Raw genomic sequence first — 230,686 nt, forward strand, 5'->3', positions numbered from 1 at the left:
CGATCGACGCTTATGCGTCGGCGCGGTTTCGATATGCGCAATCGATGGTTGGTCCGCACGACGCCCGGCCGTATGTTGATGCTTTGCCCGCAAGAGATTCGATCGTGAACGCCACTTCTCCCCGAACCTGGTTGCCGCCGTATGCGGCGCGCGACGGCGCGTCGCCGGCCGCATCCGCCGCGCTCGACACACGCGCCGCCGGGCGGCCCGCGGCGAATGCCGCGCCCGCCGGTGCGCACAGCGAACGCCTGCTCGCCATCGACGAGGTCAGCCTCGAATACCGCAGCGGCGCGCGGATCGTTCGCGCGACGCATCGGGTGAGCTTCGACGTGTACGGCAGCGACCGCTTCGTGCTGCTCGGCCCGTCGGGGTGCGGGAAGTCGACGCTGCTGAAGGCGATCGCCGGCTTCATCGAGCCCGTCTCGGGTTCGATCGCGCTCGACGGCCGGCCGGTACGCGGGCCGGGGCCGGACCGCATCGTCGTGTTCCAGGAATTCGACCAGTTGCCGCCGTGGAAGACGGTCGTCGAGAACGTCGCGTTTCCGTTGCGCGCCGCCGCGAAGCTGTCGCGCGCAGAAGCACGCGAGCGCGCGCTGCACTATCTCGACAAGGTCGGCCTCGGCACGTTTGCGGATGCCTATCCGCATACGCTGTCGGGCGGCATGAAACAGCGCGTCGCGATTGCACGGGCGCTGGCGATGCAGCCGCGCGTGCTGCTGATGGACGAGCCGTTCGCCGCGCTCGACGCGCTCACGCGCCGCAAGATGCAGGAGGAACTGCTGCGGCTGTGGGACGAATTCCGCTTCACGCTGCTGTTCGTCACGCATTCGATCGAGGAGGCGCTCGTGGTCGGCAACCGGATTCTGCTGCTGTCGCCGCATCCGGGCCGCGTGCGCGCGGAGCTCAACAGTCACGAGCATTCGCTCGAGAACATCGACACCGGCGACTTCCGCGACAACGTCGCGCGGATCCATCGCCTGCTGTTCGACACCGACGCACCCCACGCACCGACGACGGAGGACGCCGCATCGTGAGTACGCTCGATCCCCTCCTGCCGCCGCTGCCGCCCGTGCGCGCCGAATACACGCGCACGCTCGACGCGCTGCCCGACGCCGAGCGCGCGGCGCCGGCGCCGCTCATGCGCCGCATCGGCGGCGCCGCGTGGTTTCGCCGCAGCGTCATCGCGCTCGTGCTGATCGCCGCATGGGAGATCGTCGCGCGCATCGTCGCGAACGATCTGCTCGTCCCGACTTTCGGCGCGACGCTGGCCGCGTTCGTGCAAGGCATCGAGTCGGGCGAACTGCTGGTCAAGACCGGCATCTCGATGTCGGTGCTGCTGCGCGGCTATGCGCTGGGCGTGCTGCTGGCGTTCGCGCTGACGTCGCTCGCGGTATCCACGCGCATCGGCCGCGATCTGCTGACGATGCTCACGTCGATGTTCAATCCGCTGCCGTCGATCGCGTTGCTGCCGATCGCGCTGCTGTGGTTCGGGCTCGGCACCGGCAGCCTGCTGTTCGTGCTCGTGCATGCGGTGCTGTGGCCGCTCGCGCTCAGCATGTATACCGGCTTTGCCGGCGTGCCCGCCACGCTGAAAATGGCCGGGCGCAACTACGGGCTCACGGGGCTGCGCCAGATCGCGCTGATTCTCGTGCCGGCCGCGCTGCCGTCGGTCCTGTCCGGCTTGCGCGTCGGCTGGGCCTTCGCATGGCGCACGCTGATCGCGGCCGAACTCGTGTTCGGCGCGAGCGCGGGGCAGGGCGGCCTCGGCTGGTACATCTTCCAGAACCGCAACGAGCTGTATACGGATCGCGTGTTCGCGGGTCTGGCGGCCGTCATCGTGATCGGGCTGCTGATCGAGAACCTCGTGTTCGATACGCTCGAACGCGCGACCGTGCGGCGCTGGGGCATCCAGCACTGACGGGCCCGGCGCATGCATCACGCAACCTGAAACCGGCTTCTCACGTGTGCCAGGCGCGTCCCGTCCCTATACGGCGAGGAAAAGGGGAATCGGTCGTGGTCGAACGCATGTTGCGTACGGGAGCCGCGCGCAGGGAAGCGAGCATTTTCGGCAACCGGGTGCGGCGCGGCAAACAACGATTGCAGCCTTGCGCATCGTGCTTGTCGCGCCGCGCCCGATGCAGGTGCCGTCAGAACTTCACGCGCAGCCCGCTGACGAACGCGAGCTGGCGGTTCGTCGACGACGCGCTGCCGATGTTCGAGATCGCCGCGATCTTGCGATAGCCGCCCGACGTCGCGGTGCTCGCATCGCCGGCCGCGAGCTGGTAGATCGCCGACACGTAGATATCGGTGCGCTTCGACAACGCATAGTCGAACCCGAGCGTGAACTGGTGCCAGCGCGGCTTCAGCGTCTGGCCGCGCGTGCCCGGCAAGCCGCTCGCGCGCCCGTCGGTAAACGTATAGACGCCGATCAGCGTCGCCGCCGGCGTGATCTGGTAGCGCGCGTTCACGTCGTAGTTGTTGAACTTGCGCGACGAGCCGTCGAGATAGTCGAGCTGCGTGTGGCTCCATGCGAAGCCGAGCGTCGTACGGCCGAGCGCGTAGTTCGCGCCCGCCGCGCCGATCTGCTGCTTCAGTACGCCGCCGTTCAGCCCGTAGAAGAACGCGCCGCTGTAGTCGTTGCCGGTGGTCGAGGTCGCGCCGCCCACCGCGCCGCTCGTATTCGACGTCGCATTCGGATGGTTGAATCGCACATAACCGCCGCCGATCGACAGCGGGCCGTTCACGTAGTTCGCCGAGGCGCCCCACGCGTTGTTGTTCGAGAATCCGGTGCCCGCGCCGCCATTGGCCTGGTTGCTGAATGCATAGAGCAGGTCGGCCGTGAAGCCGGCGATCGCGTCGCTGCGGAACTTCACCGCGTTGTTCAGCCGGAAGCTCTGGTTCATGTTGTCGTTGTCGCCCACGTGCGTGGCCGGTGACCAGAATCCCGCCCCCGAGTACTGCGCGACGAGATCGGTGATCGGCTCGTACTGACGGCCGAACGTCAGCGTGCCGAGGCCTTGCTTGCCGAGACCCACGTACGCGGATCGGCCGAACAGGCGGCCGCCCTGGCCGAGCCCGCCGTCGCTCGGCCGGAACCCGCTTTCCAGCGTGAAGACCGCCTGCAGGCCGCCGCCGAGATCTTCCGCGCCTTTCAGGCCCCAGCGGCTGCCGCTCAGCTTGCCGCTCGTCTGCTGGATGTTGCTCGCGCCGCCCTGGTTGTTCGTATACGCGATGCCGGCGTCGACCACGCCGTACAACGTCACCGAACTCTGCGCATGCGCGCTGACCGAACCGATCGAAACCAAACCCAGCGCTACCGTTTTTTTGATCATGACCATCCTCTGTTGTTATCAATACGTTTGTGAGGATCACGATGCTATTGACGACGAACGCGCCGACGAACGGCCGATCCGTGGTTTGTAAATCGCTGCGCGGCCGATTTGTAATGTGCGTTGCCGTCGGCCCGGCATGTGCGCCGCGATCGCGTCCGGCACGCCTGCTGCGGCGAACGCATCGCGCGGACCACGAACGTTGCGTGACGAAAATGTACCTCCGCGGTCATATCGATCGATGAAATCGTTCGATGTACGCAATACCCGTCGTTCGCATGACGATGCGTTTACACAACGCCCCGCTAGGCGAGGGCCAACCGATGCGCTACGCACGTTCGCATATCGATTCCGCGAAACGTTGGTAGGGCGGGAGCGGGCCTGTTTGCCCGCATCGGCGTGTTGAACGGCCCGGCCCGTGTCGCGCCGTTGTGGGATACGTCGTTCGATCCGCTGGCTGCGGCGGGGTGGCGCGAGGAAACGGGAAGCGCTTGCCGATCAGTGGCGATGCGGGTTTCGTCGGACGGTTCGGGCGACCGGATCAGGAGAACGTCGTCGCGACCATGATGCCGAATACCACGCCGAGCGCGATTCCGCAGAGCCGGCCGTAGATCGATGCGCGGAGATTGTCGTCGAGCTCGAAGGGCGAGCGCTTGTGCTTCCATACCGTGCTGAATGCGACCGGACGGGTCAGCAGCGCAACGCACGCGATCAGCACGGGCGTGGCGACGAGCATCGCGACGCGCGGGCCGTTCCAGTCGACACCGTGCATGGCCAGCGAAACCAGCACGGCAATCGGCACCTCGATGCACAGGCCCAGCAGCGAGCCGTTGACGAAGGAATCTCCCGGAGTCTGGAACATGATCGGTCCTGGGGTGCGGATGAAAGCGGTGCCGGGCGGGCGTCCAATAGAACGATCGATAGCCGATGCGCGACGATCGGTCGATCGTGTTCGACGTGAGCCGACATGACGGTGGATGTTAAGGGAAATCGTCGGCCCGTTGTCGGTCATTCAAGTTATTTGACAAATGTTCCCGGGCGGAGGGCTTTTATGTCGCGCGGGCAAAGTGTAAGGTTCGGCAAGTGACCGCGACGTCATAGCGGCATGCCGCCGACGGCCGGCCGTCTTCCTGTCGCGTTCGCGGATTGAGGTTGCGCGCGCAATCGGCATATTTCCGGCAGCCCGCGACCGCACGCGCCGGTACGGGTGAATCGCGTGGTGGTGGCCGATACCGGAAATGGCGACCGCGATACGTCGTCGTGCCGACGGCGCCCAAAATAAAACTCGATCGTATATAGAAACCGAATCACCGGAATTCCATGCGGGGATAAATTGACAAGCGATCAATTCGGGCTCGACGTTGCATACAACGCCTACCTTCGTGAGAAATCCGCGAGCACCGGACTCGCGCTGGGTCGCGCGCTCAGGTTGTCGGGCCACGCGGAGGAAGCGATTCGATTGACGAAGGAGCTTGCGGATCGCATCGAAGCGCCATTCTTTCGCGCGCAGATCGGCATCGACATGAACTATCTCGGCCTTTTTTCGCAGGCCGAAACGCTATTGACTCAGGCCGTCGCCGAACTTGATCACGAGCCCGATCTCAGAATCGTGCAGGTCGAACTCGCGATCTCGCAATACGCTCAAGGTCGTTTTCGCGAAGCCCACGCCCTGAGCCGACGGCTGCGCGATACCTGGAGCCGAGCCGGTATCGTTTCCAACATCTATCGAAGCGATACCGTCGAGTACGAAAAAATCGTCGGCAAGCTTCTGCGATTCGACGAATCGGTCGCGGGAAAGCGCGTCCTCGTCGTTCAGGAGGGCGGGCTGGGCGACGTGATCATGTTTTCTCGGTATTTGCATCTCTTGCGGGACGAAGGGGCACAGGCTGTCGTGTTGCAGGCACCGAACACGCTGGCGACGATATTTTCCGCATGGGATTGGATCACCGTCGTAGAAGATGCCCGCAGTGCAATCGACCAAAGTGATTGCGTCATCTGCACCTTCGACCTCTTCGTGCGCTATCAGGCGACGCCATACTTTCCCAGCTACACCGATTCGTACTTGCAGGCACCGGCCGGACGGGAAATGACGGCGCGGGTTGCCGACATTTTCAAAAATCGACGCCACGGCGTTCGCGAGATAGGCCTGATCTGGCGTAGCGGTACCTCGGTGCGCCACGAACCCTATCGATCGATCCCGCTGGCGCAACTTGCGCCGTTGTTCGGTGCGCCCGAGAGCCGTTTCCATGCGCTGCAGTTCGGCAAGATCACCGACGACGAATATGCGGTGCTCGATAAACATGGCATTGGCGTCATCAGTGAGGAGCTGAGCGATTTCGGCGACACGGCCGTGATCCTCGATGCGCTCGATTTGTTGATCACGGTGGATACGGGGCCTGCCCATCTCGCCGGCGCGCTCGGACGCCCAGTGTGGGTACTGCTGTCGGCGGCATGCGACGAGCGTTGGTCCAACTGCCATCGAGACACGCCGTGGTACCGGTCGATGCAGTTGTATCGGCAAGCGACATTGGGTGACTGGAGCAGGCCGATATCGGAGATGGCGCAGGCGTTGTCCGGCGACGATGCAATCGGGTAGGCGCTACCGTCCACATCCATCGTCAGCGCGCGTTCGTTCGAGCGGGCGGCGATTCGCCCGGATGCGCCCGGTCGTGACGTTGCGGCCGCCGCGGCGGATACACGCCGCGCGCGTCCGTCACACGGCGAAGATCCGGCGCTGGTAGTCGAGGATCAGGCGATCGATGTCCTGATCGGAGCGTCGCGGCTGGCTTTTCGGCTCGAGCCAGAGCCACCGCATCATCCGGTAGCGCGCCTCGACGCACATCAGCCATGCGTCCCAGTCAGACCAGTGTCGCAGCAACGGGATGTTGCGAATGTCCCGCAGCCCGTCGCGGATCTCGTACACGTTGAAGTACTTGCTCGCGCGCTGACTCAATTCATCGAATGCGCGGGCGGCTTGCTCCGGGTCGGCAAGCAGGAAGTCGTGGATTTCGACGATGACGTGGCTGCCGGAGAGGTGCTCCAGCAGCGCGTCGTCGAACAGGTCGAACTCGGCGCCTTCGATATCGCACAGGATGACCCGTCCGGCCGGCTCCCCGCCGTGCTCCGACAGGATCGCGGGCAGGTTGCGATCGGCCTTGCCGTAGACGGCGACGCGGTCCGCCAGCCCCATTTCCGCGGCGCGGTGCTGGATCGCGTGGCGGCGTTGCTCGTCCATCTCGAAGCACAGGCTGCGCGCAAAGACGTTGTTCCTGACCAGGCCGATGCCGAAAATGCCGTCGGCGGCACCGAGATCGACCAGCACCTTTTCAGGCGATCCGAGCGCTTCGAGGATCGCGCAAACGGCGATCTCGTAGGTGCCGAGCAGATAGCCGCCGACCGCGACTTCCGCCCAATGACTGAAGCCGATCGGAAACCCGCGCAGGATGCCGTACTGGACGATCGAGCCCGTCTGCTCGCGCAGCAACTGCGATAGATAGTGCAGGCGAAGATTCGCGGCCTGGATCGAGCTTTGGTTGAAATATTGCGCGTGGTCCATTTTTATCGTTCTCTCGGGGTGAAGAAGCGCGTAGGGAAGGGCGGCGATGGCGGGACGCTCCGGCGTGGTCCTGCCTGGGACCAGAATATAACGCGTTGGCGGGTCGTTCAGGAAGCTGGCTTTCCGGCAGCGGCGTCGACGTCGCATCGGTTGATGATTGCCGGCCGCAGGTCTCGCCGGGATGTTCGGGACGCGGCGACCCGCTTCGGCTATCGCCATAGGACCCGGTGAACGACAGGGAACGATCGCAAACCGACCGGCGCGAGTTGGCCGCCAAACGAACGTCAGTGTGGATTGGCGCGTTACACGCGTGCAGAACGATCTGTTCATGCTCGTCCGCCGTGAAATCTTGTAGCATCACCAGCGTAACGGGTACGGCATGACACAGATGACCAAACACGTACAAAAGTGGGAAGTCAGGTCGTTCCGATGAACACGCCTCGATCTATTCGGGTATCTGTTATGCAGACCACATGGCGAACAATTAAGAGAGCATTATGTGGAGCGGTCCTCGGCGCTTTCAGTGCCGTCGCGATGGCACAAACACCGGAACCGCAGTTTGTACAACTGAGCACGGGACCGATTGTGCAGGAACATGCACACCGGCTGGTGGTGACCGACGCCCGGCATGGCAAGGTGCGGACCCTGGAGGTTCCTGGCGCGATACGGCGTGCATTGATGGCGTCATCGAGCGTCGCATTTCCCGCGGCGCGCTCCCGAGTGATCGATGGCCATGAATTCCTCATGGTGGTGATCAATCAATCGTCCAGCGACAATCCAATGGGCTACTGCGGGGCCGGCGAGGAAGGAACGCTTTATGTACTTCGCTTGGATGGCAAACGTGCAGAACCCATCTACTCGACGCTGGTGCAGAGCTGCATCGACAACATCGACTTGTTCACCGATTTGGGGAACAAGTCTCCCTATCTTGCGATCGCGTGGACCGAGGGGGGAGACGGCTTCCGTATTCGCTGGGCGAATTACGGGAAACCAGAACCTCTTGCTCGGCAGTATCGCTATACGAATGGCAACTTCATCGTCGATAGCGAACTACCCAACTGACCGGGACTCCTTCAGCACATTCTGCAGTTGCGCGGAATCCGCATGCGAGTCTTGATCTGCTGTCGGCGACGTCGCCGACCGGTGATACCGCCTGAAGGACCGAATCGATCTGATAAGTTTTCTGCGGGAGAATTGCGTCCCGGCAGTCGATCCCAGGTCGATAGTTTTTGTTTGACATAATATCTATTATCGTTTTATTGGGGTCGGAGTTAAAAGTTACAGTCCGGACTAGGCAAGCATGTCGGTTTCCGGCTACGCCGAAAGAATACAAATAAGCCTTCGGTCGCAACGGCTTTCCAGTGCCGGTAATTGTGCAGCAGCCCATTACACAATTATCGTGGTGGCACGACATGCTTGACGACACCTCACACCTGCCTTGGTGTGAGCATAGAGATCGAAACGGTTGCCCATGCGTGCGCCAGCGACGTTCGCCAACTTCTAACGCCACCGTAGTCGGATCTCCTTGGCGAAAGCGTCACGGCCCCACTTCAGGCCGATTGGTGATCCGCTTGTCAATGACTGAATCGCTGTTGAGTTGATGCTAAGATTGATGCGGAAAAGCATCAAAGGAGCCATCATGCGTACCACCGTCACCGTCGACGACGCTCTCTATGCGCGCGCACTCGAACTCGCCGAACCTGGCATGCCGCCGGCCGACCTATTCCGGGCGGCACTTGAAACCTTCGTGCGCGTCCAGGCCGGTCAACGCCTGGCCGCCTTGGGCGGTCGCGCGCCCGACATGGCAGATGTCCCGCGCCGCGCTCCTGAGGTAATCGTCCGATGAGTGTGTTGGTCGACACGTCCGTGTGGGTCGAGCATTTCCGGCGGTCACTACCAGCCCTTATCCAACTTCTGAGCGTCGATAACGTCCTTACACATCCACTGGTGATACTTGAGCTCACGTGCGGGACGCCGCCCGAACCGCGGGCACGAACGCTGGGAGATCTCGCGTTATTGCGCCAGACGCGCCGCGCGACGCCAGGCGAAGTAGCGGACTGGATCGAGCGGGAACGGCTGTATGGGCGCGGATGCGGTGCCGTGGATTGCACGCTGCTTGCATCGGTGCTGTTGACCCCGAACACCCGACTCTGGACGCGCGATCGGCGGCTCGCGCAACTGGCAGAGCAATTCGGGGTTCACTACGAACCGCCTGACCTGCATTGAGCGAAGCAGTTGCGGACTTCTTTGCGCGGTCTGTCGCCGTGCCTAGGCGCGGTCCCGCTTCGCTCCTCGCGGTTAGGCCGCCCGCTTCTGGGCGGGCCGCCCATCCGTGCGGCAAGTGCCAGAAAAACCAGATCAGACTGCCGGCCTACCGATTCGTTGCACGTCCGCAGTGCGTGGCGTTGATAGGTCACGGCCCGTTACCAATCCAGAATGCCTTTTAGCGCCTGCTCCATCTCTTTCTGCTTTGGGGACATAGTGTGGTGGTCGACCCATCCCGGACGCTGCGTTAAGTTTCGCATGCGTCGAGCTGGCCGCGCGGCGGGCTGAATCGAACTGAACCGCTATTAAAGCAGGGACAGTTGGCGTGGATCTCGTGTGGATACCGAGACGAGGTCGACATCCTTCCCGACACGTTGCATCCAGGCAATGACGGGGACGCGCACCCCATCAACGATTAAGTCGAAGGCAAACGCTTCGAACATCTCCCCATATCCTCGCCATCGCCGAGAAGGTACGCATATTGCACCGTCGCCTCATCTTTCCCCCAGCCAACATAGGAGAACCGATGAGCGATCCCACCGCAAATTCCGGGACGACTGCGAAAGCGGTGCCGTCCCCACGAGACCCCCATCTGCGCGCGCTGGCGAACTGTATCCGCTTCCTCGCCATGGATGCAGTCCAGAGAGCCAACAGCGGCCATCCTGGTGCGCCAATGGGGTTGGCTGACGTCGCGACGGTCCTGTTCAAGGAGTTCATGCAATTCGATGCATCGGACCCTCACTGGATCGACCGAGACCGGTTCGTGCTTTCCAACGGACACGCGTCGATGCTCCTCTACAGCCTGCTCTATCTGATGGGCTATTCGGACATGACCATCGACGAGCTGAAGCGGTTCCGGCAAGTCGGCAGCAAGACACCCGGTCATCCGGAGTACTCGCACGCCGATGGAATCGAACTGACTACCGGTCCCCTCGGTCAAGGCATCGCGGACGCCGTCGGCATGGCGTTGGCCGAGCGCGTGATGAATGCGCACTTCGGCGACGATCTCGTCGATCACTACACGTACGTATTTCTCGGTGACGGTTGCCTGATGGAAGGCATCAGCCACGAGGCCATTTCGTTGGCCGGCCACCTCCGGTTGGGCCGATTGATCGCGTTCTGGGACAACAATTCGATTTCGATCGACGGCGCCACCAAGCTCGCAGTCTCGGACGACGAGATCGAGCGCTTTCACGCAGCGGGATGGCATGTCCTGGAAATCGACGGCCACGACACGGATGCGATACGGAACGCCATCGAGACCGCCCGGACAACGCATGATCGACCGACCTTGATCGCATGCAGGACGATCATCGGGTTCGGCTTTCCGACGAGGGCTGGAACCGAGAAAGCCCATAGCGATGCCCCGGGCGAGGATGAAATTTCGGGCGCACGTCAGGCCCTCGATTGGCATTCGCCGCCGTTTGAAATCCCGGACGACCTGCTGAAAGCATGGCGGGAGATCGGCGCGCGCGGCCGCAAGACGAGACTCGCATGGGAGGAGCGCGTGCGCCGGGCGCCGCCAGCGCTGCGCACCGAATTCGACCGGCGCAATGCCGGAAGGCTTCCGGATAACTGGAAGGCGGCGATCGAGGCGGCACGGCAGGCGTTTATCGTCAGTGGCAGTGCAATGGCCACCCGCAAGGCCAGCGGTGAAGTGCTCGATCGTCTCGTCGACGCGATTCCGGAATTGCTGGGCGGCTCGGCGGATCTTACGCAGTCCAACAATACGAAGACGAAGAAGCAAATCGCGATCGAGCCCGGCCGGTTCAACGGTTCGTACCTTCATTACGGCGTCCGCGAACACGGCATGGCCGCCGCCATGAACGGCATTGCCCTTCATGGCGGTCTCATTCCGTACGGCGGCACGTTCCTTTGTTTTTCGGACTACTGTCGACCGGCGATCCGGTTGAGCGCGATGATGCGGGTGCGGTCCATCTTCGTGATGACGCACGATTCCATCGGTCTCGGAGAAGACGGTCCGACTCATCAACCCGTCGAACACCTTGCCGCCCTTCGGGCCATTCCCCAACTCGCCGTCTATCGGCCGGCCGATCCAGTCGAAACGGCAGAGTGCTGGGAACTGATTCTCGAACAGCCCCGCCGGGCTGCCCTCCTCGCATTGTCACGACAGCCGGTCCCGCTCCTGCGCAACGAGCCTGGAAACGAAAACAAGTCGGCACGCGGTGCCTATATTTTGCGGGAGGCCGATGGCGGACCGCGCCAACTCACGTTGCTCGCGACAGGTTCGGAGGTCGACCTCGCCGTCCAGGCACGCGACGTCCTGCAGCACGAAGGCGTGCCGACGGCTGTCGTATCGATGCCGTGCCGCCTGCTGTTCGAGGAACAGCCACGCGATTACCAGCGGGCCGTGCTGGGCGCTTCTCCCGCGAGGGTCGCGGTCGAGGCGGCGGTCGAACTGGGATGGGAGCGGTACATCGGACCGAAAGGCCAGTTCGTCGGCATGCACAGCTTCGGCGAGTCCGGGAAAATCAAGGACCTGTACGACAAGTTCGACATTACGGTCGATGCGGTTGTTCGCGCGGCGCATCAGACATTATCCGAAGTGTGACGTTGCTGCGCTCCGGTCGAGATGCGATGACCTCGCGGGGCTCGGATAGGCTTGGAGAAGTGGGCGGCCTCGATTTTCGGTGGATTCTCGCGTAGCGTTAGAATAGCGCCCCTTCTCATGGGAGACGACAATGTCCTGGTTCGTTTACGAAGTGCCCGAATATCACGAAGACGCTGCGCGCATCGAGCCCTTCAGCGACCTGCGCAGCCGCGTGCTGCAAGTGAGTGGCGTGGCCATGGCCGACGAGTTGGAAAGCGTTCGCGAGAATGCCGCGGCGACGGCGGACACCCCTGATCGTCCGCTGCGTACGCCGGAAAATCCGCATGTCTTTCCCATTCCTTACGCCGACTCCATGATCCTCGTCGGATTCATCTTCGATCTGAAGCGCGAATTCCGGCAACTGGTCGTGTCGCCCGTGGAAATGCCTTGGCTGAAAGACGCGTAAAGCGTTGCGTCGGCGCGATCGTGTGGATCGATTGCCGCGAGCCGGCTGCTGGCCGGGCCGTTGAGCCGCGACCCGCTTGTGATGATCGTGGGCTGTGCGGTCCCGGTGCCGGTCTCGCCAACGTCGTGCACGTCCTCCTCGGCATGGGGGCGTCCTTCCGCACCCAGCAGGTCCGTGGAGACGAACTGAATCCGCGGGACGCTCAATTTTCAAAAGCGCCGACGAAGAAGAGGCAAAGCGCGCCAAGCCCGTTCGTCTTCAGGCTATTGCTTCGCCCGGTGGGCAATGCGTCGCGTGAAATCGTTTCCCGAGCGCCCGCGATTTCCTCAGCCAATCTCGTTGAAGCGCCACCTCTCGGCCCCGTTGCGAATGACTAGCGCGGCCGGTCGCGAAGCAGCAGACGCGACCCGACCTCCACGATCGACGTAATCGCCGGCAGCAGTTCCCTGCCCAGCGACGTCAATTCGTATTCGACCGACGGCGGCGACGTCGGCAACACGCTTCGCCGGATCACGCCCCGCTCCTCGAGATCACGCAACCTGCCGGTCAGCACCTTCGCGGTGATGGTCGGGTTGTCGCGCCGCAACTCCGAAAACCGGCGCGGGCCGTTGCTCAGGCACCAGATCAGTTCGGGTGTCCACAGGCCGCCGATCAACGCCATGCATTTCGACATCGGACAGCCGGGCAGCGGCTCCACCTTCTTTCGCATTCTCAAGCCCATCGTCGTCCCACCGAGGTTTCCATTTGGTTACTTGAAAATGATGGTAACCGATGGATAGGTGGTTTCCAATGGAAACCTTCGTCCCTACACTTGGAACCTCACCTACCGATACACGGAGAGAACGAACATGTATGCAATAACGGGAGCATCCGGGCAACTCGGGCGCCTTGTGATCGACGCATTGCTTGAAACCGTGCCGGCCAGCCGGATCGTCGCGGCGGTCAGGGATCCCGCGAAGGTGCGCGACCTTGAGGCGCGTGGCGTGGTGGTGCGCGAGGCCGACTACAAGCGGCCTGAAACGCTCGCCAGCGCGTTCGTCGGTGTCGACAAGCTTCTGCTGATCTCGTCGACCGAAGTCGCCGGCCGCGTGCCGTTGCATCGCGCGGTGATCGATGCGGCCGGACAGGCCGGCGTCTCGTTGCTCGCCTATACGAGCATGCTGCACGCGGACACTTCGCCTGCCCGGCTTGCGATCGAGCATCGGCAGACGGAAGAAGTCATTGCGGCGTCGGGCCTCCCCGCCGTCATCCTTCGCAATGGCTGGTACACCGAGAACCACCTGATGGCCCTTCCCGCGGCGCTCGAGCACGGCGCGTTCATCGGGGCCGCCAAGGCGGGGCGCTTCTCTTCCGCCGCGCGGAAGGACTATGCCGAGGCGGCAGCCGTGGTACTGACGACGGACGGCCATGCAGGAAAGACGTATGAACTCGCGGCCGACGATGCGTTCACGTTGGCGCAGCTGGCCGCGGAGGTTTCGCGGCAGTCCGGCAAGACCGTCGTCTACAACGATCTTGCGCAGGAAGCCTATGCAGACGCGCTGACGAGCGCCGGGTTGCCGCCCGAGCTTGCCGGCATCCTCGCCGATGCCGACGTGGCCGCGTCGCGCGGTGCGCTGTTCGACGACGGCGGCGCCCTCGCGCGACTGATCGGTCGACCCACGACGCCGTTGGCGAGCGTCGTCGCGACTGCATTGCGCGGTTAAAGCGGGCAAGCTCCGGAGAAGCGCCGGCCAGCACCGCTCGACGTCGGGCAGTGTGGCCGGCGCCTGGACAGCCGCATCGATCTCGTCGGCCGCCCTGCTGCTCGCGGTCCGTCGGAACCGGAGAATGCGCACGTTGCGGCCCGGTGCACATCACGCCGAGCGACGACGCGCGCACCGCACATCCGTCGACGTTCACGGTGGCACGTGGCTCACAACCGGTAAATTCGCAGTGCATTGTGGACGAACAGTGCGTCGCGCTCATCGTCGCGGGCGCCCGCGACGATCTCCGCATAGGCGTGCCAGAGCGCTGGATAGCCGGCATGGAGCCGATCGACCGGGAAATTCGACGCGAACATGCAGCGCGCCGCGCCGAACACGTCGATCGCCTCCAGCACGTACGGGCGGAAACTCTCGACCGACCAGCGATGGTCGAACATCGCGAGCCCGGACAGCTTCATCGTCACGTTCGCGCGCCGCGCGAGCCCGCGCAGTCCGTCGCGCCATTCGCGCCAGCCGTGCACGCTGCTCCGGTCGACGAACATGCCCGTGTGATTGACGATCACGGGCGTGTCCGGGTGCGCATCGATGACGGCGAGCGCGGCGCCGACCTGGGCCGGGTACAGCTGCAGGTCGAACGACAAACCGAACTCGCTCAGCATGCCGAAGTGCTCTCGCCAGCGCGGCTCGGCCAGATAGTCCACGTCGACGTAGTTGTACCAGGGGTCCGGATGCCGGTTCAGCACCTGCCGGATGCCGCGCACGTTCGGATGCGCCGCCGCGTCGGCGAGCCGGATGCGTGCGTCCGGCGCGAACAGGTCGACGCCGGCGACGATGCCGTCCGGCATCCCGCCGCTCGCCGGCGCGTCGGCAAGCGCCTGCAGCCAGTCGACTTCGCTCGGCGTCGTCCAAGCATCGTGGATCGCCTCGACATGCACGACCTTCAGCACGTCGAGATCCGCGCCGGCGTCCGCGCGCAGGTCCGCAGGCAGGTAGCGACGAGGCAAATCCGCCACCGCGCCGGAGAACGCCGGCTGGGCGCGATCGAGCCAGCCGTAACTCAGCGCGTCGGCGTCCCAGAAATGGACATGGGGATCGACAACCTGCATGTGAGCTCCGTGAGTTCATGCGACACGACGATTCGCTGCGACGGGTCGGCACACGTCGAGCGCTGCCGATCCGTCGAACGGGCCGGTCTCATTCCAGATGAAACATCGGCGCCAGCGCTTTCTCCACCGGACGTCCGTCCGGTCCGGTCGCCATCAGGTCGGCCATGTACGCCCACCAGCGACGCATCACATCCGTTTCGGCAAGTTGCGCGATCCGGTGATCGGCCGGCCGTTTGAGCACGGCGAACAGGTGATGGGTGTCGTCGTCGAGAAAGATCCAGTAGTCCGAAATACCTGCTGCACGAAGCGCGTCGGCCAGTTCCGGCCAGATCGCATCGTGCCGGCGCCGGTATTCGTCCTGCTTGCCGGGGTGCAGGCGCATCCTGAAGGCGATCGTTTCCATGCCCATGCCTCGCGGTGTCATTGCAGGTTCACGTACATGCCGCCGTCGACGAGCAGCGCGGCGCCATTCACGTAGCGCGCCATGTCGGACGCGAGAAACACGACGCAGTCGGCGACGTCGTCCGGCTCGCCGAGGCGGCCGAGCGGAATCCGGCGCTCGAAGTACTCGGTCTTGCCGGGCGCGGCGAGATCGTCGTCGTTGATCTCGGTGCGGATCGTGCCGGGCAGCACCGAATTGCAGCGAATCCGATGCGGCGCGAGCGCAACCGCGCACGACTGCATCAGCGCATGGACGCCGGCCTTGGTCGGCGTGTAGTGCGTCTGCATGCCGCCGCCGACCAGCGCGCTGATCGAACTGGTCGCGACGATCGCGCCGCCCTGCCCTTGCGCGGCCATTTGACGTGCGGCGGCCTGGGTCATGTAGAACGCGCCGTGCAGGTTCACTGCCATCGTTCTTTGCAGCAGTTCGGGCGGCAAGTCCAGAAAGCCGTGGAACGGGCAGATTCCGGCATTGCTCGCCAGCACGTCGATCCGGCCGAATCGCTCGACCGCGGCCGCGACGAGCGCGCCGGCCGTGTCGGGCTGCGCGACGTCGCCCGGTACGGCCAGCGCATCGCGCCCCGTCGCGCGGACCGCGTCGACGAGCGCGTCGATCTCGTGATCGGCCTGCGCAGGCAGCAGCGGGTTGGTCCAGTAGTTCACGACGACGTCGGCGCCATGCCGCGCACACGCCAGCGCGATCGCGCGGCCGATCCCGCGCGATCCGCCCGTCACGACGACGATCCTGTCCTCGAGCAACTTCGTCATTGCGCCCTCCTCCCTCTCGACCGTCACGCGTTCGGCAGCGGCCGCCGCCGTTCGAGCCGGCCGGCCTCACGATGCGAGTGCACGCCTGCGCGCGCTCAGTGTTCGTACGGGCGCTGCATGCGCACGTCCGGATTCAGGCGCACGCCGAAACCGGGCGTGTCGGGCACCCTCATCCGTCCGCCGACCGGCACCGGCTCGTCGAGCAGCAGCGGATCGAACATCGGCACGACACGATCCGCCTGCGGCGCCATCATCAGGAATTCGGCGAACGGGCTGTTGTGCCGCGTCGCGACGAAGTGGTAGCTGTAGACCGACGAGCCGTGCGGAATCACCAGCACGCCGCGCGCGTCGGCGAGCGCCGAGATCCGGATCAGCTCGGTGAGCCCGCCGCACCAACCCACGTCCGGCTGAATGATGTCGCAGCACTCCATCTCGAGCAGCATCCGGAAGCCCCAGCGGGTCGCTTCGTGCTCGCCGGTCGTGACGAGCATGCCGCGCGGCACGTCGCGGCGCAGCTTCGCGTAGCCCCAATAGTCGTCGGGCGGCAGGCATTCCTCGATCCATTTCAAACCGAGTGCGTGCGCTTCGTGCGCGAGCCGCGTCGCATACGGCACGTCGAGACTCATCCAGCAGTCGAGCATCAGCCAGAAATCGGCGCCGACGCGCGAACGCATCTCGGCCAGCGCCTCGAGATTGCGGCGCAGACCGGCCTCTCCTTCGGCCGGGCCGTGATGCAACGGCAGCTTGCCGCCGATGAAGCCCATCTCCTTCGCGAGATCGGGCCGCGCACCGGTCGCGTAGAACTCGAGCTCGTCGCGCACCTTGCCGCCGAGCAACTGATGCACGGGCTCCCGCCGGACCTTCGCGAGCAGGTCCCACAGCGCGAGATCGACGCCGGAAATCGCATTGAGTACGACGCCCTTGCGTCCGTAGTACAGCGTCGCGTAGAACATCTGATCCCACATCTTCTCGATGTCGGTCACGCGCTGCCCTTCGATGAAGCGCGCGAGATGCCGCTCGACGATGAACGCGCCGATCTCGCCGCCGGTCGTCACCGCAAACCCGACCGTTCCGTCACTGGCCTCGATTTCGATCACGAGCGTGCCGAGCACGTTGATACCGAACGACTGGCGGCTCTGCCGGTATTCGGGGTAGCGCGACATCGGCGTCGCAATGTGGTCGTCGATCCAGTGACCGGTATCCTGATCGTGATAGTCGGCACCGCCACCACGCACCGTCAGCGCGCGAACCGCGCGTATCGTCGGCATGCTCATTCTTCGGGTTCCTTGGTTGGGTTATCGCGTGCGAAGGCCGCCCGTACGCGTCGTGCGCACCGGCTGCGGCGGAAATCGGAACGTCGTGCCGCGCGGTGGCCGCGTCAGCGTGCCCAGCGCAGCACCAATGCGTCGAGCCGTCGCGCAATCTCGATCAGGCCCGCGCGCGTCGCTGGATGCAGCGGCGCGAGCGGGCGGCGCGGCGCGTCCGATGCGATCACGCCGCCCTCCTTCATCAGTGCCTTCGCCGCCAGCAGGCCGGCCTGACGGTTCTCGTAATTGATCAACGGCAGCCATTGCTCATAGCGCGCGACCGCGTCGTCACGCTGCCCGGCCAGATACGCGGCGAGAATCGGCTGCAGCCCGTCCGGGTACCCGCCGCCGAGGATGCTGCCGGTCGCGCCCGCATCGAGATCGGCGAGCAGCGTGATCGCTTCCTCGCCGTCGAACGGCCCTTCGATCGCATCGCCGCCGAGCGCGATCAGCTCGCGCAGCTTCGCCGCCGATTGCGGCACCTCGATCTTGAAATAGCGCAGATTCGGAATCGTGTGCGCGATGCGCGCCAGAAACGCGGCCGATACCTGCGTGCCGCTCATCGGCGCATCCTGGTACATGATCGGAATCGCGATCGCGTCGGAGAGCGTCGCATAGAACTGCTCGATCGCGGCCTCGCCGCAACGGATCGTCGCGCCGTGGTACGGCGGCATCACCATCACCATCGCCGCACCGGCCGCCTGCGCGGCGCGGCTGCGCGCCGCGCAGATCGTCGGATTGAAATGCGTGGTCGTCACGATCACCGGCACGCGCCCCGCCACGTGCTCGAGGATCGCCGCGATGAGCCGCTCGCGCTCGTCGTCGGTCAACGAAAACTGTTCCGAGTAGTTCGCGAGGATGCACAGGCCGTCCGCTCCCGCGTCGATGATGAAGTCGACACAGCGCTTCTGGCCCGGCATGTCGATCTCGCCCGACTCGGTGAAGATCGTCGGCGCGACGGAGAACGCGCCCGTATAGCGGCGGTGAATCGGCTTGGTCAAGCTCATCTGGAATCCTCTCTTGTAATAAGTGGTCCGAATTTAATGGCGCGTGGGTCGTGCGCCAATACCACGATCAATCACGCGTCACACGCGCCCGTACCGTCCTCGCAGCCCGTCCGTCACGCCGCAATAGATCGCCTTCAGCTTCAGACGCTTGTTGCGCGCATGCAGCAGCACGAACGCGACGTGCTTGAGCGTGATGAGATTGATCAGCAGCATCGCCGGATAGCGCCGCCAGTAGTCGCGTGCGACGAGGATGCAGTTGCGCGCCGCATAGTAGTGGCGCAGCGGGCTCTGGTCGAATATTTCGACACGCGGCCAGTGCTGCTGCGCGGACGGGCTGCCGAGTTCGTGGGGCAGCGACACGTCGGCGTTGACGCACACCGGCACGCCGTGCGCTTGCGCGCGCATGCAGTATTCGGCGTCGACGTGGTCGATGAAGAAATCCTCGCGAAAGCGACCGAGCGCGCGATACGCGTCGAGCGAGATCGCGGTGCCCGACGAGATGATGACCGAACACGACAGCAGGCCATGCGCGCCGCCGTGGATCGGCGTGATCTGCGCGGACCAGCGGCGCACCGTGAACAACGGCAGGTCGCGCTGAAAATTGCGGTTGAAGATCCGCGGCCCGACCAGGAAACGGCTGTCGCCCACCCGTGCGCAACCGGCCAGCATTCGGTCGAAATAGTCGTCCGGAACGTAAGAATCCTGATCGAAGATGAAGAAGACGTCGCAGCCGCGGCCGATCAGGAATTCGACGCCGGCGTTGAACGCCCCGGCGATACCGCCGCGATTGTGATTCGCGATCACGTCGACGCCGCCTTCGGCGAGCCGTGCATACAGCGCACGATCGGCGACGGGCGAATTGTCGACCGCGACGACGGCGGGGCTTTTCGCGGGCAAGGTCAGCAAATGCTCGATCTGCGCTGCGGACGGCTTGTACAGCGTGACCAACGTACCGTGTGTCATGACGGCACCTCGTGACGATCAAGTAGCGATGCGCCGCGCCGGTCGATCCGGGCGGCCCGTCCTCCTTTGCACGACTGCTTGTCTCGTCGACCGGCCCGCGCTGCCCGCTCGCATGCTGCGTGCGAGCGTCGCAAAATCCACGGCCGGTCTTGTTTTATCTTGCGTACAGCTTGACGACGCTTGCCTGGACGACGCGCGTGATCTCCTCCATCCGCCAGCGGATATGCGTGTCGGTCAGCGCCGCGCAACGTGCCGCATCGCGTTCCGCCAGCGCGTCGAGAATCTCGAGATGCTCGGTAAACGCCTCGTTGCGTCGCTGATCGACATCGACCCAGCGCACGTAGTGAATCCGTGCGTTGATCCCTTGCAGTACCCGGCCGATCTCGGCGTTGCCCGACAACGCGGCCAGCTCCAGGTGAAACTCCTCGTCCTTGACGACCAGCTCCGACGACGACATCCGAGCGGCATTCTTCATCACCTGCTTCCAGAAGCGTCGCAGCGCCTTGATGTCGTTGTCCGATGCGCGCTCGCACGCGAGCATCACCGCGGTCGTCTCGATCGAGCGACGCAATTCGAACAGATCGAACACATCCTTCCCCTCCAGTTCCCGAATGAAGAAACCGCGGTTCGGCACGAACACCAGCAGGTTTTCGGCAACGAGCCGGTTCAGTGCCTCGCGAATCGGCGTACGACTCACGTTGAAGCGCTCGGCGAGCTCCAGTTCGTTGAACCGTTCGCCCGGCCGGATCTCGTACAGCACGGCCATCTGTTTCAACTGCTCGTAAATCTCGTTGACCGTGAGGCCCGTGCGCATCGGCGCCGCGGTCTCCCGGCCAGCCATAACGGAAGTCGACATCTCGTCTCCTGGTTCCACCTGTTGTCACCGCGCGTCATTATCCACCGGCATTTCGCCCGCGCGCGTCTTGTTGCATGCACGAGCCATGCGTCAGCGCATCAGCAAGCTGCCGAAGCCCGGCACGGGATCGTCGATGCCCGCGAGCCGCAGCGCGTGCCACGCGAGCGCGTGATTGCTCGACAAGACGGGTTTGCCTGCGCGCGCTTCGATGTCGGCCAGCGCATCGACGATACGCAGGCTCGTGCACGACACGAACACGGCATCGACGGCCGGATCGGCGGCGAGCGTCAGCACCGCGTGCTCGATCGACGCGCGCTCGATCCGGGCGACCTCGTTGTCGTCGCGGTGCTCGAACGAGCCGACCCGCACGATATCGACGCCGCGCGCGCGCAGGTACGCGGCCATCGCATCGTTGATCGTGCGCTCGTACGGCGTCAGCAGCGCGACGCCGCGCGCGCCGAGCGCCGTCAGCGCGACGCGCGCCGCGGTGATCGGCGTGGTGCACGCGACGCCGGGCCGCGCCTCGCGGATGCGCTCGAAGACGCGCTCCTCGCCCAGCACCATCGACGCCGACGTGCAGCCGAATGCGACGACGTCGAGGCGCTCGCCCGGCCGGATCAATTCAACCGCGGCGCAGATCCCGCCGTCCATCTGCGCGAGCGTCTCGGCCGTGATCTCGGCCGAATTCGCGATCCGGCTTTCGTAGAACGCGACGCCATCGATCGCGAGCAGACGCCGCCACTCGTATTCGATCGTATGATCGGTCGCCAGCACGACGAGGCCGATCGCCGCGCGCCGCGCGATGCCGGCGTCGAGCGAGAAATCGAAGCGGGCGTAGGCGCCGACGCCCGGATCGGACGCCTCGGAGGGTGACAGAAGTTCGCTCATTGCAGGGTCATCCCGGTGATGTCGATGTCGGGCCGCTTGCCGTGGATCAGATCCGCCACGATCTTCGCGGTGCCGCACGACATGGTCCAGCCCATATGGCCGTGGCCGGTGTTGAAAAACAGGTTGCGGTGCCGGGATGCGCCGATGATCGGCGTGCCCTCCGGCGTCATCGGCCGCAGCCCGGCCCAGTACGACGGCTTCGCGTAGTCCGCGCCGTTCGGGAACAGTGCCTGCGCGGTCGCGAGCATGTGCGCGAAATCGTGCGGCGAATGCGTGGTGTCGTAGCCGCTGAACTCGGCGGTCGCCGTCAGCCGCAGCCGGTCGCCGAAGCGCGCCCAGGCGACGAGCTGGTTCTCCTCGACGCCGCCGAGCGCGGGCGGCTCGTGCGTGTCGCCGATCGGCAGCGTGACCGAGTACCCCTTGACCGGATAGATCGGCAGCCGGTAGCCGAGCGTGCGCGCGACGAACGGCGAGTACGCACCGAGTGCGAGCACGTATCGATCGCCGGTCACGCGGCCCTGCGACGTCTCGACATAGTCGATCGCATCGGCGCTCGCGCGCACGCCGTCGATCGACGCGCCGAAGCGGAATTCGACGCCGAGCGCGCGGCAGCGCTCGGCGAGCGCGCGCGTGAAGAGGTGCGCGTCGCCGCTCTCGTCGCTCGGGCAATGGATCGCGCCGGCGATCCCGGCCGCCGCGTGGCGCAGCGCCGGCTCGCGTTCGACGGTGGCCCGCGCATCGAGGATGTCGAGCGGCAGGCCGTTGTCGGTCAGAATCCGCATGTTCGCGACGCCCCGCTCGAACGACGCCGGATCGCGATACAGGTACAACAGCCCGCCGCTCGTCCGGTCGTACTCGAGCCGTTCGTCGCGCGTCGCCTGCTGAAGCCGCTGCTGCGCGTAGCGACACAGCCGCACCTTGATCGACGTATTGCGTCGCGAGCGCTCGGCCGTGCAGTTCTGCAGGAACAGCGCGCACCAGGCCCACATGCGCCAGTCGGGCGTCCATTTGAGCCGCAGCGCCTGGCCGTCGGCAAACAGCGACTTGAAGAGAATCCTGGGCGCGCGCGGCGATGCCCAGGTATACGAATGGCCCGGCGCGATCAACCCCGCGTTCGCGAAGCTCGTTTCGAGCGCGACGCCGTCGCGACGTTCGATCACCGTCACCTCGTCGCCCGCCTTCGCGAGAAAATACGCGGTGGTCACGCCGACGATGCCGCCGCCGAGCACGATCGTCTTCATCGTCCGGTTCTCCTGTCCTGGTCCTAGCTCGCGGCGATCGCCGCGATCTCGACCGTGTACTGCGGAAACGCGAGCTTCGATTCGACGCACGCGCGTGCCGGCGGCTCGCCCTGCGGCACCCACGCGTCCCATACGCCGTTCATCTCGGCGAAGCTGCGATAGTCGGCCAGCCAGATGCTCGCGGACACGATCCGGCGCTTGTCGAGCCCCGCGCTTTCGAGCAGCCGGTCGATCTTGTCGAGAATCTGCCGGGTCTGCCCCGCAACGTCGAGCGACGTGTCGTCCGCCACCTGCCCGGCGACGAATGCCAGCCCGCCCGCGACCACCAGCTGGCTCATCCGTTCACCTGCGCCGTATCGCTTGATCTCCACCATCTGACAGCCCTCCGAGAGTCGTGTCGAGTTGGGCTGATTTAAGCACTGCAATTCACCTCTGTATACACTTTTTTCAGAAATATTCGCCATTGCGCCAGATTGGCGCGCCCGTGCACCACGACTATCCATGCTCTTTATCGTCGTGCATAAATGCATGAAAACAGGGCGATTTTTCTGCTTCAGACAAGAATTCCGCAATTCCTCTCAGCGACTTGAAAATTTATTTGCAAACGATTTTTGATCTGTGATTCTGTCGACACTTCTGTATATCAAACCATGCCGCCAACCGTGCGGCCGACCATGCGACGGGAGAACGAAGATGAAGGCAAGTCAGTGGAGTGTCGGTGTCTGGATCGCGCTCGGTGCGCTTGCGTCGGGCGCTGCGCAGGCTGACGTCAGCGTGGGCGCGGTGCTGCCGCTGACGGGCGCGAGTGCGTCCATCGGCGAAGACCAGCGGCGCGGCATCGAACTCGCCGTCGCGCAAATCAATGCGAAAGGCGGCGTGCTCGGCCAGAAGCTCGCGGTGCACATCGAGGATTCGGGCGGCTCGGCCAATACCGCGCTCGACGCCGCGCGCAAGCTCGCGACCGTCGAACACGTGCCGGTCGTGCTCGGCGAGTTCTCGTCGTCGGTGACGATTCCGGTCGGACAGTTCCTGGTGCGTCAGGGCGACGTGCACATCAACATCGGCTCGTCGAGTCAGCAGGTGCGCAAGATCGGCGCGGGCTCGTTCAGCGTGATCGGGCTGGACGACCTGTCCGCGCGCTTCGCCGCGCAGGACGTGTACGCCCGCAAGCTGCGCCGCATCGCGCTGATCGCGCCGAACAACGGCTACGGCCAGGGCATCGCGGGCGAATTCAAGAAGCGTTTCGAGGCGCTCGGCGGCACGGTGGTGTCGACCGTGCTCTACACGGAAGGGCAATCGACCTATCGCCGCGAACTGGAGCAGGCATCGCGCGCGCAGCCCGACGCGTATGTCTACAGCGCCTATGGCCAGGAGGCCGCGACGCTGAACCGGCAGGCATTCGAGATGCGGCTCAACCAGCATCCGTGGTACGGCATCTACCTGACGATGTGCACGAGCGACACGCCCGCGCAGATCGCGCAAGGCCAGATCGGCCTCGAAGTCGCCGCGCTCGGCGCGGGCGCGAAAGCGTATGCGAGCGCCTATCAGGCCGCATACAACGAGGCGCCGCGCTCGGCGTTCGGCAGCTATGCGTACGACGCGACGCTGTTGTCCGCCGCGGCGATCGGCCGCGCGCAGTCCGTCGACCCGGCGAAGATTCGCACGGCGCTCGCGGCATTGGGCAAGTCGTATACCGGCGTGACCGGCGCGATCGCGTTCGATGCGGACGGCCAGCGGGAAGTCCAGCCGTACGAGAAGGTGGTCTACCGCCAATCGGTTGTCGCGCAGCAGTGAACGACCGCCCGCCTGGACGAACCCGAGGACATCGCCATGCTGTCATTCATTGTCGACGTATTGATTCGCACCGCCGATCTGCTGCTGGTGTCGGTCGGCCTGTCGACGCTCTATTCGCTGATCCGTTTTCCCAACATCGCCCATGTGCAGTACGCGATGCTGGGCGCATTCGCGACGCTCTGGCTGGAACGCGCCGGGCTCCCGTTCGCGCTCGCGACGGCCGTGTCCTGCGCGCTGGTCGGCACGGCCGCGACGCTGCTGAACCTGCTCGTTTTCGCGCGGCTGCTGCGCTCCGGCAGCGCGGTAGCGATGATCGGCTCGCTCGCGATCTCGATGCTCGCGGTCGCGCTGGTGCTCGGCGTCGCCGGCTCGCGGCCGCAGCAGTATGCGCAGGACGTGCATCCGCCGATGGTGATTGCCGGCGTCGCGCTGTCCATGCCGCAGCTGGGCTCGATCGCATGCGGCGCCGGCGCGCTCGCGATCTTTGCGGCGCTGCTGTACCGCACCGGGCTCGGGCGGGCGATGCGTGCGCTCGCGTCGAATCGCGCGCTGGCGCTCGCGACCGGCATCGACGCGACGCGCGTGACCAACGTGATCACGTTCGCGAGCGGCGTGCTGGCGGCGCTCGGCGGCACGATGCTCGGCGCCACCGAGAGCGTGCATGTGAATCTCGGCTACGGATTGCTGATCCCGGTGTTTTCCGCGGCGATCCTGGGCGGTCTCGGCAACCCGCTCGGCGCCGCGGCCGGCGCGCTGTTGATCGCAGTGGCCGAAACCCTCGCACTGAACGTCGACTTCGGCGGGCTCGTCGACCGGCCGATGCAATTCTTTCCGGTCGAGTACGTCGGCGCGGTGTCGTTCGCGATCCTGCTCGCCGCACTGATTTTCCGGCCCTATGGCATCTTCGATCGGGAGGTGCGGCGTGTCTAGCTTCGTCATCCATCTGCTGACCGTCGGCTGCCTGTACGCGACGATGGCGCTCGGGTTGAACCTGCAGGCCGGCTATGCGGGACTCGTCAATTTCGGCTTCATTGCGTTCAGCGGGCTCGGCGCGTACGCGGCCGGCATCGCGTCGCAGCTCGGCTGGCCGTTGCCGTCGGCCCTGGCGCTCGCGCTGGCCGCCGCGGGTGCGCTGGCGGTCGTCGTCGCGCGGCTCGGACGGCAGCTCTCCGCCGACTACTGGGGGATCGCAACGCTCGCGATCGCCGAGATCCTGCGCACGATCGCGCTCAACGAAAGCTGGCTCACCGGCGGCGCGCAAGGCATTGGCGGGATCGCGCCGCTGTTCCCCGGGCTGCGCGCGCCGTGGGCCGATCTCGCGTTCCTCGAGGTCACGGCCGGCTGCCTCGCGCTCACCTACGCGGCGTACCGGCGCCTGACCTCGAGCCGCTTCGGCCGCGCGCTGAAGGTGATGCGCGAAGAACCCGCGCTCGCGGTCTGCTTCGGCTACGATCCGCTCGCGCTGAAGACGCGTGCGTGCATCGCGGGCGCGCTTCCCGCCGCGCTGGCCGGGGCGCTCGCCGCGTGGTACATCGGCTATGTCGGGCCGGACGCGATGATCGCGTCCGAGACCTTCGCGCTCTGGACCGTCGTGATGGTCGGCGGCCTCGGCAGCCACCTGGGCGTGCTGGTCGGCACGCTGATCGTGCAGGCCGTCTACGCGCTCGCGCCGTTTCTCAAGGATTGGCTCGACGTCGGCAGCGACCTGACCGGCGCGGTGCGGCTAGGCCTGGTCGGCGTGATGCTGCTCGCGTGCGTGCTGTGGCGGCCGCACGGGCTCGTACCCGAACGCCTGGAGGCGCGGCCATGAGCGCGCTGCTCGATCTCGACGGCGTGACGATCCGCTACGGCGAGAACGTCGTCTTGTCCGGGGTCACGCTGTCGGTCGACGGCGGCGAGATCGTCGGATTGCTCGGCCCGAACGGCTCCGGCAAGAGCACCGCGCTCAACGCGATCACCGGCTTCGCGCCGCTCGCGGCGGGCGCCATCCGCTTCGACGGTCGGCGGATCGACACGCTGTCGCCGCACACGATCGCGCGGCTGGGCGTACGCCGCACGTTCCAGTTGCCGTCGATGCCCGCGCGCATGTCGGTGCTCGAACTCGCGATGGCGGCTTCGTCCGCCCGCCACGGCATCGCCGCCGCCCTCTGGCGCGGCCGTGCGACGCGCGCGCTCGATGCCGACACCCGTGCACGCGCCGCCGCGTTGCTGGACGAACTGAAACTGTCCGGCGTCGCGCACCTCTCCGCCGCGTCGATTTCCGGCGGCCAGAAGAAGCTGTTGGGCATCGCGTGCGCGATGATGACCGAGCCCAAACTGCTGCTGCTCGACGAGCCGACCGCCGGTGTGCACCCGAACCTGCGCGGCGAACTGATCGACGAGTTGCAACGGATTCGTAAAACGGGCGTCACGCTGGTCGTCATCGAGCACGACATGCATTTCATCCGCGAGCTGTGCGACCGCTGCATCGTACTCGACCGTGGCGTGACGATCGCGAACTGCCGGCCGGCCGAGCTGGAGCGCAACCGTCGCGTACTCGACGCGTATCTCGGGCGTGCTCATGCCGCCCCTCGGCCGCTGGAGGCGTCATGATCGACGTGCGCGAACTCGTCGCCGGCTATACGCCCGAAGTCGACATCCTGCATGGCGTGTCGCTCACGGTCGGCGCCATCGACATCGTGACGATCCTCGGCCCGAACGGCTGCGGAAAATCGACGCTGCTGAAGGCGATCGCGGGCTTCGTGCTGCCTCGTGCGGGCAGCGTGACGATCCAGGGCACGGACGTGGCGCGCGTGCCGGTTCATCGAAAGATCCGCGAGTACGGGATCGGCTTCGTGCCGCAGACCGACAACGTGTTCGCGTCGCTGACCGTGCGGGAAAACCTGATGCTCGGCGGTCAGTCGATGTCCGCGTTTCCGCGCGAGGCGCGGATCGACGAGCTGTGCGAGCAGTATCCGGTCCTGCGGCGTCGCTACCGGTCGCTCGCGGGTGCGTTGTCCGGCGGCGAGCGGCAAATCGTGTCGCTCGCGCGCGCACTGATGCCGCGCCCGGTGTTGCTGCTGCTCGACGAGCCGTCGGCCGGCCTGTCGCCGAAGATGGTCGACGAGGTGTTCGACGCGATCGTCCGGATGCGCGACACCGAGCACATCGGCGTGCTGATGGTCGAACAGAACGCGATCGAAGCGCTGCGCATCGCGGATCGCGGCATCGTGCTGACGATGGGGCGCGTCGCGCTCGAAGGCCCCGCGGCCGCGTTGCTCGACAGCGACGAGATGCGACGCCTGTACCTTGGCGGGAGAGCCGCATGAGCGGCGGGAGCGCCACGCCGGCCGCCGGCGCCTACCCATCCGCCGCGGCGCGCCCCGTGCTCGTGATGGTCGCGCTCGCGTGCGGCTTCGTGATGGCCATGCTCGACGTGACGATCGTCAACGTCGCGCTGAAGGCCATGGAAACCAGCCTGTCGATGTCGCTGACCGCGCTGGTGTGGGTCGTCGATGCGTACACGCTCAGCTTCGCCGCGCTGCTGCTGCTCGGCGGCGCGCTCGCGAACCGCTACGGGTCGAAGGCCGTCTACGTCGCCGGGCTCGCGCTGTTCGTCGGCGCGTCGGTGCTGTGCGCGGCCGCGCAGTCCAGCGGCGCACTGGTCGCGGCGCGCCTCGCACAGGGTGTCGGCGCGGCGCTCTTCATGCCGAGTTCGCTGAGCCTGCTCACGCTCGCGTTCCCGCCGGGGCCGATGCGCACGCGGATGATCGGCATCTGGGGCGCGCTGGTGTCCGCCGCGATGGCGCTCGGCCCCTGCGTCGGCGGCGTGCTGGTCGACGCGATCGGCTGGCGTGGCATCTTCTGGGTGAACCTGCCGGTCGGTGCGGCCGGCCTGTGGCTCACGTACCGGCATATCGCACGGGCGCCGCGTCATCCCGGCCCGTTGAATGCGCTCGGCCATCTGTTCGGCGCGCTCGCGCTCGCCGCGCTGAGCTTCACGCTGATCGAAGGGCCCAGCGCCGGCTGGCGCTCGCCGTCGATCGTCGCCGGCGTGGCCTCGACGTTGGCCGCCACCGCGGCATTCGCGTTGCGCGAGCGCTACGCGCACTCGCGCATCCTGTCGCCGGCGCTGCTCGCGAACCGGCGTTTCGTCGCGGGCAGCACGCTGGGCCTCGCGATCAACTTCGGCATTCTCGCCGAGATCTTTCTGTTGAGCCTCTATTTGCAGAACGTGCGCGGCGCGAGCGCGCTCGTCGCCGGCTTCGAGCTGTTTCCGCTGATGGCGATGTTCGGCATCGGCAATCTCGCGTCCGCGAAGGTCAGCGCCCGGCTCGGCACGCGCCGCACGCTGCTCGTCGGGCTCGCGCTCGCCGCGCTCGGCAGCGTGGCGCTCGTCGGCGTCTCGGCGATGCCGTATCCGGTGCTGGCCGTCGCGGTCGGCCTCGCGAACTTCGGCGCCGGACAGGCCATTCCGGCGATGAATCTCGTCGTGATGCAGTCGGCCGATGCGGCGGACGCGAACCTTGCCGCCGCGTCGCTGAACGCGAGCCGGCAGATCGGTTCGCTCGTCGGCATCGCGATCGCGTCGGTGATCCTGCACGTGATCGACGACCCGGACCGCGCGACGGCCGCCGGCTTCGCGGTGATCGCCGCGCTGTACGCGTTCGGCTTCGCGATCGTATTCCGCGCGATTCACGCCGGGGGCGCCGAGCAGCCGTAGCCGCGCGTGCACGGTCTCGACGGCCATCGGGCGCAGTCGGTGCAATCGAAGCATTCGGTGTATTCCGCGTATCACGCACGCATTTTTCCTCTTGCAGCGAGGGACCTCATGCAAACAGCGATTGGCCGTAAAGGACTGATTCTGGCGGGCGGCTCGGGCACCCGGCTCCATCCGCTCACGCATTCGGTATCGAAGCAATTGATGCCGGTGTACGACAAACCGATGATCTATTACCCGCTCAGCACGATCATGCTGTCCGGCATCCGCGACGTGCTGATCATCTCGACGCCGCGCGATCTCGACGCGTTCCGGCAACTGCTCGGCGACGGCGGCCAGTGGGGCATGAGCTTTTCGTATGCAGTGCAGCCGAGCCCCGACGGTCTTGCGCAGGCGTTCGTGATCGGTGCGCCGTTCATCGGTCGCGACGCGGCGACGCTCGTGCTCGGCGACAACATCTATCACGGGCCCGCGCTGTCGTCGCTGCTGCAACAGGCCGCCGCGCGGACGACCGGCGCGACCGTGTTCGGCTATTACGTGCGCGATCCGGAGCGCTACGGCGTCGTGTCGTTCGACGCGGATGGCCGCGCGATCGACCTCGAGGAGAAGCCGCGCGAGCCGAAGTCGAACTATGCGGTCACCGGCCTCTATTTCTACGACAACGACGTCGTCGAACTCGCGAAGGCCGTGCGACCGTCGGCGCGCGGCGAACTGGAAATCACCGACCTGAATCTCGCGTATCTCGCGCGCGGCGCGCTGAACGTCGAGATACTCGGGCGCGGCTACGCATGGCTCGACACCGGCACGCACGAATCGCTGCTCGACGCGGCCAATTTCATCCAGGTGATGCAGGCGCGGCAGGGCCTGCAGATCGCGTGCCCCGAGGAAATCGCGTACCGGCTCGGCTGGATCGATGCGGAGCAGCTCGAAACGCTCGCCCACAAGCTCGCGAAAAGCGGTTATGGCCGCTATCTGCTCGATCTGCTGAGCAAGGAGGTCGCGGCATGACGCGCGTGATCGAGACGTCGTTGCCCGGCGTGCTGATGATCGAGCCCGGCGTGTTCGGCGATGCACGCGGCTTCTTCGTCGAAAGCTTCCGGGCAAGCTGGCTGCGCGACGCGGGCGTCGACGCGACCTTCGTCCAGGACAACCAGTCGCGCTCGCGTCGCGGCGTGCTGCGCGGGCTGCACTACCAGCGGGTGAATCCGCAAGGCAAGCTGGTGCACGCGGCGCGCGGGGCGGTGTACGACGTCGCCGTCGACATCCGGCGCGGCTCGCCGTTTTTCGGCTGCTGGTTCGGTGCGCGGCTCGACGACGTATCGCACCGGATGCTGTGGATTCCGCCCGGCTTCGCACACGGCTTTTGCGTGTTGTCCGACGAGGCCGACTTCGCGTACAAGTGCACGCAGTACTACGATCCCGATTCGGATGCGGGCGTGCGCTGGGACGATCCGGAGATCGGCATCGACTGGCCGGATGCCGGCGCGCCGTATCAGCTGTCGGACAAGGATCGTCGGCAGCCTCCGCTCGCCGAGCTGGCCGCCGGCGCGCCAGCGCTGCTGCCGACATACGGGGAGGCGCGATGACGATCGTCGTGACCGGCGCGCTCGGCCAGGTCGGCCGCGAACTGGTGCTGCGCGCGGGTCGGCAGCCGCTCGTCGGGCTGTCGCGCGCCGCGCTCGACATCGCCGATGCAGGCGCGGTGCGCCGCGCGCTCGACGAACACCGGGCCGCGCTCGTGATCAATGCCGCCGGATGGACTGCCGTCGACCGCGCGGAGGCCGAGCCCGATGCAGCCTGGCGCGCGAACCGCGACGGGCCGGCCGTGCTGGCCGACGCGTGCGCCGCGCTCGGGATTCCGTTGATTCATCTGTCGACCGACTACGTGTTCGACGGCCGCACGCCCGGGCCGTATGCGGAAACCGCCGCCGTCGCGCCGCTCGGCGCGTACGGCCGGAGCAAGCTCGCGGGCGAGGAAGCGGTGCGCGAGCGGTTGCCCGACCGTCATCTGATTCTGCGAGTCGCATGGGTGTTCGGCGCGCACGGCAGCAATTTCGTGCGCACGATGCTGCGCCTGGCGCGTGAGCGCGAGGTCGTCGGCGTGGTCGCCGATCAGTACGGCGGCCCGACGCATGCCGGTGCGATCGCCGACGCGCTGCTGACGATCGCGGCGCGATACCGGGCCGGCGAAGCGCTGCGCTGGGGCACCTATCACCTGTGCGGCACGCCCGTGACCACGTGGCACGGCTTCGCCGAAGCGATCTTCGCCGGTGCGCGGCGCACCGGCCTCATCGATCGCGTGCCGTGGGTCCGGCCGATCCGGACCGACGCCTATCCGTTGCCTGCGCCGAGACCGGCGAACTCCGCGCTCGACTGCAGCCTCCTGCGAGAACACTTCGGGGTCGAATCGCCTTCGTGGATCGCGGGTCTCACCGACGTGTTTGCCACCTGGAAGCAACCCACATGAGCTATCGACCGAAACATGTTCTCGTGACGGGCGGCGCCGGTTTCATCGGCGCCAATTTCGTGCGTCATCTGCTCGAAAGCGATCCGCAGATCAGCGTCACCACGCTGGATCTGCTGACCTATGCGGGCAGCCTCGACAATCTCGGCGACGACTTGCCGGGCGCCGATCGTCATCGGTTCGTCCTCGGCGACATCTGCGACCGACCGCTCGTCGAGTCGCTGCTGCGCGACCATGCGATCGACACCGTCGTCCACTTCGCGGCCGAAAGCCACGTCGACCGCTCGATCGACGGTCCCGGCGAATTCGTCCGCACGAACGTGCTCGGCACCTGGACGCTGCTCGATGCGTGCCGTCAGCTGTGGCTGAACGATCAAAAGCTGGGCAAGGCCGACGCTCACGCGCGCCGCCGCTTTCACCATATCGGTACCGACGAGGTGTACGGCTCGCTGGGCCCCGACGACCCGCCGTTTTCCGAAACGACGCCGTATGCGCCGAATTCTCCGTACTCGGCCACCAAGGCAAGCTCGGACCATCTCGTGCGCGCCTATTTCCATACGTACGGACTGCCCGTCACCACGACGAACTGCTCGAACAATTACGGGCCGCGCCAGCACGGCGAGAAGTTCATTCCGACCGTGATCCGTCATTGCCTCGAAGGCACCGAGATCCCCGTGTACGGCGACGGCGCGAACGTGCGCGACTGGCTGTACGTCGACGACCATTGCCGCGCGATCGACGCGGTCATCCGGCGCGGGACGGTCGGCGAGACCTACACCGTCGGCGGCTGCAACGAATGGCGCAACGTCGACATCGTCGCGCTGATCTGTACGCTGCTCGACGCGCGACGGCCCGAACACGCGCCGCATGCGCGCCTCGTCCGGTTCGTCACCGATCGCGCGGGTCACGACCGGCGCTATGCGATCGATGCAAGGAAGCTCGCCCGCGAACTGCAATGGCGGCCGGCGGAGAGCTTCGAAACGGGGATCGTGAAGACGCTGGATTGGTATGTATAGGGGCGGCGGCGCACGGCACGTCGATGTCCCGCCGTGCTTCTGAACGAGGCCGACAGGCAAGCTCCGGCGGCCGCGGCACCCGCGAATCTTTCTATTTGAAAGCTTTGTATGCGGCCCGCCGGCTACGACTCGGCGCCATCCGTTCGACCGCTGAATGCGATCGACGGGGCGGTCGGAATGACGCCCTCCCCCCTTGAAATTCACTCGACGTATCCTATTTTAGGTATCGCTCAAGGCAGTCGCGGTTGACGCGCTGCGTGTTTCGATTTGTTAGTCAGCGAGCTTCTCGCGGATGGACGAACTGGAGCGCGTGGTCCGGTTCGTCCCTTCGCAGGGGCACAACAGGAGCCAGTCATGAGCGATATCTTCTTCCCCACCGACCTGCTGGCGGAATTCGACCGCCTGCAACGGCAGATGGCCAGCGTGTTCACGGGCTTTCCGGCCAGTCTGCGCGCGCCGCGTCCCGGTGCATTTCCACCGGTCAATATCGGCAGCACCGACGACACGATCGAGATCGTCGCGTTCGCGCCGGGTCTCGACCCCGCGAAGATCGACATCTCCGTCGATCGCCGGCTGCTGACGATCAGCGGCGAGCGTACGCCTCCGGACGACGGCACGACCGACGACGAACGACGCGTCTACGCGAACGAGCGGTTCATGGGCGCGTTCCGCCGCGTGGTCGAACTGCCGCAGCACGCGGACCCCGACAAGATCGAGGCACGCTATACGAACGGCTGCCTGACGATCAGCGTCGGCAAGTCGGAAGCATCGAAGCCGCGGGCGATTACCGTCCAGTAAACAGCACGACGTCACGAACGCATGACGGAGGACATCATGAGTGACACGAACACGACCGAACTGACCACCCGTCCGGCCGATACGCGAACGGCCGTGACGAACCGCGAATCGGCTCAGCGCGACACGCTGCGCACGCGGATTGCGCCGGCCGTCGACATCGTCGAGGACGCGCACGGCATCACGTTGTACGCGGACCTGCCGGGCGTGCCGCGCGACAAGCTCGACGTCCGCGTGCACGACGGCAACCTCGCCATCGACGCGGAGGCCGTCGTTCCGACGCCGGCGGGATTGCGTCTTCAGCACGGTGAAGTGCAGCATCCGCACTTCTCGCGCGCATTCACGCTGAGCCCGGATTTCGACGTGTCGCGGATCGACGCGCAACTGCGCGACGGCGTGCTGAAATTGAGCATCCCGCGACGCGAGGAAGCGAAGCCGCGGCGGATCGCGGTGACCGCGGGGTAAGTGGACGCGCGGGAGCATTTCGTCGACCCGCGGTCCGCGCGGCTTGCGCCGCGTCGGCCGTCGGGTGGACCTCCCGCGCTTGCATTCGCAGCGTGACGTGCTGCGACAGCGCAGTCGTCGCACATGTCGCATTTCCGTGCAGGAGGCATCCGATGCATAACCACACGACGATCGAACATGGCGGATATGCGGTCCGGGCCGTGGTGACCGACACGGAGACGGGCCGCTATTCGGCGACGGCGATCCTCATGGATCGCGACGGTGAAACCCGGGCGCTCGGCGTCGACGGCGACTTCGCCGATACCCGCGAAGCCCGCGACCAGGCGCTCGAACTCGCGCTCGCATGGATCCAGCGACGGTCGGTCGTGTCGGACCGTTATGTGAGACGAAATCGAGCCGCGCCGAGCCGCGCGTTGGGCAACGCGCCGCGCGTACGCCGACAAGTGTGACGCGGATTGCGCGCTTGCTATCGGCGACGGCCCGGTTGCCCGCGCACGCCGGCGCATCGGGTTGCCGGGCGCGGGCAGCCCGGTCGCGCGCCGACGCTCGAAGCGCCGCACGCCGGTATTTGACGGTCGGGCGCTCGCCGATGCCGGCGTGCGCCCCCGTCGCGGCCGAATCCCGACCGCTTCGCATCGCCGACCGGCGAGGTCTCGTTGCGCAGCGACACGCAGGTGTCGAACGACCGAACGCTCATCCGAGCCACGACCTGATATTCGCGCGCATCGCGCCGGCCGAGATCCCGTAACGGTCGTGCAGCGTCGGCAGTGCGCCCGCGGCGAGATACGCGTCCGGCAGTGCGATCTGCCGGAACGGGACCGCGACGCCGGCGCCGAGCAACGCGGTCGCGACCGCTTCGCCGAGCCCGCCGACCACCGTATGGTTCTCCGCGACGACGACCATGCGCCCGGTGCGCGCGGCCTCGCGGACGATGGTCGCCGTGTCGAGCGGCTTGATCGTCGGTACGTGCAGCACGGCGACGTCGACGCGATCGGCCTCGAGCGCCTTCGCGACCTCGAGCGCGCGCATCGTCATGATCCCGGACGAGATCAGCAGCACGTCGTTGCCGTCGCGCAGCAGCTTGGCCTTGCCGAGTTCGAAACGGTAATCGTATTCGTCGAGCACGACCGGCACGTTGCCGCGCAGCAAACGCGCGTACACCGGCCCCTTGTGCGCGGCGATGGCCGGCACCATCTGTTCGATGTCGAGCGCGTCGCATGGGTCGATCACGGTCATGTTCGGCATCGCGCGCATCAGCGCCAGATCCTCGGCGGCCTGATGGCTCGGCCCGTAGCCGGTCGTGAGCCCCGGCAATGCGCACACCAGCTTCACGTCGAGATTGTCCTCGGCGATCGCCTGATGAATGAAGTCGTACGCCCGACGCGTGGCAAACACCGCATAGGTCGTGACGAACGGCTGGGCGCCTTCGTGCGCGAACCCGGCGGCGGCTCCCATCAGCAGTTGCTCGGCCATGCCCATCTGGTAGTAACGTTCGGGGAACGCCTTCGCGAAGATGTGCAGGTCGGTGTACTTGCCGAGATCGGCCGTCATCCCGATCACGTCGTCGTTCGTGCGGGCAAGTTCGGTCAACGCATGGCCGAACGGTGCGGAGCGGGTCGCCTGCCCTTCCGCCGCGATGGATGCGATCATCGCGGAAGTCTTCAGACGCGGCTTGTTGTCGACGGTGCTCATGCATGCCTCCCTGCTTCGAGTGCGTCGAGCGCGAGTTGCCACTCGTGCGCATCGACCCGGATGAAATGGCTCTTCTCGCGTGCTTCGAGGAACGGCACGCCGCACCCCATCTTCGTGTCGCAGACGATGATGCGCGGCTGCGGTGCGCCATGCCGGCGCGCCTGGTCGAACGCACGCTTCACCGCGTCGATGTCGTTGCCGTCGATGCGTTGCACGTACCAGCCGAACGCCTCGAGCTTGTCGACCAGCGGCTCGAACGCCATGACCTGGGATGACGGGCCGTCGGCCTGCTGGTTGTTCACGTCGACGATCGCGATCAGGTTGTCGAGCTTCCAGTGCGCGGCCGACATCAGCCCTTCCCAGATCGCGCCTTCGTCGAGCTCGCCATCGGAGAACAGCGTGTAGACGAACGCATCGGAGCCCTTGCGCTTCAGGCCGAGACAACGGCCGACCGCGATCGTCAGGCCCTGCCCGAGCGAGCCGCCGGACATTTCCATGCCGGGCGTGTAGCTCGCCATCCCGGACATCGGCAAGCGGCTATCGTCGCTGCCGTAGGTTTCGAGTTCCGCGGCCGGCAGGATGCCGGCTTCGAACAGCGCCGCGTACAGCGCGATCGCATAGTGCCCGTTCGACAGCAGGAAGCGGTCGCGCCCTTCCCATTCGGGATCGTCGGCGCGATAGCGCATCGCGCCGAAATACGCGACGGCCAGCACGTCGGCGATGTCGAGCGCCTGGCCGACATAGCCCTGCCCTTGCACTTCGCCCATCAGCACGGCGTTTCTACGGATGCGGTACGCGCGCTCGGCGAGCGTGACCGCTTCTTGGATGGTTTCGGTAGCCATCGATAGCTCCAGTATCGGGTCAGAAGGAATGCCAATCGATTCATCGATTGACGGATCGCGGCACGAGGAACACCAGCAGCGCACCGGCCGCGATCGCGACGGAGATGAACACGAGCCCCGCGGTGGACTTGCCGGTCAGGTCGTTCAGCCAGCCGACGATCGCCGGCGAGAAGAAACCCGCGAGGTTCGCAAAGCAGTTGACCGCGGCAATGCCCGCTGCCGCCGACATCCCGCCCAGCAACGCGGTGGGCAGCGACCAGAACTGCGACGACGACGCGAGGATGCCGGCGGACGCGATGCTCAGGCATACGATCGACGCGCCGACGCTGCCGAGCATCGGCAACGTCGCGAAGCCCGCCGCCGCGACCAGCATCGGCACCGCGAGATGGAAGCGGCGCTCGCGGCGACGATCCGCGCTGCTGCCGATCAGCGGCAGCGCGACGATCGCACAGGCATACGGAATCGCGGTGAACAGGCCGACCCACAGCGGATCGGCGACGCCGGCCTTGCGAATGATCGTCGGCAGCCAGAACGTGAGGCCGTACTGGCCGAGCACCACGCAGAAGTAGATCGCTGCCATCAGCCACAGGCGGCGGTCCGCGACGAACGTACGAATCGACAGGTGGGCGGTGGCGTGCTCGGCGTCGGCCGACACGTTGCGCGCCAGCAAGGCTTTTTCGGCATCGGTCAGCCATTTCGCGCCGGCAATGCCGTCGTCGAGATACAGCAGGATCGCGAAGCCGAGCACGAACGAAGGCAGCGCCTCGAGCAGGAACAGCCACTTCCAGCCCGCCATCGACATCGTGCCGTGCAGGGAATGCATGATCGCGCCCGACAGCGGCCCGCCGACGATCCCGGCGAGCGGAATCGCCATGAAGAACAGCGACAGCGCCTTCGCGCGCCGCGCCGACGGGAACCAGTACGTGAGGTACAGGATCACGCCCGGCGCGAAGCCTGCCTCGGCGACGCCGAGCAGAAACCGCAGCACGTAGAACGCGGTGGGCGACTTGACGAACACGAAGCTCGCCGAGATCGCCGCCCACGTCAGCATGATGCGCGCGAGCCAGCGGCGCGCGCCGACGCGATGCAGGATCAGGTTGCTCGGCACCTCGAACAGAAAATAGCCGAGGAAGAAGATGCCTGCGCCCATCCCGTAGACCGTCTCGCTGAAGCGCAGGTCGTTGAGCATCTGCAGTTTCGCGAAGCCGACGTTGACACGGTCGAGATACGCGCCGAGATAGCACAACATCAGGAACGGGATCAGCCTTCGGGCGACCTTCGCGTAGGTGGCCGCCTCGAACGTCTGCGCGTCGTCCCGTTGCAGCGGACCGCCCTGGACCGGCGGTGCGGGGTACTTTGCTCTCATCTTTGTCTCCTGCCATGGCCCCGGGTTGTCCCGGGTGCATGAGGGTCGGCGCCGCGCGTCGGGCGGCGCCGTTCTCAGTGAATCAGCATCCCGCCGTTGACGTCGAGCGTGACGCCCGTCAGATAGCTCGACAGATCGCTCAGCAGGAACAGGCACGCATGGGCGACATCGGCGGCATCGCCGAGCCGGCCGAGCGGAATGCCCTTGACGATGTCCTCGCGCATGTCGGGCGTCAGCTTGTCGCCGGTGATGTCGGTCTGGATCAGGCCCGGCGTGATCGAATTGACGCGGATGCGGTCGGCGCCGAATTCGCGCGCCATCGCCTTCGCGAGGCCGAGCACGCCGGCTTTGGCGGCGCTGTAGTGCGGGCCGCCGAAAATGCCGCCGCCGCGTTGCGCGGACACCGACGACATGCAGACGATGCTGCCGCTGCGCTGCGCCTTCATCGCGGGCAACACCGCTTGCGACATGTAGAGCGTGCCGCGCAGGTTCACGTCGACGATCGCATCGAAGTCGCGCGCCGAGATATCCAGCGTGCGCACGGGCTGCGTGATGCCGGCATTGTTCACGAGGCCGTCGATGCGGCCGAAGTGCGCCAGCGCCGCGCGGGCCGCGGCCACGCACGCGTCGTGGTCGGTCACGTCGCACGCGAGGCCGAGATGATCCGGGCCGAGCTCGGCGGCGGCGGCCTCCACGTCTTCGCGGCGAAGGTCGAGGATCGCCACGCGTGCGCCGTGCGCGGCCAGCGCGCGGGCCGTGGCCTTGCCGATCCCGCGCGGCGATGCGGCGCCGGTCACGATGATGGTCCTGTTATCGAGCAACATCGCATGTCTCCTGTGTTGATGTGTTGCCCGGAGTGTCCCCTCACCGGACACCCGCATCAACGCGGAAACGTTCAGCCATAGCTGAGAAAATTTCAGGTGACGGCGCGCGGCCCGTCGCCGATGCTGCGATGCAAAATCACGGATGCGCCGGCGGCCGCGCTGCGTGGCTCGCCCCGTCGTGACCCGCGACCTCCCGTTCGATCCACGCCAGGAAGCGCTTCACGCGAGGCAGCTCCGCGTTCTGCCGCGGGTAAACGAGATGATGCGCGCCGACTTCGACCGCATGAGTCGCGTCGAAGACCGGCACCAGCAACCCCTCGCGGATCTTCACCGACGCGAGCATCAGGCTTTCGAGCGCGATGCCGAGGCCCAGCGCGGCGGTTTCGAGCGACATGTACGAACGATCGAACGAAAAATCGAAGGTCTTCTGGGCCGCCAGCGGCACGCCGGCGCGGCCGAACCACTGCTTCCACTGGACCAGCGGGGTTTCGGAATAGATCAGCCGGTGCGCGAGCAGGTCTTCCGGCGCGTTCACCGGGTGCCGCTCGAGATAGCGCGGCGACGCGAGCGGCGCGATGAACTCGCCGCGCACGGTCCGGACCTCGAGGTTGTCCCAGTTGCCATAGCCGTGCCGGACGTCGATATCGTAGAAGCCGTTCGAGAACGACACGTTTTCGTAGGAGCACGCGAGGTTCAGCTGGATGTCGCCGTTCGCCTCCTGAAACGACGACAGCCGCGGCAGCAGCCACATCAGCCCGAAGCTCGGGCTCGAGTGCACGCGCAGGATGTCGACTTCGGTGCGGCTCGACGCGCGCTCGGTCGCGCGGCTCAGGTCGGCCAGCGAGCCGGTGACGTCGGCCAGGTAGCGTTCGCCGGTCGGCGTGAGAACGAGGCCGCGCCCCGAACGCTGAAACAGCGGCTGACCGATCTGCGATTCGAGGTTGCTGAGCTGATGGCTCACGGCGGACGCGGTCAGGCCGAGCTCTTCCGCCGCACGGTTGACGCTTTTGGTCCGGGCGACGCTTTCGAATGCGATGATGGCCTTGAGCGGCGGAATGCGCATGCTGGAATCCGTTGAAGAGAGCGACTCGCCTGACTGGCCGGCGCCAGCGCTGAATCGTCGTCGGGGCGAAAGCGATACGGTACATCAGGATGCGGCGTCGGGACGATCGATTCGCGGCGCGGCCCGCGAGACGCCGGCCGGGCGCCACACAGCGCCGCGCCGACGCTGCCGCCCGGACGACGCGCCACGCATGGCGCGGACGGAATCATGCACAATGCTGCGCATCTGAGTGGTGGAGAGAGACCGGTGGGCATCAATTTCGATTTGACCGACTTGCAGGCGTTCCGTGCGGTCGTGGAAACGGGCAGTTTCCGCAAGGCCGCCGAAGCGGTCAGCCTCTCGCAGCCTGCGCTGAGCCGCCGGATCGACAAGCTCGAAGACGCGCTCGGCGTGCGGCTCTTCGAGCGCACCACGCGCCGCGTCGCGCTCACCACCGTCGGCCGCGTGTTCGCGCAGAGCGCCGAACAACTGCTCGACGATCTCGACGCCGCACTGCTCGGCATCCGCGACGTGTCGTCGAGCCGCCTCGGCCATGTGACGATCGCATGCGTGCCGTCGGTCGCCTACTATTTCCTGCCGCCCATCATCGCCCGCTATCACCAGCGCTTTCCGCGCATCCGGGTCAAGCTGCTCGACGCCGGCGCCAACGAGGTGCTCGGCGCCGTGATCAGCGGCGAGGCGGATTTCGGCGTGAGCTTCATCGGCAGCCAGGAGGCGGAGATCGAGTTCAAGGTCCTGCTCCAGGAACGGTTCGTCGCCGCCTGTCGCCGCGACCACCCGCTCGCGCGCAAGAAGCGCGCGACCTGGAACGAACTGTATGAACACGATTACGTCTCGGTGGACAAGACTTCCGGTAACCGCCTGCTGCTCGACCAGGCCTTGGCCGCCGTCGCGCCGCGCAAGCCGAGCGTGTGCGAGGCGCGCCACGTCACGACCCTGCTCGGGCTGATCGAGGCGGGCCTCGGCGTCGCCGCGGTGCCGTCGATGGCGATGCCGGGGCATGACCACCCCGTCCTCACGAGCGTGCCGCTCGTCGAGCCGGCCGTGAAGCGGCGCGTGGGCATCGTCAAGCGGCGCGGGCGCTCGCTGACGCCGGCCGCCGAGGCGTTTTACCGGATGGTCGTCGATGCGAAGAACGCGAAGCGCGGCGACGCCGGCGGCGGCGCATCGGCATGACGACGACGGAACGCAAACGAAGGAAGACGGCATCGTGAGGTGGACCCGGCTGTTCAAATCGCTTTACGTGCAGGTCCTGCTTGCGATGATGCTCGGCATCGGCATCGGTCACGTGTGGCCGGCGGCGGGCGCGATGCTCAAGCCGCTCAGCGACGCCTTCGTCGCGCTCGTGAAGATGACCATCGCGCCGATCGTCTTCTGCACGATCGTGTCGGGCATCACGTCGTTGTCGAACGGGCGGGCCATCGGCCGCACCATCGTGCGGGCGCTCGCGCTCTTCTATCTGTTGACGGCCGCCGCGCTCGCGTTCGGGCTTGTCACCGCGTACGCGCTGCAACCGGGCGCCGGCATGCACATCGACGCCCGTCATCTGGATGCGAGCCTCCTCGCGCCCTATGCGAAGCATGCGGAGCCGCGCAGCCTGGTGGCGTTCGCGCTCGGCGTGATTCCGGACACGATGCTCGGCGCATTCGCGACCGGCGAAGTGTTGCCGGTATTGCTGCTGTCGCTGTTGTTCGGCTTCTCGCTGAATGCGCATCCGAGCGCCGCCCGGCCCGTGCTCGCGCTGATCGACGGTATCGCTCAGGTCGTGTTTCGCGTGCTCGCGATGATCATGCGGCTCGCGCCGCTCGGCGCATGCGGCGCGATGGCGTTCACGGTGGGCCGCTTCGGCATCGGCTCGGTCGGCTCGCTCGCGAAGCTGATGGTGTCGTTCTACGTGGCCTGCGTGCTGTTCGTCGCGCTGGTGCTCGCCCCGCTCGCGCGGCTGCACGGCTTCGCGCTGTGGCGGCTCTTGCGCTACCTGCGCGAAGAGTTGCTGATCGTGCTCGCGACGTCGTCCACGGAGCCGGTCCTGCCGCGCCTGATCGTCAAGCTGGAAGCGCTCGGCTGCGACAAAGGCGTCGTGGGGCTCGTGCTGCCGGCCGGCTATTCGTTCAATCTGGACGGCACCGCGATCTATCTGACGCTCGCGGCGTTGTTCATCGCGCAGGCCTGCGACGTCCCGCTTTCCGCGCCGCAGGTCGCGGCGATGCTCGCGATCATGCTGGTCACGTCCAAGGGGGCGGCCGGCGTGTCCGGCAGCGGGCTCGTCGCGCTGGTCGCGACGCTCGCCGTGATGCCCGACCTGCCCGTCGCCGGGGTCGCGCTGCTGGTCGGCATCGATCGCTTCATGTCGGAGGCGCGCGCGCTGACCAGCGTGATCAGCAACGCGTGCGCGGTCATTTTCGTGTCGTCGTGGGAAGGCGCGTGCGACCGGACGCGTCTCGTGCAGCGGCTCGCGGCGGCCGGGCCGTCCTTTCCGGACGGGGCCGATGAAGACAGCGCCGCGGCAGACGGCGGCGGTCGCGACGGGAAGACGATCTGATGCGCGCCCTCCCGTCGATCGGGCTCAATGCGCGGAAACGGAATCCAGGCCGGTCGATTTCACGTCGGCCTGCACGTCGGGCGACGCGAGATAGTCGAGCAGCGCCTTCGCTTCCTGCGGATGCTGCGCGCCGACCGGGATGCCGGCGGCGAAGCGCGTGACGGACTGCAGCGATTCGGGGATCTTGCCGACGAAGGTCGCGCCCTTGACGGGCAGCAGCTCGCTGACCTGCTGGAAGCCGATTTCATAGTCGCCGTTCGCGACGACCGACGCCACTGGAATCCGCGGAATCATCTTCGCTTTCGACTTCACCTGCTCTTCGATCCCGAGCTTCTTGAACAGCTCGCGTTCGATATACACGCCGCTCGCGCTGTCCGAATAGGCGATCGATTTCGCGTGCAGCAGCACTTGCTTGAGGCCGTCGGCGGTGCTGATGTCGGGCTTGGCCGCGCCGTCGCGCACGACCATGCCGATGCGCGAGTCGGCCAGCTCGACGCGGGATTCGGGGATGACCTTGCCCTGCTTGATCAGATCGTCGAGCGCGTAGCCGACCATGATCACCGCGTCGGCGGGCTCGCCGCGCGCGAGCCGGTTCGGAATCGCTTCGGGCGACTTGCCCATCGACGGGCCGAGCGCGGTGGCCAGCGTATTGCCCGTCGTGGACGCGAACCGCGGGCCGAGCACCTTGTAGGCGGCGGTGAAGCCGCCCGAGCTCATCACGTGCAGTTCGGCGGCCTGGACGTTGGCCGCGACCGCCGCGGTGGCGACGAGCGCGGTCGCGCAGAATTTCAGGAGCAGGTTTCTCATGGTCGTGGTCCTGGTCGTGCGGATGGGTTGGTGTGAGTGAACGTTCCGGATGCGCTCGGCGTCAATGCGCGGGCGTCAACGTCGGCGTGCGATGACGATAGAGCGCGAACGTCGCGAGCATCGCGCACACGGCGGCGAAGCTCATCCAGTAGCCGGGCGCGGCCTTGTCGCCCGTCGCGTGAATGAGCGCGGTCGAGATGGCCGGCGTAAAGCCGCCGAATACGGCCGTCGCGAGGCTGTACGCGAGCGAGAAGCCCGCGACGCGCACCTGCACCGGCATCACTTCGGTGAGCGCGACGACCATCGCGCCGTTATAGATGCCGTACATGAACGACAGCCAGAGCAGCACGAGCAGCATGTTGGCGAACGACGGCGCGTGAGCGAGGAACGACAGCGCCGGGTAGGCGGTCACGACGGTGAGCATCGTCATGCCGACCAGCAGCGGCCGGCGGCCGATCCGGTCGGACAGCGCACCGCCGATCGGCAGCCACACGAAGTTCGACACGCCGACGCACAGCGTCACGAGCAGGCTGTCGGCGGTGCTCAGATGCAGCACCGTCTTGCCGAAGGTCGGCGCGTAGACGGTGATCAGATAGAAGCTCGTGGTGGTCATCGCGACCAGCATCATGCCGGCGATCACGACGCCCCAGTTCTGGACCAGCGTACCGAACACTTCCTTCATGCCCGGACGATGCTTGCGGGCCTTGAACTCCTGGGTTTCCTCCAGGTTGCGGCGCAGCAGGAAAATGAACGGCACGATCATGCAGCCGACGAAGAACGGCACGCGCCATCCCCACGCGGCGATCTGCGATGCGCTCAGCCACTGATTGAGCGCAAAGCCGAGGGCCGCCGCGATGACGATCGCCACCTGCTGGCTGGCCGATTGCCAGCTCGTGAAGAAGCCCTTGCGGCCCGGCGTCGCGAGCTCGGCGAGATAGACCGACACGCCGCCCAGCTCGGCGCCCGCGGAGAAGCCCTGCAGCAGCCGGCCGATCAGCACGAGCACGGGCGCGAGCAGCCCGATCGTCGCGTAGCCCGGCACGAACGCGATCAGGATGGTGCCGCTCGCCATGATCGACAGCGTGACGATCAGGCCCTTGCGGCGGCCGACCTCGTCGATGTACGCGCCCAGCACGATCGCGCCCAGCGGCCGCATCAGGAAGCCGGCGCCGAACACGGCGAAGGTCATCATCAGCGACGCGAACTCGCTTTGCGCAGGGAAGAAGACGTTGGCGATCTGCGTGGCGTAGAAGCCGAACAGGAAGAAGTCGAACTGCTCGAGAAAATTGCCGGCCGTGACGCGAAAGATCGCGGCGGCCTTCGAGCGTTCGGCCGGAAGGCGGGACGAGGGATGCATCGGGGTGTCTCCTGAAAATCCTGGAATACGCGGGAGGGGCTGGTCGATTGTCGTTTTCCGGCATGTTGGCGCGGGATCGATCAAACGATAAGTGCAATTTTTGGAACGATTGATGCAGCAGCGTTATCAATCCACGCGATCCGCGCGCGTCCGGGCCACGCTCGGGCCGTATCGCCGCACGGCCGCACACGTTTGCGTCGTCGAGCCAGGCCGGGATCGTCGACGGGCGGCCATGCCGGCCTCGATTTTTCGTTAACCGTGCCGTTAACCGGGATTGGACCCGCGCCGGCGCACGTGCAGCCGGCATCTCAAAACGAGCGCGAGCATGCCCGCATTCACTTCGATCGAGAAAATCGCCGACTGGGCCGGACGCCACCCGTTCGTCGTCGGCGCGTTGGGCACGCTGATGTCGCTCGCGACGCTCGCGATCAGCGCGGTAACGCTGTGGGTGGCGCGCAGCGAAGTCGTCGAGCATGCGCACGAGACGTCGCGCAACGTCGCGGCCGTGCTCGCGAGCCAGATCGCGAGGACGGTCGAAACGTCGAACAACGCGCTGATCGCGCTGGCTGCCGATCTCGGCAAGCCGGACGTCCAGCGGATGGACGCCGGGCTGCGGCACGACCTGCTGTTCGAGCGAACGGCCGCGCAATTCGTGACCGGCATGGGCGTGACCGACAGTCGCGGCCGGTTGATCGACGGATGCTGCAGCACGACCCACCGGTGGGACTTCGCCGATCGCGACTACTTCAAGGTCCATCGCGATGCGGACAACGTCGGGCTCTACGTCTCTCAGCCCTATCGCGCACGCTCGCGCGGCGGCAAGGAATCCATCGCGCTGTCGCGGCGCATCGAGCGGCCGGACCATGCGTTCGACGGGATCGCGGTCGTTGCCGTCGATCTCGCTTACTTCGAGCAGTTGCTGTCCCGCCTCGACGTCGGGCCGAACGGGGTCAGCGCGATCGTGCGCGCGGACGGCACGATCCTCGCGAGAAACCCGTCGTTGAACGACGGCCAGATGAACCTGCTGCGTCGCTCGACATCCTTCAAGCGGATGGTGAACAGCGAATCGGGCTTCTATCCGGCGCGCTCGAGCATCGACGGCATCGTGCGGCTGTATACCTATCAGCGGATACCGGGCACGCCGCTGATCGCGGTCGTCGCGCCGGCCGAGAGCGACGTGCTGGCCGGCGTCCGGCGCCTGTCGTGGACGGTCGGCGTGTCGGCATCCGTGATCGGCGCATCGTTCTGCGCGGCGGTCTGGCTGCTTGCCTTCGCATTGCGGGACAACTTCCGCAAGCAGACGCTGCTGACCGATCTCACGCGCACCGATCCGTTGACCGGACTGCGCAATCGTCGCGCGCTCGATACCGCGCTGGCCGACGAATGGGCGCGGCTGCAGCGCGGCAGCGGCGGCAGCCTGTCGGTGCTGTTCATCGACGCCGATCACTTCAAGCAATACAACGACCGGCACGGGCACGCGCTGGGCGACACCGCGCTGCGCTTTCTCGCCGAATGCATCCGCACGCATACGCGACGGCGCGGCGACCTCGCCGCGCGCTACGGCGGCGAGGAATTCGTCGCGGTGTTGCCCGATACGGACGAAAACGGCGCCGCGCAGGTGGCCGACGCGATTCGCCGCGAGGTGGAACGCAACCGGCTCGACGGGTTTGCGGAGACCGTTCCGCCATTCACCGTCAGCATCGGCTGTGCGACCGGCCGGCGCGCGCGACATGCGTCCGTGCACGCGCTGGCGCATCAGGCGGACATGGCGCTCTATCGCGCCAAGCGCGAAGGCAGGAACCGCGTGTGTTGCGCGCAAACGGAGCCGGCGTGAATGCCGCGGTCGAATCGGACCGGTGGCGGCACGCGCGCTGCCGATCGCGACGGCATTCCGCTCGGGACACCGTGGCGATGCGCGTGCGCTGCCGCACCCGCGGTCGTTTCACTGCCCGGGTTCGATATACGCCGCCAGTTCTTCCGGCTCGCCTGACGGAAACGCGTCCTTCAGGTGATCGAGAAACGCGGACACGCGCGTGCTCAATAATCGCCTGGACGGATACAACGCCCACAGGGCGATATCGGAGCCCGGCACGTCGCCCCAACTGACGAGCGCGCCGGCGGCGAGGTCGCGGCTCACGAGCGATATCGGCAGGCATGCCGCGCCCAAGCCGAGGCGGACCGTATCGCGCACCATGCTCAGCGACGACAGCCGCGCCACGGGTTCGACCGGTATGTGCACCATCCCGGCCACGCCCGTGACCTCCCATGCAGCGCGGGTGTCGTGCGCGCCGCGAACCACGGCCGGCGCGGGTGCGTCGCCGCTCGGCCGCGCCAGTTCGGGCGTCGCGACGACGACCAGCCGGTCGCGCAGGATCACGCGCCCGATCAGGCTCTCGTCCGGGTCCGGATTCACGCGGATCACGAGGTCGTACCCTTCTTCGATCATGTCGACGGGCCGGTCTTCGGTCGTCACCTCCAGCCGGACGTCCGGGTATCTCAGCGCGAACGTCGCCACCAGCTTCCCCATCGCGAACTGCGAAAACAGCATCGGCGCGCTGATCCGCAGGCGGCCGCGCGGCCGTTCGCTCCCCGCTGCGATCGCGGACGCGCTGTCGGCCAGCTCCGCGAGCAGCGCGCCCGTCCGCTCGTAGAGCGCGCGCCCTTCCTGCGTGAGCTTCACGCCGCGCGCGCCGCGCTCGAACAGGCGCAGCGACAGACTGTTCTCCAGTTCCGCGACCCGGCGCGACAGCGTCGCCTTCGGGCGATCCGCGACGCGCGCGGCCTCGCCGAAGCTGCCATGGCGGGCGACGAGATTGAAATCGGCGAGAGCGAGCAGGTCCATGTGTTCCACCAGTGAGACGGTATGTCTATTTATCACATCTTCCGGATCATGAGTGGATCACCTAACTTACGTGGGCAGTCCATCCCATCGTTACCTCAGGAGTGAACATCATGACCATTCTCGTTACCGGCGCCACCGGCCGCGTGGGCCGCCAGGTCGTCCGTCAACTCGTCGATCGCCGCGCCGACGTGCGCGTGCTGGTGCGCGATCCGGCCAAGGCCGATTTTCCGGCGGCCGTGACCGTCGCGCAGGGCGACATGCTCGACGTCGATGCACTGCGGGCGGCCTTCTCCGGCGTGCGCACGCTGTTCCTGCTCAACGGCGTCGCGGGCGACGAATTCACGCAGGCGCTGATTGCGCTGAACCTCGCCCGCGAAGCGGGCATCGAGCGCGCCGTCTATCTGTCGGTCCTCCATGCCGACCGCTTCGTGAACGTGCCGCACTTCGCGGTGAAATCCGGCGCGGAGCGGATGATCGAGCAGATGGGGTTCAGCGCGACGATCCTGCGACCCGCGTATTTCATGGACAACGAATCGATGGTCAAGGACGTGATCGTCGGACACGGCGTGTACCCGATGCCGATCGGCGGCAAGGGCGTCGCGATGGTCGACGTGCGCGATATCGCCGAAGTCGCGGCGATCGAGTTGATCCGCCGCAACGACGCGCCGGGCAAGCTGCCGGTCGAAACCCTCAACCTGGTCGGGCCCGACACGCTGACCGGCCCGCAACTGGCGTCGATCTGGTCGGACACGCTCGGTCGGCCGGTTGCGTATGGCGGCGACGATCCCGCGCCGTTCGAACGCAATCTGGCGCAGTTCATGCCGAAATGGATGGCCTACGAAATGCGGCTGATGGCCGAGCGCTACGTCAGCGACGGGATGGTGCCGGAGGCCGGCGACGTCGAGCGGCTGACCGCGATCCTCGGTCGCCCGCTGCGGACGTATCGCGACTTCGCGGCTGCGCTCGCGCGTTGAGTGAGATGCCGAGCGTTCATGCGTCGGGCGGCGGCGCAGGCATCGCCGGGCCGTCGAACCGGCCGCGCCCGGCCGGTTCGTCCATTTGGCCGCCATGCAGTCGCCAGCGACGCGGCCACGCGGTGGCGTCGCCGCGTGCGCGGCGGATTGCGCGGCGTCCGCACGTCCGGCAGCGAAGCGGCGCCGTCAATATAATCGGCTGGTCCTGCCGATCGGCGCCCGGCAGTCCGCCGGTTTCGATTTCGACTGCGTACAACAGCCCACTGGAGAAGAGATGACCTTGCCCGCCCTTCCGTTTGCCGAATCGTTCGACCTCGAAGCCGCTTTCGCCGACGTATCCGAATACTGGTCGCCGAAGGTCGTCGCGCAGGTCAACGATCAGTACGTGAAAGTCGCGAAAGTACGCGGCCAGCTCGTGTGGCACGACCATGCGCACGAAGACGAGCTGTTCTTCGTCGTGCGCGGCCACCTCAGGATCCAGTACGAAGGCGGTCGCGTCGCCGACGTGCCCGCCGGCTCGATGCACGTCGTGCCGCGCGGCACGCAGCACAATCCGATCGCCGACGACGAATGCTGGATCGTGCTGATCGAGCCCGTGCAGACCCGGCACACCGGCGACGTTCAGTCGCCGCTGACGCGCACGATCGACGAGCAACTGGGCCGCGCGCGCTGAATGCGTCGGGTGCGGCGGCGGCCGACGGCTACAACATCGCCTGACTGACCAGCCCGTACAGTCCGACTGTCGGATCGGCCGCACCGCCATGCGCGGCGGCCGGCGCATGGCGAACCATCTTCGAACAGGTATCCACCTGCTTCAGTCCCTGTTCGCTCAACCAGTCCGGCAGACTACTCCCGTCAGGCACATCGATACGCACGAATTCGCCGTCGCGTTTCGTCAGCCAATAGCCGATCAGCGCTTTCGCGCGCGCATCGTCGCTCGAACGCGGCGCGACCACCGGACCGATCACGTCACCGCGACCGAAGCGCCGCAGCACCGAAAACCCGACGACCTCGCCGTCGCGCTCGAGCACCACGCTTTCTCCCCGCGTCTGCAACGCGGACAACAGCGCGTCGCGTTCGAGGCCGGACGCACGCGCGTCGAGTTCGACCAGGCGCGGCCAGTCGGCCGGCGAACCGGCACGCAACCGCTCGCCGTCGGGCACGGCAATCGCGGCGGGTCGATCCACGTTGCCCTGATATTGGCTCAGCGATCCGCACACGGTGAACCCCAGTTTCTCGTAGAGCGGCCGACCGGCCGGCGTCGCGTGCAGAAACGTGATGCGCGGACCCAGTTCGTCCAGGAGCGTCTCCATCAGTTTGCGGCCGATGCCCCGGCCCTGATGCGCGTCGGAGACGATCACATGCCCGATCGCCGCGCGGTCCGCACCGTACTTCCAGCACATCGCCGTGCCGATGACCACGCCGTTTTCCTCGGCCGCGAACGCGGTCGACGTTTCAGCGGAAAACTGCCAGTCTTCCGCCCGGAACGGCCAGCGAAGCGCGCTGGAAAGCGCATGGGCGGCGGGGACGTCCGCCGCGGTGAATCTGCGGTAGCGAAGCGCCGACGTCGCGCCTTGCTCCTTCGCTTCAGGTTCCTGGTTCATCAAGTAGTCCTGTCGAATAATGTAGTCGTGCAACACGGCACGTCGGAAAAAATACGCGGCGATCACATCGAAGCGACGATGGATTGCACGGTTCTCGCCGGCTGGCCTGGGCGCACGACGATCCGGAAGCACGCGTGCCCCGGACGCGGCACCCGATCGACCTGACGTCCACCGGTTTCCACGCCGCCCCGACGCATCACGGCGATCGCACGAAGTAATGCTGCGCCAGCGCGACCCAATAGCGGACGCCGGCCGGAATGATGTCGTCGTTGAAGTCGTATTTCGGGTGGTGCAGCGCCGGAGCGGCCGCGCCGTCCCGCGCATTGCCGATCAGCACGTACGCGCCCGGCCGCTCCTCCAGCATGAAGCCGAAGTCTTCGGACGTCATGTTCGGCGGCACGTCGCGGTCGACGCACGCGTCGCCGAACGTGTCGCGAATCACCGCTTCGCACAGCGCCGTCTCGGCCGGCGTGTTGACCGTCGCCGGGTAGTACTGGAAAAACTCCACGTCGACCTGCGCGCCGTAGGCCGCCGCGAGCCCCTCGCACGCGAGCCGCACGTCGCGCTGCAACTTCTGCTGCAATGCCGACGACAGCGTGCGGATCGTGCCGCGCAGCTCGGCGGTGTCGGGAATCACGTTGTCGGTCGTGCCCGCATGGAACATGCAGACCGAAATGACCGCGGGATCCACCGGGTCCTTGTGCCGCGCGGCGATGGTCTGGCACTGCAGCACCATCGAGCACGCGAGCGGCACCGGATCGATGCCCAGATGCGGCTGCGCCGCGTGCGCGCCCTTGCCCGTCACCGTGATCCTGAAGCGCGAACCCGCGGCCATGATCGGGCCGGTGCGCAACCCGAAATGCCCGGCCGGCAGACCGGGCCAGTTGTGCATGCCGAATACCGCCTCCGTCGGGTATTGCTCGAACAGCCCGTCGTCGATCATCCGGCGCGCGCCCGCGCCGCCCTCTTCGCCCGGCTGAAACACGAAATGGACGGTGCCGGGCAACTGCGGCAGCGCCTTCAGCACGCGCGCGGCGCCGAGCAACATCACGGTGTGGCCGTCATGGCCGCACGCGTGCATGATCCCGTGCGTGCACGATGCATGCGCGAAGTCGTTGGCTTCGTGGATCGGCAATGCATCCAGATCGGCGCGCAGCACGATGCCGCGGCGCGGATCCGCGCCGGGCAGGCTCGCGACAACGCCCGTGCCGCCGAGCCCGCGCGACACCGCGTAGCCGAGCGCCTCGAGCTCGCGGGCGACGACGTCGGCCGTCCGGTGTTCTTCGAATCGCAACTCGGGATGCGCATGCAGGTCGCGGCGCAGTTTCGCCCAGTGCGCGTGATGCGCATGCAGCGACGAGTCGGGGATGACGGGGTTGTCCAATTTCGTTACCTCAGGCATGTAGCGGGCTTCCAACCGTACTGCGTGCGCGGATCGCGCGCAGCGGCTGCGTCAGTCGTAAAAGCCGACGATCGACTTGATCTCCATGTATTCCTCCATCCCTTCGATTCCGTACTCGCGGCCGTTGCCCGACTGCTTGTAGCCGCCGAACGGCGCCTGAGGGTCCCATGCCGGGTAGTTCAGATGCACCTGCCCCGCGCGGATGCGGGCGGCCACCGCGCGGACGCGTGCCTTGTCGGTGCCCTGCACGTGTGCGCCGAGCCCGTAGACGGTATCGTTCGCGATGGCGATCGCTTCGTCGACGGTGTCGTAAGGCAGGATCGCGAGGACCGGGCCGAAGATCTCCTGCTGCGCGATCGCCATGTCGGTGCGCACGTCGGAGAAAATCGTCGGCCGCGCATAAAAGCCGCGGTCGAGACCCGCGGGCCGGCCCGGGCCGCCGGCGATCAGCTTCGCGCGTTCGTCGATGCCCACGTCGATCATCTGCGCAACCCGCCCGAATTGCGCGCGATTGGCCAGCGGCCCGTGCGTCGTGGCCTCGTCGAACGGATCGCCGACCACGAGCGTTTGCATCGCCGCGACGGCCAGCGCCTCGACCGCGCCGAGCGCGTCGCGCGGCACGATCATGCGGGTCGGCGCGCTGCACGATTGCCCCATGTTGCGGAACGCGGCGGCCACGCCGGGCGGGATCGCACGCGACAGGTCCGCATCCGGCAACACGACGTTCGGCGACTTGCCGCCGAGTTCCTGCGCGACGCGCTTGACGGTCGGCGCGGCCGCCTGCGCGACGAGCACGCCGGCGCGCGTCGATCCGGTGATCGACACCATGTCGACCGCCGGGTGCGACGAAAGCGCGGCGCCCACCGTCTCGCCGCTGCCGCTCACGAGATTGAACACGCCGGCGGGCACGCCCGCATCGGCGAGCACTTCCGCGAACAGCAGCGCGCTGAGCGGCGACAGCTCGCTCGGCTTCAGCACCACCGTGCAGCCGGCCGCGAGCGCCGGGCCGACCTTCGCGGTGATCTGGTAGATCGGCCAGTTCCACGGCGTGATCAGCGCGCACACGCCGATCGGCTCGCGCGCGATCGCGGTCGTCCCGCGCCGCTCGACGAACGGGTAGCGCGCGAGGTTGTCGCGTGCGACGCGGATATGTTCGGCCGCGAGCGGCACGTGCGCGCCGCGGGCATAGCCGATCGGCGCGCCCATCTCCAGCGCGAGCGCGGTCGCGAACAGCTCGGCGCGCTCCAGCATCAGCGCGTGCACGCGGTCGAGCAGCGCCGCGCGTTCCTGCGGTGAAGTCGCGGACCAGCGTTCGAACGCTTGACGCGCGGCCTGCACCGCGCGGTCGGCGTCGCGCGCGTTGCCGAGCGGGATCTCGCACAGCGTGTCTTCGGTGGACGGGCTGACGACCGCGAACCGGTCGCCGCCGTCCGGCAGCACCCAGTCGCCGTCGATGAAGAAACGATCCAGCCGGCCGGCTTGCATCAGGCGAACAACGGGGGAATTCATTGCAGCGTGTCCTTGAGTCGATACCAGGCGCCGACGAACGGCAGGAACCAGGGTTTGCCGAAGTGGCCCGGAATCGCGGGCCAGTCGAAATCCTTCCACGGGTTGAGGTCGGCGCGTCCGTCCATGATCTCGGCCATCAACGTGCCCATCAGCGTGGCCATGTGCGTGCCGTGGCCGCTATAGCCTATCGAGTAGTACACGCCGTCGCGCTCGCCCGCGCGCGGCAGCCGGTTGGCCGTCATGTCGACCATCCCGCCCCAGCAGTAGTCGATGCGTACGTCGGCCAGCTCGGGAAACACGGCGGCCATCTGCTGCCGCAGGATCGCCCCGCTCTTTTCGTCGGAACGCGGATTCGACGCGGCAAAACGCGCGCGCCCGCCGAACAGCATCCGGTTGTCGGGCGTGACGCGAAAGAAATTCACGAAGTTCTTCGTGTCGGTGACCATCCGGCGCGTCGGCAGCAAGCGGTCGAGCAGGTCGTTCGGCAACGGCTCGGTGACGATGATGAACGCGCCGACCGGCACGATCCTGCGGCGAACCCAGCCGAACGGTCCGACCTGCGAAATGCCGCTCGCGAGCAGCACCTGGCCCGCGCGGATCTCGCCGAGCGGCGTACGCACCGCGTAGGCGCCGCCCGCTTGCCGCTTCAGTCCGAGCACCGGCGCATGCTCGAGCACGTGCGCGCCGCGGGCTTGCGCGGCGCGCGCGAGGCCGCGCACATAACGGCCGACGTGCATCCCGGCGCTCTTGCCGAACAGCAGCCCGCCGTGATATCGGTTCGAGCCGATCTCGTCGCGCAGTTCGGCCTTCGTGATCAAGCGCGTGTCGGGGTCCACGCCCGCCGCGAGCAGCGCCTGGCTGCGCACGAGCTTGTCGTAGTGCTCGGGCTTCGCCGCGAGCTTGAGCTTGCCGCGGCGCACGAAATCGCAATCGATCGATTCCTCCCTGACCAGCCGCTCGACCGTGTCGACGCCCGCGTCGAACGCGAGATACAGACGATTGGCCAGCTCCGTGCCGATGCGCTGCGACAGCGACGCGTAATCCTGCGCGAAGCCGTTGTTGCACATGCCGCCGTTGCGTCCCGATGCCGCCTGCCCGACGGTGCCCGCCTCGCAGACGATCACGCGCGCACCCTTCTTCGCCAGCGCCAGTGCGGCCGCCGAGCCCGTGATCCCGCCGCCCACCACCGCCACGTCGCAACTTCCGCCGGGCAACGCCGGCGAGCGGCTCGCGAACGGCTCCGACGTATCGAGCCAGTAGGAACTGAAACGCATCAGAAACTCCCAAGCTGTCCATCGCACCGCGCTTCCACGCTGCCGAACGATCGCCGCGCCGATCCGGCCGCTCGCTCGCGATCCGGATCGAAGCGCCGCGTCGGGAGGCGGCCCCGCATCGGTACGACGGCCTTGCACTAGAAATCCGCGACCTTGCCCCATGCGGACTCGCTGAACCGGCCGGGCCGGTACGGCGTCGGGTCGACGAACGGTTGCGCACCGGACGCGAGATCGGCGATCAGGTGCCCGGCCCCCGGCCCGATCCCGAAGCCGTGCCCGGAAAACCCCGCCGCGAGGATCAGCCCCGGCACGCCCGGCACTTCGCCGATGCCCGGCACGCCGTCCGGCGTGCTGTCGACGTACCCGGCCCATGCGTGCGTGATCTTCGCGTCGCGCAGTTCGGGCAACAGTTCGGCCGCGCGGCGATACGTTTCGGCGACGGTCGGCATGTCGGGCTTCGGATCAAGAATGCGTACCGCTTCCATCGGCGTCGGCGCATCGAGCCGCCAGCGCTTCAGCGTTTCATGGCCGCCGCGCACGCCTTCGAGGCCGCCCGGCAGCAGGTTGCGCCAGCGCTTCGCGAACATCGGCACGAATTGCGGCGCGAAGCGCAGGAACTGCGGCGTCAGGTCCACGCGCGCGCGGCCGCTGATCGCCAATGCGTAGCGTCCGTCGCTGCGGCGCGTGATGGACACGCCGGACGTGTACATCGCATCCGGCAGCGGCGTGTCGACGGGCGACACGCTCAGGATCGACTGACGGATCGACGCCTGCGGAAACCGGATGCCGAGCTGGCGGCAGAACGACGACGCCCATGCGCCGCCGGCCATCACGACCGTCCGGGTCTTGATGACGCCGGCCTCGGTGACGACGCCGGCGACGCGGCCGCCTTCGAGCTCGATGCCGCGCGCCGCGCAGTGCTGATGGACACTGCCGCCCAGCATGATCAGCGCGGCGGCCACGGCCGGCGCGGCCTTGCCTGGATCGGCCGTGCCGTCGGTCGGCGAGAACACGCCGCCCTTCCACTGTCGCCCGGTCGCGCGTCCGCGCTCGGCCGCCTGCTTGCTGTCGAGCATGTAGGTGGTCACGCCCGCGGTCTTCGCGAATTCGCCCCAGCTCGCCCAGCGGGACAACTCGGCCTCGTCATTGCTGAGATACAGCAGCCCGCAGCGATGAAAGCCGGTGTCTTCGCCGGATTCGGCGGCGAAGCGTTCCCACAGATCGATGCTCTTGCTCGCCATCGGCAACTCGCGCGCGTCGCGGTTCTGCTGCCGGCACCAGCCCCAGTTGCGGCTCGACTGTTCGGCGCCGATGCGCCCTTTCTCGACGAGCGCGACCGATATACCGCGGCGGGCCAGATAGTAGGCGGTGAAGACGCCGATGATGCCGCCGCCGATCACGACGACGTCGGCCGCGGCCGGCGGCGTGGACAAGGTTTCGATATGACGCAGCGGAGGGGACATGCTCAGTCTCGTTCGGTGGAGGGTTTGACGTTCTGCATCACGTAGAACTTCGCCACGCGTTCGCTGCTTTCCCACCCGATCGCCGCGCCGCGCGGCACGAACAGCGCGTCGCCGGTACCGAGCGACGCCACGCTGCCGTCGGGCGCCGCGAACCGGACGCCGCCGTCCAGCAGGAACATGAACTCGTTCGCGCGATGCGGCCGGACGATCCGGTGATACGGCGTCGAATCCCATGTGCCCGCGCAGTACCCGGCGCCGTCGTCGGTGAACACGTTGTCGCTGCGGCATTGCGGCGCGGGGCCGAGCAATACCTCGGCCGGCAGCGTGGCGGACGGCTTGAAGTCCGCGTCGGCGCGCAGCGCAAAGACGCCGCGTTTCGTCGGTTGCGCGCACGCTGCCGCGCAGAACATCAGCAGTACCGGCGATTGCGCGGCGATGCGCAGCGCCGTGCCGCAGCCGATGACGGCGCCCTGTCCCGGGCCGACCACGAGCGGTGCGGCCCCGGCCGCTTCGAGCGTCAGCTCGCCCTGGACGACGACGACGGTTTCGATGTGCGGAAAATTCGCCACGTCCAGTTCGCCCGCGAAGCCGATGCGCCCCGCGGCCATCGCGTCGGGGCCTTCCCACGCGATCTCGCGATGCGACGCGAACGGATCGCTCGCGCCGAACGCCTGCCGGCGGAACGCGGTGGAAGAAGGTGCGCCGTCGGCCCGGTGCAACACGAAAACTGCGGTCATTTCTGCTCCTGTGCAATGCGTGACGGATTCGTTCGGAAGCTGTCACGCGATATCGGAAATCGTCGTTGGCCGGCGCGCTTGCCGGACCTCCTCAGCGGGGCACGTCGTCCATGTCCATGCCCGTGCTTACGCCGCGTGATACGACGCATCGCGGCGTTCGCTGCGCACGCGCGTCGACGGCGCTCGCACCGGCGCGCCGCCCGTGCGGGCGACCACGTAGTCGCGCGGCGTGATCCCGAGCACGCGCCGGAAATGCCGGCACAGATGGCTCTGATCGAAGAAGCCGACGTCGGTCGCGACGACCGACGGCGCAAGACCGGCGCGCAACAGGTCCTGCGCCCGCCGTACCCGCACGAGACACAGATACCGGTGCGGCGACAGCCCGGTTTCGCTGCGAAAGCGCGCGGTGAAACGCGACACGCTCAACCCGGCGACCGCCGCGAGCGTATCGAGGTTCAGCGGCTGCGCGAACGACGCGTCGATCGTGCGCAGCACGTCGCCGATCGCCGGCGAGACGGGCCGCGCGACACGCGGCGAGCCAACGAATTGCACTGTCATGTCGAATTCTCCCGGCGCTCGCTTCAATGCAGGAAATCCTGCATCCGGTAATACGCGCCGACGAGCGGCAGGAACCACGCGTGCCCGAAATGGCCCGGTATCGCCGGCCATTCGAGCTCGCGCCACGGGTTCGACGCGGCCGCGCCATACAGCACGTCGGCCATCACGCGGCCCATGTGCACCGACATCTGCACGCCGTGGCCGCTGTAGCCCATCGAGTAATAGAGCCCGTCGTGCTGGCCCGCACGCGGCAGCCGGTCGGCGGTGATGTCGACGAGGCCGCCCCAGCAGTAGTCGAGCCGCACGCCGGCCAGTTCCGGGAAGTAACCGGCCATGCCGGCGCGCAGGACGTCGCCGCTCTTCGCGTCGGAGCGCGGGCTCGACATCGCGAAACGCGCGCGGCCGCCGAACAGCAGCCGGTTGTCGGGCGTCACGCGGAAGTAGTTGCCGATCTGGCGCGACGTCACGTACGCGCGGCGATGCGGAAACAGCCGGTTCAACTGCGCGTCGGGCAGCGGCTCGGTCACGACGATGAAGCTGCCGACCGGCGCGATGCGTCGCCGGAACCACGCGAACGGCCCGTGCTGCGACGCGCCGGTCGCGACCAGCACGCGGTCGGCGACGAGCGTGCCGCGGGTGCACGTGACCCGGTGGCGCTCGCCGTCGAGCCGGTCGAGTTGCGTGACGGCCGCGTGCTCGTACACGCGTGCGCCGGCCCGCACGGCCGCTTGCGCGAGCCCGACGCCGAACTTGCCCATGTGCATCTGCGCGCCGTTGCGCTGCAGGAGCCCGCCGTAAAAACCGTCGGATGCGATTTCATCGCGGATCCGCGACGGCTCGATCAGTTCGATGTCCGGATCGACGTCGCGCCGCAACGCGTCGAAGGTTTTTTCGAGCCCCGCGAAATGTTGCGGCTTCGCGGCGAGCTTCAGCTTGCCGGCGCGCCGGAAATCGCAGTCGATCGCCTGTTCGGTCACGATCGCCTCGACGCTCTTCACCGCGCTTTCGTACGCGAGATAAAACTGCTTCGCCTGCGCGGCGCCGATGCGCGCGGCGAGCGACGCGTAGTCCTGCGCGACGCCCGTGTTGCACTGGCCGCCGTTGCGGCCGGACGCTTCGCTCGCGACCTGCGCGGCTTCGAGCACGACCACCGAGACGCCGCGCTGCGCGAGCGCGAGCGCCGCCGACAAGCCGGTGAAGCCGCCGCCGATCACGACCACGTCGGCGCGCCCTTCGACGGGGCCGACGCTACCGGCGCGAAACGCGGGGCGAGTATCCAGCCAGTACGATTCCAGTTTCATCGGATCCTTTGTGCATGCCGGCAACGACGATCGGCGACCATTCAATGCGAATCATTTAACCACTGGCAAAAACCGCAGTTGCCGCGTAATCGCGCGCGGCACGCGTACAAATTGCCGTTTTGCGCGACCGCCGCGGCACACTATGCGGCGGGCCGTCCACCGCACCGCGCGATGAACGGTTCACGCGGTGCGCACTACAGCTGCACCGGCGTGACGCCGGCGGAAACCGGCTCCGCCTGGAAGCGCGCGAGATCTTCCTCGCTGCGATGGCACAGCACCTGCGCGCCGTTGCCGAGCGTGCGCAGCGACGGGGCCGTCCGGTTGCACACGCCGTCCACGCGCATCGCGCAGCGCGCCAGGAACGGACACAGCTCGGCCTCGTTCTCGCGCTCGCCGATCGGCACCAGCGGCCGGTGGCAACGCTCGGTCGCATCGTCGAGCCAGCCCGCGCGCAATTCCGGCGCGGACGACACCAGCAAGTGCGAATACGGGTGATAAGGCGGCGCGCACAGCGCGTCGCGGCTGCCCGTCTCCACGCGGCGGCCCGCATACAGCACGACGATGTCGTCGCTGATCGCGCGCACCTTCGCGATGTCGTGCGTGATGAACACGTACGACACGCCGAGCTTCGCCTGCAGGTCGCGCAACAGCTCGATGATCGCGGCGCCGACCACCGTGTCGAGCGCCGACGTGACCTCGTCGCACAGGATCAGGTCGGGCTCGGCCGCGAGCGCGCGCGCGAGGTTCACACGCTGCTTCTGCCCGCCCGACAGCTCGCCGGTACGCCGCGCGGCCACTGCCGGCGGCAGCCGCACGAGCTCGAGCAGTTCCGCGACGCGCTGGCGTGCCCGCGCGCCCTTGATCCCGTGGTAGAACGCGAGCGGCCGTGCGAGCGTGCGCTCGACGGTATGCACCGGGTTGAGCGCGGTATCGGCGTTCTGGAACACGATCTGCACGCGCCGATGCTGTTCCTTGGTGCGCTTGCCGATATCGCGCGCGAGCGGCACGCCGTCGAGCAGGATCTCGCCGCCGGTCGCCGGCACGAGGCCCGCGATCACCTTCGCGAGCGTCGTCTTGCCGGAACCCGATTCGCCGATCACGCCGACCGTCTGCCCACGCCCGATGCGCAGGTCGACTTCATGCAGGATCACCTTCGCGGGCCAGCCGTTCGCGGTGCGGCCGCCGTAGCCGGCGATCGCGCCGCGCACGTCGAGCAGCGGCGCCGGCGCGACCGGCTCGGGTGCGCGCGCCGGCGCGCCGCGTTCGGCCTCGTTCGGCGTGACCGCCGCGATCAGGCTCTGCGTGTACGGGTGCGTCGGCGCATGCAGGATCTGTTCGGTGTCGCCCGCCTCGCGGATCACGCCGTCGCTCAGCACGACGATCCGGTCGGCCATCTGCGCGACCACGGCCAGGTCGTGCGACACGTACACCGCGCTCATCCCGTAGCGCCGGATCACGCGCTTGAACGCCTGCAGCACGTCGATCTGCGTGGTCACGTCGAGCGCGGTGGTCGGCTCGTCGAGGATCACCAGCTCCGGATCGGTGATCAGCGCCATCGCGGCCATCAGCCGCTGCAGCTGCCCGCCCGATACCTGGTGCGGATAGCGCTTGCCGATCGTCTCCGGCTCCGGCAGCGCGAGCGCGCGAAACAGCTCGATCGCCTTCGCCTGCGCGTCGCGCTTCGTCATCGTCTTGTGGATCAGCGCGCTCTCGATCACCTGGTCGAGAATCGTGCGCGACGGGTTGAACGCGGCAGCCGCGCTCTGCGCGATATACGCGACCTTACGGCCGCGCAGCGCGGTCAGCGCTTGCGCCGACAGCTTGCACACGTCGGTGCCGTCGACCTTCACCGAGCCGCCGGCGATCCGGCATCCGGCGCGCGCATGGCCCATCAGCGACAGCGCGATCGTCGTCTTGCCGGAGCCCGATTCGCCGATCAGCGCGAGCACCTCGCCGCGCCCGATCTCGAAGTCGACGCCGTGGACGATCGTCGTTTCCTCGCCGCCCGGCCGGCCGCCGACCACGCGCAGCCCGCGCACCTCGACGAGCGGATTCGATTCGTGTCGCATCAGTGTCCTCCGGCGGCGCCGGCCGCGCCCTTGCGGCGGCCGCGATGCGGCAGACCGTCGATCATCAGGTTGACGCCCACCGTCAGGATCGCGATCGCGACCGCGGGCATGATCGCGACGGCCGAGCCGTCGCCGAGGCTCGCGATGTTCTCGCGCACGAGCGAGCCGAGGTCCGCATACGGCGGCTGCACGCCGAGCCCGAGAAAGCTCAGGCCGCTCAGCAGCAGCACGACGAACGTGAAGCGCAGCCCGGTATCCGCCAGCATCGGATGGATCATGTTCGGCAGCATCTCGACGCACGCGATGTACAGCGCGCTTTCGCCGCGCGCCCTGGCCACCTGCACGAACTCGAGCGTGCTGATGTTGACGGCCAGTGCGCGCGCGATCCGGTACGAGCCGGGCATGTAGCTGACCGCGGCGGTGAGGACCAGCAGCGGCAGCGACGAGCCGAACGCGGCGACGAACATCAGCGCGAACATCTTCGACGGAATCGACGTGAGCGCGTCGAGCAGCCGGCTCATCGTCTCGTCGACCGCGCGGCCCGACACGGTCGCGAGCAGCCCGAGCGTCGTGCCGGTCACCGCGGCGAGCAGCACCGCAGCCAGCGCGAGCAGCACGGTCAGCCGCGTGCCGTACAGGATCCGGCTCAGCATGTCGCGGCCGAGGAAGTCGGAGCCGAACGGCAGCTTCGCGCTGAACGGCGCGAACACGTCCGGCGTGACGATCGCGCCGACGTCGTGCGGCGCGAGCAGCGGCGCGAACACCGCGACGAACAGCATCAGGCCGGCCATCGACAGGCCGACGCGGCCGCCGGCGGTCAGTCCGATGCGTGCGCCGCGGCGCTTGCGCGGCTGGTCGGGGGACGGCGCGGCGGGCGGCGTCGCGCCTCCCCACGGCGAGCGCGGCTCGCCTGACGGCGGCAGCGCGCTGCTGCGATGAACGGGGTCGGTCGGGTGCATGGGCGGCATCTCGGAAGGTGGACGGGGGCGCTCAGGTCCGCAGTCGCGGGTTCGACACGATCGAGCACAGGTCGGCGAACAGCACGAGCGTCAGGTAAGCGACGCAGAAGATCAGCGTGCACGCCTGGACCAACGGGAAATCGCGATTGCTGACGGCGTCGACCATCAGGCTCGCGAGGCCCGGATAGTTGAAGATCGTCTCGACGACGATCACGCCACCGAGCAGATACGACAGGCTCAACGCGATCGCGTTGGCGATCGGGCCGATCGCGTTCGGCAACGCATGGCGCAGCACGACGCGCGCGGGACTCGCGCCCTTGAGCACGGCCATCTCGACGTACGACGCGCTCAACTGCTCGATCACCGCGGCGCGCGTCATGCGCGCCATCTGCGCGATCACGACCGCGCACAGCGTCAGCACCGGCATCGCATACGCACGCAGGAAATCGTGCAGGCTGTCGATCGGGCCGCCGTACGACAGCGCGGACAGCCAGCGCAGCTTCACCGCGAACACGAGCACGGCGACCGTCGCGATCAGGAATTCCGGCGTCGCGACGAGCGACAGCGTGCCGAGGCTGATCACGCGGTCGATCGCCGACTCGCGCCTGACCGCCGCGAGGATCCCGAGCAGCAGCGCGATCGGCACCGACACGGCGGTCGTGATCGCCGCGAGCGCGAGCGACTTCGGCAGGCGTCCGCCGATCAGCTCCGACACCGGCATGTCGCCGGACAGCGACCGGCCGAAATCGCCGTGCAACAGCCCGGCGAGCCAGTGCACGTAACGCACGTGCGCCGGCATGTCGAGACCGAACTGCTGGCGCAGCGCGGCGACCGTCTCCGGCGTCGCCGACTGGCCGAGCGCGGCCTGCGCGGCGTCGCCCGGCAGCAGGTTCGTGATCGTGAAGATGATCGCGGACACGATCAGCAGCGTCAGCGCGGTGACCGCGATGCGCCGGCCGATCAGCCCGATGAGAATTCGGTTCATGGAGCGGCACCCCCGAAAAAACCGCGCGTGGCCGGCGCGCTGATCCGCACCGGCCGCGCGACGGCGGCCAGCGACAACGTCATGCGTTCCACCACACGTTCTCGGCGAACATGAAGCCCATCATCCCGCCGGTCGGAATCGAACCGAGGCCCGCGAGCCGCTTGTCGTACCCGTCGAGGAAGCTGATGAACGCCGGAATGCCGACCCGGCCCTGCTGCGCCACGATCGCCTGCATGTCGCCGTACATCTGCTTGCGCTTCGCGTCGTCGGTTTCCGAGCGCGCGGCGAGCAGCAGCTGGTCGAACTTCGCGTTCTTCCAGCCCGACTCGTTCCACGGCGCATCCGACTTGAAGAACTGCGTGAACAGCACGTCGGCACTCGAGCGCGGGTTGATGTTGCCGAACGTGAGTGGGTGCTTCATCCAGTGATTCGACCAGTAGCCGTCGGGCGACGCGCGGTTGACCTGCAGGTTCAGCCCGATCTTCTGGCCGGCCTGCTGCAGCAGCACGGCCATTTCGATCGACCCGTTCGCGTCGGAGGTCGCATAGATCGGCGGCAGCGTGGCGCCGAGCGCCCCCGCCTTCTGGAGCAGAAATTTCGCCTTGTCCGGATCGTGCGGCCGCTGCGGCAGCGATGCGTTGAAGTAGCGATGGCCCGGCGGAATCGGCTGGTCGTTGCCGATCACCGAGTAGCCGCGGAACACCGCCGAGCGGATCTGCTCGCGATCGAACAGGTACTTCATCCCTTCGACGAAATCGGGATTCGCGACGATCGGGTTGTCGCTGCGCGCGATCAGGTCGGTATAGAGGCCCGACTTGGTTTCCTTCAACGCGTAGCCCGGCGTCGACGAGACCCGCTGCGTCGAACGCGGATCGATCGCGTTGATCAGGTGCACGTCGCCCGACAGCAGCGCGTTCAGCCGCGCGGCGCTGTCGCTGATGCCGATCAGCTCGATCTCGTCGAGATACGGCCGGCCCGGCTTGAAGTAGCTGTCGTTGCGCACGCCGACGGTCGATACGCCCGGCTTGAACGATTTCAGCTTGTACGGGCCGCAACCGATGCCGGTCGAGAAGTCGGTCGTGCCGTCCTTGACGATCACGAGCTGCGGCGTCGCGAGGATCACCGGCAGATCGGCGTTCGCGCTCGCGAGCGTCAGCGTGACTTCGTCGGGGCCGGTCGCCTTCGCGTCGGCGAACTGCTCGGCGAGCGGCTTGACCTTCGACGCGGTGGCCGGATTCTTGTGGCGCATCAGCGAATACACCACGTCGGCCGGGCCGACCGGCTTGCCGTCGTGGAACGTCACGCCCTTGCGCAGCTTGATGATCCAGGTCTTCGCATCGGTCGTCTGCAGCGACTCGGCGAGGTTCATCTGCGGCGTCAGGCTCGCATCGAGCTGCGTGAGGCCGCTGTAGAACATGAAGAAGCGCGTGTAGTCCGCGCCGGTCGAGCCCTTGGCCGGGTCGAGCGTGTCGGCCGTCGAGCCGGATTCGTTCGCGACCCGGATCTTGCCGCCGCGCTTCGGCGCGGGCGCGGCGAATGCCGCGTCGGGGGTCATCAGCAGTCCGCCGGCACCGGCGGCCATCATGCCGCCCGCCGCCATGACCTTCATCATGTCGCGGCGCGTGAAGCCGCCCTTGCCGTCATTGTCGATATCGTCGCTCATCCGAACTGCTCCTGACTGTGGGAAGTGGGTCCAAGGGTCCAGCGTGGTTGTTCAATCTCGCCGCGCCCGCTTGCTGGTGGCGGGTACGACGTCGTTCACATGCAATTCATTTAAGCATCGCCAAAATGGCGGTTGTCCCGATTCGAGGCGCCCTCACGATACGAATCGACCGTTTTGGGTAGCCTGCGCAGCATGATTTGCTGCATGCGCCGGGGACCGCCGGCGTGTGCCGGCCGCATGCCGGCGCGCGTGAAAGTTCAGAGGATTGTTCGCCGGCATCGCCTCGCTCATCCCGAACGCGCGGCGCGAATGTGCGCAGGCCGGCGCGACGTGGCGACGCCGGCAGCCTGCCGCCCGCGCGGGATTTCCCCGGGATCGCGACGGGCGGCGGCATGGTGTGCGCGACACCGCACCGGGGAAACGCGTCGCTTACAGCCCGAGCTGTGTCGCGAGCTGGCCGATGTCCGACACTTCGTAATAGTTGTAGAACGGCGTGCCCGGCTCGTGGCCGCGGTTCACGAACGCCTTGTGCTTGATGCCGAGATCCTCGGCCGTCATCAGGTCGTAGCGCAGGCTCGACGACACGTGCAGCACGTCCTCCGGCTTGCAGCCCAGCTTGTCGAACATGTATTCGAAGCCCTGCATCCGCGGCTTGTACGATTGCGCCTGCTGCGCGGTGAACACGGCGTGGAACGGCGCGCCGAGCTTGTCGACGTTGCTCATGATCTGGTCGTCCATCGCGTTCGACAGGATCACCAGCTTGTACTTCGATGCCAGCCGCGACAGCCCGGCCGGCACGTCCGGGTGCGGCCCCCAGGTCGGCACCGCATGATAGAAAAGCTCGGCCTCGGCTTCGTCGAACTTCACGCCGAGCCGCGCACAGGTGCGACGGACCGCGTTGACCACGACGTCGCGGTACGGCTTCCACGCGCCGAGCACCTCGTCGAGCCGATAGGCGGCGAACGCGCGCACGAATGCCTCCATCGCGGCCGGCGACAGCCGGTCCGCATAGATTTCCCGCGCCGTCTCGGCCATCCGGAAATGGGTCAGCGTGCCGTAGCAGTCGAAGGTGATGTACTTCGGTTCAAACTGGATCATGGTGACGTCCTGTCGGTGTGAAGCCCCGGCAGGGCCGGGGATGGCTGGGTTCAACGAAATTGAATCAGGGCAAAAAGTCGTTCGCGCATCGTTCGGCGCCGCTCAAAACGCAGAATCGCCGCGTGTTGCCCGCCACATGCAGCACGATCTGCGGCGCGATCGGGCACGGCGCGGCGCGGCCGGCCGATGGGCGCCGCGCTACCGCAGCGGGCTCGCCGCCGGTGCGGCGCTTCGGCGGCAGCGGCGGCGTGCATTCATCGTAGTGGCATTCCACAGCACGCGTGACCGGATCGACGTGCCGCGCCGGCACGATCCACGCGTTCGTTCGCGCCGATCGCGCCGGTTTGCATCGATCTCGCGGGCGCGCCCGCCGCCGCCGGAAAACAGGCGAATCGTCCTATCCGTGCCGCCACCGCGCTGGCAGAGTGAACGGATCGTTCCCACCCATCCGGAGTCCGGCGTGTCCGACCTCAATCCTTCCCGCACGCTCATCTATCGCCCGTTCGCCGAAGCCGACCTGCCCGCCGCCCATCGCCTGTCGGAGGCGGTCAAGTGGCCGCACCGGCTCGACGACTGGCGCTTCGCGTTCCAGCTCGGCGGCGGCTTCGTCGCCGAAGACGAAACCGGCGTAGTCGGTACCGCGCTCGGCTGGCGCTTCGGCGAATCGCACGCGTCGCTCGGCATGGTCATCGTGTCGCCCGAACGCCAGGGCTGCGGCATCGGGCGCGAGCTGATGACCCGCGTGGTCGACAGCCTCGGCACGCGGACCATTTTTCTGCATGCGACGCCGGCGGGCGAGCCGCTGTACGCGAAATTCGGCTTCGAGGCGATCGGCACGATCGACCAACACCAGGGCGCGGCGTTCCAGCCTCCGCTGATCTCGCTGCCGCCCGGCGAGCGCCTGCGCCCGCTCGGCACCAACGACGGGCCGCGCCTCGCCGCGCTCGCGTCGCGCGCGGCCGGCTACGAACGCGGCGCGGTGATCGACGCGCTGCTCGACGTCGCGAACGGGATCGCGCTCGATCGCGACGGCGAACTGCTCGGCTTCGCGCTGTTCCGCCGGTTCGGCCGCGGCCACGTGATCGGCCCGGTGATCGCGCCGGATGCGCTGCGCGCGCAAGCGCTGATCAGCCACTGGCTCGCGCTGCACGAAGGCATGTTCGTGCGGCTCGACGTACCGGGCGACAGCGGGCTGTCCGACTGGCTGCAGGGGCTCGGGCTGCCGCGCGTCGACACCGTCGTCGCGATGGCGCGCGGCGCGACGCCCGAACGCGACTCCGCGCTGCGCGCGTTCGCGATCGTGAACCAGGCGCTCGGCTGAACGGAGCGCACGATGAGCTTTCTCTACAAGGCCGACCCGGTGCGCGGCGCGCAGTGGGCGGCGCGCTTCGCGCAACAGGCGCCGGATCTGCCGTTCCGGATCTGGCCGGACCTCGGCGACGCCGAAGCCGTCCGCTATCTCGCCGCATGGCAGCCGCCGGACGATCCGGTCGCGCTGCTGCCGAATCTCGAAGTCGTGTTCTCGGTCGGCGCCGGCATCGACCAGTTCGACCTGTCGCGCGTGCCTGCGCACATCCCCGTCGTGCGGATGATCGAACCGGGCATCGTCGAAGGGATGGTCGAATACGTGACGCAGGCCGTGCTGACGATCCATCGCGACCTGTTCGACTACGCGGCCCAGCAGCGCGACCAGGTGTGGCGCGAGCATCCGGTGCGCGCGGCCGCGTCGCGGCGCGTCGGCGTGCTCGGGCTCGGCACGCTCGGCCAGGCGGTGCTCGACACGCTGCGGCGCTTCGGTTTCCCGTGCGCCGGCTGGAGCCGCACGCCGCGCACGCTCGACGGCGTCGACTGTCATGCAGGCGATGCGGCGCTCGACGCGTTCCTCGCCCGCACCGACATCCTGATCTGCCTGCTGCCGCTCACCGACGGCACGCGCGGGCTGCTCGGCGCGCGCGTGTTCGACGCGCTGCCGGCCGGCGCGTCGCTCGTGCAGGTCGGGCGCGGGCCGCAACTGGATTCGGCGGCGCTGCTCGCGGCGCTCGCGAGCGGCCGCCTCGACAGCGCGATCCTCGACGTGACGGATCCCGAACCGCTGCCGGCAGGCCATCCGTTCTGGACACATCCGCGCATTCGCATCACGCCGCACATCGCCAGCGCGACGCGGCCCGACACCGCGGTCGACGCCGTGCTCGCGAACCTCGCCCGCCATCGCGCGGGCCAGCCGATGATCGGCGTCGTCGATCGCGCGCGCGGCTACTGACGTGCACGCCCGGCCCGTCGGGCGCGCAGCAGAAAATGCCGAAGCGCCCCGCCCAAACGCCGCACGCATACGTTTCGGGCCGCAAATTGAAGACGCATGCGGATTTCTCGCCCGGTAGCATGAACTCACCGCTGACACCTGACGAGAGTCCCGCCTTCCCATGAACCAAGCCGCGCTGATCGAAGCCGATCGTCAACACCTGATCCATCCCGTCGTCAACTACCGTGCGCACGAGGCGCGCGGCGTCACCGTGCTGGAATCCGCGGACGGCGTGTTCCTGCGCGACGCCTCGGGCCACACGCTGCTCGACGCGTTCTCGGGCCTGTGGTGCGTGAACGTCGGCTACGGCCGCGACAGCATCGTGAAAGCCGCCGCCGACCAGATGGCGAAGCTGCCCTACGCGACCGGTTATTTCCATTTCGGCTCGCAGCCGGCGATCGAGCTCGCCGAACGGCTCGCGGCGCTCGCGCCGCCGTCGCTGAACCGCGTGTACTTCACGCTCGGCGGCTCGGACGCGATCGACTCGGCGGTGCGTTTCATCACGCATTATTTCAACGCGACCGGCCGCCCGTCGAAAAAGCAGATGATCGCGCTGGAACGCGGCTATCACGGCTCGTCGTCGATCGGCGCAGGCCTCACCGCGCTGCCGGCGTTCCACCGTCACTTCGACCTGCCGCGCGCGGACCAGCACCATATTCCGTCGCCGTACCCGTACCGCCATCCGCTCGGCGACGATCCGCAGGCGCTGATCGCCGCGTCGGTCGCCGCGCTCGAAGCGAAGGTCGCCGAACTCGGCCCGGACAACGTCGCCGCATTCTTCTGCGAGCCGGTGCAGGGTTCCGGCGGCGTGATCGTGCCGCCGGCCGGCTGGCTGAAGGCGATGCGCGACGCGTGCCGGCGCCTCGGCATCCTGTTCGTCGCCGACGAGGTGATCACCGGCTTCGGCCGCACGGGCCCGCTGTTCGCATGCGAGGCCGAACAGGTCGACCCGGACCTGATGACCGTCGCGAAGGGCCTGACCGCCGGCTATGCGCCGATGGGCGCGGTGCTGATGTCCGACGAAATCTACGAAGGAATCGCGGGCGAGCGCGCCGATTCGCCCGTGGTCGGCCACGGCCATACGTATTCCGCGCATCCGGTCAGCGCGGCGATCGGCCTCGAGGTGCTGAAGCTCTATCACGAAGGCGGGCTGCTCGCGAACGGCCAGGCGATGGCGCCGCGCTTCGCCGCGGGGCTCGACGCGCTGCGCGCGCATCCGCTCGTCGGCGACGCACGCTCGGTCGGCCTGCTCGGCGCACTCGAACTGGTGACCGACAAGGCCCGCAAGACGCGCTTCGACGCGGCGCTGAACGTGCCGGACAAGATCGCGGCCGCCGCGTACGCGAACGGCGTGGTGTTTCGCGCGTTCGGCGACGGCGTGCTCGGCTTCGCGCCGGCACTGAGTTTCACCGCGGGCGAGTTCGACCTGCTGTTCGAACGCGTGCGCAAGACGCTCGACGACGTGCTGGCCGACGCGGGCGTGCAGCGCGCGCTCGACGCCGCGCACGCGCTGCCGGCCTGACGCGCCAAGGGAAAGCCGGGCTTGTGGCCGCCATCGTTCGACTCTAAAGTAACCGGACATTCCATTTTTGCCCTTTCACGTGAACATGACGGACAGCAAGCTGGATCGCATCGACCTGCGCATCCTCTCCCAGTTGCAGAAGCGCGGCCGCATGACCAACGTCGAGCTGGCCGATGCGGTCGGGCTGTCGCCCAGTCCGTGCCTGATCCGCGTGAAGCGGCTCGAGAAGGCCGGCTACATCGGCGGCTACGGCGCGCACATCCAGCTCGAGAAACTCGGCGACGTGCAGGTCGTGTTTACCGAGGTCACGCTGGCCGACCATCGGCGCGAGGATTTCGACCGCTTCGTCGCGGCGATCCGCAACGTCGACGAGATCGTCGAATGCCACCTCGCGAGCGGCGGCTACGACTATCTGCTGAAGTTCATCACGCGCAGCGTGAGCCATTACCAGACGATCGTCGAAGGGCTGCTCGAGCAGAACATCGGCATCGAGAAGTATTTCAGTTACGTGATCATCAAGTCGCCGTTCGTCAAACGGCACTACCCGCTCGAATCGCTGTTCGGCGAACGTCACTGACGCACCGGCACGGCGCTCTCCAACGCGGCAGCCCGCTGTCCGCGCGGGGTTGTCGCACGCCCGCTCCGTCGTCGTTGTCGTCGCCGAACCGCTTCATTCAAGGATCTGTCATGCCGCTTACGCTGTCCCGAACCGAACTCGTTCGCACCGCCAACCTGATCGACGGCGCCTGGCGCGATGCGCTCGACGGCCGCCGCTTCGCCGTCACCGATCCGGCCACGCTGGAGACCGTTGCCCACGCACCCGACAGCGGCGCCGCCGACGCCCGCGCGGCGACCGACGCCGCGGCACGCGCGCTGCCTGCGTGGCGCGCGACGCCCGCGCGCGAACGGGCCGCGATCCTGCGTGCCTGGCATGCGGCGATCGTCGCGCACACCGACGATCTCGCGAAGCTGATATCGCGCGAACAGGGCAAGCCGCTTGCCGAAGCGCGCGGCGAAGTCGCGTACGGCGCGTCGTACGTGCTGTGGTTCGCGGAGGAAGCGACGCGCACGTACGGCGACCTGATCCCGCAGCAGCAGCGCGGCAAGCGGCTGAGCGCGGTGAAGGAGCCGATCGGCGTCGTCGCCGCGATCACGCCGTGGAATTTCCCGCTCGCGATGATCGCGCGCAAGATCGCGCCCGCGCTCGCGGCCGGCTGCACGGTCGTCGCGAAGCCGGCGGAGGACACGCCGCTGACCGCGCTCGCGCTCGCGTTTCTCGCGCAGGAAGCCGGCGTGCCGCCCGGCGTGTTGAACCTGATCGCGGCGTCGCGCGAACGCGGCATCGACGCCGCGGCCGACTGGCTCGCCGACGCCCGCGTGCGCAAGATCACGTTCACCGGCTCGACGTCCGTCGGCAAGCTGCTCGCGCGCGAATCCGCGGCGACGTTGAAGAAGCTGTCGCTCGAACTCGGCGGCAATGCGCCGTTCATCGTGTTCGACGACGCCGAGCTCGATGCCGCGGTCGACGGGCTGATGGCCGCCAAGTTCCGCAACGGCGGGCAAACGTGCGTGTCGCCGAATCGCGTGTACGTGCAGGCCGGCGTCTACGACGCGTTCGCCGCGAAACTCGCCGCGCGCGTCGCCGCGCTGAAGGTCGCGCCGGCGACCGATCCGGCCGCACAGATCGGCCCGATGATCAACGCGCGTGCGGTCGACAAGATCGCGCGCCACGTCGGCGACGCCGTCGAGCGCGGCGCGCGCGTGCTGACGGGCGGCCAGCGCCTGAGCGAGCTCGGCGCGAACTATTACACGCCGACGGTGCTCGCCGACGCCACCGCCGACATGCAGCTGACCTGCGAGGAAACCTTCGGCCCGGTCGCCGCGCTGTTTCGCTTCGCGTCCGAGGACGAAGCCGTCGACGCCGCGAACGACACGCCGTTCGGGCTCGCCGCGTATTTCTACACGCAGGACGTGCGGCGCATCGCGCGCGTGTCGGCGCGGCTCGAGACGGGCATCGTCGGGATCAACGAAGGCGCGCTCGCGAGCGAGGCCGCGCCATTCGGCGGCGTGAAGGAATCGGGCTATGGTCGCGAAGGCTCGCGCTATGGGCTCGACGATTATCTGTCGATCAAGTATCTGTGTCAGGGCGGGCTCGACTGAACCGGCGTCGCCGCGCGTCCGATTTCCCGTTGCGCTTTCCGCACCCGCTGGCCTTTCCTTGCGGGTGCGGGCGCCGCGAAGCGGTCGGCGCGGGCGTCATGCCGAATCATGCGTGCCCGACGCGCCGTCCTGTCGTCCGCGGCGGCCCCGCATTCGCTGCCCCGTGTAAAAACGCATTGCCAACCGGAATTTGTGTGCGCATCGTCGGCGGAAGCTTCGTCCACCGCCCCACTCGCCATGCATTTCGCTCCGCTGCCGAAGATGTCGCGCCACGGGTCGCCTTCGCCGTGCTTGCAGTCAAGATCACTACATTTTTTCCTTCATACCCGAATTGATCAGCCACCAGTTGACGGGATAGCTGGTGGCGAACCCTGCCAGCATCGCGAGCTGCATCGCGAACCAGAATTCGGGGCTCGCAACTTTCGCGATACCCCCATAAGCCGGCTTGAACCACAGGAACTGGATGATGGCCATAAAGCCGTACATGCCTACCTGCCAGGCAGTAATCGACGCGATATCGGCTCTGACGGCGGCAATCAAACCTGCACCGACCGAAAGCCCACGCATCGGTTTGATCGTGAAGTACTGAAAAACGATGCCGAACAGAAAGGCGGCGATGAAATCGGGGATCCAGACGGCAAACGTTTTTTCATTGAACACCGTGTGCCACCCGAACCAGACTGCCAAGGCGGGGAATGCAAAAGCCGACCATTCGACAATGATGTCTCCGAGCGTGCAGCCCGCGCCGCAGTGACTCGTGCCCTTCATCACCATCGCGACGAACGGCTGTTCGTCGGCGTCGTGTCCCGCGTCCGTGACATTCCGTCCCCAGACGTAGTAGGCGGCAATCCATAAGACCGTCCCGAACAACGCCGTCAGGGGCCAGACGACGTTCATGATCCACATCTTCTGAGGATGCCGAACTTCGTCAACGACGACTGCAACGGCACAGACCGCACCCAAAATGACCCAGGTGACCGATAGCGTATGCAGCCAAGGTGGAAAGGTTCCGTAAATCATCGATATTCCTGCTGGCGAGTCAAATGCCAGACACGCAGCAAGGCACGTTCCGTTCCCAGGGGAAGTTTTCCGTCGTCAGGGCGGCCGATTCACTTGGCCGAGTGTCGTCTCTTGGCCGGCTGCAGTCGGACGTGTTCGGCTGTAGCCGACCCAGAACGGCCCTTCAGATTTATCCAAAGCGGCCAATCGTTGTGACCTGCGGCGGGGTTTTATAGCCACGCTCGATGAGTATCTTGGCCTCGGCGCGACTGCGGAATCATTCCCGATTAAATCGCTTCTCCCGCAGCGTGCCGTTGGAACCTTCAACGGAGTCGTTCTGCCAAGGGCGGCAAGAACGGACACAGCGCGTACGATCTGGTCTTCAAGAAAACCATCCAAGGAGAGAGGAATGAATCCGGAACAGGCCCGAGCCGAAGAAACCCAGGCGATGGAGCGCATGGTGGCCGCCACGCTGCGCGTGCAGAGTACGTTCGCCTCGATGCAGAAGCAATTTCCGCCGCAAGGCAGCGGCGAGCCTTCGCCGTTCGCGCTGCAAACCTTTGATGCCGCCCTGCAGGAACTTGAAGACGCACAGGCCGCGTTCGATGCGCTGCTGAACGATCTGATCGACGGTAACCGCTAAAGGCTACGCCCTTATCCGCACCGATTGTCGACGATCTAAAAAGCTGTGTCGAACGGCCGTTCGTGGCCGCATGCCGCCCGACGCGTTTAGCTATAACCGTCCCGCAGAAGACTCTAGCCATTCCCGAAACCCGCTTTGAGACCGCTTGACGCCCCCGGGCTCGACCTGCCTCCCTACCGCCTGCACAACGCCTGAGCCAGCGCATCCCCCGCAGCCAGAATATGCGCGGACAGAGCCGCACACGCTGCGTCCACATCCCCATCACGTATTGCCCGAACGATATCCCGATGCTCATCGTTCGAGCGATCGTGCCAGTCCAGTTGCTGCCACGTCGCATACAAATGCCGTGCGCTGGCCCGATGCATGTCGCCAATCGCGGCGATGAGCCGCGGCATCCCGCACCGCGCGGTCAATGCGCGATGAAACCTCAGATTCAGCGTACCCAGCACGGCTATGCCATGCGCCGCCGCCTCCTGATCGAGGATCGCATCGAGTTCCTCCAGCGCACGTGCGTCGAGAGCAGGCATCGCCTCGCGCAGCGCCAGCGCCTCAAAAGCGGCACGCATCTTGGCCACTTCAAGCACGTCCGCCGGCTCGAGCGGCGCCGCCCGCACGCCTCGTCGCGGTTCCACCACGGCCAACCCCTGCGCTTCCAGCCGTCTGAACGCCTCGCGCACCGGCACATGGCTCGCGCCGAACTCCGCCGCGATGTGGTCCTGACGCAGCCACTCCCCCGGTGCGATGACGCCCGAGATGATGCGGTCCGCCAATGCGGCAGCGATCCGATCGGCCAGCGAGCGATCGTCCTTGACTTCAACCTTCATGCCGACCACCATGCATATATTATCTATTAAATTGTAACAAGATCGGAGGCTCGATGCGCCACCACCGTCCTGTGCGTCTGCAGCACATCGCCGGCATCGGCGTCGATCGCATGGGTTCGATCGCCGATCGTGCCGACGTCGACCTCTTGCGACTCGAAAATCTCGATACCGACATCCCACCCACTTCGGAAGCGCTCGCCTTCACCCGAGACGCAATCCAGCGAGACTCGGCCAATTCATATTTGCCCTTCGTCGGTCAGGATCGGCTACGCGCAAGCGCTGCCGCTCACGTATCGGCGCTTTCGGGGCAACGCTTCACGGCCGACCAGGTGGTGGTGTCGGCCGGCGGACTCTCCGGCATTCTGAATACGCTGCTCGCCACCGTCGAGACCGGCGACGAAGTCATCGTCACCGACCCGACGTACGCGGGTCTGCTGAACCGCGTCCGCCTTGCAGGCGGTGTGCCCCGGCAAGTCCCGTTCGCCTTCACGCCGGGCGGCGAATGGAAGCTGGACCGGGCCGCGCTGCGGGCAGCGATCGGTCCGAAAACGCGGGCCATGCTGCTGATGTCTCCGTCGATGCCGTCGGGGGGCGTCTTCGATGCGTCCGACTGGCAACTGATCGCGAGCCTATGTGTGCAGAACGATCTGCTGCTGATCCTCGACAGCGCGATGGAGCGGCTGCTCTTCGATGGACGCACGGTCATCCATCCCGCCGGCCTGCCCGGCATGGCCGAGCGTACGGTCACGGTCGGCGCCGCGTCGAAAGAGTTGCGCATGATTGGCTGGCGGGTCGGCTGGATCGTCGCGCCGGAATGGCTGATTCCCGATCTGGTGGCCGTGTCGCTCGCCAATGTCGTGGTGCCGGTCGGCATCGCTCAGGAGGCTGCGGCGGTTGCGCTCGAGCATTCCGCATCCGATCTGCCTGGCTACGTGAGCGAACTCGAGCGGCGGCGGGATACCGTCGCCGCCGAACTGTCGGGGCTCCCGTTCGGCATGCCGGCGGGCGGCTGGTCGATGCTGCTGCGCGTGTCCGATTTCGGACTGACCGGACCGCAGATGTCGGAGCGACTGCTACGCCACGGCGTATGTGCGACGCCGATGACCGGATGGGGCGTCGCACACGGTGCGCAGTACGTGCGTTTCGTGTTCTCGAACGAACCGGTCGAGCGGTTGCACACGCTCGGGAACAAGGTGCGCTTCGCACTGGAGGACGCATGACGCCCGCCGACGAGAAAGCGGAGTAGCACGCCGGGCGTCCCTGGCTGGAGGTAGCCGGAATTCCGCGTGCGACGATCGAGCGAACTCACACGTGATCAATCCACGTGGCGTGATGCCTCCGGCGCCGGGCCGGCGCGATGTCCCGGCCCGGCATGTCATGTCATGTCGGGCGAACGCCCTACCGCCCCGCCGGCGGCCGCAGAATATCGCGCGGAATCGACGCGATCAGCACGCAACTGATCAGCAGACAAGCGCCCAGCGCATAGGTCCCGTTGTTGATGTCGCCGGTCATCTGCTTGGCGACGCCGGTGATCATCGAGCCCGTGAAGCCGGACAGGTTGCCCACCGAATTGATCAACGCAATGCCGGCGGCCGCGGCCGTGCCGGACAGGATCTGCCCCGGGAAGGTCCAGTAGATCGGCATCAGCGCGAGAATGCCGCACGTGGCAATGGTCAGGAATACGATCGATAGCGCGACGTTCCGCGCAAACGCCGCGCTCAGGATCAGGAATACGCCGCCGATCAGCGCGGGAATCGCCGCATGCAGGCGGCGTTCGCCGGTCTTGCGCGAGTGCGACGCGTTCCACACCATCGCGAAGATCGCCGTCAGGTACGGAATGGCCGTCAGCACGCCGATGTGCAGCGGGCTGTGCACGCCCGACGCGCGGATGATCGACGGCAGCCAGAAAGCCAGCCCGTAGAAGCCGGTATTGAACGTCAGCAGGATGAAGGTGAGCAGCCACACGCGCGGGCTGCGTAGCGCGGCGCCGATGCTGTGCGACTTGTGCGCGGCCTCGGATTCGAGGTTGCGCGACAGCACCGCCTTTTCGTCGGCGGACAGCCACTTCGCCGACTGCGGGCCGTCGCCGAGGCAGGCCAGCACGATGAACGCCACCACGATCGACGGCAGCCCTTCGAGCAGCAGCATCCATTGCCAGCCGCTCATGCCCGACAGGCCGTGCGTCTGCTCCATCAGCCAGCCGGACACCACGCTGCCGAGCGTCAGGCTCAGCGGGATCGCGACCAGGAAGCCCGACATCGCCACGCTCTGGCGGCGCGCCGGGAACCAGTAGTTCATATAAAGGATGACGCCCGGGAAAAAACCCGCTTCGCACAGCCCGAGCAGGAAGCGCAGCGTGTAGAACATCGTGGTCGTCTGCACGTGGAAGAACTGCGCGAGCGGCACGATGAACGCCATCGACGACGACACGATGCCCCACGTGATCATGATTCGCGCGATCCAGAAGCGTGCGCCGTAGCGGTGCAGCAGCAGGTTGCTGGGCATCTCGAACAGGAAATAGCCCCAGAAGAAGATGCTGGCGCCGAGCGCATAGACGCCGTCGCTCAGGCTCAGGTCGTCGAGCATCTGCAGCTTCGCGAAGCCCACGTTGACGCGGTCCAGGTAGGCCACGACGTAGCAGAGCAGCAGCAACGGCAGGATGCGCCGCATGACCTTGCGGTAAAGGGCGTCTTCGGACGAGTCGGCCGCGGCCGGTGCGGCAGCGGCCTGCGTAAGGGATGGCATCGGTCTGTCTCCTGTTCGTGTAGGTCTTCTTCGTACCGGCGCGCGCTTGACGCATCGATGTTACCGATAACATCCGGTGGCAAAAAAAAGCCGACGAGGCGACGGGAGCGATCAGTGCGTTGATACCGGTAACAAACCTCAAGGTAGCATGCCGCGACAGGCGCGTACAAGTGCCGCCGAACGCGTGGTTTCCCTAGTACGGACCTCACCGCGACGAGCACGTCGCGGCCAGCCTGCACGGTACGCCGCCCCGGTATGATGTAGCCTTTCCGGCTTTCTCCCGATCGCGATTCCGATGCCCAGTCCCACCGCCGTCCGGCCCGCCGGGCCGCCCCGCATGTCCGACGTAGCGCGCCTCGCCGGCGTATCGAAGATGACGGTGTCGCGCGTGCTCGCCGGTCACAGCGTGGCCGCCGAGACGCGCGCACGGGTCTGCGAGGCCATCGAGCAGCTCGGCTACGTGGCGGATGCCGCCGCCGGTGCGCTGTCGTCGGGGCGATCGGAATTCGTCGCGGTGCTGGTGCCGTCGCTGTCGAGCTCCAACTTCTCGGACACCGTGCGCGGCCTGACCGATGCGCTCGAACCGCATGGCCTCCAATTGCTGCTCGGCGACACCGACTACGACCTGGAGCGCGAAGAACGCCTCGTCCGGTCGATGCTGCGACACCAGCCGCGCTGCATTGCGCTGACGGGGTCGCAGCACACCGATGCGACACGCAAGGTATTGGAGCGCTCGGCGATTCCGGTGGTCGAGATGTGGGACCTGCCCACGCGCCCGATCGACACCGCCGTCGGCTTCTCGAACGTGCGCGCCGCCCGCGCGATGGTGCGCCACCTGGCCGAGCGCGGCTATCGACGCATCGGCTTTCTGGTCGGCGCGAGCGAACTGGATCGCCGCGGCCTCGACCGGCTCAAGGGCTACCAGGCGGAGATCAAGGCGCTGGGCCTGGGCGAACCGCGCGTCGTGCGGCTCGGCGAATCGCCGATCACGATGAGCCACGGCGGCCCCGCAATGGCAGCGCTGCTGGCGCAATGGCCGGATACCGAAGCAGTGATGTGCGTGAGCGACATGTCGGCATTCGGCGCGATCATGGAGTGCCACCGGCGCGGGCTCGCCGTGCCGGCCGACATCGCCATCGCCGGCTTCGGAAACTTCGAAGTCTCGACATGCTGCCACCCGACGATCACGACCGTATCGGTCGATGCGTACGGCATCGGGCTGCGCACCGGCGAAGCGTTGCTGGCGGCGCTCCAGGCGCGTGACGGCGGCGAGCGGACCGACGCAAAAAGCATCCGTATCGACTACACGATCATCCCGCGGGAAAGCGCCTGACGAGCCGACGGCCGCGCGCATCCCGACACGCGACGCGCGCGGCTTCGTACCGGCCCCCTGCCCCACCCCATCGCCACGCGCGCACGAAATCCCTTCCGCTACGCAAAAAACCCGTGCTAACATCCAGGCGATGTTACCGGTATCATTCGGCACGCAAAATGAGAAAGGCCCCCTCAGGAGACAGCCTGCCATGTCACACACCCCTCGCCGTCTGCGCAGCCAGGAATGGTTCGACGATCCCGCGCACGCCGACATGACCGCGCTCTATGTCGAGCGCTTCATGAACTACGGATTGACGCGCGAGGAGCTGCAGTCGGGCCGCCCTGTGATCGGCATCGCGCAGACGGGCAGCGATCTCGCGCCGTGCAACCGCCACCACATCGAGCTGGCCGAGCGCACCAAGGCCGGCATTCGCGATGCGGGCGGCATTCCGATGGAGTTCCCCGTGCATCCGCTGGCCGAGCAGAGCCGCCGGCCCACGGCCGCGCTCGATCGCAATCTCGCCTACCTCGGGCTGGTGGAAGTGCTGCACGGTTTTCCGCTGGACGGCGTGGTGCTGACGACCGGCTGCGACAAGACCACGCCGGCCTGCCTGATGGCGGCCGCGACCGTCGACATGCCCGCGATCGTGCTGTCGGGCGGCCCGATGCTCGACGGCTGGCACGAGGGCAAGCGGGTCGGCTCCGGCACGGTGATCTGGCATGCGCGCAACCTGCTCGCCGCGGGCGAGATCGACTACGAAGGCTTCATGCAGCTGACCACGGCTTCGTCGCCGTCGATCGGCCACTGCAATACCATGGGCACCGCGCTGTCGATGAACAGCCTGGCCGAGGCGCTGGGCATGTCGCTGCCCGGTTGCGCGAGCATTCCCGCCGCCTATCGCGAGCGCGGCCAGATGGCTTACGCCACCGGCAAGCGCGCGGTCGAACTCGTTCGCGAAGACCTGCGCCCGTCGGCGATCATGACGCGCGCGGCGTTCGAGAATGCGATCGTCGTCGCGTCGGCGCTCGGCGCCTCGACCAACTGTCCGCCGCATCTGATCGCCATCGCACGCCACATGGGCGTCGAGCTGAGCCTGGACGACTGGCAGCGTTTCGGTGAAGCCGTGCCGCTGCTCGTGAACTGCATGCCGGCCGGCGAATACCTCGGGGAGAGCTTCCACCGCGCCGGCGGCGTGCCGGCCGTGCTGCGGCAGCTCGATGCGGCCGGCCTGCTGCGGCGCGACTGCCTGACCGTATCGGGCCGCGCGATCGGCGAGATCGCCGACGCCGCGCAGGATGCCGACCGCGACGTGATCCGTACGCCCGACGCGCCGCTCAAGCATGGCGCCGGCTTCATGGTGCTGTCGGGCAACTTCTTCGACAGCGCGATCATGAAGATGTCGGTGGTGGGCGACGCGTTCCGCCGGACCTACCTTGCCGAACCGGGCGCGGAGAATACGTTCGAGGCGCGCGCGATCGTGTTCGACGGCCCCGAGGACTACCACGCGCGCATCGACGATCCCGCGCTGAACATCGACGAGCGCTGCATCCTCGTGATCCGCGGCTGCGGCACGGTCGGCTACCCGGGCAGTTCGGAAGTCGTGAACATGGCGCCGCCCGCCGAGCTGGTGAAGCGCGGCGTCACGTCGTTGCCGTGCATGGGCGACGGACGCCAGAGCGGCACGTCGGCCAGCCCGTCGATCCTGAACATGTCGCCGGAAGCCGCGGTGGGCGGCGGCCTCGCGCTGCTGCGCACGAACGACCGCGTGCGCGTGGACCTGAATCGCCGCAGCGTCGACGTGCTCGTCGACGAGGACGAACTCGCGCGCCGTCGCGAGACCGCCAGCTTCACCGTGCCGCAGGCGCAAACGCCGTGGCAGGAACTCTATCGCCGGTTCGTCGGCCAGTTGTCCACCGGCGGCTGCCTCGAACCGGCCACGCTGTACCTGAAGGTCATCGAGCAGCGCGGCAACCCGCGCCATTCGCACTGACTCCACCGCCCCCGACTCTTGCCGAGCTGACCATGCGTACTCCTACCGTTTCCGACTGCCTGCCGCACGACCTCGCCCACGCGCTGCTGATCGGCCGCGTCTGGCGGCACGACACCGCCCACGCGGGCCCGAGCGTCGTCGCCGTGCGCGGCGGCGAAGTGTTCGACATCACGCGCACCGTGCCGACCACCGCGGACCTGTTCGACCGCCGCGATGCGCTCGCCATCGCACGCACCGCGTCCGGCGAATCGCTCGGCCGCGTCGAGCCGCTGTTGCAGGCGGCGCTGGACGGCACACCCGGCGCCACGCACCTGCTCGCGCCGTGCGACGTGCAGGCCATCAAGGCGTGCGGCGTCACCTTTGCGGTCAGCCTGATCGAGCGCGTGATCGAGGAACAGGCCGGCGGCGATCCGGCCAAAGCGGCCGAGGTACGCGACACCATCGCCTCGACCATCGGCACCGATCTGTCGAAGATCGTGCCGGGCTCGGAAGCCGCGCTGCGCCTGAAGGCGGAACTCGAGCGCCGCGGCGCGTGGTCGCAATACATGGAAGTGGGCATCGGCCCGGATGCCGAGGTGTTCTCCAAGTCGCAGCCGATGTCCGCGGTCGGCTTCGGCGCGGACGTGGGGCTGCTGCCCGTGTCGGTGTGGAACAACCCGGAGCCGGAAATCGTGCTGGCGGTCGCCAGCGACGGCCGGCCGGTGGGCGCGACGCTCGGCAACGACGTGAACCTGCGCGACGTCGAAGGCCGTTCGGCGCTGCTGCTCGGCAAATGCAAGGACAACAACGGCTCGTGCGCGATCGGCCCGTTCGTGCGGCTGTTCGACGACGGCTTCACGCTGGACAGCGTGCGGGAATGCAGCGTGTCGCTGCGCGTCGAAGGCGCGGACGACGGCTTCGTCCTCGACGGCATCAGCCACATGCGCGAAATCAGCCGCGACCCGGCGGACCTCGTCGCGCAGACCTGCGGCGCGCATCACCAGTATCCGGACGGCTTCATGCTGTTCCTCGGCACGATGTTCTCGCCGATCCAGGATCGCGACGCGCCGGGAGGCGGATTCACGCATCACCTCGGCGATCGCGTCACCATCTCCACGCCCGCGCTCGGCGCACTCGTCAACACCGTGCGGCTTTGCACGGAGATCGCGCCGTGGACCTTCGGCGTGCGCGCGCTGTATGCGAATCTGGCCGCGCGCGGGCTGCTTGCCTGAATGGAACGACAGCGATACCGGCCTGCCTGCGCGCAATCGAGCGTAGCCAGTCACGGCGTGAGCGACGCATCCGCCGATCGGCGCAGGATACGGGCGCGATCCCGCCCGTCGCCGGCGGGCATGCCGGCCGGACCGGCCGCACGGCGCCGCCATGTGCCTGCGGTGCGGCGCACGAAGCAGGCGCTCGCCGGCCCCGTCAACCGGACCGTCACGCCGGCACGGTGCGCTCCGCCAGCTTGAACTCGCCGACCGTCTGCGCGAGCCGGGCCGCCTGCTCGCGCAGCGACGTCGCGGCAGCCGCCGATTGCTCGACGAGCGCCGCGTTCTGCTGCGTCGTATCGTCGAGCTGCGACACCGCCTGATTCACCTGCTCGAGCCCCGTGCTCTGCTCCTTCGCGGCGACGCTGATTTCGGCGATCACGCTCGTGATGTTGCGCACGCCGTCGACGATTTCGTCCATCGTCGCGCCGGCCGTCTGGACGAGCCCGGAGCCGCCCTCGATCTTCTCGACCGACGCGTGGATCAGTTGCTTGATTTCCCGCGCGGCCTGCGCGCTGCGCTGCGCGAGCGCACGCACCTCGCCGGCGACGACCGCGAAGCCGCGGCCATGCTCGTTCGCACGTGCCGCCTCGACGGCGGCGTTCAACGCGAGAATGTTGGTCTGGAACGCGATGCCGTCGATCACGCCGACGATGTTGGCGATCTCTCCCGACGCCTGCGTGATGTCGTTCATCGTCGAGACGACCTCGCGCACGACCGTGCCGCCGCGCAGCGCGACATCCGACGCCGATTCCGCCAGACGGTTCACCTGGCTCGCCGCATCGGCCGAATTGCGGGCCGTGCCCGCGATCTCCTCGAGCGCGGCGGCCGTTTCCTGCAAGCTCGACGCCGCGTGTTCGGTGCGGGCCGACAGATCCTGGTTGCCCTGGGCGATCTCGGCGCTTGCGAGGTCGACGGACGTGCTGAACTCGCGGATCTGCAGCAGAATCGCACTGATCTTCTCGGCGAAGGCGTTGAACGCTCGCGCGATCTGCGCGGCCTCGTCGGCGCCGTCGGCGGGCAGGCGCTTCGTCAGGTCGCCGCTGCCGCTCGATACGTCCGTGAGCGCATCGCGCACCATCAGGATGCGCTTGAAGGCTGCGTTCGTCATCGCGCCGACGAGCGCGGCCGCGACGACGGCGACGATCGCGATCGCCAGCAGCGTCGTCGTCGCGACCGCTCGCATGCCGGCCGTCACGTCGCCCTTGTCGAGCGCGAGCACCAGCGACCAGTCGGTGCCGACGATCGGTTGCGCGCGCATCAGCTTGGCGGCGCCGTCGATGTCGACCGCGACGGGCGCGGACGCCGTCTGCAGTGCACCGAGGCGATCGGCATCGAGTTCCGGCGAGAGACCGGTGGCCGGCTTCATGATCAGGTCGGTCCTGGCCGACGCGATCACGCGCGCGCTCTTGTCGACCAGAAACGCGAAGCTCGCCGGGGTCGGGTGAACGGAAGTCACGATCGAGCTCACATTCTCCATGAACAGGCTGGCTGCCAGCACGCCCTTCACCGCGCCGTCGCGCACCACGGGCACCGCGAACGCCACGGCCGGCTTGCCGCTCGTCGCATCGCGGTAAAGCGCCGTCACGACCAGGCGGCCCGCGCCGACGGCCTGCTTGTACCAAGGCCGCGCGGTCGGATCGTAGCCGGGTGCGAGCGGCACGTTCGAGAACGCCGTCTTGTCCGGCAGGCCGAGCGTCAGCACCGCGAAGCCGCCCGACTTGCCGAGCAGCTTCAACGCCGGCACCGGGTCGCCGTCGCCGATCGCGATCGTGTCCGCGAGCGCCTGGGTTTCGCGCGCCCGGCTCGCCACCCATTCGTCGATCGCGAGCGCGTGGCCGGCGAGGATCGACTTGTGATTCTGGTCGATGGCCTCGTCGTTGTGGGTCTTGACGACGTAATAGACGAGCCCCCCGGTTACGGCCAGCGCCGTCACGACGATGGCGACGCACGTCGCCAGTATCCGGGCGCGAATTGATGACAGCATGATGACTTTTGTCTCCGTTACCGCGTGATGATTGAACTGGATCGGTGAACAGGCCGATCCTGATCCATTTAACGGCACCGGGGGCGGGAAGTTGAGCGATGTCGGAACGACGGCGTGATGCGGGCGGCGCACGGGCCGAATTTTTTTCGATGGCCGGTCACGCGCAAACGATTGCCGCGGACGGCGGTCCTAAATTGTTCATTCACCATTCCGATAATAAGGAAAGCTATTTGATACTCACAACTGGAATTTCCCCATGAACGATCGACGGTTAACGGTTCGCACGAAGCTGATCATCGCTTTCGGACTGCTGACGTGCACGGTTGTGCTCGTCTCCCTCCTCGGCATCGTGTCGCTCGGCAACGCGAACGCGGCATTCGAGCATTACGTCAACGGCACCAACGCCCGCGCAACGCTGGCGGACAAGGTTCGCGTCGCGGTCGACCGGCGCGCGATCGCCGCCCGCAACCAGGTCCTGGCGACCGGGCCGCGCGATGCGGACGTCGAGAAGGAAGCGGCACTGCAGGCCGACCGCGACGTCGGCGCGCTGCTGGGCGAGCTGACGAACGCGGTCCGCGAGGGAAGCGGCGCGTCCGACAAATCGCGCGAACTGGTTCGGCAAATCGCGGCGGTCGAGGCGCAGTACGGCCCCGTGGCGCGCGCCATCGTCGATGCGGCGGCCAACAACCGGCGCGATCAGGCGATCGCGATGATCAACGAACAGTGCCGCCCGCTGCTGGCCCAACTCGTCGCGGCCACCGACGCGTATGCGACGTACACGCGCTCGCGGGCCGCCCAACTGGTGACGGAATCGAACGACCGCTATACCTCGCGACGACTGATGCTGATCGCCCTCTGCATCGCCGCGGCGGCGGCAGCGGCAATCTCGGGCGTCTTCATCACCCGCGGCCTGCTGCGCGCGCTGGGCACGGAGCCCGCCGCGCTCAGCGAGATCGCCGGCCATATCGCCGCCGGCAACCTCGGCGCCGAATCCACGACCGGCGCCGCGCCGCCCGGCAGCGTCCTGGCGTCCATGCGCGACATGCAGGCGAACCTGATCCGCCTGATTTCGGAAGTCCGTACCGCATCGGGCAACGTCGCGACAGGCGCCGGCGAAATCGCGTCCGGCAACCAGGACCTGTCCTCCCGCACCGAGCAGCAGGCCGCATCGTTGCAGGAAACCGCGTCGAGCATGGAGCAGCTGACATCCACCGTGCGCCTGAACGCCGACAATGCGCAGCAGGCGAGCGGCCTGGCCAACAACGCATCGGAGGTCGCCCAGCGCGGCAGCGCGGCGGTCGGCCTGATGGTCGACACGATGACGGACATCAGCACGAGCTCCACCAGGATCGCCGAAATCACCGGCATCATCGAAGGCATCGCGTTCCAGACCAACATTCTCGCGCTCAACGCAGCCGTGGAAGCCGCCCGCGCCGGCGAGCAGGGTCGCGGCTTCGCGGTGGTGGCCAGCGAAGTCAGGAGTCTTGCGCAGCGTTCGTCGAGCGCCGCGAAGGAAATTCGCGAGCTGATCTCGCAGTCGGTCCGGAAAATCCAGGACGGCTCGCATATCGCGAACAATGCGGGCGAGACGATGAGCGAGGTCACGCATGCGATCTCGCGCGTGACCGACATCATGGGCGAGATCGCCGCGGCGTCGAGCGAGCAGAGCCGCGGCATCGAGCAGGTCAATCTGGCCATCACGCAAATGGACGAAGTCACGCAGCAGAATGCGGCACTCGTCGAGCAGGCCGCCGCCGCATCGAAGTCGCTCGAGGAACAGGGCAGCCGGCTTGCCGAGGCCGTATCGCTGTTTCGGCTCGACGCGCGTGCGGCCAACGCGTAGGCCGGCGTCCGCCGCCCTGTATCGGTGACGGGTGCACGCGTTCGCGCACCCGTCATGTTCAGCATCGGAAATTAACCAGATAGTGGGAATTGTCGCGTATCGACGACGACGCGAAACAATTCCGTAACGGCCGCGTAACGATCGCTCACCACAATCCTCCATCTTCAACCATCAGGATGGAGTCTTGCATGTTTGCGTCACGAAGCCGTTTCCCGCTGCACGTCGCGGCATTGTCGAGTGCGATCGTACTGGCTGCCTGCGGCGGCGGCGACGACGTCGCGTCGACCGGCACGATCGCCGCGGCCGTGCCCGCGCCGCCCGCCGACCCCGGCTTCGTCGACAGCGCGCCGATCCCGAGCGCGCCCGCTTTCGTCGACAACGTCGCGACCAACCAGCGCGGCGATGCGCGCTATGCGACGCTGTCGACCAACGCAGCGGTGCGCGTGTTGAGCCGCTTCCTCGATCTCTGGCAACCGTCGACGATGCTGGTCGACGCGGGCGTGTCCGCGCCGGCGAACGGCGCGTTCCCGGCCGTCTCGCCGTCGACCTGCTCCGGGCTGCCGAACAGCGGCGTGCCGTGCGGCACGATCCTGAACGATGCTGTGCTGTCGGCCAACGTGCAGTACGTGATCGACGCGACGACCGCGCGCACGCCGCAACAGGCCGATGCCGCGTACTACGACGACCGGCGCGGCAAGGGCTACAGCGTGACCGACGGCATGGGCCCGCTCACCGCCGCGTGGCGCACCGCGGCCCAGCAGACGACCAGCATCACCAGCGTGCCCGCCGATGCGACGACCGTGCTGTACAACGACGCCGGCAACAACGTCGGCGTCGGCAGCAGCGGCGGCAACGCCGGCTTCGGCAAGGTCGTCGACCTGCTCAACGAAATGGGCAACAACGCGTCGACCGAGCCTTCGAAGCGCTTCTTCAAATACGCGCGTCCGTACCGCTGGAGCACGAGCGTGATCGTCGCGCCGACGCTCGTGCCGGCCGAAAGCACGACGCCCGCGACCGACGGCGGCTTCATCAGCGGCCACACGGCCGAGGCGGTGCGCGATGCGACGACGATGGCGTGGCTCGTGCCGGAACGCTTCCAGGAAATGATCAGCCGCGGCCTCGAGCTCGGCGAGAACCGGATTCTGGCCGGCATGCATTCGCCGCTCGACGTGATCGGCGGCCGCATGCTCGCGCTGGCCGTCAGCGCGGCGAACCTGAGCGCGTACGCCGGCGACGCGCAGGCCGCCTACACGCAAGCCCATCAGACACTGCAGCAACTGACGGGAACGAACGCCACGACGTTCTCCGCATTCGCGCATTCCGGCACGCCGGCCACCGACCGGTTCGCCGACTACACGGCGAACCGCGCCGCGTTCCTGCGCCGCATGACGTTCGGCTTCGGCGCGCTCGAATCGACGACCGCACCGCCGGTCGTGCCGAAGGGCGCGGAGATTCTGCTGCAGACGCGCTTTCCGTATCTGAGCGCCGACCAGCGGCGCGTCGTGCTGAAAACGACCGAGCTGCCGTCCGGCTATCCGGTCATGGACGACGCGGAAGGCTGGGGTCGCCTGAACCTGTTCGCCGCGGCCGACGGCTACGGCGCGTTCAACGGCAACGTGATCGTGTCGATGGATGCGTCGCAGGGCGGCTTCAATGCTGCCGATCTGTGGCGCAACGACGTCGCGGGCGCCGGCAAGCTGACGCTGCAGGGCAGCGGCACGCTGACGCTGGCGGGCAACAACGGCTACACGGGCGGCACGCAAGTGAGCGGCGGCACGCTGGCAGCCGCGTCGACGACGGCGTTCGGCAAAGGAGACGTGTACGTCGGCCCGGGCGGCAGCGTGCGCATCGCGGCTGCCGCGCCGGTGACGATCGCCGCCCGCTACACGCAGCTCGACAATACGACGCTCGAACTCGACATCGACGGCAACGGCGGCGGACGGCTGCGCGTGGGCGGCCCGCTCACCATCGCTGGCGGCACGCTGCACGTGAAATTCGTGAACGGCTACGCGCCGAAGGCCGGCGACACCATCGCGCTGATCGACGGCGCGGCGGCGGCCGCGAAGTTCGCGACGGTGACGGTCGACGGGTTCAAGGCCACGCCGGTCTACACCGCGACGGGCGTGTCGATCACGCTGTCGGCGGCGTAGCCGGCGACGAAGATCGATCCTGCAACGGCGCCGCCCACGGGCAAGACCGCGTACCGAAGCGCCGTTGCAGTTCGATGATCGTCGGCAGGTTGAAATCGTGAACATCCGGCGCGGCGGCGCCCTGCCGCCGGCTGACCTCGGCACAGAGTTCCAGCGCCCGCGCGCGCGTCTCGGCGAGCAGCCGCAGCGCCTCATCGAGCAACCCCTTCTCCAGTTCCGACAGCGAGCCGCCGTGGCCGGTTTCGCCGATCGCCGGCTCGCTCATGCGGGTTTCCATCGCGGCTTCTCCTTCGCTGTCCGATTGCGCACGCGCTCGCACCTCGCCTTTCGCGTCACATGACCGCGCCGCGCAGCCACGGCACGAACTCGCGTTCGCCGATGCCGTTGTCCTCGCTGCAAGAGCGTCGTCCGGAGGCGACGTCGAGCATCAGCCGAAACAACCGCGCGCCCGCTTCGTCGACCGTGAGCGAACCGGCGACGATCCCGCCGCTGTCGAAATCCATGTCCGATCGCATCCGCTCGAACAGGCCGGTCGTCGTCGCGATCTTGATCGTCGGCACCGGCTTCGAGCCGAACACCGAACCGCGGCCCGTCGTGAAGCACACGAGATTCGCGCCGCCGGCGATCTGCCCGGTCGCCGACACCGGGTCGTAACCGGGCGTATCCATGAACACGAGCCCGGCTTGCCGCACCGGCTCCGCGTAATCGTAGACCGCGCGCAACGGCGAGCGCCCGCCCTTCGACACCGCGCCGAGCGACTTCTCGAGAATCGTCGTGATGCCGCCGGCGAGATTGCCGGGCGACGGGTTGTTGTTCATTTCGCCGCCGTGATCGGCGACGTAGCGCTCCCACCACTGCAACCTGCCGCGCAGACGCTCGGCTACGTCGCGCGAGGCCGCCCGCGCGATCAGCAGATGCTCGGCGCCGTAGATCTCGGGCGTCTCGGACAGAATCGCGGTGCCGCCGTTGCGGACCAGCAGATCGACGGCCGCGCCGAGCGCCGGATTCGCCGTGATGCCCGAGTAGCCGTCGGACCCGCCGCATTGCAGGCCGACCGTCAGCCGCGCGGCCGGCACCGCGCTGCGACGCGCGCCGTCGGCCACCTCAAGCAACGCGCGCACGATCGACACGCCGCGGGCCACGGTGTCGCGCACCCCGCCCTCGTCCTGGATGACCAGCGTGCGCACGGTGCCCGGCGCGGCCGCATCGAGCCGTTGCGCGAGCGCCCCGACCTGGTTGACCTCGCACCCGAGGCCGACGAGCAGCACGCCGGCGAAGTTCGGGTTCCGTGCATAGCCGACGAGCGTGCGTCGCAGCAGTTCGATGCCGTCCCCGGTTGCCGACATGCCGCAGCCGCTCTGATGGGTGATCGCGACGACGCCGTCGACGTGACCGAACGCATCGAGCGCGCCGTGCCGGTATGCATCGGCGATCGCATGACAGACGCTCGCCGAACAGTTGACGCTCGCGATCACGCCGACGTAGTTGCGGGTTCCGACGCTGCCGTCGGGCCGCACGAATCCGTCGAAGGTATCGGCGCGATCCGCCGGAACCTCGTGCACATCGCCGGCACGCGCGTCGTCATGCGCATGCCGCTCGGGCATCCCGACGTTGTGCACGTGCACGTGCTCGCCCACGGCGATGTCGCACAGCGCGATGCCGATCGGCTGCCCGCATTTGACGATCGCGTCGCCGCGCGCGATCGGCGTCGTGGCGACCTTGTGGCCGGCCGGCACCGCGGCCGCCGGCCGCAACGGCGCGCCGCGCACGTCGATCGGCACGTCCGGCGTCAGTGCGTCGAGTGCGACGGCGACGTTGTCGTCGCCGTGAAGGATCACGATTGCCGGTTGCTTCACGATGCATGTCTCCCTGTCGTTGCGCCGGCCGCCGGGTCATGGCGGGCGACGAGTTGCCGCAACCGGGGTTGTTCGGCCGGCAGCGCCAGCGAATCCGCGAGCGCGAGCAACGGCTCGATCCGCCGCGCCACCTTCTCGCGATGGTTGACCGCGATATCGGCGATGCGATGCGCGAGAAACGGATTGAGAAAGCGCTCGCGCACGCTGTCGACGTACCGTTGCGCCGTGTCGCGCAAGCCCAGCGCAACGAATACCGGCGCGACTTCATCGCGCCACACCGCCTCGAGGCCGTCGCGCAGCCGCGCATCGTTCATCGCGTCCAGCACCGTCTCCGATGCATCGCGCCCCGCCGCGAGCCACTGCTCCGCGAGCCAGCTGTGCCCGAGATTGAGGAAGAACAGCTTCAGGCGCTCGTGGCTGCGCAAATCGTCGGTGACGACGATCTGCGCGTGCCGGCACGGCAGCGCCATGCCGGCGCGCCGTTCGATCGCCCACAGCGCATAGGGCTCCGCGATCGCGCCGACCGGATGCAGCGGCTCGGACACGATGCGGTCGACGAGCGAATTGACCCACACGCAGCGGTTGCACAGATAGTCGGCGAACGCGTCGGGCAGTCGCCACTGACTTGCAAGGTCCAGCACGATGTCGCGCAGCGTGTCGCCGTTGTTCGTCACCAGTTCGCAAGGCAGGACGGAGATGCCGTCGTCGGGCCGCACCCGCCAGCGCGCATGCAGCAGCGCGAGCAGCTTCGCCGGAAAGCCGCGCGGGGTTTGCTCCGGCCGGTCGAGCACGTCCGCGGCGTCGCGCGGATCGGCGCGATAGCCTGCATCGCCGGTGTTCGACACGATCGCGCGCACCGTTTCGATCGCGGCACGGCGGATCTCCGCCCAGTCGCGCTCGGCGTCCCACGCGCGCTGCACGGCGCGGCATTCGACGACTTCGTCGACGATGCCGCCGCGGTCGCGCCCGCGAATCCGCACCGGATAACGACCGGTGGCGCGCAGCGCGTCGATGCGGGCGCGGCTCGCCGGATTGCCAGTCGTCTGCACGATGCCGATGCCGCCCATCGCGTTGCCGTCGTCCAGCGCCTGGGAGACGAACAGGTCGACGTGCGCCAGCAGGAAGCGGCTCGTGCCGAACTGCAGGATCGGCGGCGTCATCGCGTGCGCTCCGCGTGCCGGATTCGGTCGCTCAGCATTCGACGAGCGCCTTCACGACGGTCTGCCCCGCTTCCAGCAGACGCGGAAACGCGTCCGGCACCTCTTCGAGCCGCATCCGGTGCGTGTTCAGCGCGCGGTCCGGAATGCGCCCCGCGCGCATCGCGTCGAGCACCGTCGCGAAATCCTCGGCCGTCGCATTGCGGCTCGCGAGCAGCGTGGTTTCCCGCTTGTGGAATTCGGGATCCGAAAACGCGACGTGCCCGCGCACGATCGAGATCAACGTGTATTTGCCGCCGTGCGCGACGAATTCGAAGCCGCGATTCATCGCATCGAGGTTGCCCGTCGCGTCGAACACCGCATCGAAATACTCGCCGTTCGTCAACGACGCGAGACGCGCCGCGTCGTCCGCCCCCACCTCCACCGCCGCATCGACCGCCAGATGCTGGCGGCAAAACGCCAGCCGGTCGGCCCGCGTATCGAGACACGTGACGTCGGCGCCGCGCAGCTTCGCGAAAATCATCGCGGCCATGCCGATCGGCCCGGCGCCGACGACCAGCGCCCGCTGCCCGGCCCGGACGTCGGCGCGCCGCACCGCATGCGCGCCGATCGCGAGAAATTCCAGCATCGCCGCCTGGTCGAGCGAAATGCCGTCGGCCTTGTGAACGAACTGCGCGGGCACGCTGAGGTATTCGGCCAGCGCGCCGTCGCGATGCACGCCGAGCACCTTGATGTTCACGCAGCAGTTCGTGTTGCCGTGACGGCATGCGACGCAGTGTCCGCACGACAGGTACGGCATCACGTACACCGCGTCGCCGGCGCCGAGCCCCGACTCGGGTTCCGCCTCCACGACGACCGCGGAAAGCTCGTGCCCCATCACGCGCGGATAGTCGAGGTACGGCTGGTTGCCGGTGAAGATGTGCAGATCGGTGCCGCAGATGCCGACGCGCTGCACGCGCAACAACACTTCGCCGCTGCCGCGCACGGGCAGCTCGCGCTGCTGTACGCGCAGCACGCCGGGGGATTCGCAAATCACGCTGAGCATGTCGGGTTCCTTTCGTGATGATTCATTCTTCGTGGCGTGCGGTGTCGATCCGGTAAAAGCGGCGTGCGTTGCCGCCGAAGAGGTCGGCCAGTGCGGCAGCGCCGAGCAACCGCGCGCAGTCGTCCTCGCACGCGGCCAGCCATTCGCCGTAGCCGCCGCACGCCGACGCCAGCCGCAACACCGGCCAGTCGCTGCCCCACATCAGGCGCGTCGGCCCGAACAGCTCGGCCAGCGCATCGACGTACGGCCGCGTGCGCACTCGCACGACATCCGGGCCGGCCGATGGCCCGGCCTCCGTCCACAGGCCGGACAGCTTGCAATGCAGGTTCGGCAGGCTCGCGAGCCTGCGCATCGCCGACAGCCACGGCTGCAGCACGCCGCGCTCGACGAACGGCTTCGCGCCGTGGTCGATCACGATCGGCAGATCCGGATGGCGCCGCGCGAATGCATACAGCGCATCGAGATGGCGCGGCATCACCAGCGCATCGAAACCGAGCCGATGCTCGAGCATCGCGGCGACCGCGCGATCCAGTCGCGGATCGTCGATCCACGCGTCGTCGGGCAGATCCTGCAGCATCGGTCGCAAGCCGCGCGCCTTCGGCGCGGTGGCGAACGCCGCGATCCGCGCCGGCGCGTCGTCGGCCTTCATGTCGACCCAGCCGACCACGGCGCCGACGCTCGACGTTGCGGCCGCGAGATCGAGCAGATAGCGCGTGTCGGCTTCGCTCGGCAGCGATTGCACGAGGACGGTGGTGTCGATGCGCGCGGCATCGAGCAGCGGCGCCAGATCGGCGGGGCCGAAATCCCGGTGAATCGCGTCGAGTTCGGCCGGCGGCCAGCAGCCGGCCCGCGCGCCGATTCGCCAGTAGTGCTGATGAGCGTCGATGCGCGCGATCATGCACGTGCTCCCGGAACCGGCGCGTGCGCGTCGATCAGACCTTCGTCGCGCAGTGCATCCCATAGTTCGGCCGGCGCAGGGCGCTCGAACCATTCGATGTTCTGCTTCAGCTGAGCGACGCTGCGCGCGCCGACCACGCACGACACGACGGCCGAATGGCCGAACGGAAACTGCAGCGCAGCGGCGGGAAGCGGCACGTCGAAGCGGTTGCACAGCGCGCCGAGCCGCATGGCCTTGTCGATCACGTCGGCGCTCGCGTCCGCATAGTTGAACTTGCCGTTGCCGGCGAGCAGGCCAGAGTTGAACACGCCGCCGATCACGATGCCCGTCCCTTCACGGGCGCACGCGTCGAGCAGCGGTTCGAGCGCCGTCTGTTCGAGCAGCGTGTAGCGGCCGGCCAGCAACACGGCGTCGAGCGCCGCTTCGTTCAGCGCATCGGCCGCGACTTCCCATTCGTTCACGCCGAGACCGAATGCGCCAATCTCGCCGCCCGAGCGCAGCGCGTCGAGCGCGCGAAACCCGCCGCCGCGAGTCAACTGTTCCCAATAGTGCGCATGACGATCGCCGTGCGTCATCGCGCCGATGTCGTGCACGTACAGCATGTCGACGCGCGCGAGCCCGAGCCGTTGCCGGCTGTCGTCGTGCGAGCGCATGATCCCGTCGTAGCTGTAGTCGTAGACCGGCCGGAACGGCAAAGGCTCGGCCCAGCCGTCGTCGCCCGGCCGCACGCTCGCATCGGCGCGCATCAGCCGCCCGACCTTCGTGCTGAGCGTGAAGGCGCCGCGCTCGCGCGGGGCGAGCGCCGCCCCCACACGCCGCTCGGACAGCGTGTAGCCGTAATACGGCGCGGTGTCGAAGTAGCGCAGGCCGGCCGCCCACGCGGCGTCGACGAGCGCGGCGGCATCGACGGCCGACATCGGACGATAAAGGCCGCCCAGCTGCGAGCAGCCGAGGCCGAGGGCCGACATCGTCATCCCGCTGCGCGGCAAGCTGCGCGTGTCGTTTGCGTTCATGAGTCGTGACTCGAGACGGGAAAGCGGCACGGCCGGTCAGTACAGGACATTCTTCGCCGCCTGCGAATCGAGGTTCTGCTTGTCGACCATCACGACGCCGGTATCGATCAGCTTCGGCGCGGGCTTGCGCGCGATGACGTCGAGCGCCGTGCGCACGCCCTGGTTCCCCATCTGCCAGGAGCCCTGCACCGCGATCGCCTGCACGGTGCCGTCGCGCACGAAGCCCTGCAGGTCCTCGTTGCCGTCGAACCCGATCGCCACCACCTTGCCCGCCTTGCCCGACTGTTTCAGCGCGCGGCCCATCCCGACCGCGGTCGGCTCGTTCGCGCCGAAGATGCCCTTCAGGTCCGGATTCGCCGACAGCACGTCGGTCGTCTGGTTCAGCGCGGTCGCCATTTGCGATTGCGAGTAGTACGGACCGACGATCTGCAGCTTCGAATGGCTCTCGATATATTTGCGGAACCCGCCGACGCGGCTGACCTCGGAGCCCGCACCCGGCACGTACGACATGATCGCGATTTTGCCGGATTGCCCGACGCGGTCGATCAGCGCTTTCGCGCACAGCGCGCCGGCCTTCTCGTTGTCGGTCGACAGGAACGCCTGGTAATACGGCTTGCCGGCGTCCGCGATGGCCGAGTCGATCAGCACGACGGGAATGTGCGCTTCCCACGCCTTCTTGATCGCGGGGACGAGCGCATCGGGGTCGGACGGTGCGAGCACGATGCCCGCCACATGACGCGTGACCGCGTTGTCGACCATGTTGACCTGTCCGCTGATGTCCGACTCGGCCGCCGGCCCCTGGAACGTCATCGTGTAGCCCTTGGCCCCGTCGAGCGCCGCCTTCGCGCCTTTCTGCACGTTCTGCCAATAATTCGAATTGACCGTCTTGACGATTACGGCGATCTCGCCGCCCGCCGCCTGCGCGCCGCCGCTGCACACCGCGAACACGCATGCCGATGCCGCCAGCAGGATGGATTTGTTCATGTCTCGCTCCGCTTCTCGTTGGTAGGGACTGCTTGCTGCCGGTCAGGGCCGGCGATTGCGCAACTGGTCGATCCACACCGTGCCCAGGATCACGACGCCGATGATGATCTGCTGGATGAAGCTCGACACGCCGTTCATGTTCAGGCCGTTGCGCAGCACGCCGATCACGAACGCGCCTATCGCCGTGCCGGAAATCGTGCCGACTCCGCCCATCAGCGACGTGCCGCCGATCACCGAGCTGGCGATCGCGTCGAGCTCGTACATCACGCCCTCGTTCGGCTGCCCGGTGACGAGCCGCGACATCAGCACGCAGCCGGTCACGCCGGCGAGCGCGCCGGACAGCACGTAAGTGAACAGCTTCACGCCCTGCACGTTCACGCCCGACAGCCGGGCCGCCTCCGCGTTCGACCCGACCGCGTAGATATGACGGCCGAGCGCCGTTCTCGACAGCAGGACGGACACCACGACGAACAGCACGACCATGATCACGACCGGATACGGAATGCCGGGAAAGGTCGTGTCGGGGAACCCGTCCGCGCCGATGCGCGAGATCCGCAACAGCGCGCCGTTGCCGAGCGCGCCGAACGCGTCGCCGAGATCCGATACCGGCCGCGCGCCGGTGATCTGCAGCGCGATGCCGCGCGCGACCAGCATCATGCCGAGCGTCGCGATGAACGGCGGCAGGCCCATCTGCGTCACGCAGATGCCGTTGACGAGCCCGCACAGCGCGCCGACCAGGATGCCGGCCGCCATCGCGGCGGGCACCGGCATGCCGGCCTTGACCAGCAGCGCCGCACACACGCCGGCCAGCGCGAGCACCGAGCCGACCGACAGGTCGATGCCGCCCGTGATGATCACGCAGGTGGCGGCCACGCCCAGATAGGCGATCGACGTAACCTGCAGGCCGACCGTCATCAGGTTGTCGACCGAGAAAAACGCCGCGCTCGAGATCGAGAACGCGAACACGAGCACGACGAGACTGCCCAGGGCCGCGAACTTCTGGATCAGGTCGCGTCGCCGCTGTCGCGCCGCCCGTTCGTCGGCCTGGCTTCGATCGGATGTCATTTCAAGCATGGGAACGCCCCGACGCGTAGTGCATGATCTCCTCCTGACTGGTGTGTTTCGTGTCGAGCAACGCGGTCAATCGACCTTCGTGAAAAACGGCGATCCGGTCGGTCACGCCGAGCAGCTCCGGCAGCTCCGAACTGATCAGCACCACGCCGACTCCGTCGGCGGCGAGCCGGTCCATCAGCCCGTAGATCGCGAATTTCGCGCCGACGTCGATGCCGCGCGTCGGCTCGTCGAAGAACAGGATCTTCGAACCGCGGTACAGCCATTTGCCGATGACGACCTTCTGCTGGTTGCCGCCGGACAGGTTGCGCACGCGCTGGTGCACCGACGGCGTGCGAATCGCGAGGTCCTGCACGTAGCGGCGCGCCACGTTCAATTCGTCGTCGAAGCGCAGGAACCCGAGACGCGACGCGATGCCGCGCACGTTCGCGAGCGTGAGATTCGCCGCGACGGGCATCGACAGCGCGAGCCCCTCCTTCTTGCGGTCCTCCGACAGATACGCGATGCCGTGCCGGATCGCCTCGCGCGGCGAGCGGATCGTCACGGTCCGGCCGTGCAGCGCGATCGTGCCGCCGTCGGGACGGTCCGCCCCGAAGATCGCGCGCGCGATCTCGGTGCGCCCTGCGCCCATCAATCCCGCGAAGCCCAGGATCTCGCCGCGGCGCAACGCGAACGACACCGGCCCGAACACGCCGTCGCGGCGCAGGTCCCGCACGTCGAGCAGCACGTCGTCCGTCGGCGCCGACTGCCGCGACGGATAGGCGTCGTCGAGCGAGCGTCCGACCATGCGCGCGACGATGTCGTCGATGCTCACGTCGGCGAAATCGTCCGTCGAGATATGGCGCCCGTCGCGCAACACCGTCACGCGATCGACGATCTGCGCCATTTCGTCGAGCCGGTGCGAGATATACAGAATCGCCACGCCGTCTGCGCGCAGCTCCTCGATGAGGCGAAAGAGCTGCACCGTTTCCGCTTCCGTCAGCGACGACGTGGGTTCGTCCATGATCAGCACGCGCGCATCGAGCGACAGCGCCTTCGCGATCTCGACCATTTGCTGCTCCGCGATCGACAGCACGCCGACCTTCGTCGTCGGTGCGACGTTCAGGCCGATTCGCGCGATGCAGCGCGCCGCATCCGCATTCATGCGCCGCGTATCGACGAACGGCCCGCGCCGCGGCTCGCGTGCGAGGAACAGGTTCTCCGCCACGCTCAGGTGCGGGACGAGATTGAGCTCCTGGTGAATGATCGCGATGCCGGCCGCCTGCGCTTCGGAAGCCGAACGAAATCGCACCGGCGCGCCGCGATAGCGAACGACGCCCTCGTCGGGCAGGTACTGGCCGCTGATGATCTTCATCAGCGTGGATTTGCCCGCGCCGTTTTCGCCGCACACCGCATGCACTTCGCCGCGGCGCAGGTCGAGACGAATCCCGTCGAGCGCGAGGACGCCCGGAAAGCGCTTGCGAATCCCTTCCAGGCACAGGATCTCCCGGTTCGTTTCGTCCGGAGCGGCCTGACCGGGCAGATTGCGAGGCAATGCCATTGCGTCTCCTTGGAGTGGATCGACCTCGGCACCGTCTGGTCAGTCCAATTTAGACGAATTACAGCAATCAAACCAATTTTGGTCAAGCCAATTTAGCTATTCACATCTGATCTTACCAATAGTGAAAACCCGCACATCCGGATGAACGGGCCGCCGCAACGGGCGAAACGACGCGCGTGATAGACTCCGCGACACGCGCTTGCGCCGAAAGCGCATTGATCCCACTGCATCGGATGAAATCGACAGAACCCAAGCGGCTTTACCAATCGGTCGCGGCCCAGATCGTCGCGTTGATTCGCCAGGGCGAATTCGCGATCGGCGAGCGGCTGCCGCCGGAACGCGAGCTGGCACTGACGCTCGGCGTCTCGCGCCCGTCGCTTCGCGAGGCGCTGATCGCACTGGAAATCGGCGGTCAGATCGAGATCCGGATGGGCTCCGGCGTGTATGTGCGCGACACGGCGGCCGATGCGGTCGGCCCGATGGCCACGCTCGGCGACAGCCCGTCGGAATTGATGCAGGCCCGCGCGGCCGTCGAAGGCAGCGTCGCCGCATTGGCCGCCGCGCGGATGACGGCCGCGATGCTCGAGCGCCTGCGCCGCACCGTTCAGCGCATGAAGCGGCTCGCGGAGGCCGGCAAATCGCCGGTCGAAGCCGACCGGCAGTTCCACATGCTGATCGCGGAAGCCGCCGGCAACTCGGTGCTCACCCGCTTCGTCGGCGAGCTGTTCGACAGCCGCCACGACCCGATCGCGACGGCCATGCGCGGCCACGCGGAGAATCCTCAGACCTGGACCGCCGCCGTGCGCGAGCACGAGGACGTGCTCCTCGCGTTGCAGGCCGGCGATCCGATCGCCGCGCAGACGGCGATCCGCGCGCATCTGCGTGCGTCGGAAGCGCGGTGGATCGAAGGCGGGCTGAAAGCCGATCCGGATTGAGCGGCGCGGGCGCGGACATGCGTGGGCATCGCAACGCACCGGCCCTCGGCGCTTCTGTCACCGAGACTCAGCCCGCAGCGACCGGATTGCCTGCCGTGACCTCGCAGATCATGCGCCAGTGGCGATCGAGCGTCCGCGCGGTTTCACCGACCACGGTCGCACAACCGGCCAGATGGATGTCGCGACTGGAACTGCCCACCATGATGTCGAACTCGCCTGGCTCCACGATCCGCTCGCCCCGTTCGTCGGTGAAATTGAGCATATCGACGGGCAGCCGGACGTTCACCGTTCTGCGCGCACCGACAGGCACGAACACGCGCTGGAAGCCCTTGAGTTCCCGTACCGGTCGCACGACCGACGCCACGCGATCGCGCACGTAGATCTGGACGACTTCCGTACCGTCGCGCGGCCCGACGTTCTCGACCTCGAACGAGAATTCGAAGACACCGTCGGAAATGCTTGCCCTTTGAGCGATCCAGTCGAGCGCGCCATAGCGGAATTGGGTGTAGCTCAGGCCGAAGCCGAACGGATAACGCGCGCCGAAATGATAGGCAATCGGCGTGCCGGCGCTTTTCAGCTTGTGGTTGTACACGTAGGGCACCGCGCCCGCGCTTTTCGGAATCGACAACGGCAATCTGCCGCTGAAGTCGGCCGCGCCGGTAATCAGCTTCACGAGCGCATCGGCACCGCCCTGACCCGGCGCGAACGCGACGATATGCGCGGCCACGGCATCTTCCAGGCCGCCCAGGTTGTACGGACGCCCGCCGGTCTGCACGACGACCGTCCGCGTACCGCTCGCGACGACCGCGTCCAGCAGTGCCTGCTGGACGCCGGGCAAGTCGAGGCTGTCCGTATCCGATCCCTCGCCGACGGTTCCCGACTGAAACAGCCCGGCCAGATCGCCGACGAAGACGATCGCGACATCCGCGGATTCCGCCACCCGCACGGCCTCGGCGATCTGGTCGGTGTCGCGGCTGACGGGTGCCTGCCGGTCTTCGTCGATCGCGCGCGCCATGTCGACATCCCCCGGGAATACCGGCGTTCCCGCGCGGCGCTCGCGAAGAATCTCGCACCCCTTCGCGTAAAGCACCCGCTCGCCTCCGAAACGCTCCCTGAACGCCTGCAACGGCGTCTTCACCGGCGAACGCGCATCCTCGCCGGTCGTGATCAGATGCACCGGGAAGCTGTATCCGGCAAGCAGCGCGAGCGGATCGTCGGCCGTCGGCCCGATGACCGCCACGCGCGACGCACCGTCGGCTCCGATCGGCAACACGGCAGCGTTCTTCAACAGGACGATCGATTCGAGTGCGGCCCGATCCGCCACGGCCGCCGCATCGGCGCCGTTCACGTCGACACCGTCCGGATCCGCGTACGGATGCTCGAACAGCCCCAGACGGAATTTCTCGGTCAGCACGCGCGACACGGCCGCATCGATCACCCGCATCTCGATGTCGCCGCGCTCGATCGCCGTCTTCAGATGCAGCGCGCATTCGTGTCCCGGCAGTTCGACGTCGAGACCTGCATTGAACGCCAGCGCCGCGGCCGCCGCTTCGTCACAGGCGACGCCATGGTGCGTGAACAGCAGGTTGACGCCCGCATAGTCGGCAACGACCAACCCGTCGAATCCCCATTTTCCGCGCAGCGTTCCATCGATCAGCGTCGGATCCGCATGACACGGGATACCGTCGATGTCGTGGTAAGCCGGCATCACGGAGCCCGCATTGGTCAACTTGACCGCCATTTCGAAGGGCAGCAGGAAGACATCGTTGAATTCGCGCGGGCCGACATGGACGGGCGCGTGGTTGCGCCCGCCTTCGCTCGCCGAGTGCCCTGCGAAGTGCTTGAGCGTCGCCAGCAAGTCGCGGCGCTCGCCCTGCAGGCCGTCGACGTAACGACAGGCCAGCACGCCGACCAGATACGGATCCTCGCCGAGCGTCTCTTCGGTGCGCCCCCAGCGTGGATCGCGCGATACGTCGAGCACCGGTGCGAGCCCCTGATGGCAGCCGATCGATCGCGCCTGCCGGCCGATTTCCCGTGCCACGGCTTCGACCAGCTCCGGGTTCCACGTCGCGGCGTAGTTGAGCGGCGCTGGAAACAGGGTCGCGCCTTCGATCATCAGGCCGACGAGACACTCCTCGTGGGACATGACGGGAATACCCAGGCGCGTGTCCTCGATCATCCTGCGCTGCAGCGCGTTCAATGCGCGCACCCCTTCGCGGGCCTCGACCGAGTGCGTACCCAGCGGGCGCGTGATCTGTCCGAGGCCATGCTTCAGAAGTTCGTCGACGGTAATCCCCGTCTGGCGCTGAGCGAAGTCGGCCAGCCTCCATGCATGGTTGCCGTCCGACGACAACCTCAGCCAACCGGCATGCAACTGTGCGATTTTTTCATCCAGGTTCATGCGGGCGAGCAGATCGGCCACGCGCGCGGGAATGGGCGCGTCGGGGTTGCGGTACAGCGCCGGTTGTTCTTCGATATCGATTGACATAAGGAATCCCAAATAAATGGCTGGATGGACGAATGGGTCAGCTACCCGTTTCAGTGCCCGACGCAAACGGCGACATACACCGGGCCCGTTCGGTCGAATTCGATCCCGGGGCGATCGACGCGCATCGGCGAAGCCGACCGGGTATGCCGTGCGATCAAGCCGATCGCAGCGCGTAATCCTGTTGCCGTGCCGCGGCGAGGCGCGGCAATGCCATGCCGTCGGCATCGAAGACATGGCAGGCATCGGGCGAAACATGAAGCGCGACGGCCCGGCCGCGCCCGATGTCGACATCGCCGGCGAGCTTCGCGATCACGCCGGCGTCACGGCCCTCGCCAACGGTCGCATGCAGATACGTAAACTCGCCGAAACGCTCGACCAGCCCGGTCGTCGCGTTGACGGCCTGACTGCGCGCGTCGCCTGCGGCAATGACGAAGTGCTCGGGCCGAACGCCCAGCGTGACGTCGGCGCCCACCTGCACGCCGCGTGCGTCGACCGCGGCCTGAATCAGCGCTCCCCCACGCAGGCTGAGCGAAAGCCCGCCTGAATCCGCCGCGACGATACGCCCCGGCAGGAAATTCATCCGCGGCGAGCCGATGAAACCCGCAACGAACCGGCTTCTCGGGCGGTGGTAAAGATCCAGCGGCGCTCCGACCTGGGCTACGCTGCCATGGCGTTCCATGTCGGCGCCGGCGTGCAGCAGCACGATCTTGTCCGCGAGCGCCATCGCTTCGGTCTGGTCGTGCGTGACGTAAATCGTGCTCGCCCGGTCGAACTCGCGATGCAGGCGCGCAATCTCCGTTCGCGTCTGCACGCGTAGCGCGGCGTCGAGATTCGACAGCGGCTCGTCGAACAGGAACACGCCCGGCTCGCGCACGATTGCCCGTCCGATCGCGACGCGCTGGCGCTGCCCGCCCGACAGCGCCGCCGGCCGCCGCTCGAGGAACTTCTCCAGTTGCAGCGACGCCGCGGCCTGCCTGACCTTGCGGTCGATCGTCGCGGCGTCGATCTTCGCCTGCCGCAAGCCGAACGCCATGTTTTCGTAGACGGTCATGTGCGGATACAGCGCATAGTTCTGGAACACCATCGCCACGCGCCGCTTCGACGGATGCAGATCGTTGACGAGCGCACCGTCGATTCGCAGTTCGCCGGCCGTGATGGTTTCCAGACCGGCGATCATCCGCAGCAGCGTCGATTTTCCGCATCCGGATGGACCGAGGAACACGCAAAACTCGTTGGCGCCGATCTCGAGATCGACATCTCGGATGACCGGGGGATTCCCGGGGTACGCCTTCTGCACATGCTTGAGACTGATGCTGGCCATGATTCGCTTGACTGAATGAGTAAGTGGATCCCGGCGTCCCGCGATGCGTGCCGGGCTGCGGTCGAGCGGTCGCTATCCCTTCAGCGATCCGGCCATCATTCCCTTGATGATCCGTTCCTGCCCGAACGCGTAGGCGACGATCAACGGAAGCGAGGTGAGCGTGACGACGGACAGCATCGCGGGAATGTTCGATGCGTACTGCCCCTGGAAATCCCATAGCGCGAGCGGCAGCGTACGGTGTTCCGGCGTGGAGGTCAGCACGTACGCAAAGATGAACTCGTTCCAGAGGGCGATCGCGTTGTAGATGGCCACCGTCGCCAGGCCGGGCATCGACAGCGGAAAGTAGATCCGCCAGAAAATCTTGAGCGGCCCGCATCCATCGAGACAGGCGGCCTCCTCGAGTTCGCGCGGGATCTGCTTCATGAACTCGGTGAGAATGAAAATCGAGATCGGCAGGCTGAACGCGACGTACGGGCCGACGAGCGCCAGCGACGTGTCGTACAGGCCGATGTTGCGGATCATCAGATAGATCGGCACCAGCGTCGCGTGAAGCGGCACGATCATCGATGCGACGACGAGTCCGAACAACGTCTTGTTGAAGCGGAACTGCATGCGAGCGAACGCGTAGGCGGCCATCGCGCTGAGCAGCACGACGACGATCACAGACAGGCCGACCACGAACAGACTGTTGCGCAGGTACATGAAGAACGCGCCATGCAGCACGTCCAGATAGTTCGACAGGTCGAGCCGGGACGGCAGCGCCCACACCGAAGCCGAATAGGTTTCTTCCTGCGACTTGAGACTGGTGACGACCACGAACAGGAACGGCAGCGTGGTCACCGCGAGCCAGACGAGCGCCAGCAGGAAGATCACGGGATGCCGTCGGCTGGCCGCCTGCCGGACTGAACGAGCGAACATGGTCAGACCTTCTGTGAGTAACGCTGCGTGGCGCGCAACGCGGCCGCCGCAACCAGCGCCACGATGATGAACATCGCCGAAGCGATCGTGCTGCCGTAGCCGAGCTGGAATGAACTGAACACGCGACGGTACATGTAGGTGGCCATCAGCTCGGACGAATTCTCCGGCCCGCCGCCGGTCATCACGAAAATCAGATCGAAGTAGCGCAGCGACCCCAGTACCGCGAGGAGTGCGGCGGTCCGTACCGTGCCTTGCAGATGCGGCAGCTTGATGCGCCAGAAGATGGTCGATTCCGACGCGCCGTCGAGCCGCGCGGCCTCGCCCAGTTCCGCCGGAAAGGACGACAGCCCGGCGAGAAACAGGATCATGTAGAAAGGGATGTTCTGCCAGCAGATCACCGCGATCGTCGCAGCGAGCGAGAAGCGCGGATCGCCGAGCCAGTCCTGCGCCAGCGCGTGCAGGCCGAGCGCGTGCAACCCGGCGTTCAGCGGACCGAAGTTCGGATCGTAGACGTTCTTGAACAGCACGCCGATCGCGACGCTGGACATCAGCAGCGGCAGGAAATACAGGATCTTCAGCAGCCGCGAGCCTTTGCCGGCCTTGTCGAGCAACACCGCGAGCAGCAGCGCGACGGGCAACTGGATCACCACGGAGAACACGGCGAGCAGCAAATTGTTGCCGAGCGCCTTCCAGAACACGTCGTCCTGAGCCAGATGCAGCCAGTTGGCGACACCGACGAAACGTGCATCGCTACCGAGCCCGTTCCAGTCGACCAGCGACAACCGGAAACTGTCGACCAATGGATAGAGCAGGAAAACGGCCAACAGCAGGACCGACGGCGCCAGCAACAGCGCCGCGGTCAACCGGTGCGGCGACATGCGGTGCGCTTTCGCGCGCGTCGCGATCATCGCTGTATCCACCATGACCTCCTTCACGATCGGTTCCACGCCAGCCGGCCTATCGGCCCGCCTCCGCCTTTGCCGCGTCTTCCATCTGTTGGGCCGCTGCCTCGGGCGTCACCGAAAGCCCCAGCAGCGCCTGCGAAATCTCCTTGTGCCGCTCGCCGAGACGCGGCGACAGTTCCTGGTCGTACCAGAGCTGGACGTTCGGCGCCTGCGCGACCAGTTCCTGCACGCGCTTGAGCATGGGATCCGCGATGGTCAGGTTCTTCACCGGCGGGAGTCGGGCATCGGCCAGTTTCGCGCGGACCGATTCGTCATCCGTCATCGTCCTGATCAGACGGAACGCCGCGTCGCGGTCGGAACACTGCGTCGATACGCTCAGGTAGCTGTCGCCGAGCGTTCCCACGACATCGCGAACATCGCCTTTGCCGCCAGGCATGGCCGGAAACGGAAAGAAGTCGAGCTTCTTGAAGAACGACGGATTTTCCTTCTGGATGGTCGACGCTTCCCAGCTTCCCATCAGTTCCATCGCGGCCCGGCCGGCGTACAGGAGGCGGCGGGACGCCCCGATGTCGTAGTCGAGCCCGTTGTAGCCGGGCGCGAATGCGCCGGCCTTGACGAGTTGCTGAAGATATTTGCCGGCGCCGATGAAGACGGGGTCGGCAAAACTGCCGCCCTTGTCGCGCTCGACGGCGCGACGAAAAACCTCCGGGCCGCCGAGCCGGTCGACCAGATACATGTAGTACATCGACCCCGGCCACTTGTTCTTGTTGGCCAGCGCGAACGGCGCGACCCCGTGAGACGTCAGCACCTTCACGACGTTCATCAGGTCGTCCCACGTCGCGGGCGGCGCGAGGTTGTATTGCCGGAACAGATCCTTGTTGTAAAAGATCACGGCAGCCGCCGTGTTCTCCGCCGGAACACCATAAATCCTGCCGTTATAGGTGACGGCCTTCCAGGACGCAGGCAGGAAGCGATCGCGATAGGCCGGATCCTTCTGCAGATAGGGCGTGAGGTCCACGACCTGACCTGCCTTGACGTACTCTCTCAGCGGCCCGCCACCCCACGTGTCGAACACGCAGGGCGGCTGCCCGGCGCCGAACGCCACTTTCAGCTTCGCCTTGTACGAATCGTTGAGCACGTGGGAATCCTCGACCTTGTACCCGGGGTTCTGTTTCTCGAACCGGTCGGCGGCGGCGCGTACGGTCCTGGGCCCATTGCCCTCCGTCTGGTGATCCCATTCGACGATGACTTTCGTCGACTGCGCATGACCGACGCCGGCCCAGAGCGCCGAGGCTGCCAACAGAGCCGTCGCGGCGCGCGAGAACCTTCGAACCTTGATCGAAAGCATCCACGTCTCCATCGTTGTAGGTCTCGTCAACGGATAGTTAGCGTTAACGTTATTGGATGTTAGGTTTGATTCGTCATCGTCGCTATCCGGGTATACCCATCGTCGAATTCGGCACCCCGCCGCCCCGGTCGAGCCGAACGAAAATGACGCGATCACCAGGCAGAGAGCGGCTCCGGTCGAATCCGGCGAATCGGTTCAACTCCGGATCCGCATGTGACCTGTTAGAATGAACAGTAAAAACCGGACGTTATCGCTATCATCCATTGCGGAATGCGTGTGGCCGGATGACCACCCTCCACCGCACCACCTCGCCCATGAGCAAACAGAATCCCACTCTCGCCCATGTCGCGCGTATCGCGGGCGTGTCCCAGATGACCGCGTCGCGGGCGCTCAACGACCGCCCGGGCGTTTCGCAGGAAACGCGCGAGGAAATATTGAGAGTCGCGGCGAACATCGGGTATGTCGTCAACCGCAGCGCGCAGAAGCTGTCCGGCGGACGCAACGGCATCATCGGTATCGTGACGCCCACGCTCGACAACGAATTCGTCGGCGAACTGATTATCGGCGTGGGGCGCGCGGCGCGGGTAGCGGGGTACGAGACCTTCGTGTACACGGTATTCGACGAAGACCGTCACTCGCATCAGTCCGTGCTGGGGTTGATGAAGCAGTTCACCGACGGCGTCGTCGCCATCCTGCCGCGCGATTCGATCTACTTCGACGCGCTTGCCGCCGCGAACGTCCCGGTCGTCGTCATCGACCAGCGCGGCGCGCTCGCGGGGTTTCCGTCCATCTCCGTCGACAACTATGGCGGCGCATTGCGCGCAGTCGAACATCTGGCGCAACTCGGGCATACGCGCATCGCGTTCATCGGCGGCGACGAGTCCATCGAAGGCGTGCGCGACCGGCGGCGCGGCTATCTCGATGCGATCGCCCGACTGCGTCTGGCCGACGATCCCGGCTTGATCGCGCAGGGCGATCTGTCGCAGATGAAGGCATTCGACGCGGCATCGCAATTGCTTGCGCTGCCGGAACGCCCGACCGCGATCTTCGCTGCGAACGACCTGAGCGCGTTCGGCGTCATCGCGGCGGCAAGGGAAATGGGCCTGAAAGTCCCTCACGACGTCTCCGTCATCGGCTTCGACGACATTCCGATGGCCTCGCAGGTTCATCCGCCGCTCACGACGATACGCCAACCGTTCGCGCCGATGGGACGCGCCGCGGTCAATACGTTGATGGCACAGATCGACAGCAACGAATCGGTGGCCCCTCGAATCGTGCTGCCGGCCGAACTCGTCGTTCGACAATCGACCGGCCCTGCGCACGGCGCGGTCGCGACGAAAGCATCGCCCTCGCGCAATCGGTCGGCGAACTGATCGACGGACGCGACGCCCGCCCCCCGGCCACGCGCCATTCAACGCCCTGCAACGCTGCCCGTTCGCTCGCCGTGCGGCACAACGGCAGCGTACGCCGCACCCGGCTCGTCACCCACACCGAGACGCCCCGACCGCGTTCGTGCCACGCACCGTTTCACTTCCCTCATCGGCGCTCAAAATTACGATTGCAAATGCCTCTCATTTGCATTAAATTGCCGCGCAAATGTACTGTTTGGAACACCGATGTCGGCGCGAGGCCGCCCGCCGTGCCCGAACGCGAAACACACTAAAAAGGGAGGAGTATGAGCAGGAGGAACTGGGCGGCCGCACCGATGGCCATCGTCGTCGGCACTGCCGGCATGGGCGCCGCCGACGCGCAGGAAGCGGCGCTGCCGACCATCGAGGTATCCGCGCAACGCGCGACGACGCCGTTTCGCACACGCGAATCGACGAGCGCGACGCGTAGCGAGGCGGACGTGATGGAGATTCCGTTCGCGGTCAGCAGCGTCGACACGAAGCTGATCCAGACCGTGGCCGCCACGCGCGGCGACGATCTTTACGACTGGGTCGCGGGCGTCTCGCGCCAGAACAACTTCGGCGGCCTGTGGGACAACTACGCGGTGCGCGGCTTCGCCGGCGACGGCAACACGTCCGGCACCGACTATCTGGTCAACGGCTTCTCGTGGAATCGCGGGATGAGCGTGCCGCGCGACACCGTCAACCTCGAGCGCATGGAAGTGCTCAAGGGGCCGGCGTCCGCGCTGTATGGCCGCGGCGATCCGGGCGGGATCATCAGCTACACGACGAAGCAGCCGCAGTTCGCACGCGCGAACACCATCGGCGTGTCGGCCGGCAGCTACGGCGCATTGCGCCAGACGCTCGATTCGACCGGCCCCGTCACGAAATCGCTGGCGTACCGCTTCGTCGCGATGAACGAGAACAACGGCAGCTTTCGCGACACGGTGTCGAGCAAACGCTACCTGTTCTCGCCGTCGTTCACGTGGGACATCGGCGCCGACACGACGCTCCACTACGAGTTCGAGAGTGCGCGTCAGCGCGCGCCGCTCGATCGCGGCGTGCTCGCGGTGAACGGGCAACTCGGCGCGATCCCCGCGTCGCGCTTCCTCGGCGAGCCGCGCGACGGCGACTACGACGTGCGCAACACGGGCCATCAACTCACGCTCGAACATCTCATCGGTTCCAGCTGGTCGGTCAATGCCGGCGTCGCGCAACGCACGACCGATCTGTCCGGGCGCTCGTCCGAGGCGTTCGCATTGCAACCGGACGGCCGCACGCTGTGGCGCCGCTACCGGCAAGTCGCGTTTCACTCGAACGACCTGCAAGGCCGCCTCGAAACCACCGGCTCGTTCCGCACGGGCGGCATCGGCCATACGCTCGTGATGGGCGTCGATGCGTACCGCTTCAACTACGACCAGTTCGTCACGCGCTCCACGCCGACCGCCGCCGCGCCGTATGCGATCGACATCTTCGATCCGGTCTACGGCCAGCCCGCGCCGACGCCACGCACCGCGACCAACCTGCTCGAACGCGATGACGGTCAAGGCGTCTACGCGCAGGACACGCTCGCGTTCGGGCCGCACTGGAAGGTTCTGGCCGGGCTGCGCTGGGATCGCTTCCACCAGTCGATCGACAACCGCCTGAAGAGCGTGACGACGAGCCAGTTGCAAACCGCGCTGAGCCCGCGTCTCGGCGTCGTGTATGAAATGAGCCCGGCGTTGTCGCTGTATGCGAACACCGCGTATTCGTTCCGGCCGAACAACGGTGCCGACATCAACGGCCGCGCGTTCGATCCCGAAAAGGGCCACGGCTACGAAGCCGGCGCGAAATGGGCGGGCACGCGCTGGCTCACGACCGTCTCGGCGTTCTACGTCACCAAGCGCAACGTGCTCACCGCCGATCCGGCCAATGCCGGCTTCTCGCGCGCGGCCGGCGAAGTGCGCAGCCGCGGCGTCGAATTCGAATGGAGCGGCGACCTCGGTCACGGCTTGCGCGGCATCGCCAACTTCGCGTACGTCGACGCCGAGGTCACGCGCGATACCGTGCTGGCGCCCGGCTCGCGCCTCGTCGACGTACCGCGGTTGAGCGGCAGCGCGCTGCTCATGTACGAGACGACCCTGCCGTTCGCGGACAAGGCCGGCGCCGGTGCCGGCGTGATCTACGTCGGACGCCGCGCGGGCAACACGGCCAACACGCAGGACGGCTTCGAGCTGCCGGCCTATGCGACCGTGCAACTCAACGGCTATCTTCAGGTCAACAAGCACCTGCGTGCGTCGGTCGTGCTGAACAACCTGTTCAATCGCACGACCTACGTCAGCTCGTACAACAGCCTGTGGGTCACGCCGGGCGCGCCGCGCAGCCTGTTCGCGTCGCTCGCCTACTCGTTCTGAGTCGACCGGGGCGGCTGACCGGGATCTCGCGTCAGCCGCCGACCGCGAACCGCGCGCCCAGCGCGAGCAGCAGCGCCGGCGGCATCACGCACGCCCCGACCGCGAGGAACGTACGGAAACCGACCTGCAGCCCTTCGCGCCGCATCGCCGCCAGCCACAGAATCGTCGCGAGCGAACCGGTGACCGACAGGTTCGGGCCGAGATCCACGCCGATCAGGATCGCATCGACCACCGTTCGCGGGCTGTGCGCAGCCTGGATCGTCGAGCTCGCGATCAGCCCGGCCGGCAGGTTGTTGACCCCGTTCGACACCAGCGCGACCGCGACGCCCGCCGCCGCCGCGGCGACGTGCTCGCCGCTTTGCATCAGCGCGTGCAGCAGCCCCGCCAGTACGCGCACCGCGCCGGTCCGGTCGAGCGCCTCGACGACGACGAACAACCCCGCGACGAGCGGCAGCACGCTCCACGAAATCCCGCGAACGATCGGCACGCATGCCGCACGATCCCGCATCGCCACGCACGCGACCGTGACGACACCCGCCAGCGCGGTCGGCAATCCAAGCGGACGATCCAGGACCGACACCGCCATCAGCGCGACGGCCGTTGCCGCAATGCCCGCCAGCGTGATGCGCCCGCCGCGCGTCAGCGGCTGCACCGGCAGCCCCGACTCGCAACCGCCGGAAAACGCACGTCGCTGCACGATCCGCAGCATGACGAACGTGCACGCGATCGATGCGACGGACGGCGCCGCGAAGTGCGCGAGCCATGGGCCGAGCGACGGCATGTGCGCGCCATACAGCACCAGGTTCGCCGGATTCGAAATCGGCAGCACGAAACTCGCGGCATTCGCGACGAGCGCGCAGCTGTACAGCAGCGGCATCGGGTCGGCCTTCGCCCGGCGCGCGGCGGCAAGGACCGCGGGCGTCAGCACGACGGCGGTTGCGTCGTTCGACAGGAACGCCGTGGTGACGACGCCGACCCCGTAGATCAGCGCGAACAATCGCCGCGACGAACCCTGCGCGAGATTGACGACGTGCGTCGCGACCCAGTCGAACAGCCCCTCGCGACGGGCCGCCTCGGACAGCAGCATCATGCCCGTCAGAAAGAGGTACACGTCGCCGCCCTTCGCGACGGCGTCCAGCGCCTGCGCGACGGGCAACAGGTTCAACACGACCAGCAGCAGCGCGCCGCTCACGGCCCAGATGGCCTCGGGCCAGCCGAACGGACGCGTGATGACGCCCGCGGTGGCGAGCGCGGAAATCAGCCAGGCAAGCGAAACAGGATTCATGGGCAAGTCGACGGAGGCACGAGGATCGAAACGGCTTTCAAGACGACGTCGCCGACGAGTCGGCGGGTTTGCCGCACACGCTGCTCAGCGAGCGCGCATGACCGAGCCGCAGCGCGAGCGAGCCTGTCGACACGGCGCCCGGCACGACGAACGCGGCCGGATAGCCGACGTGCTGCGCGAGCACGCCGCCCGGCAGCGGGCCGAGCGCCGCGCCGAGTGCCCCGAGCATGACGAGTCGGGTGGAGAACGACGGACGCTTCATCGGAACGGGCCGGCAGTCGAGGACGACAGAATAGCGTATCGCCTGTCATGCGCAGCCGCCACGTGCGACGCATCGCACCGACGGCCAGCCGGGCCGGATCGGCAACGGCTCACCGTGGAAAGCCGCGCGAAAGCCCCGGGCGCTAGACTGCCTTCGGTCCTGCGTCCCGCCCGAAACTTCCCCGTCGAGCCCCCATGCGCGCCCTTTCCGTTCGAACCTTGTCCGCCGTCCTGTTCGCCGTCGGCACACTCGTCGGCACGGCCGCCGCCAGCCATGCATGCGAAGTGCCGCCTCCCGTGCGGACGATCGACCCGCCCGGCTACTACGACGACCCCAGCGGCTATGCGCGCGACGTGAAGCCGATGCGCGACTTCGTCGCGAAGCTGAACGCGGCGGCGGATCGCGGCGACTGGTCGTGCGCGTTGACGCTACTCGACGGTTGGGCGCAATCGGATGCGTTGATGGGCCCGATCTCCGGCTATCAGGGCGACTACGAGCGTTCGTGGGCCGGCACCGATTTCGCGATGGTGATCCTGCGCATGCCGTATGGGTTGCGCGAAGCGAATCGCGCGGCATTCAACGCGATCGACCCGTGGCTCGAACGCATCGCGATCGCGACCCGCAATGCCGAGGCGATCAACCATCTGCACAACAATCTCGTGTATTGGGCCGGGCTCGACCTGATCGCGATCGGCACCGTGACCGACAATGCAAGCCTGATCGATTCGGGCTTGCTGCGGGTGCGCGAAGGCATTCGCGACATCCGCCCGGACGGTTCGCTCGAGCGCGAGGTCAAGCGCGGCGACCGCGCGCTTCACTATCACACGTTCGCGCTGCTGCCGCTCGTGTTCGCGGCCGAACTCGTCCAGCGGCGCAACATCGATCTCTACCGCGAAAACGACGGCGCGATCGGCCGCCTCGCAAACCTCGTGATCGACGCGGTGGAAGATCCCGCGAGTTTCAGGAAGATCACGCCGATCAAGCAGGACCTGTTCCCGTGGACGTTCCGCGACGAACTGAGCTGGGTCGAGCCGTACTACGCACGCTTTCACGACCGACGCCTGCCGGCGATCATCGCGCCGCGCCGCCCGTTGAGCGAATGGCGGCTCGGCGGCGACGTGACGGCGGCATGGGGCGCGCCGCTGCCATGATGCGCGGCGCGGCGGGTCGCGGCGCGGCAACCCGGGTCGGCGGCGCGCATCGCGAACGCGAGCGCTTCGGCGAGCGCTTCTGCAAGCGCTTCTGCAAGCGCTTCGGTAAGCGCTTCGCCGAGCGCCTCGCAACGCTCGCGCAGCAGCGCGCGCAGTGCCCCCGCGATCACCTGCCGGTCGCGCCGATCATCCAGGCCAATCACGGACCCGGCCTCCGGCACCGCGAACGGCCCGGGCGCCGGCACGGAAACGTCCGACAAGCGCTTCGCGTTTCGCTCCATGGTCGTCCTCTTGGTCGACGCGCGCCCGACACGGCTTCGTCACCGCCGGTTCGACCGCGACACCACGTCGATCCACACCGCCAGCACGAGCACCGCGCCCTTGACGATCATCTGCCAGTATGCATCGACGTCCAGCATCGACATCCCGTTGTCGAGGCTCGCCATCACGAGCGCGCCGATCAGCGCGCCGTAGACCGTGCCCGACCCGCCGCGCATCGACGTGCCGCCGATGAAGCACGCGGCGATCGCGTCGAGTTCGCCCATCGAGCCGGCGGACGGCGACCCGGCCGCGAGCCGCGCCGTGTTGACGAGGCCGGCAAACGCGCACATCAGCCCCATCAGCGCGAAGATCGCGAGCTTCACGCGATCGGTGTCGACGCCCGACAGCCGCGTCGCCTCCAGGTTCGAGCCCACCGCATAGATCCGCCGGCCGAACACGGTCTGCGTCGCGATCCACGAGAACACGCCGAGCAGCACGAGCAGCAGCAGCACGGGCACCGGAATACCGCCGTAACGATCGAGCGTCGCGACGAACGCGAACAGCACCGCGCCGGCGCCGACGATCTTCGCGACGTCCTGCCACAACGGGGCGACCGCGAGCCGGTAGCGCCGCCGCGTGCCGCGCTGCCGCACCACCAGCAGCGTCGCGACCGCGAACAGCAGGACCGCGAGGCCGTCCCCGGCCAGACGCGGCAGATAGCCCTGCCCGATGAACACGAAGCCGTCCGACACGGGCGCGATCGTCGAGCCGCCCGTCACGCCGAGCAGGATGCCGCGAAACGCGAGCATCCCGCCGAGCCCGACGATGAACGACGGCACGCGCCGATAGGTCGACCACCAGCCGTTGAAGAGCCCGATCAGCACGCCGAGCGCGAGCACGGCCGGAACCGTCGCCGCGACCGGCCAGTGGCGGTTGACGTCGAGGATCGCGGCGACGCCGCCGAGCAGCCCGAGCAGCGAGCCGACCGACAGGTCGATCTCGCCCGCGATGATGACGAACACCATGCCGCACGCGAGCATGCCGGTGATCGACATCTGCCGCAGCAGGTTCGACACGTTGCGCGGCGTGACGAACGCGCCGTCCGTCAGCACCGAGAAGAACGCCCAGATCGCGACGACCGCGAACAGTAGCGCGAGCACCTTGTAGCGCGTGAAGACGTGGCGCAACGGCAGCCGCGGCGCGCGGCCGTCCGGACGCCGCGCGTCCGCATCCGGCGTCGCCGGGGTCGAGGAAGAAAGTTCGGAATTCATGTCGCACTCGCTGCGGTGGGTTCGGCGGGCAGCCGCGCGGGCTTCAGCGCGGCGCCGAGAATCTGTTCCTGCGTGAGGCCCTGGTTGACGAAATCGCCGCGCAGCTCGCCTTCGCCGATCACCAGCACGCGATCGGCCAGGCCGAGCACCTCCGGCAGTTCCGACGACACGACGATCAGCGCGACACCGCGCTTGGCCAGCGCGAAGATCAGCCGGTAGATCTCGGCCTTCGCGCCCACGTCGACACCGCGCGTCGGCTCGTCGAGGATCAGCACCTGCGGCTCGGTCAGCAGCATCTTCGCGAGCACCGCCTTCTGCTGATTGCCGCCCGACAGGCTCGCAATCGACAGGAACGGATGCGCGGCGCGCACCGACAGCCGCTGCATCTCGGTGCGGATCGCGTCGAGCTCGGCGGCCGCGTCGATCCGCCCGCGCGCCGCGAAGCGCTGCAGCACCGCCAGCGTGATGTTGTGCCCCACGCCGAGCTGCGGCACGATGCCGTGGCGCTTGCGGTCCTCCGGCACCATCGCGATGCCGGCGCGGATCGCGTCGGCCGGCGAGCGGATCGACAGCGGCCGGCCGTTCATCGTCACGCTCGCCGTGCACGCGCCCGGATACGCGCCGAAGATCGCCTGCATCAACTCGGTGCGGCCCGCGCCGACCAGCCCGGCCACGCCGACGATCTCGCCGCGCCGCACGCTGAACGACACGTCGTCGACGCGCTTGCGGCGCGCGTTCGTCACGTCGCGGCACGTCACGTGGCGCACGTCGAGCACGACGTCGCCGATCTCGTGCGGCTCGCGCGGATACAGGTCGCGGATCTCGCGGCCGACCATCATCGCGATGATCCGGTCGGTCGTCAGCGCATTCATCGGCTCGGTCGCGACATGGCGGCCGTCGCGGATCACGGTGACCGTATCGCATACGGCCGCCACCTCGTCGAGCTTGTGCGAGATGTAGACGCACGCGACGCCACGGCGCTTCAGGTCGCGCACGATGTCGAGCAGGATGCGCGTCTCCGACGCGCTCAGCGACGACGACGGTTCGTCGAGGATGAGCAGCTTCGCGTGCTTGTTCAGCGCCTTCGCGATCTCGATCAACTGCTGGTGGCCGCCGCCGTAGTTCATCACCGGCTGCGCGACGTTGATCGTGTCGATCCGCAATTCGTGCAGCAGCTCCTCGGCGCGCCGCACCATCGCCGCGAAGTTCATGCGCCCGCCCGGCAGCGTGATCTCGTTGCCGAGGAAGATGTTCTCGGCCACCGACAGCTCGGGCACGAGCATCAGCTCCTGATGGATGATCGCGATGCCCGCGCGCTCGGTGTCGCGCACGCCGGACGCCACGAGCGGCGCGCCTTCCCAGCGGATCTCGCCGTCCCACGTGCCGTGCGGGTACACGCCCGACAGCACCTTCATCAGCGTCGACTTGCCCGCGCCGTTCTCGCCGCACAGCCCGACGCATTCGCCGGGCCGCACGGTCAGGTCGATGCCGTCGAGCGCCTTCACGCCGTCGAAGGCCTTGACGATGCCGCGCATCGTCAGCAAGGGTTCCGTCATTCGTTCATGCCTCGCAGTAAGCGCGGCCGCCGTCGCGGCGACCGCGCGTCGCGCCCGTCGTACGCTTACTGGCTCGCCAGCTGGGCCTGGGTATAGAAGCCGTCCTTCACGACGACGTCGACGTTGCGCTTGGTCAACAGCGTCGGCTGCAACAGCACCGTATCGACCTTCTTCTTGCCGTTGTCGTATTGCGCGTTGAACGCGGGCTTCGTGCCCTTCGCGAGATCGACCGCGAGCTTCGCGGCTTCGCTCGCGATCAGCTTCAGCGGCTTGTAGACGGTCATCGTCTGCGTGCCGGCGATCACGCGCTTGACCGCGGCCAGATCGGCATCCTGCCCGGACACCGGCACCTTCCCGGCCAGATGCTGCGCGGCGAGCGCCTGGATCGCGCCGCCGGCCGTGCCGTCGTTCGACGCGACGATCGCGTCGATCTTGTTGTTGTTCGCGGTCAGTGCGTCCTCCACGATCCGCAGCGCGGTCGACGCGCTCCATTCGGGCACCCACTGCTGGCCGACAACCTTGATGTCGCCGCGGTCGATCGCGGGCTTGAGTACCTTCAGTTGCCCTTCGCGCAGCATCTTCGCGTTGTTGTCGGTCGGCGCGCCGCCCAGCAGGAAATAATTGCCCTTCGGCTTCGCGGCGAACACGCCCTGCGCCTGCAGCTCGCCGACCTTCTCGTTGTCGAACGAGATATAGGCGTCGACGTCCGCGTCGAGGATCAGGCGATCGTACGACACGACCTTGATGCCGGCCTTGCGCGCTTCGGCGACGACGTTGCCGAGCGTCTTCGAGTTGAACGGCACGATCACGATCACGTCGACGCCGCGCGAGATCAGGTTCTCGATCTGCGAAATCTGCCGCTCCTCGCTCGCATCGGCCGACTGCACCGACACCTTCGCGCCGAGCTTCGTCGCGGCCGCGACGAAATAGTCGCGATCGCGCGACCAGCGCTCGACGCGCAGGTCGTCGATACAGAAGCCGATCTCGGGCTTGTCCTTGCTCGCGTGGGCGAGCGGCGTGCCCAGCGCGAGGATCGCCAGCGCGGCGGCGCCGGCAAGCGAACTCAATACGGTACGACGCGTCACGGATTTCATGTCTCCACTCCTTGTTATGGAACCACCTCACGAACCGCGGGCGGCCGCCGGATTGCACCGCCCGCATCGAATCACGGCGACGTGCGTCACGCGTCCGTCGCAAACACCGGTTCGAGCGCACGATACAGCGCGCGAAACGTCGGCCGCCGCATGTCGCGATACCACGCGTGCCGCGCGGAGTCGGGCTCGCGCACCGCGACGACCGGCGGTTGTGGACACACGTCGGCGAGCGCCGCATCGGGTTCGAGCGCGAGATGCGCGAGACGCGCGGCGCCGAGCGCCGGCCCCACTTCGCCGCCCGCGCGCAGCGTCAGCGCACGGCCGCTCAGGTCCGCGAGCATCTGCGTCCAGTACGCGCTGCGCGAGCCGCCGCCGATCACGGTGATGTTGTCGGGCGCGAGCCCGGCCGCATGCAGCGCGTCGATGCCGTCGAGCAGCGCGAAGCCGACGCCTTCGAGCGTCGCGTTCGCGAGATCCGCGCGCCGCGTGTCCGGCGTGAGCCCGTAGAACACGCCCTTCGCGTTCACGTCGTTGTGCGGCGTGCGCTCGCCGCTCAGGTACGGCAGGAACCACGGGCGGCTCGCGCGTGCGTTCGTTTCCGCATCGTCGAGCAGCGCCGCGACGCCGTCGTAACCGGCCAGTTGCGCGGTGAAGTCGACGCAGCCGGCCGCGTTCAGCATCACGGACATCAGGTGCCACGTATCCGGCAGCGCATGACAAAAGCTGTGCACCGCCGATTCGGGATTCGCGCGGAACCCGTCCGACACCGCGAAATACACGCCCGACGTGCCGAGCGACAGCAGCGCGTCGCCGGGCCGCACGATCCCGACGCCCACCGCGCCGGCCGCGTTGTCGCCGCCGCCGGCCACCACCGGGATCTCGCGCAGGCCGAGCGCCCGCGCGACGGCCGGCAGCAGCGTGCCGGTGATGCGATTGCCCTCGAAGACGGCCGGCATCTGCGCGCGCGACAGCCCGCAGGCCGCGAGCAACGTGTCGTCGTAGTCGCGCTTCGCGACGTCGAGCCACAGCGTGCCGGCGGCGTCCGACGGATCGGTCGCGAACGCGCCGGTCAGCCGGTAGCGCAGATAATCCTTCGGCAGCAGCACGTAGGCGATGCGCGCGAACACGTCGGGCTCGTGACGGCGCACCCACAGCAGCTTGGGCGCCGTGAACCCCGGCATCGCGATATTGCCCGCCACCGTGCGCAGCGCGGGCGCGAGCCGTTCGAGTTCCTCGCACTCGGCATCCGCGCGGCCGTCGTTCCACAAAATCGCAGGGCGCAGCACGTCGCCGTGGGCATCGAGCAGCGTCGCGCCGTGCATCTGTCCGGTCAGGCCGAGCGCATCGATGTCGTGCGGGTCGATGCCGGCCGTGCGCGCGTCCGACACGAGTGCGGCGAGCGCGCCGCATGCGGCGTCCCACCAGTCGCGCGGCGCCTGCTCGGACCAGCGCGGCTGCGGCCGGCTCACCGCGAGCGGGCGGCCCGCGCTTGCGCGCACCGCGCCGTCGCGGTCGAGCAGCACCGCCTTCACGCCCGACGTGCCGAGATCGAGTCCGATGTACATGGCGTCAGCGCAGCCCGTAGATCGCCTGGTTCACGATGTTCTCGAGCCGCTCCTGCGCGCCGCTTGCATGCCGCGGGTTGACGCCCCGCGCGAGCGCGTCGGCCGCCAGCGACTCCAGCGTATAGCCGCCCGACAGGATCTTGCGGCCGAACTCGCTGTCCCACTGCGCGTAGCGCTGCCGGCGCAGTGCGTCGAGCCGGTCGTTCTCGACCAGCACCGCCGCGCGTTCGAGCGCGAGCGCGAGCACGTCGATCGCACCGACGTGACCGTAAAACAGGTCTTCCGGATCGATGCTCTGGCGCCGCACCTTCGCGTCGAAGTTCATCCCGCCGGTCGTGAAGCCGCCGTGGCGCAGGATCTCGTAGAACGCGAGCGTCAGTTCCTCGACGCTGTTCGGGAACTGGTCGGTGTCCCAGCCGTTCTGCGGATCGCCGCGGTTCGCGTCGACGCTGCCGAACACGCCGAGCGCGAATGCGTTCGCGATCTCGTGATGGAACGAATGGCCCGCGAGCGTCGCGTGATTGGCTTCGATGTTCACGCGGATCTCGTTCTGCAGTCCGTACTGCACGAGGAAGCCGTGCACCGTCGCCACGTCGTAGTCGTACTGATGCTTGGTCGGCTCCTGCGGCTTCGGCTCGATCAGCAGCGCACCCTTGAAGCCGATCCGGTGCTTGTGCTCGACGACCATCGACAGGAAGCGGGCGAACTGGTCGCGCTCGCGCTTCAGGTCGGTATTGAGCAGCGTCTCGTAGCCTTCCCGGCCGCCCCACAGCACGTAGTTCTCGCCGCCGAGCCGATGGGTCGCGTCGAGCGCATGGCGCACCTGGGTCGCGGCCCACGCGAACACGTCGGGGTTCGGGTTCGTCGCGGCGCCGGCCGCGAAGCGCGGGTGCGAAAACAGGTTCGCGGTCCCCCATAACAGCCGCACGCCGGTTGCCTGCTGACGCTCGGCGAGATAGTCGACCATCCGCGCGAAATTGGCCGCGTATTCGCGCAGGCTGTCGCCTTCCGGCGCGACGTCGGTGTCATGAAACGTATAGAACGGCGTGCCGAGCTTCGTGAAGAACTCGAATGCGGCGTCGGCCTTCATCCGCGCGCGTTCGAGCGCGTCGCCGGGCTGCTGCCACGGCCGCTGAAACGCGCCCTGCCCGAAGATGTCGTGGCCCGGCCACACGAACGTGTGCCAGTAGCAGACCGCGATCCGCAGATGCTCGGCGAGCGTCTTGCCGAGCACGCGCCGCTCGGGGTCGTAATGGTGATAGGCGAGCGGGTTGTCCGACTGCGGACCTTCGTAGCGAATCGCGGGAATGTGTTCGAAATACGACATGGCGTCTCCGTGCAGGTTCTTGTTGCAGCGCAACGCACGTCGGGACGACGTACGCAGCCGAATTCGTTGGCTGGATCGTGCCCGCGCGCCTGCCGGCCGGCAATTGCGAAATTGCGCAGCGCGCTTGATGTTTCTTGCCAGCCGCGTTCGCGCGGCGCAGGTTCCGTCCTACAATCGCCGTACACCGCGCGCCGCCTCCATGAGCGCGCCCCGGAGACAACGGCGCCCGACGCGCTCACCCGACACCGAGATGACACGCGCCCCATCCGCCCAGACACCGCACCGCATCGCGCTGCTGTTCAACGCGAACAAGGTCTACGACCGCGAGATCATCAGCGGCATCGGCCAATATCTGCACACGACGCGCGTCGTGTGGGATCTGTTCCTCGAAGACGATTTCCGCTGCCGGCTCACCGGGATCGAGCGTTTCGACGGCGACGGCATCATCGCGGACTTCGACGACCCCGCCGTCGCCGACGCGCTCGCCGGTTCGCCGCTGCCGATCGTCGCGATCGGATCGTCGTACGAGGATCCGGCGCAATACCCGGACGGCGTCCCATATATTGCGACGGACAACCCGAAGCTCGTGTCGCTCGCCTATACGCACCTGATCGGGGCGGGACTCGCGCATTTCGCGATGTACAGCCTGCCGGTCGCGCAGGAGAACCGCTGGGCGCAGCAGCGCGAACTGGCGTTCGACCGGCTCGCGCGCGCGGACGGGCTCGACGCGCCGATCTACCGCGGGCTGTCGACGAGTGCGTCGGGCTGGAATCACGCGATCGAACAACTGATCGACTGGCTGCATGCGCTGCCGAAGCCGGTCGGCGTGATCGCGGTGACCGATGCGCGCGCGCGGCACCTGCTGCAGGCGTGCCTGATCGCCGGCATCGCGGTGCCGGAACAGGTCGCGATCATCGGTATCGACAACGATCCGCTCACGCGCACGCTCACGCGCATTCCGTTGTCGTCGGTGATCCAGGGCACCGAGGAAATGGGCCGCACCGCCGCGCACCTGCTGCACCGGATGCTGCGCGGCGCGCGCTTTCCCGGGCAGCGGATTCTCGTGCCGCCGGTCGGCATCAACGTGCTCGAATCGACGCGCCACCAGCCGCTCGCGAGCCCGCACGTGATGCGTGCGCGGCATTTCATCCGCCAGTACGCGTGCCAGGGGATCAAGACCGAACAGGTCGCCGACTATGTCGGCGTATCGCGCTCGCTGCTCGAGGAGCACTTCCGGCGCGAACTGCAGCGCACCGTGCACCAGGAGATCCTGCGCCACAAGCTCGAAGCCGCGCAGGCGCTGCTCGCCGGCCGGCAGGCGTCGAGCGCCGAAGTCGCGATCCGTTGCGGGTTCACGTCGCTTCAGTACATGTACGCGGTGTTCAGGCGCGAACTCGGCTGCACGCCGCGCGAATATCAGGAACGCGCGGCCGCCACGAACTGACGCCCGCCGCCCATCCGACATCCACTCATGCACATCGATACCGATTCCTCATACCTGACGCCCGGCGTGGCACGCGTGCATGCCGAGCCGTGGGGCGCGTTGCCCGACGGCGAGCCCGTGCGGCGCTATACGCTGCGCAACGCGCACGGGATGCGCGTCGTCGTCAGCGACCTCGGCGCGACCGTCGTGTCGTGGCTCGCGCCCGACCGCACGGGGCGCTTTGCCGATATCGTGCTCGCGCACGACACGCCGGCCGAGTACCTCGAATCCGGGGTCTATCTCGGCGCGACGATCGGCCGATGGGCGAACCGGATCGCCGGCGCGCGCTTCACGCTCGACGGCGTCGACTACCTGCTCGACCGCAACGAGAACGGCAACCTGCTGCACGGCGGCGCGAACGGTTTTCATCGCGCGCGGTGGGACGTGCTCGACGATAACGGCGGGCTGACGCTGCGGCTCGATTCGCCGGAAGGCGACGCGGGATTCCCCGGCAACGTGAGCGTGCAGGTTCGCTACACGCTCGACGACGACGGCACGCTGACGATCGACTATACGGGCTGGACCGATGCGCCGACGCCGCTGAACCTGACGAATCACAGCTACTTCAACTTGAACGGGCGCGCAGGCAGCGACGTGCGCGGCCATCTGCTGCATATCGACGCCGACGCGTTCCTCGAAGTGGACGATGCGCTGATTCCGATCGGGACGGCCGACGTGACGGGCACGGCGTTCGATTTTCGGCAAAGCGCGCCGCTCGGCGCGCGCCTCGACTGGCCGCATGCGCAACTGGCGCGCGCACGCGGCTTCGATCACTGCTTCGTCGTGGGCAACGGCGCGCGCGAGGTCCGGCCGGTCGCACGCGTCTACGATCCGGAGAGCGGCCGCGAGTTGACCGTGTCGACCGATCAGCGCGGCCTGCAGCTCTATACGGGCAACTATCTCGACGACGTGCGCGTGAGCGGCGGCACGCGGTGCGCCCGACACGCGGCACTGTGCGTCGAAGCGGGCGGCTTTCCGGATCAGGTCAACATGGACGGCTTGCGCGACGAAGCGATCGTGCGTCCGGGCGACGTCTATCGGCAAACCACCCGGTATCGGGTGGTGGTTCAGGCATAGGTCGCGCACGGGACGCGCGAGCCGCGTCGTCGCGCGTCAGGCGGCGTCGACGTCGCGCCGGGCGACTGCCGCGCCGGCGACGGCGATCGGCGCGATCGGCACGCCGGGTTTCATGCTCGCCGGCAGCGCGCTGCCGGCGTCCGACCGCCGACGCTCAATTCCACGCATGCCGCGCCGGGCGCGCGCCGTTCAGGTAGTAGTTGCCGACGAGGTGATATTTCCAGCGCACCGGATCGTGCAGCGTATGCGTGCGCGCGTTGCGCCAATGCCGGTCGAGGTTGTGCTCGGCGAGCGTCGACTGCGTACCGGCCAGCTCGAACAGCTTCTCGCCCGCGAGCAGCGCGACCTCGGTCGTCAACACCTTCGCTTCGCCGACCGCGACGGACGCCCGCGCGACATCGTCTTCGGTCACGTCGCCCTTTGCCGCGATCTCGTCGAGCGTGCGCGCCGCGCGCTCGAGCAACGCGTCGGCCGCATGCAATTGGATATGCAGGCCGCCGATTTCGCGAATCGTCAGCGGGTCGTCCGCTGCCCGTTCGACGCCGCTGTCGACCCACGGCCGCGTGCGGGTCCGCACGAACGCGAGCGTATCGTCGATGGCCGCCTTCGCGATGCCCGCGTCGATCGCCGCCTGGATGATCTGCGACAGCGGACCGTTGAGCGTCGGCACGTCCGACACGCGCTGCGCGGGCAGCACGTGCGATGCCGGGATGCGCACCGCGTCGAGCACGACCGTGCCGCTCGCGGTCGTGCGCTGCCCGAATCCCGACCAGTCGTCGATCACGGTCAACCCCGGCGTCGGTTGCGGCACGTACGCGAGCCATGCCTGGCGCGCGTCGTCGAGCCCGAGCACCGGCACGTAATGCGCGAACAGCGCACCGGTCGAATAGAACTTCGTACCGTCGACGACGTAGTCGTCGCCGTCGCGGCGCACGCGCGTCTTCAGGTCGAGCACGTGCTTCGTGCCCTTCTCCGAAAACCCGTTGCCGAACCGCTTGCCGCTCAGCACTTCGGCGAAGAAATGACGCTTCTGCGCGTCGGTGCCGACGAGCGCGATCACGTCGACCAGCCCGAAATGGTTCTGCGGAAGCTGCCCGAGCGACGCATCGGCCGCGGCGACGATCTTGATCACCTCGGTGAGCGTCACATGCGATACGCCTGCGCCGCCGTATGCCTTCGGCACCGTGATCGCCCACAGCCCCGACTGCGAAAACCATTCGATTTCCTCGCGCGGCAGGCGGCGCTCGCGATCGCGCTCGGCGGCCCCTTGCGCGAGGCGTTGCGCAAGCGCCCGCGCGACCGCAAGCGCTTGCGCATCGTCGGCGATCACGTTCGCCGCCTGCGCCGGCGCGTCGGCCGGCCGCTCCTGAATCGTCGCGCTCGTGTCTGACATCGGTCTCTCCTGTCGAATGGCGAAGGCATTCAATCTAGCAGCGCCGTGCGTGCCGGAAAACCGAGCGATTCTCGAAACGATATTCCTCGGGAGAACAAACGACGTCGAGCCCGACGCAGGCGAACCGATGTTTCGGCGTCGCAACGGACGCGAGAACGTCGATGCGCCATCACCCGGTCGCGGTCGCCGCCCCGGTAATACGCAGCGACGATAACGATCCGAGAATCCGTTATTGGAACGCTCGCGTCGCGCTTCCTATACTGGGCTCCCGGCGCACACGGCCCGTTTTTCGAGGAATACCGCATGACTTCGTCGCACGCAGCCTCCGACCTTTCCACCGGTACCGACTACGATGCGCTCGCGAGCCGGTTCCGGCCGATCTTCGCGCGCATCGCCGCCGGCACCGCCGAGCGCGAACGCCGCCGCGAACTGCCGCACGAGGCGATCGGCTGGCTGAAGTCGGCCGGCTTCGGCGCGATACGGCTGCCGGCGAGCGCCGGCGGCGCCGGCGCGTCGCTGCCGCAGTTGTTCCGGCTGCTGACCGAGCTGGCCGCCGCCGATTCCAATTTGCCGCAGGCATTGCGCGGACACTTCGCGTTCGTCGAGGACTGGCTGAACGCGCCGGACGGCCCGCAACGCACGACCTGGCTCGACCGCTTCGCGAGCGGCCAGCTCGTCGGCAACGCGTGGTCGGAAGCCGGCGACGTCCCGCTCGGCCAGACCGTCACGAAGGTGTCGGAGCGACACGGCCGGCTCGTGCTGAACGGCCGCAAGTTCTACAGCACCGGCAGCCTGTTCGCCGACTGGATCGACGTGTTCGCGCAGCGCACGCACGACGGCAGCGACGTGATCGTCGCCGTGTCGACCGCGCAGCCGGGCGTGATCCGCGAGGACGACTGGGACGGCTTCGGCCAGACCACCACCGGCAGCGGCACGACGCGTTTCGAGGATGCGGCGGTCGACGCGGAGAACGTGATCGATTTCGCACGCCGCTTCAAGTACCAGACCGCGTTCTACCAGCTGTTTCACGTCGCGACGCTCGCCGGCATCGGCCGCGCGATCGTGCGCGACGCGGGCGAGCTCGTGCGCAACCGCACGCGCGTGTACAGCCACGGCAATGCGCAGCGCGCAGGCGACGATGCCCAGCTGCAGCAGGTGATCGGCGAGATCGCGTCATGGGCGTACGCGGCCGACGCGCTCGCGCTGCGTGCCGCGCAACCGCTTCAGCAGGCGTACGAAGCGCGCTTCGGCGGCGACGAAGCGGCCGAGCAGGCCGCGAACGTCGCGGCCGAAATCGAATCCGCGCAGAGCCAGCTCGTCGTGTCCGAACTCGTGCTGCGCGCGGCGACGCGCCTGTTCGACGCGCTCGGCGCATCCGCGACCCGCAGCACGACCGCGCTCGATCGCCACTGGCGCAACGCGCGCACGGTGTCGTCGCACAATCCGCTCGTCTACAAGGCGCGCATCGTCGGCGACTGGATCATCAACGGCCGCACGCCGCCGTTCGTCTGGCGCGTGGGCAGCGGTGCGGACGCCCATGCGGACGCCGGCGCGCGAGCGGAAGCGGAAACGGGAGCGGCGCAATGAGCAAGACGATCCGCTTCAACGCGTTCGAGATGAACTGCGTGGGCCACCAGTCGCCCGGCCTGTGGGCGCATCCGCGCGACCGCTCGTGGCAATACAAGGATCTCGACTACTGGACCGACCTGGCCCGCGTGCTCGAGCGCGGGATCTTCGACGCGATCTTCATCGCGGACGTGATCGGCTACTACGACGTGTACAAGGGCAGCAACTATCACGCGCTGCACCAGGCCGCGCAGATCCCCGTCAACGATCCGCTGCAACTGGCCGCGCCGATCGCGATGGCGACCGAGCATCTCGGCATCGGCATCACCGCATCGACGACGTTCGAGCACCCGTACACGTTCGCGCGCCGGCTGTCGACCGCCGACCATCACACGAAGGGCCGGCTCGCATGGAACATCGTCACGTCGTACCTGGAGAGCGGCGCGAAGAACGTCGGCGATCGCGGGCTGCGCACGCACGACGACCGCTATGCGGTCGCAGCCGAATACGTCGAGGTGCTGTACAAGCTGTTCGAAGGCAGCTGGGAGGACGGCGCGGTGGTGCGCGACCGCGCCGGCCGCGTGTTCACGCATCCCGAGAAAGTGCACGAGATCGGCCACAAGGGCCGCTTCTTCGACGTGCCCGGCTATCACCTGTGCGAGCCGTCGCCGCAGCGCACGCCGGTGCTGTTCCAGGCCGGCGCGTCGGGCCCCGGCAAGGCGTTCGCCGCGCAGCACGCCGAATGCGTGTTCGTCGCCGCGCCCACCCGCGATCAGCTCGCGCGCTACGTGGCCGACGTGCGCGCGCAGGCCGCCGCCGCCGGACGCGACCCGGCGAAGGTGCTGATCTACAACCTCGTCACGGTGATCGTCGACGAGACCGACGCGCAGGCGCAGGCCAAGTTCGACGAGTATCGGCGCTACGTGTCGTACGACGGCTCGTTGGTGTTCATGTCGGGCTGGACCGGCATCGACTTCGGCCAGTACGCGCCGACCGATCCCGTCAGGCGCGTCGAAACGAATGCGATCGTGTCGGCGGTCGAGCACCTGTCGGGCGGCGACACCGCGTGGACGATCGAGGCGTTGGCCGCCTGGGGCGGCATCGGCGGGATGGGCCCGGTGTTCGTCGGGTCGGCGGCGACCGTCGCGGACATCCTGCAGGAATGGGTGGCCGCGACCGACGTCGACGGCTTCAATCTCGCGTATGCGGTCGCGCATGAAACCTTCGAGGATGTCGTACGCCACCTCGTGCCCGAACTTCAGCGCCGCGGCGTGTATCCGACCGCGTATGCGCCGGGCACGTTGCGCGAAAAACTCTTCGGCGGCTCGGCGCGACTGCCCGACGCGCATCCGGCCGCGCGGTATCGCGATATCGAACAGGTCAAGCGCGAGGCCGAGCGGGAAACGGTCGACGCGTAACGGCAGTATGTCGAAGCCGGTCCGTCCGCCTCACGCGGCGACCGGCTTCAGCGCAAACGGCTTCGTGCAGTCCGACGAAGCCGTTCGTGTTTGGCGGGGAACGCGAGCGTCCCCGCCGGCGCCTACGCGACGCTTTCGTCGTCGATGTCGTGCGCCGTCGGTTCGTACCGCACGATCAGCAGAAACGCGATCGGCGTGACCGCACTGACCGCGACGACCCAGAACATGTCGGTGCCGAGCCGGGCCTGGAGAATCGGCAGCACGAACAGCGCGAGCGCCTGACCGATGCCGCACAGCGACCGCCCGAAGCCGACGCCGGTGCCGCGAATCGCGGCCGGATACGACAGCGTCGGATAGATCATCATCTGCGCGCCCGGCCCGAATCCTTCCGCGAACAGCCACGTGCCGAGCATCAGCAGCACGACGCCCACCGCCAGCGCGCCGTGCGGATGCCCTGCGAGCGCCAGCGCGACGAGCGCGACCGTTTGCAACGCGAACCCCGCGATCGCGACATGACGCGACGGATAGCGATACGCGAGACGCATGCCGAGCAAGCCGCCGGTGAACGCGAACAGCACGTTCAACGCCAGCGATGCGGCGATCGTCTCGAACACGCCCGCCCCCAGAAATTGCGACAGGATCGACGGCAGGAAGAACGCGATCGCGGTGTATTCGAACGGGATGCACAGGTTCATCACGCTGGCGACGATCGTGCGCCCCAGATACGGCCGCTGAAACAGCACGCGAAGCCGCACGGGCGGCGGGCTCGGCTCGCGTCGCGCGTCGTCCGCTTCGTGTGCGTGAATGCCGTACGACTCGCGCAGGATGCGCGCGGCATTGGCCAGATCGCCCTGATTCGCGGCCCACAGCGGCGATTCGTTCATGAAGCGGTTCCGGAACAGGATGATGACGAGCGCCGGCACCGCGCCGAAGATCAGCGACGCGCGCCACAGCCATCCCGCATGCTCGGCCGGCAGCAGGAAATACAGGCCGAAAATCAGCAGGAAGCACACCGACGACGCGACGTACCACATCGGGCACCATGCGGCGAGCCGGGACGCCTTGTTGCCGCGGCCGTTGAACTTCGAGAATTCCGCGAGGAACGCCATCGCGACGGGCAGGTCGATGCCGACGCCGAGCCCCATCACGAAACGCGCAGCGATCAGCACCCAGACGTTCGGCGCGAGCCCGGCCGCGATCGCCGCGACCACGAAGAACAGCATGTCGGCCATGAATACCTGATAGCGGCCGATCCGGTCGGTCAGCCAGCCGCCGATCAGGCTGCCGAAGATCGTGCCGATCATGATCGCCGACCCGACCAGCCCGGTCAGCGCGGGTGTCAGCCCGAATTCGCGCGCCACGTCGTCGATGCCGTACGACAGCGTCGTCAGGTCGTACGCGTCGAGAAACACGCCGCCGAGCGCCAGCAGCACGATCATCCGCGCATGGCTGACCGAACTGTCCACGGTGTTGATCAGGCGCGCGACGTCGCTGGCCGAGCGGATGGGGGAAGAAACCGGCGTGACCGGGCTCAGATCGATCGAACTCATCGGATTCCTTAGTTTGATGCCGAGTGCACGGCAAGGTCGTCGTGAAGCCGGGAACCGGGAAGGTGCCTGCGCGACCCGCGCGGCGTCGAGCGAATGCGGCCGTGCGATCGCCGGGTTCCGGCAGCGGAAATTCTGTTCCTCCGCTTCGGCAATCCCAAGCGATATAAAGCGATAAATTAATCGGCGTGCGTCATAAAGTTGCGCGGAGCGCGCTTATCAGCAACGTGCATGTTCAATCGCGGATTTCTTCGTTAACGGATCGCCTGCGCTTCGTTACATTAGGGTCTGTTTACATATGGAACGCACATGCGAATGCCCGAAATCGCTCGTAGGGCAAGGAGTGAGGAGCGCCGTTTGGCCGCGCCAAACAAGCGACGAACGACGCCGCCATACGGGCGATTTCGGGCATTCCCGTGACATGATTTTTAATTTGGGGTTGCCACGAGAACGGCCGCTCGCCGTGTTGCGCTCCTTGCGAATACGTCAGTATTCGCGGCGTCGCGCGCCTCGCGAGCGGCCGTTCTCGTGGCAACGCATGCGCGTTCCATATGTAAACAGACCCTAGCCCTCTTCCCAGCCTGTTCGCGGCGCATTGCCGCTCTTCCGGAGAATCCCCGATGAAGCCGTTCTGGTCCCGCGTGTGGCAATCCGCGGCCCTCGTCGTTGCCGCGCTTGCCGGCCTCGCGTCGACGCACGCGCACGCGGCGACGCCCGCCGAAATCCGCGTCGACTATGCGTACTACTCGCCCGAGAGTCTCGTGGTTCGCCACTTCGGCTGGCTCGACGACGAATTCAAGGCCGACGGCACGGCGATTCGCTGGGTGCTGAGCCTCGGCAGCAATCGCGCGCTCGAATACCTGAACAGCGGCGCGGTCGATTTCGGCTCGGCCGCGGGGCTGGCGTCGGTGCTCGCACGAGCGAACGGCAACCCGATCCACACCGTCTACGTGTTCTCGCGCCCCGAATGGACGGCGCTCGTGGTGCGCAAGGATTCGCCGATCCGCTCGCTCGCCGATCTGAAGGGCAAGAAGATCGCCGCGACGCGCGGCACCGATCCGTTCCTGTTCACGCTGCGCGCGCTGCACACGGTCGGCCTGACGCGCGACGACGTCGAGATCGTCAACCTGCAACATCCCGACGGCCGTACCGCGCTCGCGAACGGACAGGTCGACGCATGGGCCGGGCTCGATCCGCACATGGCCGCCGCCCAGCTCGACGACGGCGCGCGCCTGCTGTACCGCAATGTCGCGTTCAACACGTACGGGTTCCTGAATGTTCGCGATGCGTTCGCCAGCCAGTATCCGCAGGCGGTGACGCGCGTGCTGAAGGTCTACGACCGCGCGCGCCAGTGGATCGTCGCGCATCCGGCCGAGACCGCACAGATCGTCGCCGATCAATCGAAGGTGTCGCTGCCGGTCGCGAAACTGCAACTCCAGCGCAACGACTTCGGCGACCCGGTGCCGGGCGACACGCAGCGCGCGGCGCTGAAGGCCGCGGCGCCGGTGCTGACGGCCGAACAGTTGACCAAGCCGGGCGTCGATCCCGCGAAGATCGTCGATACGCTGATCGATCCGTCGTTCGCGCGCCCGATCGCCACCGCGTCGCATTGAGCGTGCCGCCGATGACGGACACCGCCGCGCGCAGCGGTGCGCGCGCGTCGCACCCACCCGCTTCGCCGCCCCGCACGGCCCGCCGTGACCCGCTGCGCGCATGGCGTATCGCGGGCCTCGCGCTGCCGTTCGTCGCGCTCGTGCTGCTGGAGTTCGTGGTGCGGCGCGGCTGGCTGCCGGATCATCTCGTGCCGGCGCCGAGCGAGATTCTCGATACGCTCGCGCGGATGGGCGCCACGCGGCTCGCCCGTCACGTCGGTACGAGCGCGCTGCGCGTCGCGGCCGGCTTTGCGGCCGGCGCCGGGCTCGCGCTCGTCGTCGGCGCGGCGATGGGCCTGAGCCGCCGGATCGATGCGCTGTTCGAACCGACGTTCCAGGCGCTGCGAGCGATTCCGTCGCTCGCATGGGTGCCGGTGCTGCTGCTGTGGCTCGGCATCGACGAGGCGCCGAAGATCACGCTGATCGCGATCGGCGCGTTCTTTCCGGTTCACCTTGCGGTGGTCGCCGGTATGCGCGACGTGGACCGCAAGCTCGTCGAGCTCGGCGCGGTGTACCGGCTCGGCCCGCTCGCGCTGTTCCGTAGGATCCTGCTGCCGGCCGCGCTGCCGCAGATCGTCACCGGCCTGCGGACCGGCCTCAGTCTCGCGTGGATGTTCATGGTCGCCGCGGAGCTGATCGCGGCCACGCGCGGTCTCGGCTTCCTGCTGAGCGACGGCCGCGAAACCGGGCGCCCCGATCTCGTGTTCGGCGCGATCCTGCTGCTCGCGTTGCTCGGCAAGCTGACCGACGGCGCGATGCGCCGCATCGAGTCGCGCTGGCTCGGCTGGCGCGATGCGTTCGGCGGTGCGTCGCGCGAGGGCGGGCAATGAGCGCCTACCCTTCCGTGCGCCCGACCGCCGGCGTCGCCGCGCCGCTGCTCGACCTGCGGATCGCCCGCAAGCTGTACGGCGATCGCACGATCCTGGCCGACGTCGCGTTGCAGGTCGCGCGCGGCGAGATCGTCTGCGTGGTCGGCCCGAGCGGTTGCGGCAAGAGCACGCTGTTGCGGATCGTCGCGGGCCTGGACCGGGATTTCCGCGGCAGCGTGACGCTCGACGGCAGCGCGCTGGCCGGGCCGTCCGCACGCATCGGCGTGATCTTTCAGGAACCGCGGCTGCTGCCGTGGCTGTCGATCGCGGACAACGTCGGCTTCGCGTCCGGAGCACGGGGCGGACGCGACCCGAGCGTCGCGCGCTTGCTCGACGAAGTCGGCCTGGCCGGCGTCGCGCGGCAACTGCCGGCGACGTTGTCGGGCGGGATGGCGCAGCGCGCCGCGATCGCGCGCGGGCTGTTCGGCGAGCCGGATCTGCTGCTGCTCGACGAACCGTTCAGCGCGGTCGACGCGATCACCCGGATGCGCTTGCAGACGCTGCTGCTCGATGTCGTCCAGCGGCACCGGATGGCCGCGATCGTCGTCACGCACGATCTCGACGAAGCGCTGTATCTCGGCGATCGCGTGCTGATGCTCGCGCCGAACCCGGGCCGCATCGACGACGAAATCCACGTCGACGTCGCACGGCCGCGCGACAGGCGCGATCCGTCGCTGGCCGCGCAGCGCGCGCGGCTGCTCGATGCGTTCCAGCGCTTTCACGATCGCGCGGCGGGCGACACGGCCGGCATCGCGGTCGCGCCGGCCTGACGTCGCCGGCCCGCGCGACACCCGACTTCACGGCGAGGACGCCGACCGGACGAACGCGGCCAGATCGCGATTGAACCGCTCGGCTTCCTCGATGAACGGCGCGTGCCCCGATTCCGCGTACACCTTGCTGACCACGCGCGGGTTCAGCTCGGCCGCGCGGGCCAGCGTCGCGTGCGTATCGACCAGCGCGTCGCGGCCGCCGTAGACGAAGAGCAGCGGCACGCGCGCGTTGCCCAGCCCCGCGGCGGCGAACACCGACATCGTCGGGATCGCCTTTTGCATGTCCCACGACGCCATCGCGGCGTTGGCGAGCAAGCGCTCGAACGTGGCGGCGTTCGGCCGACGGTTGAAGCACAGACCGACGAACGTGCGCTCGCCGTCGAGATGCGTTTTCAGATCCGCCGCATTCATGTCTCGGTACACGTCCGGATGATCGACGATCTGGCCCGGCGCAAGCTCGACCACGCCGTCGACGTACACCGCGCCCGCGATCGCGCGATCGCCGTATTTGGCGAGGTAGTTCGAGATCACCACGCCGCCGAGCGACCAGCCGACCACGACCGGCTTGCGCGCATGCGCGCCTTCGATGACCGCGGCGAGATCGTCGCCCCAGCGGGTGCCGTCGCGATACGGCTGCGCGCCGGACGGCTTGTCCGACAGCCCGTGGCCGCGCAGATCGTACGTGATGATCCGGAATCGGCGCAGTTCGGGGCTGTCGACCTGCGCGTCCCAGTTCAGGCGGCTGCCGAGCAGGCCGTGAATCAGGATGACCGGTACGCCGTCGGGGTCGCCGCTTTCCTGAACGGCCAGCTTCACGCCGTCCGTCGACGTGACGGTATAGCTCAGCGGCGCGGCGGCCGCGTCGTGCGCCAACGCGAACGGCGTCAGCCACCCGATCGCGACAAGCAACCAGCGGATCAGCACTCGGGTATTCACGATTGTTCCTCCAGGCATGAACGGACGCCCAGTCTCAACCCTCACACTGATGTGAGAGTCAAGCGAATCGTGTTAGCCTGCCTCTCATGAAAAACCCGCCTGCTTCGCCCCCGCTGACCATCGGCAAACTCGCGCAGCTCACCGGCGCGAGCGTGCGCTCGATCCGGCACTACGACGAGCACGGCCTGCTCGCGTCGGTGCGCGCGGCCAACGGCTATCGCCTGTTCCCCGAAAAAGCGGTGACGCAGGTCAAACAGATTCAGCGCATGATCGCGACCGGTTTCACCCTCGACGACATCCGCGGCTTTCCGGACTGCATGCTGCTGATCGACGGCGCGCGTTCGTGCGATCAGATCACCGACGTCCAGCGCGAACGCCTCGAAGCGATCAACCGCCAGATCGCCGATCTCGAAAAGCGGCGCGCGCGGCTCGTCAAGATGTTGCGGGAGGGCGCGGCGCCGCCGCTCGATTGATCGATGCGCGGCGGGTTCGCCGGCGGCCCGCCTTTTCCGCCACGGATACCGGTCCGCCCGCGCGCTTCGGGCACAATACGCACCCTCACCTTTTTGCCCGTGGTCACACACATGCGTGTCATCGTCGTCGGAACGAGCGGATCCGGGAAATCCACCTTCGCCAGCGCGCTGGCCGCCGCCGCGGCCTGCCCCTGCATCGAACTCGACCGGCTCTACTGGGGCCCCGGCTGGACCGCCGTGCCGCCCGCGCAGTTCGAGCGGGAGGTGCGGGCGGCGACGGCCGGCGACCGATGGGTCGCCGACGGCAACTACAGCGCGGTGCGCGACGTGCTGTGGTCGCGCGCCACGCACGTCGTCTGGCTCAACTTCGGGCGATGGACGGTGTTTTCCCGCGTGCTCCGGCGCACGATCGGCCGCGGGCTCATGCGCACCGAGCTGTTTCACGGCAACCGGGAATCGCTGCGGATGGCGTTCTGCTCGCGAGACTCGGTGCTGCTGTGGTCGTACACGACATTCGCGAAAAACCGCGTCAAGTTCGCCGGCTTGCGCGACGACCCGAAATACGCGCATCTGCAATGGACGGAGATCACCCAGCCGTCGCGTACCCGCGCGGCCATCGAGACCCTCGCCCGCGTCGGCCGTTGCGATTGAGCGCGGCACGAACCGCGTCGCGTCAATCGTCGAAGGTGCCCCGATATTCCGGCGCGGCATCCGCGCGCGTGTTCAGTTCGAACATCACGCCGCCCGGCGCGCGGCAAAAGAAGCGCGAGCCGCGCCCGTTGTTGAAGACGCCGGTCTCCATCGCGACGCCCTCCTCCTTGAAGCGCGCGAACAGCGCCTGGACGGCATCGAGGCTCGGCAGTTCGAAGCCGACGTGGAAATTTGTCGGCCACGCGGGCACACCGTCGCCGTCGTGATCGATCACGACGTCGAAGCCCGGGCGTTTGAGGATCCACGATTTGTCCCAGCTTCCCGCGATCTTGAAGCCGAGGTATCGCTCGAAGAATCGGGCGGTCGCCAGTGTGTCGGCGGAAGGAAAGCTCAAGTGGTTGAGCTTCATCGTGGGTGTCGTTTCGTTCATGATCGCGCTCTCTGATGCGGTGATGGGCGCAGGCCCCATGCCGTGCCGCCCGATGACGTCAGAATACGAGCGCGGGTTCGCATCCCACAACTCGCATTGGACGTTCCGCCGCACGGGCGCGAAACCCTTGCGGGGCCGAGCGCGGCGGGATGACGACGATCACGGCGGAAGGCGCCACTCGCATTTGCGACGGGTACCGTCGATGCGGGATGGCCGAGCGGCCGGCGACGCGAAACGACGACGGCCCGGGATTCGCGAACGAACCCCGGGCCGCCGATCGGCCGCGGGTACCGGGCTTCGCCTGCATCGCCCGGCACCACGCGTCGCTCACGACGACGCGACCTGCATCAGAACTGATAACCCGCGCCGACCACCGCGCCGAAGTCCGACCGCGCGTTGCCCGTCACCGATGCCTTGACGACCCAGCGGTTGTTCTCCGTCACGTACGAGTAGCCGGCTGCGAAGCCCTGCTGGCCGTGATAGTTCGACGTCGCCGCCGACACCATCGAGCGTCCCGCGCCGGTCGGCTGCGGCAAGCCGGCCACCGCCATCGCCGACGCGACGCCGCCGTACATGTCCTTCTTCAGGTCGTTGAACGAGTTGTACACCTGCCCGATACGCTGGTCGGTATACCCCTTCGCCTGCGTCGACGCCGTCGCGAGGTTGTCGTTCAGCTGCTGCACGTTCACCGCGTCGGTCGGCGCCGTGCCGGCCGCGACGTTCGTGATCTGGCGCTCGCTGCCCTTCGCGCCGACCGAGAACGAGTTGTCGCGATCGGCGACGGAGCCCTGGCCGACCGCCACCGCGTTCTTGCCGGTCGCGGTCGCCGTCGACCCGATCGCCCCCGCATCGGCGCGCGCGATCCATGTCGTGTTCGCATCGGTCGCGGCCGCGCGGATCTTGTCGTTGGCCGCCACGTTCTTCAGCGCGTTGTTGAACTGACCCATGTTGACCGCGTCGTTGTCGTTCACGCCCGCCGCGACACCGGTCAGCACGCGGTCGCCCGCCGTGCCGGAGAAGTTCACGCTCGCGCCGCCCGAATCCTTGCCGACCGTGATCGCGCCGTTCGGATCCTGCTGCTGCACGAGGCCGGCCTTGCCGTTCGCGATGTTGGTCACGCTGCCTTGCAGGTTCGAAATGTCGGTGGTGTTCTTCGCCACCTGCTGGTTGGTCGCGTAGAGCTGCGAACCGTTCACCGCGTCGGTGCTGGTCGCGGCGAGCGTGCCGGCCTGCACGTTGGTGATGCGCGTGCCGCCCGCACCGCCGAGCGTGATCGTGCTCTTGGAGCCATCGTCGTACTGCACCGCGAGCGCGCCGAGCTGGTTCAGGTTCGACTGCACGTCCTTCAACTGCTTCACGTTCACCGCGTCGGTATCGCCGGTGCCCGCCGCGACGTTCTTCAGCACGACCGCCGACGTCGCATCGCCGCCGACGAGCGACACCGAATTCAGCCGGTTGCCGCTCGCGTCGACGTCGTACTTGACGACGTTCTTCACGGCTTCGCCGGCCTGGTTCGACACCTGCGTGATCTGCTGTTCGAGCGCGGTCTTCACGCCCGACAACTGGCCGCCGTTCACCGCATCCGTGCTGCCCGCGGCGAGGTTGCCGTCGGCCACGTTCGTCAGCTTCGTCGGCGCACCGCCGCGCGCGGCGTTGAACGCGCCGAGCGTCGGGTCGAATTGCAGCGCGTCCTGCTGCAGCCCGGCAATCGCGGCGGTGTTGCCCGCGATGTTCGTTTCGGCATTGCCGATGCGCGTTTCGTGATTCGCGAGCGTCGTCGTGTTGCTGCCGACGCGGCCGTCGAGGTTCGTCAATGCGTCGCCGACGTTGTCGAACGCGCTGCCGCCGATCTTGTAGTTCGGTGCGCCGATCGAGCCGTCCGGGTTTGCGGTCGCGCCGCCGCCGAGCGCGGCCGCGGCGCCGTCGGTCGCGCGGCGCAGTTGCGCGCCGTTCACCGCATCGGTGCTGCCTGCCGCCACGTTGCCTTCCGCGACGTTGGTCACGCGCACCGGGCTGCCGCCGTTGCCCGCGCCGAGCGACACCTGCCGCTTGCTCGGATCGTCGTATTTGACCGCGAGCGCATCGAGCTGGCTCGTCCCGTCGTGAATCGCCGCGTTCAGCTGATCGACGTTGACCGCGTCCGTTCCGCTCTTGCCGGCCGCGACGTTGCTGATGAGCTGCGGGCCGTGGCCGCCGTGGCTCGCATCGTACGCGCCGAGGGCCGGGTTCCATTGCAGCGCGTCCTGCTGAAGCGCCGCGATGTTGCCGGTGTTCGTCGTCACCTGGTTGCCGACGGTCGCGATCGACTGGTTGAGCGTGTCGGTCGCCTTGCCGAGCTGGCCCACGTTCACCGCATCGCCTGCCGCCACGCCGTCCGCGACGTTGTGCAGGCCGACCGGCGCCGCGGCGCCCTGGCCGCCGAGCGTGACGCCGCCGTGCGCATCGTCGTCGTACTGCACCGCGTTCTTCGTCGCGGTGCCGATCTGGCTGGTAATCGACGTGCTCAGGTTGCCGAGCGTCGTGCTGAGGTTGTTCGTCACGCTCGTGCTGAGCGATGCGAGGCCGCCCGTCAACTGGCCGACGTTGACGGCGTCGTGGACGTCCTTGCCGTCCGCGACGTTGTGCAGCGTCGTGCCGTTCGGGCCGGCGAACGTCACCGAGTCGAAGCCGCTCGCGCCGTCGTACTTGACGTTGCGCGTATCGGCCGCTTGCAGGTTGACGATGTTCGACGCCGCGGTGCTCAGCGACCCGTTGATGCCGGTCACGCTGTTCTGCAGGTTCGCGATGTTCGACGCCGCCGTCGAAACGGACGTCTGCAGCGGCGCGAGGCTGCCCTTCAACTGGCCGACGTTGACGGCGTCGGTATCGGCGACGCCGGCGGCCACGCCGCCGATCGTCGTGCCGGTGGCGCCGTCGAGCGCGATCGCCGCATGCGAGTCGTCGGTGTATTTCACGACGTTCTGCGTCGCCGTCACGATGCTCGTGCTGAGGCTGTTGCCGACGCTGGTCACGCGCTGGTCGACGTTCGAGATCGAGGTCGACAGCGCATTGCCGACCGACGTCACGCGTGCGTCGACGTTGCCGATGGCCGTGCTCAGCGTGCCGTTGACGTTCTTCAACTGCTGGACGTTGACGGCGTCCGTATCGGCCGCGCCCGCCGCGACGTACTTGAGCTGGCGCTCGCTGCCGAGCGCGCCGAACGAGACCGCGCCGCCGACCGGCGCGGCCGTGCCGCCGAACACGGGCGTGCCGCCGTTGTTCGCGCCGACACTGCCCGAGCCGATCGCGACCTGGTTGTTGTCGTTCGTCTGCGCGCCTGCACCGATCGCCACGGACTGCGTGCCGGCCGCACGCGTCTGCGTGGCCGCATCGTACGATGCGCCGGCCGATACGCCGTCGCTCGACGTCGGGTTCGCGCCGCCGATCGCGACCGAGCGGTCGCCGCTGGCGAGCGCCGAATGGCCGAGCGCGATCGAGCTCGTGCCGTGCGCATCCGCGACGTTGCCGAGCGCCATCGAGAAATCGCCGACCGCCGCCGACTGGCGGCCGATCGCCAGCGCCGTGTTGCCCTGCGCGACCGCCACCGTGCCGATCGCGGTGGACGAGTTCGCCAGCGCCTGCGAGCCGACCCCGATCGCGATCGCGCCGCCGCTGCTGCTGCCGCCCTTGCTGCTCGCATTCGACTGGTCGCCGATCGCGATACCGCTGGCGCCTGCTTTCGCATTGGTGCCCTGCGTCACGTTCGTGGTACTGACTGCGACGTAGTTGCCGTTCTTCGTTGCCACGCACAGCGGGTTGGTGCCGTCGATGCACTGGCCGTTCAGCGCGTTGTCCGGGTTGCCGCGGTCGACGAAATTGTCCGCGTGCGCGGCGCCGGCGATCAGCACACCCGCACCCGTGAACATCGCGGCGGCGAGCGCCGAAATCTGCTTCCTCTTCATGGTCTTCTGCTCCGTTGTGTAGCGTCTGGTTTGAATACGGACTACTTACTTTTATTGACAGCTTCGACTTCGATTGCGACTTCGGTTCGGCAGCGGATTCCGACGCCGGGCAAGCCGTGTCGACACGGCACGCATCGAGCACCCGTTTCGACCGGGCGTCCGAAAGCCCGGGGCATGCCGTCGGCCTGACGTCCCGCTCCGTTGATTCGGCAGTTACATTAGGAATACGTATTGATTGTCATGGACGAGTCTTTCCCCGGCTGAATCCGGCGATTCAACCCGTCGTCATGTACTTCCCCGATTATTCGTCGCGTCGATCGCGACCCACACCGCTTCTTTTATTTCATCCCCCGTCACCCGGGTTTCACTTCGTGCAGCGAGCATGTGCCGGCACCGTCATCAATTGATGCGCCGGCCCCGGGTTCAGGCAACGTCCGTCACCGCTTGCGGCACTTCCGCTGCCCTGCTCCACCCGTGACTCAAAGTTCGGACGAATTATGAGACACGAAATTAAATTATTAAAGCCGACATTCTTTATAGATTGTAAAATTCCAAATATTCAATGGTTTACGCAAAATACATCCATTCCGCAAACGATTTCGCGCCAGCACCGTTATTCAAAATCTTTTGCAGAGCGTATAAATACTTTGCCAAAGCGGATTCAAATAATTCTTTTCCCTAAAATACGATCCGAAAGCCGGCCGGCCACGCGGTTTCTCACTCGATATACGCGTAAACCACCAGCAATGGCGCACGTCGACGTTTCACGTTCCTGTCGCAAACCGCCATTTTCGATAATCACGAACATGGAATGGTGAGAATCGAGCCGTCATGTCTGGCCGGATTCCAAATATGCTCCTACAATTCCGCTCGCATCGATTCCGGCAGCCGCGATCGCCGTCCATGCGAGCACGGCGATCCGTCGCGTCCTGCCGATTCGGCGATCAAGACCACGAACGCCGCACGATGCGTCGAGCGGTTGCCGGCCGCGCGGTTCCGCGTCGTCCGGAATCGATGCGAGCGTGCGATGCGCCGGGATGCATCGCCACGCAGCGGCGTCCCACGTTTCCCGCTCACCGGGCAGGCCACCCGCGGAAAACGCAGCCAACCGCCTTTTCACAACAGGTGCACGATGCCTTCATCGATCTCCGCATTGCGCGACGCGCATATCCTGATCGTCGACGATCAACCCGACCAGCTCCGTTTGCTGACCGACATGCTGCGCAGCACGGGATGCCGGATCAGCATCGCATTCGACGGCGCGCAAGCGTGCCAGCGCGCGCAGGCGCTGATGCCCGACCTGATCCTGATGGACGTGCGCATGCCGCGCATGGACGGCTTCACCGCGTGCCGCCTGCTGGCCGCCGATCCGCTGACGGGCGCGATCCCGATCATCTTCCTGACCGTGGCCGGCGCGTTGCACGAACGGCTCGAGGGGCTCGAGATCGGCGGCGTCGACTATGTGGTGAAGCCGTTCGAGCCGGCGGAGGTGATCGCGCGGATTCGCGTGCAGCTCTCGCGCGCGAAACGCGAACGGTCCGCCGGGACGGAGCCGGCGGAAAGCCCGTTCGCGGGCGGCAACGACGACGACATCATCGTGCGCGCGGCCATCCGCCACCTGTCGCGCACGCTGAACGATCCGCCGACGGTGGAGGAGCTGGCGCGTGCGGTCGGCACGCACGAAAAGCGCTTGTCGCGCGCGTTTCGCGACAATCTCGGCCAGACGGTGTTCGAATATCTGCGCTACGAGCGGCTGCGGATCGCGCAGGATCTGCTGGACTCCACGTCGCTCAGCATCGCCAGTATCGCCAAGGAAATCGGCTTTTCCACGCCGGCCAATTTCGCCACCGCCTTCCGCGAACGTTTCGGCATCACGCCGACCGAATGGCGACGCCAGGGCCATGCCGGCGCGCGCACCGCGAGCAGGGAGCCGCAACGCCGCGCGTAGGCCGGATGCGACGCGCTCACCAGTTGTATTTCGCGCTCGCCAGCACGGTCCGCTCGTTGCCGAACACGCACACGGCGTACGACTGACAGCCGCTGACGTAGCGCCGGTCGAACAGGTTCGCGACGTTCACCGCGAAACGCCAGCGCGGCAGCTCGTAATGGATCGCGAGGTCGTAAAGCGTCGCGCTCGGCACCGTCAGCGAATTGTCCGGCGCGCCGGCCGATGCGCTCTGGTAGCGCACGCCGCCGCCGATGCCGAAGCCCGCCAGCGCGCCCGTGCGCCAGGTCCAGTCGGCCCACATCGACGCCATCTGCCGCGGCAGCGGGACGGACACCGGCCAGTGGTTCAGCGACGCGTCGTTCGCCTGCACGTTCTTGACGTCCTGATAGAGATACGACGCGACGATCGACAGCTCGCGCGACACCTGGCCGACCGCGCTCAGCTCGATGCCTTGCGAGCGCACCTTGCCGGTCTGCACCGACGTCGTCGCGGTCGGGTCGAGCGCGACCGGCGTCGGCGTCACGACGTTGGTCTGGTCGATCCGATACACGGCCGCATTCAGCATCAGGTTCCGGCCGGCCGGCTGCCAGCGCAGCCCGGCCTCCGTCTGCGTGCCGCGGGTCGGCTTCGGCAGGCCGCCGCCGTACATCCGCACGCCGATGACCGGATCGAACGACGTCGAATAGCTGACGTACGGCGACAACCCGGCGTCGCCGCGATAGGTGAGCCCGACCCGCCCGGAGAACGCACTGACGTCCTGCTGCGCATGCGTGCCGGCGGCCCGGTCGTCGAACCGCGCATTCACGACGTCCTCGCGGCCGCCGAGCGTCAGCGTCCAGCGCCGCCAACGGATCTGGTCCTGCGCATACACGCCGACCGCGTTCATCGCGGTGTACTGATCGACGTGGCCGAGCGACGTCGGGCCGGAGAAGATCGCGGCCGTCACGGGCCGATAGACCGGGTGATACAGGTCGAGCGACGGGGCGAGCGCAAGCAGCACGCTGTTGGTCGTCGTCTGCCGGTCGAACTGCAGGCCGAACAGCAGCGTATGTTCGAGCGGCCCCGTGCCGACGCGCGCCTGCGCACGATTGTCGATGTCGAGCCTGCTGTAGTTGAGCTGGAACAGCCCCGCGAAACGCATCATGTTCGTCGTGCTGCGGGGCGCGAAGCCGTTGCCGAACACCGTCGCATCGTCGAGCGACAGGTGCGACCAGCGCACGTCCTGATGCAGCGTCCAGATCGCGTTCACGCGGTGTTCCAGCGCGTAGCCGAGCGACCATTGCTTCTTGCGGTAGTCGTTGAACGACGGGTCGCCCATGTAGATGTCCTGCGACAGGCGGCCGTTCGGGTTCGGCAGCACCGTGCCCGACGCGGGCAGGAAGTTCGACGAGATGTCGCCGCTGTCCTGCAGGTACGTCGCGGAAAACGTCAGCGACGTGTCGGCGTTCGGCCGCCACCGGAACGACGGCGCGAGCGCGACGCGCCGGTCGCCGTTCGGGCCGGTCACCGCGTTGCCGTCGCGCGCGACGCCGACGAAGCGGTACGCAGCCTTGCCGTCAGGGTCGAGGCTGTCGCCGACATCGAGCATGGCCTGCTTGCGCGCATCGTTGCCGAGCTGCACGCCGGCTTCGCGCACGCGCGCACCGTCGGCGCGCTTCGTCTGCGCGTCGACGATCGCGCCCGGCTCGCCCGCACCGTACAGCACCGACGTCGGCCCGCGCAGCACCGCGATCGAATCGATCGTGTACGGATCGACGCGCCAGTTCGCGATCACGGCCGTGTTCGGCGCCGGCAGGCCGTCGACGTACAGCGTCGGCGTGAAGCCGCGCAGCGCCGCATACCAGTCGGTGCGGCTGTCGGCGCCGAACGTCGCGAAGCCGGGCACGTAGCGCAACGCCTGGTTCAGGTCGGCCGCGCCGGTCATCTCGATCTGTTGCGCGGTGACGATGTCGATCGTTTGCGGAATCTCGTCGATCGGCGTGTCGGTCTTGGTGCCGGTGGCGGTGCGCCGCCCGACGAGCCCGACGGCCGAAGCATCGGCCGGCCCTCGCACGTCGATGGCCGGCAGCACGGCCGCCGCCCCCGGCGCCGATGCCTGCGCGTGCGCACCGCCCGCGGCGGCCGCGCACCACGCTGCGCCTGCCGCGATCGCCATCGCGCGCCGCCCCGTCCCTGTCTCCGTCCACATCGTCTCGATACTCCGTCGTGCTGGATTGGCCCGTTCGGCCGGATCGACGAACCGTGTATTGCCCGGTCCGTCCGGTGGTGTCGTGATTGCCGTGCCCGGCGAACGCAGTGAAGCGGGGATCGGTGCGCACCGACCGATTGCGCCGTTCGCGAGCGCAGCGATCATACCGGCCGAACGTGGCGCGGTCTTTAAAAAAAGAATTGGACCGACGGCGGCGGCACGCATCTTGCGCGTCGCCCGAACCGCATCAGGGACCCGGCGCAGCCGGGCATCGACGTGACACGCACATCCGGCAGGATTCACATCGGCATTTCAGGCTGGCGCTACCCGGGCTGGCGGGGGACGTTCTACCCTGCCGACCTGAAGCAGGCCGGCGAGCTGCGGTATGCAGCGGGCCAGATGCAGACGATCGAGATCAACGGCACGCACTACAGCCTGCAAGCGCCGGACAGCTGGCGGCGCTGGTATGCCGAAACGCCGCCGGGGTTCGTGTTCAGCGTCAAGGGTTCGCGCTACCTCACGCACATCCTGCGTTTTCGCGACGAGACCGCCACGGTCGCGTGCGCGAATTTTTTCGCCCAGGGGCTGTTCGCGCTGAAGGAGAAGCTCGGGCCGCTGCTGTGGCAATTCCCGCCGTCGCTGCGTTTCGACCCGGCGCACATGGAGCGCTTCCTGAGCCTGCTGCCGCACGATACGGAAGCCGCGCTCGCCCTCGCCCGCCGGCACGATTCGCACGTCCGGGCGCCATATCTGGAGATCGACCGCAAGCGAGCGTTGCGTCACGCGGTGGAAGTGCGGCACGACAGCTTCGTGGATCCGGCGTTCGTGAAACTGCTGCGCCGCCACAAGGTCGCGCTCGTCGTGTCGGATTCGACCGAGGCGTGGCCTCAGTTCGAGGATCTGAGCGCGCGGTTCGTGTACATGCGGCTGCACGGCACCGAAACGAAGTATTCGGGCGAATACGCCGACGCGGCGCTCGAGCGATGGGCACGCCGGATCGACACGTGGAGCCGGGGCGCGCAGCCCGACGATGCGCGTCTCGCCGCACCGGCGCTGCACCCGCCACGCGCGGCGACGCGCGACGTGTACTGCTATTTCGACAACGACACGAAAACGCAAGCGCCGTTCGACGCCAGGCGGCTGATGGCGCGGCTCGGGCTGCACGCGCATGACACGGCGGCCGAATGAAGCGGCCGGCAAACTGCACGCCGAACACGCCGCCGGAAACCGCGAGGCCGGGCGCGAAAGATGCTCCGGTGCTGCCGGATCGCACGTCCTCGTCGCGCGCACCGCGCGCCCGGTAAATTTTTCACGACCGGCAATCGGCGCCATGGGCCAACACTGCAAGGAGAAAAAGCGATGACCCTGCTCATCTACCTGGTCGGATGGATCATTTTCATCGGCGGCGTCGTCTGGGGTTTGATGACGCTGCACGTCGCCCAGCACATCATCGAGATCGTGGCCGTCATCCTGTTCGGCATCGCGGTCATCACCGGCGCGACGCGCGCCCGGAATCGCGACCGCTCGTAGCAGGGCGCCGGCGCGTGCCCGCCCCGCACGGTCGGACGGCATCGTCCGGATTCCTCACGTACGTCGCTGGCCGTTTCGTACGCACGGCGGGACGCCGGGAAGGCAGGCGCCTCCGCGCCTCACCAGATAGTAGGCAACGCATGCGTCCTTTGCGTCGGCGGCAGCGGTTGCGCTACGCTCGATTCGGCCTCACGTAGAGGCCGAAATTTAAGCGCTTAAACTTTTGATGCCGGCGATCCCGCACCCGACGGGATCCCTCACCTGGAGGATGACGATGAACAGACGATCGATGCTGAGCTGGAGCGTTTCGACCGCGGCACTTGCCTGTCTCGACCTGGCCGGCCCGCTGCCGGCCTTCGCACAGGCCGTCACGCGTGCCGCAGGCAGCGCCCCGTTCGCGATGGGCGCCGACGTGTCGACGCTACCGGAACTCGAGGCGCACGGCGCGCAGTACTTCGACCGCGGGCACCCGCGCGACTGCCTGAAGATCCTGCACGCGCACGGCGTCGATTCGATCCGCATCAAGGTATGGAACGATCCGGGCAATCCGGACTTCTTCCCCGCGAACCAAAGCGCCCCGGCCGGCTACAACAACGCGGCTCATGTCGTTGCGCTCGCCAGGCGCGCGGCCGCGCTCGGAATGCGCATCCTGATCGATTTCCACTACAGCGACTGGTGGGCCGACCCCGGCAAGCAATACCCGCCGCATGCGTGGGCCGGCAAGAATCTCGCCGATACGTGCGCGCTGCTGTCGGCTTATACGACCGACGTGCTGCGCCAGTTGCAGCGCGCCGGCGTGCGGCCCGAGTGGGTGCAGATCGGCAACGAGATCACGGGCGGCATGCTGTGGCCGCTCGGCCGCTACGACCAGTGGGACAACCTCGCTCAATTGCTGAAGGCGGGCCGCGATGCGGTGAAGGCCGTCGACCCGCGCATCAAGGTGATGCTGCACATCGACAGCGGCGGCGACAACGCGAAAAGCCGCTGGTGGTTCGACAGCGCGACGCAACGCGGTGTCGCATTCGACGTGATCGGCCTGTCGTATTACCCGCAGTGGCAAGGCGCGCTCGACGACCTGCGCAACAACGCGAACGATCTCGCGGTGCGCTACGACAAGGAACTGATCGTCGTCGAGACCGCGTATCCGTGGACCACCAGCGACGGCGACTCCGAGCCGAACGCGATGACGAACACGGGCTCGACCGCGTTCCCGCCGTCGCCGGCCGGGCAGGCGCAATTCCTCGCGGCGGTCGTCGATATCGTGAAGGGGGTGCCGGGCCGTCGCGGCGCCGGCGTGTTCTGGTGGGAGCCGGAGTGGATTCCGACGCCGGGCGTCGGCTGGAAGGTCGGCGCGGGCGACCAGTGGGACAACAACACGTTGTTCAATTTCCACGGCCACGCGCTGTCGTCGCTCGACGCATACCGCCAGCGCTGACGCGGCACGGCCGACGGCATCACCGCACCGGCGTATCGCGCGTCAGTGCGGTGCATCGACACGGCGGCGCGCAGGCGCCGCCGTGTCGCTTGTGCCGCTCGTGCCGCTTGCGCCACCGGCCCGGCCGCGCTCGCCGCGCGCATCCCGGGCGAGCAGCGCGAACGCGACGAGCGCGAGCCCGCAACAGCCCGCGAACGTCGCGCGATAGCCGAACAGGTCGACGCACGCGCCCGACAGCACGCCCGACGCAATCGAGCCGACGCGCGCGGTGCTGAAGAACATCGCGGTGGCGGTTCCGGGGCGCGTGGGCATCAGATCGCATACGCGCGTCATCCCGAGGCACGACGTGATCGCGACCACGCATGCGCTCAGCAACTGCAGCGGCAGGATCGCATCGACCCGCGACACCGCCGCGAGCCCGACGAAATACGCCGCATGCACGAGCGCACACGCCGTCAGCCAGCGCGCCTTGTCGAGCCGCGTCGACCGGATGCCGAGCCACAGCATCATCGGAATCTCGAGCAATGCGGCCAGGCCGAGCGCCGCCGATACGTTCGTCGGCGTGCCGCCGAGTCCGCGCACGATGTAGAGCGGCAGCACGATCATCGTCGCGTTCGCCGCGAGCCCCATCAGCGTGAGCGCAACGAGGGTCCGCAGCACGCTCGCGCGCGGCGCGACGACGGCCGCCGTCGCGTCGCCCGGCGCTGCCGGGGTGCGATCGACTGCGCGCGCATGCGTCGCCGCGGGCCGCCGCACGGGTTCCGGAATCCGCGCGACGATCGCCGCGCATGCGACGAAGCCGGCGGAAGCGGCGAGAAAGAGTCCGGCGAAACCCGTCTGCGCGAGGATCAGCGCGCCGAGCGCAGGACCGAATACCCACGCGATCGACAGCATCGTGCGCAGCGCGGCCGACGCGAGTTCGCGCTGCGCGTCGTCGGCGACGGGCAGCGCCGCGCGCGCGAACGAGAAGATCTGCGACAGCGACACGGCGCCCGCGCCGAGCAGGATCGTGCCGGCGGCGATCACCGGCCCGTGCGCCCGCAACATGCACAGCAGCGCGAAGCCCAGCGCGGCCGCCGCGAGCGACACGACGAGCAGCGGCCGGTGCCGGTCGCGGCGATCCGACCAACGCCCGGCCCACGTGCTCGCGACGACCCCGCTCGCCGCGATCAGCGTCATGAACACGCCCGCGAGCAGCGGCGACATCCCCGCCGCTTCCACGCCGAACAGCGACAGGTACGGCGCGGTGAACGACATCGCGACGCCGAGCAGCAGCGCCGCCGCGGACAGCGGCACGAAATGCGCGATCCCCGCCAGGCGCGCGAAATGCAACCGCAGCGACCGCAACGACTGCATCGCGTCAGTCCGGCTCGACCCACGCGGCAACGTCCACCGCGCCGAGTTCCCGGCCGCCGAGGACGAAGCGCGCACCGTCCGGCACGGGCAGCGTGCACGGCGCGTCGCCGTAGTTGAACGCGAACGTTACGCGCCCGCGTCGACGCAACCGCACGCCGTCCGGCAGCGCGCGCATCGAAAGGCCGGCATCGCGTGCGCAGCGGGCAACGATCGCGCGCAACAGCGTCCGGTCGAAACAGGCCGTCGCCATCGTGACGCCACCGCACCGCACGAGCACCGGCACACCGTCGTCGCATGCGGCGAGCACGTCGATGCCGGCCGTCGATTCCATGTCGATGTGATCGCGCCATTTCAGCGCATGGCCGTCGACACCGTCGAACGACACCCGCGGCGCGAGCGACGGCCGCAGCGATTCGACCTGGCCGATCCGCACCGGCAGCACGTCGCGCAGCTTGCCCGTCGCGAGACCCGGCGCGATCGCGAATTCCGCGGTGCGCGAGCCCGTGCGCGGCCCGAACAGCCAGTGCGCGCGTCCGCTCGCGGCCTGCTCGACGATGCGCTCCGTCACGACCGGCAGCGTCGGCGCGACGACGAACGCATAACGCGACACGTCGGCATCGGCCGCAACGATGTCGACGTCGAGACCCAGCTCACGCAACGCGCGATACCAGTCGAACGCGTGCTGCTGATAGTCGAAATCGGCGCCGTGCGGCTGGATCCGGATCATCCAGTCGGCCTCGTAGTCGAACAGCAGCGCGACGCGCGCCGTCTCGCGCTCGCCGACGACGAGCGCAGGATCCAGTGCGGCGATCTCGCGCGCGACGCGCGCCACTTCATGACCGCCCGGCGACAACCGGTCGTCCGGTGCGTTGAGCCCCGAGTGCAGTTGCTCCTGCGCGTGCGGATACTGCCGCCAGCGGAAATACGACACGAGTTCCGCGCCGTGCGCGAACGCTTCCCAGGTCCACAACCGCACCGCGCCCGCGTGCGGCACCGGGTTGTACGGCGCCCAGTTGACGGGCCCCGCCTGTTGCTCCATCACCCACATCCGGCCGTTGCCGACGCCGCGATACAGGTCGTGCGAGAACGCCGACACGTCCGGATGCCCGGTGCGGGCCCAGCGTCGCTTGTCGGCTTCGTCGAGCGGCAACACTTCGGTACGCGGCACCGGATAGCTGTCCCACGCGGCGACGTCGAGCCCGCCTCGCGCGAACGCGTAGTGGTCGAACTCGGCGAAAAAGCCCATGAAGTTGTGCAATACGTCGCGGCCCGGCGCGTGCGGACGGATCGCGTCGACCTGCGCGGCATGGAACCGCGCGACCGCGTCCGACTGATAGCGCCGGAAGTCGAGCAGATGCGCCGGATTCGCGTCGGTCGGCGTATGGCGCGGCAGTTCGATCTCGTCGAAGCCGCGATACTCCATGCTCCAGAACACGTTGCCCCACGCGCGGTTCAGCGCGCCGATATCGCCGTAACGCGCGGCGAGCCACGCGCGAAAGCCTTCGAGCGCCGCCCGCGTATAGCTGGGCAGCGTGTTGTGGCAGCCGAGTTCGTTGTCGGTCTGCCACGCGATCACGGCCGGATGTGCGCCGTAGCGCCGCGCCATCGCGTCGGCGATGCGCACGCAGTGCTCGCGATACACGGGGCTCGCGATGTCGTAATGGCGACGCGAGCCGAACTGCCACACCGCGCCGTCCGCGCCCACCGGCAGAATCTCCGGATGACGATCGACGAGCCACTTCGGCGGCGCGGCAGTCGGCGTGCCGAGCACGATCTTCAACTGCCGGCGTGCGAGCGTGTCGATCGCGTCGTCGAGCCACGCCCAGTCGTAGCGGCCCGGCTCCGGCTCCATCCGGCTCCACGCGAATTCGGCGATCCGCACGCGGGTCAGGCCCAGTTCGGCCATGCGCCGCGCATCGCGATCCCATTGTTCGCGCGGCCAGTGTTCGGGGTAGTAACAAACGCCGAGATGCATCGTGGATTCCTTGCTGAAGAAAGAGGATGGGACGGATCAGCCCTTGGTCGCGCCGAATGTGAGCCCCGCGACGAAGTGCTTCTGCATCGCGAAGAACATCGCGACCGACGGCAGCGCGGCGAGCACCGAGCCGGCCGACACGATGTTCCAGGCCGTCGTCCACTGCCCTTTGAGCGCGGCGACGCCGACCGTAATCGGCGCCGCGTCGTCGCCTTGCGTGAGGCACAGCGCCCAGAAGTAGTCGTTCCACACGAACGTGAACACGAGGATCGCGAGCGCCGCGAGCGCGGGCCGCACGAGCGGCAACACGACGCGCCAGTAGATCGCCCACTCGGACGCGCCTTCGACGCGCGCGGCCTCGATCAGCTCGAACGGCAGCTCGCGGATGAAGTTGCGCAGGAACAGCGTGCAGAAGCCGGTCTGAAACGCCGTATGGAACAGCACGAGCGCCCACACGGTGTTGTAGAGCCCGACGCCGAGCATGATCTGGCGCACCGGAATCATCAGAATCTGGATCGGCACGAAGTTGCCGGCGACGAACAGCCCGAGCAGCACGAGATTGCCGCGGAAGCGGTAGTTCGCGAGCGCGTGTCCGGCGAGCGACGCGAGCAGGATCGACGCGGCGACCGACGGCACCGTGATCAGGATGCTGTTCGCGAAGTAATGCAGCATCGGCGTCTGCGTGAGCGCGGCGCCGTAGTTGTCGACCAGCGCGAACTGCTTCGGCCAGTCCCAGTAACGACCGGCCGCGATCTCGTCGGTCGAGCGGATCGACGTGACGAGCACCGCGAGCAGCGGCACGAGCCACAGCACGAGCGCGCACGGCAGCGACAGCCGGTACAGCAGACGGGCGGGACGTCCCCAGCGGGACACGGGCATCGGATACATGTTGGTCATCCTTACGACTCGACGCGCACCAGCTTGCGAAGCTGCCACACGATATAGACGAGCATGATCGCGAACAGCACGACCGCAATCGCGGCCGAATAGCCTTCGCGGTAATACTTGATCGCCTGATCGACCATGAAATACGCGAGCACGGTCGAGCTGTCGAACGGGCCGCCGCCCGTCATCACCGAGATCAGGTCGAAGCTGCGCAGCGCGCCGATCACGGTCAGCACGACCGCCATGAACGTCGCGGGCCGCAATTGCGGCAGGATCACGTGCCACAGCAGCGTGAAGCCGCGCGCGCCTTCCATCCGCGCCGCTTCGACGATCTCGCCGTTGATGCCGGTCAGCCCGGTCAGGTAGAGAATCATGCAGAACGGAATCTGCGGCCACAGCGCCGCGGCGATCACGCCGTAGGTCGCATAGCGCGGATCGCCGAGCACCGGGATCCCGTGCCCGACGATCAGCTTCAGCAGCCCGAACGTCGGATCGTAGAACCACGAGAACACGAGCCCGACCACGACGCCCGGCAGCACGAACGGCGCGAAGAACAGCGACTTCACGAGCCGGATGCCGAACACGTTCTGGTTCAGGTACAGCGCGAGCGCGAGGCCGAGCGGCGGCGCGGCGAGAAACAGCACGAGCCACAGCACGTTGTTCTTCAGCGCGACGTAGAACGTGTCGGACTGCAGCAGCTCGCGATAGTTGTCGAGCCCGGCGAACGTCATCGGCGTCATCCCGTCCCAGTGATGGAAGCTCAGCCAGATGCTGCTGACGATCGGGTACAGCACGAACACGGTGAAGAGCGCGAAACCCGGCAGCACGAACCACAGGGCCGCGCGGTTGCGCCGTCGCGCGAGCGACGCGCGCGCATGCCGCCGCGGGCCGGCATCGCGGCGCGCGGCGCTTTCTGACAGGCTGGTTGACATGAGGTGACCTTCGACGAAACGAACTTAAAGGTGGCGACGAAGCGCCGGACCGGCCGCGCCGGCCCGGCCGCGCGGCGCATTACTTGCGGTAGATGCGCTTGCGGGTCTGCTCGAGGCGCTGCAGGATCGCATCGAGCTGCGTCGGATCGGACAGGAACTGCTGCATCGCCTTCATCCCCTCGTCGGCCATTTCCTTCGTCATGTCGCGGTCGTAGAACTGCGCGATTCCGCCCGGCGTCGTCGCGAGCGTGCGGAAGCCGATCTTCGAGATCGGATCCTGCGGCTCCGGCGCCTTGTTGTTCGACGGCAGTTGCCCCATCCCCTTCGCGAACTCGCCGCTCACCGCCGGTTGTCCCATGAACGCGAGGAAGCGGCGCGCATCGGCCTTGTTGTGCGCCTTCGCGGGGACGATCAGCACGTTGACCGGGCCGTCCTCCGCCAGCGGCACCGATGCGTCGATCGCCGGGAAGCGGAAGAAGCCGATCGGGTTGCGCGTCGCGCTCAGCAGTCCTGCCGAATACCAGGTGCCCATCAGCGTCATCGCGGCCTGGCCGTTGACGATCAGCGGGCTCAGCGAATCGACGTCGTAGGACAGCGCGTTGTCGATGAAATACTTGTCGTCGATCAGCTTCTTCCATGCCGCGTACACCGCCCGCACGCGCGGATCGGTATAGGCGACGTCGCCGGCCATCAGCTTCTGGTGGAACGCATAGCCGTTGATCCGCAGGTCGAGGTAGTCGAACCACGCGGCGAGCGTCCACGCATCGCGCGCAGCCACCGCGATCGGCGCGATGCCGGCCGCCTTCAGCTTGCGGCATGCGTCGAGAAACTGCGGCCAGTCGGCCGGCTCGCCGTGAATCCCCGCCTTCTCGAACAGATCCTTGCGGTAGAACAACCCGTACGCGTCATAGCCGAGCGGCAAACTGTAGAGCTTGCCGCCGTAGGTCGACGACTGCTTGACCGACGCATACGTGTCGTTCCAGCCGTTCTTCTGCCAATCCGCGCTCAGGTCCTCGATCAGCCCGCGCTTCGCGAAATACGCGAGCCGTTCGCCGTTGTTCCAGCTCAGCACGTCGGGCGGATCGGTCGCGAGCCACCCGGACATCTGCACCTTGTACGCCTCCTCGCCGACGTAGCTGACCTTCAGGTCGATATCCGGATTCGCCTTGTGGAACTGGTCGAACGCTGCCTGCCACGTCGCGCGCTGGTTGCCGCGCGCGGCGACGTTCACTTTCAGCGTGCCCGCGTCGGCCATGCCCGCGGCGCACGCCGCGGCAGTCGTCAGGGCAAGCAGCAGTCGGCTCGCACGAAGTCTCATCGTTGTCTCCTGGTATTGGTGTGTCGAATGCCGCGTCGCACGCGGCGGCTCGGCATTGCGCCGTTACGCGAACGCCGCTTCGGCGTGAAGGGCCGGCAATGCGATGCCGGCTTCGTCGAAAAGGTGACAGCTCGACGGCGGCATGCGGAACGCATGGCGCTCGCCGCGCCGCAACGCGGCCTGCCCGGGCAGTTTCGCGAGTAGCGGCACACCGTCGGGCTGGTCGAGATGCACGTACGCGGCTTCGCCGAGCTGCTCGACGAGCGCGACGTCGCGGACGATCGACGGCCAGCCGGCCTCGCCGGACGCCGCGAGCGTCAGGTGCTCGGGACGGATCCCGAGCGTCACGCGCGCGCCGCGGCCGACGTGGCGCGGCAACGGGCGATCGCGCAGCGTCAGCGTTTCGCCGGAGCCTTCCAGCGTCAGCCGACAGCCGTGCGCATCGCCCGCGTCGACGATCGCCGGCAGAAAGTTCATCCGCGGCGAGCCGATGAAGCCCGCGACGAAGCGGTTGGCCGGCCGGTGATACAGCTCGAGCGGTGCACCGGCCTGCGCGATGCTGCCGAAGCGCGCGACGTCGTCGCCCGCGTGCAGCAGCACGATCCGGTCGGCCAGCGTCATCGCCTCGATCTGGTCGTGCGTGACGTAGACCGAACTCGATTGCGTGAAGCGCGCGTGCAACCGCGCGATTTCGACACGCGTCTGGCCGCGCAGCGTCGCGTCGAGGTTCGACAGCGGCTCGTCGAACAGGAACACGCGCGGCTCGCGCACGATCGCGCGGCCGATCGCGACGCGCTGCCGCTGCCCGCCCGACAACGCCTTCGGCTTGCGATCGAGCAGCGCTTCGAGCTGCAGCACGCGCGCGGCCTCGGTCACGCGGCGGCGGATCTCGTCCTTCGGCGTGCCGGCGATTCGCAGTCCGAAACCGATGTTGTCGAACACGGTCATGTGCGGAAACAGCGCATAGCTCTGGAACACCATCGCGACGCCGCGCTCCGCGGGCGGCGTGTCGTTCATCCGTGCGCCGCCGATCCGCAGCTCGCCCTCGGTCACGTCCTCGAGCCCGGCGATCATCCGCAACAGCGTGGATTTTCCGCAGCCCGACGGACCGAGAAACACGCAGAATTCGTGCGACGCGATCTCGAGGTTCACGTCGCGCAGCACCGGCGCATGGTCGCCGTAGCGCTTCGAGACATCCTTCAATGAAATGGCGGTCATCGCGCTCTCCTTTCGCCGGTCACACGCATCGGACCGAAAAATTTAAACGCTTAAATTTCTGTGGCGCGATTCGCCCGGTTCGCCGTACCATGTCGTCTCCTTCCTCTGATGTGTCGAGAAATTAGCGTATCGGCCGTCCCTGTGCAACTTGTGGGACGCACTCCCAGAATATGAGCAGACACTTCCCCGTCTTACTGTCCTCGCGCGGTGCTGCCCGGCCGGCCGGAGCCTGCGCATGGTGACGCTCGCGCAAGTCGCGCGGCGCGCGAACGTCACCGCGGCGACCGTCTCGAACGTGCTGCGCAATCCGCAGAAGGTGAAGCCGGCGACCGTCGAGCGCGTGATGGCCGCGATCCGCGAACTCGGGTATCGGCCGAACCTGACCGCGCGCGCGCTCGCGGAGGGCCGCACGTCGACGCTCGCGCTGATGCTGTCGAACATCACGAACCCGTTCTATCCGGAGTTCGTGCTGGCCGCCGAACGCGAGGCGCGCAAGCGCGGCCATTACCTGCTCGTGTCCAATACCGACGACGATCCGGCGATCACGCGCAACTACCTCGAGCGGATCGCGGGGACGCTCGCGGCCGGTGCGATCGTGATGAACACCGATCTCGCCGAAGCGGAACTCGCCGACATCGCCCGTCACGGCGCATCGATCGTGCTGTGCATGTGGGAACACGTGCATGCGTCGCGCACGCTGCCGTGCGTGACCGTCGATTTCGCGGCGGCGGGCGCGCTGGCGGCCGCGCATCTGTCCGGTCTGCGGCATCGCACGTTCGGCGCGCTCGTCGGCAAGGGTTCGGGCGGGCCGCAGTCGGTGCGGCTGCGCGGTTTCGCCGACGAACTCGCGACGCGCGGCCATCCGGCACATGCGCTGACGACCGTGTCGGCCCACGACTCGATCGAAGGCGGCTACGAAGCCGCCGCCACGCTGCTGCGGGAGCAGCCGGGCCTCACCGCGCTGTTCGCGACCAACGACCTGATGGCGATCGGCGCGATGCAGGCCGCCGCCGATCTCGGCCTGCGCGTGCCGGCCGATCTGTCGGTGGTCGGCATGACCGATATCCAGCTCGCTCACCAGTTCCGCCCCGCGCTCACGACCGTACGGTTCCCGACCGCGCAGATCGCCGCGCGGGCGATCGCGCTGACGCTCGACATGATCGACGGGATCGAGCCGGGCACGGCCGTGCATACGATCGGCGCACCCGAGCTGGTCGTGCGCGAATCGACCGGGGTGGCGCCGGACTGACGGTTCGGTGTCCACACGTTTGCGGCTGCGGCGTGCGGCGTATGCGTCGGGAATGAACGAAGTGGCGTCGGTCCCGCGGTTGCCGTTTTCTCGTTCGACGAAGGCGGAAACGTACATCGCTCCCGTCGACGCGCGGCGAACCGATGCAGACGGGAAGAGGTCGGGAAGCCCGAGATGGAGGCATCCGACGCAACGGCTCCCCGAAACGCAAAATGGCGCGTCACCGGCCAACGCCGCGCGAGTCGACACGATTCGTCGGTCGGCCGGCGTTGTGAATGACGCGCCTAAGGTGTGAAGATGCGCGACCGCCCGGAGCATGCAGCGGCCGCGATATCGACGTCGCCTACTTCTTGATCACCGGAACGGTGAGCGAAGTGACGAGCGACGTCACGGGTGCCAGCAAACCACCCGACGAACTGCCTCCGCCTTGCGCGGAATTGCCGTTCAGCGAAACCGCCAGCGCGGGGACGACGCCGGCCACCGACCCGACGGCCGAACCGACCGATTGCACCGCCGCGTTGGCGATCGTCGCGCCGCCGGAGATGAGCGCCCCCGCGGCGTTCGTGACACCGCCGACCGCACCGGCTGCCGTACCGCCATTGAGCGCGACACTCAGTGCCGGAAGGGTTCCGGCGACCGCGCCGGCGGTGCCGGTCACGGTGTGCGCGAGCGAACCCGCCAGGCCTGTGGTGACCGTCGCGAGCGAGCCCGCCGCACCGGTTGCGCCGGAGAGCGCGCCGGATCCCGAGCCGACGACGTTGCCGGCGCCGCTCGCGGCGGATCCGATCAGCGACGTGACGGTCGATGCGATCGGTGCGATCGCCGCGGTGCCGCTGCCGGCGAGGCCGGTTACCGCGCCGGACGCTGCGCCGATCGCACCGGTGGCTGCGCCGACCGGCAACGAGCCGCCGAGATTGCCGACGATGCTCGTGATCGGCGTGATCAGCGCGCCGCCGTTGCCCGCGACACCGGTGACGGCGTTGACGACGCCCGTGCCCGCGTTGGCGACCGTGCCCACGAGGCCGCCGAGACCGCCGGCCGCGCCGCCGGCACCGCCCACTGCGCCGGCCAGCGTTCCGACTGCACCGGTGGCCGTGTTGCCGACCGTGCCCACGACGCCGCCGAGACCACCGGCCGCGCCGCCGACACCGCCCACTGCGCCAGCCAATGTTCCGGCTGCACCGGTGGCCGTGTTGCCGACCGCGCCCACGACGCCGCCAAGACCACCGGCCGCACCGCCGACACCGCCCACTGCGCCAGCCAATGTTCCGGCCGCACCGGTTGCCGAGTTGGCTACCGTGCCTACGATGCCGCCGAGACTGCCGAGGCCTCCGGTCGCACCGCCGCCGACACTACCCGCTGCGCCGGCCAGCGTTCCGACTGCACCGGTGGCCGTGTTGCCCACCGTGCCCACGATGCCACCGAGACTGCCGGTCGCACCGCCGACACCACCTGCTGCGCTGGCCAACGTCCCGACTGCACCGGTTGCCGAGTTGGCTACCGTGCCTACGATGCCACCGAGACTGCCGAGGCCTCCGGTCGCGCCTCCACCGACACCGCCCACTGCGCCGGCCAACGTCCCGACAGCGCCTGTTGCCGAGTTGCCGACCGCGCCCACGATGCCACCGAGACCGCCGGTCGCACCGCCAGCACCACCCAGCGCGCCAGTCAACGTTCCGACTGCACCCGTCGCCGTGTTACCGACCGTGCCCACGATGCCACCGAGACCGCCGGTCGCACCGCCAGCACCACCCAGCGCGCCAGTCAACGTTCCGACTGCACCCGTCGCCGTGTTCGCGACCGTGCCGACAACGCCACCGAGACCACCGGTCCCACCGCCGACACCACCCAGCGCACCAGTCAGCGTTCCGACTGCACCCGTCGCCGTGTTCGCTACCGTGCCGACAACGCCACCGAGGCCACCGGTCCCACCGCCAACACCGCCCAAAGCGCCAGTCAGTGTTCCGACTGCACCAGTGGCCGTGTTCGCTACCGTTCCAACGACACCGCCAAGACCGCCAGCCGGATCGCCAACTCCACCCAAGGCACCCGTCACCGTGCCGACTGCGCCGCTTGCCGCGTTGCCCACCGTTCCGACAACGCCACCGAGACCACCAGTCCCACCGCCGACACCACCCAGCGCGCCAGTCAGCGTTCCGACTGCACCCGTCGCCGTGTTCGCGACCGTTCCAACGACACCGCCGAGGCCGCCGGTCCCGCCACCACCGATGCCACCCAATGCGCCGGTTACCGTGCCAACCACGCCACCAAGCCCACCGGTCGGATCGCCAACTCCACCCAAGGCACCCGTCACCGTACCGACTGCGCCGCTTGCTGCGTTACCCACCGTTCCGACAACACCACCGAGACCGCCAGTCCCGCCACCACCGATGCCACCCAGTGCACCGGTTACCGTGCCAACCACACCACCAAGCCCGCCGGTCGGATCGCCGACACCACCCAAGGCGCCCGTCACCGTACCGACTGCGCCGCTTGCTGCGTTGCCCACCGTTCCGACGACGCCACCGAGACCACCGGTCCCACCACCGACACCGCCCAAAGCGCCAGTCAGCGTTCCGACTGCACCCGTGGCCGTGTTCGCTACCGTGCCAACGACGCCGCCGAGACCGCCCGTCCCGCCACCACCACCGCCGACACCACCCAACGCCCCCGTCACCGCACCGACCGCGCCGGCTGCCGTGTTCGCTACCGTCCCGACGACATCACCAAGCCCGCCAGCCCCGCCACCACTTCCGCCAAGGCCGCCCAGCGCACCCGTCACCGTGCCGACCACACCACCGACACCACCTGTCCCACCGCCACCACCACCACCGACACCACCCAACGCCCCCGTCACCGTACCGGCCACGCCTGCGACCGGCTCGAGCAATCCGCTACCGATATCGATGGTCGCGCTTCCCGTCCCCGTCCCTGCCAGCCCGATCGAGATACCGCCCGCATTCGGGCTGCCGACCGTCACCACCCCGTTCCCCCATCCCGTCACGGTGCCGACGAGTTCCCCGGGCGCGGGGGATCCGCCTGCGACGATGAGACCGTCGGATTTGCTGACACTTCCCACCGGGGAAGCCAGTACCCCCGCCTGGGACGCCGAGGCGGCCAGGCTGAACAAAGCCGCGACCGACAAGGCGATGCCTGTCAATTTCACGTTCGCTTTCGTTTTCATGAATAACCTCATTTCGGTTGGACAACCGCGGAACGGCTCGAGCGATGACGCGTGGACCCTGCCGCTGCGAAGGCGGCGCGAATCGTTCGCGGATTGCCCGATACGGCAAAGCGTTGAAACAGGTTTAAACAGGCCGATGCAACGGGACACCGGTCATCAAGCGACGCACTTCATGAAAGTTGATTCGCATCACAAAATTTAAGCAATGCGAACCTGACGACCGACCATCATCGAGCCATCTATCGACGATTGACCGCTCACGACGATACCTTCCGTCGCGAGCGGCCCCCGCCTCCCTTTAGAACTTCCACAGCAGATTGCCGTACAGCGCGTGGTCGCTGATGCTGCCGCCGATCTGGCCGCTGTAGGACAACCCGAGCGACAGGTTCTTCGTGACGGCCGCGTCGACACCGACCTCGAGCACCGCGGCGTCACGCGCGACCGGCACACCGACCACGCTGAACGGCGAACCGCCGCTCGCGAACGACAGCCTCGACGCCGGCTGCGTATTGCCGAACGCGTGCCGCCAGCCGACCGTGCCGAACGCCGTGACCTTGCCCTTCGTCGTGACCGCGACGTCGGTCGAGGCCCGCACGCCGAGGGTCGAGAAGCCGAGGCCCGTCGTGTCGGAATCGCCCTGCAGGGCAGCCGCGCCGCCGTTCTCCTTGAAGCCGTCGGTGTGCAGGCTCGCGTACCCGAGCCCGACGAACGGTTCGAGCGCGACGTTGCGAATGGCCGTCGAGTAGCCGATTTCCGTGAACACCTGCGTCGCGTTCGCGTCGTAGCTCGCGGTGTCGTGATCGGAGAAGCTGCCGAACGACGGATTGCGCTCGCTATGCACGCGGTACCACGACTGCGACACGCCACCGCGTACGTTCCACGCGTCGTATCGGCCGCTGGCGTACAGCGCGATCGTCTCGCCGTTGACCTTCGCCGACTCGTTCTGGTCGGTATTGAGCTGGCTGCGCGACGCGCCGCCCGCGATACCGACGCGCCAGTGGCTGCTGATTTCCGCGTCCGTACCGACGACGAAGCCGTACAGGTTGCGATCGATCGAAGCGACGCCGTCGCCGTCGAACCGGCTATGCGAACCGTACAGCCGGCCCCACACCGCGGGCTTGAACGACTTGGCCGGCGTGCAGCCGTTCTCCGCGGCCATGCGCCGGTCGAGCGCCGCCGAGTGATCGTCCGCCGACACCGGCGCCTCGCATCCGCAGAGCGCCCCGCCCGGCTGCGAACCGAGTCGTGCACGATCGAGCACCGCGTCGCGCACGTAGCGGCTATCCGACAACAGCACGCTGCGCGTACTCGGATACAGGTCGCCGGCCAGTTGCGTGAACGCGCGGTTCGCGGTCGGCGCATCCGTCGTCAGCACCGTATCGAACAGCGGGTTGCCCGCGCCGAGCGTGCCGACCGCGCCCGCCACCGCTTGCCCGTCGGGCGTCGTCGCGACCGACGTGAACGGCGTGCCGTTCGGCGCCAGCGACATCAGCACCTGCGCCGGGTTGTACGTGAGCGTCGGCGTGAGGAACGCATACGTCGAGTTCACCGCGCTGAACTGCCCTTGCACGCCCGCGCCGGCATTCACGATGGTGTAGAGCTTGCCCGGCTGGTATTGCCCGGTCGCCGCGACGACCTGTACCGACCCGCCGTTGAGCGTGGCGGAGCCGGTCACGTCGAGGCCGCCGCTCTGTTGCGGCGTGGCGCCGACCTGCAGCGTCGAACCCGGCTGGAAGGTCGCGTTGCCCGCGACCTTCAGCGGCTGCCCGAGCTGGAGGACCGATGCGGTGCCGCCGCCCGACACGACCAGGCCGCCGATCGTGCCCGTCCCGGTGACGGTCGCGCCGTTGCCGACGGTCACCGGCGAGTTGGCCAGCGAACCGGTGACCGCGAGCGTGCCGCCCGTCACGGTGGTCGGCCCGGACAGCGTGCTGGTCCCGCTCAGCACCTGTGCGCCCGTGCCGGCCAGCGTCAGCGGGCCGGTACCCGACAGCGTGCCCGCGAACGAGCTGGTGCCGGCGGTATTGACGGTCAGCGGCGTCGCGCCGAGGTTCACGTTCGAACCCGTCGTGCCCGACAGCGTGCCGATCGATTGCGGTGCGGCCGAACCCGTGAGGTCCAGCGTCGCGCCGCTGCCGGCGAGCGTCACCGGGCTCGTCGGCGCAAGGCTGCCTGCGCCGGCAAGCGCGAGCATGCTGCCGCTGCCGATCGTCGTGCCGCCGGTGTACGTGTTGACGCCGGTCAGCGTCTGCGTGCCGCCGCCCTGCACCGCGAAGCCGCCGGTACCCGCGATCGTGCCGCCGAACGAACCGCCCGTCGGGCCGGCCACGGTCAGCGTGTTGCCGCCGAGATTCACGGTCGAACCCGCCGCGCCCGACAGCGCGCTGGCCGTCTGCGGCGTCGTCGTGCCGCTGACGTCGAGCGTCGCGCCGTTGCCGGCCAGCGTCAGCGCACTGCCGGCCGACAGGCTGCCGTTGCCGCCGACCGCCAGCGTGCTGCCGTTGCCGATCGCCGTGCCGCCCGTGTACGTGTTCGCGCCGCTGAGGGTCGTCGTCGACGGGCCGCTCACCGCCAGGTTGCCGCCGCCCGAGATCGGGCCGCTCAGGCCGAGGTTGTTGGCGCCGCCCACCGTCAGCGTCGAACCCGTGCCGAGGTTCACGGCGTTGCCGAGCGTCGTGCCGGGCACGCTGGTCCCGAGCGTGCCGCCGTTGCCGCCGACACTCAGCGTGCCGCTGCCGAGTGCGGTCGGCGTGCCGGCGACGAGCGTGCCGCCGCCCGTGACGCTGGTGCCGCCGGTGTACGTGTTGGCGCCGGACAGCGTCGTCGTCGCCGGGCCGCTGAGCGCGAGTGTGCCGCTGCCGGAGATCGGGCCGCTCAGACCGAGGCTGTTCGCACCGCCCACGGTCAGCGTCGAGCCCGTACCGAGGTTCACCGCGTTGGTCAGCGTCGTACCCGGCGTGCCCGCGGCCAGCGTGCCGCCTGCGCCGCCGGTGTTCAGCGCGCCGGTGCCGAGCGCCGAGCCGCTGCCCGCGACCAGCGTGCCGCCGCCCGTCAGGTTCGTGCCGCCCGTGTACGTGTTGTTGCCGGTCAGCGTTTCGGTGCCCGGGCCGGCCAGCGTGAGGCTGCCGCCCGCGCCGGCGATCGTGCCGCCGTACGTGCTGCTGCCCGTGCCGCCGAGCGTCAGGTTGTTGCCGCCGAGGTTCACCGTCGAGCCGGCCACGCCCGACAGCGTGCCCGTCGTCTGCGGCGTGGTCGCGCCGCTCAGGTCGAAGGTTGCGCCCGCACCCGTCAGGCTCACCGGCGTCGTCCCCGACAGGCTGCCGCCCGCGCCGATCGCCAGCGTGCCGCTGTTGATCGTCGTCGCGCCGGTGTACGTGTTCGCGCCCGTCAGCGTTTCGGTGCCCGTGCCCGACAGCGTCAACCCGCCCGTGCCGCCGACCGTACCGCCGAACGTGCCGTTGCCCGACCCGCCGAGCGTCAGCGTGTTGCCGCCGAGGTTCACCGCCGAACCCGCTGCGCCGGACAGCGCGCCCGTGGTCTGCGGCGTCGTCGCGGCACTCAGGTCGAGCGTGGCCCCTGTACCCGACAGATCGACCGCGCTGCCCGCCGACAGGCTGCCGCCCGCACCGACTGCGAGCGTGCTGCCGCCGCCGATCGTCGTGTTGCCCGTGTACGTGCCGACGCCGCTGAGGGTCGTCGTCGACGGGCCGCTCACCGCGAGGTTGCCGCCGCCCGAGATCGCGCCGCCGAGGCCCAGGTTGTTCGCGCCGCCGACCGTCAGCGTCGAGCCCGAGCCCAGGTTGATCGCGTTGGTCAGCGTCGTGCCGGCCACGCTCGTGCCGAGCGTGCCGCCTGCGCCGCTGGTGTTCACCGTGCCCGTGCCGAGCGCCGAGCCGTTGCCGGCGAGCAGCGTGCCGCCGCCGCTCAACGTCGTACCGCCCGTGTAGGTGTTGTTGCCGGTCAGCGTTTCGGTACCGGTGCCCGCCAGCGTCAGGCTGCCGCCCGTGCCGGCGATCGTGCCGCCGAACGTGCCGCTGCCCGACCCGCCGAGCGTCAGCGCGTTGCCGCCGAGGTTCACCGTCGAACCGGCGACGCCTGCCAACGCGCCCGTCGACTGCGGCGACGTGGCCGCGCTCAGATCGAGCGTGGCGCCGGCGCCGGCCAGATCGACCGCGCTACCCGACGACAGGCTGCCGCCCGCGCCGACCGCCAGCGTGCTGCCGTTGCCGATCGTCGTGTTGCCGGTGTACGAGCTCGCGCCGGTGAGCGTCGTCGTCGACGGGCCGCTCACCGCGAGGTTGCCGCTGCCCGAGATCGCGCCGCCAAGGCCCAGATTGTTCGCGCCGCCGACCGTCAGCGTCGAACCCACGCCGAGATTCACCGCGTTGCCGAGCGTCGTGCCGGCCACGCTGGTGCCGAGCGTGCCGCCCGCGCCGCTCATGTTCAACGCACCCGTGCCGAGCGCCGAGCCGTTGCCCGCGATCAACGTGCCGCCACCGGTCAGGCTCGTGCCGCCCGTGTACGTGTTCGTGCCGTTCAACGTTTCGGTGCCCGTGCCGCCCAGCGTCAGGCTGCCGCCTGCCCCGGCAATCGTGCCGTCATACGTGCCGCTGCCCGTGCCGCCGAGCGTCAGGTTGTTGCCGCCCAGGTTCACCGTCGAGCCGGCCACGCCCGACAGCGTGCCCGTCGTCTGCGGCGTGGTCGCGCCGCTCAGGTCGAAGGTTGCGCCCGCACCCGTCAGGCTCACCGGCGTCGTCCCCGACAGGCTGCCGCCCGCGCCGATCGCCAGCGTGCCGCTGTTGATCGTCGTCGCGCCGGTGTACGTGTTCGCGCCCGTCAGCGTTTCCGTGCCGGTGCCCGACATCGTCACGCCGCCCGTGCCGGCGATGTTGCCCGCGTAAGTGCCGTTGGCCGAGCCGCCGAGCGTCAGGTTGTTGTTGCCCAGGTTCACGGTCGAGCCGGCCACGCCCGAGATCGCGCCCGTCGATTGCGGCGACGACGCGCCGCTCAGGTCGAGCGTCGCGCCGGCCGCCGTCAGGCTGACCGGGCTGCTCGACGACAGGCTGCCGTTGCCGCCGATCGCGAGCGTGCCGCTGTTGATCGTCGTCGCACCGGTGTACGTGTTGGTGCCCGTCAGCGTTTCCGTGCCGGTGCCCGACAGCGTCAACCCGCCCGTGCCGCCGATCACGCCCGCATAGGTGCCGCTACCCGAACCGCCGAGCGTCAGCGTATTGCCGCCCAGATTGACGTTCGTGCCCGTGCCGCCGGACAGCGCGCCGCTCGTCTGCGGCGACGTGGCCGCGCTCAGGTCGAGCGTGGCGCCGGTGCCGGACAGGTCGATCGCGCTGCCCGACGACAGGCTGCCGCCCGCGCCGACCGCCAGCGTGCTGCCGCCGCCGATCGTCGTGCTGCCCGTGTAGGTGTTCGCGCCCGACAGCGTCGTCGTCGACGGACCATTCACGGCGAGGTTGCCGCTGCCCGAGATCGCGCCGCCGAGGCCGAGATCGTTCGTCCCCCCGACCGTCAGCGTCGAACCCGCGCCGAGGTTCACCGCGTTGCCGAGCGTCGTGCCCGGCGTGCTCGCGGCCAGCGTGCCGCCCGCGCCGCTCGTGTTCAGCGCGCCGGTGCCGAGCGCCGTGTTGCTGCCCGCGACCAGCGTGCCGCCGCCCGCCAGGTTCGTGCCGCCCGTGTACGTGTTGTTGCCGGTCAGCGTTTCGGTGCCGGTGCCCGACAGCGTGAGGCTGCCGCCCGCGCCGGCGATCGTGCCGCCGTACGTGCCGTTGCCCGTCCCGCCGAGCGTCAGGTTGTTGCCGCCGAGGTTCACCGTCGAACCGGCCACGCCCGACAGCGTGCCCGTCGTCTGCGGCGTGGTCGCGCCGCTGACGTCGAACGTTGCGCCCGCACCGGCCAGGTTCACCGGGCTGCTCGCCGACAGGCTGCCGCCCGCGCCGATCGCCAGCGTGCCGCTGTTGATCGTCGTCGCGCCGGTGTACGTGTTCGCGCCGGTCAGCGTTTCGGTGCCGGTGCCCGACAGCGTCAACCCGCCCGTGCCGCCGACCGTACCGCCGAACGTGCCGTTGCCCGACCCGCCGAGCGTCAGCGTATTGCCGCCGAGGTTCACCGCCGAACCCGCTGCGCCGGACAGCGTACCGGTCGTCTGCGGCGACGTGGCCGCGCTCACGTCCAGCGTCGAGCCCGCACCGGTCAGATCGATCGCGCTGCCCGACGACAGGCTGCCGCCCGCCCCGACCGCCAGCGTGCTGCCGCCGCCGATCGTCGTGCTGCCCGTGTAGGTGTTCGCGCCCGACAGCGTCGTCGTCGACGGACCATTCACGGCGAGGTTGCCGCTGCCCGAGATCGCGCCGCCGAGGCCGAGATTGTTCGCGCCGCCGACCGTCAGCGTCGAGCCCGAACCGAGATTGATCGCATTGGTCAGCGTCGTGCCGGCCACGTTCGTGCCGAGCGTGCCGCCCGCGCCGCTCGTGTTCAGCGCGCCCGTGCCGAGCGCCGAACCGCTGCCCGCGATCAGCGTGCCGCCGCCGGTCAGGTTCGTGCCGCCCGTATACGTGTTGTTGCCGGTCAGCGTTTCGGTACCCGTGCCCGACAGCGTGAGGCTGCCACCAGCCCCCGCGATCGTGCCGTCGTACGTGTCGCTGCCCGACCCGCCGAGCGTCAGGTTGTTGCCGCCGAGGTTCACCGTCGAACCGGCCACGCCCGACAGCGTGCCCGTCGTCTGCGGCGTGGTCGCGCCGCTGACGTCGAAGGTCGCGCCCGCGCCGGCGAGATTCACCGGGCTGCTCGCGGACAGACTGCCGCCCGCGCCGATCGCTAGCGTGCCGCTGTTGATCGTCGTCGCGCCCGTGTACGTGTTGGTGCCGGTCAGCGTTTCCGTCCCCGTGCCGGCCATCGTCAACCCGCCGGTGCCGCCGATCGTCCCGGCATAGCTGCCGTTGCCGGTACCGGCCAGCGTCAGCGTGTTGCCGCCGAGGTTCACGTTCGTACCCGCAACGCCGGACAGCATCCCGCTCGTCTGCGGCACGGTCGCCGCGCTGATGTCGAGCGTCGCGCCTGTGCCGGCGAGATCGAGCGCACTGCCCGACGACAGGCTGCCGCCCGCCCCGACCGCCAGCGTGCTGCCGCCGCCGATCGTCGTATTGCCGGTATAGGTGTTCACGCCCGTGAGCGTCGTCGTCGACGGGCCGCTGACCGACAGACCGCCGCTGCCCGAGATCCCGCCGCCCAGCCCGAGATCGTTCGCACCGCCAACCGTCAGCGTCGACCCTGCGCCGAGATTGACCGCATTGCCGAGCGTCGTGCCGCCGACGCTCGTGCCGAGCGAGCCGCCCGCGCCCGTCACGTTGAGCGCGCCGGAACCCAGTGCGCTGCCGTTGCCGGCAATGAGCCCACCGCCGGCGAGCGTGGTGCCGCCCGTGTACGTGTTCGTGCCGGTGAGCGTCGTGGTGCCCGCGCCGGTCTGCGCAAGGCCGCCGCTGCCGGAAATCGTGCCGCTCAGGCCGAGATCGTTCGCGCCGTTCAGGCCGAGCGTCGCGCCCGCGCCGAGCGTGACCGCATTGCCGAGCGTCGTGCCGCTCACGCTCGCGTTCAGCGTGCCGTTGCCGGTCACGTTCAATGCGCCGGAACCGAGCGCCGTGTTGCTGCCCACGCTCAGTCCGCCGCTGCTCAACGTCGTCCCGCCGCTGTAGGTGTTCGCGCCGCCGAGCGTGGTCGTGCCCGAGCCGGACTGCACCACGCCGCCCGCGCCGGAAATCATGCCGTTCAGGCCGAAGTCGAACGCGCCGCCGAGATTCAGCGTCGAACCGGCGCCCAGATCGACGGCGTTCGCCAGCAGCAGGTTGGCCGTGCTCGCGCTGAGCGTGCCGCCGCTGCCGGTGACGCCGAGTGTGCCCGTGCCGAGCGCCGTGTCGTTGCCGACCGACAGGCTGCCGGCGCTCAACGTCGTGCCGCCCGAGAACGTGTTCGCACCGAGCAGCGTCGTCGTGCCGGTGCCGGTTTGCGCGAGACTACCGGCGCCGGAAATGGTCCCGCCGAGGCTCAGGTCGGCCGCGCCGTTCAGGCCAAGTGTCGCGCCCGCGCCGAGATTCACCGCATTGCCGAGCACCGTGCCGCCGACATTCGTCGCGAGCGAGCCGCCCGCGCCCGAGAGATTCAGTGCCCCGGTGCCGAGCGCCGCGCCGTTGCCGGCGATCAGCGTGCCGCCGCCGGTCAGGTTCGTGCCGCCCGTGTACGTGTTGGTCCCGTTCAGCGTTTCGGTGCCCGTGCCCGACAGCGTCAGGCTCCCGCCCGCTCCCGCGAGCGTGCCGGCGAACGTGCCGCTGCCCGTGCCGCCCAGTATCAGGCCGTTGCCGCCGAGGTTCACCGTCGAACCGGCCACGCCCGACAGCGTGCCGATCGCCTGCGGCAGTGCTGCCCCGCTCAGGTCGAACGTCGCGCCGGCCCCGCCCAGATTCACGGCGCCGCCCGCGGCCAGGCTGCCGCCCGCGCCGATCGCCAGCGTGCCGCTGTTGATCGTCGTGCCGCCGCTGTAGGTGTTCGCGCCGGTGAGCGTCTCCGTGCCGGTGCCGGCCATCGTCAGCCCGCCCGCCCCGCCGATCGTGCCGCCGAAGGTGTTGTTGCCGGCTCCGCCGAGCGTCAGCGTGTTGCCGCCGAGGTTCACCGTCGCGCCCGCGACGCCGGCCAACCCGCCCGTCGCCTGCGGCGACGTGGCCGCGCTCAGGTCGAGCGTCGCGCCCGCGCCTGCCAGATCGAACAAGCTGCCGCCGGACAGGCTGCCGCCCGCGCCCACCGCGAGCGTGCTGCCGTTGCCGATCGTCGTGTTGCCGGTGTAGCTGCCCGCCCCCGTGAGCGTCGTGATCGACGGGCCGTTCACCGCGAGGTTGCCGCCGCCCGAAATCGCACCGCCCAGGCCCAGGTTGTTCGCGCCGCCGACCGTCAGCGTCGCGCCCGCGCCCAGGTTCACCGCATTGCCGAGTACCGTGCCGCCGACGCTCGTGCCGAGCGAGCCGCCCGCGCCCGTCACGTTCAGCGCACCGGTGCCGAGTGCGCTACCGTTGCCCGCGACAAGGCCGCCGCCACTCAGCGTCGTGCCGCCCGTGAACGTGTTCGCACCGAGCAGCGTCGTCGTGCCGGCGCCGGCTTGCGCAAGACTGCCGTCGCCGGCAATCACGCCGCCGAGGCTCAGATCGGCCGCGCCGTTCAGGCCGAGCGTCGCGCCGGCGCCGAGGTTCACCGCGTTGCCGAGCAAGGTGCCGGCGACGTTCGTGGCGAGCGTGCCGCCCGCACCGCTGACATTCAGCGCACCGGTGCCGAGCGCCGCGCCATTGCCGGCGATCAGTCCGCCGCCGCTCAACGTCGTGCCGCCCGAGAACGTGTTCGCGCCGAGCAGCGTCGTCGTGCCGCTGCCGGTTTGCGCGAGGCTGCCGTTGCCGGCGATCGTGCCGCTCAGGCCGAGGTCGTTCGCGCCGTTCAGCCCCAGCGTGACGCCGGCCCCGAGATTGACCGCGTTGCCGAGCGTGACGCCCGGCACGCTCGCGCCGAGCGACGCCGAGCCGTTGACGTCGAGCGCGCCGACGCCGAGCGCCGCGCCGCTGCCGACGAGCAGGCTGCCGCCCGTCAGCGCCGTGCCGCCCGCGTACGTGTTGTTGCCGGTCAGCGCCTGCGAGCCGGTGCCGGACAGCGTGAGCCCGCCCGCACCGCCGATGTTGCCGGCGAAGACGCCGCTACCGCTGCCCGCCAGCGTCAGGTTGTTCGAACCGAGAGCGATCGTCGAACCCGCGACGCCCGACAGCGTGCCGATCGACTGCGGCGTGGTCGCACCGGCGATGTTGAACTGCGCACCGGCGCCCGTCAGGTTGACGGGGCTCGACGCGGCGAGGCTGCCGCCCGCGCCGATCGCGAGCGTGCCGCTGCCGATCGTGGTGCCGCCGGTAAACGTCTCGGCCGCGGTGAGCGTCGTCGTGCCCGGGCCGCTCACGGACAGGCCGCCCGCGCCGGAAATGATCCCGCCCAGCCCCAGATCGTTCGCACCCCCAACCGTCAGTGCCGCGCCCGCGCCGAGCTGGATCGCATTGCCGAGCACCGTGCCGCCGACGGTCGTGCCGAGCGAGCCGCCCGCGCCCGTCACGTCCAGCGCCCCCGTGCCCAGCGCGGCGCCGTTGCCGGCGAGGATTCCGCCACCGGCGAGCGTCGTGCCGCCCGAGAACGTGTTCGCGCCGGTCAACGTCGTGATGCCCGAACCGATTTGCGCGAGGCCGCCGGTACCGGCGATCACGCCGTTCAGGCCGAGATCGTTCGCGCCGGTCAACGAGAGCGTCGCGCCCGCGCCGAGGTTCACCGCATTACCCAGCGTCGTGCCGCTCACGCTCGCGCCGAGCGCGCCGCCCGTGCCGGCGACGTTCAGCGCGCCGCTGCCCAGCGCCGTATTGCTGCCGGCGAGCAGCGTGCCGGCGCTCAGCGTCGTGCCGCCGCCGAAGGTGTTCGCGCCGGACAGCGTCGTCGTCCCCGTGCCGCTCAGCACGAGACCGCCGGTGCCGCCGATCGCGCCGCTCAGGCCGAGGTCGTTCGCGCCGTTCAGCGTCAGCGACGCGCCGTTCAGGTTGATGCCGTTCGCGAGCGCCGCGCCGGCCGCCAGATCGGCGCTCAGCGAACCGCCGAGACCGCTCACGTTCAACGCGCCGCCCACGCCGAGCGCCGAGTTGCCGCCGACGATCAGGCTGCCGCCGCCCGTCAGGCTCGCACCGCCCGTGAACGTGTTCGCACCGGACAGCGTCGTGGCGCCGGTGCCGCCGAGCGCCAGGCCGCCCGCGCCCGAGATCGCGCCGCTCAGGCCGAGATCGACCGCGCCGTTCAGGCCGAGCGTCGCGCCCGCGCCCAGGTTGACCGCATTGCCGAGCACCGTGCCGCCGACGTTCGTCGCGAGCGTGCCGCCCGCGCCGGATACGTTCAGCGCCCCCGTGCCCAATGCCGCGCCGTTGCCGGCGATCAGCCCGCCGCCGCTCAGCGCCGTGCCGCCCGAGAACGTGTTCGCGCCGAGCAGCGTCGTCGTGCCGGCACCCGATTGCGCGAGGCTGCCGCTCCCGCCGATCGCACCGCCCAGGCTCAGGTCGGCCGCGCCGTTCAAGCCGAGCGTCGCGCCCGCGCCCAGGTTGACCGCATTGCCGAGCACCGTGCCGCCGACGCTCGTCGCGAGCGTGCCGCCCGCGCCGGATACGTTCAGCGCGCCCGTGCCGAGCGCCGCGCCAGTGCCGGCGATCAGGCCGCCGCCGCTCAGTGCGGTGCCGCCCGAGAACGTGTTCGCGCCGAGCAGCGTCGTCGTGCCGGTGCCGCTTTGCGCGAGGCCGCCGCTGCCGGCGATCGTGCCGCCGAGGCTCAGGCCGGCCGCGCCGTTCAGGCCCAGCGTCGCGCCTGCATCGAGATTCACCGCATTGCCGAGCAGCGTGCCGCCCACGTTCGTCGCCAGCGAGCCGCCCGTGCCGCTCACGTGCAGCGCCCCCGTCCCGAGTGCCGCGCCCGTGCCGGCAACGAGCCCGCCGCCGCTCAACGTCGTGCCGCCGGTAAACGTGTTCAGGCCGAGCAGCGTGGTCGTGCCCGAGCCGGTTTGCGCCAGCCCGCCGTTGCCGGCGATCACGCCGCCCAGCCCGAGATTGGCCGAGCCGTTCAGACCCAGGGTGACGCCGGTGTCGATGTTCACCGCGTTGCCGAGCACCGTGCCGCCGACGCTCGTACCGAGCGTGCCGCCCGTGCCCGTCACGTTCAGCGCGCCGCCGCCGAGCGCCGTCGCGGTGCCGACGAGGAGCCCGCCGCCGCCCGTCAGATTCGTTCCGCCCGTGAACGAATTGGCGCCGTTCAGCGCCAGCGTGCCGGTACCGCTCACGTTCAGCGCACCGGCGCCGCCGATCGCACCCGACAACCCGAGCCCGGTCGCGCCGTCCACCGTCAGGCCGCCGGTCAGCGTCACGTTGTTGAGCAGGTTCACGCCGGCCGTGCCGGCCTCGAGCGTGCCGCCGCCGCCGACGATCGTGCCGGTGCCCAGCGCGCCGGCGCCGTGGACGATCGCGGTGCCGCCGGTCAGCGACGCGTTCGTCGCGGTCGATGCGCCGGTGATGTCCCACGTGCCGCCCTGCACGGCGAGGTTGTTGAAATTGCCGTACGTATCGACCGCAATGGCGCCGTTCGCCGCGCCGCCGGCGGCCGTGTTCAGCTGCAGGTTGAGCGTGTTGTTGCCGCCCAGCCCGGCGTCGACGCCGAGCCCGACCGACGACCCGGTCAGCGCGTTGAACGTGTTCGACGTGCCGAGGGCCGCGCCCAGCGACACGTTGCCCGTGACGGTGCCGGCGTTCGTGAACGTGTTCCCTGCGCCCGGCGTGCCGCTGGGCGCGAGCGCCACCGAACCGTTGATCGTGCCGCCGCTCGCGTTGGTGAAGTTGGTCTGCGCACCGCCCGACGTGGTCACGACCTGCGCGGTCGGCCCCGCGCCGAAGCCGAGCAGGCCGGTCGTACCGATCGTGCCGGCGTTCGTGATGTTCGTCGTGCCGCCGATGCCGTTGTTGACCGTCAAAGCCGGCCCGTTGACCAGCGAGCTCGTCGACCCCATCATCACGCCCGTGCTGGCGTTCGTGACGTTGACGGTGCTCGCCGACGCGCTATTGCCGACCACCGTGCCGTTCGACACGACGCTCAGCCCGGACAACGCGGGGTCGATCCGGCCGTTGTTGGTCAGCGTGACGCCGCTGCCCGTCAGCGACAGCGCGGTGCCGCCGAACAACGGCACCACCGAAATGGTCGCGCCGGGCTGGACGGTCAGGTTCAGATTGTTCGTGCCGTTCGAATAGGACGTGCTGGCTCCGGTACAACTGACGGTCGTCGTTCCGGTGCAGGCAGCCAGGGCGTCGGCGGGGACGATCCCGGCGCCGACCAGCGCGACCAGCACGCCGGTCGGGACGAGGAGTTTCGGACGTGCTTCCGCGCGCTTTTTGTTCGAGCCCATGCGCATACGCATAATCACACCTTCCCATAAGAGAATCGACGACACCGGGCATTCGCCGGCGCATTCAAAATGCCGGGGATAAATACCGGAATGCGTTATTCGACGTTTTTCGGAAAATACCGTCCCATCACCAATCCAAAGCGGCTGGCCGGATTAAAAACAAACAAGAACGAATCGACGAGAATTATTGAATCGGCATATTTTACTTTTAACCCCCTTTGTCACCCGGTAAATTTTCCACTAATCAATAACAGTTGTTTTAACGACACCGGAAACGTTGCCTCGACGAGCACAGCTCATCGCATATCCGTCCATCCAGGCCAACAACGCATCCATGCCGAAACCCCGCCCGTACGGGGCCTCCCGCCCCACAATCAAACGCCGCCCGCTCCCGTCGGATAACCGCGCGCCTGTTGCCCCGCACACCGATTCGTCAGTGCCTGCCGCCCGATCCGCCTGTCTCCCGGCGTGATCGCGAGTCAAATATAGGCCCGAGTCGCAAACGTTTTCCATCGGCCGGGTATTTTTTGGCAAAACTCAATACTCTTTCATTCACATTAATTCATTGGCGCGCGAGATGAAAATGATTCTCTTTAAATAAATCACGAAAATCATTAAGAAAGGCAAAAAAATCAAATTCCCCGGTGCAGGTTTTTTAGCGAATCTGCTTTAATTGGTTCAGATTCGCTGCATTGCCTTTCCGTCTCGCGGGCGATAACGAGGTATCCAACGGAGAACTTCACGATGGTGACGTTGAACATCAACAACCGGCCGGCCGAGATCGACGCCGATCCGTCGACACCGGTGCTCTGGGTGCTGCGCGACAACCTCGGGCTGACCGGCACCAAGTTCGGATGCGGCACCGGCGACTGCGGCGCCTGCACCGTCCACGTCGACGGCCGCCCGGCCCGAAGCTGCACGCTCGCGCTGTCGGCGGTCGGCAGCGCGCGCATCACGACGTCCGAACATCTCGCCGACGATGCGGTCGGCAAGGCCGTCCTCGACGCATGGATCCGGCACGACGTCGCGCAATGCGGCTACTGCCAGAGCGGCCAGATGATGAGTGCGGCCGGCCTGCTGCGCGGCAACAAGGCGCCGACCGATGCCGACATCGATCGCGCGATGGCCGGCAACCTGTGCCGTTGCGCGACCTACCAGCGCATCCGCGCCGCGATTCACGATGCGGCTCACGCGCTCGCCTGAGCCTGCCCGGAGACTGTGACCATGCGTATCCGCACTTTCGGGCGCCCGGCAAGCGCCGACACCGCCCATCGCGACGCGCCGCCCGCCACCGGAGCCGATGCTCCGATGCTCGGCCGGCGCGGCTTCCTGAAGCTGACGATGGCGGCAAGCGGCTGCCTCGCGCTCGGCATCGCGCCGACGCGCGCCGCGGCGCAAGCGGGCAAGACCTCGCCGGCTTCGCCACCGCAAGCATTCCTGATCATTGCGCCCGACAACATCGTGACCGTCGCCGTCAACCGGACGGAATCCGGCCAGGGCGTCAGCACCGCGCTGCCGATGGCGCTGGCCGACGAGCTCGACGCCGACTGGCGCAACGTGCGCACCGTGCTCGCGCCGGCCGGCGAGCCGTACAAGGATCCGGTGACGGGCATCCAGATGACGGCCGGCTCGACGTCGGTCAATCACTCGTTCGCGCAATACCGCGAACTCGGCGCGTCCGCCCGCGCGATGCTCGTCGCGGCGGCCGCGCAGCGCTGGAACGTCGATCCCGCCACGTGCCGGACCGCGAATGGCGTCGTGACGTCGGGCAATTACCGTGCGACCTACGGCGAGCTCGCGCCGGCCGCGATGGCGATGCCGGTCCCGCAGCGGGTGCCGTTGAAGTCGCCGGACCAGTTCCGCCTGATCGGCAAGCCGACACCGCGCGTCGACGCGCGCGCGATGCTCGACGGCACGCTCAAATACGGGATGGACTGGCGCCTGCCGGACACGATGGTGGCCGTGGTCGCGCGCCCGCCGCGCTTCGGCGGCAAGGTCGCGAGCTACGACGCGGCGGCGGCCCGGGCCGTCAAGGGCGTGGTCGAGGTCGTCGAGATCCCGACCGATCGCGGCGGCACCGGCGTGGCCGTGATCGCGAACGGCTACTGGCCGGCCAAGCTCGGCCGCGATGCGCTGAAGGTGACGTGGAAGGACGCCGGCTCGACCGTCACGTCCGCCGAACAGATGCAGGCGTACAAGCAGCTCGCCGGCACGCCGGGGACCGTGGTGCGCACGGCCGATGCCGGCAGCGCGCCGCCGGCGGCGACGCGGATCCAGAAGGACTACGAATTTCCGTATCTGGCGCATGCGGCGATGGAACCGCTCAGCTGCACGGTCGACGTCGGGCCGGCGAACTGCGCGTGCGGGATCAAGATCTGGGGCGGCTCGTCGCTGCAGACCGCCGACCGCGCGGCCGTCGCGAAGGCGCTCGGCGTCGCGCCGGAGAAAGTCCAGATCTTTACGCTGACGACGGGCGGCGACTACGGCCGGCGCTCGACGCCCACGTCGGACTACGTGGTCGAGGCCGCCCGCGTGTCGTCCGCGTACCTCGCCGCCGGCCATCTCGGCCCGGTCAAGACGATCTGGACGCGCGAGGACGATCTGCGCGGCGGCTATTACCGCCCGATGGTACTGCATCGCGTCGACATCGGCGTCGACGGCAGCGGCGCCGTGCGCGACTGGCAGCACGTCGTCGTCGGCCAGTCGGTGCTGAAGGGCTCGCCGCTCGAGCGCACGGCGATGCTCCGGCGCGGCACCGATCCCAGCCTGACCGACGGCGTCGCGAACAGCCCGTACGGCTTCCCGATGCAGGTATCGGTCCATCAGACCGACGTCGACGTGCCGGTCCAGTCGTGGCGTTCGGGCGGCCATACGCATACGGCGTTCGTGATGGAAACGCTGGTCGACGAACTCGCGCACGCGGCGCGCCAGGACCCGGTCGCGTACCGGATGGCGCGGCTGGCCGGCCCCGAGCATGCGCCGCATCGCCAGGCGCTCGCGCTGGCCGTCGACAAGTCCGGCTACGGCACGCGCACGCTGCCGGCCGGGCACGCATGGGGCGTCGCGATGCACGAAACGGCCGGCTCGGTCGTCGCGTACGTGACGGAGGTGTCGATCGAGGCGCAGCAGCCGCGCGTGCATCGCGTGACGGCAGGCGTGTATGCGGGCCGCATCGTCAACCCGACCGGTGCGGAAGCGCAGATCCAGGGCGGCGCGCTGTTCGGTCTCGCGACGACGAAGCCGGGTTTCGCGATCGACGTCGACCACGGCGCGGTGCGCAACGCCGGTTTCGCCGACTATCCGCCCGTGCGCATGCAGGAAGCGCCGCCGGTGGACGTCTTCTTCGTGCCGTCGGACGCCCAGCCGACCGGGTTGAGCGACGCCGGCGTACCGCCGATCGCGCCGGCGGTGGCCAACGGCGCGTTCGTGCTGACCGGCGAACGGATGCGTGCGTTGCCGTTCGCGCCGATGCTGGTCGCATCGGCCGCGCCCGCGATGCCGGAGGCCCCTGCTGCGGCCGTCGAAGAGGATCCGTACGGCGACCTGCCGGCCGGCGGTTGCCGGATTCCGCACAAGGTCAAGCGGGCCGCGTTGAAGCCCAAGGCCGACCAAAGCCACGCAGGCGTCGGCCAGGCACCCGCCGTGCCGAAATTCCTGCGGCCGAAACGGCGCGCCGGGATTCCGTGCATCGAGGATCTGAAGAAAGGCACGGTGTGACGTAGACGATCCGGCGCGCGATCGATACCGGCAGTCGTTTTCAGTGACGCGCCGCGCGCCGGCCGCCCCGATACGGGGCGCCGCCGCTTCGAGCGGTTAGCAGTAGGGGGCAGCCGCGAAGGCGGTGGACTACGGCTTGTTCCATGGCCGACCATGGGTCCAGGATGCCTCGACGCCGCTATGGTCGACCTGTCTCGCGGCGCCGCCCGGGGAGGAAGCCTCCATGAAGCCTGTTGCCGTGCCGGCCGCCGGATCGCCCGGGGCCGGCACGCAAGATCGCGATCGATGCAGGTAAAGCCGCCGCGCCTCGCCGCTCACTGCGCGATGCCGACGAACGTCGGCAGCAGCACGCGATAGACGTGAATCATCGCCGGGCCGAGCAGCACCATCATCAGCGCGGGGAAGATGCAGAAAATCAGCGGGAACAGCAGCTTCAGCGCGATCTTCGCCGCGCGTTCCTCCGCGCGCATCCGGCGCCGCGTGCGCAGCATGTCCGACAGCACGCGCAGCGATTCGCCGATGCTCGTGCCGAACCGGTCGGCCTGGATCAGCATCGCGCAGAACGATTCGATGTCCTCCACGCCGGTGCGCAGCGCGAGATTGCGCAGCGCCGTCTCCTTCGTGAAGCCGGAGCGCATCTCGAGCAGCAGCAGGTCGAGCTCGCTCGCGACCACCTCGCTGCGAAACCGCAGCTCCTCGCTCACCTTCATCAGGGCCGCGTCGAGCCCGAGCCCCGCCTCGACGCACACCGTCAACAAGTCGAGCGCGTCCGGGAAATCCTCGAAGATCTTCTGCTGGCGCACCTTGGCCCGTTGCGACAGCACGACGTTCGGGATGTAGTAGCCGATGCCGGCGAGCGCCACGAGGATCACCGACAGCAGCGCACGCTCGTCGCCGAGCGGCGTCGTGATCAGCACCAGCAGCGCCGCGCACGGCAGGCCGAGCGCGAGCATCGTCTTCGCGGTGAAATACAGCGCGGCCGCGCTCTGGTTGCGCCATCCGGCGTTCATCAGCCGGATGCGCAGCGGCGAATTCTCCCACCCCTCCTTCGGCACCGACAGCTTCGAGATCGGGGTGGACAGCTCGACCAGCTTCGCGACCCAGCGCGACGCCATGTCGTCGCCCTGACCCGGGCCGGCGACGGCACCCGCCCCGGCCCCGCCGGCCTGCTGGATCCGGCGCTGGATGCCGCGCGGCGCGAACAGCAGCATCGCGACGAGCACGCCGCCGGCCACGACGATGAACAAGCCGCCCAGCATCACGGCCTGGACCACGCTCAGGTTTTGCATGACAGCCTCGCAACGGTTCGTTATTCGGCTCGCGCGTCAGACGCGAATACGGACGATACGACGGATCCAGAACAGGCCGAACAGCATCGACACCAGCATCGTGCCGACCATCCGGATCCCGGCCGGATCCTCCCAGAGCACCGACAGGAACTCGCGGTTCAGCAGCGCCATCACCGCCGCGGTGCCGAACGGCAAGAGCCCGAGAATCCACGCCGACAGCCGCCCTTCCGCCGACAGCACGCGCACCTTGTCGAACAGCTTGAAACGCTCGCGGATCAGCCCGGCGATGCTGTCGAGCAGCTCGGCCAGGTTGCCGCCCGTCTCGCGCTGGATCAGCACCGCGATCACGAAGTAGCGCAGATCCTGCACCGGTACGCGCGTCGCGAGATTCATCAGCGCGTCGTGCAGCGACACGCCGTAGTTGACCTCGTCGAACGTGACGCGGAATTCGCCGCCCATCGGCTCGGAAAACTCGTCGCCGACCATCCCGAGCGTGCTCGTGAACGAATGCCCGGAGCGCAGCGCGCGCGCGATCATGTCGCAGATCTCCGGCAACTGCCGCTCGAGCTTGCGCAGCCGGCGCGCGCGGCAGCGCAGCACGTACATCATCGGCATCCACCCGGCGAACAGCGCGATCGGCACCGCGGCAAGTTGCGGCAACCGCGCGAAGCTCGCCACGAACCACGCGAGCGCCGCGAACGTCGCGCCGAGCGTGATCAGCTTCGGCAGCGTCCAGTCGAGGCCCGACTGCTGGATCACGAGATCGAGCGCGTGCACGCGCGGCAGCCGCAGCAGCAGCCGGTCGAACGGTTTCGACTCGTCGAGCATCCGCTTCTTCAGGATCGACAGCCGCTCCTGCTGGACGTTGCCGCCGGCCGACATCGCGCGGATGCGCGATTCGATCCGGCGCGCGGCGGCGCCGTGCCGCGCGTTCCACCATTGATAGACGCCTTCGATCGACAGCACGACCGCGACGAAGGTGAGAATCACAAAACCGTAAAAGATCGCATTCATGAGGCCTCCCCGGCAGCGCACGGCGCCCTGGCGTCAGTCCGTCTCGTAACGCACGGACGGGTCGTACAGCGAATCCGGCAGGTCGATGCCGAACGCCTGCAGCCGCTCGACGAACTTCGGCCGCACGCCGGTCGCGCAGAAGTGGCCGCGCACCGACCCGTCGCGGTCCACGCCCGTGCGCTTGAACGTGAAGATCTCCTGCATGTTGATGATGTCGCCTTCCATCCCGGTCAGTTCCTGGATGCTGACGATCTTGCGCTTGCCGTCCGTGAGCCGCGCCGCCTGCACGACCACCGAGATCGCCGATGCGATCTGCTGGCGCATCGTCTTCGGCGGCAGCGTCAGGCCGGACACGCTGACCATGTTCTCGAGCCGCGTCAGCGCATCGCGCGGCGTGTTCGCGTGGATCGTCGCGAGCGAGCCTTCGTGGCCGGTGTTCATCGCGTTGAGCATGTCGAGCGCTTCGGCGCCGCGCACTTCGCCGAGGATGATCCGGTCCGGGCGCATCCGCAGCGCGTTGCGCACCAGCGTGCGCTGCGTGATCTCGCCCTTGCCTTCGATGTTCGGCGGCCGTGTTTCGAGCCGCAGCACGTGCGGCTGCTGCAGTTGCAGCTCGGCGGCGTCCTCGATCGTCACGATCCGCTCGTTGCGCGGAATGAAGCCGGACAGGATGTTGAGCAGAGTGGTCTTGCCGCTGCCGGTGCCGCCCGACACCAGCACGTTCACCTTCGCGCGCGCCAGCGCGTCGAGCAGTTCGGCCATCGGCGGCGTCAGGCTGTGGAAGCGCACCAGGTCGTCCATCTTCAGCGGGTTGACCGCGAAGCGCCGGATCGACATCAGCGGCCCGTCGATCGCGGACGGCGGGATGATCGCGTTCACGCGCGAGCCGTCCGGCAACCGCGCGTCGACCATCGGGCTCGATTCGTCGATACGGCGGCCGACGCGCGACACGATCTTCTCGATCACCTTCATCAGGTGCGCGTCGTCGTAGAACGTCACGTCGGTCAGTTCGAGCTGCCCGCAGCGCTCGACGTAGACTTGCCGGCAGGTGTTCACGAGGATGTCGGAAATGCCGGGGTCGCGCAGCAGCGCTTCGAGCGGGCCGAAGCCGAACATCTCGTCGTACACGTCGATCGCGAGTTGCCGCCGCTCGATGTCGTTCGCGGGCAGCCGTTCCTCGTCGAGGATGCGCGCGATCAGCGCGCCGATTTCCATGCGGACCTGGTCCTGATGCAGTCGCGACAGGCGTTCGAGCTCCACGCGCTCGAGCACGGCCAGGTGAATTTCGCGGCGCAGCTTCTGGTATGCGTCGCGCACCGACGAATGGGCCGGGCCGGCCGGCTCGCCGCCCGCCGCCATCGGCTGGGCCCGGTGCAAGGACATCTGTTCGCGCAATGACATGACGGTTCCCCGAAAGAATTACATCGACTTGAGCTTCGGCGTGGCCTTGCGGCCGAACAACCGGGACATCAACGGTTCGGTGCGCGTCGAGCTGCGTCCCGCGCGCACTTCGCCGTCGACGAGTTGCTTCGCATAGCCCTGCAATGCCCGTGCGACCGCCGAGCCGCGCGCGAGCCGCGACACCGGGTGGCCCTGGTTGATCGCTTCGAGCACGGTGTCGGCGTCGTCGGGAATCGTGCAGGCCGCATGCAGGCCGAGCACTTCCTCGAGCGCGGTGCGGGTCCGCTCGCTCGCGCGCGTCGCGCGGTTCACGATCAGCCGCAACTGGTCGGTCGAATAGCCGAGCGACACGAGGATCTCCAGCAGCCGGCGGCCGGCGCGCACGTGCGGCATCGCGGGCTGCAGCACGATCTGGATCTGGTCGCTGCGATCGAGCGCGACCATCGACAGCGGGTTGATGCCGACGCCGACGTCGAAGATCACGAAGTCGTAGCGCGGCGCGGCGACCCCGAGAATCCATTCGAGCGCGTCCTCGCGCACCTCGGCGGCCTTGACCGGGTCGCCGGCGCCGGCCAGCACGTGAAAATTTTCCGTCACGTGCGCGACGCTCGCGTCGAGAAACGCGCTGTCGAGCCGCTCGATCTGCGCGCACAGCTGCGGTAGCGACGACGGCGGGGTTTCGTCGCTGACGAGGAACGCCGCGTCGGCGAACTGCTGGTTCACGTCGATCAGCAGCACGCGGCGCTTGAAGCCCTCGGCGATCTCGAACGCGACGTTGCCGGCCGCGAAGCTCGTGCCGGCCCCGCCCTTGCACGACATGAACGACACGATCCGCGTGTCGTCGGTATCGCGCCGCGTGCTTTGCGCGGCCGCCCGTTCGAGCGCGTTGCCGAGCGCCTGCAAATCGAGCGGCCACTGCAGCACGTCGCGCGCGCCGGCGCGCATCGCGTCGAGCAGCACGTGCGGCGATGCGTCGGCCGTCACGAGGATGCAGGTCAGGCTCGCGTGCGCGCGGCAGATGCGCTCGATCGCCGCCAGCTCGAACGGGTCGAGCGACGTGCCGTCGATCAGCAGGACGTCGAACGCGTCGAGCCCGTCGGTGCGATGTTCGATCTGCGACGGGCGGCCGGTGGCGCGCGTCGTGCGATAGCGTCCGCTGTCGGCCACGAGACGCGCGATCTGCGAAAGCCGCGCGGTATCGTCGGAAGCGACGAGGATATTGATCATGTCGTGTGCCTCGTGTGTTCGATCAGTTGCAGGCGGAGCCGCCCGTCGCGGAGTTCAGGCTTTCGCGCGGCAGCGTCGTCGTGAACGGCGGCATCGTGACCGTGACGTTCACGAACGGAATCATGGTCTTGACGGTGACGTTCGTGACGCTCACCGTCACGAACGAGCACGTGTTGATGTCGCAACTCGACGGCGTGTAGTTGACCGAGACGTTCGCGTTCGACAGCAGCGGCAGCAGCGATCGCACGCGCTTCACGACGCCCGCGGCGTTCACGTCGCAGACCACCGCCGTGCGTGCGCCGAGGCGCACGGCTTCGCTCGCGGTGTTCCAGTAGAACAGCACGCGGCCGAATTCGAAGATGCCGATCAGCAGCACGATCAGCACCATCGCGATGAGGGCGAACTCGACGATCGCCGCGCCGCGCTGCGCGCGCCGGCGCGACCGCGGAAATTGGCGCGCGTTCATGACACCTGCCTCATCACGGTGACGATGTTGCCGAAGGTGATCGACGGCAGCGCCGGATACGCGGGAATCGGCTGGTACTTGTAGCCGCTGATCTTCACTTCGACGACGTTGATCGCGCCCGTGGCCGTCCCGCTTGCCGTGTTGTTGTCCGCGTCGTAGGTCGGCAGGTTCGCGAACTGCGCCGGGTCGGACGCATCGCTGCAGCCGGTCGTGCGCTGGGCGTCGCAGATCGTGACCATCGACGTCGTGAGCCCCGGCACCAGCTCGGTGCCCGACGTACCGCACGTCGTGCTGCCGTACACGACCAGACACTGCGCCTGCGACACCGGATACGCGCTGTCGGTCGGCAACCAGACCGACAGGTAGCGCGCCGCATCGCGGGTCGCCTTGGTCAGCGTCTCGTACTGGTAGATCGCCCGGCCGAACTCGGCCACGCCGGTCGCCAGCAGGATCATCGGCATCAGCACGAGCGCGAACTCGACGGCGACGGCGCCCCGGGTGCGCGAACGACGAATCGGCAGCTTCTTCATGACCGTCTCTCCGCTATTGAACGAGCATCGGCACCTGGGTGCCCGACGCGCTGCCGCTGCCCGGCAAGCCGTGCGTCGCGCACGGGTTGTTGCCGGAGACCGACGAGCCGAGGTATTCGAGGTGCGCGACGACCGTGCCGCTGCCGGCGCTGAACGGGAGCGGATCGAGCATCAGCACGCAATCCCATTGCGTGACGTGGACCTTGCCGCTGTTGCCCTTCAGCGTCGAACAGTCGCCTTCCGGCGCGAGCGCGAGGCGCCGGTCGCCGCCGTACGTCGTGTAGTTGCTCGCCGTCGCCGTGCCGTTGGTCGCGATGCCGCTGCCCGACGGCGGTGCACCGTCGCCCTGGTACGACTTGAAGCTCGCGCGGTCGGCCACGAACTGCGTGTACGCGTCACCCTTGATGCCCGCCGTTCCCGGCGGCCCGTAGTTCGGCCCGACATACGCGTAGCCGGTGAAGTCCGGCTGGCCGCTCGAGCCGTTCGCGCCGTTCGTATAGATGCCGAAACGCGTATTCCACGCGCGCTGCGACGCCGACTTCAGGCCGGTGGTGCTCAGGTCCGGCGGGCTCGTGATGTTGCAGGTATTGCCCGACAGCTCGCTCGCGAGCGTCGTCTCGCTCGTCGACCCGTCGAGCGCCGCCCAGCCGAAATTGCCGGGCCCGTAGGTCGACGACGACCCGGACGGCGACGAGATCCAGTCGCCGACCTTGTAGGCCGGATCGGACGGGCCACGGCACACGAACACGGGAATCGCACAGGTCGTCTGCCCGCCGCCGACGGTCGCGATCGCGCTCGCCGACACTTCCGCCGCATTCGCGAGCTTCGTGCCCGGCAGCACGTTCAGCACTTCGATGAACCAGTGGGCGATGTTGCTCAGCGTCGCGGTGCACTGCACATACTTGATGTTCGACGGCTTCGTGACCGCATTCTTGGCCAGGAACGGGTCGCTCAGGGAATCGCTGAACGTGACGTTCGCGTTCGTCGACATCTGCACCGACTTCTTCTGGAAAAACACGAAATTCAGGTGGCCGGCCGCGATGCCGTCGGCTTCGGCCACCGACAGGCTGATCGCCGTCGTCAGGTCGCGCGCGGCGGACAGCGCGCAGGCATCGGCACTGTTCTGCAGTTCGCTGCGCGTGACGTACAGCTTGCCGAGATCCAGCGCGAGCCCGACGAATCCGATCATCACCGCCAGCGAAAGGCCGACGATGATCGCGACGGCGCCGCGCTGGCGGTGCAGGCTGCGACGCGTGACCTTCGGATAGCGGGCTGCGCTGTTCATGGCGTTCTCCCTGAGCGTGCCGTCGTTACTGGGTGGACTTGCCGATGCCGATCACGAACGCATTGGCGGGCGGCAGGGTCTGCTTGAACGACTTGTCGTAGTTGTCGAGCGCGGCCGCGGCGGCGGCGCCGTCGATCCCCGACGCCGACGCCGGATGTTCGCCGGCATGCGGATCGATGATCTGGGCGTGCATCACGGTGCGGACCGAGTCGCCGAAGCGGCTGTCCCACACCGGGGTCGACGACATGCAGCCGGCAAGCGCGAACGCGAGCGGGACGGCAAGCGCCGCGCGGCGCGCGAATACGAGGTAGGCGGATTTCATGAGCTTCCCCTTGGATGGCTTCAACGATCGGTGGACTGGGGTTCGGCGGCCGCACGCGCGATCTGCGCGTTGGGCGCCGCCGCGATCCGGTGCTTCGGTCGCGCCGCCGGCTGGGCCGACGGTTCGGGGGCCGCGGCCGCGAGGCGCGCGGCGGCGGCTTCGATGCGCGCGACACGCGCCGCGGTGGCCGGGTCGGACTGCGGCGCGGCGGCCGCGACCGGCGCCGGCGCCTTCGGCGGCTCGGCCGGTACCGGCGGCTGCACGTCGGCGTCTTGCGGCGCGCGCGGCGCGGGCAGCGCGGCCGGTGCGACCGGTGCTTCCGATTGCGGCGCCGGAGCGGGCGCCGGCGCCTGGGCCGGGGTCTGCGGGGCGACGGCCGCGCCGTTCGCGGGTTGCTTCGGCTGCGCGCCTGCCTTGCGCACGCCGCCGCGGCCTTCCATGTTGCCGGTCGCATACACGTCGGCTTCGTTCGGCTTCGAGAAGCTGTCGGTCGGCAGCGCGACGTCCGCGGTCTGCAGCGGCTTCACCAGGTGCGGCGTGATCAGGAAGATCAGCTCGGTGCGATCCTGCTGGAACGACGTGCTGCGGAACAGCGCACCGAGCACCGGCACTTCGCCGACACCCGGGATCGCCTTCAGCGCGCCGGTCGCGTTGTCCTTGATCAGCCCGCCGATCGCGAACGATTCGCCGTCGCTCATCTGCACCGTCGTCGACGCGCGCCGCGTCGTGATCAGCGGCAGGATCGACGTGCCGCCGATGTTGGACGCGCTCAGCGTGACGCCCGTCTGCGACAGCTCCGACACTTCCGGCGCGACTTTCAGGCTGATCCGGCCGTTGGCCAGCACCGTCGGCGTGAACTTCAGCGCCACGCCGAATTCCTCTTCCTGCAGCGTGATCGACGAGACGCCGTTGCTGCCGCTCTGCGGGATCGGAATGAAGATCCTGCCGCCCGCGAGGAACGTCGCTTCCTGGCCGCTGATCGTCACGAGGTTCGGCTCCGCGAGGATCTTGACGAGGTTGTCGGTGTTCTGCGCGTCGGCCGCGATGCTGAACGGCTTGTTGTTCGCCTTGTTGAACACGGCGCCGCTCGCGACGCCCGCGAGCAGGTTGCTGACCAGCGCGCCGCTCCACGAACCGAAGCCGCCCTGGATGTTGAATGCGCTGCCCATCTGGTTGATCAGCGTCTTCGACACCTCGGCCACCTTCACCTCGAGCATGACCTGCTGCGGCGACGTGACGTTCAGCATGTTGAGCACGCCGCCGCCCTGCTTGCCGCCGCCCGCCGCATCGCCCGCGCTGTCGCCGTACGCGTGGGCGATCTGCACGGCCTGCTGCGCGGCCTGCGAACTCGACACCGTGCCGGCGAGCACGATCGTGCCGGCCGCGGTCGACACATGAATGTCGCGCTCGTTCGGCATCAGTTGCAGCAGCGACGCCTGCAGGCCGCCGGCGTCCGCGCCGACCGCGACGTCGATCACGCGGCATGCGCCGCTCCTGCCCTGCACGATCATGTTGGTCGTGCCGACCGCGAGCCCGAGGATGTACAGCGTCTGCGGCGACACCATCGTCGCCTGCGCGACGGCCGGATTGCCGATCGTCCGGTTGCGGACCGGCTCGGGCATCGGCACCAGCAGCGACTTGCCGAGCGGCACGGCGACGCTGGTCGATTCGCGCACGGCGCCGACGCAGTTCGGCCCGCGCAGCGGCCCCGCCGACGCGGCGGGCGCGGCGGCCGGCATCGGCGCCATGCTGATCGTCATCTGCATCGGCCCCTTGCCGACCGCGGCCGGCGCGCTGGCGCCGCCCTTCGTCAGCACCGCCGATTCGACGCCTTCCTGCGCGAGTGCGCCATACACGGTCAGCCATCCCGAACAAAGGATCGCGGCCATCGTCGTACCCCGTGCGACGCGTGTGCGTAGCGGGCCGGTACCTGTGCGTTGCGGTTTGATCTTCATTTCGTCTGATCCCCCGAGAGACCGGCGCCGTGCCGGTTATCGACTTCCAAGGCCGCCGCGCGTTGCCGGCGGCCGATCTGTTGGTCTGTCTATATGGATGACTTCAGAAACATTCGACGCTGCCTTTCACGCCGGTCAGCACGCCGACGCAATCGCGCCGCGCTTCCGGCGCCGCATGCGACGCGACGTGCACGCGGACCGGCCGCGCGCGAACGGGCGCCGGCTGCGCTTCGGGTGCGGGCGCCTTGCCGAGCAGCGTCAGCTTGGTCGCGCCGTCCGTGTTCAGCGTCTTCTGGTCGACCTGATTGCGCAGCACGAGCGACAGCGTGCCGACGCTGCGTGCGACGTCGAGCCGTTCGGCCTGCTCGGGCGTGACTTCCAGCGTCACCGCGTTGACCACCTTCGGCGCCGTGTCGTCGCGGCTCACCTGCTGCGCGACGGCGAGCACGAGGATGTGCTCGAGCACGATCTTGGAGATGCTCTGCCCGTCGGTCTTGCCCTGCTGTTCCTGCGTGTTGACGATCACGTCGACGTAGTTGCCCGGCAGCGCGAAGCCGGCGACGCCGACCACGTCGTTCACGCGCACCGTGATCGCGCGGCTGCCGTCGGCGATCACCGCGGACAGCCCACCCTTCGTGCCGACCGGCGCGAGCTTCGACTCGATCACCGGCTCGCCGCGCGCGAGGCTGGTGCGCACGACGCGCCCTTCGAGCGCCTTCGTATCGGTGAACGCGCCGGTCGGCACGCTGCCCGACGGCCAGCTCACCATGTGGATCTGGTTCGGCCCGAGCGGCTCGCCCAGGTTCAGGTCGGTGCTGGCGACCGCAACGGACGTGACCGAGCTCGTGGACGTCTGTACCAGCCAGTGGGACGCGAACACGACCGCGGCAAGACCCGCGATCATCGCGACGATCAGCATCATGAGCGCTCGACTGTTTTTCATGGCAATGCTCCTCGACGAATCGTGAAAGAAACCGCTCAACCGGTGACGAACGTACGGCCTCCGCGCTCGACGGGCGGCGGATGGCTGCCGTCCCGCTCGGGCGCCGCACCGAAGTAACTCGCCCATGCGTCGTACAGCGCGTCGTGCGTCACCTCGGGCGGATCGCCGCGATAACGCGCGCCGGCGGCCACGAGGCGCAGCAGGTCCGCCGGAAAGCACGCGAGAAACGCCTTGCCGGTCGGCAGGTGCAGCCGATGCAGCAGGAAGTCGAACGCATCGCTCGCCGACACGAGCCCGAGCGATGCGCAGGCCGCGTCGTACACCGCGCGGTAGTCGTCGATCGACATCGCGCCGACGTGCAGCTTCGAGCCGAGGCGGCGCATGAACGCGTCGTCGCAGAACTGCTCCGGCGCCAGGTTGCTCGAGAACACCGGCCATACGTCGAACGGCAGCACGAAGCGGTTGCCGGATTCGAGCGTCATGAAATCGACGCCGCGATCGAGCGGACGCAGCCAGCGATTGAGCAGGTCCCGCGGCTCGACGCGCTGGCGGCCGAGATCGTCGACGACGTACATGCCCATGTTCGCCTTCATGTGCGGCGGCGCCTGGTAGAAGCCGGCCGCTTCGTCGCGACGCAGGTCGAGCTCGTCGAGCGTCAGCTCGCCGCCCGACATCACGACCGGCCGCCGGCACAGGCGCCAGCGGCGATCGACCGACTGGCCGCCGCCCGCGGCTTGCGCGTCGACGTGCACGAGCGGGTCGTAGACCTGGATCACTTCGCCGGCCGCACAGATCGCGTGCGGCACCGGCACGCGGCCGTGCATCAGCGCGCCGAGCCGCTCGGCGAGAAAGGTCTTGCCGCTGCCGGCCGGGCCGTAGATCAGCAGCGGCCGGCCCGCGTTCAGCGCGGCGGCGGCCGCATCGAGCACCGCCGTGTCGATCACGACGCCTTCGAACGCCGCCCACACGTCGCTCTGGCCGATGTGCAGCTTGCGCACCGAATGCGCGGCCACGCTCGCGAGATACGCGTCGAGCGTCACCGGCGCAGGCCCGCTGTAGCCGCTGCGTTCCCGTTCCTCGAGTGCGAGCACGCGGCCCGCATCGGTCAGGCGGAACGTCACGTCGAGATCGGTCGCGCCGCGATGGGTGAGCTCGACGAGATGCTCGCGCACCAGGAACGCAAAGACCTCGTCGAGCACCGCGAGCGGCAGGCAGTGCCGCTCGACCAGGTCGCCGTACGACGGGCGGCCGAGCACCAGCGTCGACTTCAGCACGAGGCCGGCGACGAACGCCATGCCGAGCCCCGTTTCGGCGAGCGAGCGCGGCGCCGACGGCAGTTGCGCGCCCAGCTTCGTATGGACCTCCCGCGACGGCGGCGGATCGGGCAGGCGTGCCACCTGCGCGTCGCGTCTCGGTTCGGTGTGGTTCGTGTTCATGATCGTTGCGTCCTCGTTGCGTCTTCGTTGCGGATCCGCCGCGCTATGCGCACGACGCGAACAGCATGCCCAGCGTGCCGGCCGCGATCGCCACGCCGTACGGCAGCGTGCCGACCGAGACGATCTCGGCGGGGCCGTCGTCGGCCTCGGCGCGCGCCGCTGGCGAGCGCTGCACGATCAGCGTGCGCACGTTCGCCCACATCCGGCGCGTCCGCCCGCGCAGCAGCGCGTAGGCGACGGCGCCGATCCCGCCGGCCAGGAACGTGGCCAGCACGATGTAAAACGTCATTTCCGCGCCGACCCATGCGCCGATCGCGAGCATCAGCTTCACGTCGCCCGCCGCCATCCCGCGCAACAGGTAGAACGGCAGCAGCAGGCCGAAGCCGGTTGCGGCCCCGGCGAGCCAGCCGAGAACGCCCGCCGGCACGCCGTGCAACAGACACTGCGCAACCAGCGCGCCGGCCAGGCCGAGCAGAACGAGACGGTTCGGAATGCGACGGGTCGCGATGTCGGTGCTGGCCGCAGCGATCGCGAGCAGCGTCACGCACAACGGAACCGGGTAAGGCGGCGCAACGGGAAACATGGCGAACCTCGCGGATCGAATCGGTGGATCAGGAAGCCATCGCCAGCGCGGTGGTCACGGCGGTGGTCACGACGGCCGTCACGGCTGCGGCGATCATCTCGTACGCGTCGCCGAGCGAGCCCTTCAGCGTGACGACGCTGCCCAGTACCGCGATCGCGAACATCGACGCGAGCAACGCATATTCGATCGACGTCGCGCCTCGTTCGTCGGCGATCCAGCCACGTGCGGCACGCATGACGGCTTGCATGACAGTCTCCGGTTCCGGTTGATCGGATCGCCGGGGACGGCTCGAGCGCTGCACCAGCCGAGCCGTCCGCGGCATGCTCCATCAGATGGCTGCGACCGCCGAATCGAGGTCGTCGGCGATCGTGCTGAACACGGTCTTGAGGTCCTTGCCGACCGTCGACAGCGCGGCGATGATGCCGATGGCGATCAGGGCGGCGATCAGGCCGTATTCGATGGCCGTCACGCCGTCTTCATCGCGTACGAAACGGCTGACTTGCTGAACGAGCTTGGACATGATGATCTCCTTGCGTAGTCACTTTCAAAGCCCTCGCGTGCCGGCAGGATCGAATGATCCGGCATCGATACGTCGAGGCAGGTTGTTGATGCCGTGTGGTGTCGACGAACAATTCGGAGGAGCCGTTCGCCGTACCGTTCGTCAAATCGCCGCCACGATCGAATCCAGATCGTCTGCCACCGTGCTGAAGACGGTTTTCAGATCCGTACCGACCGTCGTCAGCGCGGCGACGATGCCGATCGCGATCAGTGCGGCGATCAGGCCGTATTCGATGGCCGTCACACCGTCCTGATCGTCGACGAACCAGGCGATCTTTTCGATGATTCTCGACATGAGCACTCTCCTTTCGGACTACTATGAAATACCCTTCGTCGGTCAGGACGTCGGGGGCTGGCACCACCGGCACTACTCTGGAAATCGGAAGCCGACGATCAGTCGCGGAAACGGGGCGGACCGCCCCTGTCCGTGCGAACAGGTACCGGCGAGACGGAGCACGAGAGACGCGTGTACGGTTCGACCGGCCGGACGAACCGGGCAGGTCGAGCGACCGGAGCGGCACGGCGGCCGTTCGACGCATGGAATTCGATTGAACGAGAGACGAGCTCCCGGCAAAGCAGCAATGTGTCTTTAACGCGGCTTGCGAACCGCGATGCGCTGTGGTCTTTCATTTTTATTCCCCATGTACTGCCATGCCGATTTCTTATTGCCCTGAAGCAACCGGGTCTCTCGGGCCGTTCGACGACGATTCCCGCGGGTGACCGAACTGGAGCGGCGTGTTCCCCGACGCGCTCCGGCCGGTCTTTTCCCCAGGTGATTCACGAACCGGTTGCGCGGCGTTTCTGTCTGAACCGTCCGGTCGTCAAATCGTCGACTGCCGTGCCAACGCTTACGCAAAGAGCGGACCATCCCGGGCGAAATCGAGGCGCGGCAAGGGTTCCGGCGATCCGCACGCCCTCCCGCCAAACGTCCGGCTGCCTAAATGTTTCAACTTTGATATATGCGGTTCGAGCGCATGCGGTCGGCGTGAAACCCCGTCGCCGCGCTGCACAAAGGGCCCAAAAAATTTTCTCGGGATTTTCCCGAACGCGGCGGGCCGCGCGTGCGGATCGGGTCCGGCGGCATGCACGGCCCGCAAAAATCGCGGAATGTTTCAAGCCGGAAACACGAATTCCGGCGGCAGCGTTTTCTCATACCAGAAATGGCGGTTTTCAACCGCATCGCTGAACACATTCAATGTCGGCCGGCCGTGCGCGGTTTGCATCGAGCGATTTTTTCTTCAACAATGAATTCACCGGACAACGCCGTTTCAGAGCGATCGATCCGCAGGGGCACGACAACATCAAACGGCTGCGACAGACCACGCGGCCACACGACAGACGGGGCATCATGTACACAGCCAATCGTGGAACGCGCGATCGCACAATACGCTGTGCTCAATGGCTGACGGCCGACCGGATCATTCCGTACAGCTGCATCATGCTGATGCTCTTCGTTGCGCTGGTGATCGTCTGGGGCGTCGTGACCGACGGCTTCACGTCGAACGCCACCGCGCGCCCCGGCACCGACTTCTCGGTCTTCTGGACCGCATCGCATCTCGTGTTGCAAGGCCATGCCGCATCGGCCTACGACCCTTCGTCGTTCGCGCGGGCCGAGTTCGCGCACTTCGGTGCGTCGCTGCAAAGCCGGCCGCTTCCCTGGCTCTATCCGCCGACGATGCTGCTGTTCGTCGCGCCGGTTGCCCTCGTGCCTTTCCTGCCCGCTTACTTCCTCTTTTTCGCGGGCAGTCTTTTATGCTACGCGTTCGCCGTCTTGCACTTGTCGGGGCTGCGCGCGCATCTTCCCGTGCCGCGTGCCGCTGCGCTCGTCGTCGCCGCGTATTCGGCGGCGTGCGTGTCCGCGCTGTTCGGCCAGAACAGCATCCTGACCGCCGGCCTCGCCGCGCTCGCGCTGCATCTGCTCGGCAAGCGCCCGGTCGTGGCGGGCGTGCTGATCGGACTGCTCGCGATCAAGCCGCAACTCGCCGTCGTGTTCCCGTTCGTGCTGATCGCGACGCGTGCGTGGCGCACCTTCGCGGCCGCGGCGATCAGCGCGGCGCTGTTCGCCGCGGCCGGCGTCGTGCTGGCCGGCCCCGCCGCGCTGCACGGGGTGAGCCAGGCGATGTCGACGGTACGCGCGCAGCATTTCATGCTCGCGTCGTACTGGCTCGCGTCGCCGACGCCGTTCGCCGCACTGCGACTCGCGGGCGCGTCGGTCGCGGCCGCGCTGGCCGCGCAGGCGGCGGTCGCACTGCTCGCGATCGCCGCGGCCGTCAGCGTATGGCGTCGCACGCACGACATGCGCCTGCGCGGCGCAGTGCTGGCGGTCGCCACGCTGCTGACGACGCCTTATCTGTGGCATTACGAACTCACCTGGCTCGGCATCGCGCTCTTCTGTCTGATCGCGCACGGTCTCGACGAAGGCTGGCTGCCCGGCGACCAGGGCATCCTCGTGATCGCGTGGCTGCTGCCGGTCTTCGAGATGTTCAACCGGTTGATGAAGCTGCCGCAAATCGGGCCGGTCGTGCTGCTCGCGGTGCTGTTGGTCGTCCTGCGTCGCACGGCACTGGCGACACGAGGCCAGCAATGAAAACGCCCTCGTTCGCCCGCCATGCGCATTCCGCCATCGACGTGCATCCGGAACTGCCGATCGCGGGCCCGCGCCGCCGTCCGCACTGGCTCAATCGCGACCGCGTGCGCCTCTATGCGGGCGCCGTGCTCCTGACGGAGCTGCTGTTCATTGGCATCTACCTGGTTCGCATGATCGTGTCGAACCACGGCGCACCCGAGCCGCTGTCGCCGGATTTCTCGCCAATCTGGAGCGCCGCGTGGCTCGCCGCGCACGGGCACGGCGCCGATGCGTGGCATTACGCCACGCTGTTCGCGATCGAGCAGTCGGCGACACCGACGATGACGCTCGCGGGTGGCACGCAACCGTGGCTCTATCCGCCGACGATGCTGCTGCTCGTGCTGCCGCTCGGCTGGCTGCCGTACACGCTGGCGCTCGCACTGTGGCTCGGCGTCACGCTCGCGCTGTTCGCCGCGGCGATCCATGCGACCGTCCAACGCGATGTCGCGTGGCTGTGCGCACTGGCGTTCCCCGGCGCGTTCCTCACGGTGATCGTCGGCCAGACGAGCCTCTTCACGGCTGCGCTCGCCGCCCTCGGCCTGCTCGCGCTGAACCGCCGTCCGGTCGTGGCCGGCATCTGCTTCGGCTTGCTGACGATGAAGCCGCAGCTCGCGGTGCTGTTCCCGCTCGCGCTGCTGTGCGCCGGCCAATGGCGCGCGCTGGCCGCGTGGGCCGCGACGATCATCGTCGGCGCCCTGCTCGCGACGCTCGCGTTCGGCGTCGGCCCGTGGCTCGCGTTCATGCACACGATCGCCGACGTCTACACGATCGTCGGCACCGGTCATGCGCAGCTCGCGCGCATGCCGACCGCATTCGCGCTCGCGACGCTGGCCGGCTGGTCCGCGCTCGTCGCGCGCGGCCTGCAATTGCTGTCGGCCGCGGCTGCCGCGATCGCCGTCGTCTACGCGTGGCGCGGCGCCTGTTCGTACGCGCTGCGCGCCGCGACCCTCGCGTGCGCATGCCTGCTCGTCAGCCCCTATCTGTACGACTACGACCTGACGTGGTACGGCATCGTGATCGCGTGGTACGCGCGCTATGCATGGACGCACGGCTGGCGGCACTTCGATCGCGAATGGCTGATGCTGCTGTGGCCGATGCCGCTCGCGGGCCTCGCGATCGTGCCGCATCTGTCGTTCCAGTTCATGCCGCTCGTGACGCTCGCGTCGCTCGCGCTCCTCGTCGGCCGGATCGCGCGGGAACGACGCGACGTGCCGTCGATGCCCGATGCGCGCGACAGCTCGACCGAGACCGCATTCGCGCACCCGGTCCGACCGCACCACCGCCCGGCGCACGGCATGCGCCGCACCGGCCGCCCGACGTTCGGCGCCAGCCGGTAAAGCGACATCACAAGGGGAATCATCATGCGGGAATCCATCTACACGCCGCTCGTCTCGCTGGTCGTGCCGTTCTACAACGAAGGCGAAGCCGTCGAGCGCTTCTTCGACGTCGTGATTCCGTTGTTGAGCGCGATCGACGCGATCCGCTTCGAGATCGTCTGCGTGAACGACGGCAGCCGCGACGACACGCTCGAACGCCTCGTCCGGATCGGCGCCGCCGAGCGGCGCGTGCGCGTCATCGATCTCACCCGCAATTTCGGCAAGGAGGCCGCGCTGACGGCCGGCCTCGACGAAGCCGCCGGCGACGCGGTGATCCCGCTCGACGCCGACCTGCAGGACCCGCCGAGCCTGATTCCGGTGCTGATCGACCACTGGCGCGACGGCGCGGAGGTCGTCGCGGCCAAGCGCAGCAACCGCGCGTGCGATTCGTTCGCGAAGCGCACCGCCGCCGCGATCTACTACCGCGTTCACAACCTGCTGTCGGACGTGAAGCTGCCGGAGAACGTCGGCGATTTTCGGTTGATGGACCGCAAGGTCGTGAACGCGCTGCGCAACCTTCCCGAGCGGCACCGCTTCATGAAAGGGCTGTTCGCGTGGGTCGGCTACAAGACCGTGATCGTCGAGTACCAGCGCGATCCGCGCAGCGCCGGGCACTCGAAGTTCTCCGGCTGGAAGCTGTGGAATTTCGCGCTGGAAGGCATCACCAGCTTCAGCACCGTGCCGCTGCGCAGCTGGACCTACATCGGCGTCGGCATCGCGGCGCTCGCGTTCCTGTACGGCACGTTCATCATCCTGCGCACGCTGCTGTTCGGCAATCCGGTGCTGGGCTACGCGTCGCTGATCTCGGTCACGCTGTTCATCGGGGGCATCGAGCTGATCGGAATCGGCGTCGTCGGCGAATACGTCGGGCGAATCTACGACGAATCGAAGCAACGGCCCGTCTACCTGATCCGCCGCCGCTACCAGGCGCACGGCAAGGTGATCGAACTGCCGGTCGCGCGCGACGCCCGCCGCCAGCCGCCCCGCCGGCGCGCGCAGCCGGCCAGGGCGCGCATCGGCGCACGCTGACGTGCGCTTGCCATGATCGGCCTGCTCCAGGCCGAGCGCACGCGGCTCGTGCGCTTCGGCGTGTCCGGTCTCTGCTCGACCGCGATCCACACGCTGGTCGCGACGGCGCTGTTCGCGCTGCTCGATGCGACGCAGGTGAGCGCGAATGCGGTCGCGTTCCTCTGCGCGACCGCGTTCTCGTATCTGGCGAATACGCTGTGGAGCTTCTCGTCGACGGTGCACGCCCGCAACGCGCTGCGCTTTCTCGCGGTCACGCTCGCCGGCTTCGTCGAAACGATGCTGCTCGCGCGCGCCGCCGAGGCGCTGGGTGCGTCGCGCGCGATGGGCGTCGTCGCGATCGCGCTGCTGATCCCGCCGACGACGTTCGTGCTGCACCGGCTCTGGACGTACCGGTAAGCGCCCTTTCCCCGTTCCCGCCAATAATCGGACAATCAATTAACAGATTCAATGTCGCTATATTTATGTAACGCATCGATTCGATTGATTCCGATTTCAAAATTACCCCGATAAATTATTTTATCGACCTGTTTACTTTTACAGCTTCCACGTTCAATCAAACGGGATAACCTGCATTCGCCGTCGCTTCTGCATGCGTCGAAACCGGCGAAAACCCTTGCAGCACAATGCGATGGCGGCCGCACGAAGCAATTCGCGCAACGATAAGTTCCATTACTTTAAACGGGAGCTTCTATGTCACGCGTTACCGATGTGCTCGTCTCGTTCGATACCGAAACCATTCTCCAGAAATATCCGAATCCCAGCCGGGATCCGAAAAACCCGACGCTGATCGACTGGAAGCACGTGTACATGGTCACCAACCAGGACAACGTGGTTTCCGGGCAGGCGGGCGGCGAGCTCGACCTGAAAGCGCAGGTGGGCGACCTGATCCGCTGGCGCGAAACGAGCCTGTCGCTCGGCTTCGAAAAACAGGTCATTTTCTACGGCTTCATCGCGAATCAAGGCAAGGACCTGATCTCGCCGCCGACGCCGCGCAAGGCCACCGCGTCGATCCCGATTCCGAATCCGAGCTCGCCGTCGACGCCGACCTGCCAGAAGGTCGACAACTATTACTGGTCGTCGGAAACGCTGTCGGAGGGCCGCGTGACCTACCACTTCTACTTCCAGATCATCGATCGCAACTGTCAGTCGCTGGGCTGCTATCAGTGGGATCCGTTCATTTCGATCCACAACTGATCGTCGATCGCGGCAAGCGGGTGGCCGCACGGCCGCCCGTGTCATTCCCTTGTTGCGGAGGAAGCGCTCATGTCTGGTCTTCGTTGCGATGTTCTCGCGATCGTCGACGCCGCCACGCTGCTGTCGGCCCACCCCGATGCGAGCCGGAACGCCGATACGCCAACCGTCATCGACGGCCGGCACATCTACGTGATAAGCCCCGGCGACAGTCGGCTCGGTCACAACGACAGCAAGTTCTTCGCCGGCCTGCAACCGGGCGACCAGCTTCGTCTGCGCGAAACCGCGCTCGCGCTACGTGCGGAGGTGACCGTGCTGTTCGTCCGGTTCGCGCTGAAAGACGCCGGCATCGTCGCGCCGATCGAAGCGGAAATCCGCGACGCCGCCATGCCGGTGCCGGACGGCGACGACCTGCTGCATCCGTCGTGTCGGCCGATGAAAGACCACTTCTGGCGCAGCGAGGTGCTCGCCGCGGGCGCCACCACGTGCACGGCCGATTTCGCCGTGCTCGATCGCGACGGCGCCGTATCGGGCTATTTCCGCTGGGAAACGGCGATCGAGATCGCCGCCAGCTCGCCCGACACGAAATAGCCCGGCGTCACGCCATAGCGGATCGCGACGGCTATTTCACGCTGCCGCCGCGTACCGGCTTCAACGCGATCGCGGCGGAGGACGGCGCCGACAACGACTACGACGATGTTCGCGTGGGCGCCGCCGCATGCCGGATTCAGGTGCGCGGCAACCCCGGCGGATTGGTCTGCGACCGGTCGATCGCCTCGGCGTCCAGCCGCCAGTGATCGAGCGCCTTCCGGTAGCTGCCGTTGGCGATCAGCGCATTGATCGCGAGCGTCAGCGGCCCGGCGAGGCCGCTGCCCTTGCGGGTCGTGATCGCGATGTCCGCGGTGCGCGGCCAGCCGCCGCTGACGGTGCCGATCAGCTTCGCATCGCCACGCAGCGACGCCTGATACGCGAGCATCGAGTTCACGCTGAAGATCGTGTCGACGCGGCCCGACTGCAGCGCGACCCAGCGCTCGGCCGCATCCGCGTAATACTGGATCTCGACGGGTGCGAGACCGTGCGCGACGTTCTGCCGGTTCCATTCGAGCAGGATCTTTTCCTGGTTCGTGCCCGAATCGGTCACGACACGCAACCCGGCGACATCCTTCGGCTCTCGGATCGCCGCCAGCTTGCTGCCGATCTTCACGTAGAAGCCGAGCTGGTCCTTCCGGTAGGTCGAGAAATCGAATTTCTCCTTGCGCTGCTCGGTGACCGTCACGTTCGAGATCACCGCGTCGACCTTGCCGGACTGCAGCGCGAGCGGCCAATCGGCCCACGCGAGCGGCACGATCTTCAGCTTGCGGCCGATACTGTCCGCGATCAGTTGCGCGAGATCGGGATCGAAGCCGACCACCGTGCGTGCGTCGGTCGCATAGGTGCTGAGCGGCGGCAGATTCGGCGCGATGCCGATCGTCAGCGTGTTCGCTTCGGCAAACCGGAAGCCGGCCGGCAGCGCCTGCTCGACCGCCGGGTTCACGGCGCCGCGCTGCCGGGCCGGCTGCTCGGGACTCAGGTCGAACGACGTCGCCTGCGCGGCGACGGCGCTCCCGGCAATCAGCGCGACGGCCAGCACGCGGGCGATGCGCGCAACGGGAAAAACGGTTCTTCTCATGTCTTGTGGAATCCTGTATTGATTCGACGATGCAGGAAACGAAGCGTGCGGGCAGCGGGCCGGCAACGTTCGGCGCCAGTCGCTGCCACGCCGGGTCGCTCACGCAGGCGCCGCTTCGAGTTCGACCGCGGCCGCGCGCGGCGGCGCGGCTTGCACGGCCGGCGACGGCTGCCTCGCCTGCGCCGGTTCGCCCGCATAGAGCGCTTTCGGGTCGAACACGCGCGCCTGCAGCGGCGTGAACGCGCGGAAATTCCACAGGCTGCGCGCGACGAACACGCGCTGCACCCAGCGGAACGCGCGATCGTTCTCGTCGTACTGCGGATCGAAGCGATCGCGCGAATGCAGCGTGAAGTGGTTGTTGATCAGCACCAGCTTGCCGGGCGACACCTGCACGCCGAACGACACTTCGCGCACCGCGCGATACAGGTTGGCCAGCGCTTCCTGCGCGCGCGCATTGACCGCCAGCACCATGTCCGGATAGAACGCGACCGTCACGCGCGGCGCATCGAGCGGCCCCGACAGCACGGCGCTCAGGTCGGTGTTGTCGCGCGGCGTCGGCGTCGCGCCACGCCATCGGTACGGCACGCGAATGATGTAGTGCTGGCCGTAGAGTTGCGCAATATCGTCCGGCGACAGCAATTGAAGCGCGCGGCGCGCATCGGCGAGCCGCGTGTACGGGCCGCCGCCGGCCTCGCTGCGCACGCCGAGCAGCAGCAGCGCGAACGGCGACGTGTCGCCTTCCGGCATGTGCGCCTGCGCGGCGTTCTCGATATGGAAATCGAGTTCGACCTCGGAGCCGAGGCCCGTATAGTCGCGCGCGGTCGCCTTGTGCGGCGTCAGGTTGTTCACCAGCTCGCGGCCTTCGTGCGCGATCGAGTACGGCTCGCCCGCCAGCGTGCTCAATGCGACCAGCACGTTCTCGCTCAACACGCCGGCCTTGAACGAGCGGCCGGTTTCCTCGAATCGCGGGCTGCCGTTCACGCCGTCGTCGATCGGCAGGTTGTCGATCTCGATCGAGCCGTGCGCGTCCGCGGTCGGCGCCTTCGCCCGATCGAATGCGTCGACGATCCGGTCGGGAAACGCGTTGTAGGCCAGCTTGCGGACCGCGCTGATATAGCCTGCGCCGCCGGCCGGGTCGTAATCCAGCGCGCCGAGCGTCTTGCGGATGTGGGCGGATTCCGCTGCCGTCAAAGCGATGCGTTCATCTGCGAGATAGGTCATAAGTCTCTCGTATAAAGATCTGGTTCGAAGAGCGGCGTGGCATCGCCGCCGCGCTCCGCCGTCCTCGGGACGAAGCGCTCGACAAGACTAGGAGACCGGCATTGCATTGCGAAATGATATTAATTCGATTGCAAACGAACATTATCGATATAAGTTCAGCAATCCTGCCGGAACCGGTTCATCTCGCTTGCATCGCCCTTTAACACAAATACTTGTTAAAAAATCGCTGCTTATTATTTGTATTCGCTAACGGGTCGATGCTATTTTTCCGTCGGATTCGACGCCGCGGCCGGCGCCCGACGGGCAGCCGGCTTCCCTCGTCCGCCTTACGGAAACCCGCCCGATGAACCGATACCGCCTGCCGTCCCGCACGCCCTATACGCCCTACACACCCCGTACGCCCCGGGAGTCGCGATGAGCGATCGTGCCCCGGCGCTCGACCGCGTCGAGCGCACGCCGATCGCCGTCGCGGAATCGCCCCGCGCATCGCTGCGCGCCATCCTCCCGACCGTCGCCGCCGCGAGCCTCGGCTTCGCGATCGTCCAGCTCGACGTGACCGTGGTCAACGTCGCGATCCCGAGTCTCGGCCACGCGTTCGGATCGAGCGTCCACGGGCTGCAGTGGATCGTCGATGCCTATACGCTGTCGTTCGCCGCGCTGCTGCTGACGTCCGGCACGCTGGCCGACCGTTTCGGCAGCCGTCGACTGTTCGCGTACGGCCTTGCGCTGTTCCTGCTCGCGTCGCTCGGCTGCGCGCTCGCGCCGTCGCTGGCGGCGCTGGTTGCCGCGCGGATCGCGCAAGGCGTCGGCGCCGCGATGATCCTGCCCACGTCGCTCGCGCTCATCACGCATGCGTGCGCCAGCGATGCCGCCGCGCGCGTGAAAGCCGTCGCATGGTGGAGCGCGACGGGCGGCGCGATCAGCGCGGCCGGACCGACGCTCGGCGGCCTGCTGATCGATTCGCTCGGCTGGCGCGCGATCTTCTTCATCAACCTGCCGATCTGCGCGCTCGGGCTGTGGCTCACGCTGCGCCACGTGCAGGATTCGGCCGCCGCGCGCACGCGGCTGTTCGATCCGGCCGGCCAGATCGTCGCGGTGCTCGTGCTCGGACTGCTGACGGGCGGCATCATCCGGGCCGGGGCGTACGGGATCGGCGATCCGTATGCGGCCGGCGCACTGATCGCGTCGGTCGCGCTCGGCGCGTCGTTCGTCGCGATCGAGCGGCGCGCGAGCGCGCCGATGCTGCCGCTCGCGTTCTTCCGGATCGCGCGCGTGCCGGGCGTGCTCGCGATCGGCGCGATCACGAATGCGGCGTTCTACGGGCTGATCTTCTCGCTGAGTGTCTATTTCCAGAACGCGCGCGGCTTCACCGCGACCGAATCGGGGCTCGCGCTCGCGCCGCTCACGATCATCATGCTCGCCAACATCGCGAGCGCTCGGCTCGCGGTCCGCTACGGGTTTCGCGCGACCGTCATCGTCGGTCTCGCCGTGTCGCTCGCCGGCTATGTATGGCTGTGGCGGACGCTCGCCGCGCACGCGCCGTACGCGTTGCTGGCGCCGGGGCTCGCGGCGATGGCGATCGGCGGCGGCATCGCGATTCCCGCGCTGACGTCGACGATGCTCGGCAGTGTCGAGGCCGGGCGCTCGGCCACTGCGTCCGCGATCCTCAATACCGCACGCCAGGTGGGCGCCGCGATCGGCGTCGCGACGCTCGGCGCGCTGGTCGCCGGCCAGGGCGCGGCCATCGCGACCGGCGCGGCGCGCGCGTTCGCCGTGGCGGCCGTGCTCGTCGCGGCCTGTGTCGTGCTGGCGGTGCGCTGGCCCGGCGACCCGGCCGATACCGGCACGCGGGCCTGAGCACGCCGGCGCCCCGCCTCCTTCACCCGATCCCCCATCCGAGCGAGGAATCCATGCAGCATCGCTTCATCGATACCGTCCTGATCGTCGACGGCGCGTCGACCGCCGCTTACCTGGCCCCCGCGTTTCGCGCATACGGCATCCGTTGCGCGCATGTGATCAGCGACCCCGATCTGCCGGCAATCTACCGAAACCAGTTCGTGCCGTCCGACTACATCCGGCAGGTCCAGCATCGCGGCGACATCGACGCGACGCTCGCGCAACTGAGCGACCTGCGCATCGGCGCGGTGCTGCACGGCCTCGACGCGGCGCTCGAGCTGGCCGATACGCTGGCCGAGCGGCTCGACGTGCCGTTTCGCAACCCGCTCGCGACCTCCGCCGCGCGACGCGACAAGTTCGCGATGAACGAACGCATTCGTCAGGCCGGGCTGCGCGCGCCCGCGCACTTTCACAGCACGTCGGTCGACGAAGCGCTCGACTGGGCGCGCGCGCACGGCACGTTGCCGCTCGTGGTGAAGCCGGCGCGCAGCGCGGGCGTGGCCGGCGTGAAGATCTGCCGGACGCTCGCGCAGGTCGAGGCCGCCGCGCGCGACGTGCTGGCCACCCGTTCGCTGTACAACCAGCCGAACGACGACATCGTGATCCAGAGCTATTCCGAGGGGCAGGAATACATCGTCGACTCGGTGTCGTTCGAGGGCCGCCATCGCGTGGTCAGCCTGTGGGAGGTGCATCGCGACCGCACGCACGCGCCGCGGCTCGACAAGATGCTGGTGCTGAACCACACCGATCCGCGCTACGCGCCGCTGCTCGACTATGCGGCCGACGTGCTCGACGCGCTGGACGTGCGCTTCGGGCCGACCCATCTGGAACTGTTCGATACGGCCGACGGCCCGACGATCGTCGAGCTGAACGCCCGTCTGCACGGCAGCCTCGATCCGCGGCTGACGAGCGCGGTCAGCGGCGAGAATCACGTGTCGGCCGCCGTCGAAGCCGTGCTGCATCCGGAGCGGCTGTTCGGCGACGTCGCCGCGCCGACGGATTTTCGCGGGTACTGCGGGCACGTGCTGTTGCTGTCGTCGCGCAACGGCGTGCTGCGGCAGGATTTCACGTGGCAGGCGATCCAGGCGCTGCCGTCGTTCGTCGGGCTCAAGCAGTGGGTCAAGGTCGGCGACTCGCTGCGCGTGACCACCGACCTGCAGACGGCGCTCGGCACGGTCGGCCTCTACAGCCCGACCTTCGAGCGGCTGCTCGAGGATTGCCGGCGGATTCGCGAAATCGAGGCCGACTTCTTCGCGGACGAAGGCGCGGTCGCGCCGGCCTAGCGCGTGTTCACGCCAGGGCCGCGCAGTCTCGTATCAGCGTGCGAGCAGCGCACCGGCCTGCCGGCCGAGCACCGCGCGCAATGCGTCGAGTTCGGGCAGCGCAGGCGCTTCGTCGGGCGTGACGAGGTAGGTGGTCACGCTGCCGAGATCGTCGAACGCATGCGTGCGCAGCTCCTTGCGCGCCACGTGCTCGGCCGTGATCCGCTTCGGCAGGATCGCGACGCCCATCCCGGCCGCGACGCAGCCGAGGATCGCGCCGAACGTGCCGAACGACGACACCGATTCGATCGCGACACCGCGCGCCTTCAGCCAGTGCTCCGCGACCGCGCGATACGGGCAGCCGTCGTGAAACGCGAGCAAGCGCACCGTGTTGTCGGCCAACAGTTGCCGGCGCGTGACGGTCGCCGCGCTCGCCAGCACCATGTCTTCCGCGAACGCGGGCTCGTAACGCAGCCCGGGCCGCACGACCGCGCGCGCGGTGAGCGCCGCGTCGATCCGGCCGCGCAACAGCGCGTCGGCCAGGTCCGGCTCGCTGCCGATCTGCACCGCGAGGCCGAGCGCCGGATCGCGCTCCTTCAGCGCGGCGGCCAGCGCCGGCAGCCGCGTGGCGGCCGTGCTTTCCATCGACCCCAGCCGCAAGCCGCGGGCCACCGGCGTTTCGCGCACCACCTGCGTCGCTTCGTCGACGAGACGCAGGATGCGGTCGCAATACGGAATCAGCCGGCGCCCGGCATCGTTCAGCACCAGCCGCTTGCCGTGTCGATCGAACAGCGGCGCGTCGAGCGACTCTTCGAGCTGGCGCAGCCGCGCCGTGACGTTCGATTGCGTGCAGCCGAGCCGTTCGGCCGCGCGCAACGCGCTGCCTTCCTGCACGACGGCCCGGAAAGTTTCGAGGAGAGGGATGTTCATATCACTTTCTCTTGTTACAGATTCAGTTTATATCATTTTACTTCGCCAATCATCCGGATTAGCCTAAGCTGTCCGCTTCCAGGGAATCCGCATGCCATCCGCCGCCCGCTTCGGCTTCACTCCGGCTCGCCGCCGGCCCGAGGTTCGCCCGTGCGCGCACTGATCGCCGCGTTGGTGCGGCGCGGCCCGACCGTGCTCGCGTGCGGCGTCGGCCTCGGGCTGCTGGCGCCGCCGCTGGCCGACCTCGCGCGGCCGCTGATGCCCGCGACCGTGTTCCTGTTCGTGCTCGGCACGCTGCTGCGCGTCGAGCCGAGCGCCGTGCGCGCGGTAGCGCGGCGTCCCGCCGTGTCGCTGCTGCTGCCCGCCATGACGATGATCGCGTGCCCGGTCGCGCTCGGCATCGCCGCGCGGTTCGCCGGCCTGCCGTACGACTGGGTCGTGGCGCTGGTGATCGCGTACTGCGCGCCGCCGTCGAGCGGCACGTCGACGATCGCACGCATGCTGTCGCTCGACGCCAGCGTCGCGCTCGTCGCGACCCTCGCGTCGATGGTGTTCGTGCCGATGACCGCCCCGTTGCTGACGGCCTGGTTCAGCCACGACGCGGCTGTGTCGATCTCGCCGTCGAGCCTCGCGCTGCGGCTCGCGCTGCTGATCGGCAGCGCCGAGGGCGTCGCGTTGCTCGTGCGGCGCTTTGCCGGCGCGCGGCTCGCGCGCCACGCGACGCCGATCGACGCGATCGTCGTCGCCGCGCTGTTGATATTCGCGCTCGGCACGATGGCCGGCATGCAGCAGTCGATCATCGACGCCCCGCACCGCGCACTAACCGCGATCGCCCTCGCATTCGCCGTCAACGCGGGTTTCCAGATCGTCGCGTACGGGCTCACGCCCGGCGACGTCCGCACGCGCCTGAACGTCGCGCTGATCGTCGCCAATCGCAACGTCGGGCTGATGTGGGCGGCGCTCGGGCTGGCCGCGACGCCGACCATGGCGCTCGTGTTCGCGTGCGCGCAGTTGCCGATCTATACGCTGCCGCGCGTCGTCCAGCATCTGCTGCCGCGCCTCGAAGCGCAGCAGCTGCGCCGGCGCCCCCGCTAGCCGGCTTCCTCTTCCGCCCTCGATCAAGGATTCGTCATGAAGCGACTCATCGTGATCGGCGCACGCGCCACCGGCAGCAGCGTCGCGCTGGTGCGCGCCGCCCTCGCACGCCAGGCGGCCGTGACCGTCGTTACCGCGCCCGGCCATCGTCTCGACGGCGTGTTTCCCGACGGCGTCGAGACGGTCAATCTCGCGCCCGACGCCAACCAGCTCGCCGGCTGGCTGCGCGCGCGCTTCGCGGACGAACTCGACACGCTGCGCGTGACGACCGCGCACGACACCTATGCACGCACCGCCGCATGGGTCGCCGATGCGCTCGGGCTGCCCGGCCCCGATGCACGGCACGTCGCGCACGCAGTGTCGAAGTCGAACCAGAAGGCATTGCTCGCCACGCACGGGATCCCGGCCGCGCAATTCGTCGCGGGCACGCTGGCCGCGCCGGCGGCGCTCGCGGCCGCGGCGGCCGCGTTGCGCTTTCCGGTCGTCGTCAAGCCGTCGGAAGGCTCCGCGAGCGACGGCGTGCGCCGCTGCGAGGACGTGGCCGCCGTGCGCGCGCAGCTGGACGCGCTCGCCGCCATGCACGCCGATGCCGCTTCGCGTGCGACCGAACGCGTCGTCATCGAGGAATTCCTGGAGGGCAGCGAATACTGCGTCGAGTATTTCGACGGCCGCTACGTCGGCGCGCTGCGCAAGCTGAAGCGGCACGGCGCCGGTTTTCTCGAGCGCGGGTATACATCCGAACTCGATCTCGACGCCGACACGCTGCGCGCGCTGATCGACGTCGGCGCGCGCGCGACGGCCGCCGCCGGGCTCACGTGGGGGCCCGTGCATCTCGACTGCATCGTGCACGACGGCGTGCCGCACGTGATCGAACTGAATCCGCGCATCGCGGGCAGCTTCATCTGCGACATCGTGCGCGACGGCTACGGCTTCAACGTGGTCGAAGCGTTGCTCGACAAGCTCGATGGACGGACGGTGACGATTCCCGAGCTGTTCGAGCCGCACGCGTATGCGCGCGCCGAATTCCTGCTCGACAGCGATCCCGGTGCGTGGCGGTTCGCGCAGGCCGGCGAGATCGACGACGGCGCGGTCAGGATCAGCTATGGGCCGCAAGTGCTGCCCGATCGAGAACGGCGCGCGTTTCTTTATGTGCGCGTTGCGTTGCCGGCTGCGCATGGTTCGCCGGAGGACTCGGGTTCGGCGGCCGAGCGCCGAACCGTCGTGCAACCGACGCGGGCGGCGGCTCCGTCTCCCGATCTGAATCCTTCCGCCGGAGAAATAGCGTGACACGCGCGCCCACAGCGCATTCAGTGCAGCGGCGACCACGCCTCCGGCAAGCCGATCGTCGACGTCGCGCTTTCGATCTGCTCCGGACCGCCCGTCGGAGGCCAAAGACCCTCCGCATAGTGCCGCTTTCTCAACGCCATGCGTTCTTCCAGACTCGAGAATCCCCAAATGTGCGTGATGCGCGGCGGTCCATCTAGCGCGTACAGGTTGCAAACGAGATGTGACGTATAGGCGTGGGCCGGACCTATCGCACACTCCCACGCGGAAATGGTCGGCGCAATACCGCCGGCTTTCAGCCAGTAGCGGCGAATCTCGTAGAAGCCGCCGAATGCCGCCGGTTCGACGTCGGGCAGAAAAGGAAACAGCGCATAGCTTTCCATCGCCAATCGAACGGACGCGCTTTCAATTCCGAAAGGTCGCTCGGCGCGCAATGCCCGATTGCGTTCATGCTGCAATTCATCCATCGTCTCGAAGCCACGCAGCACGACAATCCGCGACAGCTCGCCGATTTCCGTGCGCCATGCGCCCAGCAGGCGCCCTCGCGCGTCGGCATCCGACACCCAGCGATGCGCACGGCGGGACACCCTGTCCTGGTCCGTAAGCGGACACGACAACGTCGTAAGTTCATACGGCATTTCTGCTCTCCTGTCGTTCGGATATCGCAATCTATTTCCAAACCGGTAGCCGATAAACGTGCGTCGCCTTGAAACAGAATCCAGTACCATTGCGCAATGGATCTCCTCAAGGCGATGGCCGTATTCGTCCGTATCGTGGAAACGGGTAGCCTGACCGCAGCCGCGCAAGCGTCCAACCTGTCGCCGACCATGGTCGGCAACTACCTTCAGGCTTTGGAAAATCGGCTGGGCGCGGTCCTCGTGCACCGCACGACCCGTAAGCAGAAAGTCAGCGCGTTCGGCCACGCTTACTACGAGCGATGCGTCGAAGTCCTCGGCCTGGTCGACGACACGGAACAGCTTGCGCTCGCTCACCTCCAGCAGCCGCGAGGGCGTTTGCGCGTGACTGCGCCCGTCGTGTTTACGAACGAGTGCCTGGTTCCCGCGCTCGCGGACTATTACCGGCGCTACCCCGAGGTCCAGCTCGATATCGTCGCAACCGACTCGCTCGCCGATCTGTTCGACGACGGTTTCGAGGCAGCCATTCGCATCGGTGCGCTCGCCAACCCGGATGTGGTGGCGCGGCCGCTGGCGCCCTATCGGCTGGTGCTGTGCGCGTCGCCCGCTTACGTTCGCGAACACGGTGCGCCGACTACGCCGCAAGCGCTTGCCGAGCATCAATGCCTGACGTATGCGTATCCGCCCCGATCGGAATGGCACGCGGCGCAACCTCGATGGATGCTGGAAGGTCCGGACGGGCCGACGAGCATCGCCGTGGACGGCAGGCTGAAAATCGACAGTGCGGACGCGTTGCGCCGGGCGGCATTGAGAGGGCTCGGTATCGCGATGCTTCCGTCCATGTTGATACGCGACGACATTCGCGACGCGCGCCTCGTCGAGATCATGCCGGACTTCGCCGCGCCGGAACGGCCGATGAATCTTCTGTATCTGCAGGAGCGGCGGAAATCGCCGAAGCTTCGCAGCTTTACCGAATTCGTGGTCGAACGGTTCGGCGCCGAATAGGCGAATCGTTTACGAGAGACCCATCGATCAGCTGACAAAAACCTGTCGACGCAAGCAGGGCTGGCAAATCGATGCCGAATACGCGCCGCGATCCGTAGCGGCATCCTCGTCGTCGTGGTAGTTTCTTGCGTCCTCCTCGCCGGAGGAAAACAACAATTCGAGGGGGCTATCCACATGCTGATTACGCGAGACCGTCGATCCATTTCAATCGGCCGCATGATTCGGGCACACGTCGCCGTGGCGGCAATCGTCACGCATGCAACAGTCGCGTATTCCGCCGATTCCTCTCCCGCCTTCACCGTCCTGTCCGACGACAATGTCTACACCGTGAATCGCGACGGCTCGTCGACCCACGATCAAGCAAGATCGATCCGCATCGAGACGGAACAGGGCGTCAGATCGTATGGTCAGGTTTCCTATCGATATAGCCGCGAGTTGCAGAAATTCGAGGTGATCGAGGCCTACACCACCACGCGCGACGGCGTCCGGATCGACGTTCCGGCCAACGCAATCTTCACGCGTCAAAGTGCGTCGAGCGTCCACGCCCCCAGCTTCGACGACAACCTCGTCAAGACGATCGTCTTTCCCGGCGTCGAGCCCGGCGCGACCGTGACCATGCGCACGCGTGAGACGCAAGTCACGCCGCTGTTTCCCGGGCATTTCTCCGCCGACGACACGTTTCCGACCAACAAGCCGATCCAGAGCGCCAGCATCACGATCGACGCGCCCGCGTCGATGGCGCTGCATGCGGATGTCGTCGACATGCAGGGTGGACGGGAGGCAGCCGACGTCGACGGCCGGCAAATCTGGCGCTGGACGATCAAGGATGCGCGTGCGCAGCCATTCGAAGCGAATGCGCCGAGTATCGACGACCGCAGCCCGCGGCTCGCGGTCACGACGTTTCCGGACTACGCGGCGCTCGGACAGGCATACGCCGCCCGTGCGCAGGCACAAGCGACGGTCACGCCCGACGTGCAAGCGCTGGCCGATCTCGTCACGAACGGAATCGTCGACCGGCGCGATCAAGCGGATGCCCTCTATCGATGGGTGAGCCGAAACATCCGCTATGTCGCCGTGTTCCTCGGTTTCGGCGGCGTCGTTCCGCACACCGCACAGGACGTCTTGCAGGCGCGCTACGGCGACTGCAAGGACCATACGACGCTGCTGCAGGCGCTGCTGGCAGCGAAAGGCATTTCGAGCGGCACGGTACTCGTGAATGCGGACAGTCGCTATTGGCTGCCTTCGGTGGCGAGCCCGCTGGCCGTATTCAATCACGCGATCACCTACGTTCCCGAATTCGACGTCTACCTCGACTCGACGGCCGGTACGGCCCGATTCGGCACGCTACCTTTCAACGAGGCAGGAAAGCAGGCGTTGCTGACGGGCATCGGCAATGCAGAGTCTCGCTTGATCGTCCTTCCCGTTGCACACGCCGATGCCGACACGGTGACGGTCACCACGCACACCACGCTCGACCCGTCCGGTACCGTTCGCGGCAACAGCAAAGTCGAAAACCGCGGCGAATACGACTGGACCGCCCGCTCCGTGTTCGCCCGGTTGCCGGCAGGTTCCGAACCGGTGTTCGCGCAGGCATTCCTTACCGCGAGCGGATCGGAGGGCACCGGCCGTTACCGTCACGGCGACATCGGCGATCTCCGAACCGCGTTTACGTTTTCCAGCGTATTCGAACTACCGGACTACACCCCGCTCCCCGGCCCCGGCGCGATGCGTGTCCCAAGAGGACTGAGCGGCTTCGACACGGTCGCCAGTGCCTTTGACTGGACAGGACCGACCAAACGCAACACCCCGCTCCTGTTCAAAGCCGGGCGTTTCAGCGAAATCACGAAACTGGAGTTGCCGACCTCGATGAAGGTGCTGAGCCTTCCGAAGCCCGTCACGGTGACTTCGTCGTTCGGCACTTATACGTCTTCCTATGCAATGGAAGGCCGCACCGTCAGCGTGACCCGGACGCTCGAGCTGAATGCGCCGCGGCCGTATCTGCAGCCGGACGAGTACCCCGAATTCCGAAGCATGGCCAGGTCGATCAAGCACGACCTCGCCGCGCAGATCGTCTATCGATGATCGTCTATCGATGATCGGCTTTCGGGCGCGGCCGAATCGGAAGCGTCCGAAAGCCGCGCCGCCTCCGGCGTCCATCGCGAACGCCGAAGCCACGGTCAATGCGAAGCACCGAACAATCGAATCACGACACCTCGCAGCCACCGGTTGCCGGCCTCGTGGTGATAGCGCGCGTGCCAATGCTGCCGCACCGCGAACCCGTCGACCGGGATCGGGCATGCATGCACCGCCAGATCGTTGGCCTGGGCCAGCGTCTCGCCGATATGACGCGGTAGCGTCGTGATCAGGTCGGTCGTCTGCACGATCGCCCCCAAGCCCAGAAAACCCGGCAATTCCAGCACCACGTCGCGCTCGATGCGCGCCTGCCGCAGCGCCTGTTCGAGGAGTTGCGCGCCGGTTCCGGCCGTAATCGCGACATGCCCTTCCGAACGATATTGCTTTACCCCGAGCCGGCCGCGAATCCTCGGGTGATGTCGATTCACCAGACAAATCCAGTCCTGGTCATACAGCTTCTGCTGATAAATGCCGCCGCCGAGCCACGGCACGTAGCCGATCGCGAGATCGGCTTCGCCCGATTCGAGCGCCCGCTCCGTATTGCCGTCGATCCGTGCGGCTTCCAGCCGGACGCCGGGCGCCTGCGCGCGAACATGGGCCAGCAGCCGCGGCAGCAGCGTGACGTGGCTCGCATCGGTCATGCAGATGCGAAAGCGCCGCTGGGCGGTCGCGGGATCGAAGGCGATTTCCCACGCAGTGAAGCGCCGCAGCGATTCGAGGATTTCCCGGCATGGTCCGATCAGCGCGTCGGCTTGCGGCGTCGGCGCCATGCCGCCGGGCGTGCGAATGAAGAGCGGATCGTGCAGGTGCTCCCGCAAGTGCCCGAGCCAGATGCTGACGGTCGGCTGGCTCTGGCCGAGCTGCTCGGCGACGCGCGTGACGCTGCGCACGTCGTACAGGAGATCGAATAGCTGAAGCAGTTTCAGGTCCGGCAGATCGGCTGGCATCGGCGCGTTATTGTTCATGGCAATGGCGCCATTGTATCCATTGCATTGTCGGCATGAGCGCCGGCTTCTATCGTGAGGCCACACGTCAAGGAGACAGCATTGAAAATCGCGATTCTGGGAGCCGGCGCACTGGGTTGCGCGATCGGCGCCACCCTCACCGAAGGCGGTCACGAGACCTGGTTGATCGACCGCTCGCCCACGCACGTCGATACGATGCGTCGCGACGGCCTGCGGGTCGACGACGCCCGCGGCTCCCGGCACGTACGCGTTCATGCGACGACGCAGGCTGCCGAAGTCGGCGCGGCCGACCTGGTGGTGGTGCTGGTCAAGTCGTTCCACACCGACGCGGCCATCCGCGGCGCCCGGTCGCTCGTCGGGCCCGATACCGTCGTGCTGTCGCTGCAGAACGGCCTCGGACACGAGGACATCCTGAGCGACGCCGTCGGCCGCGAGCGCGTACTCGCGGGCAAGACCTACGTCGGCGGCGTGCTTCGCGGGCCGGGCCATATCGAATCCGGCGTCATCGGCAAGTCCACCTACATCGGCGAACTCGACGGCCGCATCACGCCGCGGGTGCGGGCGATCGCCGACGCGTTCGATACCGCCGGCCTCGCGACGACGATCAGCGACAACATCGTCGGCACGATGTGGGACAAGCTGCTCGTCAACGTCGCGACCGGCGCGCTGACCGGCGTCACCGGCCTCACCTACGGCCAGCTTTACGATGAGCCGCTGCTGAAGGCGACGTCGCTCGCGGCTGTCGCCGAGGCGATCGCGGCGGCGCAGGCGGCCGGCGTCAGGCTGTCGATGACCGATCCCGAACAGGCGTGGACGCTCGCCGCCGAGGGGCTGCCCGCGGCCTTCAAGACCTCGATGTTGCAAAGCCTGGAGAAAGGCTCGATCACCGAGATCGACTTCATCAACGGTTCGGTCGTGCGCGCCGGGCAGCGCTACGGCGTGCCGACCCCGATCAACGCCACGCTCGTCGCCTGCATCAAGGGGCTGGAGCGCGCGATGGCCGATCGCCGGCGCGAGGAGGCTGCCGCATGAATGCCACGAAAGCCTATCTCGAACACGTTGCGATCTGGGTGAAGGACATCCGCTGGCACATCCGCTTCTTCGAGGACGTGCTCGGCATGACGCTGCGCGAAGTGGACGGCACGCTCGACGCGCCGCGACAGTACTGGACGCTCGGCGGCCTGCAGTTCATCCACGCGCCGGAACACGACGGCCCCGAAGGCAGGCTCGCGCATCTCGGCGTGATGTGCGAAGACCTGGAGGCCGCGCTGGCCGCCGCGCGGCGGTTCGACGTGACGGAGATGCCGCAGGGGCGCAACTGGCTTCGCCTGCCCGACGGGCTCGCCGTCGAACTGATTCAGGCCCGGCCGGCTTCCTGCGTCGCGCAGGCACTGGCGATCGACCCGCGCGCGGAGACATGACCATGACCATCGTCGAGAAATACTGGGACGACGCCCGCGAGGGCGACACGTGCACGAGCCCGAGCTACGTCGTGACCAAGGAACGCATTCTCGCGTATGCCGACCTCACCGGCGACCATACGCCCGTTCACGTGGACGAGGATTACGCGAACGCCAGCCATTTCGGCTGCCTCGTCGCGCACGGGCTGTTCGGCCTGTCCGTTGCCGACGGCCTGAAGACCCAGAGCGACTATCGGTTCCTGCCGGGCATGTCGCTCGGCTGGACCTGGGATTTCCTGCTGCCGATCAAGGTCGGCGACGTGCTGCACGTGACGTTCCGCGTCGGTTCGATGCGGGCGAGCAAGAGCCGCCCGGACTGGGGCATCGTCGTGCTGCCGTCGGAACTGATCAATCAGGACGGGCAGGTCGTTCAACGCGGCGAACATCGTCTGATGGTGCCGCGCCGTCCGGAGGCACGATGATGCAGGCTCGTCCCCTCGAAGGCATTCGCGTCGTCGACTACAGCCACTTTCTCGCCGGCCCGTATGTCGGGCGCTGTCTCGCCGCGCTCGGCGCCGAAGTCATCAAGGTCGAGCGTCCCGGCGCCGGCGACGCCGGGCGCCAGCACGCGACCGTGCTCGACGACCAGCAAAGCGGCTACTTCCTGCAGCTCAACATGGGCAAGCGCGGCGTGAGCGTGAACATGAAGGATGCGCGCGGCAAGGCGTTCATGCAGCGGCTGTGCGACTCCGCCGACGTCTTCATCGAGAACTACCGGCCGGGCGCGCTGGACAAGCTCGGGCTCGGCTATGCCGAACTGTCGGCGCGCAATCCGGGCCTCGTCTACTGCTCGATTTCGGCGTACGGGCACACCGGCCCCGACGCGCATCGCGCGGGCTTCGGGCTGATCGCCGAAGCGAAGAGCGGGATCATGCAGATGGTCGGCACGCCCGGCGAGCGGCCGCCGCTGCTGCGCATTTCGCTCGGCGACATGTACACCGGCATTCATGCGGTCGCGGCGATCAATGCCGCGCTGCTCGGGCGCGTGAAGAGCGGCCGCGGGCAACACGTCGACATGGCGCTGTACGACACGCTGGTGTCGATGCACGAATACGCGGTGCAGTGCTACACGCTGCAGGGCGTGCTGCCCGAGCAGACCGGGCACGACATGCCGACGTCGACACTCTACGGCGTGTTCCGTGCCGCTGACGGCGATCTCGTGATCGCCGCGCAGGTCGACGATGCGTGGAAGCGCTTCGCACAACTGATCGAGTCGCACGGCGGCCCGGCGGGTTTCGGCGCCGACACGCGGTTTCACGACAGCACCGGCCGCAACGCACACCGCGCGGAGATCCTGTCGGTGGTCGAGCCGTGGGTGGCCGCGCGTTCCGTCGCGTCGGTACTGGACCTGCTGGACGGCATCGACGTTCCGTGCGCGAAGGTGCAGCGCATCGACGAGGTGTTGAACGATCCGCAGATCCAGGCCAGGGGCATGGTCGTCGAGCAACAGCATCCGCGCTACGGGACGCTGCGTCTGCCCAACCTGCCGTTCCGGTTTTCCGATTGCGATACGACGATTCGCGACGTCGCGCCCGATCTCGGGCAGCACAACGCGGAAGTCGCGCGCTCCCTCGGGTTCGATTCGGCCGAAATCGACGCGATGCAGGCCGATGGCGTCCTCTATTCGAAAGCGAGCCAACGATGACTGATCGATACGCGGTGATCGGCAATCCGATCGGACACACGAAATCCCCGCTGATTCACGGCCTCTTCGCGCAAGAGACGCGACAGGACCTCCGCTATACGGCGATCGAAGGCCCGCTCGAGCCGGCAGGTGCTTTTGCTGCAACGGTGCGTGCGTTTTTCGATGGCGGCGGCAAGGGCATCAACGTCACCGCGCCGTTCAAGCTCGACGCGTTCGCGATGTCGGACGAACGCAGCGAGCGGGCGCGGCTCGCGGGCGCGGCCAACGCACTCAAGTTCGACGGCGGCCGCATCCTGGCGGACAACTTCGACGGCATCGGACTGGTTCGCGATATCGAAGCGAACCTCAATCTGCCGATGGCCGGCAAGCGCGTGCTGGTGCTCGGCGCGGGCGGCGCGGCGCGCGGCGCGCTGTTGCCGTTCCTCGAAGCCGGCCCGGCGGAACTCGTGATCGCGAATCGCGACGTCGACAAGGCGCGCGCGCTGGCCGCGCAGGTCGCCGGGCGCGGTCCGCTCGTGGCCGGCAGCTACGCGGACCTCGCGCGGATGGGACGTTTCGACCTCGTCGTCAATGCGACGTCGGCCAGCCTGACCGGCGATCTGCCGCCCGTCCCGCCGAGCGTGTTCAGTCCGACGGGAACCGCCTACGAACTCGCCTATGGCAAGCGGCTCACGCCGTTTCTCCGGCTCGCGAAAAACGCGGGCGTGCATGGGATCGCGGACGGCGTCGGCATGCTGGTCGAGCAGGCGGCCGAGGCGTTCGCATGGTGGCGCGGCGTGCGCCCCGCGACCAGTGCGGTGATCGACCGGCTGGCCGTGCCGTTCGACTGAACACGCGATGGGGTGTCGGCATGCAGCCGATCCCGATGCGCGACGGCATCGAACGCGGCAGGGGCGGCAGGCGCGATCGGGTAGACTCGGCGCGTCCATACGAACGAGCCGCGTCGCACGACGTTGCGTTGCCGCCGCCCGCTTCCCCCGTCCCCTTCCCCGCCCTAGACCGTGCCGAACCCCGTCATGCCGGACACCACGCGCCCCGCTCGCCTGAACTTCGCGCTCATGTTGCCGCTGTTGCTGGCGGCCCAGCCGGTGGCGACCGACAGTTATCTGCCTGCGCTGCCTGAAATCGCCGCGACGCTGGGCTCCGCCAGCGTCAGCCTCACGGTGTTCGCATTGATATTCGGTGTCGGACAGTTGCCGATGGGCAGTCTGTCGGACCGGTTCGGCCGTCGCCCCGTCTTGCTGGCCGGCCTGACGCTTTATGCGCTGACCGCATTGGCGGCGGCGCTCGCGTCGACCGCCGCGATGCTGGTGACCGCGCGTGCGATGCAGGGCTTTGCCATGGCCGCGATACTGGTATGCGCCCGCGCGGCGGTGCGCGACCGGTATTCGGCGGGCGACGGCCCGTACGTGATGGCACGCGGCTTCATGGGAATGGGGATGATGGCGTTCCTCGCCCCGATCGTCGGGGCATACGTCACGCAGCACGCCGGCTGGCGATGGGTACTCGCGGGGATGAGCCTGTATGCGTTCGGCTTGCTCGTCATGTGCGCGTACGGCTTCGAGGAAAGCGCCGCGAGAATCGCGCCGCGCCGGAACTCGGCCGGGGACGTGCGCGAGATCTTCGGCAATGCCCCGTTCAGAGTATGGACGCTGCTGGCCGCGTCGACGTACACCGGCATGTTCTGTTTTCTGCTGCTTTCTCCGACGATCTATATCCGGCAGTTCGGCATCTCGCCGCAGCGATACGGCTGGATCCCCGCGAGCGGGACGCTCGTCTACGTCCTGAGCACCTTTGGCTGCCGGCAGTTGCTGCGACGTCAAAGCATGCTGCGCACGGTGCGCCAGGGCGCAACGTTGAGCCTGTCAGGGGCGGTGATCCAGGCTTTGGGGTGTGCGCTGCTTCCCGGCAGCATCTGGCCGCTGCTCGTCGGGCATGGCGTGTATTGCCTCGGCCACGGCATCCATCAGCCGTGCGGGCAGGCAGGCGCGGTCAGCGGCCTGCCTCATCTTGCCGGTCGCGCGGTATCGTGGTCCGGCTTCATCATGATGTTCTTCGCGTTCGGCGTGGGACAGACGGCGGCGGTTTTCACCGATCCGCGCTATCAGTCGGGCGCGTGGCCGATGGTGGCGCCGATGCTCGTCGTCGGCGTCACGCTGGTCGCGATCGCGTTTGCGTGGTTGCCGAAAATCGGCGATGCGACTTTGGTCGCGGCAACGGTTCCGGCGCGCGCGGTGGAGGGTCGCTGAGTTGCGGTGGAGAATCGGCGGGTGAAGATCGCACGGCAGCGCCGGCAGATGCCAGTCGAACGCGAAACCCGTCGCGCGATAGTCGGCCACGATCTCGTCGCCCCCACGATGCTGGAGGCAAGGTCGGTACCGCGTCGTCGCGTTCGGTGCTGCTCGGCGGATCTCGAACAGGCACGGCAACCGCGAACCAAAGCGCCGCGCCGATCAGCCGATCCGGCGCGGACGAAACGCTCTCGGCTATCGGGAAAGCGGGAGGTACTGCGTTTTTCATGCACGCGGATCTCGCCGACCCAAGCCCCCAAACCATCAGCCCATCGTTTGCGCGAACGACTTCAGATACTTCATGCCCGTGTCGCACATGATCGTCACGATCGTGGCGTCCGGGCCGAGCCGTTCGGCGAGTCGCAATGCGCCGGTTACGTTGGCGCCGGTCGACGTGCCGCAGAACAACCCCTCCTCGGCGGCCAGCCGGAACGCCATGGCTCTCGCGTCCTCCGTCGAGACGCGCTCGAGTTCGTCCGCGATACCGTCGCGCCAAAGCGGCACGACATAGCCCGCGCCGATTCCGTCGATCTTGTGCGCCCCGGTCGGCCCACCCGACAGCACCGCCGATTCGGCCGGCTCGACACCGGCGATCCGGATGCGTGCGTCATGCTCGCGCAAGCGCCGCGAAATCCCGCGCAGCGACGCAGCCGTACCGACGCTCTGGACGAAACCGTCGAGACGGCCGTCGGTCTGCTCCCAGATCTCGTCGGCCATCTTCGTATAGGCGCCGAGCTGATCGGCGTTTTCCATCTGTGCGGTGAGGTATGCGCCCGTCTCGCCGGCGATCCGATGCGCTTCGCGAATCATGTCCTTCGTCAGCTTCTCGGTTTGCTTGCCGTTGTCGCTCGGGACGAGCGTCAGCTTCGCGCCGAGCAGGCGCATGTGATCGAGCTTCTCCTTCGCGAACGCATCCGATGAAACCAGATGCAGCGGATGCCGCTTGACGGCGCACACCAGCGCGAGCGACACGCCCGTGCTGCCGCCGGTGTACTCGACCACCGCGCCGCCGGGCGGCAGACGCCCATCGCGCTCGGGCGCTTCGATCATCGCCAGCGCGATCCGGTCTTTCATGCTGCCGGTCGGATTCTGGCTTTCGAGCTTGACGAACAGACGCGCGCCGTTCTTCGGGACAACATATCGTAACGGGACGAGCGGCGTGTTGCCGATCGTGTCGAGGATGCTGCCGGGAGTCGATTTCATGTTGATCTCTGAAGTGAACGAGCCGGTACGAGCAGACGAATGGCGGTTGAACAGATCCGGGAATGCCGGAACTGCTTCGCAGTCTAGACGCGCGACGAGGCCTTGCACCATAGTCATAAATGACATTAATGGCGGCATTTACGACATCCCTTCGGCATGGAAGCCACTCTCCGCCTGATCGGAAATCCGATGCATGGGCGGGCGCGGCGCAAGCGCGCCACGCGTCGCCCGCCGCATTCGTTCAGACCGTACGCGACACCAGCTCGCCCAGCACCGTATCCAGCGCGACATGGCCGCGCAAGATATCGTCAGGATTGCTGTCGAAATCGATCCAGCCTTCGTTGAAGCCGTCCAGCATGCGCATGCGCGGGAGCGGATGCTTCATGCCTTGCGCGCGAAACAGCGCTTCCCACGTTCGCCTGTCGACGGCTTCCGCGCGCACGTCCCGGCCCAACACGCGAGCGAAGGCCAGCGCGAGATCGTGGGGGCTCACCCGGCGCGGGCCTTCGAGCTCGACGACACGCACCCCGCTCCACGTCTGCTGCAGCAGTTCCGCCGCAACACGGCCCACGTCCGCGGTGGCGACCATCGGCACGGGCTTGTCGAGCGGCTGCAGGTAACTGGCGACGACACCCTCGTCGCGCGCGAACGCGACATCCCACGCGGCGTTCTCCATGAACCAGCCGGGCCGCAGGAACGTCACCGGCATCGGCATCTCGCGCAGCGCCTGCTCCATCAGCGTGAGCTGCGTGAGCAGATTGGTCTCGTGGGCCTGCGCGCCGATCGTCGACAGGCAAACGACCTTTTCCGGACGCGCCGTCAGAAGCGCGGCGGATACGGCTTCGATCACCTTCCGCGCCTCGGGAAACCCGGGCGCCGGATCGAACACCGGCGGCAGCAGGATGAAAACGCCCGACGCGCCGGCGAACGCGGCGGCAAGCGACGCAGGGTCTTCCATGAACGCGGTCGCCATCTCGCACCCGCGCTCCGCCCATGCCCTTGCCCGCGTCGTGTCGCGTACGACCGCGCGCACCGGCCGCCCCGCGGCCAGCAGCTCGCGGGCCAGTGCGCCGCCGACCTGGCCGGTGATTCCTGTGATGGCATACATTGCTCGTTCTCCATGTGTGAATACGTGGGTCGCATTCTGGACAAACGCCGAACGAAACAAAACGACATGGATGGCATCAGATAAGTGACAACGCGTCATCAATTGGGCATGATCGACGCGGACGCCCGGCGGCACCGCGCCGCGCAGCGTTCGCGCGTCGGCCTTCGGTGGGCCGCTCGCCACCCGCTCCCCGTATTCACTCGAACGACGATGAGATCCAGTAGCGAAAAACTGTCCGGCAGCATCAGCGTGTTCGCCGCCGTGGTCGATGCCGGGACGTTCGCGGCTGCCGCCGACGTGATCGGCATGACGCCGCCGGGCGTCAGCCGAGCGATTGCCCGGCTGGAAAGAAGGCTGAACATCCGGCTGTTCAACCGAACGACGCGATCCGTGTCGCTCACCGAAGAGGGCCGCCGCTTTTACGAGCAGGTCATGCCCCATCTCGCCGGGCTGGAGGAAGCCGCCGCGGCGGCCGCAGGCGGCGCCTCCGCCGTGCGCGGAAAGCTGCGAATCAATCTGGATCCGGTCGTCTACCGGGCCATTCTCGGGCCACGGCTCGATGCGTTCATGGACGCGCATCCCGAGCTCGAAATCGAGCTCATCGCGCGAGACAGCCTCGGCGACCTCGTCATGGACGGCTTCGACCTCGCCGTGCGATTCGGCGAACCGCGGGCGTCCAGCCTGATCGCGAGAAAGCTGCTCGACACCGGCGTCGTGACGGTCGCGGCGCCCTCGTACATCGCGCGCCGGGGGCGGCCGGCAAAACCCCAGGACCTCGAGAACGGACTCCACCGCTGCCTGGAATTTCGCAACCCCGAGACAGGCAAGCCGTTCGCGTGGGAATTCCATCGCAAGCGCAAACGCATCGTGGTCGACACCCGCGGACGCCTCACGGTCAACGATCCGGGCGCGCTGCTCAATGCGTGCCTCGCCGGTTCCGGAATCGCGCAGATGCTGTTGCTCGGCGCCGAGCCGCTGATCGCCGACGGCCGGTTGATCGATCTCTTTCCCGAGTGGGCCGACGAGCGGTATCCGTTATACGCGTACTACCCGTCCCGGCATCACGTGCCGGCAAAGACGCGCGCGTTCCTGGATTTCATGATCGAACTGACGGGCGTTCACGCGGACGTCGGCACGCGCTAGCGCGGTTCCGGCGGAGCCCACGGAACCTTGCCTCGGCATGCGCGGCGTACGACGGCGCCGCGGTCGACGCAGCGACGGCGTTCGAGCCCGGTCGCTCGCGTTGGCGAAGCCATGCCGGCCGTATCGAGGACGCTACCGATTGTCGGCGCGCAATTCCCGCACCCCACGGCCGAGCCGACGCCGCAGCAAGGCCCGCAACGTCGCCGCATCCGCATAGCCGACCTCGCTTGCGATCGTCTCCAGGTCGTAACCCATCGACACGAGGTTCTGCGCCCGTTCGATCCGGAGATCCTGGAAGAACGCCAGCGGCGACTTCCCGAGTACCGCCTCGGTACGACGCTGCAACGTGCGCGGTCCGACGGCCAATGCCGCTGCCGCTGCCTGAAGCGAGAAACCCAGGGAAAGATTCTCGCGAGCCCAGCGCTCGAATCGCGCGACCAACGGATCGGCGTGTGCAAGGTAATCCGGAATGATGTATTCGGCTTGCGACGCGCGCTTGTCGATCAACATGAAGCGCGCCACGAGCGTGGCCAGCTCGGGACTGGCCTGACGCAGCAACCACAGCGCCAGGTCGAGATGGCCCATGGCCGACCCTGCCGTGATCAGGCGATCCGCGGCGACGACCATGCGTGACTCGTTCAGATCGACCGCCGGATAACGTTGACGGAAAAAAGGCGACAGCGACCACGTAGTCGTCGCCTCACGATGATCCAGAAGCCCGGCTTCGGCCAGCACGAACGTACCGATGCAGGCGGCGGCCACGCCGATGCCGCCAGCATGCCATGCACGAAGGTGCGCCATCGCATCGCGCACGTCTCGACGCTCCAGCGCCTGGGCCAGGCGCTCCGGCTCCCGGATACCGGGCGCGGGCACGACCACCCAGTCCGGGTGGCGCACGCCGCTTGCCGGCTCCACCGGCATCGACAATCCATGCGCGGTGCGAATGCGTTTGCGCACGCCAGCCACCGTCACGTCGAAGGGTGGCGCGGCAAAGCCTTGAGCAGCAGCCAGTTCGTTGGCCATCGCGAAGGTGTCCAGCAGCACCGTGAGCCCGGTATCGAACAGACCGTCGAGGGCCAGGATAGTCAATCTCATGTCGCAAACGTCGCTGTGGATACCGTTTACGACTATAGCCCAACCATCTGGTCGCCTCCGTTCTCGGCCAGGACCCGGCCGTCCACGGTGGCAGGAGAGTCGTGTTTCTGGCGAGCGACGACGACGAGGCCGCGGCGGAGGTCGGTGCGCTTGCGGAACAACTCGGCTTCGCGCCGATCCGGCTCGGCCGGCTTTCGGAAGGCGGATGGCTGGTGCACGCGCGCAGAAAAAGCTGGGGATACCTGATCTTCAAGGACCTGATCAGCTTTGGCTGACGACGCGCGATTCACGCGCATTTCGCCGAATCGAATGGATCGTTGCCGGGCGCCGCCGACGCCCGAACGGCGACGTGCGCGAATGACCGAACGCGTCCGGCTACAGTCGGACGCGTTCGGCTGTTGCCGACCCAGAACGGCCCTTCAGATTTATCCAAAGCAGCCAATCGTTGTGACCTGCGGCGGGGTTTTATAGCCACGCTCGATGAGTATCTTGGCCTCGGCGCGACTGCGGAATCATTCCCGATTAAATCGCTTCTCCCGCAGCGTGCCGTTGGAACCTTCAACGGAGTCGTTCTGCCAAGGGCGGCAAGAACGGACACAGCGTGTACGATCTGGTCTTCAAGAAAACCATCCAAGGAGAGAGGAATGAATCCGGAACAGGCCCGAGCCGAAGAAACCCAGGCGATGGAGCGCATGGTGGCCGCCACGCTGCGCGTGCAGAGTACGTTCGCCTCGATGCAGAAGCAATTTCCGCCGCAAGGCAGCGGCGAGCCTTCGCCGTTCGCGCTGCAAACCTTTGATGCCGCTCTGCAGGAACTTGAAGACGCACAGGCCGCGTTCGATGCGCTGCTGAACGATCTGATCGACGGTAACCGCTAAAGGCTACGCCCTTATCCGCACCGATTGTCGACGTTCTAAAAAGCTGTGTCGAACGGCCGTTCGCGGCCGCGTGCCTACCTATCCTGTCTGCAACACGGCCGGATCGATTTCGCGCGCGGTCAGCCCGAATTTCGCCATGCGGGCGCGATGATCCGGCGAGCCGAGATATGAACGAAGCCGTCGGTTAACCGCCGTCAGAAGATCCCGGTTTTCCCGGTTGAACGAAAACGCGCCCAGCGGAGGCGTCCGCTGGTTGCCGTTTACCTCCGGCTCGTGCGCGACGTCCTCGATCATCGAGCGGCCTATCCGGCTCGCAACGATCCGGTTTCCCAAAGCCGTGCTCGCGTAGGCGTCGATCACGCCGGAGAGAACGGCCGCGATCGCGTCGGCTTGCTGCTCGAAGACGACGATCTGCCGCCGACTCACGCCCGACGCGATCGCGGAATCATGCTGCACCTGCCCTGCAATGATGCCGAGACGCGCATCGGGACGTTCGGCGATCGACGCATAGCTGCGCAGCGCCTTCGGGTTGCCGGGCCGGACCAGAAAGCCGTCGTCGATCGCCCACACCGGCACGCTGAACGCGACGGTATCGGCACGCTTCGGCGTCACGAAAAGCGGCACGTTCATGTCCCAGCGACCTGCTTCGACGCCCGGCAGCAATTCGCCGAACGTCGTCGGGCAATACTCGATCCGGGTGACGCCTATCTGCCGGAGGATCGTCCCCGCGAGGTCGAGATCGGCGCCGGTCGCGGTGCCGTCCGCTTCGGTCCAGCCGAACGGCGGTTCTTCGATGTACGCAATGGTCAACTTCATCGCTTTGCCTCGCAAGCCGAAGAATCGATCGGGAATTCATCAGCTTACCGTGGGAAGTCGAGGTCCACGAAGCGTCGACAAAATTATTCCGGGTGTATGCAGGTTGATGACATTTTCTTGACGCAACCGCCGATGACGTCATCGATCCGGACATCGACTGCCTGATGCGACAGGCGTGCCGGCGTGGCGGAACGAATTGGCTCCGCGCTATTCGACGTTATCCGCGACATCCGTCATCCGGATCATGTGAGGTTTGATGCCGTCGTCTTCCGCCGTTGCGGCTTCCTTCGGATGGATCAGCGCCTCGAGCCGCGCCTTCGTCGCGATGAACTCGGGCGTATTGACCTGCGAATAATCGCGCGGCCGCGGCACCGGCACCTCGATCAGCTCCTGTACCCCGCCCGGATTCGCCTTCAGCACGAGAATCCGGTCGGCCAGAAAGATCGCCTCGTCGAGGTCGTGCGTGATGAACAGGATCGTCACGTCGATGTTGCGCCAGATGTCGAGCAGGTGCGTCTGCATCCTTGCACGCGTCTGCGCGTCCAGCGCGCCGAACGGCTCGTCCATCAGCAGGATGCGCGGACGATTCGCGAGCGCGCGCGCAATCGCCACGCGCTGCTTCATGCCGCCCGACAACTGGTGCGGATACACGTCGGCAAAACGCGTCAGCCCGACGAGATCGAGCCACTGCAACGCCTCGCGCTCGGCCTCGCCGCTGCCGCTGCCGTTCATGCGCAGGCCGAACATCACGTTCTTCTTCACCGTGAGCCACGGAAACAGCGTATAGCCCTGGAATACCATCCCGCGATCGGCGCCCGGCCCGTCCACCGGCTTGCCGTCGAGCAGCACCTCGCCGCTCGTCTGCGCGTCGAGCCCGGCGAGGATCCGGATCAACGTCGACTTGCCGCAGCCGGACGGGCCGATCACGCACACGAACTCGCGCCGGTGCGTGCGGAAACTGATGTCGTCGAGCGCGACGCACTCGCCCTGCGGCGTCGCGAAACGTTTGCCGACGTGCCGCACGTCGAGTATCACGTCGCGGGCCTTCAGGCGTGCGAAGCGCTCGCGCACCGCGTCGGATTGAATCAGGTAATCGGGAACGGCTTGCGGGTTCTGCATGATGCCCTCTGCGGAAATCGGTCGATGGATACGTGCGGGCGGCGCTCACGCTTTCAGCGTGCGGTCCCACGGAAACAGCCGGCGGCCGAGCAGCCCGAGCACGATGTCGGTGCCGAGGCCGATGATCCCGATCATCAGGATTGCCGCATACACGTTGTCAAAATGCTGGTAGCGCGCCTGCTGGCTGATGTACCAGGTGATGCCCGAACTCGTGCCGACCAGCTCGGCGACGATCAGGTAAGTCCACGCCCAGCCGAGCAGGATCCGCTGATCGCGATACAGGTCCGGCAGCACGCCGGGAATCACCACGTGCGTGAGCAGTTTCAGCTTCTTCGTGCCGAGCGTCATCGCGGCCTCGAACAGCCCGTATTCGAGCTTGCGCGTGGTGTTCGCGACGATCAGCACCTGCTGGAACAGCGTGCCGATCACGATGATCGCGATCTTCGGCGCGTCGTAGATGCCGAGAATCGCGACCATCAGCGCGCCGAACGCGGGCGCCGGCAGGTAGCGGAAGAACTCCAGGAACGGCTCCTGCAGCCGCGCGAGCGCGCTGAACGTGCCGCAAACGATGCCGAGCGGCACGCCGATCGCGGACGAAATCACGAAGCCCCAGAAAATGATGCGGATGCTGTGCCACAGGCTTTCGTGCAGCCACACGCCGTCGCGCGATGCGGGCGGTGTCGTGAACGCCGTGTAGAACGCGCGCAACACCTGGTGCGGCGCCGGCAGGTAAACCGGATTCGCGCGCACGCCCTCCGGTACCGCCGCATGCGTCGCACGCGCATGCGCGAGCTCGTCGTCGAACACGTCGCGGTCGATCTGCATGCCGGTCTGGAAATAGTCGACGCTTCCCGGGTTCGTGATGCGCATTTGCGGATGCCAGACGAACGGTACGTAGCTGATCAGGCACCAGACGGCGAACGGCAGCAGGAACGACGCCAGCCCGAGCGTCCATTTGCCGCGCGTCGTCAGCTCGCGGCGTACGGCGAGCCATCCGGTCGTGTTGCGGGTCATTGTCATCGGAATCTCCGTATCGTTTCGGATGCCGGTCGCGCGGATACCGCGGCATCGCGCGACCGTGCGTTCATTGCAGTGCGCCGCCGGCGGCTTGCGCGCGATAAGCCCGCCAGCCGCCGTAGCGCGTGATGTCCTGCGCATCGTCGAGCGCCACGCTCTCGCACAGGAAGCCCTGCACGCGCGAACCGTCGGCGAGTGTCAGCGTGCCGATGCCGAGCGGGGCAGCAATCCCGGCGACGAAGCTGCCGTAAGCCTCGACCGGCATCTCCCAGACCTCGACCGCGATCGGCGCGCCGCCTTCCGGCACGCGCACGAGCCCCGGTTTGGCGACGCCGCCGCTTGCGTCGGCGGACAGCGCATAGAGGCGGTAGGCCGGCGCGGTCGTGGTCGCGGCGACGAAGCGCGCGCCACGCTGCGTGAGCTGCCCGTTCAACGGCTCGCCGCGCAGATGCGCGCCGACGACGGCTACCCGCACGACACCCGCGGCTGCGACACGCGCCGACATCGCGGCCGCAGGCGGCGGAACGTCGTCGACGGCAGCCGCGCCATCGCCCCACGCATGCGCGAGATCGAGCAGCCGCGCATCGTCGTGCGCGCGGCCGACGAACGTGATCCCGAACGGCAAGCCCGCATGCGGCCCGGTTGCACACGTGCCCGCCGGCACCGCGATCGCCGACAGGTCGAGCAGGTTCACGAAGTTCGTGTAGTAGCCGAAGCGCGAATTGATCGCGATCGGATCGGCTTCGAGCGCATCGACGGTCGCGGTCGTGGCCGAGGTCGGCATCACGATCGCGTCGAGGCCGTCCCACGCGCGGGCCGCGGCGACGCGCAGTGCGGCAAGCCGATCGAATGCGGCGAACGCATCGGCGGCGCTGAAGCGCGACGCACCGCCGACGATCTCGCGAATCACCGGATGCAGCGCATCGGGTTCCCGCGCGGCGAATGCGCCGATCGCGGCCAGCCGCTCGGCGACCCACGGGCCGTCGTACAGCAGCCGCGCGGCGGCCAGGAACGGGCCGAAGTCGATCTCGATGACCCGCGCGCCGGTCGTGCGCAGTCGCTCCAGCGCCGCGCCCCACGCCGCACGGTACGAGTCGTCGCCGAAGAATTCGAGCTGATCGGCTCGCGGCACGCCGAAACGCAATTGCCCGAGCGGGCGTGCCGGCTGCGCGCGCAAACCGTCCGCACCCAACAGCGGCTGCCACGCGCGCCCGTACGGATCGCCTTCCGTCACGCCGTGCGCGGCGGCGAACACGGTGCGCGCGTCGTCCGCCGAACGCGCGAACACCGACACGCAATCGAGCGACCGGCAGGCCGGCACCACGCCGAGCGTGCTCAGCACGCCGCGTGTCGGCTTGAGCCCGACGAGCCCGTGAAACGCGGCCGGCACGCGCCCGGAGCCGGCCGTGTCGGTGCCGAGCGAGAACGTCGCGACGCCGAGCGCGACCGCCACGGCCGACCCCGAGCTCGATCCACCCGACGCATAGCGCGGATCGAGCGCGTTGCGACACGCGCCATAAGGCGAGCGCTGCCCGGAGAGCCCGGTCGCGAACTGGTCGAGATTGGTCTTGCCGACGGGAATCGCGCCGGCCGCGATCAGTCGCTCGACGACGGGCGCGCTGCGCGCCGGCGTGTACGCGTAAGCGGGGCAGCCTGCCGTCGTCGGTATGCCGGCGAGGTCGATGTTGTCCTTGATCGCGAACGGCACGCCGTAAAGCGGCAACGACGCGACGTCGCGCCCGGCGAGCGCGTCGGCATACGGCATCATCTCGTCGCGCGTCAGCGGCCGGATCCACGCATGGTGCGGGTCGCCCGCGTCGAAATGCGCGGCGATCGCGTCGACGAGCGCAGGCGGCGTCAGGCCGCCTGCCGCGTAGCGCGCGCGCAGCGCGGCGATCGAGTGCAGCCCGGGCAGGATCGAGCGTTGTGTCGTGCTCATGCGACCTCCTCGGCGGCGCCCGCCTTCAACACCATCAACCGCTGGCCGGCCACCACCGCCGCGCCGGGCGTGCAATCGATCGTCTCGATCGTGCCGTCTTCCGTTGCCGTCACCGCCACCTCCATCTTCATCGACTCGACGATCGCGACGACCTGCCCTTCGGTCACGCGCTCGCCGGCCTCCACCAGCACCTTCCACACGCTGCCCGACACGTCCGCGGCGATCGCTCGCTGCGTATCGTCGAGCGTGCCCGCTGCCCGGTCCGCCTGCGCGTCGCCCTGCTCCGCATCGCCGACGTATTCCGCGTGGCCGGCCGCGCGCCAGCGCTCGCGCTCCGCGTCGAATGCGGCCTGCTGCGTTGCCTTGAACGCGGCGATCGAATCCGCTTCATCGCGCAGGAAGCGGTTGTATTCGCGCAGATCGAACACGGATTCCTCGATCTTCAGCGTCGCGCGGCCCGCGATGAAATCCGCCCGCAACGCACTCAGCTCGGCCTCGCTGACTTCGTAGAAGCGGATCTCGTCGAAGAAACGCAGCAGCCACGGCTTGCCGGCCTCGAATTCGCGCGTGGTGCGATGGCGATTCCACATCTGCACGGTTCGGCCGACGAATTGATAGCCGCCCGGCCCTTCCATCCCGTACACGCACAGATACGCGCCGCCGATGCCGACCGCGTTCTCCGGCGTCCAGGTGCGCGCGGGGTTGTACTTCGTCGTCACGAGCCGGTGCCGCGGATCGATCGGCGTCGCGACGGGCGCACCGAGGTAGACGTCCCCAAGCCCCATCACCAGATAGCGCGCGTCGAACACGATGCGCTTCACGTCGTCGATGCTCGGCAGACCGTTGATGCGCCGGATGAACTCGATATTGCTCGGGCACCACGGCGCATCGGGCCGCACCGACTGCATGTAGCGCTCGATCGCGACGCGCGTCGACGGGTCGTCCCACGACAGCGGCAGATGGACGATGCGGTTCGGCACGCGCATGTCGGCCACGTCGGGCAGCTCGCGTTCGGCGGCTTGCAGATGCGCGAGCAACGAGGCCAGCGGCAGCGTCCGTGCGTCGAACTGCACCTGGAGCGAGCGGATGCCCGGCGTCAGGTCGAGCATGCCGGGCAGCCGGTGCGCGTCGAGCCAGCACATCAGGGCGTGCACGCGAAAGCGCAGGTTCAGGTCGAGCACGAGCGGCCCGTATTCGACCAGCACGTTGCGATCGCCCGAGCGCCGGTAGACGACGCCGATGCCGCCGCCGGCCGATGGGTCGCGATGCAGCACGCAATCGCCGGATGCGGCAGCGGCAACGTCGCTCGCCGACTGCGCGACCGCGGCGGCCGATTTCCCGTCCGGCATCCCGGTCGACACGCCCGCGCGCACGAACCGCACGGTGTCGCCCGGCCGCAACTGCCCAAGCTTCCACAGCTCGTCGCGCACGACCGTGACCGGACACACGAAGCCGCCGAGGCTCGGCCCGTCCGGGCCGAGAATCACCGGCATGTCCCCGGTGAAATCGACGGCGCCGATCGCGTACGCGTTGTCGTGGATGTTCGACGGATGCAGCCCCGCCTCGCCGCCGTCCGCACGGGCCCATTGCGGCTTCGGGCCGATCAGCCGCACGCCGGTGCGGCTGGAGTTGTAATGGACGGTCCACTGCGTGCCATAGAGCATCGCGATATCGTCCGGCGTGAAGAAATCCGGCGCGCCATGCGGACCGTCGAGCACGCCGAGCGTCCACGCATGCGTCAGCGCGGGCACATCGGCCGCGGCCAACGCCGCGCCGGCGTCGCCGCGCCCGGCGTCCGCGTGCAGATGCAGCACGTCGCCCTTGCGCAGCGCACGGCCGGCATGGCCGCCGAACTGGCCGAGCGTAAAGGTCGCCTTGCTGCCGAGATAGTCGGGCACCTGCAACCCGCCCTTGACGGCGAGACACGCGCGCACGCCCGCGCCCGTCACGCCGCCCAGCTTGAGTATCGCGCCCGGTCGTGCGCGCACGACCTGCCAGAACGGCACCGGTTCACCGTCGAGCGTTGCCGCGAGCGGCGCGCCGCCGAGCACGAACAGCGTCGCGGTATTGAAGCGCAGCGTCGCGCCAACCATCGTGAATTCCAGTCCGGCCGCGTCGCGCGCGTTGCCGAGCAGCGCGTTCGCGAGGTCGAACGCGCGATCGTCCATCGGTCCCGATGGCGGCACGCCGACGCTCCAGTAGCCGACGCGCCCGGGCGCCTGCTGCACGGTGGTCTGCACGCCGCCGTCGAGCACGTCGATCGTGTGCGGCGCGAACGCGAAACGCGACAGGAAGGCCGTCGTCGGCGCGCTGCGCGCGAACGTGTCGGAGCCGACGACGGCACGCAGGTAGTCGAGGTTGGTCTCGATTCCGTACAGCTCGGTACGGTCGAGCGCGGCACGCAGCGCGGCCAGCGCATCGCGCCGCGTGTCGCCGCGCACGATCAGCTTCGCGAGCAGCGGATCGTAATGTGCGCTGATCTCCGTGCCGGCCTCGATCCAGCCATCGACCCGCACGTTCTCAGGAAACGACACGTGCGTGAGCAACCCGGCGCTCGGCTGGAACTGCTTGTTCGGATCTTCCGCGTAGAGCCGCACCTGGATGCTCGCGCCGCGCGGTGTGACGGCAAGCGTGTCGAGCGGCGGCAGGTCGCCTTCGGCCTGCAGGATCATCCATTCCACGAGATCGACGCCCGTCACTGCCTCGGTCACGCAATGCTCGACCTGCAGCCGCGTGTTCACCTCGAGGAAATAGAACCGCCGCGCGGTCGCGTCGAACACGAATTCAACCGTGCCGGCCGACGCGTAGCCCACCGCGCGCGCGAGCCGCACCGCACTTGCGTGCAGCGCGTCGCGCTCGGCATCGGTCAAGTCGGGCGCGGGCGTTTCCTCGATCACCTTCTGGTTGCGCCGCTGCACCGAGCAATCGCGTTCGCCGAGCGCGATCGCGCCGCCGCGGCCGTCGCCGAAGATCTGCACTTCGATGTGCCGCGCGTGTTCGACGAACTTCTCGAGATAAACGCCTGCATGCGCGAAGTTCGCGGTGCCGAGCCGCACGACGGATTCGAAAGCCGCGGCGAGTTGCGCGGCATCGCGGCACAGCGACATGCCGATGCCGCCGCCGCCCGCGGTGCTCTTCAGCATCACCGGATAGCCGATCGCGTCGGCTTCGGCGAGCGCCGTTGCCACGTCGTCGAGCAGCCCGGTGCCTGGCAGCAGCGCGACGCCGTGCGCGGCGGCGAGTTCGCGCGCGGTGTGCTTGAGGCCGAACGCGCGCATGTGATCGCCGCGCGGCCCGATGAACCGCAGGCCCGCCGCTTCGCATGCGTCGGCAAAGCCGGCGTGCTCGGACAGGAAGCCGTAGCCGGGGTGCACGGCCTGCGCGCCGGTCTCACGCGCGGCGGCGAGGATCGCCGCGACGTTCAGATAGCTGTCGGCCGCCGGTGCGGGTCCGACACGCACGGCTTCGTCGGCGAGCGCCACGTGGCGCGCGTCGCGATCGGCATCCGAATAGATCGCGACCGATGCGATGCCGAGGCGCTTGAGCGTGCGGATCACGCGGCAGGCAATTTCGCCGCGATTCGCGACGAGGACTTTAGCGAATCTCATGTTGCCTCCCGCAGGGCCGCGCCAAGGGGCGTAGCGGGGAATTCGCGGAGCATCGCTCCGCGCCCGCGCAGCCGGCCGGCTTTGCAAAGCCGGCCGTGGATGGCAACGGCGCCCTCTGGGCGCGGCGAACGAGTCGATCCGGCGTAGCGCTTCGGTGCGTGCTCCGGTCCCATGCAAAGCCGGTGAGCGTGGCGATCATTCATTCGGCCTCCCAAATCATGAGGCGCACGGGCGTCGGGTCGTAGCCGTTGCATGGGTTGTTGAGCTGCGGACAGTTCGAGATCAGCACCGTGACGTCCATCTCCGCACGCATCTCGACGTACTTGCCGGGCGCGGAGATGCCGTCCTCGAACGTGAGACCGCCGAGCGACGTGACGGGCACGTTCATGAAGAAATTCACGTTGCCGACCAGGTCGCGCTTGGTGAGCCGCGCGCCGACGCCGCACGTGCAGTGCGCGATCGCGTTGAGGAAGCTGTCGCGGCAGTTGTGCATGTAACGCTTGTCGAGCGCATAGCGCACCGTGTTGCTCTCGGCCGCGCACGCGCCGCCGAGCGTGTCGTGGCGGCCGCACGTGTCGGCGACGATCGTCGCCATCGGGTTGCCGCGGTTCGACACGAGCACGCTGCCCGCGCTCAGGTACAGGTTGCGCTGCGCGCGGATCGTGTCCTGCGCGCTGTAGCGCTCTTCCGTATCGTCGGTGCGGTAGAACAGCGTGTCGACGGCCTGGTTGCCTTCCAGGTCGAGAATGCGCAACGTCTGCCCGCGCTTCAGGTCGTGCAGCCACGGATCGCCCGCGTTCAGCGTGATGTCGTGGATCGCTTCGCGCGGGTCGAGCCGGCTTTCGATGATCGGCATGGTCTCGCTCCTCATGCAAACAGACGGTCGGTATTGGCGAACCCGCGCGTGTTCTCCACGCATGCGCGCCGGCACGGGTCGTCTTCGGGCGCCGCGCCATTGGCCGGATACGCGCGATACGCGATCAACTTCACGGCTTTCGGCGCGTAGTCCGGACGCGGATCGAGCGGATGCGGCGCGGTAGAAAACGCCGCGAGCGTATTCATCTCGAAGCGCAGGTCGAACGCGCTGCCGGCCAGCGAATGTCCGGCGACGAATTCGAGCGTGCCGTCGTCGCGCGTGGCCAGCTTGCTGAAGAAGTTGACGTTCGCGGCGAGATCGCGCGCCGACAGTCCGTATTTCGCGAGTTCGAGCACGAGGCTGTCGCGGCCGTTGCGGATCATCGCGTTGCGGTCGGCCTGGTACGACGACGTGCCGTACTTGTGCGCGAACAGCCGCGCATCGCCGACGCCGCCGAGCGGATCGTGCCAGCCGAGCGTGTCTGCCGTGATCGACGCGATCACGCGCCCCATGTCCGTATACAGCGCATGGCCGCGCGTGAGATGCGCGGTATGCTGCGCCTTCAGCGTGTCGGCCATGTTGTAGCGTTCGAGCAGGTCTTCCTGGCGATGAAAGACGGCGGACAGGTTCGCGCCGCCGTCGACATCGACGATGCGCAGCGCGAGACCGCGGCGCAGGATACCGGACCAGTGGGTTCCGGCGGGAATCAGCGTTTCCCACGCGACGTGTGGCGGTGGGGCAAGGACGGCTTGGGGGCTCGGCGACATGGCGGCTCCGGGGTCGGTTGGGCAAAGGGCGTGAGAGGGCGACCGAACGACATCGCGACCTCCCGGGCTTTTATCCCTCCGTGGAGCCTCGCCGTTTCCTCGTATCGAGGCGAAGGCAAGACCGGATTGCTCTCGGACCAGGCATCGCGCGGCGCACGCCGCACGACCGGAACCCTAGCGATCCTGAAGATGATGCAAATTGCTTCGCACCTCTCGAGCGTCGAACAAGCGAGTTGCGTGCCAGCCGCCGTCCAATGACCGTACGACGCGGCCCGGCGGCGCGATGCCGCGCGAGATGCGAACGGCGGACGCATTCGCTTGCCCTCGCGGCGGGCGCGCGGCGCACCATGCGCACGCAACCGCGCACCGGCGCAGTGCGCATCGCGGGCTCGCGCACCGCGCGATCCGCGATGGCATGGGCATTGCTGAATCCGTGCACCTTCACCTCGTCGCCGATCCTTCATGAACAAGCTCGACCTGCTCCGGCGCGTACTGCACGCGCTGTTCGCCGTCCGCTTCATCGAACTTCAGCGCCCCCTGCGCCGCCGTTGAATCGCATTGCCGCGCGACGTTGGCACGCTTCTCGCTCGGCATGACGCCGAGAGGTGCGGCGGCGTCGCATCTTAGGGGTGCTAGGGTTCCGGTTCGTCGAACGTCTGGTCCGAGAGCAGCCCGGCACGCGTTCATCCTGTCGCGAGACCGGATGCGCACGTGCTACACGGCGGGACAAAAGCCCGGGAGATTGGCGATGGCAACGGCCGTCGCGCCTCTCCGTGGCCGCTTCGTTCGCTCCGCATCCGCAGGAACCGGTCACGCGGCCGGACCGTGTGCGCGCGCACAGTCCTATCGACGATCCCGATCCCGGTCTCCTGGAGAACAACGATGACCCGTCCCGCCCCGGCGTTCCGCCGCCTGCCGTCCTTCCGTTTCATCCGCCACGCATTGGGCGCCGCCGCCGCGGCTGCCGCGTTATGGGCGGCGCCTGCCGCGCAAGCGGCCGCGCCGCTGAAGATCGGCTACAGCGACTGGCCCGGCTGGGTCGCATTCCAGGTCGCGCTCGACAAGGGCTGGTTCAAGGAGGCCGGCGTCGACGTCGATTTCGAATGGTTCGATTATTCGGCGTCGCTCGACGCGTTTTCCGCAGGCAAGCTCGACGCGGTCGCGGCGACCAACGGCGATGCGCTCGTGACGGGCGCATCCGGCGCGAAGAACGTGATGATCCTGCTGACCGACTATTCGGCCGGCAACGACATGATCGTCGCGAAGCCGCCGCTGCGCACCGTCGAGGCGCTGAAGGGCAAGAAGATCGGCGTCGAGCTCGGTTTGGTCGACCACCTGTTGCTCGAAACCGCACTGCGCAAGCACGGGCTCAAGGACAGCGACGTCACGCTCGTGAATGCGAAAACCAACGAACTGCCGCAGGTGCTCGGTTCGTCGGCAGACATCGCGGCGGTAGCCGCATGGCAACCGAACGCCGGCGAGGCGTTGAAGCGCGCGCCGGGTTCGCGCGCGATCTTCACGTCGGCGGATGCGCCGGGGCTGATCTACGATGCGATCACCGTCGCGCCGGCGAGTCTCGCCGCGCGTCGGGCCGACTGGGCGAAGGTAGTCAAGGTCTGGTATCGCTGCGTTGCGTACATCAACGATCCGAAGACGCAGGCCGACGCAGTCAAGATCATGTCGGCGCGCGTCGGGCTCGCACCGGCACAATACCTTCCGCTGCTGCAGGGCACGCACTTGCTCGACGAGGCGGCCGCGAAGCGTGTGTTCCGCAAGGGCGACGGACTCGATTCGATCTACGGATCGACGCGCAATGCGAATGCGTTCAATGTGCGTAATGCCGTGTACAAGCAGTCGCAGGACGTCGACGCGTATATCGATCCGCGGTTTACCGACGCGCGTTGACGGCAACACGTTCGCCTGCGCGGGGACGCGCCGCGCAGGTGGACAACTCCGGTCCGGTCGAATGCTTTGGACTGCAATGTTGAATGTTTCGCTGCCGTGAACCTTCGGCAAGGTGCGCGGTTGAACGGCTGCGGCGCTCGATGAGCGTTGTGGTGAGATGCGGGCGGCTGTGTGCGAGCCTCGTTTTGAAGTCTGGCGCCAGACGGCCAGTCAGCCACATCAGTTCGATATTGCACTGGCATTCCCGCTCCAGACGCAGGCTTAATTGAATCCCGTTCAGGTCGTCGTAGATGTATATCTTCAGCAGCACGGCCGGATGGTAGGAAGGGCGGCCCGTTGTTGATGGCGTAACGCCGAAAGATGCGGGATTTCATTGTGAACTCCTGTTGGCCAGCGGCCGGTGTGGTGGGCAATACGGAAAGCGTAACGGGGCTAGCGCGCCCGTCCCCTGCCCGGCCCCGCCGGCGCCGATCAGCCGTTTGGCGCGGGTGAGAGGCATGCGCGCGTTAATGTCGTCGTCCGGAAAGGGGTGGCGCGTCACGCGCCGCAATAGAGCGACGCGATCGCGTCGGAATATGCGGCGACATTGCCGGGGTTGTAGATACTGACCGAATCAAGCACGTGCTTCGATTGCTCGCGGTATGCGTCGAGATTCGCGTCGTGCTCGGCGAACGCCTGCAACAGCGCGCGCCCGCCCGCCTGGCAATCGAAGTCTGGATAGAAATACCCGGCCTTGCCGAGGAACGGCGAGTTGTGGATCAGCGGATAGCCGCCGTACAGCAGCTCGTAGTACAGGTAGTTCTGCGCGTTCTCCCACGTGTGCGACACCACCGCATCGCCGTACGCGGCCATGAACTCGTACACCGCATAGCGGCTTTCGAACGTCGTGATGCCGTGCTCGACGATGTCGAGACTCTTCGCGAAATGGATGAACGTCGTGTGATCCTTCAGGTGGATCGTGTTGCACACGCGCACGAACTCGAGGAACTTCGGATTCGCGCGGTATGCCTCCTCCGTGATCAGCATCGGAATGATGCTCGTCTTCACCATGCAGATGTTCGGTTCGAACATCGTCACGCGCCAGCGCGGCTTGCCGGGCTGATAGCCGAACGTCAAGCCGGCGCCGAGCGTCGCGCGCGCCTTGTCGAACAGCATCGGGTGCCAGATGTGCGGGACGATCGTGACCGGCGCGCGCAGGCCCGTCTGGTAGTAGTGCAGGCACGAGCGCTCGAACTCGGGAATCGTCCACACCGCGTCGTACGGCGCGCCCGAGAACAGGAAGCCCGACGGCTTGTCGAACATCGCGCGTTCGATGTCGATCACGTAGTCGTTGCCGACCCGCATCGTGACCACCTTGCCGCCGCGCTCGCGGAACGTGCGCAGGTAGTCCGCGCCGAACTGCGCGCTCATTTCGATCAGCACGTCGCAGCGCTCGAGCGCTTCGTCCATCGAGAGCAGCGGCACGTTCCACTCGCCGAGCATCATCTGCGGATCGGCAACGTGTTCGCCGCCGTTCACCATCACGGCTTCGGCGACGAGCGGCGACTGGCGCAGCAACAGGATCAGCAGCAGGCAGTTCTGGAAAATGCCGTTCTCCCACAGCGACTGGCCGGCGCCGCGCACGAACAGCGACACGCCGACGACGAGACGTTGCTCGGCACCAGGTTCAGGTCGAGTGATTGTCCCTGCCATTGATTTCTCGAATTTGACCGGTTTCGCGTTAATAAAATACAGACATCGATTGCGGCGCCCGATGTGTCACGTAGAGGCTCCTGATCCGAACGCAGAAGCAAATGTCTGGCCATTGAGTCGGCCAAGCACCACGAAGCATTGAAGCAACTGCTCCGATATGTTCGAACGACCTGAGTTCTTTCGCATCACGTCGATCAGGCCATTGTGCAAGCCCGTGGCGATGGCGGAATGTCTTCCATGCAACGCGCTTGACAGTCCAAACTCATATGCCAGCCTTGCACTGTCACGCGCTCTTTTTTCGTACTGTCGATCCATCAATGCATCCGCGACACGGTCGAACTGTCGCATCGATTTTTCTATCGGTCCAACAGTAGAGCATTCCGCTTTTTTCAATCGCCCCGGCCTGCCGGTGTGGTAACCCTGCACCCATTGTGCCCCGGACGACGAGGCCGTGCGCAGCCCGTCAACGCCTTCTATACCCTCCACCACTACCTGACTTGCGAGGTTTCGAGCGCGGGCCACCAGTTTTTCGAATCGCTTGCGCTGCCCCTCGTCACATCCGTCGGGCGGCAACATGCGACCTGCGATCTTGATAATGTCGAACGACGCGATCCGAGTGCTGTTTTCCATGCTGAATCCGTCGCCAAAATCGTCGACGGCAATGTTGCAGCCGGTACGCCGGAGGCGCTCGACAAACACATGCCCCGACTCGAACGACAGTTGCGTGGTTTCAGTAATCTCCACGACCAGGCGACAAGCAATGTCTGGCCTGCTTTCAAGTAGCAGGAGAATTGATTGCCACCACCGAACATCATTGGCGCTCTGTGCGGAAATATTGACCCCTAAACGCAGATCGACATTCGACTCCATGAAATCAATGGCCATGCCAACGACATAACGATCAAGGAATCGCATGCATTCCAGACGCTCCAGACTGGGGATGAACGCTGTTGGATATGCAATCGGACGTTCGTCCGGGCCGACGATACGCACCAAGCATTCGTGATACAACACCTGTTCACTATCCTGCACGCTCACGATAGGCTGAGCACACAGCATCACCCGCCCTCGAGCAATCGCTGCCAGGACCATGCCGGCGGTCCTAATGTCCGAATCCGCGCGATGGGTCACATCCTGCTCAAGAGCACGTTGTATCAACGCCTTTACGCAGCGGTGCTTACCACCTCCATACAGCTTGGGTGGTGACGATCCAGTTGCTCCGCGCGGCGCTTGACGGGCATTGGAGTCCGACATGCGTATGCTCCGGTTCAGGCGACCAGACGCGAGACGAACGCGTCGAGGTT

The 230,686-nt window shown here is 67.7% G+C and carries 188 protein-coding genes, 3 pseudogenes and 2 riboswitches (1 of these 193 running past the window's edge); of the genes and pseudogenes, 81 read left to right on the forward strand and 110 right to left on the reverse strand.

All coding sequences use genetic code 11. The annotated features are described in order from the left end of the window. Nucleotides 1–44 precede the first annotated feature (44 nt). Together WS95_RS28090 and WS95_RS28095 are read left to right on the forward strand one after the other, a co-directional pair. Nucleotides 45–1,034 (forward strand): ABC transporter ATP-binding protein, encoded by a 990-nt coding sequence (locus WS95_RS28090; protein ID WP_059827278.1) that lies wholly within the window; start codon nt 45–47, stop codon nt 1,032–1,034. Next, on the forward strand, nt 1,031–1,918 hold the full coding sequence (locus tag WS95_RS28095; RefSeq protein ID WP_034209168.1) for an ABC transporter permease: 888 nt from the start codon (nt 1,031–1,033) through the stop codon (nt 1,916–1,918). Before WS95_RS28090 ends, WS95_RS28095 begins: the two co-directional genes overlap by 4 nt. A gap of 229 nt (nt 1,919–2,147) precedes the next feature. Here WS95_RS28095 and WS95_RS28100 read toward each other — a convergent pair whose 3' ends face one another. Both WS95_RS28100 and WS95_RS28105 read right to left on the reverse strand, forming a co-directional pair. Continuing rightward, nucleotides 2,148–3,332, reverse strand: a complete 1,185-nt coding sequence (locus tag WS95_RS28100; RefSeq protein ID WP_059827507.1) for a porin — start codon at nt 3,330–3,332, stop codon at nt 2,148–2,150. A 538-nt stretch (nt 3,333–3,870) separates the two neighbouring features. Beyond that, nucleotides 3,871–4,341: a hypothetical protein gene (locus tag WS95_RS28105; protein ID WP_257139960.1), complete on the reverse strand. Its 471-nt coding sequence runs from the start codon at nt 4,339–4,341 to the stop codon at nt 3,871–3,873. A 321-nt stretch (nt 4,342–4,662) separates the two neighbouring features. Here WS95_RS28105 and WS95_RS28110 point away from each other — a divergent pair, with 321 nt between their 5' ends. Continuing rightward, nucleotides 4,663–5,925: a glycosyltransferase family 9 protein gene (locus tag WS95_RS28110; RefSeq protein WP_059827281.1), complete on the forward strand. Its 1,263-nt coding sequence runs from the start codon at nt 4,663–4,665 to the stop codon at nt 5,923–5,925. 117 nt (nt 5,926–6,042) lie between these two features. Here the strand turns inward: WS95_RS28110 and WS95_RS28115 are convergent, their stop codons facing one another. Then, entirely contained in the window at nt 6,043–7,032 is a 990-nt protein-coding gene (locus WS95_RS28115) for a hypothetical protein (protein ID WP_257139961.1), read from the reverse strand. A 315-nt stretch (nt 7,033–7,347) separates the two neighbouring features. Here WS95_RS28115 and WS95_RS35195 point away from each other — a divergent pair, with 315 nt between their 5' ends. The 5 genes from WS95_RS35195 to WS95_RS28135 all read left to right on the forward strand — a co-directional run bounded on the left by WS95_RS35195 (nt 7,348) and on the right by WS95_RS28135 (nt 12,167). Further along, nucleotides 7,348–7,947: a hypothetical protein gene (locus WS95_RS35195; protein WP_156444599.1), complete on the forward strand. Its 600-nt coding sequence runs from the start codon at nt 7,348–7,350 to the stop codon at nt 7,945–7,947. Nucleotides 7,948–8,524: 577 nt separating this feature from the next. Continuing rightward, complete coding sequence (locus tag WS95_RS28125; protein WP_059827509.1) at nt 8,525–8,731, forward strand: DUF2191 domain-containing protein; 207 nt, start codon at nt 8,525–8,527, stop codon at nt 8,729–8,731. Continuing rightward, nucleotides 8,728–9,111: a type II toxin-antitoxin system VapC family toxin gene (locus WS95_RS34310; RefSeq protein WP_080747848.1), complete on the forward strand. Its 384-nt coding sequence runs from the start codon at nt 8,728–8,730 to the stop codon at nt 9,109–9,111. Before WS95_RS28125 ends, WS95_RS34310 begins: the two co-directional genes overlap by 4 nt. A gap of 565 nt (nt 9,112–9,676) precedes the next feature. After that, nucleotides 9,677–11,722, forward strand: coding sequence for a transketolase (gene tkt / locus WS95_RS28130; protein WP_059827286.1), 2,046 nt, complete (start codon nt 9,677–9,679; stop codon nt 11,720–11,722). Between the two features lie 130 nt (nt 11,723–11,852). Beyond that, nucleotides 11,853–12,167 carry a hypothetical protein gene (locus WS95_RS28135; RefSeq protein ID WP_034209161.1) on the forward strand — a complete coding sequence of 105 codons (315 nt, stop codon included), beginning with the start codon at nt 11,853–11,855 and terminating at the stop codon, nt 12,165–12,167. Nucleotides 12,168–12,540: 373 nt separating this feature from the next. Here WS95_RS28135 and WS95_RS28140 read toward each other — a convergent pair whose 3' ends face one another. Continuing rightward, on the reverse strand, nt 12,541–12,864 hold the full coding sequence (locus WS95_RS28140; RefSeq protein WP_230624958.1) for a winged helix-turn-helix transcriptional regulator: 324 nt from the start codon (nt 12,862–12,864) through the stop codon (nt 12,541–12,543). Nucleotides 12,865–13,015: 151 nt separating this feature from the next. On the opposite strand from WS95_RS28140, the gene WS95_RS28145 reads away from it, so the two are divergent. Next, complete coding sequence (locus WS95_RS28145; RefSeq protein ID WP_059827288.1) at nt 13,016–13,870, forward strand: SDR family oxidoreductase; 855 nt, start codon at nt 13,016–13,018, stop codon at nt 13,868–13,870. A gap of 209 nt (nt 13,871–14,079) precedes the next feature. Here the strand turns inward: WS95_RS28145 and WS95_RS28150 are convergent, their stop codons facing one another. The 10 genes from WS95_RS28150 to WS95_RS28195 all read right to left on the reverse strand — a co-directional run bounded on the left by WS95_RS28150 (nt 14,080) and on the right by WS95_RS28195 (nt 22,821). Beyond that, the gene (locus tag WS95_RS28150) at nt 14,080–14,976 is read right to left on the reverse strand and encodes an amidohydrolase family protein (RefSeq protein ID WP_059827290.1); all 897 of its coding nucleotides are present in this window, start codon (nt 14,974–14,976) and stop codon (nt 14,080–14,082) included. 88 nt (nt 14,977–15,064) lie between these two features. Continuing rightward, a complete protein-coding gene (rhaM, locus tag WS95_RS28155) occupies nt 15,065–15,379 on the reverse strand; it encodes an L-rhamnose mutarotase (protein ID WP_034209484.1) in 315 nt (104 codons plus the stop codon). 17 nt (nt 15,380–15,396) lie between these two features. After that, nucleotides 15,397–16,185 (reverse strand): SDR family NAD(P)-dependent oxidoreductase, encoded by a 789-nt coding sequence (locus WS95_RS28160; protein WP_059827292.1) that lies wholly within the window; start codon nt 16,183–16,185, stop codon nt 15,397–15,399. A 95-nt stretch (nt 16,186–16,280) separates the two neighbouring features. Further along, a complete protein-coding gene (rhmD, locus tag WS95_RS28165) occupies nt 16,281–17,459 on the reverse strand; it encodes an L-rhamnonate dehydratase (protein ID WP_059827293.1) in 1,179 nt (392 codons plus the stop codon). A gap of 104 nt (nt 17,460–17,563) precedes the next feature. After that, entirely contained in the window at nt 17,564–18,499 is a 936-nt protein-coding gene (locus WS95_RS28170) for a dihydrodipicolinate synthase family protein (RefSeq protein ID WP_052100410.1), read from the reverse strand. A gap of 78 nt (nt 18,500–18,577) precedes the next feature. After that, entirely contained in the window at nt 18,578–19,462 is an 885-nt protein-coding gene (locus tag WS95_RS28175) for a glycosyltransferase family 2 protein (RefSeq protein WP_034209155.1), read from the reverse strand. Nucleotides 19,463–19,616: 154 nt separating this feature from the next. Beyond that, a complete protein-coding gene (locus tag WS95_RS28180) occupies nt 19,617–20,318 on the reverse strand; it encodes a GntR family transcriptional regulator (RefSeq protein ID WP_034209154.1) in 702 nt (233 codons plus the stop codon). Between the two features lie 90 nt (nt 20,319–20,408). Next, entirely contained in the window at nt 20,409–21,206 is a 798-nt protein-coding gene (locus WS95_RS28185) for a maleate cis-trans isomerase family protein (RefSeq protein WP_059506131.1), read from the reverse strand. Next, nucleotides 21,203–22,447 carry a D-amino acid dehydrogenase gene (locus WS95_RS28190; RefSeq protein ID WP_059779895.1) on the reverse strand — a complete coding sequence of 415 codons (1,245 nt, stop codon included), beginning with the start codon at nt 22,445–22,447 and terminating at the stop codon, nt 21,203–21,205. The genes WS95_RS28185 and WS95_RS28190 overlap by 4 nt, the downstream gene beginning before the upstream one ends. 23 nt (nt 22,448–22,470) lie before the next feature. Continuing rightward, the gene (locus tag WS95_RS28195) at nt 22,471–22,821 is read right to left on the reverse strand and encodes a RidA family protein (RefSeq protein ID WP_179949063.1); all 351 of its coding nucleotides are present in this window, start codon (nt 22,819–22,821) and stop codon (nt 22,471–22,473) included. A gap of 319 nt (nt 22,822–23,140) precedes the next feature. Between WS95_RS28195 and WS95_RS28200 the strand changes: the two genes are divergently transcribed. The 13 genes from WS95_RS28200 (at nt 23,141) to WS95_RS28260 (ending at nt 34,129) form a co-directional block, all read left to right on the forward strand. Then, the gene (locus tag WS95_RS28200) at nt 23,141–24,241 is read left to right on the forward strand and encodes an ABC transporter substrate-binding protein (RefSeq protein ID WP_034209151.1); all 1,101 of its coding nucleotides are present in this window, start codon (nt 23,141–23,143) and stop codon (nt 24,239–24,241) included. Nucleotides 24,242–24,277: 36 nt separating this feature from the next. Further along, complete coding sequence (locus WS95_RS28205) at nt 24,278–25,171, forward strand: branched-chain amino acid ABC transporter permease (protein WP_059779891.1); 894 nt, start codon at nt 24,278–24,280, stop codon at nt 25,169–25,171. Next, a complete protein-coding gene (locus WS95_RS28210) occupies nt 25,164–26,051 on the forward strand; it encodes a branched-chain amino acid ABC transporter permease (protein WP_082747021.1) in 888 nt (295 codons plus the stop codon). The genes WS95_RS28205 and WS95_RS28210 overlap by 8 nt, the downstream gene beginning before the upstream one ends. Further along, nucleotides 26,048–26,833, forward strand: a complete 786-nt coding sequence (locus WS95_RS28215; RefSeq protein ID WP_059779887.1) for an ABC transporter ATP-binding protein — start codon at nt 26,048–26,050, stop codon at nt 26,831–26,833. The genes WS95_RS28210 and WS95_RS28215 overlap by 4 nt, the downstream gene beginning before the upstream one ends. Further along, entirely contained in the window at nt 26,830–27,549 is a 720-nt protein-coding gene (locus WS95_RS28220; protein ID WP_059794332.1) for an ABC transporter ATP-binding protein, read from the forward strand. The genes WS95_RS28215 and WS95_RS28220 overlap by 4 nt, the downstream gene beginning before the upstream one ends. Beyond that, complete coding sequence (locus WS95_RS28225; protein WP_059827297.1) at nt 27,546–28,943, forward strand: MFS transporter; 1,398 nt, start codon at nt 27,546–27,548, stop codon at nt 28,941–28,943. Before WS95_RS28220 ends, WS95_RS28225 begins: the two co-directional genes overlap by 4 nt. Nucleotides 28,944–29,051: 108 nt before the next feature. Beyond that, nucleotides 29,052–29,948 carry a glucose-1-phosphate thymidylyltransferase RfbA gene (rfbA, locus tag WS95_RS28230; RefSeq protein WP_034209145.1) on the forward strand — a complete coding sequence of 299 codons (897 nt, stop codon included), beginning with the start codon at nt 29,052–29,054 and terminating at the stop codon, nt 29,946–29,948. Beyond that, nucleotides 29,945–30,526: a dTDP-4-dehydrorhamnose 3,5-epimerase gene (gene rfbC, locus WS95_RS28235; RefSeq protein WP_059827299.1), complete on the forward strand. Its 582-nt coding sequence runs from the start codon at nt 29,945–29,947 to the stop codon at nt 30,524–30,526. The genes rfbA and rfbC overlap by 4 nt, the downstream gene beginning before the upstream one ends. Continuing rightward, on the forward strand, nt 30,523–31,407 hold the full coding sequence (gene rfbD, locus WS95_RS28240) for a dTDP-4-dehydrorhamnose reductase (RefSeq protein WP_059827301.1): 885 nt from the start codon (nt 30,523–30,525) through the stop codon (nt 31,405–31,407). Before rfbC ends, rfbD begins: the two co-directional genes overlap by 4 nt. Then, complete coding sequence (rfbB, locus tag WS95_RS28245) at nt 31,404–32,420, forward strand: dTDP-glucose 4,6-dehydratase (RefSeq protein WP_059827303.1); 1,017 nt, start codon at nt 31,404–31,406, stop codon at nt 32,418–32,420. Before rfbD ends, rfbB begins: the two co-directional genes overlap by 4 nt. A 354-nt stretch (nt 32,421–32,774) precedes the next feature. Continuing rightward, nucleotides 32,775–33,218 carry an Hsp20/alpha crystallin family protein gene (locus WS95_RS28250; RefSeq protein ID WP_034209141.1) on the forward strand — a complete coding sequence of 148 codons (444 nt, stop codon included), beginning with the start codon at nt 32,775–32,777 and terminating at the stop codon, nt 33,216–33,218. Between the two features lie 36 nt (nt 33,219–33,254). After that, a complete protein-coding gene (locus WS95_RS28255) occupies nt 33,255–33,680 on the forward strand; it encodes an Hsp20/alpha crystallin family protein (protein ID WP_059827511.1) in 426 nt (141 codons plus the stop codon). Between the two features lie 152 nt (nt 33,681–33,832). Continuing rightward, nucleotides 33,833–34,129 (forward strand): hypothetical protein, encoded by a 297-nt coding sequence (locus tag WS95_RS28260; protein WP_059827305.1) that lies wholly within the window; start codon nt 33,833–33,835, stop codon nt 34,127–34,129. A 244-nt stretch (nt 34,130–34,373) separates the two neighbouring features. Here the strand turns inward: WS95_RS28260 and WS95_RS28265 are convergent, their stop codons facing one another. The 5 genes from WS95_RS28265 to WS95_RS28285 all read right to left on the reverse strand — a co-directional run bounded on the left by WS95_RS28265 (nt 34,374) and on the right by WS95_RS28285 (nt 39,467). Next, the gene (locus tag WS95_RS28265; RefSeq protein WP_059827307.1) at nt 34,374–35,372 is read right to left on the reverse strand and encodes a transketolase family protein; all 999 of its coding nucleotides are present in this window, start codon (nt 35,370–35,372) and stop codon (nt 34,374–34,376) included. Continuing rightward, nucleotides 35,369–36,214, reverse strand: a complete 846-nt coding sequence (locus tag WS95_RS28270) for a transketolase (protein ID WP_059827309.1) — start codon at nt 36,212–36,214, stop codon at nt 35,369–35,371. The genes WS95_RS28265 and WS95_RS28270 overlap by 4 nt, the downstream gene beginning before the upstream one ends. Before the next feature lie 40 nt (nt 36,215–36,254). Then, nucleotides 36,255–37,580: an MFS transporter gene (locus WS95_RS28275; protein ID WP_059827311.1), complete on the reverse strand. Its 1,326-nt coding sequence runs from the start codon at nt 37,578–37,580 to the stop codon at nt 36,255–36,257. A gap of 74 nt (nt 37,581–37,654) precedes the next feature. Beyond that, complete coding sequence (locus WS95_RS28280) at nt 37,655–38,404, reverse strand: SDR family NAD(P)-dependent oxidoreductase (RefSeq protein ID WP_059827313.1); 750 nt, start codon at nt 38,402–38,404, stop codon at nt 37,655–37,657. A 136-nt stretch (nt 38,405–38,540) separates the two neighbouring features. Further along, entirely contained in the window at nt 38,541–39,467 is a 927-nt protein-coding gene (locus WS95_RS28285; protein ID WP_059827316.1) for a LysR substrate-binding domain-containing protein, read from the reverse strand. A gap of 246 nt (nt 39,468–39,713) precedes the next feature. Between WS95_RS28285 and WS95_RS28290 the strand changes: the two genes are divergently transcribed. Both WS95_RS28290 and dctA read left to right on the forward strand, forming a co-directional pair. Beyond that, the gene (locus WS95_RS28290) at nt 39,714–40,643 is read left to right on the forward strand and encodes a LysR family transcriptional regulator (protein WP_059827318.1); all 930 of its coding nucleotides are present in this window, start codon (nt 39,714–39,716) and stop codon (nt 40,641–40,643) included. A gap of 34 nt (nt 40,644–40,677) precedes the next feature. Continuing rightward, the gene (dctA, locus tag WS95_RS28295; RefSeq protein WP_034209480.1) at nt 40,678–42,009 is read left to right on the forward strand and encodes a C4-dicarboxylate transporter DctA; all 1,332 of its coding nucleotides are present in this window, start codon (nt 40,678–40,680) and stop codon (nt 42,007–42,009) included. Between the two features lie 24 nt (nt 42,010–42,033). Here dctA and WS95_RS28300 read toward each other — a convergent pair whose 3' ends face one another. Further along, nucleotides 42,034–42,816 (reverse strand): substrate-binding domain-containing protein, encoded by a 783-nt coding sequence (locus WS95_RS28300; RefSeq protein WP_034209133.1) that lies wholly within the window; start codon nt 42,814–42,816, stop codon nt 42,034–42,036. Nucleotides 42,817–42,877: 61 nt separating this feature from the next. Next, nucleotides 42,878–44,173: an MFS transporter gene (locus tag WS95_RS28305; RefSeq protein WP_034209132.1), complete on the reverse strand. Its 1,296-nt coding sequence runs from the start codon at nt 44,171–44,173 to the stop codon at nt 42,878–42,880. Between the two features lie 325 nt (nt 44,174–44,498). Here WS95_RS28305 and WS95_RS28310 point away from each other — a divergent pair, with 325 nt between their 5' ends. Continuing rightward, nucleotides 44,499–46,007, forward strand: coding sequence for a GGDEF domain-containing protein (locus tag WS95_RS28310; RefSeq protein WP_059827513.1), 1,509 nt, complete (start codon nt 44,499–44,501; stop codon nt 46,005–46,007). A gap of 108 nt (nt 46,008–46,115) precedes the next feature. On the opposite strand, the gene WS95_RS28315 is transcribed toward WS95_RS28310, so the two are convergent. Then, nucleotides 46,116–47,015, reverse strand: coding sequence for a LysR family transcriptional regulator (locus tag WS95_RS28315; RefSeq protein ID WP_059827320.1), 900 nt, complete (start codon nt 47,013–47,015; stop codon nt 46,116–46,118). A 110-nt stretch (nt 47,016–47,125) separates the two neighbouring features. Here WS95_RS28315 and WS95_RS28320 point away from each other — a divergent pair, with 110 nt between their 5' ends. Both WS95_RS28320 and WS95_RS28330 read left to right on the forward strand, forming a co-directional pair. Then, nucleotides 47,126–47,989: an SDR family oxidoreductase gene (locus WS95_RS28320; RefSeq protein WP_059827515.1), complete on the forward strand. Its 864-nt coding sequence runs from the start codon at nt 47,126–47,128 to the stop codon at nt 47,987–47,989. A gap of 274 nt (nt 47,990–48,263) precedes the next feature. Next, on the forward strand, nt 48,264–48,662 hold the full coding sequence (locus WS95_RS28330; RefSeq protein ID WP_034209128.1) for a cupin domain-containing protein: 399 nt from the start codon (nt 48,264–48,266) through the stop codon (nt 48,660–48,662). 28 nt (nt 48,663–48,690) lie between these two features. On the opposite strand, the gene WS95_RS28335 is transcribed toward WS95_RS28330, so the two are convergent. From WS95_RS28335 to WS95_RS35200, 14 genes are all read right to left on the reverse strand, one after another. Further along, on the reverse strand, nt 48,691–49,593 hold the full coding sequence (locus WS95_RS28335) for a GNAT family N-acetyltransferase (protein WP_059827517.1): 903 nt from the start codon (nt 49,591–49,593) through the stop codon (nt 48,691–48,693). Nucleotides 49,594–49,789: 196 nt separating this feature from the next. After that, the gene (locus tag WS95_RS28340) at nt 49,790–50,977 is read right to left on the reverse strand and encodes a M20 aminoacylase family protein (RefSeq protein WP_059827324.1); all 1,188 of its coding nucleotides are present in this window, start codon (nt 50,975–50,977) and stop codon (nt 49,790–49,792) included. Nucleotides 50,978–51,046: 69 nt separating this feature from the next. After that, on the reverse strand, nt 51,047–52,504 hold the full coding sequence (locus WS95_RS28345) for an aldehyde dehydrogenase family protein (RefSeq protein ID WP_059827326.1): 1,458 nt from the start codon (nt 52,502–52,504) through the stop codon (nt 51,047–51,049). After that, nucleotides 52,501–53,778 (reverse strand): NAD(P)/FAD-dependent oxidoreductase, encoded by a 1,278-nt coding sequence (locus tag WS95_RS28350; RefSeq protein ID WP_059827328.1) that lies wholly within the window; start codon nt 53,776–53,778, stop codon nt 52,501–52,503. The genes WS95_RS28345 and WS95_RS28350 overlap by 4 nt, the downstream gene beginning before the upstream one ends. A 137-nt stretch (nt 53,779–53,915) precedes the next feature. Then, nucleotides 53,916–55,241: an NAD(P)/FAD-dependent oxidoreductase gene (locus WS95_RS28355; RefSeq protein WP_059827330.1), complete on the reverse strand. Its 1,326-nt coding sequence runs from the start codon at nt 55,239–55,241 to the stop codon at nt 53,916–53,918. Between the two features lie 2 nt (nt 55,242–55,243). Further along, nucleotides 55,244–55,978, reverse strand: a complete 735-nt coding sequence (locus WS95_RS28360; protein WP_059827332.1) for a cupin domain-containing protein — start codon at nt 55,976–55,978, stop codon at nt 55,244–55,246. A gap of 126 nt (nt 55,979–56,104) precedes the next feature. Beyond that, nucleotides 56,105–56,536 (reverse strand): helix-turn-helix domain-containing protein, encoded by a 432-nt coding sequence (locus WS95_RS28365; RefSeq protein WP_034209122.1) that lies wholly within the window; start codon nt 56,534–56,536, stop codon nt 56,105–56,107. A gap of 23 nt (nt 56,537–56,559) precedes the next feature. Further along, nucleotides 56,560–57,837 carry an NAD(P)/FAD-dependent oxidoreductase gene (locus tag WS95_RS28370; RefSeq protein ID WP_034209121.1) on the reverse strand — a complete coding sequence of 426 codons (1,278 nt, stop codon included), beginning with the start codon at nt 57,835–57,837 and terminating at the stop codon, nt 56,560–56,562. A gap of 194 nt (nt 57,838–58,031) precedes the next feature. After that, on the reverse strand, nt 58,032–59,906 hold the full coding sequence (locus WS95_RS28375; protein ID WP_059827334.1) for an ABC transporter ATP-binding protein: 1,875 nt from the start codon (nt 59,904–59,906) through the stop codon (nt 58,032–58,034). Further along, nucleotides 59,906–60,865 (reverse strand): ABC transporter permease, encoded by a 960-nt coding sequence (locus WS95_RS28380; protein WP_059779840.1) that lies wholly within the window; start codon nt 60,863–60,865, stop codon nt 59,906–59,908. The genes WS95_RS28375 and WS95_RS28380 overlap by 1 nt, the downstream gene beginning before the upstream one ends. 31 nt (nt 60,866–60,896) lie before the next feature. Continuing rightward, entirely contained in the window at nt 60,897–61,850 is a 954-nt protein-coding gene (locus WS95_RS28385; protein ID WP_034209118.1) for an ABC transporter permease, read from the reverse strand. A 79-nt stretch (nt 61,851–61,929) separates the two neighbouring features. After that, nucleotides 61,930–63,513, reverse strand: a complete 1,584-nt coding sequence (locus WS95_RS28390; RefSeq protein WP_059827336.1) for an ABC transporter substrate-binding protein — start codon at nt 63,511–63,513, stop codon at nt 61,930–61,932. A 429-nt stretch (nt 63,514–63,942) separates the two neighbouring features. After that, nucleotides 63,943–64,611, reverse strand: a complete 669-nt coding sequence (locus tag WS95_RS28395; RefSeq protein ID WP_034209116.1) for a haloacid dehalogenase type II — start codon at nt 64,609–64,611, stop codon at nt 63,943–63,945. A 64-nt stretch (nt 64,612–64,675) separates the two neighbouring features. Further along, on the reverse strand, nt 64,676–64,921 hold the full coding sequence (locus tag WS95_RS35200) for a hypothetical protein (RefSeq protein WP_156444603.1): 246 nt from the start codon (nt 64,919–64,921) through the stop codon (nt 64,676–64,678). 150 nt (nt 64,922–65,071) lie between these two features. On the opposite strand from WS95_RS35200, the gene WS95_RS28405 reads away from it, so the two are divergent. The 5 genes from WS95_RS28405 to WS95_RS28425 all read left to right on the forward strand — a co-directional run bounded on the left by WS95_RS28405 (nt 65,072) and on the right by WS95_RS28425 (nt 70,592). Beyond that, nucleotides 65,072–65,932: a GNAT family N-acetyltransferase gene (locus WS95_RS28405; RefSeq protein ID WP_059827340.1), complete on the forward strand. Its 861-nt coding sequence runs from the start codon at nt 65,072–65,074 to the stop codon at nt 65,930–65,932. Nucleotides 65,933–65,944: 12 nt separating this feature from the next. After that, a complete protein-coding gene (locus WS95_RS28410; RefSeq protein ID WP_034209113.1) occupies nt 65,945–66,871 on the forward strand; it encodes a 2-hydroxyacid dehydrogenase in 927 nt (308 codons plus the stop codon). A 160-nt stretch (nt 66,872–67,031) separates the two neighbouring features. Further along, entirely contained in the window at nt 67,032–68,432 is a 1,401-nt protein-coding gene (locus tag WS95_RS28415) for an aspartate aminotransferase family protein (protein ID WP_059827342.1), read from the forward strand. Nucleotides 68,433–68,517: 85 nt separating this feature from the next. After that, the gene (locus WS95_RS28420) at nt 68,518–69,009 is read left to right on the forward strand and encodes an Lrp/AsnC family transcriptional regulator (RefSeq protein ID WP_006749694.1); all 492 of its coding nucleotides are present in this window, start codon (nt 68,518–68,520) and stop codon (nt 69,007–69,009) included. Between the two features lie 110 nt (nt 69,010–69,119). Further along, entirely contained in the window at nt 69,120–70,592 is a 1,473-nt protein-coding gene (locus tag WS95_RS28425; RefSeq protein ID WP_059827344.1) for an NAD-dependent succinate-semialdehyde dehydrogenase, read from the forward strand. A gap of 306 nt (nt 70,593–70,898) precedes the next feature. On the opposite strand, the gene WS95_RS28430 is transcribed toward WS95_RS28425, so the two are convergent. Beyond that, nucleotides 70,899–71,612, reverse strand: coding sequence for a DUF4396 domain-containing protein (locus WS95_RS28430; RefSeq protein WP_059827347.1), 714 nt, complete (start codon nt 71,610–71,612; stop codon nt 70,899–70,901). A gap of 388 nt (nt 71,613–72,000) precedes the next feature. Between WS95_RS28430 and WS95_RS28435 the strand changes: the two genes are divergently transcribed. Beyond that, nucleotides 72,001–72,234 carry a hypothetical protein gene (locus tag WS95_RS28435; RefSeq protein WP_011549124.1) on the forward strand — a complete coding sequence of 78 codons (234 nt, stop codon included), beginning with the start codon at nt 72,001–72,003 and terminating at the stop codon, nt 72,232–72,234. Between the two features lie 173 nt (nt 72,235–72,407). Here WS95_RS28435 and WS95_RS28440 read toward each other — a convergent pair whose 3' ends face one another. Continuing rightward, nucleotides 72,408–73,058: a GntR family transcriptional regulator gene (locus WS95_RS28440; RefSeq protein ID WP_257139962.1), complete on the reverse strand. Its 651-nt coding sequence runs from the start codon at nt 73,056–73,058 to the stop codon at nt 72,408–72,410. Between the two features lie 53 nt (nt 73,059–73,111). Here WS95_RS28440 and WS95_RS28445 point away from each other — a divergent pair, with 53 nt between their 5' ends. Continuing rightward, nucleotides 73,112–74,278, forward strand: a complete 1,167-nt coding sequence (locus WS95_RS28445) for a pyridoxal phosphate-dependent aminotransferase (protein ID WP_059827351.1) — start codon at nt 73,112–73,114, stop codon at nt 74,276–74,278. Between the two features lie 178 nt (nt 74,279–74,456). Here the strand turns inward: WS95_RS28445 and WS95_RS28450 are convergent, their stop codons facing one another. Then, on the reverse strand, nt 74,457–75,803 hold the full coding sequence (locus tag WS95_RS28450; protein WP_059827352.1) for an MFS transporter: 1,347 nt from the start codon (nt 75,801–75,803) through the stop codon (nt 74,457–74,459). 295 nt (nt 75,804–76,098) lie between these two features. Here WS95_RS28450 and WS95_RS28455 point away from each other — a divergent pair, with 295 nt between their 5' ends. From WS95_RS28455 to WS95_RS28465, 3 genes are all read left to right on the forward strand, one after another. Continuing rightward, nucleotides 76,099–77,136: a LacI family DNA-binding transcriptional regulator gene (locus tag WS95_RS28455; protein ID WP_082747022.1), complete on the forward strand. Its 1,038-nt coding sequence runs from the start codon at nt 76,099–76,101 to the stop codon at nt 77,134–77,136. 190 nt (nt 77,137–77,326) lie between these two features. Beyond that, nucleotides 77,327–79,108 carry an IlvD/Edd family dehydratase gene (locus tag WS95_RS28460; RefSeq protein ID WP_059781802.1) on the forward strand — a complete coding sequence of 594 codons (1,782 nt, stop codon included), beginning with the start codon at nt 77,327–77,329 and terminating at the stop codon, nt 79,106–79,108. A 32-nt stretch (nt 79,109–79,140) separates the two neighbouring features. After that, nucleotides 79,141–80,319 (forward strand): fumarylacetoacetate hydrolase family protein, encoded by a 1,179-nt coding sequence (locus WS95_RS28465; RefSeq protein ID WP_059781799.1) that lies wholly within the window; start codon nt 79,141–79,143, stop codon nt 80,317–80,319. 208 nt (nt 80,320–80,527) lie between these two features. Here the strand turns inward: WS95_RS28465 and WS95_RS28470 are convergent, their stop codons facing one another. After that, entirely contained in the window at nt 80,528–82,345 is a 1,818-nt protein-coding gene (locus tag WS95_RS28470; RefSeq protein WP_059827357.1) for a methyl-accepting chemotaxis protein, read from the reverse strand. Nucleotides 82,346–82,601: 256 nt separating this feature from the next. Between WS95_RS28470 and WS95_RS28475 the strand changes: the two genes are divergently transcribed. Next, complete coding sequence (locus WS95_RS28475) at nt 82,602–84,188, forward strand: methyl-accepting chemotaxis protein (RefSeq protein ID WP_059827358.1); 1,587 nt, start codon at nt 82,602–82,604, stop codon at nt 84,186–84,188. A gap of 188 nt (nt 84,189–84,376) precedes the next feature. Further along, entirely contained in the window at nt 84,377–86,338 is a 1,962-nt protein-coding gene (locus tag WS95_RS28480; protein ID WP_059827360.1) for a phosphatase PAP2 family protein, read from the forward strand. Here the strand turns inward: WS95_RS28480 and WS95_RS28485 are convergent. The 9 genes from WS95_RS28485 to WS95_RS28525 all read right to left on the reverse strand — a co-directional run bounded on the left by WS95_RS28485 (nt 86,319) and on the right by WS95_RS28525 (nt 95,902). Further along, on the reverse strand, nt 86,319–86,603 hold the full coding sequence (locus WS95_RS28485; RefSeq protein WP_257139963.1) for a hypothetical protein: 285 nt from the start codon (nt 86,601–86,603) through the stop codon (nt 86,319–86,321). The genes WS95_RS28480 and WS95_RS28485 overlap by 20 nt on opposite strands. 67 nt (nt 86,604–86,670) lie before the next feature. Beyond that, nucleotides 86,671–88,194 (reverse strand): UxaA family hydrolase, encoded by a 1,524-nt coding sequence (locus tag WS95_RS28490; protein WP_059827363.1) that lies wholly within the window; start codon nt 88,192–88,194, stop codon nt 86,671–86,673. Next, nucleotides 88,191–89,354, reverse strand: a complete 1,164-nt coding sequence (locus tag WS95_RS28495; protein ID WP_059827365.1) for a D-mannonate oxidoreductase — start codon at nt 89,352–89,354, stop codon at nt 88,191–88,193. Before WS95_RS28495 ends, WS95_RS28490 begins: the two co-directional genes overlap by 4 nt. Before the next feature lie 31 nt (nt 89,355–89,385). Next, nucleotides 89,386–90,396, reverse strand: a complete 1,011-nt coding sequence (locus tag WS95_RS28500; protein ID WP_059781784.1) for a zinc-binding alcohol dehydrogenase family protein — start codon at nt 90,394–90,396, stop codon at nt 89,386–89,388. Between the two features lie 22 nt (nt 90,397–90,418). After that, on the reverse strand, nt 90,419–91,294 hold the full coding sequence (locus tag WS95_RS28505) for an amidohydrolase family protein (protein WP_059827367.1): 876 nt from the start codon (nt 91,292–91,294) through the stop codon (nt 90,419–90,421). Continuing rightward, nucleotides 91,291–92,307 carry an aldo/keto reductase gene (locus tag WS95_RS28510; RefSeq protein ID WP_059827369.1) on the reverse strand — a complete coding sequence of 339 codons (1,017 nt, stop codon included), beginning with the start codon at nt 92,305–92,307 and terminating at the stop codon, nt 91,291–91,293. Before WS95_RS28510 ends, WS95_RS28505 begins: the two co-directional genes overlap by 4 nt. Nucleotides 92,308–92,343: 36 nt before the next feature. Further along, nucleotides 92,344–93,291, reverse strand: coding sequence for an ABC transporter substrate-binding protein (locus WS95_RS28515; RefSeq protein ID WP_059827371.1), 948 nt, complete (start codon nt 93,289–93,291; stop codon nt 92,344–92,346). A 42-nt stretch (nt 93,292–93,333) separates the two neighbouring features. Beyond that, complete coding sequence (locus tag WS95_RS28520) at nt 93,334–94,365, reverse strand: ABC transporter permease (protein WP_059827373.1); 1,032 nt, start codon at nt 94,363–94,365, stop codon at nt 93,334–93,336. Then, nucleotides 94,358–95,902 (reverse strand): sugar ABC transporter ATP-binding protein, encoded by a 1,545-nt coding sequence (locus WS95_RS28525; protein ID WP_059827375.1) that lies wholly within the window; start codon nt 95,900–95,902, stop codon nt 94,358–94,360. Before WS95_RS28525 ends, WS95_RS28520 begins: the two co-directional genes overlap by 8 nt. Before the next feature lie 233 nt (nt 95,903–96,135). Here WS95_RS28525 and WS95_RS28530 point away from each other — a divergent pair, with 233 nt between their 5' ends. After that, nucleotides 96,136–96,837, forward strand: a complete 702-nt coding sequence (locus WS95_RS28530; RefSeq protein ID WP_034209092.1) for a FadR/GntR family transcriptional regulator — start codon at nt 96,136–96,138, stop codon at nt 96,835–96,837. A 67-nt stretch (nt 96,838–96,904) separates the two neighbouring features. Here WS95_RS28530 and WS95_RS28535 read toward each other — a convergent pair whose 3' ends face one another. The 5 genes from WS95_RS28535 to WS95_RS28555 form a co-directional block, all read right to left on the reverse strand. After that, nucleotides 96,905–99,559 (reverse strand): glycoside hydrolase family 3 N-terminal domain-containing protein, encoded by a 2,655-nt coding sequence (locus WS95_RS28535; RefSeq protein ID WP_257139964.1) that lies wholly within the window; start codon nt 99,557–99,559, stop codon nt 96,905–96,907. Next, the gene (locus tag WS95_RS28540; RefSeq protein WP_059827379.1) at nt 99,480–100,646 is read right to left on the reverse strand and encodes an ABC transporter ATP-binding protein; all 1,167 of its coding nucleotides are present in this window, start codon (nt 100,644–100,646) and stop codon (nt 99,480–99,482) included. The genes WS95_RS28535 and WS95_RS28540 overlap by 80 nt, the downstream gene beginning before the upstream one ends. A 72-nt stretch (nt 100,647–100,718) precedes the next feature. Continuing rightward, nucleotides 100,719–101,564 (reverse strand): carbohydrate ABC transporter permease, encoded by an 846-nt coding sequence (locus WS95_RS28545; protein WP_059827381.1) that lies wholly within the window; start codon nt 101,562–101,564, stop codon nt 100,719–100,721. 2 nt (nt 101,565–101,566) lie between these two features. After that, nucleotides 101,567–102,487, reverse strand: coding sequence for a carbohydrate ABC transporter permease (locus WS95_RS28550; protein ID WP_230624955.1), 921 nt, complete (start codon nt 102,485–102,487; stop codon nt 101,567–101,569). 34 nt (nt 102,488–102,521) lie between these two features. Continuing rightward, a complete protein-coding gene (locus WS95_RS28555; RefSeq protein ID WP_059827519.1) occupies nt 102,522–103,817 on the reverse strand; it encodes an extracellular solute-binding protein in 1,296 nt (431 codons plus the stop codon). Nucleotides 103,818–104,131: 314 nt separating this feature from the next. On the opposite strand from WS95_RS28555, the gene WS95_RS28560 reads away from it, so the two are divergent. Together WS95_RS28560 and WS95_RS28565 are read left to right on the forward strand one after the other, a co-directional pair. Continuing rightward, nucleotides 104,132–105,190: a LacI family DNA-binding transcriptional regulator gene (locus WS95_RS28560; protein ID WP_034209088.1), complete on the forward strand. Its 1,059-nt coding sequence runs from the start codon at nt 104,132–104,134 to the stop codon at nt 105,188–105,190. A 302-nt stretch (nt 105,191–105,492) separates the two neighbouring features. Beyond that, on the forward strand, nt 105,493–107,598 hold the full coding sequence (locus tag WS95_RS28565) for a TonB-dependent siderophore receptor (protein ID WP_059827382.1): 2,106 nt from the start codon (nt 105,493–105,495) through the stop codon (nt 107,596–107,598). Nucleotides 107,599–107,629: 31 nt separating this feature from the next. Here WS95_RS28565 and WS95_RS28570 read toward each other — a convergent pair whose 3' ends face one another. Next, nucleotides 107,630–108,883 carry an arsenic transporter gene (locus WS95_RS28570; RefSeq protein ID WP_059781769.1) on the reverse strand — a complete coding sequence of 418 codons (1,254 nt, stop codon included), beginning with the start codon at nt 108,881–108,883 and terminating at the stop codon, nt 107,630–107,632. A 37-nt stretch (nt 108,884–108,920) separates the two neighbouring features. After that, nucleotides 108,921–109,100: pseudogene (locus tag WS95_RS28575) on the reverse strand (MFS transporter); the annotation flags it as partial. Between the two features lie 239 nt (nt 109,101–109,339). Here WS95_RS28575 and WS95_RS28580 point away from each other — a divergent pair. Beyond that, nucleotides 109,340–110,296, forward strand: coding sequence for a mannuronate-specific alginate lyase (locus WS95_RS28580; RefSeq protein ID WP_059827386.1), 957 nt, complete (start codon nt 109,340–109,342; stop codon nt 110,294–110,296). On the opposite strand, the gene WS95_RS28585 is transcribed toward WS95_RS28580, so the two are convergent. The 6 genes from WS95_RS28585 to xylA form a co-directional block, all read right to left on the reverse strand. Beyond that, entirely contained in the window at nt 110,194–110,577 is a 384-nt protein-coding gene (locus WS95_RS28585; protein ID WP_059827387.1) for a hypothetical protein, read from the reverse strand. The genes WS95_RS28580 and WS95_RS28585 overlap by 103 nt on opposite strands. 39 nt (nt 110,578–110,616) lie before the next feature. Further along, a complete protein-coding gene (locus WS95_RS28590; RefSeq protein ID WP_059781762.1) occupies nt 110,617–111,828 on the reverse strand; it encodes a sugar ABC transporter permease in 1,212 nt (403 codons plus the stop codon). After that, nucleotides 111,825–113,384, reverse strand: coding sequence for a D-xylose ABC transporter ATP-binding protein (xylG, locus tag WS95_RS28595; protein WP_059827389.1), 1,560 nt, complete (start codon nt 113,382–113,384; stop codon nt 111,825–111,827). The genes WS95_RS28590 and xylG overlap by 4 nt, the downstream gene beginning before the upstream one ends. Before the next feature lie 65 nt (nt 113,385–113,449). Then, a complete protein-coding gene (gene xylF / locus WS95_RS28600) occupies nt 113,450–114,478 on the reverse strand; it encodes a D-xylose ABC transporter substrate-binding protein (protein ID WP_059781758.1) in 1,029 nt (342 codons plus the stop codon). A gap of 86 nt (nt 114,479–114,564) precedes the next feature. Further along, a complete protein-coding gene (gene xylB / locus WS95_RS28605; RefSeq protein WP_059827391.1) occupies nt 114,565–116,043 on the reverse strand; it encodes a xylulokinase in 1,479 nt (492 codons plus the stop codon). A 4-nt stretch (nt 116,044–116,047) separates the two neighbouring features. After that, the gene (xylA, locus tag WS95_RS28610) at nt 116,048–117,370 is read right to left on the reverse strand and encodes a xylose isomerase (RefSeq protein ID WP_059827521.1); all 1,323 of its coding nucleotides are present in this window, start codon (nt 117,368–117,370) and stop codon (nt 116,048–116,050) included. Between the two features lie 250 nt (nt 117,371–117,620). Here xylA and WS95_RS28615 point away from each other — a divergent pair, with 250 nt between their 5' ends. Next, nucleotides 117,621–118,814 carry a XylR family transcriptional regulator gene (locus tag WS95_RS28615; RefSeq protein ID WP_059827393.1) on the forward strand — a complete coding sequence of 398 codons (1,194 nt, stop codon included), beginning with the start codon at nt 117,621–117,623 and terminating at the stop codon, nt 118,812–118,814. Between the two features lie 27 nt (nt 118,815–118,841). Then, complete coding sequence (locus WS95_RS28620; RefSeq protein WP_059827395.1) at nt 118,842–119,930, forward strand: aldose epimerase family protein; 1,089 nt, start codon at nt 118,842–118,844, stop codon at nt 119,928–119,930. Nucleotides 119,931–120,084: 154 nt separating this feature from the next. Here the strand turns inward: WS95_RS28620 and WS95_RS28625 are convergent, their stop codons facing one another. Continuing rightward, complete coding sequence (locus tag WS95_RS28625) at nt 120,085–121,323, reverse strand: SfnB family sulfur acquisition oxidoreductase (RefSeq protein ID WP_059827397.1); 1,239 nt, start codon at nt 121,321–121,323, stop codon at nt 120,085–120,087. Nucleotides 121,324–121,626: 303 nt separating this feature from the next. Here WS95_RS28625 and WS95_RS28630 point away from each other — a divergent pair, with 303 nt between their 5' ends. Both WS95_RS28630 and WS95_RS28635 read left to right on the forward strand, forming a co-directional pair. Next, nucleotides 121,627–122,910: an acyl-CoA dehydrogenase family protein gene (locus tag WS95_RS28630; RefSeq protein WP_059827400.1), complete on the forward strand. Its 1,284-nt coding sequence runs from the start codon at nt 121,627–121,629 to the stop codon at nt 122,908–122,910. Then, a complete protein-coding gene (locus WS95_RS28635; RefSeq protein ID WP_059827402.1) occupies nt 122,907–124,307 on the forward strand; it encodes an LLM class flavin-dependent oxidoreductase in 1,401 nt (466 codons plus the stop codon). Before WS95_RS28630 ends, WS95_RS28635 begins: the two co-directional genes overlap by 4 nt. Before the next feature lie 122 nt (nt 124,308–124,429). On the opposite strand, the gene WS95_RS28640 is transcribed toward WS95_RS28635, so the two are convergent. Then, nucleotides 124,430–125,857, reverse strand: coding sequence for an MFS transporter (locus WS95_RS28640; protein ID WP_059827404.1), 1,428 nt, complete (start codon nt 125,855–125,857; stop codon nt 124,430–124,432). A gap of 617 nt (nt 125,858–126,474) precedes the next feature. Between WS95_RS28640 and WS95_RS28645 the strand changes: the two genes are divergently transcribed. From WS95_RS28645 to WS95_RS28655, 3 genes are read left to right on the forward strand one after another with little or no spacing between them, the layout of a single operon-like run. After that, nucleotides 126,475–127,467: an aliphatic sulfonate ABC transporter substrate-binding protein gene (locus WS95_RS28645; RefSeq protein ID WP_059827405.1), complete on the forward strand. Its 993-nt coding sequence runs from the start codon at nt 126,475–126,477 to the stop codon at nt 127,465–127,467. An 11-nt stretch (nt 127,468–127,478) separates the two neighbouring features. Beyond that, nucleotides 127,479–128,336 carry an ABC transporter permease gene (locus WS95_RS28650; RefSeq protein ID WP_059827523.1) on the forward strand — a complete coding sequence of 286 codons (858 nt, stop codon included), beginning with the start codon at nt 127,479–127,481 and terminating at the stop codon, nt 128,334–128,336. Continuing rightward, nucleotides 128,333–129,145: an ABC transporter ATP-binding protein gene (locus WS95_RS28655; protein ID WP_059827408.1), complete on the forward strand. Its 813-nt coding sequence runs from the start codon at nt 128,333–128,335 to the stop codon at nt 129,143–129,145. Before WS95_RS28650 ends, WS95_RS28655 begins: the two co-directional genes overlap by 4 nt. A gap of 27 nt (nt 129,146–129,172) precedes the next feature. On the opposite strand, the gene WS95_RS28660 is transcribed toward WS95_RS28655, so the two are convergent. Further along, the gene (locus WS95_RS28660) at nt 129,173–130,081 is read right to left on the reverse strand and encodes an alpha/beta fold hydrolase (RefSeq protein WP_082747023.1); all 909 of its coding nucleotides are present in this window, start codon (nt 130,079–130,081) and stop codon (nt 129,173–129,175) included. An 86-nt stretch (nt 130,082–130,167) separates the two neighbouring features. On the opposite strand from WS95_RS28660, the gene WS95_RS28665 reads away from it, so the two are divergent. Together WS95_RS28665 and WS95_RS28670 are read left to right on the forward strand one after the other, a co-directional pair. Next, complete coding sequence (locus tag WS95_RS28665; protein ID WP_059827411.1) at nt 130,168–130,554, forward strand: MerR family transcriptional regulator; 387 nt, start codon at nt 130,168–130,170, stop codon at nt 130,552–130,554. Between the two features lie 111 nt (nt 130,555–130,665). Continuing rightward, nucleotides 130,666–131,205: a toxin gene (locus WS95_RS28670; RefSeq protein ID WP_034209068.1), complete on the forward strand. Its 540-nt coding sequence runs from the start codon at nt 130,666–130,668 to the stop codon at nt 131,203–131,205. Between the two features lie 22 nt (nt 131,206–131,227). On the opposite strand, the gene WS95_RS28675 is transcribed toward WS95_RS28670, so the two are convergent. Both WS95_RS28675 and WS95_RS28680 read right to left on the reverse strand, forming a co-directional pair. After that, a complete protein-coding gene (locus WS95_RS28675) occupies nt 131,228–131,614 on the reverse strand; it encodes a VOC family protein (protein ID WP_059827413.1) in 387 nt (128 codons plus the stop codon). Between the two features lie 368 nt (nt 131,615–131,982). Next, nucleotides 131,983–135,576, reverse strand: coding sequence for a YadA family autotransporter adhesin (locus WS95_RS28680; protein WP_059827415.1), 3,594 nt, complete (start codon nt 135,574–135,576; stop codon nt 131,983–131,985). 1,132 nt (nt 135,577–136,708) lie between these two features. Here WS95_RS28680 and WS95_RS28685 point away from each other — a divergent pair. Further along, on the forward strand, nt 136,709–137,524 hold the full coding sequence (locus tag WS95_RS28685) for a response regulator transcription factor (RefSeq protein WP_059827417.1): 816 nt from the start codon (nt 136,709–136,711) through the stop codon (nt 137,522–137,524). 16 nt (nt 137,525–137,540) lie between these two features. On the opposite strand, the gene WS95_RS28690 is transcribed toward WS95_RS28685, so the two are convergent. Then, the gene (locus WS95_RS28690) at nt 137,541–139,712 is read right to left on the reverse strand and encodes a TonB-dependent siderophore receptor (protein WP_059827419.1); all 2,172 of its coding nucleotides are present in this window, start codon (nt 139,710–139,712) and stop codon (nt 137,541–137,543) included. Between the two features lie 276 nt (nt 139,713–139,988). Between WS95_RS28690 and WS95_RS28695 the strand changes: the two genes are divergently transcribed. From WS95_RS28695 to WS95_RS28700, 3 genes are all read left to right on the forward strand, one after another. Continuing rightward, complete coding sequence (locus tag WS95_RS28695) at nt 139,989–140,900, forward strand: DUF72 domain-containing protein (RefSeq protein WP_034209063.1); 912 nt, start codon at nt 139,989–139,991, stop codon at nt 140,898–140,900. A gap of 171 nt (nt 140,901–141,071) precedes the next feature. Then, nucleotides 141,072–141,242 carry a hypothetical protein gene (locus WS95_RS35420; RefSeq protein WP_179949065.1) on the forward strand — a complete coding sequence of 57 codons (171 nt, stop codon included), beginning with the start codon at nt 141,072–141,074 and terminating at the stop codon, nt 141,240–141,242. A 274-nt stretch (nt 141,243–141,516) separates the two neighbouring features. Beyond that, the gene (locus tag WS95_RS28700; RefSeq protein WP_059781811.1) at nt 141,517–142,677 is read left to right on the forward strand and encodes a glycoside hydrolase family 53 protein; all 1,161 of its coding nucleotides are present in this window, start codon (nt 141,517–141,519) and stop codon (nt 142,675–142,677) included. Between the two features lie 42 nt (nt 142,678–142,719). On the opposite strand, the gene WS95_RS28705 is transcribed toward WS95_RS28700, so the two are convergent. The 6 genes from WS95_RS28705 to WS95_RS28730 all read right to left on the reverse strand — a co-directional run bounded on the left by WS95_RS28705 (nt 142,720) and on the right by WS95_RS28730 (nt 150,361). Continuing rightward, a complete protein-coding gene (locus tag WS95_RS28705) occupies nt 142,720–144,033 on the reverse strand; it encodes a sugar efflux transporter (protein WP_059827421.1) in 1,314 nt (437 codons plus the stop codon). Between the two features lie 4 nt (nt 144,034–144,037). Then, nucleotides 144,038–146,008 carry a beta-galactosidase gene (locus tag WS95_RS28710; RefSeq protein WP_059827423.1) on the reverse strand — a complete coding sequence of 657 codons (1,971 nt, stop codon included), beginning with the start codon at nt 146,006–146,008 and terminating at the stop codon, nt 144,038–144,040. A 36-nt stretch (nt 146,009–146,044) separates the two neighbouring features. Continuing rightward, on the reverse strand, nt 146,045–146,896 hold the full coding sequence (locus WS95_RS28715) for a carbohydrate ABC transporter permease (RefSeq protein WP_034209473.1): 852 nt from the start codon (nt 146,894–146,896) through the stop codon (nt 146,045–146,047). 11 nt (nt 146,897–146,907) lie between these two features. Further along, nucleotides 146,908–147,825, reverse strand: a complete 918-nt coding sequence (locus WS95_RS28720; RefSeq protein ID WP_034209060.1) for a carbohydrate ABC transporter permease — start codon at nt 147,823–147,825, stop codon at nt 146,908–146,910. Nucleotides 147,826–147,904: 79 nt separating this feature from the next. Continuing rightward, entirely contained in the window at nt 147,905–149,143 is a 1,239-nt protein-coding gene (locus tag WS95_RS28725) for an ABC transporter substrate-binding protein (RefSeq protein WP_034209059.1), read from the reverse strand. Between the two features lie 63 nt (nt 149,144–149,206). Continuing rightward, on the reverse strand, nt 149,207–150,361 hold the full coding sequence (locus tag WS95_RS28730) for an ABC transporter ATP-binding protein (RefSeq protein ID WP_059827425.1): 1,155 nt from the start codon (nt 150,359–150,361) through the stop codon (nt 149,207–149,209). Between the two features lie 235 nt (nt 150,362–150,596). Between WS95_RS28730 and WS95_RS28735 the strand changes: the two genes are divergently transcribed. Continuing rightward, complete coding sequence (locus tag WS95_RS28735; RefSeq protein WP_059827427.1) at nt 150,597–151,610, forward strand: LacI family DNA-binding transcriptional regulator; 1,014 nt, start codon at nt 150,597–150,599, stop codon at nt 151,608–151,610. 343 nt (nt 151,611–151,953) lie between these two features. On the opposite strand, the gene WS95_RS28740 is transcribed toward WS95_RS28735, so the two are convergent. Both WS95_RS28740 and WS95_RS28745 read right to left on the reverse strand, forming a co-directional pair. Continuing rightward, complete coding sequence (locus WS95_RS28740; protein WP_059827524.1) at nt 151,954–154,794, reverse strand: beta strand repeat-containing protein; 2,841 nt, start codon at nt 154,792–154,794, stop codon at nt 151,954–151,956. Nucleotides 154,795–155,092: 298 nt separating this feature from the next. Then, nucleotides 155,093–167,809, reverse strand: a complete 12,717-nt coding sequence (locus WS95_RS28745) for an autotransporter-associated beta strand repeat-containing protein (RefSeq protein WP_059827429.1) — start codon at nt 167,807–167,809, stop codon at nt 155,093–155,095. 732 nt (nt 167,810–168,541) lie between these two features. On the opposite strand from WS95_RS28745, the gene WS95_RS28750 reads away from it, so the two are divergent. Continuing rightward, nucleotides 168,542–169,000: a (2Fe-2S)-binding protein gene (locus WS95_RS28750; RefSeq protein WP_034209056.1), complete on the forward strand. Its 459-nt coding sequence runs from the start codon at nt 168,542–168,544 to the stop codon at nt 168,998–169,000. 21 nt (nt 169,001–169,021) lie between these two features. Next, a complete protein-coding gene (locus WS95_RS28755) occupies nt 169,022–171,514 on the forward strand; it encodes a xanthine dehydrogenase family protein molybdopterin-binding subunit (RefSeq protein ID WP_059827431.1) in 2,493 nt (830 codons plus the stop codon). Between the two features lie 314 nt (nt 171,515–171,828). Here WS95_RS28755 and WS95_RS28760 read toward each other — a convergent pair whose 3' ends face one another. The 15 genes from WS95_RS28760 to WS95_RS28830 form a co-directional block, all read right to left on the reverse strand. Then, on the reverse strand, nt 171,829–172,803 hold the full coding sequence (locus tag WS95_RS28760; protein WP_034209054.1) for a type II secretion system F family protein: 975 nt from the start codon (nt 172,801–172,803) through the stop codon (nt 171,829–171,831). Between the two features lie 36 nt (nt 172,804–172,839). Continuing rightward, nucleotides 172,840–173,817: a type II secretion system F family protein gene (locus tag WS95_RS28765; protein ID WP_059827433.1), complete on the reverse strand. Its 978-nt coding sequence runs from the start codon at nt 173,815–173,817 to the stop codon at nt 172,840–172,842. A 33-nt stretch (nt 173,818–173,850) separates the two neighbouring features. Beyond that, nucleotides 173,851–175,218 carry a CpaF family protein gene (locus WS95_RS28770; RefSeq protein ID WP_034209052.1) on the reverse strand — a complete coding sequence of 456 codons (1,368 nt, stop codon included), beginning with the start codon at nt 175,216–175,218 and terminating at the stop codon, nt 173,851–173,853. Nucleotides 175,219–175,236: 18 nt separating this feature from the next. Beyond that, nucleotides 175,237–176,445, reverse strand: coding sequence for an AAA family ATPase (locus tag WS95_RS28775; protein WP_059827436.1), 1,209 nt, complete (start codon nt 176,443–176,445; stop codon nt 175,237–175,239). A gap of 22 nt (nt 176,446–176,467) precedes the next feature. Continuing rightward, nucleotides 176,468–176,911, reverse strand: coding sequence for a TadE/TadG family type IV pilus assembly protein (locus WS95_RS28780; RefSeq protein WP_059827437.1), 444 nt, complete (start codon nt 176,909–176,911; stop codon nt 176,468–176,470). Next, a complete protein-coding gene (locus WS95_RS28785; protein ID WP_034209049.1) occupies nt 176,908–177,441 on the reverse strand; it encodes a TadE/TadG family type IV pilus assembly protein in 534 nt (177 codons plus the stop codon). The genes WS95_RS28780 and WS95_RS28785 overlap by 4 nt, the downstream gene beginning before the upstream one ends. A gap of 13 nt (nt 177,442–177,454) precedes the next feature. Next, nucleotides 177,455–178,726, reverse strand: coding sequence for a pilus assembly protein TadG-related protein (locus tag WS95_RS28790; RefSeq protein WP_059827439.1), 1,272 nt, complete (start codon nt 178,724–178,726; stop codon nt 177,455–177,457). A 25-nt stretch (nt 178,727–178,751) separates the two neighbouring features. Continuing rightward, the gene (locus WS95_RS28795) at nt 178,752–179,048 is read right to left on the reverse strand and encodes a hypothetical protein (RefSeq protein ID WP_059781679.1); all 297 of its coding nucleotides are present in this window, start codon (nt 179,046–179,048) and stop codon (nt 178,752–178,754) included. A 20-nt stretch (nt 179,049–179,068) separates the two neighbouring features. After that, nucleotides 179,069–181,003, reverse strand: coding sequence for a type II and III secretion system protein family protein (locus WS95_RS28800; protein WP_059827441.1), 1,935 nt, complete (start codon nt 181,001–181,003; stop codon nt 179,069–179,071). A 103-nt stretch (nt 181,004–181,106) separates the two neighbouring features. After that, on the reverse strand, nt 181,107–181,946 hold the full coding sequence (gene cpaB / locus WS95_RS28805; RefSeq protein WP_059827443.1) for a Flp pilus assembly protein CpaB: 840 nt from the start codon (nt 181,944–181,946) through the stop codon (nt 181,107–181,109). A 35-nt stretch (nt 181,947–181,981) separates the two neighbouring features. Continuing rightward, nucleotides 181,982–183,382 carry a hypothetical protein gene (locus WS95_RS28810; RefSeq protein ID WP_059827445.1) on the reverse strand — a complete coding sequence of 467 codons (1,401 nt, stop codon included), beginning with the start codon at nt 183,380–183,382 and terminating at the stop codon, nt 181,982–181,984. Nucleotides 183,383–183,425: 43 nt separating this feature from the next. Next, the gene (locus WS95_RS28815; protein ID WP_059827447.1) at nt 183,426–183,965 is read right to left on the reverse strand and encodes an A24 family peptidase; all 540 of its coding nucleotides are present in this window, start codon (nt 183,963–183,965) and stop codon (nt 183,426–183,428) included. A 28-nt stretch (nt 183,966–183,993) separates the two neighbouring features. Further along, the gene (locus WS95_RS28820) at nt 183,994–184,212 is read right to left on the reverse strand and encodes a Flp family type IVb pilin (RefSeq protein ID WP_059827449.1); all 219 of its coding nucleotides are present in this window, start codon (nt 184,210–184,212) and stop codon (nt 183,994–183,996) included. 81 nt (nt 184,213–184,293) lie between these two features. After that, a complete protein-coding gene (locus tag WS95_RS28825) occupies nt 184,294–184,485 on the reverse strand; it encodes a Flp family type IVb pilin (protein WP_034209041.1) in 192 nt (63 codons plus the stop codon). A gap of 141 nt (nt 184,486–184,626) precedes the next feature. Beyond that, entirely contained in the window at nt 184,627–184,818 is a 192-nt protein-coding gene (locus WS95_RS28830; RefSeq protein ID WP_059781685.1) for a Flp family type IVb pilin, read from the reverse strand. 1,053 nt (nt 184,819–185,871) lie between these two features. On the opposite strand from WS95_RS28830, the gene WS95_RS28835 reads away from it, so the two are divergent. The 6 genes from WS95_RS28835 (at nt 185,872) to WS95_RS28860 (ending at nt 191,336) form a co-directional block, all read left to right on the forward strand. Continuing rightward, on the forward strand, nt 185,872–187,110 hold the full coding sequence (locus WS95_RS28835; protein ID WP_059827451.1) for a glycosyltransferase family 87 protein: 1,239 nt from the start codon (nt 185,872–185,874) through the stop codon (nt 187,108–187,110). Beyond that, nucleotides 187,107–188,486 carry a glycosyltransferase family 87 protein gene (locus WS95_RS28840; RefSeq protein ID WP_059827452.1) on the forward strand — a complete coding sequence of 460 codons (1,380 nt, stop codon included), beginning with the start codon at nt 187,107–187,109 and terminating at the stop codon, nt 188,484–188,486. Before WS95_RS28835 ends, WS95_RS28840 begins: the two co-directional genes overlap by 4 nt. A gap of 24 nt (nt 188,487–188,510) precedes the next feature. Beyond that, nucleotides 188,511–189,554 carry a glycosyltransferase family 2 protein gene (locus tag WS95_RS28845; protein WP_034209038.1) on the forward strand — a complete coding sequence of 348 codons (1,044 nt, stop codon included), beginning with the start codon at nt 188,511–188,513 and terminating at the stop codon, nt 189,552–189,554. Nucleotides 189,555–189,566: 12 nt separating this feature from the next. Continuing rightward, nucleotides 189,567–189,950, forward strand: a complete 384-nt coding sequence (locus WS95_RS28850; protein WP_034209037.1) for a GtrA family protein — start codon at nt 189,567–189,569, stop codon at nt 189,948–189,950. A gap of 294 nt (nt 189,951–190,244) precedes the next feature. After that, nucleotides 190,245–190,748 carry an inclusion body family protein gene (locus tag WS95_RS28855; RefSeq protein WP_034209036.1) on the forward strand — a complete coding sequence of 168 codons (504 nt, stop codon included), beginning with the start codon at nt 190,245–190,247 and terminating at the stop codon, nt 190,746–190,748. A gap of 69 nt (nt 190,749–190,817) precedes the next feature. Further along, a complete protein-coding gene (locus WS95_RS28860) occupies nt 190,818–191,336 on the forward strand; it encodes an AidA/PixA family protein (protein ID WP_059827455.1) in 519 nt (172 codons plus the stop codon). 136 nt (nt 191,337–191,472) lie between these two features. Here the strand turns inward: WS95_RS28860 and WS95_RS28865 are convergent, their stop codons facing one another. Then, nucleotides 191,473–192,414, reverse strand: a complete 942-nt coding sequence (locus WS95_RS28865) for an ABC transporter substrate-binding protein (RefSeq protein WP_059827456.1) — start codon at nt 192,412–192,414, stop codon at nt 191,473–191,475. Nucleotides 192,415–192,513: 99 nt separating this feature from the next. Continuing rightward, nucleotides 192,514–193,635, reverse strand: a complete 1,122-nt coding sequence (locus WS95_RS28870) for a TauD/TfdA family dioxygenase (RefSeq protein WP_059827458.1) — start codon at nt 193,633–193,635, stop codon at nt 192,514–192,516. 414 nt (nt 193,636–194,049) lie between these two features. Here WS95_RS28870 and WS95_RS28875 point away from each other — a divergent pair, with 414 nt between their 5' ends. Further along, nucleotides 194,050–195,492: an MFS transporter gene (locus WS95_RS28875; protein ID WP_059827460.1), complete on the forward strand. Its 1,443-nt coding sequence runs from the start codon at nt 194,050–194,052 to the stop codon at nt 195,490–195,492. A 53-nt stretch (nt 195,493–195,545) separates the two neighbouring features. Next, nucleotides 195,546–196,814, forward strand: a complete 1,269-nt coding sequence (locus tag WS95_RS28880; RefSeq protein WP_034209031.1) for an ATP-grasp domain-containing protein — start codon at nt 195,546–195,548, stop codon at nt 196,812–196,814. Nucleotides 196,815–196,847: 33 nt separating this feature from the next. On the opposite strand, the gene WS95_RS28885 is transcribed toward WS95_RS28880, so the two are convergent. Further along, a complete protein-coding gene (locus WS95_RS28885) occupies nt 196,848–197,723 on the reverse strand; it encodes a LysR family transcriptional regulator (RefSeq protein ID WP_059827462.1) in 876 nt (291 codons plus the stop codon). 150 nt (nt 197,724–197,873) lie between these two features. Here WS95_RS28885 and WS95_RS28890 point away from each other — a divergent pair, with 150 nt between their 5' ends. Next, nucleotides 197,874–198,818, forward strand: a complete 945-nt coding sequence (locus tag WS95_RS28890) for a hypothetical protein (RefSeq protein ID WP_059827464.1) — start codon at nt 197,874–197,876, stop codon at nt 198,816–198,818. Between the two features lie 36 nt (nt 198,819–198,854). Further along, complete coding sequence (locus WS95_RS28895) at nt 198,855–200,105, forward strand: ATP-grasp domain-containing protein (RefSeq protein WP_052100399.1); 1,251 nt, start codon at nt 198,855–198,857, stop codon at nt 200,103–200,105. A gap of 20 nt (nt 200,106–200,125) precedes the next feature. Here WS95_RS28895 and WS95_RS28900 read toward each other — a convergent pair whose 3' ends face one another. Continuing rightward, complete coding sequence (locus WS95_RS28900) at nt 200,126–200,740, reverse strand: NIPSNAP family protein (RefSeq protein ID WP_034209028.1); 615 nt, start codon at nt 200,738–200,740, stop codon at nt 200,126–200,128. Between the two features lie 96 nt (nt 200,741–200,836). Between WS95_RS28900 and WS95_RS28905 the strand changes: the two genes are divergently transcribed. Further along, on the forward strand, nt 200,837–201,742 hold the full coding sequence (locus tag WS95_RS28905) for a LysR family transcriptional regulator (protein ID WP_059827466.1): 906 nt from the start codon (nt 200,837–200,839) through the stop codon (nt 201,740–201,742). Between the two features lie 174 nt (nt 201,743–201,916). Then, nucleotides 201,917–203,824 (forward strand): DUF3857 domain-containing protein, encoded by a 1,908-nt coding sequence (locus tag WS95_RS28910; RefSeq protein ID WP_082747024.1) that lies wholly within the window; start codon nt 201,917–201,919, stop codon nt 203,822–203,824. Between the two features lie 95 nt (nt 203,825–203,919). Here the strand turns inward: WS95_RS28910 and WS95_RS28915 are convergent, their stop codons facing one another. After that, a complete protein-coding gene (locus tag WS95_RS28915) occupies nt 203,920–204,840 on the reverse strand; it encodes a LysR family transcriptional regulator (RefSeq protein WP_059827470.1) in 921 nt (306 codons plus the stop codon). A gap of 81 nt (nt 204,841–204,921) precedes the next feature. Between WS95_RS28915 and WS95_RS28920 the strand changes: the two genes are divergently transcribed. The 6 genes from WS95_RS28920 to WS95_RS28945 all read left to right on the forward strand — a co-directional run bounded on the left by WS95_RS28920 (nt 204,922) and on the right by WS95_RS28945 (nt 210,194). Then, complete coding sequence (locus WS95_RS28920) at nt 204,922–205,872, forward strand: ketopantoate reductase family protein (protein ID WP_059827472.1); 951 nt, start codon at nt 204,922–204,924, stop codon at nt 205,870–205,872. Beyond that, nucleotides 205,869–206,261: a VOC family protein gene (locus WS95_RS28925; RefSeq protein ID WP_059827473.1), complete on the forward strand. Its 393-nt coding sequence runs from the start codon at nt 205,869–205,871 to the stop codon at nt 206,259–206,261. Before WS95_RS28920 ends, WS95_RS28925 begins: the two co-directional genes overlap by 4 nt. Nucleotides 206,262–206,263: 2 nt before the next feature. After that, nucleotides 206,264–206,722, forward strand: coding sequence for a MaoC family dehydratase (locus WS95_RS28930; RefSeq protein WP_034209024.1), 459 nt, complete (start codon nt 206,264–206,266; stop codon nt 206,720–206,722). Continuing rightward, on the forward strand, nt 206,722–207,945 hold the full coding sequence (locus WS95_RS28935) for a CaiB/BaiF CoA transferase family protein (RefSeq protein WP_059827526.1): 1,224 nt from the start codon (nt 206,722–206,724) through the stop codon (nt 207,943–207,945). Before WS95_RS28930 ends, WS95_RS28935 begins: the two co-directional genes overlap by 1 nt. Beyond that, complete coding sequence (gene aroE / locus WS95_RS28940; protein WP_059827474.1) at nt 207,942–208,775, forward strand: shikimate dehydrogenase; 834 nt, start codon at nt 207,942–207,944, stop codon at nt 208,773–208,775. The genes WS95_RS28935 and aroE overlap by 4 nt, the downstream gene beginning before the upstream one ends. Before the next feature lie 186 nt (nt 208,776–208,961). Beyond that, complete coding sequence (locus WS95_RS28945; RefSeq protein ID WP_059827476.1) at nt 208,962–210,194, forward strand: MFS transporter; 1,233 nt, start codon at nt 208,962–208,964, stop codon at nt 210,192–210,194. Nucleotides 210,195–210,500: 306 nt separating this feature from the next. Here the strand turns inward: WS95_RS28945 and WS95_RS28950 are convergent, their stop codons facing one another. Next, on the reverse strand, nt 210,501–211,439 hold the full coding sequence (locus WS95_RS28950) for a PLP-dependent cysteine synthase family protein (RefSeq protein ID WP_059827478.1): 939 nt from the start codon (nt 211,437–211,439) through the stop codon (nt 210,501–210,503). A 241-nt stretch (nt 211,440–211,680) separates the two neighbouring features. Continuing rightward, a complete protein-coding gene (locus WS95_RS28955; RefSeq protein ID WP_059827480.1) occupies nt 211,681–212,547 on the reverse strand; it encodes an NmrA family NAD(P)-binding protein in 867 nt (288 codons plus the stop codon). Between the two features lie 210 nt (nt 212,548–212,757). On the opposite strand from WS95_RS28955, the gene WS95_RS28960 reads away from it, so the two are divergent. Beyond that, complete coding sequence (locus WS95_RS28960) at nt 212,758–213,690, forward strand: LysR family transcriptional regulator (RefSeq protein WP_059781721.1); 933 nt, start codon at nt 212,758–212,760, stop codon at nt 213,688–213,690. Between the two features lie 132 nt (nt 213,691–213,822). On the opposite strand, the gene WS95_RS28965 is transcribed toward WS95_RS28960, so the two are convergent. Then, entirely contained in the window at nt 213,823–214,785 is a 963-nt protein-coding gene (locus WS95_RS28965) for a helix-turn-helix domain-containing protein (RefSeq protein WP_059827482.1), read from the reverse strand. A gap of 41 nt (nt 214,786–214,826) precedes the next feature. Here WS95_RS28965 and WS95_RS28970 point away from each other — a divergent pair. Together WS95_RS28970 and WS95_RS28975 are read left to right on the forward strand one after the other, a co-directional pair. Then, nucleotides 214,827–215,060, forward strand: a pseudogene (locus WS95_RS28970) (NADP oxidoreductase coenzyme); the annotation flags it as partial. A 369-nt stretch (nt 215,061–215,429) separates the two neighbouring features. Beyond that, nucleotides 215,430–215,663 (forward strand): hypothetical protein, encoded by a 234-nt coding sequence (locus WS95_RS28975; RefSeq protein ID WP_011549124.1) that lies wholly within the window; start codon nt 215,430–215,432, stop codon nt 215,661–215,663. A gap of 78 nt (nt 215,664–215,741) precedes the next feature. Here WS95_RS28975 and WS95_RS28980 read toward each other — a convergent pair whose 3' ends face one another. From WS95_RS28980 to WS95_RS29010, 7 genes are all read right to left on the reverse strand, one after another. Next, nucleotides 215,742–216,479, reverse strand: coding sequence for a transporter substrate-binding domain-containing protein (locus WS95_RS28980; protein WP_059827484.1), 738 nt, complete (start codon nt 216,477–216,479; stop codon nt 215,742–215,744). A gap of 207 nt (nt 216,480–216,686) precedes the next feature. Further along, the gene (locus WS95_RS28985) at nt 216,687–217,598 is read right to left on the reverse strand and encodes an ABC transporter ATP-binding protein (RefSeq protein WP_034209015.1); all 912 of its coding nucleotides are present in this window, start codon (nt 217,596–217,598) and stop codon (nt 216,687–216,689) included. A 45-nt stretch (nt 217,599–217,643) separates the two neighbouring features. Next, nucleotides 217,644–218,618: an ABC transporter permease gene (locus tag WS95_RS28990; protein ID WP_034209014.1), complete on the reverse strand. Its 975-nt coding sequence runs from the start codon at nt 218,616–218,618 to the stop codon at nt 217,644–217,646. A gap of 64 nt (nt 218,619–218,682) precedes the next feature. Next, on the reverse strand, nt 218,683–220,554 hold the full coding sequence (gene atzF, locus WS95_RS28995) for an allophanate hydrolase (RefSeq protein WP_059827486.1): 1,872 nt from the start codon (nt 220,552–220,554) through the stop codon (nt 218,683–218,685). Beyond that, nucleotides 220,551–224,162, reverse strand: coding sequence for an urea carboxylase (gene uca, locus WS95_RS29000; protein WP_059827488.1), 3,612 nt, complete (start codon nt 224,160–224,162; stop codon nt 220,551–220,553). The genes atzF and uca overlap by 4 nt, the downstream gene beginning before the upstream one ends. Before the next feature lie 199 nt (nt 224,163–224,361). Beyond that, nucleotides 224,362–225,018 (reverse strand): urea amidolyase associated protein UAAP2, encoded by a 657-nt coding sequence (locus tag WS95_RS29005; protein WP_059827490.1) that lies wholly within the window; start codon nt 225,016–225,018, stop codon nt 224,362–224,364. Between the two features lie 11 nt (nt 225,019–225,029). Next, the gene (locus WS95_RS29010) at nt 225,030–225,785 is read right to left on the reverse strand and encodes an urea amidolyase associated protein UAAP1 (RefSeq protein WP_059827492.1); all 756 of its coding nucleotides are present in this window, start codon (nt 225,783–225,785) and stop codon (nt 225,030–225,032) included. Nucleotides 225,786–225,842: 57 nt separating this feature from the next. Continuing rightward, nucleotides 225,843–225,974, reverse strand: a riboswitch (guanidine-I (ykkC/yxkD leader). A gap of 432 nt (nt 225,975–226,406) precedes the next feature. After that, nucleotides 226,407–226,528: riboswitch (guanidine-I (ykkC/yxkD leader) on the forward strand. Nucleotides 226,529–226,667: 139 nt separating this feature from the next. Here WS95_RS29010 and WS95_RS29015 point away from each other — a divergent pair. Then, nucleotides 226,668–227,690 (forward strand): ABC transporter substrate-binding protein, encoded by a 1,023-nt coding sequence (locus tag WS95_RS29015; protein WP_034209009.1) that lies wholly within the window; start codon nt 226,668–226,670, stop codon nt 227,688–227,690. A gap of 181 nt (nt 227,691–227,871) precedes the next feature. On the opposite strand, the pseudogene WS95_RS34335 reads toward WS95_RS29015, so the two are convergent. The 4 genes and pseudogenes from WS95_RS34335 to WS95_RS29030 form a co-directional block, all read right to left on the reverse strand. Next, nucleotides 227,872–228,045 (reverse strand): annotated as a pseudogene (locus tag WS95_RS34335) (transposase); the annotation flags it as partial. A gap of 182 nt (nt 228,046–228,227) precedes the next feature. Next, complete coding sequence (locus WS95_RS29020; protein ID WP_059827494.1) at nt 228,228–229,382, reverse strand: DUF2827 domain-containing protein; 1,155 nt, start codon at nt 229,380–229,382, stop codon at nt 228,228–228,230. A 66-nt stretch (nt 229,383–229,448) separates the two neighbouring features. Next, on the reverse strand, nt 229,449–230,636 hold the full coding sequence (locus WS95_RS29025; protein ID WP_082747025.1) for an EAL domain-containing protein: 1,188 nt from the start codon (nt 230,634–230,636) through the stop codon (nt 229,449–229,451). A 14-nt stretch (nt 230,637–230,650) separates the two neighbouring features. Then, a protein-coding gene (locus WS95_RS29030) for a DUF2827 domain-containing protein (protein WP_059827498.1) crosses the window boundary here: on the reverse strand, nt 230,651–230,686 show its 3' end. It continues 1,104 nt past the right edge of the window; only the last 36 of its 1,140 coding nucleotides appear in the window; the start codon falls outside the window, past its right edge; it ends in the stop codon at nt 230,651–230,653.

It is taken from the genome of Burkholderia sp. MSMB1826 (assembly GCF_001526325.1).
Lineage (GTDB): Bacteria > Pseudomonadota > Gammaproteobacteria > Burkholderiales > Burkholderiaceae > Burkholderia.

Excerpts from the sequence above, each read along its gene's own strand:
- WS95_RS28570 (WP_059781769.1), bottom strand. The coding sequence starts at position 108,883 with ATGAATCCTGTTTCGCTTGCCTGGCTGATTTCCGCGCTCGCCACCGCG.
- WS95_RS28580 (WP_059827386.1), top strand. The coding sequence starts at position 109,340 with ATGCGCGCCCTTTCCGTTCGAACCTTGTCCGCCGTCCTGTTCGCCGTC.
- WS95_RS28865 (WP_059827456.1), bottom strand. The coding sequence starts at position 192,414 with ATGAGAAGAACCGTTTTTCCCGTTGCGCGCATCGCCCGCGTGCTGGCC.
- WS95_RS28935 (WP_059827526.1), top strand. The coding sequence starts at position 206,722 with ATGCAGGCTCGTCCCCTCGAAGGCATTCGCGTCGTCGACTACAGCCAC.
- WS95_RS34310 (WP_080747848.1), top strand. The coding sequence starts at position 8,728 with ATGAGTGTGTTGGTCGACACGTCCGTGTGGGTCGAGCATTTCCGGCGG.
- WS95_RS28700 (WP_059781811.1), top strand. The coding sequence starts at position 141,517 with ATGAACAGACGATCGATGCTGAGCTGGAGCGTTTCGACCGCGGCACTT.
- rfbA (WP_034209145.1), top strand. The coding sequence starts at position 29,052 with ATGCAAACAGCGATTGGCCGTAAAGGACTGATTCTGGCGGGCGGCTCG.
- uca (WP_059827488.1), bottom strand. The coding sequence starts at position 224,162 with ATGAGATTCGCTAAAGTCCTCGTCGCGAATCGCGGCGAAATTGCCTGC.
- rhaM (WP_034209484.1), bottom strand. The coding sequence starts at position 15,379 with ATGGAAACGATCGCCTTCAGGATGCGCCTGCACCCCGGCAAGCAGGAC.
- WS95_RS28135 (WP_034209161.1), top strand. The coding sequence starts at position 11,853 with ATGTCCTGGTTCGTTTACGAAGTGCCCGAATATCACGAAGACGCTGCG.
- WS95_RS28670 (WP_034209068.1), top strand. The coding sequence starts at position 130,666 with ATGCGTGTCATCGTCGTCGGAACGAGCGGATCCGGGAAATCCACCTTC.
- WS95_RS28500 (WP_059781784.1), bottom strand. The coding sequence starts at position 90,396 with ATGCTCAGCGTGATTTGCGAATCCCCCGGCGTGCTGCGCGTACAGCAG.
- WS95_RS28480 (WP_059827360.1), top strand. The coding sequence starts at position 84,377 with ATGTTTGCGTCACGAAGCCGTTTCCCGCTGCACGTCGCGGCATTGTCG.
- WS95_RS29020 (WP_059827494.1), bottom strand. The coding sequence starts at position 229,382 with ATGGCAGGGACAATCACTCGACCTGAACCTGGTGCCGAGCAACGTCTC.
- WS95_RS28720 (WP_034209060.1), bottom strand. The coding sequence starts at position 147,825 with ATGTCAACCAGCCTGTCAGAAAGCGCCGCGCGCCGCGATGCCGGCCCG.
- WS95_RS28310 (WP_059827513.1), top strand. The coding sequence starts at position 44,499 with ATGCCCGCATTCACTTCGATCGAGAAAATCGCCGACTGGGCCGGACGC.
- WS95_RS28905 (WP_059827466.1), top strand. The coding sequence starts at position 200,837 with ATGGATCTCCTCAAGGCGATGGCCGTATTCGTCCGTATCGTGGAAACG.
- WS95_RS28975 (WP_011549124.1), top strand. The coding sequence starts at position 215,430 with ATGAATCCGGAACAGGCCCGAGCCGAAGAAACCCAGGCGATGGAGCGC.
- WS95_RS28350 (WP_059827328.1), bottom strand. The coding sequence starts at position 53,778 with ATGCGTTTCAGTTCCTACTGGCTCGATACGTCGGAGCCGTTCGCGAGC.
- WS95_RS28785 (WP_034209049.1), bottom strand. The coding sequence starts at position 177,441 with ATGAAGAAGCTGCCGATTCGTCGTTCGCGCACCCGGGGCGCCGTCGCC.
- WS95_RS28435 (WP_011549124.1), top strand. The coding sequence starts at position 72,001 with ATGAATCCGGAACAGGCCCGAGCCGAAGAAACCCAGGCGATGGAGCGC.
- WS95_RS28895 (WP_052100399.1), top strand. The coding sequence starts at position 198,855 with ATGAAGCGACTCATCGTGATCGGCGCACGCGCCACCGGCAGCAGCGTC.
- WS95_RS28320 (WP_059827515.1), top strand. The coding sequence starts at position 47,126 with ATGACCATTCTCGTTACCGGCGCCACCGGCCGCGTGGGCCGCCAGGTC.
- WS95_RS28255 (WP_059827511.1), top strand. The coding sequence starts at position 33,255 with ATGAGTGACACGAACACGACCGAACTGACCACCCGTCCGGCCGATACG.
- WS95_RS28150 (WP_059827290.1), bottom strand. The coding sequence starts at position 14,976 with ATGCAGGTTGTCGATCCCCATGTCCATTTCTGGGACGCCGACGCGCTG.
- WS95_RS28160 (WP_059827292.1), bottom strand. The coding sequence starts at position 16,185 with ATGACGAAGTTGCTCGAGGACAGGATCGTCGTCGTGACGGGCGGATCG.
- WS95_RS28635 (WP_059827402.1), top strand. The coding sequence starts at position 122,907 with ATGAGCAAGACGATCCGCTTCAACGCGTTCGAGATGAACTGCGTGGGC.
- rhmD (WP_059827293.1), bottom strand. The coding sequence starts at position 17,459 with ATGAGCATGCCGACGATACGCGCGGTTCGCGCGCTGACGGTGCGTGGT.
- WS95_RS28365 (WP_034209122.1), bottom strand. The coding sequence starts at position 56,536 with ATGACAGTGCAATTCGTTGGCTCGCCGCGTGTCGCGCGGCCCGTCTCG.
- WS95_RS28180 (WP_034209154.1), bottom strand. The coding sequence starts at position 20,318 with ATGTCGACTTCCGTTATGGCTGGCCGGGAGACCGCGGCGCCGATGCGC.
- WS95_RS28510 (WP_059827369.1), bottom strand. The coding sequence starts at position 92,307 with ATGAACGCAAACGACACGCGCAGCTTGCCGCGCAGCGGGATGACGATG.
- WS95_RS29025 (WP_082747025.1), bottom strand. The coding sequence starts at position 230,636 with ATGTCGGACTCCAATGCCCGTCAAGCGCCGCGCGGAGCAACTGGATCG.
- WS95_RS29010 (WP_059827492.1), bottom strand. The coding sequence starts at position 225,785 with ATGTCGCCGAGCCCCCAAGCCGTCCTTGCCCCACCGCCACACGTCGCG.
- WS95_RS35195 (WP_156444599.1), top strand. The coding sequence starts at position 7,348 with ATGCAGACCACATGGCGAACAATTAAGAGAGCATTATGTGGAGCGGTC.
- WS95_RS28375 (WP_059827334.1), bottom strand. The coding sequence starts at position 59,906 with ATGCGACACGAATCGAATCCGCTCGTCGAGGTGCGCGGGCTGCGCGTG.
- WS95_RS28930 (WP_034209024.1), top strand. The coding sequence starts at position 206,264 with ATGACCATCGTCGAGAAATACTGGGACGACGCCCGCGAGGGCGACACG.
- WS95_RS28980 (WP_059827484.1), bottom strand. The coding sequence starts at position 216,479 with ATGAAGTTGACCATTGCGTACATCGAAGAACCGCCGTTCGGCTGGACC.
- WS95_RS28850 (WP_034209037.1), top strand. The coding sequence starts at position 189,567 with ATGATCGGCCTGCTCCAGGCCGAGCGCACGCGGCTCGTGCGCTTCGGC.
- WS95_RS28735 (WP_059827427.1), top strand. The coding sequence starts at position 150,597 with ATGGTGACGCTCGCGCAAGTCGCGCGGCGCGCGAACGTCACCGCGGCG.
- WS95_RS28915 (WP_059827470.1), bottom strand. The coding sequence starts at position 204,840 with ATGAACAATAACGCGCCGATGCCAGCCGATCTGCCGGACCTGAAACTG.
- WS95_RS28835 (WP_059827451.1), top strand. The coding sequence starts at position 185,872 with ATGTACACAGCCAATCGTGGAACGCGCGATCGCACAATACGCTGTGCT.
- WS95_RS28520 (WP_059827373.1), bottom strand. The coding sequence starts at position 94,365 with ATGCTTGAAATGACATCCGATCGAAGCCAGGCCGACGAACGGGCGGCG.
- WS95_RS28090 (WP_059827278.1), top strand. The coding sequence starts at position 45 with ATGGTTGGTCCGCACGACGCCCGGCCGTATGTTGATGCTTTGCCCGCA.
- WS95_RS28280 (WP_059827313.1), bottom strand. The coding sequence starts at position 38,404 with ATGTTGCTCGATAACAGGACCATCATCGTGACCGGCGCCGCATCGCCG.
- WS95_RS28410 (WP_034209113.1), top strand. The coding sequence starts at position 65,945 with ATGAGCTTTCTCTACAAGGCCGACCCGGTGCGCGGCGCGCAGTGGGCG.
- WS95_RS28960 (WP_059781721.1), top strand. The coding sequence starts at position 212,758 with ATGAGATCCAGTAGCGAAAAACTGTCCGGCAGCATCAGCGTGTTCGCC.
- WS95_RS28655 (WP_059827408.1), top strand. The coding sequence starts at position 128,333 with ATGAGCGCCTACCCTTCCGTGCGCCCGACCGCCGGCGTCGCCGCGCCG.
- xylB (WP_059827391.1), bottom strand. The coding sequence starts at position 116,043 with ATGTACATCGGACTCGATCTCGGCACGTCGGGCGTGAAGGCGGTGCTG.
- WS95_RS28125 (WP_059827509.1), top strand. The coding sequence starts at position 8,525 with ATGCGTACCACCGTCACCGTCGACGACGCTCTCTATGCGCGCGCACTC.
- WS95_RS28875 (WP_059827460.1), top strand. The coding sequence starts at position 194,050 with ATGAGCGATCGTGCCCCGGCGCTCGACCGCGTCGAGCGCACGCCGATC.
- WS95_RS28860 (WP_059827455.1), top strand. The coding sequence starts at position 190,818 with ATGTCTGGTCTTCGTTGCGATGTTCTCGCGATCGTCGACGCCGCCACG.
- WS95_RS28555 (WP_059827519.1), bottom strand. The coding sequence starts at position 103,817 with ATGCTTTCGATCAAGGTTCGAAGGTTCTCGCGCGCCGCGACGGCTCTG.
- xylF (WP_059781758.1), bottom strand. The coding sequence starts at position 114,478 with ATGAAATCCGTGACGCGTCGTACCGTATTGAGTTCGCTTGCCGGCGCC.
- WS95_RS29015 (WP_034209009.1), top strand. The coding sequence starts at position 226,668 with ATGACCCGTCCCGCCCCGGCGTTCCGCCGCCTGCCGTCCTTCCGTTTC.
- WS95_RS28585 (WP_059827387.1), bottom strand. The coding sequence starts at position 110,577 with ATGGAGCGAAACGCGAAGCGCTTGTCGGACGTTTCCGTGCCGGCGCCC.
- WS95_RS28115 (WP_257139961.1), bottom strand. The coding sequence starts at position 7,032 with ATGCGACGTCGACGCCGCTGCCGGAAAGCCAGCTTCCTGAACGACCCG.
- WS95_RS28755 (WP_059827431.1), top strand. The coding sequence starts at position 169,022 with ATGCGTATCCGCACTTTCGGGCGCCCGGCAAGCGCCGACACCGCCCAT.
- WS95_RS28715 (WP_034209473.1), bottom strand. The coding sequence starts at position 146,896 with ATGTATCCGATGCCCGTGTCCCGCTGGGGACGTCCCGCCCGTCTGCTG.
- WS95_RS28565 (WP_059827382.1), top strand. The coding sequence starts at position 105,493 with ATGAGCAGGAGGAACTGGGCGGCCGCACCGATGGCCATCGTCGTCGGC.
- WS95_RS29005 (WP_059827490.1), bottom strand. The coding sequence starts at position 225,018 with ATGCCGATCATCGAAAGCCGGCTCGACCCGCGCGAAGCGATCCACGAC.
- WS95_RS28475 (WP_059827358.1), top strand. The coding sequence starts at position 82,602 with ATGAACGATCGACGGTTAACGGTTCGCACGAAGCTGATCATCGCTTTC.
- WS95_RS28305 (WP_034209132.1), bottom strand. The coding sequence starts at position 44,173 with ATGCATCCCTCGTCCCGCCTTCCGGCCGAACGCTCGAAGGCCGCCGCG.
- WS95_RS28685 (WP_059827417.1), top strand. The coding sequence starts at position 136,709 with ATGCCTTCATCGATCTCCGCATTGCGCGACGCGCATATCCTGATCGTC.
- rfbB (WP_059827303.1), top strand. The coding sequence starts at position 31,404 with ATGAGCTATCGACCGAAACATGTTCTCGTGACGGGCGGCGCCGGTTTC.
- WS95_RS28945 (WP_059827476.1), top strand. The coding sequence starts at position 208,962 with ATGCCGGACACCACGCGCCCCGCTCGCCTGAACTTCGCGCTCATGTTG.
- atzF (WP_059827486.1), bottom strand. The coding sequence starts at position 220,554 with ATGAGCACGACACAACGCTCGATCCTGCCCGGGCTGCACTCGATCGCC.
- WS95_RS28780 (WP_059827437.1), bottom strand. The coding sequence starts at position 176,911 with ATGAACGCGCGCCAATTTCCGCGGTCGCGCCGGCGCGCGCAGCGCGGC.
- WS95_RS28825 (WP_034209041.1), bottom strand. The coding sequence starts at position 184,485 with ATGTCCAAGCTCGTTCAGCAAGTCAGCCGTTTCGTACGCGATGAAGAC.
- WS95_RS28950 (WP_059827478.1), bottom strand. The coding sequence starts at position 211,439 with ATGAAATCGACTCCCGGCAGCATCCTCGACACGATCGGCAACACGCCG.
- WS95_RS28885 (WP_059827462.1), bottom strand. The coding sequence starts at position 197,723 with ATGAACATCCCTCTCCTCGAAACTTTCCGGGCCGTCGTGCAGGAAGGC.
- xylG (WP_059827389.1), bottom strand. The coding sequence starts at position 113,384 with ATGACGGAACCCTTGCTGACGATGCGCGGCATCGTCAAGGCCTTCGAC.
- WS95_RS28530 (WP_034209092.1), top strand. The coding sequence starts at position 96,136 with ATGAAATCGACAGAACCCAAGCGGCTTTACCAATCGGTCGCGGCCCAG.
- WS95_RS28225 (WP_059827297.1), top strand. The coding sequence starts at position 27,546 with ATGAGCGGCGGGAGCGCCACGCCGGCCGCCGGCGCCTACCCATCCGCC.
- WS95_RS28900 (WP_034209028.1), bottom strand. The coding sequence starts at position 200,740 with ATGCCGTATGAACTTACGACGTTGTCGTGTCCGCTTACGGACCAGGAC.
- WS95_RS28560 (WP_034209088.1), top strand. The coding sequence starts at position 104,132 with ATGAGCAAACAGAATCCCACTCTCGCCCATGTCGCGCGTATCGCGGGC.
- WS95_RS28495 (WP_059827365.1), bottom strand. The coding sequence starts at position 89,354 with ATGACGCCGCCGATCCTGCAGTTCGGCACGAGCCGCTTCCTGCTGGCG.
- WS95_RS28910 (WP_082747024.1), top strand. The coding sequence starts at position 201,917 with ATGCTGATTACGCGAGACCGTCGATCCATTTCAATCGGCCGCATGATT.
- WS95_RS28650 (WP_059827523.1), top strand. The coding sequence starts at position 127,479 with ATGACGGACACCGCCGCGCGCAGCGGTGCGCGCGCGTCGCACCCACCC.
- WS95_RS28965 (WP_059827482.1), bottom strand. The coding sequence starts at position 214,785 with ATGAGATTGACTATCCTGGCCCTCGACGGTCTGTTCGATACCGGGCTC.
- rfbD (WP_059827301.1), top strand. The coding sequence starts at position 30,523 with ATGACGATCGTCGTGACCGGCGCGCTCGGCCAGGTCGGCCGCGAACTG.
- WS95_RS28220 (WP_059794332.1), top strand. The coding sequence starts at position 26,830 with ATGATCGACGTGCGCGAACTCGTCGCCGGCTATACGCCCGAAGTCGAC.
- WS95_RS28505 (WP_059827367.1), bottom strand. The coding sequence starts at position 91,294 with ATGATCGCGCGCATCGACGCTCATCAGCACTACTGGCGAATCGGCGCG.
- WS95_RS28815 (WP_059827447.1), bottom strand. The coding sequence starts at position 183,965 with ATGTTTCCCGTTGCGCCGCCTTACCCGGTTCCGTTGTGCGTGACGCTG.
- WS95_RS28925 (WP_059827473.1), top strand. The coding sequence starts at position 205,869 with ATGAATGCCACGAAAGCCTATCTCGAACACGTTGCGATCTGGGTGAAG.
- WS95_RS28775 (WP_059827436.1), bottom strand. The coding sequence starts at position 176,445 with ATGATCAATATCCTCGTCGCTTCCGACGATACCGCGCGGCTTTCGCAG.
- WS95_RS28205 (WP_059779891.1), top strand. The coding sequence starts at position 24,278 with ATGCTGTCATTCATTGTCGACGTATTGATTCGCACCGCCGATCTGCTG.
- WS95_RS28315 (WP_059827320.1), bottom strand. The coding sequence starts at position 47,015 with ATGGACCTGCTCGCTCTCGCCGATTTCAATCTCGTCGCCCGCCATGGC.
- WS95_RS28870 (WP_059827458.1), bottom strand. The coding sequence starts at position 193,635 with ATGACCTATCTCGCAGATGAACGCATCGCTTTGACGGCAGCGGAATCC.
- WS95_RS28100 (WP_059827507.1), bottom strand. The coding sequence starts at position 3,332 with ATGATCAAAAAAACGGTAGCGCTGGGTTTGGTTTCGATCGGTTCGGTC.
- WS95_RS28625 (WP_059827397.1), bottom strand. The coding sequence starts at position 121,323 with ATGTCAGACACGAGCGCGACGATTCAGGAGCGGCCGGCCGACGCGCCG.
- WS95_RS28690 (WP_059827419.1), bottom strand. The coding sequence starts at position 139,712 with ATGTGGACGGAGACAGGGACGGGGCGGCGCGCGATGGCGATCGCGGCA.
- WS95_RS28195 (WP_179949063.1), bottom strand. The coding sequence starts at position 22,821 with ATGGTGGAGATCAAGCGATACGGCGCAGGTGAACGGATGAGCCAGCTG.
- WS95_RS28665 (WP_059827411.1), top strand. The coding sequence starts at position 130,168 with ATGAAAAACCCGCCTGCTTCGCCCCCGCTGACCATCGGCAAACTCGCG.
- WS95_RS28730 (WP_059827425.1), bottom strand. The coding sequence starts at position 150,361 with ATGACCGCCATTTCATTGAAGGATGTCTCGAAGCGCTACGGCGACCAT.
- WS95_RS28215 (WP_059779887.1), top strand. The coding sequence starts at position 26,048 with ATGAGCGCGCTGCTCGATCTCGACGGCGTGACGATCCGCTACGGCGAG.
- WS95_RS28345 (WP_059827326.1), bottom strand. The coding sequence starts at position 52,504 with ATGAATTCCCCCGTTGTTCGCCTGATGCAAGCCGGCCGGCTGGATCGT.
- WS95_RS28745 (WP_059827429.1), bottom strand. The coding sequence starts at position 167,809 with ATGCGTATGCGCATGGGCTCGAACAAAAAGCGCGCGGAAGCACGTCCG.
- WS95_RS28250 (WP_034209141.1), top strand. The coding sequence starts at position 32,775 with ATGAGCGATATCTTCTTCCCCACCGACCTGCTGGCGGAATTCGACCGC.
- WS95_RS28200 (WP_034209151.1), top strand. The coding sequence starts at position 23,141 with ATGAAGGCAAGTCAGTGGAGTGTCGGTGTCTGGATCGCGCTCGGTGCG.
- WS95_RS28680 (WP_059827415.1), bottom strand. The coding sequence starts at position 135,576 with ATGAAGAGGAAGCAGATTTCGGCGCTCGCCGCCGCGATGTTCACGGGT.
- WS95_RS28395 (WP_034209116.1), bottom strand. The coding sequence starts at position 64,611 with ATGATCCAGTTTGAACCGAAGTACATCACCTTCGACTGCTACGGCACG.
- WS95_RS28190 (WP_059779895.1), bottom strand. The coding sequence starts at position 22,447 with ATGAAGACGATCGTGCTCGGCGGCGGCATCGTCGGCGTGACCACCGCG.
- WS95_RS28725 (WP_034209059.1), bottom strand. The coding sequence starts at position 149,143 with ATGAGACTTCGTGCGAGCCGACTGCTGCTTGCCCTGACGACTGCCGCG.
- WS95_RS28770 (WP_034209052.1), bottom strand. The coding sequence starts at position 175,218 with ATGTCATTGCGCGAACAGATGTCCTTGCACCGGGCCCAGCCGATGGCG.
- WS95_RS28790 (WP_059827439.1), bottom strand. The coding sequence starts at position 178,726 with ATGAACAGCGCAGCCCGCTATCCGAAGGTCACGCGTCGCAGCCTGCAC.
- WS95_RS28260 (WP_059827305.1), top strand. The coding sequence starts at position 33,833 with ATGCATAACCACACGACGATCGAACATGGCGGATATGCGGTCCGGGCC.
- WS95_RS28740 (WP_059827524.1), bottom strand. The coding sequence starts at position 154,794 with ATGAAAACGAAAGCGAACGTGAAATTGACAGGCATCGCCTTGTCGGTC.
- WS95_RS28550 (WP_230624955.1), bottom strand. The coding sequence starts at position 102,487 with ATGGTGGATACAGCGATGATCGCGACGCGCGCGAAAGCGCACCGCATG.
- WS95_RS28590 (WP_059781762.1), bottom strand. The coding sequence starts at position 111,828 with ATGAATTCCGAACTTTCTTCCTCGACCCCGGCGACGCCGGATGCGGAC.
- WS95_RS28450 (WP_059827352.1), bottom strand. The coding sequence starts at position 75,803 with ATGCCATCCCTTACGCAGGCCGCTGCCGCACCGGCCGCGGCCGACTCG.
- WS95_RS28795 (WP_059781679.1), bottom strand. The coding sequence starts at position 179,048 with ATGAAATCCGCCTACCTCGTATTCGCGCGCCGCGCGGCGCTTGCCGTC.
- WS95_RS28360 (WP_059827332.1), bottom strand. The coding sequence starts at position 55,978 with ATGACCGCAGTTTTCGTGTTGCACCGGGCCGACGGCGCACCTTCTTCC.
- WS95_RS28800 (WP_059827441.1), bottom strand. The coding sequence starts at position 181,003 with ATGAAGATCAAACCGCAACGCACAGGTACCGGCCCGCTACGCACACGC.
- WS95_RS28990 (WP_034209014.1), bottom strand. The coding sequence starts at position 218,618 with ATGACAATGACCCGCAACACGACCGGATGGCTCGCCGTACGCCGCGAG.
- WS95_RS28380 (WP_059779840.1), bottom strand. The coding sequence starts at position 60,865 with ATGCACCCGACCGACCCCGTTCATCGCAGCAGCGCGCTGCCGCCGTCA.
- WS95_RS28955 (WP_059827480.1), bottom strand. The coding sequence starts at position 212,547 with ATGTATGCCATCACAGGAATCACCGGCCAGGTCGGCGGCGCACTGGCC.
- WS95_RS28845 (WP_034209038.1), top strand. The coding sequence starts at position 188,511 with ATGCGGGAATCCATCTACACGCCGCTCGTCTCGCTGGTCGTGCCGTTC.
- WS95_RS28440 (WP_257139962.1), bottom strand. The coding sequence starts at position 73,058 with ATGAAGGTTGAAGTCAAGGACGATCGCTCGCTGGCCGATCGGATCGCT.
- WS95_RS28265 (WP_059827307.1), bottom strand. The coding sequence starts at position 35,372 with ATGAGCACCGTCGACAACAAGCCGCGTCTGAAGACTTCCGCGATGATC.
- WS95_RS28545 (WP_059827381.1), bottom strand. The coding sequence starts at position 101,564 with ATGTTCGCTCGTTCAGTCCGGCAGGCGGCCAGCCGACGGCATCCCGTG.
- WS95_RS28285 (WP_059827316.1), bottom strand. The coding sequence starts at position 39,467 with ATGCGCATTCCGCCGCTCAAGGCCATCATCGCATTCGAAAGCGTCGCC.
- WS95_RS28760 (WP_034209054.1), bottom strand. The coding sequence starts at position 172,803 with ATGCAAAACCTGAGCGTGGTCCAGGCCGTGATGCTGGGCGGCTTGTTC.
- WS95_RS28335 (WP_059827517.1), bottom strand. The coding sequence starts at position 49,593 with ATGAACCAGGAACCTGAAGCGAAGGAGCAAGGCGCGACGTCGGCGCTT.
- WS95_RS28420 (WP_006749694.1), top strand. The coding sequence starts at position 68,518 with ATGACGGACAGCAAGCTGGATCGCATCGACCTGCGCATCCTCTCCCAG.
- WS95_RS28630 (WP_059827400.1), top strand. The coding sequence starts at position 121,627 with ATGACTTCGTCGCACGCAGCCTCCGACCTTTCCACCGGTACCGACTAC.
- WS95_RS28620 (WP_059827395.1), top strand. The coding sequence starts at position 118,842 with ATGCACATCGATACCGATTCCTCATACCTGACGCCCGGCGTGGCACGC.
- WS95_RS35420 (WP_179949065.1), top strand. The coding sequence starts at position 141,072 with ATGACCCTGCTCATCTACCTGGTCGGATGGATCATTTTCATCGGCGGC.
- WS95_RS28275 (WP_059827311.1), bottom strand. The coding sequence starts at position 37,580 with ATGAGAGCAAAGTACCCCGCACCGCCGGTCCAGGGCGGTCCGCTGCAA.
- WS95_RS28830 (WP_059781685.1), bottom strand. The coding sequence starts at position 184,818 with ATGTCGAGAATCATCGAAAAGATCGCCTGGTTCGTCGACGATCAGGAC.
- WS95_RS28415 (WP_059827342.1), top strand. The coding sequence starts at position 67,032 with ATGAACCAAGCCGCGCTGATCGAAGCCGATCGTCAACACCTGATCCAT.
- WS95_RS28390 (WP_059827336.1), bottom strand. The coding sequence starts at position 63,513 with ATGAGCGACGATATCGACAATGACGGCAAGGGCGGCTTCACGCGCCGC.
- WS95_RS28640 (WP_059827404.1), bottom strand. The coding sequence starts at position 125,857 with ATGAGTTCGATCGATCTGAGCCCGGTCACGCCGGTTTCTTCCCCCATC.
- WS95_RS28300 (WP_034209133.1), bottom strand. The coding sequence starts at position 42,816 with ATGAGAAACCTGCTCCTGAAATTCTGCGCGACCGCGCTCGTCGCCACC.
- WS95_RS28455 (WP_082747022.1), top strand. The coding sequence starts at position 76,099 with ATGCCCAGTCCCACCGCCGTCCGGCCCGCCGGGCCGCCCCGCATGTCC.
- WS95_RS28385 (WP_034209118.1), bottom strand. The coding sequence starts at position 61,850 with ATGAACCGAATTCTCATCGGGCTGATCGGCCGGCGCATCGCGGTCACC.
- WS95_RS28460 (WP_059781802.1), top strand. The coding sequence starts at position 77,327 with ATGTCACACACCCCTCGCCGTCTGCGCAGCCAGGAATGGTTCGACGAT.
- WS95_RS28705 (WP_059827421.1), bottom strand. The coding sequence starts at position 144,033 with ATGCAGTCGTTGCGGTCGCTGCGGTTGCATTTCGCGCGCCTGGCGGGG.
- WS95_RS28985 (WP_034209015.1), bottom strand. The coding sequence starts at position 217,598 with ATGCAGAACCCGCAAGCCGTTCCCGATTACCTGATTCAATCCGACGCG.
- WS95_RS28175 (WP_034209155.1), bottom strand. The coding sequence starts at position 19,462 with ATGACACACGGTACGTTGGTCACGCTGTACAAGCCGTCCGCAGCGCAG.
- WS95_RS28465 (WP_059781799.1), top strand. The coding sequence starts at position 79,141 with ATGCGTACTCCTACCGTTTCCGACTGCCTGCCGCACGACCTCGCCCAC.
- WS95_RS28485 (WP_257139963.1), bottom strand. The coding sequence starts at position 86,603 with ATGAGCGAGCCGGCGATCGGCGAAACCGGCCACGGCGGCTCGCTGTCG.
- rfbC (WP_059827299.1), top strand. The coding sequence starts at position 29,945 with ATGACGCGCGTGATCGAGACGTCGTTGCCCGGCGTGCTGATGATCGAG.
- WS95_RS28615 (WP_059827393.1), top strand. The coding sequence starts at position 117,621 with ATGACACGCGCCCCATCCGCCCAGACACCGCACCGCATCGCGCTGCTG.
- WS95_RS28445 (WP_059827351.1), top strand. The coding sequence starts at position 73,112 with ATGCGCCACCACCGTCCTGTGCGTCTGCAGCACATCGCCGGCATCGGC.
- WS95_RS28535 (WP_257139964.1), bottom strand. The coding sequence starts at position 99,559 with ATGTCTTCGATGCCGACGGCATGGCATTGCCGCGCCTCGCCGCGGCAC.
- WS95_RS28185 (WP_059506131.1), bottom strand. The coding sequence starts at position 21,206 with ATGAGCGAACTTCTGTCACCCTCCGAGGCGTCCGATCCGGGCGTCGGC.
- WS95_RS28470 (WP_059827357.1), bottom strand. The coding sequence starts at position 82,345 with ATGCTGTCATCAATTCGCGCCCGGATACTGGCGACGTGCGTCGCCATC.
- WS95_RS28355 (WP_059827330.1), bottom strand. The coding sequence starts at position 55,241 with ATGTCCCCTCCGCTGCGTCATATCGAAACCTTGTCCACGCCGCCGGCC.
- WS95_RS28170 (WP_052100410.1), bottom strand. The coding sequence starts at position 18,499 with ATGAGCTTGACCAAGCCGATTCACCGCCGCTATACGGGCGCGTTCTCC.
- WS95_RS28270 (WP_059827309.1), bottom strand. The coding sequence starts at position 36,214 with ATGGCTACCGAAACCATCCAAGAAGCGGTCACGCTCGCCGAGCGCGCG.
- WS95_RS28370 (WP_034209121.1), bottom strand. The coding sequence starts at position 57,837 with ATGAAACTGGAATCGTACTGGCTGGATACTCGCCCCGCGTTTCGCGCC.
- WS95_RS28525 (WP_059827375.1), bottom strand. The coding sequence starts at position 95,902 with ATGGCATTGCCTCGCAATCTGCCCGGTCAGGCCGCTCCGGACGAAACG.
- WS95_RS28675 (WP_059827413.1), bottom strand. The coding sequence starts at position 131,614 with ATGAAGCTCAACCACTTGAGCTTTCCTTCCGCCGACACACTGGCGACC.
- WS95_RS28430 (WP_059827347.1), bottom strand. The coding sequence starts at position 71,612 with ATGATTTACGGAACCTTTCCACCTTGGCTGCATACGCTATCGGTCACC.
- WS95_RS28710 (WP_059827423.1), bottom strand. The coding sequence starts at position 146,008 with ATGCATCTCGGCGTTTGTTACTACCCCGAACACTGGCCGCGCGAACAA.
- WS95_RS28765 (WP_059827433.1), bottom strand. The coding sequence starts at position 173,817 with ATGAATGCGATCTTTTACGGTTTTGTGATTCTCACCTTCGTCGCGGTC.
- tkt (WP_059827286.1), top strand. The coding sequence starts at position 9,677 with ATGAGCGATCCCACCGCAAATTCCGGGACGACTGCGAAAGCGGTGCCG.
- WS95_RS28515 (WP_059827371.1), bottom strand. The coding sequence starts at position 93,291 with ATGAACAAATCCATCCTGCTGGCGGCATCGGCATGCGTGTTCGCGGTG.
- aroE (WP_059827474.1), top strand. The coding sequence starts at position 207,942 with ATGACTGATCGATACGCGGTGATCGGCAATCCGATCGGACACACGAAA.
- WS95_RS28840 (WP_059827452.1), top strand. The coding sequence starts at position 187,107 with ATGAAAACGCCCTCGTTCGCCCGCCATGCGCATTCCGCCATCGACGTG.
- WS95_RS28820 (WP_059827449.1), bottom strand. The coding sequence starts at position 184,212 with ATGCAAGCCGTCATGCGTGCCGCACGTGGCTGGATCGCCGACGAACGA.
- WS95_RS28105 (WP_257139960.1), bottom strand. The coding sequence starts at position 4,341 with ATGACCGACAACGGGCCGACGATTTCCCTTAACATCCACCGTCATGTC.
- WS95_RS28425 (WP_059827344.1), top strand. The coding sequence starts at position 69,120 with ATGCCGCTTACGCTGTCCCGAACCGAACTCGTTCGCACCGCCAACCTG.
- WS95_RS28810 (WP_059827445.1), bottom strand. The coding sequence starts at position 183,382 with ATGAACACGAACCACACCGAACCGAGACGCGACGCGCAGGTGGCACGC.
- WS95_RS28750 (WP_034209056.1), top strand. The coding sequence starts at position 168,542 with ATGGTGACGTTGAACATCAACAACCGGCCGGCCGAGATCGACGCCGAT.
- WS95_RS28330 (WP_034209128.1), top strand. The coding sequence starts at position 48,264 with ATGACCTTGCCCGCCCTTCCGTTTGCCGAATCGTTCGACCTCGAAGCC.
- WS95_RS28145 (WP_059827288.1), top strand. The coding sequence starts at position 13,016 with ATGTATGCAATAACGGGAGCATCCGGGCAACTCGGGCGCCTTGTGATC.
- WS95_RS28645 (WP_059827405.1), top strand. The coding sequence starts at position 126,475 with ATGAAGCCGTTCTGGTCCCGCGTGTGGCAATCCGCGGCCCTCGTCGTT.
- cpaB (WP_059827443.1), bottom strand. The coding sequence starts at position 181,946 with ATGAAAAACAGTCGAGCGCTCATGATGCTGATCGTCGCGATGATCGCG.
- WS95_RS28540 (WP_059827379.1), bottom strand. The coding sequence starts at position 100,646 with ATGGCCAGCATCAGTCTCAAGCATGTGCAGAAGGCGTACCCCGGGAAT.
- WS95_RS28855 (WP_034209036.1), top strand. The coding sequence starts at position 190,245 with ATGTCACGCGTTACCGATGTGCTCGTCTCGTTCGATACCGAAACCATT.
- WS95_RS28880 (WP_034209031.1), top strand. The coding sequence starts at position 195,546 with ATGCAGCATCGCTTCATCGATACCGTCCTGATCGTCGACGGCGCGTCG.
- xylA (WP_059827521.1), bottom strand. The coding sequence starts at position 117,370 with ATGTCGTATTTCGAACACATTCCCGCGATTCGCTACGAAGGTCCGCAG.